This window comes from Shewanella sediminis HAW-EB3 (assembly GCF_000018025.1).
Classification (GTDB): Bacteria; Pseudomonadota; Gammaproteobacteria; order Enterobacterales; family Shewanellaceae; genus Shewanella; species Shewanella sediminis.
The window spans coordinates 4844401-5075086 of record NC_009831.1 but is presented as its reverse complement, the minus strand read 5'-3'; the positions used below and the strand labels follow the sequence as shown (position 1 = coordinate 5075086).

At 47.2% G+C, this 230686-nt stretch carries 181 protein-coding genes, 1 tRNA gene and 2 pseudogenes (3 of these 184 only partly in view); 84 read left to right on the top strand and 100 right to left on the bottom strand.

Annotated features, from left to right (window positions below):
* The 7 genes from SSED_RS24695 to hemC all read right to left on the bottom strand — a co-directional run.
* On the bottom strand, window positions 1-3383 hold the 5' end (the start) of the coding sequence (locus tag SSED_RS24695) for a retention module-containing protein (RefSeq protein ID WP_041421847.1). Its footprint begins 9022 nt before the window's first position; only the first 3383 of its 12405 coding nucleotides appear in the window; its start codon is at window positions 3381-3383; the stop codon falls past the left edge of the window.
* A gap of 296 nt (window positions 3384-3679) precedes the next feature.
* Entirely contained in the window at window positions 3680-13228 is a 9549-nt protein-coding gene (locus tag SSED_RS24690) for a retention module-containing protein (protein WP_012144471.1), read from the bottom strand.
* Between the two features lie 428 nt (window positions 13229-13656).
* Complete coding sequence (locus tag SSED_RS21555; RefSeq protein WP_012144470.1) at window positions 13657-18456, bottom strand: retention module-containing protein; 4800 nt, start codon at window positions 18454-18456, stop codon at window positions 13657-13659.
* 281 nt (window positions 18457-18737) lie between these two features.
* Window positions 18738-19907, bottom strand: a complete 1170-nt coding sequence (locus tag SSED_RS21550) for a heme biosynthesis HemY N-terminal domain-containing protein (RefSeq protein ID WP_012144469.1) — start codon at window positions 19905-19907, stop codon at window positions 18738-18740.
* The gene (locus SSED_RS21545; RefSeq protein WP_012144468.1) at window positions 19904-21055 is read right to left on the bottom strand and encodes a uroporphyrinogen-III C-methyltransferase; all 1152 of its coding nucleotides are present in this window, start codon (window positions 21053-21055) and stop codon (window positions 19904-19906) included. Before SSED_RS21545 ends, SSED_RS21550 begins: the two co-directional genes overlap by 4 nt.
* Window positions 21056-21169: 114 nt before the next feature.
* Window positions 21170-21904 (bottom strand): uroporphyrinogen-III synthase, encoded by a 735-nt coding sequence (locus SSED_RS21540; protein WP_012144467.1) that lies wholly within the window; start codon window positions 21902-21904, stop codon window positions 21170-21172.
* A gap of 26 nt (window positions 21905-21930) precedes the next feature.
* Window positions 21931-22860, bottom strand: coding sequence for a hydroxymethylbilane synthase (hemC, locus tag SSED_RS21535; RefSeq protein ID WP_012144466.1), 930 nt, complete (start codon window positions 22858-22860; stop codon window positions 21931-21933).
* Between the two features lie 201 nt (window positions 22861-23061).
* Here hemC and SSED_RS21530 point away from each other — a divergent pair, with 201 nt between their 5' ends.
* On the top strand, window positions 23062-25485 hold the full coding sequence (locus SSED_RS21530) for a class I adenylate cyclase (RefSeq protein WP_012144465.1): 2424 nt from the start codon (window positions 23062-23064) through the stop codon (window positions 25483-25485).
* A 338-nt stretch (window positions 25486-25823) separates the two neighbouring features.
* Here the strand turns inward: SSED_RS21530 and cyaY are convergent, their stop codons facing one another.
* Window positions 25824-26153, bottom strand: coding sequence for an iron donor protein CyaY (gene cyaY, locus SSED_RS21525; protein ID WP_012144464.1), 330 nt, complete (start codon window positions 26151-26153; stop codon window positions 25824-25826).
* 256 nt (window positions 26154-26409) lie between these two features.
* Here cyaY and lptM point away from each other — a divergent pair, with 256 nt between their 5' ends.
* From lptM to SSED_RS21495, 7 genes are all read left to right on the top strand, one after another.
* Entirely contained in the window at window positions 26410-26553 is a 144-nt protein-coding gene (lptM, locus tag SSED_RS25200; protein WP_398355990.1) for an LPS translocon maturation chaperone LptM, read from the top strand.
* A gap of 4 nt (window positions 26554-26557) precedes the next feature.
* Entirely contained in the window at window positions 26558-27802 is a 1245-nt protein-coding gene (gene lysA / locus SSED_RS21520) for a diaminopimelate decarboxylase (protein ID WP_012144463.1), read from the top strand.
* Window positions 27803-27888: 86 nt separating this feature from the next.
* Window positions 27889-28731 (top strand): diaminopimelate epimerase, encoded by an 843-nt coding sequence (gene dapF / locus SSED_RS21515; RefSeq protein WP_012144462.1) that lies wholly within the window; start codon window positions 27889-27891, stop codon window positions 28729-28731.
* A complete protein-coding gene (locus SSED_RS21510) occupies window positions 28728-29366 on the top strand; it encodes a DUF484 family protein (RefSeq protein ID WP_012144461.1) in 639 nt (212 codons plus the stop codon). Before dapF ends, SSED_RS21510 begins: the two co-directional genes overlap by 4 nt.
* 162 nt (window positions 29367-29528) lie before the next feature.
* Window positions 29529-30434: a tyrosine recombinase XerC gene (xerC, locus tag SSED_RS21505; protein ID WP_012144460.1), complete on the top strand. Its 906-nt coding sequence runs from the start codon at window positions 29529-29531 to the stop codon at window positions 30432-30434.
* The gene (locus SSED_RS21500) at window positions 30434-31156 is read left to right on the top strand and encodes an HAD-IA family hydrolase (protein ID WP_012144459.1); all 723 of its coding nucleotides are present in this window, start codon (window positions 30434-30436) and stop codon (window positions 31154-31156) included. Before xerC ends, SSED_RS21500 begins: the two co-directional genes overlap by 1 nt.
* A gap of 99 nt (window positions 31157-31255) precedes the next feature.
* The gene (locus SSED_RS21495; protein WP_012144458.1) at window positions 31256-31834 is read left to right on the top strand and encodes a HupE/UreJ family protein; all 579 of its coding nucleotides are present in this window, start codon (window positions 31256-31258) and stop codon (window positions 31832-31834) included.
* Between the two features lie 65 nt (window positions 31835-31899).
* Here SSED_RS21495 and ric read toward each other — a convergent pair whose 3' ends face one another.
* Both ric and SSED_RS21485 read right to left on the bottom strand, forming a co-directional pair.
* The gene (ric, locus tag SSED_RS21490; RefSeq protein ID WP_012144457.1) at window positions 31900-32610 is read right to left on the bottom strand and encodes an iron-sulfur cluster repair di-iron protein; all 711 of its coding nucleotides are present in this window, start codon (window positions 32608-32610) and stop codon (window positions 31900-31902) included.
* A gap of 111 nt (window positions 32611-32721) precedes the next feature.
* On the bottom strand, window positions 32722-33291 hold the full coding sequence (locus SSED_RS21485) for a TetR/AcrR family transcriptional regulator (protein WP_012144456.1): 570 nt from the start codon (window positions 33289-33291) through the stop codon (window positions 32722-32724).
* Window positions 33292-33575: 284 nt separating this feature from the next.
* Here SSED_RS21485 and SSED_RS21480 point away from each other — a divergent pair, with 284 nt between their 5' ends.
* From SSED_RS21480 to SSED_RS21465, 4 genes are read left to right on the top strand one after another with little or no spacing between them, the layout of a single operon-like run.
* On the top strand, window positions 33576-34085 hold the full coding sequence (locus tag SSED_RS21480) for a cytochrome c (RefSeq protein ID WP_012144455.1): 510 nt from the start codon (window positions 33576-33578) through the stop codon (window positions 34083-34085).
* 47 nt (window positions 34086-34132) lie between these two features.
* Window positions 34133-34762, top strand: coding sequence for a BamJ family beta-barrel-assembly machinery protein (gene bamJ / locus SSED_RS21475; protein ID WP_012144454.1), 630 nt, complete (start codon window positions 34133-34135; stop codon window positions 34760-34762).
* A gap of 51 nt (window positions 34763-34813) precedes the next feature.
* Complete coding sequence (locus SSED_RS21470; RefSeq protein ID WP_012144453.1) at window positions 34814-36283, top strand: reductive dehalogenase; 1470 nt, start codon at window positions 34814-34816, stop codon at window positions 36281-36283.
* An 18-nt stretch (window positions 36284-36301) separates the two neighbouring features.
* Window positions 36302-36586 carry a VcrB family reductive dehalogenase putative membrane anchor gene (locus SSED_RS21465; protein ID WP_041421846.1) on the top strand — a complete coding sequence of 95 codons (285 nt, stop codon included), beginning with the start codon at window positions 36302-36304 and terminating at the stop codon, window positions 36584-36586.
* A 407-nt stretch (window positions 36587-36993) separates the two neighbouring features.
* On the opposite strand, the gene fis is transcribed toward SSED_RS21465, so the two are convergent.
* The 3 genes from fis to prmA form a co-directional block, all read right to left on the bottom strand.
* On the bottom strand, window positions 36994-37299 hold the full coding sequence (gene fis / locus SSED_RS21460; protein ID WP_005496187.1) for a DNA-binding transcriptional regulator Fis: 306 nt from the start codon (window positions 37297-37299) through the stop codon (window positions 36994-36996).
* A gap of 18 nt (window positions 37300-37317) precedes the next feature.
* Window positions 37318-38286 carry a tRNA dihydrouridine synthase DusB gene (gene dusB / locus SSED_RS21455; protein WP_012144452.1) on the bottom strand — a complete coding sequence of 323 codons (969 nt, stop codon included), beginning with the start codon at window positions 38284-38286 and terminating at the stop codon, window positions 37318-37320.
* 151 nt (window positions 38287-38437) lie between these two features.
* A complete protein-coding gene (gene prmA, locus SSED_RS21450) occupies window positions 38438-39319 on the bottom strand; it encodes a 50S ribosomal protein L11 methyltransferase (protein ID WP_012144451.1) in 882 nt (293 codons plus the stop codon).
* Between the two features lie 524 nt (window positions 39320-39843).
* Between prmA and SSED_RS21445 the strand changes: the two genes are divergently transcribed.
* The 5 genes from SSED_RS21445 to SSED_RS21425 all read left to right on the top strand — a co-directional run bounded on the left by SSED_RS21445 (window position 39844) and on the right by SSED_RS21425 (window position 45276).
* On the top strand, window positions 39844-40569 hold the full coding sequence (locus SSED_RS21445; protein ID WP_012144450.1) for a fumarate reductase cytochrome b subunit: 726 nt from the start codon (window positions 39844-39846) through the stop codon (window positions 40567-40569).
* A 158-nt stretch (window positions 40570-40727) separates the two neighbouring features.
* Entirely contained in the window at window positions 40728-41396 is a 669-nt protein-coding gene (locus SSED_RS21440) for a fumarate reductase cytochrome b subunit (protein ID WP_012144449.1), read from the top strand.
* Window positions 41397-41507: 111 nt separating this feature from the next.
* The gene (locus SSED_RS21435; RefSeq protein WP_012144448.1) at window positions 41508-43532 is read left to right on the top strand and encodes a fumarate reductase flavoprotein subunit; all 2025 of its coding nucleotides are present in this window, start codon (window positions 41508-41510) and stop codon (window positions 43530-43532) included.
* Window positions 43529-44260 carry a fumarate reductase iron-sulfur subunit gene (locus SSED_RS21430; RefSeq protein ID WP_012144447.1) on the top strand — a complete coding sequence of 244 codons (732 nt, stop codon included), beginning with the start codon at window positions 43529-43531 and terminating at the stop codon, window positions 44258-44260. Before SSED_RS21435 ends, SSED_RS21430 begins: the two co-directional genes overlap by 4 nt.
* A 113-nt stretch (window positions 44261-44373) precedes the next feature.
* Window positions 44374-45276, top strand: a complete 903-nt coding sequence (locus SSED_RS21425; protein WP_012144446.1) for a LysR family transcriptional regulator — start codon at window positions 44374-44376, stop codon at window positions 45274-45276.
* A gap of 278 nt (window positions 45277-45554) precedes the next feature.
* Here the strand turns inward: SSED_RS21425 and rho are convergent, their stop codons facing one another.
* Both rho and trxA read right to left on the bottom strand, forming a co-directional pair.
* The gene (gene rho, locus SSED_RS21420; protein ID WP_012144445.1) at window positions 45555-46820 is read right to left on the bottom strand and encodes a transcription termination factor Rho; all 1266 of its coding nucleotides are present in this window, start codon (window positions 46818-46820) and stop codon (window positions 45555-45557) included.
* 255 nt (window positions 46821-47075) lie between these two features.
* Window positions 47076-47402: a thioredoxin TrxA gene (gene trxA, locus SSED_RS21415; RefSeq protein ID WP_012144444.1), complete on the bottom strand. Its 327-nt coding sequence runs from the start codon at window positions 47400-47402 to the stop codon at window positions 47076-47078.
* 174 nt (window positions 47403-47576) lie between these two features.
* Between trxA and rhlB the strand changes: the two genes are divergently transcribed.
* Both rhlB and SSED_RS21405 read left to right on the top strand, forming a co-directional pair.
* Window positions 47577-48884: an ATP-dependent RNA helicase RhlB gene (gene rhlB / locus SSED_RS21410; RefSeq protein WP_012144443.1), complete on the top strand. Its 1308-nt coding sequence runs from the start codon at window positions 47577-47579 to the stop codon at window positions 48882-48884.
* 11 nt (window positions 48885-48895) lie between these two features.
* On the top strand, window positions 48896-49813 hold the full coding sequence (locus SSED_RS21405) for a Ppx/GppA phosphatase family protein (protein WP_012144442.1): 918 nt from the start codon (window positions 48896-48898) through the stop codon (window positions 49811-49813).
* On the opposite strand, the gene SSED_RS24885 is transcribed toward SSED_RS21405, so the two are convergent.
* Window positions 49784-50098: a hypothetical protein gene (locus tag SSED_RS24885; RefSeq protein ID WP_041421845.1), complete on the bottom strand. Its 315-nt coding sequence runs from the start codon at window positions 50096-50098 to the stop codon at window positions 49784-49786. The genes SSED_RS21405 and SSED_RS24885 overlap by 30 nt on opposite strands.
* An 80-nt stretch (window positions 50099-50178) precedes the next feature.
* Here SSED_RS24885 and SSED_RS21395 point away from each other — a divergent pair, with 80 nt between their 5' ends.
* Window positions 50179-53163 (top strand): TonB-dependent receptor, encoded by a 2985-nt coding sequence (locus SSED_RS21395; RefSeq protein ID WP_012144441.1) that lies wholly within the window; start codon window positions 50179-50181, stop codon window positions 53161-53163.
* 56 nt (window positions 53164-53219) lie between these two features.
* Here SSED_RS21395 and SSED_RS21390 read toward each other — a convergent pair whose 3' ends face one another.
* The 13 genes from SSED_RS21390 to rraA form a co-directional block, all read right to left on the bottom strand.
* On the bottom strand, window positions 53220-53759 hold the full coding sequence (locus SSED_RS21390) for a thioredoxin family protein (protein WP_012144440.1): 540 nt from the start codon (window positions 53757-53759) through the stop codon (window positions 53220-53222).
* Window positions 53760-54055: 296 nt separating this feature from the next.
* A complete protein-coding gene (gene hemB / locus SSED_RS21385; protein WP_012144439.1) occupies window positions 54056-55072 on the bottom strand; it encodes a porphobilinogen synthase in 1017 nt (338 codons plus the stop codon).
* Between the two features lie 117 nt (window positions 55073-55189).
* A complete protein-coding gene (locus SSED_RS21380) occupies window positions 55190-57022 on the bottom strand; it encodes a sensor domain-containing diguanylate cyclase (protein ID WP_012144438.1) in 1833 nt (610 codons plus the stop codon).
* A 35-nt stretch (window positions 57023-57057) separates the two neighbouring features.
* Window positions 57058-57852, bottom strand: coding sequence for a TatD family hydrolase (locus tag SSED_RS21375; RefSeq protein ID WP_012144437.1), 795 nt, complete (start codon window positions 57850-57852; stop codon window positions 57058-57060).
* Window positions 57852-58391: a hypothetical protein gene (locus SSED_RS21370; protein ID WP_012144436.1), complete on the bottom strand. Its 540-nt coding sequence runs from the start codon at window positions 58389-58391 to the stop codon at window positions 57852-57854. The genes SSED_RS21375 and SSED_RS21370 overlap by 1 nt, the downstream gene beginning before the upstream one ends.
* A 59-nt stretch (window positions 58392-58450) precedes the next feature.
* On the bottom strand, window positions 58451-59218 hold the full coding sequence (tatC, locus tag SSED_RS21365) for a twin-arginine translocase subunit TatC (RefSeq protein WP_012144435.1): 768 nt from the start codon (window positions 59216-59218) through the stop codon (window positions 58451-58453).
* Between the two features lie 3 nt (window positions 59219-59221).
* Window positions 59222-59620, bottom strand: coding sequence for a Sec-independent protein translocase protein TatB (tatB, locus tag SSED_RS21360; protein WP_012144434.1), 399 nt, complete (start codon window positions 59618-59620; stop codon window positions 59222-59224).
* 6 nt (window positions 59621-59626) lie between these two features.
* Window positions 59627-59863 (bottom strand): Sec-independent protein translocase subunit TatA, encoded by a 237-nt coding sequence (gene tatA, locus SSED_RS21355; RefSeq protein WP_012144433.1) that lies wholly within the window; start codon window positions 59861-59863, stop codon window positions 59627-59629.
* A gap of 59 nt (window positions 59864-59922) precedes the next feature.
* Window positions 59923-61572 (bottom strand): ubiquinone biosynthesis regulatory protein kinase UbiB, encoded by a 1650-nt coding sequence (ubiB, locus tag SSED_RS21350; protein WP_012144432.1) that lies wholly within the window; start codon window positions 61570-61572, stop codon window positions 59923-59925.
* Window positions 61569-62192, bottom strand: a complete 624-nt coding sequence (locus SSED_RS21345) for a ubiquinone biosynthesis accessory factor UbiJ (protein WP_012144431.1) — start codon at window positions 62190-62192, stop codon at window positions 61569-61571. Before SSED_RS21345 ends, ubiB begins: the two co-directional genes overlap by 4 nt.
* An 11-nt stretch (window positions 62193-62203) precedes the next feature.
* The gene (gene ubiE, locus SSED_RS21340; RefSeq protein WP_012144430.1) at window positions 62204-62959 is read right to left on the bottom strand and encodes a bifunctional demethylmenaquinone methyltransferase/2-methoxy-6-polyprenyl-1,4-benzoquinol methylase UbiE; all 756 of its coding nucleotides are present in this window, start codon (window positions 62957-62959) and stop codon (window positions 62204-62206) included.
* Window positions 62960-63204: 245 nt separating this feature from the next.
* Window positions 63205-64248, bottom strand: coding sequence for a formimidoylglutamase (locus SSED_RS21335; RefSeq protein WP_012144429.1), 1044 nt, complete (start codon window positions 64246-64248; stop codon window positions 63205-63207).
* A 236-nt stretch (window positions 64249-64484) separates the two neighbouring features.
* Entirely contained in the window at window positions 64485-64970 is a 486-nt protein-coding gene (gene rraA / locus SSED_RS21330) for a ribonuclease E activity regulator RraA (RefSeq protein WP_012144428.1), read from the bottom strand.
* Between the two features lie 336 nt (window positions 64971-65306).
* Here rraA and SSED_RS21325 point away from each other — a divergent pair, with 336 nt between their 5' ends.
* From SSED_RS21325 to SSED_RS21315, 3 genes are all read left to right on the top strand, one after another.
* A complete protein-coding gene (locus SSED_RS21325) occupies window positions 65307-65555 on the top strand; it encodes a YgjV family protein (RefSeq protein ID WP_012144427.1) in 249 nt (82 codons plus the stop codon).
* A gap of 356 nt (window positions 65556-65911) precedes the next feature.
* Complete coding sequence (locus tag SSED_RS21320; RefSeq protein WP_049772140.1) at window positions 65912-66493, top strand: hypothetical protein; 582 nt, start codon at window positions 65912-65914, stop codon at window positions 66491-66493.
* A 73-nt stretch (window positions 66494-66566) separates the two neighbouring features.
* A complete protein-coding gene (locus tag SSED_RS21315) occupies window positions 66567-69749 on the top strand; it encodes an HD domain-containing phosphohydrolase (RefSeq protein WP_012144425.1) in 3183 nt (1060 codons plus the stop codon).
* A gap of 32 nt (window positions 69750-69781) precedes the next feature.
* Here SSED_RS21315 and accC read toward each other — a convergent pair whose 3' ends face one another.
* The 4 genes from accC to arfB form a co-directional block, all read right to left on the bottom strand.
* On the bottom strand, window positions 69782-71152 hold the full coding sequence (gene accC / locus SSED_RS21310; protein ID WP_012144424.1) for an acetyl-CoA carboxylase biotin carboxylase subunit: 1371 nt from the start codon (window positions 71150-71152) through the stop codon (window positions 69782-69784).
* 128 nt (window positions 71153-71280) lie between these two features.
* Window positions 71281-71817, bottom strand: coding sequence for an acetyl-CoA carboxylase biotin carboxyl carrier protein (gene accB / locus SSED_RS21305; RefSeq protein ID WP_012144423.1), 537 nt, complete (start codon window positions 71815-71817; stop codon window positions 71281-71283).
* 92 nt (window positions 71818-71909) lie between these two features.
* The gene (aroQ, locus tag SSED_RS21300) at window positions 71910-72365 is read right to left on the bottom strand and encodes a type II 3-dehydroquinate dehydratase (protein ID WP_012144422.1); all 456 of its coding nucleotides are present in this window, start codon (window positions 72363-72365) and stop codon (window positions 71910-71912) included.
* A 235-nt stretch (window positions 72366-72600) separates the two neighbouring features.
* Entirely contained in the window at window positions 72601-73017 is a 417-nt protein-coding gene (arfB, locus tag SSED_RS21295) for an alternative ribosome rescue aminoacyl-tRNA hydrolase ArfB (RefSeq protein WP_041422386.1), read from the bottom strand.
* Between the two features lie 394 nt (window positions 73018-73411).
* Between arfB and SSED_RS21290 the strand changes: the two genes are divergently transcribed.
* The 7 genes from SSED_RS21290 (at window position 73412) to SSED_RS21260 (ending at window position 82183) form a co-directional block, all read left to right on the top strand.
* Complete coding sequence (locus SSED_RS21290) at window positions 73412-73777, top strand: SpoIIAA family protein (protein WP_012144420.1); 366 nt, start codon at window positions 73412-73414, stop codon at window positions 73775-73777.
* A 122-nt stretch (window positions 73778-73899) separates the two neighbouring features.
* Window positions 73900-74103 (top strand): DUF3012 domain-containing protein, encoded by a 204-nt coding sequence (locus tag SSED_RS21285; protein WP_012144419.1) that lies wholly within the window; start codon window positions 73900-73902, stop codon window positions 74101-74103.
* A 131-nt stretch (window positions 74104-74234) separates the two neighbouring features.
* The gene (locus SSED_RS21280; protein WP_012144418.1) at window positions 74235-74711 is read left to right on the top strand and encodes a hypothetical protein; all 477 of its coding nucleotides are present in this window, start codon (window positions 74235-74237) and stop codon (window positions 74709-74711) included.
* Window positions 74712-74925: 214 nt separating this feature from the next.
* Window positions 74926-76257 (top strand): TolC family protein, encoded by a 1332-nt coding sequence (locus SSED_RS21275; RefSeq protein WP_012144417.1) that lies wholly within the window; start codon window positions 74926-74928, stop codon window positions 76255-76257.
* Between the two features lie 18 nt (window positions 76258-76275).
* Window positions 76276-77643, top strand: coding sequence for an efflux RND transporter periplasmic adaptor subunit (locus tag SSED_RS21270; protein WP_012144416.1), 1368 nt, complete (start codon window positions 76276-76278; stop codon window positions 77641-77643).
* Between the two features lie 48 nt (window positions 77644-77691).
* Window positions 77692-80940: an efflux RND transporter permease subunit gene (locus tag SSED_RS21265; RefSeq protein WP_012144415.1), complete on the top strand. Its 3249-nt coding sequence runs from the start codon at window positions 77692-77694 to the stop codon at window positions 80938-80940.
* 355 nt (window positions 80941-81295) lie between these two features.
* Entirely contained in the window at window positions 81296-82183 is an 888-nt protein-coding gene (locus SSED_RS21260; RefSeq protein WP_012144414.1) for a cation diffusion facilitator family transporter, read from the top strand.
* A gap of 188 nt (window positions 82184-82371) precedes the next feature.
* Here SSED_RS21260 and SSED_RS21255 read toward each other — a convergent pair whose 3' ends face one another.
* The 4 genes from SSED_RS21255 to SSED_RS21240 all read right to left on the bottom strand — a co-directional run bounded on the left by SSED_RS21255 (window position 82372) and on the right by SSED_RS21240 (window position 84913).
* The gene (locus SSED_RS21255; protein WP_012144413.1) at window positions 82372-82836 is read right to left on the bottom strand and encodes a rhodanese-like domain-containing protein; all 465 of its coding nucleotides are present in this window, start codon (window positions 82834-82836) and stop codon (window positions 82372-82374) included.
* A 481-nt stretch (window positions 82837-83317) separates the two neighbouring features.
* A complete protein-coding gene (locus tag SSED_RS21250; RefSeq protein WP_012144412.1) occupies window positions 83318-83854 on the bottom strand; it encodes a protein tyrosine phosphatase family protein in 537 nt (178 codons plus the stop codon).
* A 41-nt stretch (window positions 83855-83895) separates the two neighbouring features.
* Complete coding sequence (locus SSED_RS21245; RefSeq protein WP_012144411.1) at window positions 83896-84357, bottom strand: NanQ anomerase/TabA/YiaL family protein; 462 nt, start codon at window positions 84355-84357, stop codon at window positions 83896-83898.
* Window positions 84358-84478: 121 nt separating this feature from the next.
* Window positions 84479-84913 carry a hypothetical protein gene (locus SSED_RS21240; protein WP_012144410.1) on the bottom strand — a complete coding sequence of 145 codons (435 nt, stop codon included), beginning with the start codon at window positions 84911-84913 and terminating at the stop codon, window positions 84479-84481.
* Window positions 84914-85017: 104 nt separating this feature from the next.
* On the opposite strand from SSED_RS21240, the gene SSED_RS21235 reads away from it, so the two are divergent.
* The 3 genes from SSED_RS21235 (at window position 85018) to SSED_RS21225 (ending at window position 87824) form a co-directional block, all read left to right on the top strand.
* Window positions 85018-86073 carry a patatin-like phospholipase domain-containing protein gene (locus SSED_RS21235; protein ID WP_012144409.1) on the top strand — a complete coding sequence of 352 codons (1056 nt, stop codon included), beginning with the start codon at window positions 85018-85020 and terminating at the stop codon, window positions 86071-86073.
* A gap of 182 nt (window positions 86074-86255) precedes the next feature.
* A complete protein-coding gene (locus tag SSED_RS21230) occupies window positions 86256-86831 on the top strand; it encodes an LON peptidase substrate-binding domain-containing protein (protein WP_012144408.1) in 576 nt (191 codons plus the stop codon).
* 54 nt (window positions 86832-86885) lie between these two features.
* Window positions 86886-87824 (top strand): pseudouridine synthase, encoded by a 939-nt coding sequence (locus SSED_RS21225; protein ID WP_012144407.1) that lies wholly within the window; start codon window positions 86886-86888, stop codon window positions 87822-87824.
* A 62-nt stretch (window positions 87825-87886) separates the two neighbouring features.
* On the opposite strand, the gene SSED_RS21220 is transcribed toward SSED_RS21225, so the two are convergent.
* Window positions 87887-89836, bottom strand: a complete 1950-nt coding sequence (locus SSED_RS21220) for an alkaline phosphatase D family protein (protein WP_049772139.1) — start codon at window positions 89834-89836, stop codon at window positions 87887-87889.
* A 126-nt stretch (window positions 89837-89962) separates the two neighbouring features.
* Here SSED_RS21220 and SSED_RS21215 point away from each other — a divergent pair, with 126 nt between their 5' ends.
* The 5 genes and pseudogenes from SSED_RS21215 to SSED_RS21200 all read left to right on the top strand — a co-directional run bounded on the left by SSED_RS21215 (window position 89963) and on the right by SSED_RS21200 (window position 93881).
* Window positions 89963-90748 (top strand): hypothetical protein, encoded by a 786-nt coding sequence (locus tag SSED_RS21215; protein WP_012144405.1) that lies wholly within the window; start codon window positions 89963-89965, stop codon window positions 90746-90748.
* Between the two features lie 16 nt (window positions 90749-90764).
* Complete coding sequence (locus tag SSED_RS21210; RefSeq protein WP_012144404.1) at window positions 90765-92015, top strand: sensor histidine kinase; 1251 nt, start codon at window positions 90765-90767, stop codon at window positions 92013-92015.
* 4 nt (window positions 92016-92019) lie between these two features.
* Window positions 92020-92622, top strand: a complete 603-nt coding sequence (locus SSED_RS21205) for a response regulator transcription factor (RefSeq protein WP_012144403.1) — start codon at window positions 92020-92022, stop codon at window positions 92620-92622.
* 20 nt (window positions 92623-92642) lie between these two features.
* Window positions 92643-92742, top strand: a pseudogene (locus tag SSED_RS25220) (response regulator transcription factor); the annotation flags it as partial.
* Between the two features lie 164 nt (window positions 92743-92906).
* The gene (locus SSED_RS21200; RefSeq protein WP_012144402.1) at window positions 92907-93881 is read left to right on the top strand and encodes a sensor domain-containing diguanylate cyclase; all 975 of its coding nucleotides are present in this window, start codon (window positions 92907-92909) and stop codon (window positions 93879-93881) included.
* Between the two features lie 320 nt (window positions 93882-94201).
* Here SSED_RS21200 and SSED_RS21195 read toward each other — a convergent pair whose 3' ends face one another.
* Complete coding sequence (locus SSED_RS21195; RefSeq protein ID WP_012144401.1) at window positions 94202-94831, bottom strand: response regulator transcription factor; 630 nt, start codon at window positions 94829-94831, stop codon at window positions 94202-94204.
* A gap of 213 nt (window positions 94832-95044) precedes the next feature.
* Between SSED_RS21195 and SSED_RS21190 the strand changes: the two genes are divergently transcribed.
* The gene (locus tag SSED_RS21190; protein WP_012144400.1) at window positions 95045-96886 is read left to right on the top strand and encodes a sensor histidine kinase; all 1842 of its coding nucleotides are present in this window, start codon (window positions 95045-95047) and stop codon (window positions 96884-96886) included.
* A gap of 399 nt (window positions 96887-97285) precedes the next feature.
* Window positions 97286-97660 carry a hypothetical protein gene (locus SSED_RS21185; RefSeq protein ID WP_041421843.1) on the top strand — a complete coding sequence of 125 codons (375 nt, stop codon included), beginning with the start codon at window positions 97286-97288 and terminating at the stop codon, window positions 97658-97660.
* Between the two features lie 91 nt (window positions 97661-97751).
* Here the strand turns inward: SSED_RS21185 and SSED_RS21180 are convergent, their stop codons facing one another.
* On the bottom strand, window positions 97752-98666 hold the full coding sequence (locus SSED_RS21180) for a LysR family transcriptional regulator (RefSeq protein ID WP_012144398.1): 915 nt from the start codon (window positions 98664-98666) through the stop codon (window positions 97752-97754).
* 131 nt (window positions 98667-98797) lie between these two features.
* On the opposite strand from SSED_RS21180, the gene SSED_RS21175 reads away from it, so the two are divergent.
* The gene (locus tag SSED_RS21175) at window positions 98798-99901 is read left to right on the top strand and encodes an alkene reductase (protein ID WP_012144397.1); all 1104 of its coding nucleotides are present in this window, start codon (window positions 98798-98800) and stop codon (window positions 99899-99901) included.
* 282 nt (window positions 99902-100183) lie between these two features.
* Window positions 100184-100537, top strand: a complete 354-nt coding sequence (locus tag SSED_RS24220) for a YkgJ family cysteine cluster protein (protein ID WP_012144396.1) — start codon at window positions 100184-100186, stop codon at window positions 100535-100537.
* A gap of 624 nt (window positions 100538-101161) precedes the next feature.
* On the opposite strand, the gene SSED_RS21170 is transcribed toward SSED_RS24220, so the two are convergent.
* The 5 genes from SSED_RS21170 to SSED_RS21150 all read right to left on the bottom strand — a co-directional run bounded on the left by SSED_RS21170 (window position 101162) and on the right by SSED_RS21150 (window position 107544).
* The gene (locus SSED_RS21170) at window positions 101162-102343 is read right to left on the bottom strand and encodes a putative sulfate/molybdate transporter (protein WP_012144395.1); all 1182 of its coding nucleotides are present in this window, start codon (window positions 102341-102343) and stop codon (window positions 101162-101164) included.
* A 295-nt stretch (window positions 102344-102638) separates the two neighbouring features.
* The gene (locus SSED_RS21165; protein ID WP_012144394.1) at window positions 102639-104042 is read right to left on the bottom strand and encodes a tetrathionate reductase family octaheme c-type cytochrome; all 1404 of its coding nucleotides are present in this window, start codon (window positions 104040-104042) and stop codon (window positions 102639-102641) included.
* Between the two features lie 45 nt (window positions 104043-104087).
* On the bottom strand, window positions 104088-105800 hold the full coding sequence (locus SSED_RS21160; RefSeq protein WP_012144393.1) for a DUF3373 domain-containing protein: 1713 nt from the start codon (window positions 105798-105800) through the stop codon (window positions 104088-104090).
* Between the two features lie 214 nt (window positions 105801-106014).
* Window positions 106015-106344 carry a c-type cytochrome gene (locus SSED_RS21155; protein ID WP_012144392.1) on the bottom strand — a complete coding sequence of 110 codons (330 nt, stop codon included), beginning with the start codon at window positions 106342-106344 and terminating at the stop codon, window positions 106015-106017.
* A 480-nt stretch (window positions 106345-106824) separates the two neighbouring features.
* The gene (locus tag SSED_RS21150; RefSeq protein WP_012144391.1) at window positions 106825-107544 is read right to left on the bottom strand and encodes an SDR family oxidoreductase; all 720 of its coding nucleotides are present in this window, start codon (window positions 107542-107544) and stop codon (window positions 106825-106827) included.
* A 244-nt stretch (window positions 107545-107788) separates the two neighbouring features.
* On the opposite strand from SSED_RS21150, the gene SSED_RS21145 reads away from it, so the two are divergent.
* On the top strand, window positions 107789-108688 hold the full coding sequence (locus SSED_RS21145) for a LysR family transcriptional regulator (protein WP_012144390.1): 900 nt from the start codon (window positions 107789-107791) through the stop codon (window positions 108686-108688).
* A 59-nt stretch (window positions 108689-108747) separates the two neighbouring features.
* Here SSED_RS21145 and SSED_RS21140 read toward each other — a convergent pair whose 3' ends face one another.
* Both SSED_RS21140 and SSED_RS21135 read right to left on the bottom strand, forming a co-directional pair.
* Window positions 108748-109332, bottom strand: a complete 585-nt coding sequence (locus SSED_RS21140) for a class I SAM-dependent DNA methyltransferase (RefSeq protein WP_012144389.1) — start codon at window positions 109330-109332, stop codon at window positions 108748-108750.
* A 70-nt stretch (window positions 109333-109402) separates the two neighbouring features.
* The gene (locus tag SSED_RS21135; RefSeq protein ID WP_012144388.1) at window positions 109403-109600 is read right to left on the bottom strand and encodes a hypothetical protein; all 198 of its coding nucleotides are present in this window, start codon (window positions 109598-109600) and stop codon (window positions 109403-109405) included.
* A gap of 392 nt (window positions 109601-109992) precedes the next feature.
* Here SSED_RS21135 and norV point away from each other — a divergent pair, with 392 nt between their 5' ends.
* From norV to SSED_RS21120, 3 genes are all read left to right on the top strand, one after another.
* Window positions 109993-111489: an anaerobic nitric oxide reductase flavorubredoxin gene (norV, locus tag SSED_RS21130; RefSeq protein WP_012144387.1), complete on the top strand. Its 1497-nt coding sequence runs from the start codon at window positions 109993-109995 to the stop codon at window positions 111487-111489.
* Window positions 111486-112631 (top strand): NADH:flavorubredoxin reductase NorW, encoded by a 1146-nt coding sequence (gene norW / locus SSED_RS21125; protein ID WP_012144386.1) that lies wholly within the window; start codon window positions 111486-111488, stop codon window positions 112629-112631. The genes norV and norW overlap by 4 nt, the downstream gene beginning before the upstream one ends.
* Window positions 112632-112709: 78 nt before the next feature.
* Complete coding sequence (locus SSED_RS21120) at window positions 112710-113048, top strand: TehB family protein (protein ID WP_012144385.1); 339 nt, start codon at window positions 112710-112712, stop codon at window positions 113046-113048.
* 99 nt (window positions 113049-113147) lie between these two features.
* Here the strand turns inward: SSED_RS21120 and SSED_RS23775 are convergent, their stop codons facing one another.
* The 3 genes from SSED_RS23775 to SSED_RS21105 are packed head-to-tail and all read right to left on the bottom strand — an operon-like array spanning window position 113148 to window position 116362.
* Window positions 113148-113933: a methyltransferase domain-containing protein gene (locus SSED_RS23775; protein WP_012144384.1), complete on the bottom strand. Its 786-nt coding sequence runs from the start codon at window positions 113931-113933 to the stop codon at window positions 113148-113150.
* Window positions 113930-114886, bottom strand: coding sequence for a DUF547 domain-containing protein (locus tag SSED_RS21110; protein WP_012144383.1), 957 nt, complete (start codon window positions 114884-114886; stop codon window positions 113930-113932). The genes SSED_RS23775 and SSED_RS21110 overlap by 4 nt, the downstream gene beginning before the upstream one ends.
* Before the next feature lie 15 nt (window positions 114887-114901).
* Complete coding sequence (locus tag SSED_RS21105) at window positions 114902-116362, bottom strand: radical SAM protein (protein ID WP_012144382.1); 1461 nt, start codon at window positions 116360-116362, stop codon at window positions 114902-114904.
* Between the two features lie 431 nt (window positions 116363-116793).
* Here SSED_RS21105 and phsA point away from each other — a divergent pair, with 431 nt between their 5' ends.
* The 4 genes from phsA (at window position 116794) to traF (ending at window position 121883) form a co-directional block, all read left to right on the top strand.
* Window positions 116794-119076, top strand: coding sequence for a thiosulfate reductase PhsA (gene phsA, locus SSED_RS21100; protein WP_012144381.1), 2283 nt, complete (start codon window positions 116794-116796; stop codon window positions 119074-119076).
* A 12-nt stretch (window positions 119077-119088) separates the two neighbouring features.
* Window positions 119089-119661 carry a 4Fe-4S dicluster domain-containing protein gene (locus tag SSED_RS21095; protein WP_012144380.1) on the top strand — a complete coding sequence of 191 codons (573 nt, stop codon included), beginning with the start codon at window positions 119089-119091 and terminating at the stop codon, window positions 119659-119661.
* The gene (nrfD, locus tag SSED_RS21090) at window positions 119658-120599 is read left to right on the top strand and encodes an NrfD/PsrC family molybdoenzyme membrane anchor subunit (protein WP_012144379.1); all 942 of its coding nucleotides are present in this window, start codon (window positions 119658-119660) and stop codon (window positions 120597-120599) included. The genes SSED_RS21095 and nrfD (SSED_RS21090) overlap by 4 nt, the downstream gene beginning before the upstream one ends.
* 234 nt (window positions 120600-120833) lie before the next feature.
* Window positions 120834-121883 (top strand): conjugal transfer protein TraF, encoded by a 1050-nt coding sequence (traF, locus tag SSED_RS21085; protein WP_150104369.1) that lies wholly within the window; start codon window positions 120834-120836, stop codon window positions 121881-121883.
* On the opposite strand, the gene SSED_RS21080 is transcribed toward traF, so the two are convergent.
* On the bottom strand, window positions 121880-122614 hold the full coding sequence (locus SSED_RS21080) for a sulfite exporter TauE/SafE family protein (protein ID WP_012144377.1): 735 nt from the start codon (window positions 122612-122614) through the stop codon (window positions 121880-121882). The genes traF and SSED_RS21080 overlap by 4 nt on opposite strands.
* A 121-nt stretch (window positions 122615-122735) precedes the next feature.
* Window positions 122736-123050 carry a met regulon transcriptional regulator MetJ gene (gene metJ, locus SSED_RS21075; RefSeq protein ID WP_012144376.1) on the bottom strand — a complete coding sequence of 105 codons (315 nt, stop codon included), beginning with the start codon at window positions 123048-123050 and terminating at the stop codon, window positions 122736-122738.
* A 233-nt stretch (window positions 123051-123283) separates the two neighbouring features.
* Between metJ and metB the strand changes: the two genes are divergently transcribed.
* The 6 genes from metB (at window position 123284) to SSED_RS21045 (ending at window position 130383) form a co-directional block, all read left to right on the top strand.
* Window positions 123284-124444: a cystathionine gamma-synthase gene (gene metB / locus SSED_RS21070; protein WP_012144375.1), complete on the top strand. Its 1161-nt coding sequence runs from the start codon at window positions 123284-123286 to the stop codon at window positions 124442-124444.
* Window positions 124445-124456: 12 nt separating this feature from the next.
* Window positions 124457-126844: a bifunctional aspartate kinase/homoserine dehydrogenase II gene (locus SSED_RS21065; protein ID WP_012144374.1), complete on the top strand. Its 2388-nt coding sequence runs from the start codon at window positions 124457-124459 to the stop codon at window positions 126842-126844.
* A 503-nt stretch (window positions 126845-127347) separates the two neighbouring features.
* Window positions 127348-128238 (top strand): methylenetetrahydrofolate reductase, encoded by an 891-nt coding sequence (gene metF, locus SSED_RS21060; RefSeq protein WP_012144373.1) that lies wholly within the window; start codon window positions 127348-127350, stop codon window positions 128236-128238.
* Window positions 128239-128645: 407 nt separating this feature from the next.
* Entirely contained in the window at window positions 128646-129014 is a 369-nt protein-coding gene (locus SSED_RS21055; protein WP_150104368.1) for a hypothetical protein, read from the top strand.
* 240 nt (window positions 129015-129254) lie between these two features.
* The gene (locus SSED_RS21050; protein WP_012144371.1) at window positions 129255-129491 is read left to right on the top strand and encodes a cysteine-rich CWC family protein; all 237 of its coding nucleotides are present in this window, start codon (window positions 129255-129257) and stop codon (window positions 129489-129491) included.
* 166 nt (window positions 129492-129657) lie between these two features.
* Window positions 129658-130383, top strand: a complete 726-nt coding sequence (locus tag SSED_RS21045) for a PIG-L deacetylase family protein (protein WP_223295932.1) — start codon at window positions 129658-129660, stop codon at window positions 130381-130383.
* 42 nt (window positions 130384-130425) lie between these two features.
* Here the strand turns inward: SSED_RS21045 and SSED_RS21040 are convergent, their stop codons facing one another.
* On the bottom strand, window positions 130426-131259 hold the full coding sequence (locus SSED_RS21040) for a tetratricopeptide repeat protein (protein WP_012144369.1): 834 nt from the start codon (window positions 131257-131259) through the stop codon (window positions 130426-130428).
* Window positions 131260-131682: 423 nt separating this feature from the next.
* A complete protein-coding gene (locus SSED_RS21035) occupies window positions 131683-132090 on the bottom strand; it encodes a hypothetical protein (protein ID WP_012144368.1) in 408 nt (135 codons plus the stop codon).
* Window positions 132091-132445: 355 nt separating this feature from the next.
* Here SSED_RS21035 and SSED_RS21030 point away from each other — a divergent pair, with 355 nt between their 5' ends.
* A complete protein-coding gene (locus tag SSED_RS21030; protein ID WP_041421841.1) occupies window positions 132446-132856 on the top strand; it encodes a hypothetical protein in 411 nt (136 codons plus the stop codon).
* A 3-nt stretch (window positions 132857-132859) separates the two neighbouring features.
* Here SSED_RS21030 and SSED_RS21025 read toward each other — a convergent pair whose 3' ends face one another.
* Window positions 132860-133348: a MarR family winged helix-turn-helix transcriptional regulator gene (locus tag SSED_RS21025; protein ID WP_012144366.1), complete on the bottom strand. Its 489-nt coding sequence runs from the start codon at window positions 133346-133348 to the stop codon at window positions 132860-132862.
* 192 nt (window positions 133349-133540) lie between these two features.
* Here SSED_RS21025 and SSED_RS21020 point away from each other — a divergent pair, with 192 nt between their 5' ends.
* Window positions 133541-134083, top strand: a complete 543-nt coding sequence (locus tag SSED_RS21020) for a VOC family protein (RefSeq protein WP_012144365.1) — start codon at window positions 133541-133543, stop codon at window positions 134081-134083.
* A gap of 64 nt (window positions 134084-134147) precedes the next feature.
* On the opposite strand, the gene SSED_RS21015 is transcribed toward SSED_RS21020, so the two are convergent.
* The 4 genes from SSED_RS21015 to uvrA form a co-directional block, all read right to left on the bottom strand.
* Complete coding sequence (locus SSED_RS21015; protein ID WP_012144364.1) at window positions 134148-135101, bottom strand: hypothetical protein; 954 nt, start codon at window positions 135099-135101, stop codon at window positions 134148-134150.
* A gap of 322 nt (window positions 135102-135423) precedes the next feature.
* A complete protein-coding gene (locus SSED_RS21010) occupies window positions 135424-137256 on the bottom strand; it encodes a DEAD/DEAH box helicase (protein WP_012144363.1) in 1833 nt (610 codons plus the stop codon).
* 237 nt (window positions 137257-137493) lie between these two features.
* Complete coding sequence (locus SSED_RS21005) at window positions 137494-138555, bottom strand: M28 family peptidase (protein ID WP_012144362.1); 1062 nt, start codon at window positions 138553-138555, stop codon at window positions 137494-137496.
* Between the two features lie 232 nt (window positions 138556-138787).
* Window positions 138788-141625 (bottom strand): excinuclease ABC subunit UvrA, encoded by a 2838-nt coding sequence (uvrA, locus tag SSED_RS21000; RefSeq protein ID WP_012144361.1) that lies wholly within the window; start codon window positions 141623-141625, stop codon window positions 138788-138790.
* Window positions 141626-141894: 269 nt separating this feature from the next.
* Here uvrA and SSED_RS20995 point away from each other — a divergent pair, with 269 nt between their 5' ends.
* The 5 genes from SSED_RS20995 to SSED_RS20975 all read left to right on the top strand — a co-directional run bounded on the left by SSED_RS20995 (window position 141895) and on the right by SSED_RS20975 (window position 148429).
* Entirely contained in the window at window positions 141895-143262 is a 1368-nt protein-coding gene (locus tag SSED_RS20995; protein WP_012144360.1) for an MFS transporter, read from the top strand.
* 130 nt (window positions 143263-143392) lie between these two features.
* Window positions 143393-144088, top strand: a complete 696-nt coding sequence (locus SSED_RS20990) for a single-stranded DNA-binding protein (protein ID WP_012144359.1) — start codon at window positions 143393-143395, stop codon at window positions 144086-144088.
* A gap of 336 nt (window positions 144089-144424) precedes the next feature.
* Window positions 144425-146287, top strand: a complete 1863-nt coding sequence (locus tag SSED_RS20985) for a multiheme c-type cytochrome (RefSeq protein ID WP_012144358.1) — start codon at window positions 144425-144427, stop codon at window positions 146285-146287.
* 172 nt (window positions 146288-146459) lie between these two features.
* Window positions 146460-147497 carry an NAD(P)H-quinone oxidoreductase gene (locus SSED_RS20980; protein WP_012144357.1) on the top strand — a complete coding sequence of 346 codons (1038 nt, stop codon included), beginning with the start codon at window positions 146460-146462 and terminating at the stop codon, window positions 147495-147497.
* Window positions 147498-147973: 476 nt separating this feature from the next.
* The gene (locus SSED_RS20975; RefSeq protein ID WP_012144356.1) at window positions 147974-148429 is read left to right on the top strand and encodes a hypothetical protein; all 456 of its coding nucleotides are present in this window, start codon (window positions 147974-147976) and stop codon (window positions 148427-148429) included.
* Between the two features lie 57 nt (window positions 148430-148486).
* Here the strand turns inward: SSED_RS20975 and SSED_RS20970 are convergent, their stop codons facing one another.
* From SSED_RS20970 to cutA, 8 genes are all read right to left on the bottom strand, one after another.
* The gene (locus SSED_RS20970; protein WP_012144355.1) at window positions 148487-149506 is read right to left on the bottom strand and encodes an aldose epimerase family protein; all 1020 of its coding nucleotides are present in this window, start codon (window positions 149504-149506) and stop codon (window positions 148487-148489) included.
* A 72-nt stretch (window positions 149507-149578) separates the two neighbouring features.
* Window positions 149579-150745, bottom strand: a complete 1167-nt coding sequence (gene galK, locus SSED_RS20965; RefSeq protein WP_012144354.1) for a galactokinase — start codon at window positions 150743-150745, stop codon at window positions 149579-149581.
* Window positions 150746-150972: 227 nt separating this feature from the next.
* Window positions 150973-152397 carry a solute:sodium symporter family transporter gene (locus SSED_RS20960; RefSeq protein WP_012144353.1) on the bottom strand — a complete coding sequence of 475 codons (1425 nt, stop codon included), beginning with the start codon at window positions 152395-152397 and terminating at the stop codon, window positions 150973-150975.
* 80 nt (window positions 152398-152477) lie between these two features.
* Window positions 152478-155657 carry a glycoside hydrolase family 2 TIM barrel-domain containing protein gene (locus SSED_RS20955; protein WP_012144352.1) on the bottom strand — a complete coding sequence of 1060 codons (3180 nt, stop codon included), beginning with the start codon at window positions 155655-155657 and terminating at the stop codon, window positions 152478-152480.
* Between the two features lie 48 nt (window positions 155658-155705).
* Entirely contained in the window at window positions 155706-156776 is a 1071-nt protein-coding gene (locus tag SSED_RS20950) for a TolB family protein (protein WP_012144351.1), read from the bottom strand.
* Between the two features lie 79 nt (window positions 156777-156855).
* Window positions 156856-158481: a cation:proton antiporter domain-containing protein gene (locus SSED_RS20945; protein ID WP_012144350.1), complete on the bottom strand. Its 1626-nt coding sequence runs from the start codon at window positions 158479-158481 to the stop codon at window positions 156856-156858.
* 270 nt (window positions 158482-158751) lie between these two features.
* Window positions 158752-160587, bottom strand: coding sequence for a protein-disulfide reductase DsbD (locus SSED_RS20940; RefSeq protein ID WP_012144349.1), 1836 nt, complete (start codon window positions 160585-160587; stop codon window positions 158752-158754).
* On the bottom strand, window positions 160584-160907 hold the full coding sequence (gene cutA / locus SSED_RS20935; RefSeq protein WP_041421840.1) for a divalent-cation tolerance protein CutA: 324 nt from the start codon (window positions 160905-160907) through the stop codon (window positions 160584-160586). Before cutA ends, SSED_RS20940 begins: the two co-directional genes overlap by 4 nt.
* Window positions 160908-161219: 312 nt before the next feature.
* Between cutA and SSED_RS20930 the strand changes: the two genes are divergently transcribed.
* Window positions 161220-161795 (top strand): FxsA family protein, encoded by a 576-nt coding sequence (locus SSED_RS20930; RefSeq protein ID WP_012144347.1) that lies wholly within the window; start codon window positions 161220-161222, stop codon window positions 161793-161795.
* A gap of 11 nt (window positions 161796-161806) precedes the next feature.
* Here the strand turns inward: SSED_RS20930 and SSED_RS20925 are convergent, their stop codons facing one another.
* Window positions 161807-163627, bottom strand: coding sequence for a protein kinase domain-containing protein (locus SSED_RS20925; RefSeq protein WP_012144346.1), 1821 nt, complete (start codon window positions 163625-163627; stop codon window positions 161807-161809).
* Window positions 163628-163927: 300 nt separating this feature from the next.
* Between SSED_RS20925 and SSED_RS20920 the strand changes: the two genes are divergently transcribed.
* The gene (locus tag SSED_RS20920) at window positions 163928-164272 is read left to right on the top strand and encodes a hypothetical protein (protein ID WP_012144345.1); all 345 of its coding nucleotides are present in this window, start codon (window positions 163928-163930) and stop codon (window positions 164270-164272) included.
* Window positions 164273-164466: 194 nt separating this feature from the next.
* A complete protein-coding gene (locus SSED_RS20915; RefSeq protein WP_012144344.1) occupies window positions 164467-165147 on the top strand; it encodes a thiopurine S-methyltransferase in 681 nt (226 codons plus the stop codon).
* A 96-nt stretch (window positions 165148-165243) separates the two neighbouring features.
* Here SSED_RS20915 and SSED_RS20910 read toward each other — a convergent pair whose 3' ends face one another.
* Both SSED_RS20910 and SSED_RS20905 read right to left on the bottom strand, forming a co-directional pair.
* Window positions 165244-166272 (bottom strand): porin, encoded by a 1029-nt coding sequence (locus tag SSED_RS20910; protein ID WP_012144343.1) that lies wholly within the window; start codon window positions 166270-166272, stop codon window positions 165244-165246.
* Between the two features lie 602 nt (window positions 166273-166874).
* Window positions 166875-167939 carry a porin gene (locus SSED_RS20905; RefSeq protein WP_012144342.1) on the bottom strand — a complete coding sequence of 355 codons (1065 nt, stop codon included), beginning with the start codon at window positions 167937-167939 and terminating at the stop codon, window positions 166875-166877.
* Between the two features lie 495 nt (window positions 167940-168434).
* On the opposite strand from SSED_RS20905, the gene tcdA reads away from it, so the two are divergent.
* Window positions 168435-169250: a tRNA cyclic N6-threonylcarbamoyladenosine(37) synthase TcdA gene (tcdA, locus tag SSED_RS20900; RefSeq protein ID WP_012144341.1), complete on the top strand. Its 816-nt coding sequence runs from the start codon at window positions 168435-168437 to the stop codon at window positions 169248-169250.
* 271 nt (window positions 169251-169521) lie between these two features.
* Window positions 169522-170751, top strand: coding sequence for a peptidase T (gene pepT / locus SSED_RS20895; protein ID WP_012144340.1), 1230 nt, complete (start codon window positions 169522-169524; stop codon window positions 170749-170751).
* A gap of 31 nt (window positions 170752-170782) precedes the next feature.
* Here the strand turns inward: pepT and SSED_RS20890 are convergent, their stop codons facing one another.
* Complete coding sequence (locus SSED_RS20890; RefSeq protein WP_012144339.1) at window positions 170783-172420, bottom strand: sensor histidine kinase; 1638 nt, start codon at window positions 172418-172420, stop codon at window positions 170783-170785.
* A gap of 239 nt (window positions 172421-172659) precedes the next feature.
* On the opposite strand from SSED_RS20890, the gene SSED_RS20885 reads away from it, so the two are divergent.
* Entirely contained in the window at window positions 172660-173271 is a 612-nt protein-coding gene (locus tag SSED_RS20885; protein ID WP_012144338.1) for a superinfection exclusion B family protein, read from the top strand.
* A gap of 163 nt (window positions 173272-173434) precedes the next feature.
* Here the strand turns inward: SSED_RS20885 and SSED_RS24215 are convergent, their stop codons facing one another.
* Window positions 173435-173563, bottom strand: coding sequence for a DUF3149 domain-containing protein (locus tag SSED_RS24215; protein ID WP_012144337.1), 129 nt, complete (start codon window positions 173561-173563; stop codon window positions 173435-173437).
* Between the two features lie 362 nt (window positions 173564-173925).
* Here SSED_RS24215 and SSED_RS20880 point away from each other — a divergent pair.
* Window positions 173926-174010: transfer RNA gene (locus SSED_RS20880), tRNA-Leu, on the top strand.
* Window positions 174011-174199: 189 nt separating this feature from the next.
* Here the strand turns inward: SSED_RS20880 and SSED_RS20875 are convergent.
* The 4 genes from SSED_RS20875 to SSED_RS20860 form a co-directional block, all read right to left on the bottom strand.
* The gene (locus tag SSED_RS20875) at window positions 174200-174982 is read right to left on the bottom strand and encodes a hypothetical protein (RefSeq protein ID WP_012144336.1); all 783 of its coding nucleotides are present in this window, start codon (window positions 174980-174982) and stop codon (window positions 174200-174202) included.
* A 56-nt stretch (window positions 174983-175038) separates the two neighbouring features.
* Complete coding sequence (locus SSED_RS20870; protein ID WP_012144335.1) at window positions 175039-176814, bottom strand: aryl-sulfate sulfotransferase; 1776 nt, start codon at window positions 176812-176814, stop codon at window positions 175039-175041.
* Window positions 176815-177070: 256 nt separating this feature from the next.
* The gene (locus tag SSED_RS20865) at window positions 177071-177709 is read right to left on the bottom strand and encodes a disulfide bond formation protein B (protein WP_012144334.1); all 639 of its coding nucleotides are present in this window, start codon (window positions 177707-177709) and stop codon (window positions 177071-177073) included.
* 8 nt (window positions 177710-177717) lie between these two features.
* The gene (locus SSED_RS20860) at window positions 177718-178320 is read right to left on the bottom strand and encodes a thioredoxin domain-containing protein (protein WP_012144333.1); all 603 of its coding nucleotides are present in this window, start codon (window positions 178318-178320) and stop codon (window positions 177718-177720) included.
* A gap of 261 nt (window positions 178321-178581) precedes the next feature.
* On the opposite strand from SSED_RS20860, the gene SSED_RS20855 reads away from it, so the two are divergent.
* A complete protein-coding gene (locus SSED_RS20855) occupies window positions 178582-179340 on the top strand; it encodes a TetR/AcrR family transcriptional regulator (protein WP_012144332.1) in 759 nt (252 codons plus the stop codon).
* Window positions 179341-180004: 664 nt separating this feature from the next.
* Here SSED_RS20855 and SSED_RS20850 read toward each other — a convergent pair.
* Window positions 180005-180757 (bottom strand): TetR/AcrR family transcriptional regulator, encoded by a 753-nt coding sequence (locus SSED_RS20850; protein ID WP_012144331.1) that lies wholly within the window; start codon window positions 180755-180757, stop codon window positions 180005-180007.
* Window positions 180758-181110: 353 nt separating this feature from the next.
* Between SSED_RS20850 and SSED_RS20845 the strand changes: the two genes are divergently transcribed.
* The gene (locus SSED_RS20845) at window positions 181111-181668 is read left to right on the top strand and encodes a LuxR C-terminal-related transcriptional regulator (protein WP_012144330.1); all 558 of its coding nucleotides are present in this window, start codon (window positions 181111-181113) and stop codon (window positions 181666-181668) included.
* Window positions 181669-181692: 24 nt separating this feature from the next.
* Complete coding sequence (locus SSED_RS20840) at window positions 181693-183657, top strand: hypothetical protein (protein WP_012144329.1); 1965 nt, start codon at window positions 181693-181695, stop codon at window positions 183655-183657.
* A gap of 540 nt (window positions 183658-184197) precedes the next feature.
* Here SSED_RS20840 and SSED_RS20835 read toward each other — a convergent pair.
* The 8 genes from SSED_RS20835 to SSED_RS20800 form a co-directional block, all read right to left on the bottom strand.
* Window positions 184198-185313: an OmpP1/FadL family transporter gene (locus SSED_RS20835; protein ID WP_012144328.1), complete on the bottom strand. Its 1116-nt coding sequence runs from the start codon at window positions 185311-185313 to the stop codon at window positions 184198-184200.
* 26 nt (window positions 185314-185339) lie between these two features.
* On the bottom strand, window positions 185340-188417 hold the full coding sequence (locus SSED_RS20830; protein ID WP_012144327.1) for an efflux RND transporter permease subunit: 3078 nt from the start codon (window positions 188415-188417) through the stop codon (window positions 185340-185342).
* The gene (locus SSED_RS20825) at window positions 188417-189517 is read right to left on the bottom strand and encodes an efflux RND transporter periplasmic adaptor subunit (RefSeq protein ID WP_012144326.1); all 1101 of its coding nucleotides are present in this window, start codon (window positions 189515-189517) and stop codon (window positions 188417-188419) included. The genes SSED_RS20830 and SSED_RS20825 overlap by 1 nt, the downstream gene beginning before the upstream one ends.
* 140 nt (window positions 189518-189657) lie before the next feature.
* Window positions 189658-190296 carry a hypothetical protein gene (locus tag SSED_RS20820; protein ID WP_012144325.1) on the bottom strand — a complete coding sequence of 213 codons (639 nt, stop codon included), beginning with the start codon at window positions 190294-190296 and terminating at the stop codon, window positions 189658-189660.
* A gap of 54 nt (window positions 190297-190350) precedes the next feature.
* On the bottom strand, window positions 190351-191904 hold the full coding sequence (locus tag SSED_RS20815; RefSeq protein ID WP_012144324.1) for an arylsulfatase: 1554 nt from the start codon (window positions 191902-191904) through the stop codon (window positions 190351-190353).
* 39 nt (window positions 191905-191943) lie between these two features.
* Window positions 191944-193365 (bottom strand): DUF1254 domain-containing protein, encoded by a 1422-nt coding sequence (locus SSED_RS20810; RefSeq protein WP_012144323.1) that lies wholly within the window; start codon window positions 193363-193365, stop codon window positions 191944-191946.
* A 214-nt stretch (window positions 193366-193579) separates the two neighbouring features.
* Window positions 193580-194485 (bottom strand): LysR family transcriptional regulator, encoded by a 906-nt coding sequence (locus SSED_RS20805; protein WP_012144322.1) that lies wholly within the window; start codon window positions 194483-194485, stop codon window positions 193580-193582.
* 103 nt (window positions 194486-194588) lie between these two features.
* Window positions 194589-195740 carry an anaerobic sulfatase maturase gene (locus SSED_RS20800; protein WP_012144321.1) on the bottom strand — a complete coding sequence of 384 codons (1152 nt, stop codon included), beginning with the start codon at window positions 195738-195740 and terminating at the stop codon, window positions 194589-194591.
* Window positions 195741-195981: 241 nt separating this feature from the next.
* Between SSED_RS20800 and SSED_RS20795 the strand changes: the two genes are divergently transcribed.
* On the top strand, window positions 195982-197367 hold the full coding sequence (locus tag SSED_RS20795; protein WP_012144320.1) for a DUF1254 domain-containing protein: 1386 nt from the start codon (window positions 195982-195984) through the stop codon (window positions 197365-197367).
* Window positions 197368-197898: 531 nt separating this feature from the next.
* On the opposite strand, the gene SSED_RS20790 is transcribed toward SSED_RS20795, so the two are convergent.
* Window positions 197899-198576, bottom strand: coding sequence for a TorF family putative porin (locus tag SSED_RS20790; protein ID WP_012144319.1), 678 nt, complete (start codon window positions 198574-198576; stop codon window positions 197899-197901).
* Between the two features lie 622 nt (window positions 198577-199198).
* Here SSED_RS20790 and nrfD (SSED_RS20785) point away from each other — a divergent pair.
* From nrfD (SSED_RS20785) to SSED_RS20775, 3 genes are read left to right on the top strand one after another with little or no spacing between them, the layout of a single operon-like run.
* Window positions 199199-200095, top strand: coding sequence for an NrfD/PsrC family molybdoenzyme membrane anchor subunit (nrfD, locus tag SSED_RS20785; RefSeq protein ID WP_012144318.1), 897 nt, complete (start codon window positions 199199-199201; stop codon window positions 200093-200095).
* A 9-nt stretch (window positions 200096-200104) separates the two neighbouring features.
* Window positions 200105-200821, top strand: coding sequence for a sulfate reduction electron transfer complex DsrMKJOP subunit DsrO (dsrO, locus tag SSED_RS20780; RefSeq protein WP_012144317.1), 717 nt, complete (start codon window positions 200105-200107; stop codon window positions 200819-200821).
* A 4-nt stretch (window positions 200822-200825) separates the two neighbouring features.
* A complete protein-coding gene (locus SSED_RS20775; protein ID WP_012144316.1) occupies window positions 200826-203906 on the top strand; it encodes a molybdopterin-dependent oxidoreductase in 3081 nt (1026 codons plus the stop codon).
* Between the two features lie 246 nt (window positions 203907-204152).
* Here SSED_RS20775 and SSED_RS20770 read toward each other — a convergent pair whose 3' ends face one another.
* From SSED_RS20770 to SSED_RS20755, 4 genes are all read right to left on the bottom strand, one after another.
* A complete protein-coding gene (locus SSED_RS20770) occupies window positions 204153-205115 on the bottom strand; it encodes a LysR family transcriptional regulator (RefSeq protein WP_012144315.1) in 963 nt (320 codons plus the stop codon).
* Between the two features lie 149 nt (window positions 205116-205264).
* A complete protein-coding gene (locus SSED_RS20765; protein ID WP_012144314.1) occupies window positions 205265-206437 on the bottom strand; it encodes a site-2 protease family protein in 1173 nt (390 codons plus the stop codon).
* 164 nt (window positions 206438-206601) lie between these two features.
* Window positions 206602-208272: a flagellar assembly protein A gene (locus SSED_RS20760; protein WP_012144313.1), complete on the bottom strand. Its 1671-nt coding sequence runs from the start codon at window positions 208270-208272 to the stop codon at window positions 206602-206604.
* 205 nt (window positions 208273-208477) lie between these two features.
* Window positions 208478-209509, bottom strand: coding sequence for a methyltransferase (locus SSED_RS20755; protein WP_012144312.1), 1032 nt, complete (start codon window positions 209507-209509; stop codon window positions 208478-208480).
* 441 nt (window positions 209510-209950) lie between these two features.
* Between SSED_RS20755 and SSED_RS20750 the strand changes: the two genes are divergently transcribed.
* The 3 genes from SSED_RS20750 to SSED_RS20740 are packed head-to-tail and all read left to right on the top strand — an operon-like array spanning window position 209951 to window position 214020.
* Window positions 209951-210364 carry a hypothetical protein gene (locus tag SSED_RS20750; RefSeq protein WP_012144311.1) on the top strand — a complete coding sequence of 138 codons (414 nt, stop codon included), beginning with the start codon at window positions 209951-209953 and terminating at the stop codon, window positions 210362-210364.
* Window positions 210348-211529: a hypothetical protein gene (locus SSED_RS20745; protein WP_012144310.1), complete on the top strand. Its 1182-nt coding sequence runs from the start codon at window positions 210348-210350 to the stop codon at window positions 211527-211529. The genes SSED_RS20750 and SSED_RS20745 overlap by 17 nt, the downstream gene beginning before the upstream one ends.
* Before the next feature lie 4 nt (window positions 211530-211533).
* Entirely contained in the window at window positions 211534-214020 is a 2487-nt protein-coding gene (locus SSED_RS20740; protein WP_012144309.1) for a putative bifunctional diguanylate cyclase/phosphodiesterase, read from the top strand.
* Window positions 214021-214054: 34 nt separating this feature from the next.
* Here the strand turns inward: SSED_RS20740 and SSED_RS20735 are convergent, their stop codons facing one another.
* From SSED_RS20735 to SSED_RS20705, 7 genes are all read right to left on the bottom strand, one after another.
* A complete protein-coding gene (locus SSED_RS20735; RefSeq protein ID WP_012144308.1) occupies window positions 214055-215428 on the bottom strand; it encodes an alkaline phosphatase in 1374 nt (457 codons plus the stop codon).
* Between the two features lie 10 nt (window positions 215429-215438).
* On the bottom strand, window positions 215439-216389 hold the full coding sequence (gene gshB, locus SSED_RS20730; RefSeq protein WP_012144307.1) for a glutathione synthase: 951 nt from the start codon (window positions 216387-216389) through the stop codon (window positions 215439-215441).
* A gap of 70 nt (window positions 216390-216459) precedes the next feature.
* Complete coding sequence (rsmE, locus tag SSED_RS20725) at window positions 216460-217191, bottom strand: 16S rRNA (uracil(1498)-N(3))-methyltransferase (RefSeq protein ID WP_012144306.1); 732 nt, start codon at window positions 217189-217191, stop codon at window positions 216460-216462.
* A 7-nt stretch (window positions 217192-217198) separates the two neighbouring features.
* Entirely contained in the window at window positions 217199-217948 is a 750-nt protein-coding gene (locus tag SSED_RS20720; protein ID WP_398355987.1) for an endonuclease, read from the bottom strand.
* Between the two features lie 228 nt (window positions 217949-218176).
* Complete coding sequence (locus SSED_RS20715) at window positions 218177-218752, bottom strand: SprT family zinc-dependent metalloprotease (protein ID WP_012144304.1); 576 nt, start codon at window positions 218750-218752, stop codon at window positions 218177-218179.
* 81 nt (window positions 218753-218833) lie between these two features.
* Complete coding sequence (locus tag SSED_RS20710) at window positions 218834-220006, bottom strand: PA0049 C-terminal domain-containing protein (protein ID WP_012144303.1); 1173 nt, start codon at window positions 220004-220006, stop codon at window positions 218834-218836.
* 645 nt (window positions 220007-220651) lie between these two features.
* Window positions 220652-221563, bottom strand: a complete 912-nt coding sequence (locus SSED_RS20705) for a LysR family transcriptional regulator (RefSeq protein WP_012144302.1) — start codon at window positions 221561-221563, stop codon at window positions 220652-220654.
* Between the two features lie 121 nt (window positions 221564-221684).
* On the opposite strand from SSED_RS20705, the gene SSED_RS20700 reads away from it, so the two are divergent.
* The 3 genes and pseudogenes from SSED_RS20700 to rimK all read left to right on the top strand — a co-directional run bounded on the left by SSED_RS20700 (window position 221685) and on the right by rimK (window position 227874).
* Window positions 221685-226238 carry an ATP-binding protein gene (locus tag SSED_RS20700; RefSeq protein WP_012144301.1) on the top strand — a complete coding sequence of 1518 codons (4554 nt, stop codon included), beginning with the start codon at window positions 221685-221687 and terminating at the stop codon, window positions 226236-226238.
* Between the two features lie 265 nt (window positions 226239-226503).
* A pseudogene (locus tag SSED_RS25005) lies at window positions 226504-226902 on the top strand (ATP-dependent zinc protease family protein); the annotation flags it as partial.
* Window positions 226903-226986: 84 nt separating this feature from the next.
* Window positions 226987-227874, top strand: coding sequence for a 30S ribosomal protein S6--L-glutamate ligase (rimK, locus tag SSED_RS25000; RefSeq protein WP_223296011.1), 888 nt, complete (start codon window positions 226987-226989; stop codon window positions 227872-227874).
* Between the two features lie 108 nt (window positions 227875-227982).
* Here rimK and SSED_RS20690 read toward each other — a convergent pair whose 3' ends face one another.
* Window positions 227983-228243 carry a DUF5062 family protein gene (locus tag SSED_RS20690; RefSeq protein WP_012144299.1) on the bottom strand — a complete coding sequence of 87 codons (261 nt, stop codon included), beginning with the start codon at window positions 228241-228243 and terminating at the stop codon, window positions 227983-227985.
* A gap of 233 nt (window positions 228244-228476) precedes the next feature.
* Window positions 228477-229685 (bottom strand): cation:proton antiporter, encoded by a 1209-nt coding sequence (locus SSED_RS20685; protein WP_012144298.1) that lies wholly within the window; start codon window positions 229683-229685, stop codon window positions 228477-228479.
* A 122-nt stretch (window positions 229686-229807) separates the two neighbouring features.
* On the opposite strand from SSED_RS20685, the gene SSED_RS20680 reads away from it, so the two are divergent.
* Window positions 229808-230686 carry the 5' portion of a universal stress protein gene (locus tag SSED_RS20680; protein ID WP_012144297.1) on the top strand. Its footprint extends 6 nt past the window's final position, so 879 of the gene's 885 nt are visible here — the first part of the coding sequence; it begins with the start codon at window positions 229808-229810; its stop codon lies beyond the right edge, outside the window.
* A protein-coding gene (locus SSED_RS20675) for a cation-translocating P-type ATPase (protein WP_012144296.1) crosses the window boundary here: on the bottom strand, window positions 230646-230686 show its end. 2548 nt of this gene lie beyond the right edge of the window; only the last 41 of its 2589 coding nucleotides appear in the window; its start codon lies beyond the right edge, outside the window; the stop codon is at window positions 230646-230648. The genes SSED_RS20680 and SSED_RS20675 overlap by 47 nt on opposite strands.

The window sequence follows — 230686 nt, the reverse complement described above, 5'->3', positions numbered from 1 at the left end:
GCCACATCGTTACCGAGTAAGTTCAGGGTAACGCTGCCATCTTCAAGCACAGTGTAGTCATCGTCGCCAGCCGTTACGCCTTCATCGTTATTGGTGACGGTGATGCTCACGGTACCGGTGTCGGTGTCGCCATCGGCGTCAGTGGCGATGTAATCGAAGCTGACTGGGCCGTAGTAGTTGTCTGTTGGCTCAAAGGTCATAGTGCCATTATCGGCGATCACTACGGTGCCGTTAGCAACCGCAATGTTTTGTGCCAAGCCGGTGAGGGTTATGCCATTGATAGACTGGATCGCTAAGCCGCCATCCGGTGCCACATCGTTACCGAGTAAGTTTAGGGTAACGCTGCCATCTTCAAGCACAGTGTAGTCATCGTCGCCAGCCGTTACGCCTTCATCGTTATTGGTGACGCTGAAGGTCACGGATGCCGTATCGACATCGCTGCCATCACTAATGGTGTAGGTAAAGCTTGGGTCGGTCTGGCTTGGATCGCTGCCATCATGGGTGTACTTAAAGGTACCGTCGGCTTTAATGAATAAAGTGCCATTGGCGACTGTTAGTTCCTGACTCCAGCCTTCAGAATCGAAGGTCAATAGGGTGGTACCGACGTGGGTGACAAAGAGTCCAGCCCCATCGCCACCATCGCTGTCCCGGATACCATCGCCATCATCATGGGTGATGACGTTGCCGAAGACCATTGCACCTTCATCGACACTGAAACTGTCGTTTTCTGCGACTGGTTTATCGTTAACTGCCCCGACGCTGATGGTAACCGTTGCCGTATCTGAATCAGTACCATCGCTTAGGGTATAGACGAAACTTGGGTCGGTCTGGCTTGGGTCGCTGCCGTTGTGCTGGAACTCGAAGGTACCATCGGCTTTGATGCGCAACGTACCGTTGGCGACATCGACACTTGCCCAGCCATCCTGATCAAAGGTTAAATCATTGCCGTTGACTTGGGTGACAAACAGCGCTGCGCCGTCGCCGCCATCGCTGTCTTGTATACCATCCCCATCCATATGGGTAATGACGTTACCGTTGACCGCTCCACCTTCATCGACGCTGAAGCTGTCGTTTTCTGCGACAGGGGCATCATTTACAGGAGATACAACAATACTCAGTGTTGCTGAGGAGCCGGTATTGGTGGTGTAGGTGATAACGGGTACTGAGCCATTCCAGTCTTCGTTTGGTGTGAATGTATAGCTGCCGTTAGAGTTAATCACTAGCGAGCCGTCAGCTAGTGTTACTTGAGTGCCGGCAGTGTGAGTGGAACCATTTACTGTAAAACTTGTTACGGTGAGCTCGTTATCAACATCCGAGTCGTTGCTTAGAACATTACCTCTGGCGACGCTGTCTTCAGCTATTGTATTGCTGTCATTAACAAGTACGCTGGCGTCATCGACGGGATTGACTTCGATGGTCAATGTCGCCGTAGAGCCGGTGTTGGTGGTGTAGGTGATAACGGGGACTGAGCCGTTCCAGTTTTCATCGGGGGTGAAGGTGTAACTGCCATCTTCACTGATAACCAGAGTGCCGCCTTCAAGCGTGACCTCAGTGCCAGCCGTATAGCTGGTGCCATAGACCTCGAAACTGGCAACGGTAAGCTCGTTATCCACATCCGAGTCATTATCTAAGACATTACCCGTCGCGACACTGTCTTCATCGATTGTATTGCTGTCATTAACAAGCACGCTGGCGTCATCGACAGGATTGACCTCTATGGTCAATGTCGCCGTAGAGCCGGTATTGGTGGTGTAGGTGATAACGGGGACTGAGCCGTTCCAGTTCTCGTCAGGCGTGAAGGTGTAACTACCATCTTCACCGATAACCAGAGTGCCACCTTCGAGGGTGACCTCAGTGCCAGCCGTATAGCTGGTTCCATTAACTTCGAAGCTGGCAACGGTAAGCTCGTTATCCACATCCGAGTCATTATCGAGCACATTACCTGTGGCAACAGTGTCTTCATCGATTGTATTGCTGTCATTAGCAAGTACGCTGGCGTCATCGACAGGGCTGACTTCTATGGTCAATGTCGCCGTAGAGCCGGTATTGGTGGTGTAGGTGATAACGGGGACTGAACCGTTCCAGTTCTCGTCAGGCGTGAAGGTGTAACTACCATCTTCACCGATAACCAGAGTGCCACCTTCGAGGGTGACCTCAGTGCCAGCCGTATAGCTGGTGCCATTAACTTCGAAGCTGGCAACGGTAAGCTCGTTATCCACATCCGAGTCATTATCTAAGACATTACCCGTCGCAACAGTGTCTTCATCGATTGTATTGCTGTCATTAGCAAGTACGCTGGCGTCATCGACTGGAGTGACCTCAATGGTCAGCGTCGCAGTAGAGCCGGTATTGGTGGTGTAGGTGATAACGGGGACTGAGCCGTTCCAGTTCTCGTCAGGTGTGAAGGTGTAACCTCCATCTTCACCGACAACTAGCGTTCCGCCTTCGAGGGTGACTTCTGTACCTGCGCTATAGCTGGTGCCATTGACCTCGAAACTGGCAACGGTGAGCTCGTTATCTACATCCGAGTCATTATCTAAGACATTACCCGTCGCGACACTATCTTCATCGATGGTGTTGCTGTCATTAACAAGTACGCTGGCGTCATCGACTGGAGTGACCTCTATGGTGAGAGTCGCAGTAGAGCCGGTATTGGTGGTGTAGGTGATAACCGGGACTGAGCCGTTCCAGTTTTCATCAGGCGTAAAAGTATAACTGCCATCTTCACCGATAACTAGCGTGCCACCTTCGAGGGTAACCTCTGTCCCTGCTAAATAGGTGTCACCGTTAACTTCGAACGTGATGACACTTAAGTCGCTATCTACATCGGAGTCATTATCTAAGACATTACCTGTGGCTAAACCATCTTCATCGATGGTATTGGTGTCATCTATTAGCTCTGATGGGTTATCTATGACGCTTTCATCGAGGTTGCCGTCAGCAGAAAATTCACTTTGGCTGCTACCATCGGTTGCGAACCCTGATGAGGCAATCGTCTCATTTCCGCTTCGGCTTAGGGATATAAAATCAGTGCCGCCTTGGTTACCCGCGGTTCCGGCACCTGCTGCCGTATCAGGTAGGCCTGCGGTTGGGTCTTCGCCTGAAGCGATTAAGTCCTGCAGAGCCTGGATCTCATCTAAAGCGCTTGAGGCACTATCGGTTATCGCTTCTTCAGAATCTTGAGCTGCAGATGCAAGGTTGGAGTATGTTGTGCCATCTTCAAAAGCTATTTCAACCTCTGCCCCATCCTCAATATATAGTGTTGAGCCTTTCGGTAGCTGTTCACCTGGAGCAATAGTTTGCTTGCCATTAGCAATTTCAATTGTGACATTTCCATTAGCAAGCAAAACTTGTCCGTGTTGTGCAGTGACTAAAGATTTCATTCATAACTCCAAGCGAGTAAACAGTAACCGTGCAGCCCAGAAAAAACTTTATATTCAAAAGAAGGCGGCAATATAAACATACGACCAGAAATCTTAACGTATGTATCTGTGCTGGTCAATTTTTTGACAGTTCGGGGCCGTGAAATACCACTTTTGTATTAGCTTTTGATAAAGTTAGTGTTTTAGATACAGCGAAGCCACTAAATATAGTGGCTTCGCTACAGTTGCTTGGTTCGGTTTAGTGCGCTTCTCTTAGCTTTTAGTGCAAAGAGGTGCAGCTTTACCGTGTTAGTTGATTATGGAACGTCAATTATCAGTGCATCGTCATCGAGGAGTCCATTGATGATATCCGTTTCATTTGTGCTGGCATAGATGACTGACAGGTCTACCGCATCTAACTTGATGGTAAGCGTGTCTCCTCCAGCAACGGATCCATTTGTATCGAGGGTTATCTCTGTACTGCCACCTACAAAGTTGAATGAGAGGAAGTCTTCCAGAGTTCCAGCAGTTTCATTGACTAATACATCGGATAGGTTGAGCACGTCTTCATGGTCATAATGGAAGTTTTGAACAATATCCGTGCTGCCATCAGCGGATCCAACCTCCCAGATGAGCGTGTCAATATCTGAATCAACGCCGGCATCTATGGTGTCTGAGCCTTCACCTCCAATCAGTATATCGGCTCCGGCGCCACCGGATATTGTGTCACCTCCAAGGCCGCCGAGTATGTAGTCGCTGCCTATTCCACCGACCAGATTGTCTCCGGCATCGGTACCTGCCAAGATATTTGTATCATCATTACCCGTGTCTGGCTCAACAACAACGGTGAAGCCGTCTGGATCACCAACATTATCTCCATCTCCGTCGGTCGCAGTGTAGGTAAAGTCGATATCGATAGGCAGCTCGGTAATGATGCCGGCAGAAGATACCCCGATAACCTGAAAATCTTCACCACTCACATACTCTATGTTAATCGACTCGATATTAAAGCCATTTAGAGGCCCGGCTTCGATATCAAATGTGCCATCCACAAGAACATTGGTAAATGTTTGTTGCCCTCCTCCAACATAGTTGATCACATAGGTGATGTAACTAATGTCGTCGTGGCTACCGTTGTTCCCTGTTCCCAGACTTATTACGGCGACACTGGTTCCGTTCGAGCCGTAATCGAAGTTAATCGCTTCGCCTGCATCGATAGAGGTTTTGGCGCCCACGCCTATACCGTGGCTGTTTGAGTTTATGCTGTCTGCCAGACCGCCATCTGTACCTGTCATGGTGGCTATTACTGCTGTCGCTTGATCGTCTTGAGCATAGATCTCGCCATCGCCATCAACATAGTATGCATCGTTATTACCCGCAGGAGCACCGCTTAGGTTATATTCGACGGTAAATTCGAGTTGTATTTCTTGCAATAAAATTAGCTTGTAATCATAGTGACCGTTACCATCCGGTACGGCTGTTAAGGTAAATACTTCAGTACCATTAGCCGTCGCTGTTAAGGTATTACCACTCATGGTGTAGGCAAGTGCTATACCGTTATAGAGAAGCCCCTGCGTAGCAACGGCAAAGTTTACTCCTCCGAAACCATCGGCGCCCGGATTAAACAGATCGCCGGATATGTATTGACCGATAGTGTTAGTTATCGTTTGGATTGCCTGAGTATCTACCTCATCGAGTGGCGCATCATCTTCGATATTCACGGTGAGAGTGGTGTCAACACTGCCGCCATCTTGATCGTCAATGGTTACGGTAAACTCAATGGGGAGCACATCTTCGTTATCGTTTGTCGGATGGTCCACTGGGGCAAACAGGTTGACAGTATAGTCTACGCTGAAGTTAGGCGCGGCTCCTCCGACCGTACCAAAAACAATAGTCATCACAGTCGTTGAGCCCGCAGTACCCGTAAGGGTATTGCCACTCCAATTCCAGTTGATTTCAGTATTTCCTGAAAAGTACTGGCCTATATTGGTGTCATCGATAGAGATTGCAAAGCTATCGCTATCAACATCAGTAAAGCTGAGCGTGCCGTCGAAGGTGACTGAATCAGTTGTATCGTCGGGTAGTAATGGACCATCTTCGATCCCATACAGCAATCCCTCTTCAGATACTGCGGCTAGATCAATACTGACAACCTCTGGCGCATCATTAGTACCATTAATAGTGATAGTAAGTGTTGTTTGTGCTTGAGAGTCATCAGCATCTTCGACCCAGTAGGTAAAGGTATCGGTTTCAAATTCATCTGCACTTAATGCATTAATAAAGGTATTGGTGTCATCGAGTTGATAGCTGTAACTACCGTTAGTTGAGATGGTTAGGGTGCCAAACTCTCCGACTAATACTATGTTGTTACCAATAGCCGTCGCGCCATCACCAATGGTGACATTATCAAAATTAGTGACTTTAACGATATTCAAAGTCTGACTTTCTGGGTCTGTATCGGCCAGGTCTGCATAGGGAATACTTTCTACGGTGCCATGATCCATACCCAGAACGACATTACCGAAAATAAGCGAAGCTGCGTTTCCTTCTGTTCCTTCAGCGACCACGTTAGTGTCGGCAAAGGCCGTTGGACCATCATTGGTGCCGTTGATAGTGATAGTCAGTGTGGCACTGGATTGTGCATTATCGCTGTCTTCAATCCAGTAGGTGAAGCTATCGGTTGCTGTCTCACCAACATCTAAAGCGTTAATTAGGGGGTCATCATCGTCAAGCTGGTAGCTGTAACCACCATCTGCGGAGATGGTGAGAGTACCGTAGAGCCCGTCGATAACAGTATCGCCAATCTCATTAACATTGGATGGACTACCTCCCCCCTGAATAACAATGGCTGTCAGAACTTGATTCTCAGGATCAGTATCGGCCACATCGGCATAGTCGATGCTCAGCACCGTGCCATGATCCATACCGAGAATGACATTACCTGTGATAGGTGAGGCGTCGACATTATCGACTCCTTCAGATACCACGTTAGTATCGGCGAAGGCAGTTGGGCCGTCGTTAACACCATTAATGGTAATGGTTAGTGTGGTTTGTGCTTGAGAGTCATCAGCATCTTCAACCCAGTAGGTAAAGGTATCGGTTTCAACATCGTCTATACCTAAGGCATTGATGAACGGATTATCATCATCGAGTTGATAGCTATACGTACCATTGGCTGAGATAGTGAGTGTACCGAACTCACCGACTAAAACTATATTGTTGCCAATGGCGGTCGCGCCATCACCAATGGTGACATTATTAAAGTTGGTGACTTTAACGATATTCAGGGTCTGACTTTCAGGATCTGTATCGGCGACATCGGCATAGGGAATACCTTCCACCGTGCCATGGCTCATACCGAGAATAACATTACCGGAAATAAGCAGTGCATCAGTATCGTCAGCGCCTTCTTCCACTACGTTAGTGTCGGCAAAAGCGGTTGGGCCATCGTTACTGCCGTTGATCGTAATGGTTAGCGTCGTCTGTGCTTGAGAGTCATATGTATCTTCAACCCAGTAAGTGAAGGTATCAGTTTCAACATCATCAACATCCAGTGCATTAATGAATAGGTTGTCATCATCGAGCTGATAGCTGTAACTACCATCGGCTGAGATGGTGAGGGTTCCGAACTCACCGACGAGTACGATGTCATCGCCAATGGCGGTCGTGCCATCACCAATAGTGACATTATTAAAGTTGGTGACTTTAACGATATTCAGGGTCTGACTTTCTGGGTCTGTATCGGCGACATCGGCATAGGGAATACCTTCCACCGTGCCATGGCTCATACCGAGAATCACATTACCGGAAATCAGCAGTGCATCGGTGTCGTCAGCGCCTTCCTCGACTACATTAGTGTCGGCGAAGGCAGTAGGGCCATCGTTGCTGCCGTTGATGGTGATGGTCAGTGTGGCACTGGACTGGGCATTATCGCTGTCTTCAATCCAGTAGGTGAAGCTATCAGTTTCCGTCTCACCAACATCCAAGGCATTAATGGTTATATTATCGTCATCGAGCTGATAGCTGTAACTACCATCGGCTGAGATGGTGAGAGTACCGTAGAGGCCATCGAGAATAGTGTCACCGACTCCAATGACATCGGATGGATTACCTCCACCCTGGACTTCAATGGCAGTGAGAGCTTGACTTTCAGGATCTGTATCGGCCACATCGGCATAGTCAATGCCAAGCACTGTGCCGTGATCCATACCGAGAATGACATTACCTGTGATAGGTGAGGCGTCGACATTATCGACCCCTTCAGATACCACGTTAGTGTCGGCGAAGGCGGTTGGACCATCGTTAGTACCGTTGATAGTAATGGTTAGCGTCGTTTGTGCTTGAGAGTCATATGCATCTTCAACCCAGTAGGTGAAGGTGTCAGTTTCAACATCATCGACACCTAAGGCATTAACGAATGGGTTGTCATCATCGAGCTGATAGTTGTAACTACCATCGGCTGAGATGGTGAGGGTACCGAACTCACCGACGAGTACTATGTCATCGCCAATGGCGGTCGCGCCATCACCAATGGTGACATTATTAAAGTTGGTGACTTTAACGATATTCAGAGTCTGACTTTCAGGGTCTGTATCGGCCACATCGGCATAGGGAATACCTTCCACCGTGCCATGGCTCATACCGAGAATCACATTACCGGAAATCAGCAGTGCATCGGTATCGTCAGCGCCTTCCTCGACTACATTAGTGTCGGCGAAGGCTGTAGGGCCATCGTTGCTGCCGTTTATGGTGATGGTCAGTATGGCACTGGACTGGGCATTATCGCTGTCTTCAATCCAGTAGGTGAAGCTATCAGTTTCCGTCTCACCAACATCCAAGGCATTAATGGTTTCATTATCGTCATCGAGCTGATAGCTGTAACTACCATCGGCTGAGATGGTGAGAGTACCGTAGAGGCCATCGAGAATAGTGTCACCGACTCCAATGACATCGGATGGATTGCCTCCACCTTGGACTTCAATTGCAGTGAGAACTTGATTTTCAGGGTCTGTATCGGCCACATCGGCATAGTCAATGCCAAGCACTGTGCCGTGATCCATACCGAGAATGACATTACCTGTGATAGGTGAGGCGTCGACATTATCGACCCCTTCAGATACCACGTTAGTGTCGGCGAAGGCGGTTGGACCATCGTTAGTACCGTTGATAGTAATGGTTAGCGTCGTTTGTGCTTGAGAGTCATATGCATCTTCAACCCAGTAGGTGAAGGTGTCAGTTTCAACATCATCGACACCTAAGGCATTAACGAATGGGTTGTCATCATCGAGCTGATAGTTGTAACTACCATCGGCTGAGATGGTGAGGGTACCGAACTCACCGACGAGTACTATGTCATCGCCAATGGCGGTCGCGCCATCACCAATGGTGACATTATTAAAGTTGGTGACTTTAACGATATTCAGAGTCTGACTTTCAGGGTCTGTATCGGCCACATCGGCATAGGGAATACCTTCCACCGTGCCATGGCTCATACCGAGAATCACATTACCGGAAATCAGCAGTGCATCGGTATCGTCAGCGCCTTCCTCGACTACATTAGTGTCGGCGAAGGCTGTAGGGCCATCGTTGCTGCCGTTTATGGTGATGGTCAGTATGGCACTGGACTGGGCATTATCGCTGTCTTCAATCCAGTAGGTGAAGCTATCAGTTTCCGTCTCACCAACATCCAAGGCATTAATGGTTTCATTATCGTCATCGAGCTGATAGCTGTAACTACCATCGGCTGAGATGGTGAGAGTACCGTAGAGGCCATCGAGAATAGTGTCACCGACTCCAATGACATCGGATGGATTGCCTCCACCTTGGACTTCAATTGCAGTGAGAACTTGATTTTCAGGATCTGTATCGGCCACATCGGCATAGTCAATGCCAAGCACTGTGCCGTGATCCATACCGAGAATGACATTACCTGTGATAGGTGAGGCGTCGACATTATCGACCCCTTCAGATACCACGTTAGTGTCGGCGAAGGCGGTTGGGCCATCGTTAGTACCGTTGATGGTAATGGTTAGCGTCGTCTGTGCTTGAGAGTCATCAGCATCTTCAACCCAGTAGGTGAAGGTGTCGGTTTCAACATCATCGACACCTAAGGCATTAACAAATGGATTGTCATCATCGAGCTGATAGCTGTAACTACCATCGGCTGAGATGGTGAGAGTACCGAACTCACCGACGAGGACTATGTCATCGCCAATGGCGGTCGCGCCATCACCAATGGTGACATTATTAAAGTTGGTGACTTTAACGATATTCAGGGTCTGACTTTCAGGATCGGTATCGGCCACATCGGCATAGGGAATACCTTCCACCGTGCCGTGGCTCATGCCGAGGATGACATTACCGGAAATAAGCAGTGCATCAGTATCGTCAGCGCCTTCCTCGACTACATTAGTGTCGGCGAAGGCAGTAGGGCCATCGTTGCTGCCGTTGATGGTAATAGTTAAAGTGGTTTGTGACTGTGCGTCGTAAGCATCTTCAACCCAGTAAGTGAAGGTATCAGTTTCAACATCATCAACATCCAGTGCATTAATGAATAGGTTGTCATCATCGAGCTGATAGCTGTAACTACCATCGGCTGAGATGATGAGAGTACCGAACTCACCGACGAGTACTATGTCATCGCCAATGGCGGTCGCGCCATTACCTATGGTGACATTATTAAAGTTGGTGACTTTAACGATATCCAGTGTCTGACTTTCAGGATCGGTATCGGCCACATCGGCATAGGGAATACCTTCCACCGTGCCGTGGCTCATACCGAGAATAACATTACCGGAAATAAGCAGTGCATCAGTATCGTCAGCCCCTTCCTCGACTACGTTAGTGTCGGCGAAGGCGGTCGGGCCATCGTTGCTGCCGTTGATGGTGATGGTCAGTGTGGCACTGGATTGTGCATTGTCAGTATCTTCAATCCAGTAGGTGAAGTTGTCTGTTGCAGTGTCGCCGATATCTAAGGCATTGATGGTTTCATTATCGTCATTGAGCTGATAGCTGTAACTACCATCGGCTGAGATGGTGAGAGTTCCGTAGAGGCCATCAATAATGGTATCACCGACTTCATTGACATCGGATGGGTTACCTCCTCCCTGAATGACGACTGCCGTAAGATTTTGATTTTCAGGGTCTGTATCGGCCACATCGGCATAGTCAATACCAAGAACTGTGCCGTGATCCATACCGAGAATAACATTACCTGTGATGGCTTCAGCATCAACTTCGTCTTCACCTTCTTCCACCACGTTAGTGTCGGCGAAAGCGGTTGGGTCGTCATTAACCTGCTGTACAGCTAGGTTCACAGTTGCAGTATCTGTTCCGCCAAGGCCATCGTTAATCGTGTAGGTAAAACTGGTTGGCTCGGGTTCTTCACCATTATGGGCATAGGTGAAGCTACCGTTCTGGTTGATGGTTAAGGTTCCATCACCGATTGGAATAATCGCTGTACCGTTAATGAAAGTAACGGCAACACCATTAATATGTGTAATATTTAGTGGTCCGCCATCGATGTCACTGTCGACGCCGGAGCCGGTATTATCGGTAATGATGTTTCCGCTTGTGAAGCCGCCTTCGTTGACATTATATGTGTTGTTCAGTGCATCCGGTGCATCATTGACAGGTTCAACCACTATGGTCAAGGTTGCCGTTGCGCCAGTATTGGTGGTGTAGGTAATGATGGGGACATTACCATTCCAATCAGGATCGGGTGTGAAAACATAGGTACCGTCTTCGTTAAGAATTAAGGTGCCGTTCTCTAAATCGACACTGGTTCCGGCGCTGTAACTGCCTCCCTCAACAGTAAAGCTGCTGACGGTTAACAGATCGTCCTCATCACTGTCATTATCTAATACGTTACCGAGCGCGACGGTGTCTTCATCTATGGTATTACTATCGTTAGCTATGACAGTGGCTTCATCGGTGCCGGTAATATTGATAGTGACGGTTTGAGTATCGGTGGCGCCAAACTCATCGGTGACAGTGACTAAAAAGTTTTCCTGTACCACTTCACCTTCGAGCAGGCTTTCTGCCGCTTGGTTATCTAAGGTATAGGTCCACTCTCCGGTTACCGGGTCGATGCTGAAGCTGCCATAAAATGAGTCGGCATCGCCGCTCCAGGACAGGACTGCACCGGTATCGACATCACCAGCGGTGAGTGTTCCAGTGGCTGTTTGGGTGTCAGGTTCAAGCACTATCCCTTCGGCAGGCAGTTCGTTGACGCTGCCTGTGGCATCGGCAGCCGATGAGGTAATAATGGGGCTGTCATTGGTACCGTTGATGGTGATGGTCACCAGCTGCGTTGCCGTTGCACCAAATTCATCAGTCACGGTAACGAGGAACTCCTCTTGAGATACGCTGCCTTCGGCAAGGTTGTCGGCAAGCTGATTATCTAAGGTGTATGACCATTGCCCACTTGCGGCATCGATTGTGAAGCTGCCGAACGTTCCGGTTGAACTACCACTCCAGCTTAATACCGCACCGTTATCTATATCGGTAGCGGTGAGGGTGCCCGTTGTCTGTGGTACACCCGGAACTATGGTTCCGTCATCTTCATTTCCTGATTCGATAACGGTACCTAGATCGGCTCCATCTCCTGTTTCTGTGGTAATGACTGGCGCATCATTGCTACCGGTTATGGTGACTGTAAGGTTTACCGGCACGCTATCACCATCACTGTCTGTGAGTTGGTAAGTAAAGGTGTCTGTAACTTGTTCCCCCTGAGCGAGAGACTGTACTGCATCGAGCTGGGTTGATAACAGATAGCTGTAGCTACCGTCGTCAGATACTTGTAATACCCCGAAGCTGCCGCTAATACTCGTTGCCTGAGCCACGACTAAGCTGGTTCCATCTGAGTTAGTAATTTGTGAAACTGTCGCTGAGTCGGCGCCTTGAGTATCGTTAACTATGACATTTCCTGAAATTGAAACGTCATCTTCACCTATGTTACCAGAGTCATCTTGTCCACTGGGGGCATCATCGAGCAGGTTTGCGGTAATCGTTGAAGTGGTATTGTTGCCCAGAATATCGGTAAGAGATACATCAAAGGTATCTGCTTGAGGATCTGCCGCGCTATGATCGACGGCTGAGTTCAATGTGTAGCTATAACTCAGAACTCCTGTAGCTGTATCATATCCTGTTATATTCAATGTTCCGCTTGCAGATGTTATGGCTATGGGACCTGCAAATACGCCACCGCTAAACACCTCAACGCCATTTATCACTAAGAGGGATATTCCATTGGGTGCGGCAAGTGTGATCGTGTCTGCTTGTGATAAAGCACTTGCTAATGGAGAGGAGCCTTGGGGAAGATTGATTTCTGAAAGAGTGATGGAGCTGGAAGTTAAAGTGGGAAGAATATTTTCTTCTGGAATGATAGGTTCATCGACGGCCGGTGCTGCAGCCAGGTCAAACCCGCTGGTATCATATCCACTGCCTGCTATCGTTTCATCTGCAGCTCTGTCTAAAGAGATGAACTCCGTACCTTCATTACCACCTGCTCCGGCTGCCGTTCCGGCTGCGGTCTCAGGAAGTCCTGCCGTCGGATCTTCACCCGCTAAAATTTGTGCCTGCAGGGCGGCGATTTCAGCATCTGCGGAAACTGGTGCTGTAGCTAAGCCTTCCTCTTGGGACGGAGGCAGGACCGGATCGTCTGGTGAGATGTTTGTTTCATCGACGACCGTTCCATCGGCCATCTCCAGAATAAATTGTGCACTTGGCGAGAAGATTAACTGCTCACCGTTTTTGATAAGATCGCCTATCGTCACATCTCTCACGTTCCCCTGATCATCTTTGGCTTTTAACTGGCCAACCAGGTTAGTGACAACGGCATCTTGTTTAGCTACTGAAACACCCATAACTACATCCCTGAGCAAGCTCATTCATAACAGACATTGAAGGATTGAAGGTTCAGGAAATTAATATTTTTCTCCCTGACTACCTAAAGTCTGATCCAGTTTCACTGTGTGTCAAACTTGTGCAGTTGAGGGGGGAATTTACTGATGGGGGGAGGTTTTGAGTCCCGGGGGAGATTAATCAGGTGTATTCATATGTTTAAGTGAGAATAATGTTGATTTAGATTGAGCCATAATAAGAAAACTACCACACAGGTAGCTTTCTTATTATAAATGGATATAGATGCTAGCCAAGCAAAGCGGCATTTTGATGGCTTTGGCTCGTCTCTGTGGCAGTTAGGCCGTTACAACGAAGCCACTAAATATAGTGGCTTCGCTGCGTTTCTCTGCTAGATATATTGTAAAAACGGCGTAATTACCTCGTTAGTCGATTATGGTACATCAACAATCAGTGCATCGTCATCGAGGAGTCCGTTGATGATCTCCGTTGGAGTTGGACCATAGATGGTAGATAGGTCTACCCCATCTAATAGTATGGTTAGTGTATCTCCTCCAGCTGATGATGTTCCATTTGTATCCAAGACTATCTCTGTGCTGCCGCCTACAAAGTTAAATGAGAGGAAGTCTTCCAGATCGCCAGGTGCTTCATTGACTAACACATCGGATAGGTTGAGCACGTCGTAGACCGGGTTGAAGTTATAGATGGTATCTATGCTCTCGTCTGCAGAGCCCACCTCCCAGATAATGGCGTCACGGTCTGTATCTACACCGGCGTCTATGGTGTCAGAGCCCTCACTGCCGATTAGAATATCGGCTCCTGCATCACCAGATATCGTGTCATCTCCGGTGCCGCCGATGATGTAGTCACTCTCTATTCCACCTAAAAGAGTGTCTTCGGCATCGGTTCCGGCCAAGATATTGATATCGTCACTGCCTGTATCTGGTTCTACAACGACGGTGAAACCACCTGGCTCTCCGTCGGGGTCAAAGACGCTATCTCCATCAGCATCGGTTGCTGTGTAGGTAAAATCAATATCTATTGGATTCTCCGTAACGCTGGCTACTGTTGAGGTTGATTCGGCAACTTGGAAGTCATCTCCGTTAACATATTCGATCTCGATAGATACTACATTTGAGTAGAAATTGTCATCGGTGAACTTAGCTTCTATTTCGTATGTTCCATCAAGAACGACGCCCGTGAACTCTTTCGTTTCTCCATTTATGTAGGTCACGGTGTAGTTAAATACACTGTTACCATCTCGGGTTGCATTGACCCCGGTTCCGAGGACTATTTTTGCGCCTAACGTGCCTAAGTCACCGTAATGGAATACAATTTTTTCGCCTGTATCAATAGAGGGAGTTGAGCCAACGCCGATACCATGCTCATTGGAATTAAGACTATCGGAGCTGGTAATTGTAGCGATCTCTTCAACTACTTGGCCATCATGAGAGTATATTTTACCATCGCTGTCGACGTAATAGGTCTCATTGAAACCAGCGGGTGCATCATTGACTTCAAATGTAACATCGGTTTTTAGCTGGATCTCTTCCAGTAAGAGTAGTTTGTAGTCATATTGACCGTCTCCATCGGGTACCGCAGTTATGGTAAATACGACGGTGTCGTCAAGTGGTGACGATGCTACTAACGTATTTCCGTCCATGTCATAGGAAAGAAATGAGCCATTATATAGAAGGTTACCCTTGACCTCGGCAGTGACGTCGAAGACCACGTTGCCAAAACCATCGGCGCCAGGGGCAAATAGATCTCCAGTGATGTATTGGCCGATGCTATTGGTTATTGATGGTTCAGCTTGTGGGTCAAGCTCATCGACTGGCGAGTCATCTTCGATATTGACCGTGAGAGTGGTGTCGGCGCTGCCACCGTTAAGATCGTCAACCGTTACGGCAAAGGCTATAGGCAGTACATCTTCGATATTGCTTTCGGGATCATGATTTACCGGAGCGAACAGGCTAATGGTGTAGTTGACGCTGAAGTCCGGTGCCGTACCACTGACAGCGCCAAATACGACTGTCATAACTGTCATTGAGCCTGCAGTACCAGTAAGAGTATTACCACTCCAACTCCAGATTATTTCAGTGCTTCCAGAATAGTATTGACCGATATTGGTGTCATCTATAGATATACCGAAGTTGCTGCTGTCGACATCGGTGAAACTGAGTGTACCGACAAAAGAGACTTCATCCGTAGTATCGTCTGGCGGTAGCGGACCATCTTTGATCCCATAGAGTAAACCCTCTTCCGATACAGCTGCTAAATCGATGCTGACAATTTCAGGCCCATCGTTAACAGGGTTGGTGGTGATAGTCACGACTGCTGTATCTGTGCCTGAACCATCACTTAATGTGTATTGGAAGGTAGGCGGTACCTCTTCGGGATCGCTGCCATCATGTTGATACTCGAAGGTACCGTCGGCTTTGATGCGCAAGGTACCGTTACCCACTACGATGTCCTGACTCCAGCCGAGGTTAAATACCAGATCGGCGCCATTAACCTGAGTGATACTCAGTGGGCCACCATCGCCGCCGTCGCTATCCAGCAGGCCATCGTTGTTATCGATGTGAGTGATGACGTTGCCGCCGAGCAGGGCCCCTTCATCGACACTGAAGCTGTCATCTTCGGCAAACGGGCCATCGTTGACCGGGTTGATATTGAAGAATACGCTTGCAGTGTCCGTTCCTCCCAATCCATCGTTAATTGTGTAGGTAAAGCTGGTTGGTTCGGGTTCTTCACCGTTGTGGGCATAGGTGAAGCTACCGTTCTGGTTGATGGTTAAGGTGCCATCGCCGATTGGAAGAATCGCCGTGCCGCTAATGAATGTAACTGCAATACCGTTAATGTGGGTGATGTTCAGTGCGCCGCCATCTATGTCACTGTCGACACCGACTCCGGTGTTATCGGTAATGATGTTTCCGCTTGTGAAACCACCTTCGTTGAGATTATAACTGTTGTTTAGCGCATCGGGGGCATCATTGACTGGCTCGACAACTATGGTCAAGGTTGCGGTTGCGCCGGTATTGGTGGTGTAGGTAATAATGGGGACATCGCCGTTCCAGTTGGCATCAGGGGTGAACACATAGCTACCATCTTCGTTAAGAACTAAGGTGCCATTTGCTAAATCGACACTGGTTCCTGCGCTGTAACTACTGCCCTCTACGGTAAAGCTGTTGACGGTTAGCAGGTCGTCCTCATCACTGTCATTATCCAGCACGTTGCCTAAAGCGACCGTGTCTTCATCTATGGTGTTACTGTCATTAGCGATGACGGAGGCTTCATCCTTACCGGTAATATTGATAGTGACTGTCTGAGTGTCGGTGGCGCCAAATTCATCGATAACAGTGACTAAAAAGTTTTCCTGTACCACTTCACCTTCGGCCAAGATCTCTGCTGCTTGGTTATCTAAGGTATAGGTCCACTTCCCGGTCATCGGATCTATGCTAAAGCTGCCATAGAGTGAGTCGGCATCGCCGCTCCAGGACAGGACTGCCCCGGTATCTACATCACTGGCGGTGAGTGTTCCGGTGGCTGTTTGAGTGTCTGGATCGAGCACAACCCCTTCAGCGGGCTGTTCGTTGACGCTACCTGTGGCATCGGCAGCCGATGAGGTGATAATTGGGCTGTCATTGGTACCGTTGATGGTGATGGTCACCAGTTGTGTGGCTGTTGCACCAAACTCATCGGTCACGGTAACCAGGAACTCCTCTTGAGATAAGCTATTTTCGGCAAAATTATCGACAAGCAGGTTATCTAAGGTGTATGACCATTGTCCACTTACGGCATCGATGACAAAGCTGCCGAAGGTTCCTGTTGCGCTACCGCTCCAGCTCAATACCGCACCGTTATCTATATCGGTCGCGGTGAGGGTGCCCGTTGTTTGTGGCACTCCGGGAACTATGGTGCCGTCATCCTCATTTCCTGATTCGATGACAGTGCCTTGATCGGCTCCATCACCTATTTCTGTAGTAATGACAGGGGTGTCGTTGGTGCCGGTTATGGTGAGCGTAAGCGTTACCGGCACGCTATCACCATCACTGTCTGTGAGTTGGTAAGTAAATATATCTGTAACCTGCTCCCCCTGAGCGAGAGATTGAACCGCATCGAGCTGAGTCGATAACAGATAGCTATAGCTACCGTCGGCAGATATTTGTAATGACCCGAAGCTGCCGCTAATATTCGCTGCCTGAGCTATAGCTAAGCTGGCTCCATCTGAGTTAGTGATTTGTGAAACGGTAGATGAGTCGGCACCTTGAGTGTCGTTAATGATGACACTTCCTGAAACTGAAACGTCATCCTCTCCTATGTTCTCTAAGTCATCTTGTCCGCTAGGGGCATCATCGAGCAGGTTTGCGGTAATAGTTGAGGTGGTATTGTTGCCCAGAATATCGGTAAGCGACACGGCGAAGGTATCTGCTTGAAGATCTGCAGTGCTATGATCGGCTGCTGAGTTCAAGGTGTAGCTATAACTCAGAATGCCGGTTGCAGCATCAAACCCCGTTATATTCAATGTTCCGCTTGCAGACGTTATCGCTACGGGTCCGGCAAATACGCCACCGGTAAATACTTCAACGCCATTTATCACTAAGAGGGATATTTCATTGGGGGCGGCAAGTGTAATTGTGTTTGCTTGTGATAAAGCACTTGCTAATGGAGAGGAGCCCTGGGGGAGATTTGCTTCTGAAAGAGTGATGGAGCTGGAAGTTAATGTAGGAAGAATATTTTCTTCAGCAATGATTAGCTCGTCAATAGCGGGTGCTGCAGCCAGATCGAACCCACTGGTATCATATCCACTACCGGCTATCGTTTCATCAGCAGTTCTGTCTAAGGTGATAAAGTCGGTGCCTTCGTTACCACCGGCTCCGGCTGCGGTGCCAGCCGCGGTCTCAGGCAGTCCGGCTGTTGGATCTTCACCCGCTAAAATTTGAGCTTGCAGGGCTGCAATTTCCGCATCGGTAGACACGGGCGCCGTAGCTAGCCCCTCCTCAGGAGTAGGAGATAAGCTTGGCTCTTCCGATACGATGTTTGTTTCATCGACGACCGAGCCGTCGGCCATCTCCAGAATAAATTGTGCATTTGGCGAGAAGATTAGTTGCTCACCGTTTTTGATAAGATCGCCTATCGTTACATCTCTGACATTTCCCTGTTCATCTTTGGCTTTTAATTGACCAACCAAGTTAGTGACAACGGCATCTTGTTTAGCTATTGAAACACCCATAATTACATCCCTGAGCAAGCTCATTTATAACGAAAATAGAAGGGTTGAAGGTTCAGGAAGTAATACTTATTCCCTGATTACTTCAAGTCTGATCCAGTTTTAATGTGTGTCAAACTTCGGCTAACTAAGGGGAAATTTAAAGAAGGCAGAAAGGATTAAGGCAGGAGGGATTATAGTTCTATATATTCAGTGCGTTAGGTGATAGTTGTGTGCGTTTGTATTGAGCCATAATAAGAAAACTACCATACAGGTAGTTTTCTTATTATAAATGGGTATAGATGTTAGCTAAACGAAGCGGCATTTCTATAGCTGTTCACGGCTTTGTTGAGCTCACCTAAATGCTCCTGTGATTCTGCCAGAGCAAGCCAGCAGACTTTGTCGGGTTGAAGATTGCAGACTTTTTGCCAGTATGTGGTCGCGTGTCGATACTCTTTGTTTTGTTGATACAGCTTAGCAAGAAGGATCTGGAAATTGACCTCTTCAGCATATTTATTCTCAAGCGAGAAAATCACCTTTCTCTCTTCAACATCGGCTGGTGAAATAATCTCAGCAAGAGCAGATAACAAGTCTGGAGAAGTTGAGCTCTTTAATTGTTTCATCAATAATTTGAGAGCCTCAGGCTTACGTTGATAAAGATTTAGACCGACACAGTAGATGGCCAGATAACGCATCTCTTTTCTCTCGGCTCGGCTGAGCCAGTGCCAGGCTTTCTCTAAATCCTGCTCACTACTTTGTTGAGCGGAAACGAGCAAAGAAGTATTCGTTGAAATGATGAGCTCATTTAACTCTTCGCCTGAAAGCAGGTTTCGTTTCTTGATGATTGGGAGCAGTAGCTTCAGCGAGTGCCAGTCAGATTGAGCCTGGTATAACTCGAGTGCGAGTCTGAGCACCGGGAGTTTACTCTTACTGGTAGGGGAAAGTTTATCCAACTCTTTTCTGGCTTTGTCCAGCTCACCTTGCTGAAGCAGATAACGGGTACGTGTGGTACCGACAGCCTTAACGGCTAATCTTTCGTTTTCTGCCTGAAGCAGATACTCATCCCTGGCTTCAGTATTGTTTTGATGCTGCGCCGCTCTCGCTGCTGCTAACAGGTTCAGAGCCGGGAGTTCCCCCTTTTCCGCCCCCTTGGACATCGCTTTCTCGGCGGTTGCCCAGTCCTCTTCGGCAAGGGCTAATGCCCCAATAAGAGTATGTTTTTTTGCCGCTTTCTTACGCCATTTTTCTGGTAATAATCGGCTACTAAACAACAGGTTTAGTAAGAAGATAATTGCCCACTCCAGGATCTGTAGTAAGCCATAAAAAACAATCAGAGCGATAACAGCAAACACCACACCAGTTTCGACTTCATAATCCCACACGGTAAAATAGAGGTAGCCATTCATACCTTCAAAAAATGGGCTGATACACAGGCCTAATAAGATAATCCCGAGATAGATCATAATTCTAATCATAGGGAAGGTTCCTCCGTAACCAGTAAGTTACCGTGTATCACCAGCTGTTGAAGCAGGGCTGTAGATTGAAAGTGGTTAATTGCTGGTGTTTGTATCTCAAGGGTTTTTAGTGCCTCAAGAGCCGATAATGTCTCTTTTGTCTTGGCATCGTTGAGATCAAAATATTGGTAGATCCACTTTCTTGCGAGCGTCAGAGACTGGCGATAGTTGACCTGATCTTGTCTATATAGGGCAAGTTGAGACTGCAACAGCTTGTTACGGATATTTTCGACAAGATACCACTGTTGATCGGGAGCGAGTATCGGCGTGATATCAGTGGTTCTCTTTCGTACCACGACAAAGTCGTCCATTATGGATTTCCAGGACTTTGCCAGATTCTCTTTCCAGTCATCAATGGAAGCTGACATCTCGGGGCTTTCGAGACGATTAGCCGCATTAGCAACTTCCACTCTATTCAATGGCAGCCGATCTAATTGTTCAATCATACTGTCTAAGGTTAGAACCGTACCTGCGATATCGGTGCTCTTGATAGCAGATACCACCGAGATATCTTGAGCCAATGCTTTTCTCAGTGGTGTCAGAGAGGGATCTTTCATCGACTCGATTCGAGCGTCGGCCGATTTAAGCAGGCTCGCCGCCGTGCTTGGATCTTTTTCCAGCCAGAGTTTGCTTCCTGCCATTCTGACTAAGTATTTTGCCTCTTCGGCCATCCAGTGATTTGGATTACGCTGCGCAAGCTTTGCGACACGCTCATTAAGCTGAGTTTGGCTTTCGCTTAACCCCTGCATCTGTTGATTCATGCTGCCGGAAAACGCTTGCTGCTCTCTTTGCAGTGACGATATCTGCCTTGATGGCTCACTCAATGCCAGTTTCAGATCTGTGGCTAATGCCTGAGCCTTTTCCTGTTGCTTAATTAACTCCTGATAAAGATAGTAACCGCCACCTAGGGTGCCAAAAGCCACTACCAGTATAAAGAACAGGTTGAAGATAAATCCCCAGGAAACACCGTTTTTCTCAGTTTTAGGCTGGATATTAGCAGACTCTTCCTGAGGTTCGCTGACTGCTCGAGTCGTGTCATTAGTATCCGTTTCAGAGCTTACCTCTATGTTCGGTTCTATAACGTTCTCATCTAACTTTTTATTGTCCATTAAACAGTCCTTGAAGGCGATACAGCTACAATGATGACGATTATATACCCAAACCACCTCAAGATGCAGGATTCAGCATGTCGAGAAGTAGCTTGGGTATAAGGCTTTACAGTGCTAGATAGATAACTTTAAGGCTGATAGTACGGCCTTGCAGTTTGCAGCTTTGGCATTAGTAACGTGTTGTAATCCGTTGGCTAAGGCTTGTTCCTGAACTCGAGAGCTAGGGACTATAATATGACATGCACGCAGCCAAGCAAATAGCTCTTTTGGTACAAGTTTGATTAGATTATTAAGTATTTCGCCACTGGTGACGACAATCGTGTCTATTTCAGCGTTCTGCCACCCCTGAATAACACTGTTTTTGTCTAGCTGTGGGCAACCCCTTTGATAGGCCTCCCAATAGTTGACGATGGCCCCCCGAGAGGTTAGTGCCTCGGCCAGTGCCTCTCTTCCTCCGACGCCCCGTACGATCACAATGTTCTTATTTGAAATATGATGAAGCTGTTCGAGAGTGAGTAACCCTTCGGTCTGTTGGCATTCCTGTGGCGCTTTTTGGGAAGAGATCCCAAGGGCTAGGAGAGCCTGATAGGTTGCTTCTCCAACGGCATAAAACTGTGCAGAGTCTGGAAATTGGTTATTTAATGCTTTAGAAGCGAATTTTACCGCATTAGTGCTGATAAAAATCACAATATCAGCTTGGTTAAATTGTTCGATAGATGATTGGTGCAGCTGAATATCAGTTGCTTGAACATTCAATAATGGCGTGACGACATGAGAGACCCCTTTTTCATTCAGGGCCTCTATCATCGACTGATTACGCCCTTGTGGGCGCGTCAGAAGTACTTTCATCTTAATGCGAGCCGTACAGGCTGTGTCTATTTGATATAAACGGCATCGAGAATGGCTTTAGCGCCTTTGCTGAGCAACTCTTCAGCCAGTGCAACACCAATTGCTTGTGCATCAGTCTTAGAACCAACCTTTGTCGCTTCGATGATGTGGCTACCATCGGGATTACCGACTAAACCACGTAGCGTCAGTGTATCATCTTGGATCTCGGCATAGGCTCCGATAGGAACCTGACATCCGCCTTCCAGATGAGTGTTCATTGCGCGCTCGGCGATAACACGGTGACGTGTTTCAGTGTGCTCGAGTGGGGCAAGAAGCGCCTTTACTCTTTCGTCATTGATGCGACACTCAATACCTACTGCACCCTGGCCATTGGCCGGTAGGGATTCTTCTGCAGAGATAAAGCTGGTAATGCGCTCCTCAAGCTTCAGGCGCTTAAGGCCTGCAGCCGCAAGAATAATGGCGTCATAATTGCCCGCATCTAGTTTTCCTAAACGGGTACCTACGTTGCCGCGCAGATCTCTGATCACAAGATCGGGGCGTGACGCTCTGATCTGGCATTGACGTCGTAGGCTCGATGTACCAACGACTGCACCTTGAGGTAGTTCGCTGATATTCTTGTAGTTATTAGATACAAAAGCATCGCGTGGGTCTTCACGCTCACAAATAACTTCTAAGCCTAAACCTTCTGGAAAGTCGACTGGAACATCTTTCATCGAATGCACAGCAATATCGGCTCTGTCTTCAAGCATGGCAACCTCCAGCTCTTTAACAAATAGCCCTTTACCACCTACTTTTGCCAGTGGTGTGTCAAGGATGATGTCGCCTTTAGTACTCATAGGTAGAAGTTCTACCGTCAAACCTTCGTGGAATTTTTCCAGTTCAGCTTTCACAAATTCTGCTTGCCAAAGTGCAAGTGGGCTTTTACGTGTTGCGATTCGAATGACGTTTTGAGACATGCTCGATATTCCATCAGAGGCCTTAGTTGCAGTAATGCTAACATTGCTCAGGAACAGATGTAATATATGGCTGTTGATTCTTTGAAGTTCACCCAACTATTTCGAACTTTAAAGTGTGATCTTGATCTCATTTATTTCCTAATGCGAATAAAGCTGCTAGCATGAATATCAACTCTCTATTTCGTTCTGGAATAAAATCATTTGATCAATGAGCAGAGCCAATTTATCGAAAACGCTGAACGATTAAATCGGATCAGACTGGCTCGTGCGCTCGCGATACTCTCTCCACTAAAAAGAGACCTCTTAAGACTTATTCCACTTCTATTTCATTACCATAGAGCTGGTTACCCTGGTTATAACGGTTCCATGACGCCTTCCGGCGTCTTCAATTATGTCCCTTCTGAGAGTGAGCTTGCCGCTTGTGATACGCTCGACTTAGTCAAGCCAACTCAGCATCGAGTCAAGCAGGCTGCTATTGAAGGGGTCTACAGTATGGGGAGCATGGCCAGCTTTGGTCAGAACCCCAAGAGTGATATCGATGTGTGGCTGGTTCACGACCGTTTGCTGACTAAAGAGGAGTGCCGATTACTCGAGGATAAATCATCGCTTCTAACTGGCTGGTTTGCTCAATATGGGTTGGAAGTTAATATTTATCTGGTTCATCCGGAACAGTTCTCAAAGGCATCAATATCCGAGGATGAATCGCTTCATCCTATAGGTCAGGAGCATAGTGGGAGTGCACAACATTGGTTGTTGCTTGAGGAGTTTTATCGCAGTCAAATCTGTTTAGCGGGTAAAACCGTCGCATGGTGGCCAAATGCTCAGAGAGCCGATGAGCTGTTATATTTAGGGGACGTGAGCCACATCCCCGCGAGCGAGTACTTCGGTGCTTCTCTATGGCAACTCTACAAAGGCTTAGACAAGCCACATAAAGCACTACTCAAGGTACTGCTTCTTGAGGCGTATGCCACAGAATACCCAGATACCTTACTGGTTAGCGAGAAGGTATGGCAGCGAACCATAGATGGTGATTTCTCTGCTGCGAACGATGCTTATTATCTTCTTTATGAATCGATCGAAGCCTATCTTGAAAAACAGCAAGATTTGAGTCGATTGGAGATCGTTCGTCGTTGCTTTTACCTCAAATGCGGTATTCGATTGAGTGAGTTTGAACAGGCAAAAGATTGGCGTTATCACAAACTGAGAAGTTTAGTCGATAGCTGGAATTGGTCACAGAGCCTCATCGATACACTGGATCACTGTGACGATTGGCATTGCGGCCAGCTGCAATGGTTTAATGAGCAGCTCAATGAACTCATGCTAGGCAGTTATCAGACGCTAATTCAATTTGCTTCAACCAATAAGCTAAACGGAAGTTTCAGGCTATCAGAGTTAGGGTTACTGACCCGAAAACTTCATACCTATTTCAGCGCCGATACTCAGCAGATCATTAGCTTAAATCGTCTTTGGAGTGACTCCATTGCCGAGCCGGATTTGACGATCATCTATAGTCACAATGATAATGAGTACTGTCTGTATCGTTGCCCCCCTTATTCGAGAAATTTTATTGGCCAGAGAGCCGTTTACCGTTCCAGAAGCAAAGCAAAACTGCTCGCTTGGGCGGCATTAAATGGTGTTTCAACTCAGGTGACTACCTGGTATGAGTTTGCAAATGGTAGCGGGAAATCAGAATATTTAACGACGGCAGCTAAGAGATTAATCTCTTTCTTCGATCTCAAAGAAAGACGCGTATCTAAGATGGATCTGTGTCAGCCGTGGCGATACAAAAAACTGATCCTGCTGCTTAACTTCAATAGCGACCCGACTGCTCAATGGCAAGGGCAGGAGATCATGGTCGATTATATGAATGCCAATATCTTCTCCCTGGGACGTCGTCAGCAAAACATGCTGGCATCGATCGACATCATCAGTTTGAACTCATGGGGTGAATGGCATTGCCACCATTACGAGGGAGAAGTGGGTATATTAAATGCGTTGGCGTTTATCATACCGGGTATAAGACTGGCTGCCGAAGATATATCCATAGAGGTCATCAGCTGTTCGGCTAAGCTTAAATCTCAGTTCGAGCGCACCGTGACAGGGCTGGTTCAACGAGCGGTTCGTTTAAGCTTGCAAGTATCGAGTTCATCGACATTGGTCTATCCGTTGAAAGTCGGAAAGGTACAGTACGGGATCTTTTTTAACAGTAAAGGGATGGTTTTTCAGGACCTTAAAGATGCCAAGGCTTTCTATCAACAGCTCACCATGAAGAAGGTGATAGAGTTACCCAGACCCGATCTTGGTAACGAACCTTTTACAAAAATCCCAGATGTGATTCAGGACTTTGCCGCCCATGGTGCGATTCAATATTTTCTTCGTCAAAGCAAACATGGCTTAGATGTGTTTGTACTTAATGAAAAAAATGAGTTGAATCATTACGTTCAACAGGGCGCTAATGTCGATGAACTGGTGAGCCAGGTCAGCCATCACCATGCTTTTGAGGAGCCGGACACCTCCACACAGCGTTTTAACCTGCCACAGTTTTTCAGATTGATACGGATCGATGGTCGCCTAAGGGCGATCCCCTTCGGTGTGTCGGTGGATGAAGCTGAGATGGACTTCTAGCTGAAATGGACAGCTAATACCAATCTCACTAAATAGGTGATCAGTTCAGAGCCTCTCAGGCCTTTCAATTCAAGGCGCATTGATGAAGAAATGGTTATTCCCTTTTAAGTCAATGCAACACAGAAGTGGAATGCCTGAGAGGCTCACATAGTGCGGGTTTCAAAACTCTTTATGCTGCGTTAGATGCTTTCGATATAGAATAACTATTAGCTTCAAGCATCCGCCTTACCTACAGCGTTTTGAACTCCCGCTGAAAGATTACATAATTAGTAGGATTGGTATAAGAGAGGCCAGATGACTTAATGGCCTCATTTATTCAGGTTTAACATTTAAGGGGATTATAGCGAAAGCTGGATGTCACCTTGACGCTGAATAGAGTCGATAACGAACGGCATAAACTCACCGCCATTTCTTTCATCGATCCACCGACCTTCCACGAAAGAGAAATGGTAGCCACCGAACTTGGTTGCAACCCAGATCTGATGCAAGGGTTCCTGTTTATTTATCACAATTTTCGATGTATCCGGAAACTCTAACTGCAGCACATTTCCAGAGGCATCAATGTCGATATCGGCATCCTGTTCATCGATGGCTTGCTCGATGGCGTTATCTATGGCTTGAAACATTTCATCGGCCAGTTGATGAAATTCAGAGTCTGTCATTGCCATTGGGTCTTAATCCTTGGTTGAAGTGATAATGTAGTTTTCCTCATTGATAGTACCAATCACAACCCATCACTCCAATCAAATTTTGTAAAAGCCTCACATCTTGGCTTTGAATTGGAATGAAACAACAGGAATAGCATGTATTAGTCCTTTATCTGCTTGACGTAGAAAGTCTAACTCTGCAACATCACTAAAGATGTAAGCATTGCTATTAAACCGATTGCGATTAAACAACCTGGACAGAAAGATGTTGAGAAAAATGAGAGTGTGTTCATTGATATTGCTTGGTAGCCTTTTTATCGTCGCGTGCGGTCAAAAGGGACCCTTGTATAAATCGCCGGACAAACAAGATAATCAGGAACAAACAAAAGAACAGCCAAAGAAAGAAAGCAATAAGGAATAGACTCTTGGATCATTTTCTCTATAAAAATAATGAGCTACAGGCCGAAGATTGCCAGGTTGCCCAGCTAGCTCAAACCTACGGAACACCTTTATACATCTATTCTCGTGCGACATTAGAGCGTCATTGGCATGCTTTTGACCGTGCGGTCGCGAATCATCCGCATCTCATCTGTTATGCGGTGAAAGCCAATTCAAATATTGCTGTACTCAATGTGCTTGCACGTTTGGGCAGTGGCTTCGATATTGTCTCGGGTGGCGAACTCTCCCGGGTGATCGAGGCTGGGGGCTCACCCGATAAGGTGGTTTTCTCTGGTGTCGGTAAAACGGTTGCCGAGATGGAGATGGCATTAAACCTGGGAATTCACTGTTTCAATGTTGAATCGGCCGCAGAACTCGAACAACTCAACCTTGTTGCGGTGCAGCTGGGGAAAGTCGCACCGGTATCTTTGCGAGTGAACCCCGATGTCGATGCAGGCACTCACCCCTATATCTCTACCGGGCTTAAAGAGAATAAGTTTGGTATCGCCATGGATGAAGCCGAAGCTATCTTCGCTCGAGCGAACAGTTTGCCTGGATTGGAAGTTAAGGGGGTCGATTGTCATATCGGCTCACAATTGACAGAGATACAGCCGTTTCTCGATGCCATGGATCGCATGCTTGCCTTAATCGATAGATTGGCCGAGCAGGGGATTAACATTGAGCATTTCGATGTCGGTGGCGGCTTAGGCGTGACCTATGATGATGAAACGCCTCCTCAGCCGGATGTTTACGCTGCCGCCTTGCTTGAGCGTTTGGGCGGGAGAGATCTAAAACTTATTTTTGAGCCTGGTCGTGCGATCGCGGCCAATGCCGGTATTTTTGTTACTCAGGTTCTCTACCTTAAAGGTAACAGTGATAAACACTTTGCCCTGGTCGATGGTGCTATGAACGATCTCATTCGTCCTTCACTTTACAGCGCTTGGCAAAACATAATTCCGGTGAAGCCTCGAGAAGGTGAAACACGTAATTACGATATCGTGGGCCCGGTATGTGAAACGGGGGATTTCTTAGGTAAAGACAGAGAATTAAATCTCGATGCCGGCGATTTTCTTGCGGTTAGATCATCGGGTGCTTATGGTTTTACTATGTCGTCGAATTATAATTCCCGTCCCAGAGCGGCCGAAATCATGGTCGATGGCAGTCGGGCACATCTTATTCGTGAACGAGAAAAATTGTCACAGCTATGGCAAGGTGAGCAACTACTGCCGTAAACTGTCTATATATACCCAAACGACCTAACAGTTTTGTTTTTGTTCTGCTTCAAGCTGTAGAACACAGATTTTAAAGGATATCTATCTTGATCCATTTTACTAAGATGCACGGCTTAGGTAATGATTTTATGGTGGTCGATGGAGTAACACAGAATGTGTTCTTCTCACCTGAGCAGATCAAGCGCCTTGCCGATCGAAATTTTGGTATCGGTTTCGATCAGTTGCTACTGGTAGAACCCCCTTATGATCCGGATCTGGATTTTCACTATCGCATATTTAATGCCGATGGTGGCGAGGTCGAACAGTGTGGCAATGGTGCCCGTTGTTTTGCCCGTTTCGTTCGTAATAAGGGGCTGACTAATAAACAGAAAATCAGAGTCAGCACTTCAAATGGCAAGATCACACTAAGGCTCGAAAGAGACGGTAATGTGACGGTTAATATGGGCATTCCGGTGCTTGAACCAGGGAGAATTCCATTCAATGCTAAGAAAATGGAAAAGACATACCTGCTTCAGGCGACGAATCCTGATTCAACTATGCAGACCTTCCTGTTTGGTGCCGTTTCCATGGGCAACCCTCACTGTGTATTGGATGTAGAAGACATTGAGGCTGCAGATGTTGAAGGTATTGGCGCGCTGCTTACCCGCCATGAACGTTTTCCTAAAGGGGTCAATGTGGGTTTTATGCAGATCATCAACTCAGGACATATCAAGTTGAGAGTTTATGAACGAGGAGCTGCAGAGACCTTAGCTTGCGGAACGGGTGCCTGCGCCGCTGCAGTTGTGGGGCAGCTACAAGGAAAATTAGACAATTGTGTGCGTGTCGATCTTCCTGGCGGTACCCTGACGATTAACTGGGAAGGGGAAGGTAAGCCGCTGTGGATGACCGGGCCCGCCGAACACGTATATGATGGACAGATACAACAATGAGTGATGCATCTAAAGTGAAAAAAGAAGTCCCCTTCGACGAAATACTAATACGTGAATATCTGTTGGATAATCCCGATTTTTTCAGTCGATATCCAGAATTGCTATTAGCCATGCGAATTCCCCACGCCGAGCGCGGAGCCGTATCTCTGGTTGAACGAAAGCAGGAGATGCTGAGAAGTCGGGTGCAGCAGCTTGAGGAGGAGATCACCTCCTTGATGGGAATGGCGACCCGTAATGAAATGATCTATATGTTCAATACGGCACTGTCGCTTAAATTACTGGAATGTGAAGATCTCGGAGAATTAAGGCAAGCCTTATCCGAGGGGCTAAAGTCTCAGTTCCATTTTAGTCACGTCAGACTTATTACTGTACATGATCTCGATAGTGAACTGTCGCGGATCTGGAGCAAACGCTTGAGCCAGGGGCATTACTTCGGGCGCCTGACCATCGAAGAGTCTAAACGTCTGTTCGGTAGCGACGTGGGATCTGTGGCATTATCCAGATTGTCTGAGCAGTGTGGGCAGGTGATTTTTGCTATCGCGAGTCAGGATGCGATGCACTTTCATCCCGAGATGGATAATCTACTGTTGGATCAGCTTAAGCAGCTTTTAGATCACTTATTGCCAAAATTATAAGCTCCATCCGCTAGACTGATGGTAGCTTAGCACTTAGCGTGCTCGCCCTTATCTGGCAAACGCGCGTAAGATGCTTAACCCATTAGGCGTCATTGCTCGATGCCTTGCACTAAACTCATTGAGATTGAGCAAAATTCAAACTAGAAAGATAAACAGGCCCTAATGGACGTCGAATGGTTTCAGAAATTTGAGAGTTACCTCAGTGCAGAGCGTCAACTATCTAAACATACGGTACGTAACTATCTGTATGAGTTAGAGCGGGTCAGTAAGCGACTGGATGAAACCACCTCATGGCTTGATGTTACCCGAGAGCAACTTCAAGGAGCATTGAGCCAGATTCACCGGCAAGGGCTCAGCCCTCGTTCCATATCACTCACACTGTCTGCGATAAAACAGTTCTGTGACTTCCTGCTTGCAGAGGGAGCTATCCAGGCTAACCCGGCAATGAGTCTGAGTGCCCCAAAGCAAAATAAACCTCTGCCCAAAAATATGGATCTTGATTCGGTCACTCATCTTCTGGAGATAGATGGCGATGATCCATTGAGTGTGCGTGATAAAGCCATTATGGAGCTATTTTACTCCTCAGGATTGCGTCTGGCGGAACTCGCTGCCTTGGATGTAAAGGATATCGACTTTGGTGAGAGGCAGGTAAAGGTGATGGGGAAGGGGAGCAAGGAGCGAATCGTGCCTATCGGTAATATGGCGATGAATGCTATCGAATGCTGGTTAACCTGCAGAAAGGGGATAGTCTGTGAAGATGGTGCCCTGTTTGTTACCGGTAAGGGTAAGCGTTTAGCACATCGAAGTATTCAGGCCAGATTGGCAAAGTGGGGGCAGGAGCAGGCGCTGAATATGCGCGTTCATCCCCATAAGCTCAGACACTCTTTTGCAACCCATATGCTAGAATCCAGCGCCGATCTCAGGGCTGTTCAGGAGTTACTCGGACATGCCAATTTATCGACGACACAGATATACACCAGCTTAGACTTCCAGCATTTAGCGAAAGTCTATGATGGCGCACATCCGAGAGCTAAAGCTAAATCGACAGCGAAAGCAGGAAAAAACTGATGGTCCACTCTTACATAAGGACACGAGATTTTCGTGCAATTAGCTTCGACCTCGACGATACCTTATACGATAACCGTCCTGTCCTAAAACGGGCTGAGGCATCATTAATGGCGTTTCTCTATCGGGAGTACGGTAAGACTTGTCGATGGGAAAGGACCGACTGGATAGCGTTAAAAACCTCCTTGCTGCATAAATACCCTGAACTGATTCACGATACTACGGCCGCAAGATTCGTGATGTTGGAACAGGGGTTGCTCATATTAGGTTATTCGAGAGCGGATGCTGAAACCGGTGCGCAGCGAGGGCTCGACCACTTTCTGAAAGATAGATCTGACTTTACCGTCTCCACTTCGATTATCACAATGCTTGAGGAGCTGGGCAGCAGGTACCCCCTGATAGGGTTGACCAATGGCAATGTCGATGCAGCCAAGATAGGTTTGGATTCCGTTTTTCAGTTTGTACTCCACCCCGGAGACGGAACAAGAAAGAAGCCTTACCCGGATATGTTCTACACCGCATGTCGAAGACTGAATATTGCTCATCAGACCTTACTGCATGTTGGTGATAGCTATCTTAACGATATTCAAGGGGCGAGAATGGCCGGGTGTCAATCGGTATGGCTTAACCCTGCATATGACAGAACTCGGGTCGACAAAGGCGCAGGCATGTTACCCCATATAGAGATCGACGATATATCTGAGTTGTCAGTACTTCTTTCCTAAGTTTTCAATCGCTTGATATGCATCAAGTGGTGTTTGCTTGATGCAGTGTATCTTGCTGCGTACCTTCATAGTGAGTTAATCAAGGATAGGATTGTTGTCATGATGCGTTTAGCTGTTTTAGTGTTTGTCATCCTCTTTTCGTCATTGCCGGTACAGGCCCATGAGCTCCACTCCTCAGGTGGTTTTATCACCGGATTTAACCATCCCGTTCTGGGTTTCGATCACCTGTTAGCCATGCTGTGCGTGGGAATCTTAAGTACCCAGCTCGGTGGCAAGGCTATCTGGACCGTCCCCACCGCATTCGTCATATTTATGCTTGTTGGCGGTATTCTTGGATTGCTTTCAATTCCGGTTCCGTTTGTAGAGATGGGTATTGCGGTTTCGGTCCTGTTGTTAGGAGTAGCCTTAGCCATCGATAAGCGATTACCTCAACTACTTGTGATGGCATTTGTTGGTGTATTTGCCATATTTCATGGTCATGCCCATGGTGTCGAGATGCCACAGTTAGCTAATCCGATTCTCTATGCATTGGGGTTTATCAGCGGCACTGCGACGATACATATTGTCGGGGTATTGTTAGGTATGGGGATGCAGCATGTGAGCAAGCAGTATAACTTGATGCGGATGTCTGGAGGCGTAATCGCGCTAATTGGTGGTTATCTGCTGATAGGTAGTTAATCTTAGACGGAAATATAAACAGGCCGGCAATAGCCGGCCTTTTTGTACCCGGTCGTCCACCTTGTTTAGAGGGCTAATGCCTTAGGGAAGAGGATATTATTTTCGAGGTGAATGTGCTGCATTAAGTCAGCCTCGAACTCGGCCAGCGTCGCGTAACAAACACGCCATGTGGTGCATGCATGCTCCGGTGGCTGGAAATGATTGGTCAGCTCATGAAGTTTCTCGAACATATGACCCGCATCGTCATGTTCATGCTGCATCGCATTGATGGGGTTGCCGATATGGCCGAAGCACCCCTCGACGGTTTCGCCGGCAGCCATGGCTCTGATGGCCGGAAACAGGATTTTCTCCTCTTTCATCAGGTGCGGAGTCAGATCGTCGATTAATGCGCGTACCCAGCCCGCAAAAGGTTTAATTTCTGCGTGACGTTCACCATGTGCTCGTACCATCTTCTGGCTGTATTCCATTAACAGAGGCGCCTTCTCTCTGACATAGGCGTGATGATTGGCTTCTATGTAGTCAATGAGTTCACCGAGCGGCAATTGATTAAGCGCATCATCTTTTTGGCCTTCAGAGTTAATCTTACTGAGTGCCGTTTCGACTTCAGATAGTGCGATACCGGCCTTGTCGCAGGCAGCGGCTAATGTTCGCCCCCCACCACAGCAAAAATCGATACCAAATTGACTAAATACATGGGCATAGCGAAAGTCATCGGCCACAAGCTGACCGACACGCTGTTCAGATAAGGAGACCTCAGTTTGCTCTGTAACACTCATAAACACCTCAAAGCTGCAAATTATTTATATCTTTAAGGTGCATATTATTGACCTCTTTAAGCGCTGGCAAGTAAAACTTGACTAAATTGCTCAGGAATTCACATTTTCGCTTTAATCTGCTTCAGCTGGCGCTTGAAGCAGCATAGGGATAAGTCTGTTTACCGTTGTCTTAAATGATAGGGGGTCGTTGTTCATCACCTTGCCCCAGTTCAGGTAACAGTTAAAGAGTTCTGCACGGGTCTTCTGCTCCTGCTCATCGAAAGCGGCGTCGGCAAAGGCCCGTTGAATCACGGCCATTCGGCGTGAGTGAATATTGTCGAACACCGCCATGGCTGCCTCGTCGTGGCTGGCCCAGCCGCGGATGGCTAACTCATATTTGGCTAGATCTTGTCCGACTACAGTATCGGCGATGGCTTGCAGTCGCTGTTTAGGCGGAAGTTGTGGCAGATCCGGGTTGTCCGTTAACACAGCGTTAAATTCAGATACCCAGTACTCCAGCATATGATCGAGTAGATCTTGTCTGTCTTTAAAGTGCCAGTAGAAGCTGGTCTTGGCGACACCGACAGTGCGAGACAAATTACCTATGCTTAGCTTATCAACACCTTGGTTTGATAGCATTTTTAACCCAGCCTCCAACCATTGATTCTTGGAAAAACGTTGGCGCGTTACTTTACCGGTCATTGACATACCCATACAAAAGTTGTGGTTGTTGCTCTAAATCAAAAATTGTCTATTTTCAGACCATGTGTCACATTTTTACAACCTCGTTATGTACCGGCTGGTACATCGAGAGGTATTATCGCCACTAACGTATGTACTGGTCGGTACTTATATCGTTGGGTAAGCGATTTTGGGTCATTATCCCAAATTAGCGACAGAAGGTTAACCCGTTTCGGTTTTTCATTCAGTGCTATATGACCCATGCGCTTTGCCTGTGGCAGTGTGTCGATAGGAAACCTAAAAAAATGCAGAAGACAGTTCTCTCAATAACTTTGCTTGCAAGCCTATTTGGTGTTGTAGCAGAAGCTAATTCAATGCCCGATCCCTACGCCGAACCTGCGGCGGCAATTCAAGCGCGCCAAGGTGTTCACCGCCTCATGGGGGCTAGCCTGATGGATGCTGGCGCCATCGCCACCGGTAAGAAACCGTGGAATGGTTTTACCATGCTTAACCGTGTGGATTCGTTGGCAGGTTTATCCATCATATATAACGATTTTTTCTTTGTGCCTGACTCCTTCACTGAAAGTAAGGCCAGTGATGACTTGCTGGAACGTAAGGAGGAGTTTCAGAGCCGATCTAAGGCGCTTAAAAATGCCACCCTTGGTCTGCGTTTAGCGGTTCGAAACCATGATGGTAATTCCAGTATGAAAGCCGTAGTGACTACTATTCAGGCCTGCAATGCCTGTCATCAGAGCTTTATGAAGCCTGCAACAAGGTTGATTTTACCCCTGCCCGATGCACCTGCCGGACATTAGAAACTGCAGCTTGCATACATTTACATTATTTAAGGAGTCGAATCATCATGACAGACACTAAACCAGTATCGCTTGCGAATGATGAGCAGAAAGTCAGTTATGGGTTGGGGTGGCAGTTTGGCCGCCACCTACAAACTCATAACTTTGACGGATTGGAGATGGAAACCGTTTTTGCCGGAATGTTGGATTGCTTCCATGACAGAGCGGCTCCCATCACAGATCAGCAAGTGGAATCGGCATTTAAAAATATCGCCGCTCTGGCAGCGGCCATTCGTCAACGCGAAGCTGATGAAACAGCGGGCCGAAGTCAGGCGTTTATGTCTGAAAACGCCCTTAAGCCAGGTGTCGTTATCACAGACTCCGGGCTGCAATACAAGGTCATAGAGATGGGTGAGGGGCGAACTGCCGGTCAGGTCGATAATGTCATCGTTCATTACCATGGCATGTTGATCAACGGTGAAGTGTTCGACAGCTCCGTCGAGAGAGGGGAGCCGGTAGAGTTTCCGGTGCAGAGCGTGATCCCCGGTTGGACTGAGGTGTTACAGATGATGCCGTCCGGTTCTAAGTGGCGAGTATATGTCCCGTCAGAGCTGGCCTATGGCCAAGTGGGTAAGGCTCCGAAGATCCCCGGGAATGCCGCCTTGATTTTTGACCTTGAACTGATTGAAGTCGTTTGACCCTGTTCACAGAGACTTTGTCTCCTTGTTACATGAAGAGAATTAAGCATTATGACAAACCAAATTGAAAACCGGAGCTCACAAGAGCTACAAGATGATCTGCCGAACATGTCGCGACGTAGTTTCTTTAAGAAAACCGTTATAGGTGGCGGTGCGGCTATGTTGACCGGGGGCGTGGCATTAGGGGCGTCGAAAGCGGCGCTGGAAGGGTCGACGAATACGCCGGGTATCGAAGTCGATGAACTGAACTTTAAGCCCTTCGACCAACGTGATCTGGTATTGACTCATGCGGTTAGCCCAAAACTATCGAAGATAGATCACCCCGAACGTTCGGTTCAGTATTCACGCTTGTGGAAGAAAGACTTTAATTTTAATGATGTGGTTCAGACATTCGAGAACCGCGACCATTTCGATAATAGTAAGTCAGGATATGGTCAGGCCGACAGGGCTATCGGCCATGCCGCCTGGTATCCTCTGGTTGTCGCAAAATCCCGTGCATCCGCCTTCGGTCAGCCGAATACCCCTCTGCATAGCTGGGATCAAACCGACGTAGAGGCAGAGCAATATGATTGGGGGAGCGGAAAACGTGCCGCAGATATGATCCGTTCGACCGGACGCCTGTTTGGCGCGGTCCGTGTCGGTATCGCTAAATTCGACAAGCGTTTCGTTTACGATCCTCTTTATGACATGGAAGATGAGAGAACCCTATCCTGGGAGAAAGATTTCCCCTTCAAGCCCAAGTCGGTGATCGTCATTGCCACCCCTATGGATTATGACAACGTAGCGACGGCTCCATCCTGGACCTCAGAAGGGGCCACGGGTAATGGCTATAGCGACATGGGTAAGATGGCTTGCCAGATGGCGAAATTTATTCGTGGCTGTGGCTACCACGCCGTGGGTGCGGGTAACGATCTGGCTAACTCGGTCGCTTATGCCATTCTGGCGGGTATGGGAGAAGGAGGTCGTCTCGGATCCTGTATCATGCCTGGCGTCGGACCCAGGGTGAGACTGTGTAAGGTATTCACCGATATCGATTTTGAAGATGCTTACGATCAGCCACGTACCTGGGGTGTGCGTGAGTTCTGCAAGACCTGTAAGAAGTGTGCCGACTCTTGCCCGTCTGGTGCCATCAGTCAGGACGATGAGCCAACCTTTCAGCCTACCTATGAGTTCAGTGATGAACCGGGTTATACCTGGAATAGCCACGCGGGCGTCAGTAAGTGGCATTCAGATTCCAAACGCTGCTTCAACTTCTGGGTCGATAACGATACCTCCTGCCTGAACTGTATCGCCAGCTGTACCTTTAATGAACCCGACTTCTGGCATCACTGGATGATGATGGCCGTCAATCCTATGATGCCAAAATTCCTGCATGCCTTTATGGCCGAAGCCCATCCGGCGTTTGGGTATGGCGGACAGGGAGCCGAGCCTATTCCAGGTAAGGTTGAGAAGTTCTGGGAGTCTGGTGCCGACATGCGTACCAACACTTCAATGAAAAATAATATCGGCACAGCCGGTTAACATATAGGAGAAAGAGTGATGGAAGCTTTACAATGGTTCTGTCTGGGCATTATCAGTATGTTGACAATCAACGTCATGGTGTATGCCCATATGGTGGTAAAACTTAAATGGTATGCGATACCTCTGTTGTTGATCGGAATCCTGGATATCTTGTTTGGCATCGCCTGGTGTGGCTCTTCATTTATTGAAGGTTATGCTCAATCCGGTGCGCTGGGATTATCTGTGTTTGCCGGATCCGGCCTACTCATGGTGATTGTTACCTGGCGTCATCTGGTAGCGCCTGGCTTCAAGCCTGCTCAATAATTTATACCGATAGGTATTCACTCTCATATGAAAGCCCCTGCTCAGGGGCTAAATTCTCTCTTGGTTATCGGCTCTGTAGAGTCTTCTTATGAGAAGTCTTCTTATGGAGAGTTATTGGGGGACGTCATGCTCTGAATTGAGCGTGCATCTTCGAAGGCCGACAGATGAAAACAGATCCCTTTAGCTTGATCTATGGTTTGTGTCTATTGCTGAGTTGCAGCTTGGCTCTTATGATTATTATCGGGCTACTCCTGCTGTTAATTACCGGATAATAGGCATAACTTTATCATCACATCTTGATGGAAGCGCAAGAGCCTGTCTCAAAGCCAAACACCACTTCATAAAAATCAGGCATAAAAAAACCAGCATAGCGCTGGTTTTTTTATTTAAAGCAAGAGATGAACGATTTAGTTCATGCCGTACTTTTTCAATTTCTTACGCAGAGTACCACGGTTGATACCTAGCATGTTCGCTGCACGAGTCTGGTTGCCGCGGGTATGCTGCATGATGATATCTAGCAGAGGTGCTTCAACTTCGCTTAACACCATTTCATATACTTCTTCAGCTTCTTGCCCGTCCATCTGAGCGAAAAAGTTTGTTACTGCGCGCTTTACAGCGTCACGTAATAACTGAGGCTTGATAGTACCGTTAGCTGTTTCAATTTTGCCAACTGTAAGCTGATGAGTTTCTGTGTTAGTAGTCTGATCAAACATTCGTATTCTGCTCTTTAATTAATTCTGTGCAATTTCATCAAAATAGCGTTCCACCATGGAACCTTGTTCTTCAACAGTTTCCAGCCGATTAAATTCGGCCCGGAATGGACGCTGTTCATCTTGGTCCAAATACCATCCAACATGTTTTCTAGCGAAACGGATACCCTTATATTCACCATACAGAGCATATAAGTTTTTAAGATGTTCCAGCATCACAAGACGCTTTTCATCCATCTCAACAGGCGCTAGCTTATTACCCGTTTCCAGATAATGTTGAATTTCTCGGAAAATCCAAGGCCTTCCTTGAGCACCCCGACCTATCATGAGAGCATCGGCACCGGTCTGATCTAACACAAAACGTGCTTTTTCAGGAGTGACAATATCTCCGTTAGCAACAACAGGGATCGAGACATTCTTTTTAATAGCTTTAATCGTGTCGTACTCGGCATTTCCCTTGTACATGCACTGCCTGGTTCTGCCGTGAACGGCTAATGAGGCAATACCACAATCTTCGGCTATCTGGGCGATTTGAACACCATTCCTATGCTCCGGAGCCCATCCAGTTCGAATTTTCAGTGTTACCGGTACATCCACTGCGGCAACCACGGCTTGTAAAATTGCTTTTACCTGCACAGGGTCTTGCAGTAAAGCTGAACCAGCTAGCTTTCTATTCACTTTCTTCGCAGGGCAACCCATATTGATATCAATGATCTGTGCCCCTTGTTGTACGTTGACAACGGCGGCATTGGCCATTAACTCAGGATCGGCACCTGCTATTTGTACTGAGCGTATCCCATCTTCACCAGCATGACTCATGCGCTGGCGGCTCTTATCGGTATCCCAAACATCAGGATTCGACGAAAGCATCTCCGACACCGCCATGGCTGCACCATAACGAAGACATAGATTTCTAAAGGGTTGGTCTGTGACACCTGCCATTGGTGCCACGATCAACCGGTTTTTCAGTTGATAGGGTCCAATCTGCATTTTCAACATACCTTAGCGCTTCAAAGGGGCGCTATAGTACGCCTTTTTTGAGCTGGTGAAAAGGTCAATAAATGACCTGAGAGAAACTTTTTTTCTTGACTTTTGAAAGCTGAGAAATCTTAGGCGGCACAGGGTGTACCGCCCATTACCGCTATTTGCGTATTCCTGTCAAGCGGCTCCAATCCTCTTTGTGAGCAGGCTCATCCATATCGAACCATTGAGTGTAAAACTCCGCAACCTCTTCGGCTTGTTCTTTAAGTAGTCCGGACAAGGCCAATTGGCCGCCGGTTTTTACTTTTTCGGCAATTAAAGGAGCAAGCTCTCTCAGCGGGCCCGCAAGAATGTTTGCCACTAAGATATCGGCCTGTAGATCTTTCGGTTGATCTTCGGGAAGGAAGAGGGCTAATTGATCTTCGACACCATTGCGTTCTGCATTGGCCTTAGATGCGTCGATGGCTTGGTAATCGATGTCGATGCCGGTAACTTTAGTCGCGCCGAGTTTCAGTGCTGCGACGGCTAAGATGCCTGAGCCACAACCAAAATCGATCACCTCTTTATCGGCAAAATCTAAGCTATCTAACCACTCCAGACAGAGGGCTGTCGTTGGGTGAGTACCGGTACCAAATGCTAACCCTGGATCTAAGATGATATTAACGGCATCTGGATCGGGGATTTCGCGCCAGCTGGGACAGATCCATAAGCGTTCACCGAACTTAATCGGGTGAAAGTTATCCATCCACTCACGTTCCCAGTCTTTATCTTCGACTTGCTCAATCTTGTAGGAAAAGTCTTCGCCTAAATAGGGTTGCAGTTTGAGCTGCTCAACGACAATGGCAAGATCTCTATCGGCTTCAAAGAGTGCTGTTAGCACTGTGTGATTCCACAGCGGCGTCTCACCTAGAGTAGGCTCATAAATAGGCGTGTCTTTACCATCTTCCAGGGTAATAGACAGAGAGCCTTCCTCCATTAACAGATCGCTCAAGGCATCTGCATGTTGGTTATCGGTATCAATTTTTAACTGGATCCAAGGCATGGGATCGTCTCTTTAAGTTCTGCAATTGAGCTATTGTAATACCAATCACATTAAATATGTAATCAATTCAGAGTCACTCAGATTTTTCAACTCAAGAGGCATAGACACTGAATTAGTTTTCCCTTTTAAGTCAGGGCTACACTTGGGGGAAACGGTCGAGATATTCCGTCCACCGCTTGATGGGTAAAGTCAGTGGTTAGCTTGCTTCGATAGTTAATGAACTTGCTCCGGCTATCAAGCAATTAAATCGGAAGGTAATGAATGAAATTTGCTAAATCATACCGATATGGTTGGTGTTCCACCAAAGTTGGTCATGATTGTTTCGTTTGAAAATTCTGTCTAACTCATTGAATTGGGGTGGTTAAATGGTATGACCTTTGTTTTGTGTGACCCCCTTTGTTTGTGATCTGCTTCAAATAGCCGAAGGTAAGGCTGTGAGTTTGGTCACGTTTTAATCAGGACGTTGTTCTTAGTTCTATTCTTCTTGATAAGGTGTAAATCCCGACAATAGGCACTATAAGAAAATGACTGTGAGAACTTTACTTCCCGAAACAAGCATCCCTGGCATTGTAGGACACCCCTGGTCTGCAAAGGCAGATAAAATTCAAAGTGTCACAGGCATATTACTTGGCTGTTTTTTATTGGCTCACCTGCATTTTGAGTCCAGTATCCTGCTGGGAAAAGAGGCCTTCTATCAAGTCGTTCAGATCCTCGAGGGGGGAATGTTTAGTGAAACGGGCCATGGTTTCCCCGTCGTTACCAAAGTATTTTCCGTGTTTATTCTTATTGTCGTTATGTTACATGCCGCTGTGGCACTGAGACGTTTTCCGGCTCAATTGGGACAATGGCGAGCACTGCGTCGTCATATGAACGGCATTAACCATAAGGATAGCCACGCCTGGTTTTGGCAGCTCGTTACCGGGTTTATTCTGTTTTTCCTGGCACCGGTACATGTCTTTACCATGATAACGAATCCTGAAATCGGGCCACACCTTTCCGCGGAGCGTGTTTACCATGCGAACGCCTGGTTACTCTACGCGCTGCTTCTTCCTGCCGTGGTTATTCACGCCATGATTGGTCTCTATCGTGTCGCGGTTAAATGGGGCCTGACTGCAAACAGAAGAGGCTTGAGAAAAATCATCAAGGTGTTGATCATCTATCTGATCGTCATCGGTTCATTGAGCCTGCTCTCCTACATGATAATCGGTAGTGATTTGGCGCTCCCTGTCCAACCCTTTGTGCCTGAATAGTCAGCAAAACCTCATGAAGATGAGTATTTTAGAACTTGGTTGATTATTTAATCCTGTTTTGATCTGCCTCACGGTTTTTAGGCGATATGTGAGCGACATTATGATTAGTCTATTCGATGACTTTTTTTAATGTTGCAACATTAATTCGGTGAGGATATATGGCGATAACAAAAACAATAAAAAACTGTAGTGGCTGGCTCGATATGAGCCAGAGTGTGTCAGGCGTTATTTTGGCCGTGTTCTTGTGGACACATTTAATACTGGTGTCATCAATACTGCTCGGCGCCGACGCAATGACCTGGGTCGCGGGCATGATGGAGCTGAACTTTTTGAGTGCCGATGGCCATGGTTACCCTTGGGTGGTGTCAATCATTGCCATCGCTATCGCAAGTTTAGTGCTGGTTCATGTGTTAATTGCGGTTCAAAAGCTGCCTCTGAGCTTGAGACAACAGATTGCACTAAGAAAGCAGATGGCCTCAATCAGTCATGGAGATACCAAACTCTGGGTCTGGCAGGCCGTTACGGGGGTCGGTATCTTGCTGATGTTACCCGTACACCTGTGGCTTATCGGCTCGGCACCAGAGACTATCGGTCCTTCAGGATCCGCAGACAGGATCTGGAATGATGGTGTATGGATGTTGTATATGCCGCTTCTGCTCTGCGTAGAGTTACATGCCGCCATCGGAGTATATCGAGTCGCCATAAAATGGGGCGCCGCCCGAGATCTCAATACCCGAGCTCGAATGAAAAAGATAAAAACGATAGTGAGTGTGGTATTTGTGGTTATCGGCATGGCGTCATTGCTGGCGTTTCTTCCACACGCATAGCGAGAAGGTGTCAGGCATTCAAAGAGCCTGAAACTGTTCCCACTAAAATCTAAATGATTAGTTTGAAATGATAAAAATAATGAGCCCTCAAGCCCTATGTAAGGAGCAAGTGTGAAACTGATATATACCGATTCTTTAGTAGTCGGAGCTGGACTGGCCGGACTCAGAGTTGCTATCGCCTCTAAAGAGCGTGGCCTTGACACTGTAGTGTTATCACTTATTCCTGCAAAACGATCGCATTCTGCAGCCGCTCAAGGTGGTATGCAGGCGAGTCTTGGAAATACCGTTAAAGGTATGGGTGATGATGAAGATATCCATTTTCAGGATACGGTCAAAGGTTCTGACTGGGGCTGCGATCAGGATGTGGCAAGGATGTTTGCTCATTGTGCTCCTAAAGCCGTGCGTGAGCTAACGAACTGGGGGGTGCCGTGGACACGTGTGACTAAAGGCCCTCGTCAGGTGGTCGTTAACGCCGAAAAGGTGACTATCGAAGAGGCCGAAGAGGCTCATGGTCTGATTAATGCGCGGGACTTTGGTGGTACTAAAAAGTGGCGAACCTGTTATACCGCCGATGGTACCGGTCACTCACTTCTTTATGCCGTCGATAACAAAGCCATCTCTCTCGACATACCCGTTCACGAAAGAGTCGAGGCATTATCCCTTATTCACGACGGCAAGCGGTGTCATGGTGTCGTTGCCCGCTGCATGATAACGGGCGAGCTTCGGGCCTATATTGCCAAGTCGACCACGATTGCAACCGGGGGCTATGGCCGCATCTATGAAGTGTCGACCAATGCTATTATCTGTGAGGGAATAGGGCAGGCGCTCGCGCTGGAAACCGGTGTGGCAAAACTTGGCAATATGGAGGCGGTACAGTTCCATCCAACCGCCATCGTGCCGGTCGGTATTTTGACAACCGAAGGTTGTCGTGGTGACGGAGGCCTGTTAAGAGATAAAGATGGCCACCGTTTTATGCCGGACTATGAGCCTGAAAAGAAAGAACTCGCTTCCCGTGATGTCGTATCACGTCGTATGACCGAACATATTCGCAAAGGCAAGGGGGTCGATAGCCCTTATGGTCCTCACCTGTGGTTAGATATTACGCTTCTTGGTCGTAAACATGTCGAAACCAACCTGCGTGAAGTGAAAGAGATCTGTGAGAGCTTCTTAGGTATCGACCCTGCAAAAGATTGGATCCCGGTTCGCCCGACTCAACATTACTCTATGGGTGGTATACGCACCGATAAAACAGGACAAAACCCTCAGCTAAAAGGCTTATTCAGTGTGGGCGAAGCCGCTTGTTGGGACATGCATGGCTTCAACCGTCTGGGTGGCAACTCGCTGGCCGAGACTGTAGTTGGCGGCATGATTATCGGTAAATATGTAGCCGATTTCTGTCAGGAAAATACCTTAGAGATCAACACTGGTTTGGCCGAATCCTTTGTGGACAAGGTACGTAATGAGATAGATGAACTTGTCGAAGGTCCGGGAACTGAGAGTCCATTCGCTTTGAGAAAAGAGATGGAACGGATCATGATGAACTATGTCGGTATCTTCCGTAATGGCCCTGAGTTAGAGAAGGCTGTGACTGAGCTTCAAGCGTTATTGAAGCGTGCCAAAAACTTAGGCCTTAAGTGTAAGAAACGCCACGCGAACCCTGAGTTGGTCGAAGCACTGCGCGTGAAGCGCATGCTTAAGGTCGCATTGACGGTTGCCTGTGGCGCTGCAGCGCGAACAGAGAGTCGTGGCGCTCACGCTCGAGAAGATTTCCCGCAACGTAACGATAAAGACTGGTTGAACAGAACCTTGTCCAGCTGGCCCGATGAAAATGCACTCACACCTGAGCTAGACTACGAAGAGCTCGATGTGATGAAGATGGAGTTGCCACCCGGATATCGCGGCTATGGGATTAACAATGCGATTGCCCATCCCGATACCGATAAGCGCGAAAAAGAGATCACTAAAATTTTAAGTGAGCTGGGAGATGACGCCGATCGTTATCAGCGTCAGCAAGCATTGATGCCATTCGAAGTTCCTGAAGCTTTGATGGCGAGAAATGAACGCTTATGTGACAACTTAGATAGACCTGCCTCAGCCGTGCCTGGAGAAGAGTCTGAAGGAGAGCAAGCATTATGAGTCAGGGCCGCACATTAACCTTTAATATTTTTCGCTACGACCCTCAAGAGCCGGGTGACAAGCCTAAGATGGTGAAATACCAGCTCGAAGAAGCGCCGGGAATGACCGTGTTTATCGCACTCAATATGTTGCGTGAACATCAAGATACCTCTCTGCAGTTCGACTTTGTCTGCCGGGCAGGAATATGTGGTAGCTGTGCCATGGTGATCAATGGTTTCCCGACACTGGCATGCCGTACATTAACCAGTAAATATCCCAAGGGCGAAATTACTCTGATGCCACTGCCTGGCTTCGAATTAATCGGCGACTTGTCGGTTAATACGGGGAAATTTATGCGTGAACTCGCCGAACGTCTTAAGTTATGGCTACAACCTAACTTAGATGATGTCGACGTGCATCGTCTCGAAGCTCCAATGGCTCCGGAAGAAGCGGCTAAGCTGTATGAGTTAGAGCGTTGTGTCGAGTGTGGTGTCTGTGTCTCAGCCTGTGCGACTAAGCAGATGCGTGACAGTTTTGTCGGCGCTGTAGGTATGATGAAAATTGCACGCTTCGAGCTGGATAGCCGTGATGAGCGCACCGTGGAAGATTTCTACCATGTTATCGGTAATCAGGATGGTGTATTTGGTTGTATGACCCTGTTAGGTTGTCAGGATAACTGTCCCAAAGATCTACCGCACATGCAGCAGATAGCTTATCTTAGACGTAAGATGGCGGGTGCACTCGTTTAATTACAGTCTGAAGTGAAGCCATTGGTATAAAGCCTGCTTTAAAGCAGGCTTTCTTTTTTTATGCAGACCTCATAGCATGATGCTTATACTGGTATTAATTTAGGCCTAACACCATGCAGATAAACGATCTAAGGCTTTTTGTTCGGGTTGCCGATTGTGGCAGCATCACGGCCGCGGCTACAGAGTTAGAACTCTCTCCGGCTACGGCGAGTGCAGCACTTAAGCGGTTAGAGAAACAACTTGGAACCAGCTTGTTTATTCGCAGCACAAGAAGCCTTAGGCTTACCGATACCGGTGAACGTTATCTGATACATTGTCGCAGAGCATTATCAGACTTAGCGCTGGGCCAGCAAGCGGTTAATGACGTGAGGGAGAAGATCTCTGGTGTCGTCAGTCTTGCTGTGCCATCGGATGTGGGTCGCCACGTTTTACTGCCTTGGCTAGATGAGTTTATGGATCAATATCCTGAACTCAAGCTTAGGCTACATATCGGCGATACATTATCTGATTTTTATCATGATAAAGTCGATGTGGCACTGCGTTTAGGTACGCCCAAAGACTCATCCTTAGTCGCCTTTGAGATAGCTAAAGTGAAAAGGCTACTCTGTGCCTCTCCAGCATATATCGCCAAGTATGGTGAGGTCACCACAATCGATCAGTTATCAGATCACAACTGTTTGTTTTTTATGTTAGAAGAACGGACTCATGATCAGTGGCGATTCAGCAAGAATGGCCGTGAATTTAAGGTCAGAGTCACGGGGAATCGTACCTGTAATGACGCTGAGGTTGCAAGGCGCTGGGCAGTGGCTGGTAAAGGTGTTGTTTACAAATCCTCTCTGGATTTAGAGGGGGATATTACCAGTGGAAGACTGGTACCAATGATGACAGATTATCAAGGTGAATCGGCCGATCTCTATCTTGTATGCCCAGGAAGAGAGCATGTCACGCCAGTTATCTTGTTATTAAGAGATATGCTGAGAGAAAGGTGTAGGCAGAGGCTGGAAGCTAGGGGCTAGTCTATAGAACCTAGAACCTAGAACCTAGAGCCTAGAGCCTAGAACCTAGAGCCTAGAGCCTAGAACCTAGAGCCTAGAGCCTAGAACCTAGAACCTAGGAGCCTTTGGTGTGTTCTGACCCCAAAGGATGGAGGAAATGCCAATCGATGTCTGGAACATTGATGGCCTGACACAACGTCTATTTTTATCCATCCATGGAAAATAGACATAAGTGTTCCAGACACAAAAAAGCCGCAACATGTGCGGCTTTCTTTATGCTTTTTAGAACCTAGGAACTCTTAAGTCTTAGCACGCTTCATTGCCTTGAAGAACTCATCGTTAGTCTTGGTCATAGCCAATTTATCGATAAGGAACTCCATACCTGTCACTTCATCCATCGGATTAAGAATCTTACGTAGGATCCACATCTTCTGCAGTTCATCCGGCGTGGTTAGCTTCTCTTCACGACGAGTACCCGAGCGGTTAAAGTCGATGGCTGGGAAGACGCGTTTTTCAGCAGCTTTACGGGATAGGTGTAACTCTTGGTTACCCGTACCTTTAAATTCTTCGTAGATGACTTCATCCATCTTAGAACCCGTATCAACTAGCGCAGTTGCAATAATCGTTAAGCTTCCGCCGTGCTCGATGTTACGAGCCGCACCGAAGAAACGCTTAGGACGATGTAGTGCGTTAGCGTCGACACCACCGGTAAGTACTTTACCCGATGATGGGATAACTGTGTTGTATGCACGAGCGAGGCGCGTGATTGAATCGAGTAAGATGACGACATCTTTCTTATGCTCAACAAGACGCTTTGCCTTCTCGATTACCATCTCTGCCACTTGTACGTGACGGCTGGCTGGCTCATCGAAGGTAGAAGCAATGACTTCACCTTTAACCATGCGCTGCATTTCTGTGACTTCTTCCGGACGCTCATCGATTAGCAGAACCATCAATACCACATCGGGATTATTGTAGGTGATACTTTGAGCCATGTTCTGAAGAAGTAGTGTCTTACCAGCCTTAGGCGGCGCAACAATCAAACCACGCTGACCTTTACCGATAGGTGAGCAGAGGTCGAGAATTCTTGAGGTAATATCTTCTGTCGAACCATTACCACGTTCCATACGCATACGTTCTTCTGCGTGCAGTGGAGTCAGGTTTTCGAAAAGGATTTTGGTACGGGAGTTTTCTGGCTTGTCAAAGTTGACTTCGGAGACTTTCAGTAGTGCAAAATAACGTTCACCTTCTTTAGGTGGGCGAATCTTACCGAAAATGCTATCACCCGTTCGCATACTGAATCTACGGATCTGACTTGGAGAGACATAAATATCGTCGGGACCTGCAAGGTAAGACGCGTCGGCACTACGCAGGAAGCCAAATCCATCCTGCAAGATTTCTAATACTCCGCCACCAAAAATATCTTCACCGCTTTTGGCGTGGGCTTTAAGGATTGAAAATATAATGTCCTGCTTACGAGCACGGGCAGTATTTTCAACTTTCATTTCTTGGGCTAGTAGTACTAAGTCTGAAATCGACGTGTCTTTTAATTCTGATAAATTCATCTTGGAGGGTCTTTTTATGCGAGAAATGCTATCTGTGATCAACGGGTAATAAAATAAAGGATATTGATCGAATAGCGAGATGTGGTTTGTTTGAAATACCGTGGTTATTAAAGTAGCACTATAGTCGCGGTGCGTCTAGAAATTTAGTCAAACCAGACTGATTTTCTTGTTGACGCTGTGTCAGGTGTCACCTAAGGGGCTGAAACTTGTTCTACAACATAAAAATTCATGTTGTAGAACTGCTGCTATCCAAGACTATAGCTGGGCGTCGATAAACTCTTTCAGTTGAGTTTTAGAAAGCGCGCCAACTTTTGTTCCGGCCAATTCGCCGTTCTTGAAAATAAGCAAAGTTGGGATGCCACGAACGCCGTATTTAGCTGGCGATACATTGTTTTGATCCACATTCAGCTTAGCGATGGTGACCTTACCTGCATACTCTTCGGCAACGTCATCAAGGATTGGGGCAATCATTTTACAAGGGCCACACCACTCAGCCCAAAAATCTACGATCACTGGTAGCTCAGAGTTAATTACGTCATTTTCGAAGCTGTCGTCACTTAGGTATACAATTTTGTCGCTCATGATGTTCTCCAGTTAGATTGCCATTGCTGGTTTGTTAATGGCTTAACCTGTATATTGGGTTTGAAAAAAACTTTTCAAGGTAGAATTAATCGACTTTAAAGCTACTTTTTATTATTAGTCGCTATTTCAAACGATTGAGTTTCTTATTGCAACCCCAACTGGTATGCTGCCGCTATGAGCGAAACACATTTATCTAATCAGAAGTTTGCCGACTTTTCTCTTCAAACAGAGATAAAAACAGCACTTAACGAGAGCGGCTTTGAATACTGCACGCCTATTCAAGCGTTATCTCTACCTATTCTTCTTCAGAAAAAAGATATTGCGGGTCAAGCGCAAACTGGCACGGGAAAAACGTTAGCTTTTCTTGTTGCCACGTTCAATCACCTGCTTACCACCCCTATTCCGGAAGGCCGCCAGCTTAATCAGCCCAGAGCGATTATTATGGCCCCCACTCGTGAACTTGCAATTCAGATCGCCAAAGATGCGGATCTGCTTGCTAAACACACAGGACTGAAAGTCGGAATAGTCTACGGTGGCGAAAGTTATGAAGTTCAGCGTAAAGTGCTGGATAAAGGTGTCGATATTCTTATCGGAACTACTGGCCGTATCATAGATTATGTTCGTCAGGGAATCATTAACGTCAGTGCAATTCAAGCTGTCGTTTTAGATGAAGCCGATCGTATGTTTGACCTCGGCTTTATTAAAGATATTCGTTTCCTTTTCAGACGCATGCCAGATGCCAAGTCGCGTCTGAATATGCTGTTTTCTGCTACTCTGTCGATGAAAGTGCAGGAGCTGGCTTATGATCATATGAATGAGCCAGAGAAAGTTGAAATCGCACCGAACGAAAAAACCTCTAAGAACATCAAAGAGGAGATCTTCTATCCATCTATGGATGAGAAGATGCGTCTGTTGCTTACCCTTCTCGAGGAAGATTGGCCGGACAAGGCGATTGTATTCTCAAATACCAAACACAGCTGTGAAAAATTATGGTCTTGGTTAGAAGGCGATGGACACCGAGTTGGATTATTGACCGGCGATGTTCCACAAAAGAAACGTATTCGTATTCTTGAGCTGTTCACCGAAGGAAAACTTGATGTTCTGGTTGCTACCGATGTAGCCGCTCGTGGTTTGCATATTTCAGATGTTTCTCACGTATATAACTATGATCTTCCCGATGATTGCGAAGATTATGTACACCGCATTGGCCGTACGGGTCGCGCGGGTAAGAAAGGTGTATCGGTTAGTTTTGCCTGTGAAGAGTATGCGTTGAACTTGCCTGCAATTGAAGAGTATATCAATCACACTATTCCTGTGACTAACTATGATAGCGAAGCGTTACTGGATGACATTCCAGCTCCTGTCAGAGTACACAGAAAGCATAACAGTCGACCTCAGGGACGTTCTGGCTCGGGTGGAAAGCCACGTAGTGGCAATCGTAACGCCCCACGTCGTCACGACAAAACTCGCAGACACTCGTAAGCATGCGATAGATGTCAAATACTCCTCCATACGCAGCGATTACGTTAGGTTCGAATAGTTTCAACATGTTGGTTGCCAAGACACTTGGTGGCCAACCTGAAATTATTGCTAAATATAAACGCAAAGTCAGACTGGCCGAAGGAATTCAAGGCGATGGTACCTTAAGTGAAGAGGTGCTGAACCGAGGATTGGATTGCTTGGCTATGTTTGCAAAAATGCTGAAGGAGGAGGGTGTTGCCCCTGATAATGTTGCCGTTATTGCAACTGCAACACTCAGACATATCGGCAACTCGGATGATTTTTGCCAACGCGCCTTACCCATTCTTGGTCACCCTATTGAGATCATCTCAGGTATGCAGGAAGCCGAGTTTATCTATCAAGGTATGGTTGCGACTACGTGTGCGGAAGGTCGTCGACTGGTGATCGATATCGGGGGCGCTAGCACCGAATTTATTATCGGTGACGATGATAAGGTTTTGCTTAAAACCAGTCTCTCTATGGGATGCGTGACTTTCAATGAACGCTTCTTTAACTCCTTTCCATTCCAACAGTTAGATTTCGACGATGCCGAGTCGCAAGTTAAAGCCGTTTTGGGGCAATATTTAACTGAACTGAAGGCTTTAGGTTGGCATTGTGTTGTCGGAGCTTCCGGCAGTGTGCAATCTGTGGTTGAGTTACTGAATCATCGCAATGAATCAGCAAGTATCACTCCTGCTGTGCTCAACACTCTGAAGCAAGAGATCTTAGAGCAAGAAGATATCTCGATGCGGGACATTAGCGGATTACACCCAGAAAGAGCACCGACTTTTGCCGCCGGCATATCCATACTACTGGCCCTGTTCGAGCTTCTTGAAATTGAAAAGCTTAACCTTTCTGGCGGCGCGCTTAGAGAAGGGGTGCTACAGAGGTTGGCAAACCGAATCAAGTAGTGAGTCGTTGACTTTATCCCTCTCCCTTTTCTCATTTGCAGCACCAGCACCAGCACCAGCACCAGCACCAGCACCAGCACCAGCACCAGCACCAGCGTCAACGTGAATATTTCTCAAGTTCACCCAGCCTATACTTGTGTTGAAACCATAAAATCTTCCGCTACCTCTCTTTATCTGGCGCTTTTTCGATCTCCATGTAGATGGCAAGATCAGGGCGTATTCAACTTCAACTTGGATATTGCAGATTGTATAAAATATGTAAGCTGTGTTATCGTTTTGTTGCACTTGGCTCGTTTTGTACCCACATCTACTAATAATATTTCTGCTAAGTGCTTACTCAGAGAAGGTTTAAGGGAGAATAAATTATGTCTGGAAGTAATGCGCTTAAGCGATTTACACCAAGAAAAACGCTTGCTGCGATCGCCGTAGGTTCAGTATTGATGATGTCGGCACCGGGAGTGATGGCTGCCGATACCAGTATCGTAAAAGGTCATATCGTTAGCAGCGAAGGAGCGACAGTATCTAATGCGACTATCACGCTGAAACATAAGACCAAAGGTTTAGTATATACAGTTGAAACCAATGAAAAGGGTGATTACTTCTTACGTAATGTTCCCGTTGGTGATTATGACGTCAGCATTACAAAAGACGGATTCACTAAGACTCAAGAGTCTGGTGTAAGGGTTGTTATTGGACAGCCGGTTATTTTGGATGGCCAATTGACAGCCGTGGGAGTTGATAACGTTGAGCGGATCGCTGTTACGGGCAGCATGATCCGTAGAATCGATACCTCTTCTTCTACTTCCGGGGTGACCTTTAGCCAGGAAGAGCTTAATACTATGCCTGTGGACTCAGGTTTTGAAAATATTGCTCTACTTGCTCCGGGTACTGCGGCTGCTGGTGGATCAAACTTTAATGGTGCATCTAGTTTTGGTGGGTCATCTTCCGCTGAAAATGCTTATTTCTTAAACGGTCTTAATATTACTAATATTAAGACCGGTTTAAGCTCATTGTCCCTACCATGGGAAGCTATCTCTCAAACTCAAATTAAGACTGGTGGCGTAAGTCCTGAATTTGGAGGAGCATTGGGCGGTATTGTCAATGCTGTATCTAAGTCTGGTGATAACGAGTTTAAGTTTGGTGGAGAAATTCGATATGACCCATCTTCGCTTCGCGCTACTCAAGATTCAATCTATGATTACAACGGTGTAATGCAGGATGTCACCGCACAGGATAGCTATGACTTTAAGCAGGCAAAACTGTGGGTCAGTGGGGCGATAGTAGAAGACTCACTGTTTTATTATGGGCTCTACGAGCCACGTAAGGAGGAGTCCAAGTGGTCAGGACAAACGACAACTTCAGTAAGAGACCGTGAATCAGATCGTTGGTTTGCTAAGTTAGACTGGTACATGACAGAAGATCACTCTATCGGTTTCATGGCCATGAATAACAAGCGTACCTGGACAACCACAACATATGCCTATGATTGGGAAACTGATGAGATAGGCGCACAGAAAGGGGTTGATTCTCCTGGCGAGGACGGTGGTCAACTCTATAGCTTAAACTACAACGGTTACCTTTCAGATAACTTCTCCGTATCGGCAGTCGTTGGTCGTGTGGTCCAAGAAGAGAATACGGTTCCGGCTTCTACTGACCCATCGGTATGGGACGGACGCGATGGCTGGGTGAAGTTAAGTCAAGAAACGAATTCAACGCTATATAATGAAGAGTATACCCGCGATCAGGCAAGAATAGACTTTAATTGGGATCTGGAAGAGCATGCGATCAGCTTTGGGGTCGACTATACCAATGTCGCCGTAAAGTATTTAGAAACGCCTAATGGTATCGATGAAGGTGCGGGGTGGTGGCAAATCAGAACTGCCGGTGAAGGTAGCATCTCTGGGGCGGCTCCCGGAGAAGATTACATCCAACGTCGAGTAAGAGACAGATTCACCGATTCAGATGTTAGTGCACTCGCTTTCTACGTGAACGACTCCTGGCAGGCAACTGATAGCTTAGTCCTGAATATGGGACTGAGGTATACCCAATCGGAAAATACCATGTCAGATGGTACAGCCTATGTCGATTTTGACAACCAGATTGCGCCAAGACTGCAAGCTATCTATGATCTTCATGGTGATGGTAGTGCCAAAGTGTTTGCGACATATGGACGATATTACCAACCGGTTTCGGCAAACATGAACATTACTCAGGGAAGTTCGGCGAGTGACCTTATCGATTTCTATGCCTTCGATGAAGTGGATGTGAATGGCTATCCAGTATTGTTACCAGATGGCTCTCCGAGTCGTGGTGAGCTGCTAAGAGATACCTATGTACAGCAAGACAGCTCAGATTCGAATGCAGGTGAAATAGCATCGACAACTTTGAAGCCTATGTATTCAGATGAATTTACTGTCGGTTATCAGCAAGAAGTGTTCGATACCATGTCTGCAGGTGCTCGAGTGATCTGGCGAGACCTTGGCCGTGGCGTAGAAGATTCAGATATCACTTCTCCGTTAAATAAGAAGCTTGCCGAGTTAGGCTATGATTCAGTCGGTAGTACCTGGTTTTTACATAACCCAGGAGAGAGCTTAACTATTGCCAAAGATTTCGATGGCGATGGTCAAGTTGACAATGTAACGCTTTCTCCTGAGGAGATGGCCCTTCCTGGGATGCAACGTCATTATCTGGCACTAGAGTTAACACTCGATGGCAATGTTACCGAAGATTTCAGAATCAACTCCTCTTATACCCTGTCTGATAACTGGGGCAACACTGAAGGGCTTGTTAAAACCGATAATAACCAAGCCGATCCGGGTTGGACTACCTCTTATGACTATGGTGACATCATGGATCATTCATACGGCGATCTGCCAAATGATCACACTCATGTCTTCAAGTTCAATGGTAGCTATGATATTACCGAAGAGCTGATTTTTGGTTTTGTTACAAGCATCAGTTCCGGCCGTCCACAAAACTATCTCGGCCGCCATCCTTTAGGTGTTGATAGCTGTGAAGAAGGTAATGTTTGGGATGCATGTGAGGGTTACTATGGCCACTCAAGTTTCTATGATGAGAACGAAGATCCTGCACCGCGTGGTAGCCAAGGGAACCTCCCATGGGTGACTAAGTTAGATCTCTCGTTAACCTATATGACAGATCTATTTGGTGGAGACTTTACCGTCAAAGGAACCGTTTATAATGTACTTAATACCGATACGGCTACAAATATAGTAGAAACAAGAACGCGTGACGGGGAAGATGGATTGGAGTTAAATCCTGATTATGGTCGAGTCACTGACCGTCAAGAGGAGCGATTCTTCTCGTTGGTTGCACGCTACCAGTTCTAATTATATTCATTTACTAAAAAGGCCGCATCTGCGGCCTTTTTTATTTTTTTAAACGACTAAGACTTAAACATTGCCGCTAAGTCTTTCTCTAAAGACTGTTCTGGTTTCTCAATAATCCGACCGACCTCTTCGCCCTTCTGCATCACGATAAAGGTTGGGATACGAGTAAACTCATATTGAGCGGCTAATCCTTTAGGGTCGGCTTTCTCACGATCGACACCGATATAGGTGACCTTGATATTAGGGTTGTTGAGCTCTTCCATTATGCGGATAAAGCGTGGCGTTTCACGGTGGCAATCGGGACACCAGGTGCCGATAATAACGACAATTTCCGTAGGCTCTTTCAGATTTTTCAATGGGGAAATCGCTGCTGTATCGACTTTATACTCTTTATAACCTTCGCTGAAGTCACTGAGTTCGGTAACTAAGGTTTGGGCTTCAACGGCTCCTGTTAATATCACTTCTTGTTTCTCCTCGCTGCATGTGGCAATAAAGCCATCTTGCTTGTCTTCGAATGCACAACCACTTTCAGCTAATGTTTGACAGCTAAAAAATAGGGCTGTTGTGGCAAGTAATGCCTTGACGTTGGTGTTCATGATAATACCTCAGACTCCGGGAGTTCAACTAGAGTCAAATGAAACGAGTGAACCACCATTCAATCATTTCGCTGCCAGATTTAAAAGAATCTACGCTTGATCATGCTAGCTGGATCACTGTCTATATTTGTGATCGGGACTTCAGCTCACGCTCTTGTATCGCATAAGGAGAAACTTGTTAAATTGTTAGCTATCAGTAACACTGGAGAAACATAAATTTAAGGTGCTTTTTTGAGGGCCAGATACAGGAAAGCCGCATAAATGCGGCTTTCGATTAGAGCTAAAGTGAGTTTAAGTTACTTCACTTCATCCTCTTTTAGCCACTGAGCAGCTCGCTTAGCGAAGTAAGTCAGGACGCCATTTGCGCCGGCACGCTTAAAGCAGAGTAGCGACTCCATAACGATGGCTTTTTCGGCCAACCAGCCATTCTCGATGGCAGCCATATGCATGGCATATTCACCACTGACCTGATAGGCGAATGTTGGTACGGCAAGCTCTCGTTTAACCCGGGTTACGATATCGAGGTAAGGCATGCCAGGCTTAACCATGACCATATCTGCACCTTCCTGAATATCGAGGGCAACCTCATGTAAAGCCTCATCGCTATTTGCCGGATCCATCTGGTAGCTGTGTTTATTACCACCCTTTAGGTTACCCGCAGAGCCGACGGCATCACGAAATGGTCCGTAATAGTTTGATGAATACTTAGCCGAGTATGCCATGATCTGAGTGTTCACATGACCGGCTTCTTCGAGTGCCTGGCGAATCGCACCGATACGACCATCCATCATATCGGATGGGGCAACAATGTCGGCACCCGCTTCGGCATGAGACAGCGCCTGCTTAACTAATATTTCGGTAGTGATGTCATTAAGAATATAGCCATCTTCGTCGATGATGCCATCTTGACCATGAGTCGTGAATGGGTCTAAGGCGACGTCAGTCATGACACCCAGCTCAGGGAAGGCTTCCTTGAGTGCACGAACCGCACGTTGCGCCAGAGCATCGGCGTTATAAGCCTCTTCGGCCATGAGGGTTTTCTTTTCACTCGGAGTCACTGGGAAAAGTGCAATCAGCGGGATTCCCAGCTTGACGATCTCTTCGGCTTCTTTAAGCAAAAGATCGATAGAGTAGCGTTCAACCCCCGGCATAGAAGCGATCTCTTCGGTACGATTGTTACCCTCTAATACAAACATAGGGTAGATTAAATCATTCACCGAAAGCTGGTTTTCAGCCATTAAACGACGGCTAAAGTCATGTTTACGCATGCGGCGCATTCTACGCTGAGGGAAAGCACTAGTAATAATATTCACATTCGACTCCTAACTTATATCCATAGATTTTGAAAATGCAGAGTAGATATTTAAACTTCATTCGTGACCATAGCTCATCTGCAAAGCCAAACTCTTAAGGTGTGGTTTTAGTTTTTATTAAGGCTCTGGCGTATAAACCATCACGCAGTTTCGCCCATTATTCTTTGCGCGATAAAGTGCTTTATCCGCTTGTTCTAATAAGTTGTTTGGTTGATTTTCGGTATTAATGATCTCCGCACTCACACCTATGCTTATGGTGAGTGGGATGGTTTTATTTTCCCAGTGGATAGGGAGTTCGGCAACCGTTTTTCGTATCAACTCTGCGACCAGTACAGCCCCTTCTTCGGCTGTATTAGGCAATATGATAGCAAATTCCTCGCCACCAAAACGTGATACCAGATCCGCTGGACGTTTTAAATTCTCTTTTAATGTCTGCGCGATGAGTCTCAGGGTCTGATCGCCGGCTAAGTGGCCATAGGTGTCATTAATGGATTTAAATCTATCGATATCTAACATCAAGATGGCCATAGGGGTTTGCTGTCTGCGGCTGAGTCGCCCCTCGGCGAGTAATCGCTTATCGAAAGCCGCCCGGTTTTTAACTCCGGTTAAACTGTCTACCGTAGCTTGCTCGGTGAGTTTTTGGTTGGCTTCGTTCAATTCTCTCAGTGCTATTTCCAGCTCTAAGGTACGCTCCTGAACCATCTGTTCGAGTTTCTCATTGCTATCGGCTTCTATGAGCAGGGCCTCTTCTCGAGTCTGTCTGATCCTTTGTGCCTGCACCAATGCTTCTTGTTGGATCCTGAGTTTTGCTTTTCGTTCGTCGTTATAACGAATTGCCAAGATGGCAGCCATAAATAAAATTTCAAACATTAACCCCAGCATTACAGGCGTGAGATGTTTAATAGGAAGCTCAATAAAGCCTAGATACATCAATCCTGTGATGAAGGAGCCGGCTAACATGCCGCCCCAGGCAAGAGTGTATAATTTAGCGAGTTTATGTCCTTTGAATGCCTGGATAACAGCCATTCCCATCAATAATACGGTAATGAACAGCACAGAAATGATGTTGATATATAGGGCAAGCACATAGTCTAAAAAAGGCGTCGTTAAGGTCAACAAGAGCGCATAGGCTGCACCATAACGACAGATCCGCAACATGCGGACATTATGGTATTTAAGCTGGAGGACTTTTTCGGTAAAGAGCAGCGCAAAAAACATCGTCAGTGGAACAAGTAGTGGGACCATTAACTGTTGCAGGGCCGGCCACATCGGCCAAATAAACCGAAATGCGAAGCCATGCAGAGTGGCAACCAGTAGGGTGACAGAGAGTACATAGCCGGAGTAATAACTGTAGCTAAATGAGCGGGAAGTTATCGCGATAAAAAGACTAAATATACCGATAGCCGTCAAGGCTCCGAGCTGAAAACCATGAGTTAATGAGGTGGCTTCAATATTCTTGGCAAAGGCGCTTTGTGACCATAAACTCAAGGGTAATGATGCGCTTCCTTCGGTCTCAATCTTAAGGTAGAAAGTATGCAGCTTCTCTGACTCTAACTCGAAGGGGTAGAGGAAAATATTATTGATCAGCGGCCTTTGAGAAAAAGGGAGGCTATCGCCCATCACCACCTTGTCAATTATCTTGCCCTGAACCAGGTGATAGAGCTCTATTCTGTCAATATGAGGATTTGCGAGTGAGAGTATACGGTCCAACTCCACCTCTTCGTAATTGTAGACACTAAATTTGACCCAAAAAGGATCGATGCCAATGTGGTTATTGTATTTGGGGGTTAAACGGTGCCATTGGTTTGAGCTTAATCTTTTTATCTGCTCAAACTCCTCCCCTTCATTGGCCGGAGAGAAGTAGAGCCAGGGGGAGAGTTCGAGCACGCTCTCTTCTTCACCACCGATGGCGAGAATGGTTTCTGCCCGGACTCCGGTAGAGAACAGCATGATGAGAGTCAGTAGAAGTAAACCGAGAGACCTAATCAAATCTTTAGCCCAAAAAAGTCGATACTATTTTGATAGGTCTGTGCAGAGAATTGCTCGGCGTCCTGACCTCTTAGCTTCGCAATGTATCGGGAGATATAGGGAAGATATTGAGGTTCATTCTTACTGGATTTAGGTTTAGGGCGCATACTTCTTGGCAGCAAGTAAGGACTGTCGGTTTCGATTAAGATACGATTATCCGGAATATCGATAACCAGCTCAGCCAACTCCAGGCCTCTGCGCTCGTCACAGACCCAGCCAGTGATCCCAAGGTGCATATCCAACTCGAGATAGGACTCCATGCTCTTTCTGTCCCCGGTGAAGCAGTGCAGCAGCGCGCCGGTAAGCTCGCTGCGATACTCTTTCACTATGGCTAAGAAATCTGCGTGGGCATCGCGTTCATGCATTAGTACAGGCATTTTGAGTTCGACGGCAAGGGCCAATTGTTCTGTGAAGGCTTGTCGTTGCATCGGGCGCGGTGAGAAGTCCCGGTTGTAATCCAGGCCGCATTCACCTACGGCAACGACCTGACTTTCACTCGCCAGTTGCTTTAGTGTCTCGCCGCTTTGGGAATGCCATTCACTGGCGTGATGGGGATGAACGCCAGCAGTACAATAGAGTTGGTTTAGGTGTTGCTGACAGCATTGGATAGCTTTTTCGCTTTCGCTCAGACTGCTGCCGATAACAATTAGCGGCGAAACACCTTGGTCTGCCGCTCGTTGAATTACATCATCAATATTTTTTTCGAGGGCGCTGCCAATCAAGTTGACAGCGATGTCTATGTGTTCCGACATTACTTGATTCGCTTGACTCTAATCGTAGCGTTACGAGTATCGGTACCTAATACGAAAGAACCCAGCGCGGCTTTTTCAACATAAACGGTTTGACCGGCCTTCAGCTTATAATGGCGGCTGTCGCTCTGCTTCCAAACCTGGCCATTACTGAAGCTTATCTTCAGAGCGCCATAGGGATCTTTCTTTACGGAGGTTACTTCCATATAGAGCTTTTCGAGGCTCTTCTCTTCGGTCTTGAAATTGCCACCAAACTCATCTTCCGCACTCTTAGGAAGCGTCGCTGGCAAAGTGGTTGGTGTGGCGGGAGTCGATTGAGACACTGCAACTGCCGGGACAGTTGCCGTCGCAACGACAGGCGCAGCGGATGCTGCGCTTGTACTGCTTTGAGATGTTTTAACTGTTTCGGCTAACGCATCGAAACAGACTAAACGGTCCAGCTTGTCTGACTTCATAGCGCACGCTAATAGCTCCTGTTCGACGCCTGCATTAGCATTTGTCGATACCAGAATGACTGCCGCTGTGATCCAACTTAAGCGCATAAATATGTTCCTTTATGATATTTGAGCGCGCCATGGTCAACTAATTAGCGTGTATCTATTTAGCTTTCCTGGCCAGGTTTATCCTGCTTCTCTTGCTCTTCTTCGTCTTCATCATCCTTTTTACTGTAGAAACGAGCCGCAATCAATCCCCCTTCGAATAATATCAACATAGGAATTGCTAACATTGTCTGAGAAATGATATCTGGCGGCGTCAGCATCATACCGACAACAAAGGCACCGACAACGATATAGGGACGTTTTGCTTTAAGTTCTTCAGGAGTCGTCACACCAGCCCAGCATAGGAGTATGACGGCAATTGGGATCTCAAAAGCTAAGCCAAAAGCAAAGAAAAGTTTAAGTACGAAGCTCAGATAGCTACTGATATCAGTTGCAACCTGAACACCTTCCGGAGCAACACTGGTAAAGAAGCCAAATACTACCGGGAAAACGATGTAGTAAGTGAAAGCGATTCCCAGATAGAAGAGAAGTGTACTACTGGCCAGAAGCGGCATCATCAGGCGCTTCTCATGCTTATACAGTCCAGGGGCAATAAATGACCAGACCTGATATAACACATAAGGAATAGCGATGAAAAATGCCAGTACCAGTGTAAGTTTAAATGGAGCAAAAAACGGAGCAGCGACATCGGTTGCAATCATGCTGCTTGTATCTGGCAAAACTTCCATTAACGGTGTTGCCATGTAGTGGTAGATATCGTTGGCCCAATAGACCATAGCGATAAACACTAGAAGTACACTGCCAATGGCTTTTAGCAACTTGTTACGTAATTCGAGCAAGTGGCTAATTAGCGGCTGCTGTTGCGACATGGACTACCCGTTCGGTTTTTCAGAATTCGCGCTGGTCTCAGCTGTTTTTGTCTCTGTAGGTGCAGGATCCACAGGCGCAGACGAACTGGCCGGAGAGATATCTTCTACCTTGTAGGGACGATTAACAGATTGAGCTGCACTTTTTAATTGATCGATGGATTCCTGTAACTCGGGAGAGAGATTTTTGAGGCCCTGACTTTCAGCTTTTTTAAGATCAGCATGCAGTTCTTCAATCTTGAGTTCTTGCTCAAGTTCATCTTTCACAGAGTTTGCCATACGTTTCATGGCTCGGATCCAACCTGTAATTGAGCGGACTGCAACCGGGAGTCTTTCAGGGCCAAGTACAACCAGCCCCAAAATACCGATCAACAGTAGCTCCATAAAGCCGATACCGTCGAACATAAGGGATTACACCTGTTCTTTATCTTTATCCTTGGACTCAGTTTTTTTCTCTTCAGTCTGAGCTGTTTTCTCAGATGCAGAGTCTTCAATGGCTTTCTTCTCTTCTTCAGAAGACATCGCGCTCTTGAAGCCTTTAACTGCGCCACCTAGGTCACCACCTAATGAACGAAGTTTTTTTGTTCCAAATAATAAAACTACGATTAAAGCAACGATAAGAAGTTGCCAAATACTAATGCCACCCATGGGTAATCCTCAATTTTAAATACTGGTTCTATTATGAACCTTTGGTTATTTAGTGCTAGCTAAAATTTGCGATTCTTAGGTCTCGATCTCCATCCGAGTAACCATAAAACGGTGCCCGCGGAGATACAGCCATAAGAGGCCCATAGTGTAGCGTTTTGATTCAACAAAAGAGTGCCACAGATCACTAAAACCGCTGCCGTAAGTAAAAGGTAGTTACTTTTATGGGCTTTCTGTTGCTGTTTAAGGTATCTATCCAGCATCTGGTTCTGTGATTTAACAAAATTTCTGCCCATTTTCAGGTTGTCATAAACCAACTCTGGCAGTTCGGGCAGTTTATCTGACCAGTAAGGTAGCTCTTGTTTAATTTTTTTAGCCATCCCTTTGGGACCGACCTGTTCCGACATCCACTCTTCCAGGAAGGGTTTTGCCGTTTTCCATAGATCGAGCTGCGGATATAACTGACGACCTAGTCCTTCGATATAGAGCAAGGTTTTTTCTAACAAGACGAGCTGAGGCTGCACCACCATATCGAAACGACGAGCGGTACGGAACAGTTCCAGCAGCACATGGCCGAAAGATATCTCATCCAGGGGTTTATTGAACATTGGCTCACAAACCACTTTTACGGCCTGTTCGAAGGCGCCAATATCGGTATCTGGAGATACCCAGCCCGACTCTATATAGAGCTGAGCGATGCGGCGGTAATCTCGATTGAAAAAGGCGAGGAAGTTCTCGGCCAGGTAGCGCTTATCCTCTTCGGAAAGGGTCCCCATGATGCCACAGTCTAAACCTATGTAATATGGGTCTTCCGGATGTTCACGGCTTACGAATATGTTGCCCGGATGCATGTCTGCATGGAAGAAGTTGTCTCTGAATACCTGGGTGAAAAATAGTTCAACGCCTCGTTCAGCCAGGAGTTGTAGGTTGGTACCTTGTGCCTTGAGCGCCGCCATATCCGAAACAGGAATACCATCGATCCGCTCCATCACGATTAATCGGGTGAAACAGAGGTCCTCATACATGTAGGGAATGTAGAGAGTGCCAGACTCTAAGAAGTTGTTGCGGAGCTTAATCGCATTCAAGGCTTCTAACTTTAGATTTAATTCGCCCTCAATGGTGGTGCGGTAATCTTCAACGACTTCCGCTGGACGCAGACGATTCCCATGACCTAAGAGCGTTTCGAGAAAGTTCGCCGCCTGCGACATGAGTTGAATATCTGCATGGACGTTTTTCTCAACATTGGGGCGCAGAATTTTGAGGACGACAGCTTTACCGTTCGATTTCAGTGTGGCGGTATGTACCTGAGAGATAGAGGCCGACGCTAAGGGAGTGTTATCGAAGTCTTCAAAATAGGTTTCGATGGGGGCATTGAGCTCAGCTTCAATCATCTCTCTGGCTATGGCTGAATCGAAAGGAGGAACCCTATCCTGTAGCATGTTCAGCTCTTCGGCCCACTCATCGTTAAGCAGGTCGCGACGCGTCGAAAGCATTTGACCAAACTTGATATAAACCGGGCCCAGCTCCTGCATTGCAAGCTTCAGGCGTTCACCACCGACTTTATCTTTATGCTTATTGGCTATCCAAAAAAAACTACAACGAAGCAGTCTGAAGTACCAAGGCTTAATTTTAGAAGGTATTAATTCATCTAGCCCATAGTGGAGGGAGGTTTTTATTACCTGGTAAGCTCGCCTGATACTGGTTGCCGTCATGTTTTAGCTTTAGCCCTGTCTTGTAAGTGGTTAATCCGTTTCTCCATGGCATCGATATCTGCCACAAGATCTTCGATTCTATCACTTAAATGGATAAATTCGATTTTATGGGGAGCGAGCTTATACTCTTCGGTGGTTAATTGACCTATATGAGAGCGACTCTTAGTGAATACTTTAGCAATATCACTTTTAGTTTGCTTAGCGCCTTGAGTTAACAGGTGCGTCGGGGCATCGCCCAGATATTTTGATATGGGCTCTGCGAAATCGAATTCAACGTGTTGAATGAAATGGCTAAATGTTTGAAGTAGGTTGAGATCACCTTCGATACTGAGCTTATCTTCTTTGATTAGCTCAGTGAGGTTAGCACCTTCAGTCAGCTGATATAGTGTTGTGATATCGGCATTGACGCGAGTGGTGACTTCCCCTTCGTAGCGGCCTAAAACTTGAATTTCGCGGGCGAAAACTAAATAAAGAGGCCAGCTGAGCTGGCTCAATTGAATGCACAGTACTTTTCCGTGAATGGAGCGCAATTTGGCGTATTCATCAGGAGATTGGTCTACAAGCTGCTTAAGAGCCGTTTCTAATCCAGCGCTAAGTAATAGTGCAAATTCACGTATCATACGTTTCCCAATTAGAATTTATAGCCTTTGTGTAGCGCAACAATTCCATCTGTCATATTGGTGTATTCAACCTGCTCAAAACCTGCATCAACCATCATACCTTTTAGGGTATCTTGGTCTGGGTGCATGCGGATTGACTCGGCCAGGTACTCATAGCTTTCGGCATCTTGAGTGATGAGTGAGCCCATCTTTGGCAAAATTTTAAAACTGTATAGATCATAAATTTTACGCATGACATCGTGTTGAGGCTTTGAAAACTCAAGAATGAGTAGTTTTCCCCCCGGCTTAAGCACGCGTAGCATAGAACGAATTGCCGAATCTTTATCTGTGACATTTCGTAAGCCGAAGGCGATAGTAATGATATCGAAATGGTTGTCAGGAAACGGTAGTGCTTCTGCGTTGGCCTGAACATAGTTCACATTGCCGACGATACCCTTGTCTCTTAACTTTTCACGACCAACTTTAAGCATAGAGTCGTTAATGTCAGCAAGAGTGACCTGACCCTTATCACCAACAAGATGAGAGAATTTTGCTGTTAGATCACCTGTACCACCAGCTAAATCAAGTACTTTCATTCCTGGACGAGCACCGGCACTTTCAATAGTAAAGCGTTTCCACATGCGGTGGATACCAAAGGACATGACATCATTCATGATGTCATATTTGGCTGCTACAGAATGAAAGACACCAGCTACCATATCGGCTTTCTGCTCTGCTTCAACTGTTTTGTAACCGAAATGGGTACTATTCTGTGTGCCCTCTGACATCTATCTGTTCCTATACTTTTAAATTATTATTTGCGAGTGTAAGTCATTCATTCAAATTGCAGAATCTTTCTACAGCCACTCTGTGAGCTATGTTAGTTATCTGGACTTGGATTTATTGAAAATGCGTGATAGCGCAGGGTTTCGCAAATTTGACTGCGCATTACATCATAATATAAGCCGTTGGTGAATAGCCCAAAATAAATATACATTAAATCCTGGGCTCTGGTAGCTAGGGCCAGTGTCTACTAACCTATTTGCTGAGACTGTAATCGTCCCTGAATATAGGCGTAGATCAGCTCGCTGATGCTTTGCCCCGTTTCACGGTAACCTGCGGCTATGCCTGCAACATGACAGACTGGTGCGGCTTCGGCTAAATGAAAATAACTGCACGGCGTATTTCGGGCTACGGAGCTGACGTAATACAGGGCATCTATCAAGGGGATCCCTGCCGCAGTCGAGGCGCTGCTTGGCATGTTAATTATCGCATCGAGATCCAGCTCCAATGCGACGGGCATCTGGCTATCATTTAGCTTAGTTATAATTTCTTTTAAGGCTGATTCCAGCGCTATCTCTCGTCGAACCCAGATAGACTGAAGTGTATGCCAGTGCCCACCGAAGGTGGTCAGTTGATCCAGCGTCTCTTCACTATTTTTTAGCTCATGCAGGCCTAAGACATGGTAATACCCAAGCGCCCCGCTGGCCGCGGCATAGCTGAAGCCGTTGCCACTGTGACGTCCTTCTCTGGGGCGAAAATCAGAGTGCGGATCTAAGTTAACAGCCGCGACTTTTTTCTTATGGGTTAACTTGGCCGACATCAATAAGCCATAGGCGTTGTTGTGCCCTCCGCCGATAACGATAGGCTCTAAGCCCGCAGCCATCACCTGGCTTACTAATGAGATAACACGCTCATCGAGTCGGTCTACATTTTTTCTCAATGCCTCTGCGCCGGCTCCTTCGGGAAGCTGCAGATCTTTGGTCTCTATCTGGCCCAATACTAAACACTCTTTGCCACTTAAGAATCGGTTCGACTGCAGATTGAGAAATTGTGTCATGGCCGACTCGAATGCATCGGTTGCGCCGCCACGACCTAAGTTAGCGCGCGGGCCAATATCTTCACCTATGCCGATAATTGCAAAACGAACTTGGTTACTCTTAGCGCTGGCTAATGTGTCTGCAAGACTCGTTTTAGCTAAACAAGTATGAACCGTTTGAGCCAGCTTAGTTTCGCCGCCACGGAGTGAAACGAGTTTATGGCAATGCTGGGCTGTAAAGGGGATGAGATGCTGCATGTCTGTTGAGTTCTTATTTTGATGCTTATGAATACATTGTGGCTTAATAGGGGAGAGGATGGCAATGAAAGGATGAGATATAGCGGTTTGTCGATGATGGTGGGTTGATATTAAATGAAAACTATTAACTGAACTGCAGCATAGAATCACGATGCTGAAAATAAAAAAGGATGGTGAAACCGGGTTTCATCATCCTCTCTTTATCGACTTCTATTTGAAGCTGTTTCTCTTCAGGATTACTCCATGTCTAACGGTTCTGGAGAGAGGATGATACCTGTGTTATCAGCATAGACATGATCGAGAGGCAAGAAGGTAACACCACCAAAGTTGACCGGGATCTCCAGCTCACCGACAGAGTTTTCATCGGCGCCAACTGGAATCGAGGCCAGAGCCTGAATGCCGATATCGAGATCTTCCAGTGCATCTACATCTCTGACCGAACCATAGATGATAATGCCTTCCCACTTATTATCCACAGCTAACTGAGCGATAGAGGCATCGAGCAGGGCACGTCTCAGAGAGCCGCCGCCATCGACGAGTAAAACCTTGCCTTCACCGTCTTGCTGCAGTGCTTCTGCAATAAGACCGTTATCTTCGAAGCATTTAATCGTGCTAATTGAGCCACCAAAAGAGTTACAACCACCATAATTGCTGAACATAGGTTCGACAACATCAACCACATCGATGTAAGTGTCACAAAGTTCTGAGGTGTTGTATTCCATAGTCATACTCCTGTAGATCGGTATTGTGCTGAGTAGATGCACAAATTTAGTGAGTTACCGACAGTATATAAGGGATTAATAAAAAGAAAAGCGTTATCAATCACGGTATTGCCGATAAAAGCATCTGTTAACATCTTTGTTGTAAGTTTTCGTCACCTGAATAGATATTGAACAGAAAGTATGACCCAGGTCATTAAATAACGTATTTTAATTACATCCGATGGCAGGATTTGTTAGCATGTACACAGATATTAATTAACTTTACTTTAACTTGCTTTAGGGGCACGGACCCCCCAATTAGCCTATGGATGGCAGAGGGCCTTTGGAAGGTACCTGATGGAAGCTACAAATACGATTGAAATTATTGGTTATTCTGCCTCAGTGATGGTGGCAATTTCACTAATGATGAAAGATATTATCTGGCTTAGATGTTTAAACTTTACCGGTTGCACCTTGTTTGTGATCTACGGTGTTTATATCTCTGCATGGCCAGTTGCCGGAATGAATGCATTCGTTGCCTGCATTAATATCTATCACTTAATTAAAATCTACCGTACAAGATCTCAGCCTGCTGTCACAGCCTGAGTGCATTGCTTTTAAAACATAGATTTTAAAGCATAGTACTGCTGTCACAAATATTTAGGCTGGCTGTCACCTACTACAGGTCGCGGCATTAATTTAGGCTCTGAATTAGTTTATTAACTGATTAGGAGCCTTTTTTATGCTTATTGTTACTTGAGTCATGGCAGCAAAAGAATCCATACATCGCTCAGAAAGCCTCTGTGGTATCCATTATCTTAAATCTAAGTCCGACAAATATCATTATGATATAGGTTCATTCGCCCTATATGGAAGTCTGTTATTAATCGTAGAAGTCTGATTTTTAATCGGTTACTGTATTAACCAAGTAAATGGATTTTTGGAAACTTGGTATAGTATTTATGGATTGGATGCAGTTTGTAGTGGCGTTGGCGGATAAGCTGGCTTGGCCGGTCGTCTTGGTGTTTGGTGTGATCACACTCAAAGGGCCAATCTCAAAATTAATCCCTCTGGCTAAAAAACTTAAGTTTAAAGATCTGGAAGTCGAGTTTGGCCAGGAGTTAAAAGCGATATCCCAAAAAGTCGAGGGAGCGTTTCCGGCTCTGAAGCAAGATCGAAAGATAGTCTTGATTGCAACCGCAAATCACCTGCCGAACTCTGCCGTTATCGAGGCGTGGGATGAAGTCGATATCGCTGCGGAAATCTTGATCAAATCACGTTGTCAGAATATCGAGCTTTCCGTCGATACCCGTTATAAACATATCGAAAGCATTCTTATCAAAGAAGAGTTAATTAACACTAAACAGGGCAAACTGTTCAATGAGTTGCGTCAGCTTCGCAATCGTGTCGCTCATGCCGTGGGTTACGAAGTGGGTAGGGCCGAGGCAATGCAGTATATCGAATTGTGTTTTACACTCATAGAACACCTGAATAGCGTATCCAGAGTTAATTTAATGAATGAACCCAGAGCGATAGGCTCTTAACTCTGTAAGCTTAATGCGTACCTGTGAGAAGTTGGGTTTGAGGTATGAGTCTTATAAGGATATAGGGGAGAAAATGAAATCGACTGTGGGTAAAAAAACTAAACAGATCTCTATTCGATTTACCGTTATTAGTATTTTTATTTTAGCGACTATGCTGACGGCTGCGATAGCGATCGGTTTGCAGTATTATTTCAGTAAATCCATGGCCAGTGACTCCGCCTCAAAAATTTATAGCCTCACCGCCCACCACACCAGCGACTTTCTGACTCAAGTCGATGAAAAAGCAGTCAATACCGCAAAACTCCTCTCCAGTCTCAGTAATCTTATCAATGCCGAAAATCTAGATGATGATGCCAAACCAGTGTTTGCCGATGTCATGGAGAGTAATGCGCTGTTCTATGCCATATATATCGGCTTTCCTAATGGTGATTATCATGGGTTGATTAATCTTGAGGTCAGTCCTGGCGCCAGAGAGCAGTTTCAAGCTTCCCATGCCGATAGGTGGGTATATATATTGGTAACGGGTCAAGGGAGTGCGCGGCTGCGGGAATACTTCTATCTGGATGACCAATTAAACCTAAGGGCCCAACGTTCAGAATCCAGTGATTATTATGCGAATGAGCGCCCCTGGTATGGGAATGCCAAGGTGCATGAGGTGTACAAATCTGAACCTTACCTATTTCATCACCTGCAGGCGCCGGGTGAAACTTACTCGATTAAGATTCCCGGATCTGAAGTTGTGTTAGCCGTCGATATCGCCCTCTCTTCGGTATCTGATTACCTGCAGACTCAAGACCTGAATGATCGCGGTGATGCCTTTAGCGAGATATACCTCTATAAGCGCAGCGGAGAGTTGATCGCATCGAATCAAAAGGAGCCGGAACAGTATCCCATTCCTAAGGCTCAACCACTGAAGCTCACTTCGGCGCAACAGCAGATCGTTGCCGAGCATTCGATGATTAAGGTGTCGAATGAGAACGACTGGGCCCCTATCGATTTTTCCAAGTCGGGGATGCCGAAAGGGTATAGCATAGATCTGTTAAACCTAATATCGGATATGACCGGAGTCGAGTTCGACTACATCAATGGGTTCACCTGGCCTGAGTTGGTTGAGGGGTATAAGCGGGGGGAGATTGGGATGCTCAACTCGCTCTATAGAACCGCTGATAATGAGAGCATGGGGCATTTTACCGACCCATTTTTGAAGCTGCCTTTAGTCGTCGTGACCCGGCAGGGTATCGGTGAACTGACCCATATCGATGAATTAGTGGGTAAGACAGTCGCAATACCTGAGGGCTGGTTCGTCATTGCGGCGATTAAGACTCATTTCCCCGACATTAAAGTGGTGGAGTTGGCCTCTACTAAAGCCGTATTACAAGCCGTTGCTGATGGTGATGTGTTTGCGGGGGTAGATAATGGGGTGATTTTACACTACACGGCGAAGCAGTTCTTTATTGAAAACCTTGCTTATCATGAATCGGTAGATTTTAGTTTGGCAACAAATTCCGGCGACCTCTATTTCCTACTCAACGATGCCAATAAGGAGTTGGTGGAGATTTTCAATCTCGCAATGGCGAATATATCACAGGAGCAAAAGGCTGCCTTGAGACTGAAATGGTTCGGCAATGGGAATAAGGTGAAGCAGGTAAAAAGTATGGGAGGCGTACCATATCCGGAGCTTATTGAAATAGCGAATAATCCAAGTGACTATAACCAGCTTTTATCCAGAACGATTGAGGGCGTTAAGCAGTTTATCTATGTGACACAGGTTGGCTCTAAGGGGAAAGAGGGGGATATTTTTGCCGTCATCGTTCCCGAAGATACAGTGTTAGGCCCCAGTCTGGAAAAGGTGACAAGCTCCATTCTTATCACCAGTATCTGTTTACTGCTGGTCTTGCCTATCTCATGGCTGTTCTCCGCTCCTATCATCAACCCGATTAAGCTGCTTTCGGCTGAAAATGAAAAGATAAAACATAGGAAATATAAAGAGCTTCATACGGTCGACACCAATATCAAAGAGATCAAAGAGCTGGCAGATTCAATGCTGGATATGTCGATGTCGATTCAGCAATATGAAGAGAGCCAAAAGGAGCTGATGGAGGCATTCATCCGTCTTATCGCTCAGGCGATCGATGATAAGTCTCCTTATACCGCAGGTCATTGTAATCGGGTTCCTGAGTTGGGATTAATGTTGGCCGATGCGGCGGCAGAATCGACTTCGGCTCCCTTCAAAAATTTCTATTTCAAATCTGAGGATGAGCACCGCGAGTTCAGGATTGCCGCCTGGCTGCACGACTGTGGCAAGATAACCACCCCGGAATATATTGTCGATAAAGGCACTAAGCTCGAAGCGATCTATAACCGGATCCATGAGGTGAGAATGCGCTTCGAAGTGCTCTGGCGCGATGCCGAGATAGAATTTTTTAAACAAATACTACAGGCTCCTGAAAATGAGGAGGCGTTGCGCTGTGAACTGGTCGCTAAGCAGAGTCAATTGACAGAAGATTTTGAGTTCATTGCCAGCGCGAACGTCGGTGGTGAGTTTATGGATGAGAAGCATATCGAACGTCTTCACCAGCTGGCTAATATGACCTGGGTGCGGCACTTTGATAATCGATTAGGGCTGTCACCAGTTGAGGAGCTAAGTTATAAAGAGCAGTTGGATAGCTGCGACTCACTGCCTGTGATTGAGCCGTTACTCAGCGATAGAACCGAACATATTATTAAGCGAATATCTCAAGTCGATTTCGATCCTAAGTTTGGTATCAAGATGGAGATCCCTGAAGATCAATACAATCTTGGCGAGCTCTATAACTTGTCCATCTCAAGAGGAACATTAACCGCTGAGGATAGGTTTAAAATTAATGAACATGTCACCAGTACGATAAAGATGCTGGAGAACCTGCCTTTTCCTCCTGAGCTGGCGAGAGTGCCACGATATGCATCGACCCACCATGAAACCTTGAAGGGAACCGGTTACCCGAGAAAGCTTAGCGCAGAAGAGTTATCCATTCCCGAGCGTATCTTGGTTGTCGCAGATATATTCGAAGCGCTCACTGCTGCAGACAGACCCTATAAGAAGGCCAAGCCTATCAGTGTTGCCGTGGACATTCTGTATAAGATGGCGCTCGATAATCACTTAGATATGGATCTGTTTAAACTCTTCCTCTCGAGTGGAATATACCTGGAATATGCCAACAAATTCCTCGATTCTAAACAGATAGACGAGGTCGATGTGGCTAAGTATTTAAGTTAAGGCTAAAGTTCCTAGTTCCTAGTTCCTAGTTCCTAGTTCCTAGGTTCTAGGATCTCTTTCTCAAGATAATGTATCGATTGTCCGCCCTGCCTGAAGCCTTCATCAGCCAGTATCTTCTTTAACAGAGGGATATTGGTTTTTATGCCCTCAATTTTTAGCTCATTGAGCGCCAACTGCATGCGTGCGATGGCGGTCGCTCTGTCCTCTCCCCAGGTGATCAGTTTTCCAATCATGGAATCATAATAGGGAGGGACGCTGTAACCCTGATAGAGGTGAGAGTCCCAGCGAACACCAATTCCCCCGGGGGCGTGAAACTGAGTAATGAGGCCTGGCGAGGGGACAAAGTTAACGGGATCTTCTGCATTGATCCGGCACTCGATGGCGTGACCGTTGAGGGGGACATCTTCCTGCTTAAGTTTGAGAGGTAAACCTGAGGCAATTTCCAGCTGCGCCTTGATAATATCGACATCGGTGATCATCTCAGTGATGGGATGCTCTACCTGAATGCGTGTGTTCATCTCAATAAAGTAGAACCGGTTTGCTTCATAGAGAAACTCGAAGGTACCAACGCCGCGATAACCTATCTCTATGCAGGCCTTAGCACAGAGCTCACCTATGGTATGGCGTGTTTGCTCATCGATACCTAGGGCAGGGGCCTCCTCGATGACCTTTTGATGTTTTCGCTGCATCGAGCAGTCGCGCTCACCTAAGTGGATAGCGTTTCCCTGGCCATCAGACAGCACCTGAATTTCAATATGGCGAGGCGTTTCAAGATACTTCTCCATATATAGCGAGTCATTGGCAAATGCGGCCAAGGCCTCGGCCCGGGTTAGTTCGATAGCCTGAATGAGCTCAGCTTCCCCCTTTATGACCCTCATGCCTCGTCCACCACCACCGGCGGTGGCTTTTATGATTACGGGGTAACCTATCTGCTCTGCAAGCTTTTTATTATGCTGATGATTGTCGGTTAAGCTTCCGTCGGAGCCCGGAACGGTGGGCACTCCGGCTTGCTTCATTGCCGCAATGGCTGAGATCTTGTCACCCATTAGACGAATCACTTCAGGGGTTGGACCGATGAAAACAAAGCCGCTACTTTCAACTTGTTCGGCAAAGTCGGCATTTTCTGACAGGAATCCGTACCCCGGATGTATCGCATCTGTTTTTGAAAGCGATGCCGCCGAAATAATACCGGTAATATTGAGATAACTGTTTAATGCCGGCGCTTTCCCAATACAGAGTGTTTGGCTGGCATATTCCAGATGTAGTTGCTGGCGATCGGCCGTTGAATGAATGGCCACCGTTTCTATGCCTAGTTCGGCGCAGGCACGCTGTATTCTGAGTGCTATCTCACCTCGGTTGGCGATAAGCACGCGATTTATTGGTCGCTCACTTGGCAGTTTCATCAATGACGCTCCCTCAATGAGATTTTTTACAGCTATGTCTCGATGGCTTTCTCTTAACTACTTTTTCTCAAAGAAAGCCTTAGTCTTGCTATGGGTCTTAAGTGCTGGTTCACTTTTCGCAACTCGTTCTATTCATCTTCAATAATAATCAAGGCTTGATCGAATTCGACGGCCTCACCACTCTCTACCAGAATGGCTTTAATGACTCCGGAGCGAGGCGCCTCAATTTGATTCATCATCTTCATCGCTTCAATGATACAGACTGGCGCGCCCTGTTCTACGACTTGTCCCACCTGACAAAGTGGCTCGGCTTTGGGGGACGGCGACAGATAGAAGGTGCCGACCATAGGAGATATCACGGTGTTGGCCTCATCAAACTCATCTGCATTATTGCTTGTGCTTGATGGCGAAGAGTTCGGTGATGAAGCGCTTTTTGATGAAATGGTTTGAGAGGCTGTTGAGGTTGAACTTGCAGCAAGGTTAGTACTGACTTCACCGGTCGCCTGTTGTACACCTGCGGGCACATAGATAGGTTGATTGGGAAAGGGGGAGGCCGGGCTCTGACGGCAGATCCTTACCGACTCTTCGCCTTCCTTGATCTCGAGTTCGGCAATCCCCGACTCCTGCACTAACTCGATAAGCTTCTTTATTTTTCGAATATCCATTTTTTTCCAAAGATAGTTATTTCAATACTAATTATTCACTGTGTCAGAACCTAGAACCTAGAACCTAGAACCTAGAACCTAGAACCTAGGCGTTAATGCTCTGCCGATTTAGCCTTGAGCCGGCTGATCGCCGATTGCAGTGCAAACTGATAACCCTGTGCGCCCAGACCGCAGATCACGCCGACCGCTTTGTCTGAGAAATAGGAGTGGTGACGAAAAGGCTCCCGTGCATGCACATTAGAGAGATGTACTTCGATAAAGGGAATCGATACACCCAGAATGGCGTCTCTTAGCGCGACACTCGTGTGAGTAAACGCGGCGGGATTAATGATGATGAATTCGGCTTCCGTTGCGTGAATGGCATCGATTAGCTCATGCTCTGCATTTGATTGTATATGCTCGAGGACAACGCCTGAGCTTGTCGACTCATCTTGCAGCTCTTTGACTATCTGATCTAAGGTGTGATGCCCATAATGTCCGGGCTCTCTGCGTCCTAGTAGATTAAGGTTCGGTCCGTTCACCAGTAAGATCTTTGCCTTGCCGCCCATGGAGGTATCCTTGCTTTTTTAATAGTAATAGGTGAGTAATCGCTGACTATCGCACATTAAGTGTACTTAACTGATTTCAACAGAAGTTTAGGGAGTTGTCGACATTTAGCGTCAATTTCGGCGACTTTTTCTGCAAGATGAGGGAAGGAAAGGCGGCGAGATGATGCTGATAAAGTCGATAGCTGTTGGAGCCTAGAACCTACAACCTAGAACCTACAACCTTTTTTTAGCACCTTTAATAATCTGACTTACTTCGTCTTAACGCCTTGGTTGCGCCTTTCTGTTTTTTTGCATCAACACGCCTACGTTGGCTGCCTTTTGTGGGTTTGGTGGCTATGCGTCTTTTCTGAGTGATGGCCACGCTGGCGATAAGCTCGATGAATTGGGCTAACGCTGTCTGACGGTTGAAGTCTTGACTACGGCTCTGCTGACACTTAATGATAACTTTGCCGCTTTTTGTGATGCGATGATCCGCTTTCTTAAGGAGTGCCTGCTTGTAAAAATCCGGCAGAGATGAAGCCTTGATATCGAAGATGATTTGGGCCGCAGTAGAAACCTTATTAATATGTTGACCACCCGCACCACTGGAGCGAATAAATTGCCATTCAATCTCATTTTCTTGAAGAGAGACACTGTTCGAAATTTTTATCATGGCAAAATACATCGTCGTTTTGGGGAGTGTATCTTATACCAATCAGTATAAGAAAGTGATCTACTCAGAGTTATTTTTTGCAAACTAATTCAAGGCGAATAGATGATGCAATGGTGATCCCTTGTGAAGTTATTCAACGAGGAATTAGGCAGCAAAAAACACTCCTGAAAGGCGAGTTTTAGCGCTTCTGATGCTGTGTTAACGAGCTTAAACGTAGAACAACTATGCTCTTCACTCGCTGCCTTACCTCAGAAGCGCTAAATTCTCGCTGAGCGATCACATCTTTATACTGATTGGTATTGACAGAAGATTGAGTTTATTCAGTATCGATATCTCTGGTATGCTCTAAGCACTATTAGGTGCTTGACCATTTATCCTTGTTCGGAGTTTTTCTATGTTATGCAAAATCCCAGATATTGCTGAAGGTGTTATCAGCCTTTTCGCTAGCGGGCGTTTGTCTACCTCTGATTATCAACAACACCTTAAGCCTTTGATTGAGAGCTACCGTGAACAATCGGGTAAGGTCTGTCTCTATATAGAGGCCGATGTGTTATTAGAGGGATGGGACTCACAGTCCCTGAAGGGAAGTGGTGAGGTTCAACTGCCTAACTTCGACGGTTTAGTTCTGGTGGGGGGGCCCGATTGGTTCGGTGACGCCGTTCGTCTGATGGGGCCGTTTATGCAAGGCGAAGTGGCCTGGTATCCATTAGAGGAAAAGGCGTTGGCAAAAGATTGGATTGCCACCAATTTAGATAAGTAAATGATCCGATATTGTTATTAAATAAGACATTAGCTGTGTCGTTATTTTATAATATAAAGCCGCCACTAATGTGTTTATAGTAGAGTAGACGCTGGTGGCCATCATAACTTAAGGAAAATCAAATGCTTTCAAAAAATGGAACATCACTTAACGCCTCTGCAAAATTTATCTCTATCGCGCTGGCAGGCGTTTTCGTGGCTGGCTTAAGTGGTTGTGCACCAGAAGTCGGTAGCGAAAAGTGGTGTAAGCAGATGAGCGAAAAAGACTCAGGTGATTGGTCTGCGAACGAAGCGGCCGATTATGCTAAGCACTGCGTATTTAAATAACATCATTCGATGTGATGCAGGCAATACTTTAGATTTTGAATCCTAAGTTTATATTGTCTGCGCTGAACTTTCAGATACAATCGCAGTCAGATTTAAAACAGGTTCAGTAGCACTCTTTTATAAGGTATTTTTTGCGCTATCAATTTCGTCTATTCACCCACAAGATCGCCATTGCGTTGATCGCCGTTGTGCTGCTGCAGTTTGCAGGGGCTAACTTAGGCGCGCATCAGTTGCATCTTGGGAGTCATGACGAAGAGTCGGAAAATCACCCTCATCTGCAGTTTACTGCCGAGATCACCAGCCTGGCTCAGTGTGTCGATTGCACCTGTTCTGCCGAAGCCGAGCTGGATTCTGAAAGCTTTGCATCAAACAAAAGTTTTGCCTCAGAAAGTGCTAACGATGCCAGTGGGCATTCGCACATTGTGAGTAAGACCGAAACTAAAACCTTCGATCTTTGCCTTGATTGTCAGTGTCATGGCGGTCACGTTACTGCTATGTCTATCAACTCAACGACTCCTTTGGCCCCAGTGGATGATGCTCTTACCAGTATAGGTAGTCATTACCTACCACCGGAAGCCCTACCGGACTACCGCCCCCCTATAGCATAACCTTTTCGTTTCTGGTTACGAGCCCTCGGCTTATCGCTGGAAGCAAGATCATTTAAAGCAGTTAATTGGATATGGGTAGCGCTTTGCTGCACAGCTCCTGATAATGATTTAACCCAAGAATAGCTCCGTATATGTGTTGTATTCATGCTTCTGAATTCAGTTTCAGCAGGCCTGATCCCCACATAGGTCAAAGCTTCTTGGGATAGGACATGCGATGAAAAAAACAATAATTGCCAGCCTATTGTTAGCTTATTTAACAAGTGGAGCCGCGAGTGCTCAGGCTGCCATAGAAGCAGACTTACAAGCCCCTTCTCTGGCTTATACACCATGTACATCGGTGAACAATAGTGCCAATCAAACCCATTTCGAGTCTTGGCTACCTGGCCTGATGCAGAGCTTCAACGCCCTGCCTGAAGTTGCCGCTCAACAGGCGAGACGCACTCAAGCCGAGTTGAGTATTAAGGCGGCCGATCAGGCGGTCTATAATCCCGAGCTGGGTTTGGATTACCAGAATGCAAGCGAAGATACCTATACGCTCGGCATCAGCCAGACTATTGATTGGGGGGATAAGCGTGGTGCGGCGACACGTAAAGCCCAGCTTGAGTCTGAAATTATGCTCTCCGATATCTCGTTGGAGCGAAGTCAGATGTTGGCCGGTTCGATACAGGCTCTTGTCGAACAAGCTCAAAACCGAAAGGCGGTAGTGTTTCAAAAACAGCAACTGCAAGCGGCTAAGACGCAATTTGAGATCGCCAAGCAGCAGATGCAGGTCGGTGATCTATCGGCTGTAGAACTTAAATTGATTCAACTTGATGTGGCGAGTAAAGCCGCCGACTACGCAATAGCCGAGCAAGCCTCCATCACCTCGGATGCCAATGTGTTGATGTTACTCGGGGATAGCGAACTACCCTTTAGCGGGTTTCTCGGAGCGTTAACGCTTCCAAAGGTATCGACACAGGTAGACCCTGAGTTACCCGCTTTGAAGAGTGCTTATCAGCAAGTGCTATTAGCCAAGGTGACGGTTCAACAGGTGAAGGCCGACACATCAGCCGATCCCACCGTCAGCTTAAATGCCGAGCGCGAGGGTGAAGAGAACAAGTTCGGGGTTGGTATCTCAATTCCCTTGCAGGTCCGCAATAATTACAGTGAAACCTTAGCCGTGGCCAGCCAGGACATTGCCGTTGCCGAGCAAACTTATCTGGCGCGTGAAAGGGTGCTGATTCAACAGCAGAAGAAGTTCCATTTAAGTCTGCCAAGACTCACCGAGCGCTATCAAGATTGGCGTGAATTGGTGCTTACTTCGGGTCAGGAAGCCGCATCGGCATTGGCTCAACAATGGCGAGCCGGTGACATCAATACCAGTGATTATCTGCAAAGTCAGCGTCAGCTTTCAAGCAGTTACCTTGTCGGCTTGACTCTGGAGACGGCTCTGTATCAGAGCTGGCTGGAGTGGATGGGCGCCAGCGGGCAACTTGAATCATTTCTTCAGGCACAACTTTCAGCTCAGCCCTCGCATTCAGCATCAAATATGGCTGCAGCACTGTAATCAGACGGAATAACGAATATGAAAAACCAGCAATCAGTTAATAATAGTTTCGAGCTCAATGCGACAGGCAATGCGACAACCAATGCGATCACCAGAGCCATGGGCTTTGGTCTGTTTATCACCTTAGCCGCTGCAATCTCGCTACCTTCTGCCGCATTTGCGGGCGAAGGACATGACCATGGTGCCGAAACGGCGGATAAAACAGATCTAAAAAATATCTCACTGGCAACCGACGATGACGGACATGACCATGGAGAGGAAGAGGGGCATGATCATGGTGCAGAAGCGACTGAGAAAGCACAACTCAACAATATCTCATTAGCAAATACCTCACCAGAAACCGCCGATGATGGACACGGGCATGGAGAGGAAGCGGAAGAGGAGGGGCATGCCCTTGAGCTCACTGCAGAGCAGCAACAGCTGGCAGGCATTGAGGTTGCCAGGCTCTCAGAAGAGTCGTTCAGTCTAGAGGCTGTGGCAACGGCTACCTTAGTAGTCGACAGAGACAGAACCATGACTCTGGCGCCTCAGCTGGATGTCAGAATTGAGCAGCGTCATGTCGTACCGGGACAAGAGGTGGAAAAAGGGCAGCCCTTGTTGACCTTAGGCGGCGTTGCCGTGGCGCAGGCGCAGGCCGAATACATTAATGCCGCGGCCGAATGGAGTCGTGTTAAGCGTATGAGTAAGAGCGCAGTAAGTGCGAGCCGCCGTCTTCAGGCGCAGGTCGATGCCGAGCTAAAGCGTGCAACCCTTGAAGCGATGAAGATGACCACCTCTCAGATCGGCGCGTTAGAGTCTAATCCTGAAACTATCGGTAGCTATCAACTTCTGGCCCCTATCAATGGGCGCGTTCAGCAAGATCTTGCCATGCTGGGTCAGGTTGTGACTTCGGGGACGGCTCTGATGCAGCTCACCGATGAGTCACATCTATGGGTCGAAGCTCAGGTCACGCCAAAGCAGTCTGAGAACGTGAGTATCGGCAGCAAGGCTCTGGTTCGGGTCGGGGATAAAACCTTAGAGGCTAAGATTATCGGTCGTTCTCATGAGCTCGATAGTGTGACGCGCACCGAGCAGATTTTGGTGAGTCTTGAAAACCCCGGCCACGTCATTCATGCGGGTCAATTTGCTGAGTTATATCTTCCCAATGCAGTGCAAGGGGGGGTCATTCTTCCCGATGCGGCACTGACGCGTGGTGGCGATGGTGACTGGCAGGTGTTTATTCAAGATGAGGATGGCTTTGAGGCCGTCGAAGTGGAAGTGGTTGAACGTCAGCGCGGCATGAACTTAGTTCGTGGTCTGGCTGCGGGCAGTAATGTTGTGGTATCCGGGGCATTCTTTCTAGCCTCAGAGCAAGCCAAATCAGGCTTCGATATCCATAACCACTAATTACCACTAAGGCTCGCTTCCTGAGCGAGTAAGAAAAGAGGTTCTCGTATGTTACAGAGACTTATTGAGGTTGCGATCCGTAACCGTCTGTTGGTGGTGTTGGCATTGATCGCGGTTGCGATCGCCAGTGTGGCCATGTTACCCAAATTAAATCTGGATGCCTTTCCGGATGTGACCAATGTGCAGGTTACGGTTAATACCGAAGCCGAAGGCCTGGCGGCCGAAGAAGTTGAAAAACTGATCAGTTATCCGGTCGAATCGGCCATGTACGCGCTTCCTGCGGTAACTGAGGTGCGTTCGCTCTCCCGTACCGGGCTTTCTCTGGTGACCGTAGTGTTCGCCGAAGGGACCGATATCTACTTCGCTCGTCAGCAGGTGTTTGAGCAGTTGCAAGCGGCAAGAGAGATGATCCCCGACGGTATCGGTGTGCCGGAAATTGGCCCCAATACCTCCGGACTGGGCCAGATATATCAGTATATCCTGCGGGCCGCACCCGGCTCAGGTATCGATGCTGCCGAGCTTCGTAGCCTGAATGATTATCTGGTTAAGCTCATCATGATGCCTGTGGGTGGTGTCACCGATGTACTCTCATTTGGTGGTGACGTGCGCCAGTATCAGGTGCAGATCGATCCTAACAAGTTGCTGAGCTTTGGTTTGTCGATGGAGCAGGTCACCACGGCACTGGAGAGTAATAACCGTAATGCCGGTGGTTGGTTTATGGACCAGGGTCAGGAGCAGTTGGTTGTTCGTGGCTACGGCTTGCTGCCTTCCGGCGATGAGGGACTGAAGGCGATAGCTTTGATCCCGCTAACCGAATTTGCGGGTACCCCGATCCGGGTTGGCGATATCGCCAAGGTTGATTACGGCAGTGAGATAAGAGTGGGCGCTGTGACCATGACACGCAGGGATGAAGCCGGTACGCCACAGGTGCTTGGCGAAGTCGTAGCAGGCGTTATCTTAAAGCGTATGGGGGCAAACACTAAGGCGACTATCGATGATATCAATGCCAGAACCTCATTAGTTGAACAGGCACTACCCGATGGTGTGACGTTTGAGGTCTTCTACGATCAAGCCGATCTCGTTGAGCAGGCGGTGACTACGGTACGCGATGCGCTCTTGATGGCCTTCGTGTTTATTGTGGTTATCCTGGCGCTGTTTTTGGTAAACATCCGTGCCACCATGCTGGTGCTGCTTTCTATACCGGTATCTATCTGCTTAGCTTTGATGGTGATGTCCTATTTCGGCATGTCGGCTAACCTGATGTCGCTCGGCGGTCTGGCGGTTGCCATCGGTATGTTGGTCGATGGCTCGGTGGTGATGGTTGAGAATATCTTTAAGCATCTGACCCAGCCCGATAGACGTCATTTAGGCGCCGCGCGCGAGCGCGCCGATGGCGAGGTCGATCCTCACCATGTAGATGAAGATCAGCACGGTATCGCCATGCGAGTCATGTTGGCGGCTAAAGAAGTCTGTAGCCCTATCTTCTTTGCTACGGCGATTATCATAGTGGTATTTGCGCCATTGTTTGCACTGGAAGGGGTCGAAGGTAAGCTATTCCAGCCTATGGCAGTGAGTATTATCTTAGCCATGCTCTCGGCCCTGGCCGTGGCCTTGGTTGCAGTACCAGCCTTAGCCGTTTTCCTCTTTAAGCGCGGTATCACACTCAGAGATAGTGCGGTATTAAAGCCTATCGAGAAAGGGTATCGCCGCCTGCTAACGGCAACCATGGCAAGGCCTAAGACTGTAGTGATCACCGCGCTTACCCTGTTTGTGCTGAGTATGTCGTTGTTGCCTCAATTGGGAACCGAGTTTGTTCCCGAGCTCGAAGAGGGCACGATTAACCTGAGGGTCACCTTAGCACCGACCGCCAGTCTGGGCACCTCCCTCGATGTGGCGCCTAAGCTGGAAAAGATGTTGCTGGAGTTCCCTGAGGTCGAGTATGCGCTGAGTCGAATCGGTGCGGCAGAGCTTGGGGGCGATCCTGAGCCTGTGAATAATATCGAGATCTATATCGGTCTGAAGCCTGTCGAGCAGTGGCAGTCAGCATCGAGTCGGGTTGAACTGCAGAAGCTGATGGAAGCCAAACTCAGTGTCTATCCGGGTCTTCTGTTTACCTTCTCTCAACCTATCGCGACGCGAGTCGATGAGCTGTTATCCGGCGTAAAGGCGCAGCTGGCGATTAAAATCTTCGGGCCTGATCTGGATGTATTGTCACAAAGTGGTGAGAGGCTAACCGAGTTGGTATCAACCATCCCGGGTGCGGTCGATGTGTCACTGGAGCAGGTGAGTGGTGAAGCTCAGTTAGTGGTTCGTCCAAAGCGCGATCTGCTTGCCCGCTACGGAATCAGTGTCGATGAAGTGATGAGCCTGGTTAGTCAGGGGATCGGCGGTGTAAGTGCCGGTCAGGTGATAGATGGTAATGCCAGATATGACATCAACGTGCGACTCGCCGAAGAGTATCGAAATGCGCCCGATGCGCTCAGAGATCTGATCCTCAGTGGCGTTAACGGTGCTACCGTGCGTTTAGGCGAGGTGGCCAGTGTCGAAGTTGAGATGGCTCCACCGAATATCAGACGTGACGATGTTCAACGTCGCGTGGTGGTTCAGGCGAACGTATCGGGCCGCGATATGGGCTCTGTGGTTAACGATATCTACGCCATTATTCCAGAGGCGAAGCTGCCTGCGGGCTATACCGTAGTGGTTGGTGGTCAATATGAGAATCAGCAGCGTGCTCAGCAAAAACTGATGTTGGTTGTGCCTATCTCAATTGGCTTAATCGCGCTGTTACTCTATTTCTCGTTTGGTTCTATTAAGCAGGTCGGTCTGATCATGGCCAATGTGCCTTTAGCCTTGATTGGTGGCGTAGTGGCGCTGTTCATCAGTGGTACCTACCTGTCGGTTCCAAGTTCAATCGGTTTTATCACCCTATTTGGTGTCGCGGTATTGAATGGTGTGGTGCTGGTGGACTCCATCAATCAGCGTCGACAGTCGGCATTAGATGACGCCTCTGGTGCTAATGGCGGTGGAGAGAGCCTCTATGATTCTGTTTATGAGGGAACGGTAGGACGATTGCGCCCGGTATTGATGACGGCATTGACCTCGGCGCTCGGACTTATTCCTATCCTTATCTCGACCGGAGTGGGAAGTGAGATCCAGCAGCCTTTGGCAGTTGTGATCATAGGCGGCCTGTTTAGCTCGACAGCCCTGACTCTGTTGGTACTACCGACCTTATATCGTTGGTTATATCAGGGTAAGGATGTAACCGGTGTGAGCAGAGAGCTTGAGGCGTTAGATTAGCCTTAACCTTTGATTTAGTTTTCGTTTTATATCAGGGAAGAGGGGGGAGTAGGGTGCATTAGTCTGTCGCCCTGCTCACTATACCCAAACGACCTCGAAATGCAGGATTCAGCATTTTGAAGTAGCTTGGGTATATGACCCCCTTTGTTACGGTCTGCCAGTATTACCGGTCGGTATAATAGATTTGGCTGCTACAATTATTTGAAAGACAGGGAGTTTCGGGCTCGGGCACGTTAACCAATGCCGGAATTTCCTGTTGGTATGTCTAACCATTCAAATGGGTGTCGCTATGTCAAACGCTGGTTAATTTAGTACGCGGAGCAGGGTCGCTCCGCTTTTTCAGAAGGAGTTAAGCATGGCACATGCCCACGCTCATGATTTTGAATCTAATAGTAAAAAGTTATATATCGCCATTATTATTAACGTCATTCTGACTCTGTTTCAGATTGTCGGAGGTATTATGGCGGGGAGCCTATCTCTCTTAGCCGATGCCCTGCACAACTTCAGTGATGCCGGCGCTATCATCATTGCCGTTATCGCACGTCGTATAGGTAATAAACCTGCCAGTAGCCGCATGACATTTGGTTATAAACGAGCGGAAATTATTGGCACATTAATCAACAGTGTCTCCTTGATTGCCGTCGGTATCTATCTGATTGCCGAATCTATCAACCGCTATTTTAACCCGCAGCCGGTAGACGGTTGGATTGTCTTTGCCGTTGCAGGCATCGCCCTGATCATCGATATCGCCACGGCACTGTTAACTTACTCCTCCGGTGCTAAAGACAATCTCAATATTCGCGCCGCATTTATCCATAATGTCTCAGATGCCATGGCCTCGGTGGCCGTTATCATCGCGGGTATCTTGATCATCTACTTCCAGTGGTATGTGGTCGACCTCATCACTACCGCAATCATCTCTGTCTATGTGATCTATCATGGCGCGATTTTGCTACGTAAGGCGATTTTGATCTTGATGGAAGCCACGCCTGAAGAGATAGATATCGATAAAATAAAAACCGAAATTTGTAAACTTGAGCCTATCGAATCGATAGAGCATGTTCATGTGTGGGAAATTTCCGATAAGCGTTACATGTTTACCGCCAACCTAATTCTCGTCGATAAGAGTCAATCGGAAGCCGCATTGCAGCTCGTTAAACAGTGTTTAGCGACAGAGTTTAATATTGAACATACCACCTTAGAGGTTATCGATAAGACTCAGGATAATGGCCAATGTGCCTAGTACTCAGTGGTTAATGGTGGCTTGGGTTTCGATGATGAGCGAATAGTCATCTTGGTATCGTTATAGTTTGAGAAAAAACGGCAGCCAAGCCAGGCTGCCAAATGCAGAGATGGTGAAGATATTTAGGGTTCTTTGTGGTTTGATAACCTCCTGACTAAGTGTGTATGGATTGGGGTTAAAATACGGGGTTATTTAGCGATCTTAGGGCCTACATACTTAGTCAATTTACCGTAACCGCCCTTCAAGATTTTCACGTTGTCGTAGCCTAGGTGGCGTAACGCCGTTCCGGCTGCCATCGCTCTGGCACCCGATTTACATACCAAAACGACAGGCTTATCTTTGGGGAGTTGCGCTAAATTCTCTGGCGTAAACAACTCATCGATACCGATATTTAATTTATTCTCCATAGCGAGACCAAAGATCTGACGCTCTTGTGGAGTACGAATATCCACGGCTAGCATGGCTTTATTCGACTGTAACTGCTTAACAAATGCTTCTGCACTAATCAGACCTATAGCCTTACCTGCACTGGCTCCTTTTGCCTGACTAAACTGCTGCTGATAACTCTGTGCCAGCTGGGTATCGTAGGCCATAGCCTGGGTGCTCATTCCCATAAATGCGCATAGCAGGGTGATACTTAAATAGGGTTTCATCCTTCTTTCACTCCTAATTTTATTGGGTTAATCAATATATACCTGAGGTGGTTAATCACAGGGGGTAATCGGATATGGCGCAAAGAGTCCTCTTTGAGAGTCATATCATTCACATAAGAGATAGTGGCCTCGAACTTCAAGTTCGATTCCCGGACATGAATTGAGTGTATTATGTGCAGTGTTATCAGCTTGTTCAATTGAGCTGTATCACATAAATATGTGGGGTGAGAACTGAAAAAATATCAAGAGTGTCGGTAAGTTTACATGCTGTATATAATGTTTTTTATAGCTTAGATAACTGGGGCAGAAGCTTTCTGGTGGTAGGATCTGTTGCCTGAAAATATCTCATAAAATGTAAAACCGAAATACTTGTTAGCAAGGTGATAACATTTTAGTTGTGAAAATCATGGAATGATGAGTATTGAGGGGCAAAGAGCTGCTCCCCCCTCAATTGTATAAGCGATACAGTTGCGAACTGGGGCTATTGGTATTTCGCCTTAACTTGCTCTATCAGGACTTGCCATTGTGGGTACTCTTTCAAGCTGGATTCCAGATCGCCCCATGGGGTAAGGGTTAACTGTTTCTGTTGTTCGCTGTCTTGTTTGAGCTGAGTGGCTTGATAGAGGTAATAGAAAGCCGATGCACGATAGTTGGCGGCGCAGTGGACCAAGATGTCTTTATCTCTATTCGTGTTCATTATTGAGAAAAATTGCTCAACATCTTCTATGCTTGGCTTTTTCCAATCGACTGAGATGGACTCATATATCATACCCGCCGCCTCAACCAGGCTGGCTTCATCCCCATGGCCGCTTGAGTTGCCATCGGGGATCAGGTTGATGACGAGATCGACACCGGCTTGCTGCAAGGTTTCAAATTGGGCTTCGTTTGGGAGTCCGGAGGTTATGACGTTGGCACTGTTGAACTGCACCGCCTTAATATCCTGAAGTGCGTCGGGGACAATCTCCGCCTGTGCACTCGTTGCCGTGATTAAACCTGCGAGTAAGATGGCACGTTTCATCTTTGGGTCCTTTATAGATCGAATGAATGACAAATTTAGTATTAAGCCTTCACCTTGATGACGACTTTACGGACTTTATTCGGAGTCGAACTTGTCCCAGGCATGTGCATATCATCAGGGAAAAATATCGCAAACATCCCGGCTTTCAAGGGGATAAACGCCGCCTCTCTCTTGTTGGCTTCATAGTCGAATTCGGCATAGTCGTGCTCTGGGTTATACGGCATCGAGGGGATCTGAGAGCCTAATGGCAGAAAGCCAAACTCCTCTTCACCGCTAACCACATACTGGACATCGATATAGTGCTCATGTACCTCAAAAGGCTCCACTTCCTTAGGCTTAGTTTCATAATCATTGACGATAACGAATAGGTTCTTGCCATCGAGTTCGTAGCTTCCAACCTCGAGGCGGGTGAAGTCTGTCTCAGCCAAGTGGGTTAAAGCCGCAGCTATTCTCGGGCTGATGTGTGAGTAAAGGTCTAAATTACTTAAAGTATCGACAATCATAGTGTGCTCAGATTTATTGGCTGCTTATGGCATGAGTGTAGCGCTCATGCTGTTTCGAACAAGCCCTGTTTTGCTTAATACCAATCGGTATAAGAGTATTAAGGGCTTGCAATCGTGTCGCTCAGGAGTTCAGACAGGATTTGATCTCAAAAGGAATATTGTGTTGCTCGAAGGCGGTTTTTAACTGTTGAGTGATCTTAGATTTTGGTTTGAGAGGAAAGCTAATCTTCCCTTTTGTAGCATGGATAAACAGTTGGTCCCCGAGTAGGCGTACAGAGTTAATCTCATCATACTTGACGATAAGGTCCTTGGCGGGTCCCCAGTCACTTTCCATTGAGAGCTTACAAAATTCGACTGAGTCATGGGTAAACGCTATTTTTTGCTGCCAGATAAAATAGATCCACCAGACACAAGTACAGATAAACAGCAGGGGTACCAGCAGATCCCAACCTGAGTCAAAAACGCTTATTTTCATAATAAACAAGATATAACTGGTTGAAATGAAAGCGATGAAGAAACTCAGCTTTCTGAAGGGGCGAATGTGGGTATTTTCCATCTTTGATATTCCTTATCAAGACTGTCCTTTGGTAAGGCTATAGTATAGGTGTTATTTTAAAAAGTTAACTTTTGTTCTTTTTCTTTCAAATAGGGGTCATTAACTTGCCAGCTTTACGTTTTCTTGCCGGACCGACAGCATACAAACAGATCGCAGAAAATGGTCTGAAGCCTGAGTTATTTACTCAACTCCTGGCTGCATCGGGTGGTCCCAAGTGGATAGGTATTGCCGGGCTGGACAGATACCTGTTTGGAGAGTTTTTTAAAGAGCGCAAGACACCTCTGCATACTCTGGGTGCATCTTCGGGGGCATGGCGGTTAGCTTGCCTGGGTCAGGATGAACCGCTGGCGGCCTATGACCGATTAGAGCAACTCTATATTGGCCAGCGTTATGATGTGAAGCCAACACCTGCACAGGTTTCAGAGCAGGTCGAAGGCATTATTACCGGCCTTTTAGGTCAAGCTGCCGGGCAAGATATTGTCTGTAACAAGGTGATTAAGACGCACCTGCTTGCCTGCCGGGGCAGACACCTTAATCGCCTGCCGGGTCGACTCTCATTGGGTGTTGGGTTGGCGACAACTGCGGCAACGAATCTGGTGAGCCGTAAAAGCTTAGGCTTGCACTTTGAGCGCTTCGTTTTCAGTGCACAAGACAGGGGGTCTCCCTTTAATCGGCTCGACGATCTTCCGAGCCAGCAAGTGAGTCTGACGGAAAAAAATATCGCGCGAGTCCTGTTGGCAACCGGATCCATTCCTTGGGTCTTAGCGCCGGTGACGGATATTTCCGGGGCGCCTAAGGGGCATTACTATGATGGTGGGATCACCGATTACCATTTCGACTTGCCACTGTCCCACGCCGAGGGGTTGACCCTCTATCCGCACTTTTATCCCAGCCTTACCCCAGGTTGGTTCGATAAGTCTCTACCTTGGCGCAAGGCAAAGAAAAATTATCATAACGCGCTGATCATCGCACCAACCCAAGAGTACCTCGCCTCTCTTCCTCACGGAAAATTACCCGACCGGGGTGATTTTAAGCGCATGGAGAGTGATGAGAGGATACGATATTGGCAGGAGTCTGTCGTTATGAGTGGGGTTTTAGCCGAGGAGTTGGCCGATGTGATAACGAGAGAGACTATCATGGAACGCCTTGAATACTTGTAGCCGGGTGTGATGGCCATGACGACTATTTGAAACAAATCCCCACTTTAACCTGTCTAATATTGTGTAGCCATATCGAGCCTGAGCAGTAAATTCTGCAACTGCTACACTTTAATATTATTGCCTTACAGATCTTTTTCATGGTCTTGCCAGCAGCTCATCGGCGGTTACCGACGGGGGATACTATGCAAACACAGGAGATGGCGTTAATCACACGTGATGCCTTGCTTTTGCCCGATGGAAGGATTGAGATCAGAGTGGTCGACCCTTGCTACCTGCATGTCGTGGCCGATGTGCTGAAAGGAAAGTATCCCCTGGCATTCGGTATGTTCAAGGCTAATGGCCTCCCCCCTTGCTACCCCAATGCTACTCAATGTGAAATTATAGATTTTAATCAGCTCCAGGATAATTCTCTTAGCATAGTACTCGAAGGAAAACAGAGGGTAAAAATCTTATCTGCGGCTAAACGCAAGGATGGTACCTGGATTGCGAGAACGCTTCGCTCCAGTAACTGGGATCAGGAGCCGATAAGAGGTGAGTTTGAATTGATCAGTGCCGCATTAGAGCAGTTTTATGAGGTTAATCCCGAGCTGAGTGGCTTATATGCCAACATCCACCTCGAGGATGCATCCTGGGTTAGTCAACGTTGGTTGGAAGTACTGCCTCTCTACAACAAAGACAAGCAGGTGTTGATGAATCAACCTAACTGCCATAAAACCATGGATTTTGTGCTCGATCTGATTAAGTCTCATGTGGACTAAAATCTTCTTGCCGATCTGTTAAAATGGGTCCGTGTCTCCTGTCTGAATGATTTTATGCCCTCTACTGTCCGTGCAACCCAAGCCTCCTATGTAGTGCTTCCTGAAAATGTTACCGATAAACCCAGTGTGTTTAGCTTTCTGATTGAGCGCTTCCCACAGATTGAGCCACAGGTGTGGCGAGCTCGTATTTTAGATGGCAAGGTGCATTGGCAAGATGGTGCACTCATCGAACTCGATACCCCCTTCAGACCCAGAGCCCGTGTGTATTACTATCGAGAGGTTGAGGCCGAAGCCGTTATCCCCTTCGATGAAGAGGTCTTGTACCGGGATGGGCAGATAATTATCGCCTTTAAGCCTCACTTCTTAGCGCTTCACCCCAGCGGCAATGTGATCAATGAGTGTTTAGTTAACCGATTACGGATTAAAAACGGAATAGAGACCATAGTGCCGGCCCATCGACTCGATAGGGCGACGGCGGGTCTGGTGCTGCTCTGTCTTTATCCCGAGCACCGTCAGCAATACCATGAGCTGTTTAAGCATGGTGAGATCCGCAAGGAGTATCAGGCCTTAGCGAAATTAACGCCTGAGCTGCTGGAACAACATAGAACCGGAGAGTTAACTCTTCCTGTTCATTGGACGGTAAAAAACCGTATGGTAAAGGGGGAGCCCAGTTTCACCATGAAAGTGGTAGAGGGGGAGGCCAATACCCACTCTGAGATCACTCTTATCGAGATGCGAGGGGAAATCGGCGTGTTCAAGTTGTCACCGATAACCGGGCGTACACATCAACTCAGAGTGCATATGCAGAGTCTGGGGATGTCGATACTCAACGATAGGTGTTACCCCGTGCTTCAGCCGAAGTCTGCCGATGACTACGAGCGGCCGTTAAAGTTGCTCGCGAAAAGGCTTAAGTTCAAGGACCCGGTGACGGGCATCGAATTTGATATCGAGTGTGATGGCTTAAATGATGGCTTAGATGATGTTGAGTCATAGAAGGTAAGCCATCACAGCAACCGGTAAATTAAGCGCTCTGGTTTAACGCTCTTTGTCGCAGTTTATCGGCTCGACTCCTCAGCTTGTACTTGAGAGTCCCGGTGCTTTCTACTCGGTTTGTTGAAGTGTGTCTCTGTCATATCCGCATGGAGTACGCTGATTTGAGTGGGGGCACCGTTGGGCCCGAATCTGACCAGACCGATACCACTCCTGTTCACTAATCGCCTGCTGCGTTCGCCATTGGGGCGACGACCACGAATATTCATCCGCTTACGCTTGGTGAAGAAGTTTAGCGGCGAGAAGTGGCCATAAAGCCAGCCATTGAGTTTATCGAAAATGGGCAGTAACTTTTCCGGAAACTGATTCTTAATACCGCTGCAGGTGATCTGGTAGATCTGCGGGCCGCCTTTTCTGAAGCGAATATGAATATCGTAGCTGAAGGAGTAGTGCACATCGCCTGAGAGGATGACAAACTGCTCCGGGGTCTTTCTGTGTTGAAAGATACTCAGCAAAGTATTGGCCGTTCCCGGATGAGCCATCCAGTTTTCGGCATCGATCAACAGGGAGCCCCCCAGCATAGTAGCGGCTCTCTGCATTGTCTCTATCAGTTTCACGCCAAACATGGGAGCCGCCGAGACGATGATGACCTTACTCTGACCGACCAACTCCTGTTGAAGCTCCATCAAGGCCTCCCAGTCCATCAGGCCTGAGGGTTTGGCAAGGTTAGACTCGCTACGCCAGCGATTGGTGCGGGTATCGAGCACCACCAGTTTAGGGGAGGTGTTCAGGGTGTAGTGCCAGTGTTCGAATCTGAGCAAGGTATCGATCAGCTGGTCATGTTTTGTTTCATCTTGCACTGTAAAAAAGTCATTCAGCAGGGGAGCTATTTCAGGCGTAAATTTGGCGGGGGCATTGCCTATTCCCTGAAAAATGGCATAACCAATCAGCGCATTACCTATAATGCGTTTAGAGAAGGCATGGCCATAGGCTGCCTCCTCCCATTTAGCGGTGAGATTCCAGTCATCGGTAATATCGTGATCATCGAAGATCATATAGGTTGGCAGATGAGCCATAAGCCGCCTGACCTGAGCCAGGCCGGACTTAAACTCCAGCAGATGTATCCACTCCCGCTCCCATCGTTTAGTGTTCGCCGCCGATAAACCCACCACCTCTTTGGGAATATCGACCTTTTCCCATAGCTCGGGTGACCAACTGAGCAGGTAGAACGCAATAACTTCCCCCAGACTGACCAGATGATTTTCGGCGATGGAAGAGGTAAATATGGGGTGGTTCTTATACCAATGAGTAATAGGGGTCTTAGCCGGGTACTGGGTTCTGGGAAGTAAGTTCTTATGCCTGCGGTAGAGCGCCGCGGGATGGTAGCTTATCGACTCACTCCCCGGCAGGGCTGCATGGTCAAATTTCTCCTGCGGTAACCCCAGTAGTTTTATGACTTCGCCGATGGCGTAGATCATCGGGCCGGCGACATCATCGACATAGACCTGATCGCCGCTGAGCATCATGAGTGCGGGTCTGGCCTCTACACTCAGGTTCTGCTGTAGCCTGGTGTCGGCGGCCACTAAGGCATCGCCGCTATGGTGGTGAGCATTACGGCACGACCCGTGTAGCATAGTATCTATGTCAGGTTTGATGACAAATTCAGGTGTGGCATTTTCCGGGTAATTGAGCGCTTCTATCCCGGTAAAGATGGCCCCGTGTAGACTGTCGTCGAGTCGGTAACTTATCGCCTCATTGGCTGGCAGAAGCTGAGCCCGGTTGATATGGATAATATATTGCCAGGCATGCTCTCCAAGTCTGAGGGCGTGCACCTGATTGGTGCTCAGTGACTCTTTAAAGACGAGTGCTGATGTTTCGCTGTGGTGCTTCAGAGCCAGAGTCAGCGATAACTCATTCATAGGCTCACTACTGACATACCATAGGGTAAAGTTATCTGAGTCGCAGTGGCGAAGTGTGGGCCCCGCTATGACAAGTGGTAGTTGCGCCTCTGGCATATTTATCTCTTTTATTAACCATCCCGGATAGCTCACAGACTAAACAAGTCACTATGGTTTGAAAAGCTTAATCGCTATAGTATCCAATTGGATTGGAGCAAAATTCATTGAAATGGAGTTTAAGGAATGATTTCCGTAAAAAGAGTGTTATTACTGATTTTTGCAGCCGCTATAGGCTCACCAGTTAACCTATACGCTTGCGATGCACTTCCCTCTCAAATAGAGAGTGTTATCAAGGACAGTAAAAATAATATTATTTTGGTTGGGGAGTACCATGGAACCCGTGAATCTCCGGAAAAGTTTTATCAGATAATCTGTAATGCGGTAAAAAATCAAAAGAGGCGACTCGTGGTTGGAATCGAGCTCTCAGAGGGGCAGGTAGTAATGGATGGAGATGCGAAGCACCTCGAGTCCAGTATTGAAAACTCCGAAGTATGGAGGACCCAACATGATGGTAAGACGAGCCTCGCCATGTATGACTTGCTTATGAAACTTAACGAGTTAGTTAAGACGGATACCCTGGATGTTCTGTTTTTTGATTCCGAGGGTGAGCAGAGAGATCTCATTATGTCTGAAAAGATTGTTGAGAGTATTTCAGAAGATAATTTGATTATTGCGTTAACCGGGAATCGTCATAATAAAATTAAGCATGGTAACTCATGGGACTCAGCTTCGAAGAATATGGGCGCTTACATTAAGGAGTCAGGTGAGGCCATGGTGAGTGTTAATTTACTTCAGACCGGCGGAACGGCCTGGGTATGCGAGTCGGGCTGTAAGGTTCATCAGCTGAGAGACAGAGATTTATCACTTTATGAGGAAGTATTTAATGCCGGTGAACAAAGTCGGTATGAGATCCATTGGATGCTGGGTAAGGTGAGCTCATCGGCTCCCAGGATTTTTATCGATAACTGACACAGAGACCTAACGTATGCCCCACAGTTTGCTTCCCAACTTGAGAGCGTCGGATCAGCTGGCTTTCTTGCGTATCTTAAGTCTATTGCTCAAGCTCGGACTGACATTTACCGCGGCGGAAACCTTCGGGCTCTCCCTGTATAGTCCGGCACTTAATTATGCCCTGCTGCTTGAAACCATCTACCTCGGGGTCACCTTCTCGATACGCCACCCGCTACAATCGAAAGACTCGGGTCTGTTTATCGCGCTGCTGCTGGATACCGCATTTTGGATCACCTGGCTCTATTTTACCGGCGGGGCCACCAATGCGTTTATCTCGTTGTTACTGCTGCCTATCGCGATTGCGGCAGTGATACTCCCCCGTTGGGCACCCTGGTCTCTGACCCTTATCTCGACATTTGCCTATAGCCTGATGCTCTACTTTGTCCCCCAGGAACAGATGCAACACCACGGCATGGATATGAGCTCACACTACTTAGGCATGTGGTTTAACTTCGTCATCTCCTCACTGGTGCTGACCACCAGTGTCGCGTTTATCTCCAAACGGATGAGGCGGCAAGACTCTGAACTGGCCTATATGCGTGAAGCTCAGTTACGGCAGGAAAAGCTGTTGGCGTTAGGCACCGCCTCGGCTCAGATGGCGCATCAGCTGGCCACTCCGCTGTCCAGCTTACGCCTGTTGGTCGAGGAGGTAGAGGAAGAGTTAGGACATAACTCGCCTGCGGTCAAAGAGATGGATACCGCCCTGTTTCGCTGTGAACAGACTCTGACTGAGCTCAGGTGTGCGACCGAATCGATTCGCGAGCATAAACGGGTAGAGGTTGAGGTGGGTGAACTTATCGCTATGTTAAGGCAGCAGGTCACACTGCTTATGCCTCAATTAAAACTAGAGCTGGAGTTGGATGAGGAGGCCAGTCACACCTTAGTGCAAACCGATACCAGCTTGTTACCGGCACTGCTCTCTTTAGTCGAAAATGCGGCTCGTGCCAGCAATGAACACCTGCAGGAGCAGAGAGTCAAAATAGAGATAAGTTTCGATGATTTTTATCCCTGTATTCGCCTTCGGGTGCGTGATTACGGTGTCGGGATCCCTAAGCGTCTGCTGTCTCAGTTGGGGCATAAGCTGGTGGACAGTCCAACGGGGATGGGAATAGCATTGATGCTTAGTCATGCCAGTTTTGAGCGTTTAGGCGGGAAATTGATTTTGGGTACACATGTGGATGGTGGTGCCGTCGCAGAAGTGACCTTACCTGTGGAGGGAAGCTAAAACTATGTCACTAACTAATTCACAAGCTAAGTCAAAAACTAAGCCACAAGCCTGCTCGCTATCTAAGTCGAAAAAGCTGTTGATCATCGAAGACGATCTGGCTCTGGCCGGGGTATTGGCGAGACGCTTAACGCGTCAGGGATTCGAGTGTCAGCAAGCCCATGATGTGACACAAGGCTTGCTGCTTGCGAGGCAGTTTCAACCCAGCCATATTCTGTTGGATATGAAATTAGACGAAGACAACGGTTTGTCCTTGATTGAGCCGCTACGTAAGAGTTTGCCTGATGTCACTATGGTGCTATTGACCGGTTACGCCAGTATTGCCACCGCCGTGGAAGCCATCAGGATGGGCGCCGATAACTATCTGGCGAAGCCGGTCGATACACAAACCCTGCTCAGAGCACTGGATACTGCCCCTGTCGACATGGATGTTAAGAGTGTAGATGAGGTGCCACTGAACCCTAAACGCGTCGAGTGGGAGCATATTCAGCAGGTGTTGAATGCGAACAAGGGCAATGTCTCGGCAACCGCTCGTCAGCTGGGCATGCATAGAAGAACATTGCAGCGAAAACTGCTTAAGAAGCCTGCTGTTGACCATAGGGCTTAATCTTATTGGGGGCCAACGAGGAAAAGCTGTCGGCAACCGCGCGTTCATTAACTGGGCATGCACAGAAGAACGCTGCAGCGAAAACTGCTGAAGAAGCCTGCGGTTGATCATAGGGCTTAAAGATCAAAAAACTGAATGTAACTCTTAATGCAAACAAGGGCAATATGTCGGCAACGACCCCTTCAACAACCCGGAATATATGGCCTATAGGTTAAAAGTTAAGAGTTTTGGTTGATCTGTTATAAGATGTATCTGTTGTACATTATTTGCCATAGGAGTACTTGATGACAAAAAATGCAGGGTTTGAAACAGAACGTTTTTTACTGGATACCCCACACGATCTTATCTCTATCGAGAAATGGCAAAAAACGATTAACCTACTAGCCAAACTTTTCGATGCGCCGGCCGGATTTCTGGTGCAGTACACCCCCAATGGCTTTCAAGTTACCATCGCCAGCGAACAAGACTCTAACCCCTATCCGGCTGGAGGGCTTATTGAGCCCGATGCGAATATATTTTGCCGTCGAATTGTCGAGACGCGTACAGAACTCTATGTCTCTAACGCAACGATCGAACCCTGCTGGGACACCAACCCTGAGGTACGCGATGATGGGTTTACCTCCTACCTGGGCGTTCCGGTTTTTTGGCCAAGTGGAGAGGTCTTTGGTACATTTTGTGTGATGGATTATGAAGAGACAGACTACAAAGATACCTACATTGAATTGATCCATCATCTAAAAGATATTCTCGAAGCCGATCTGGCTATGTTGGGCCTCTATGAGCAGATGCAGAGGTTGGCCATCACCGACTCGTTAAGCGGGATCAACAACCGACGAGGCTTTCTAGTGCTGGCCGAGCAGCGAATAAAGCTGGCGAAGCGTACCGAGAGTCAACTGGGCTTACTCTATCTCGATGTCGATGACTTTAAGTTGATTAACGATGAGCATGGTCATAGTGTCGGCGATCTCGTGTTGAAACATATTGCCCGGGTATTGAAAGAGTGTGTGCGTCAGTCCGATGTGATTGGGCGAATGGGGGGGGATGAGTTCGTGGCCCTGGTCGTGATCGATGATGACAATGATATGGATGCCATACGCAATCGCATTCTTGATGGGTTTAATCGCCAAGGCGATGATTTGACCCTACCTCTCTTCTCGGCTTCCATCGGCGATGTAAGGCTTGAATTAACCACAGATTTTGAGAGCCAGCTTGAGGCCGCAGACAAAGATATGCTGCTCCGTAAGCGAGTGAAAGATTAGCCGAGCTATGTTGAAAAAAATCCCCGGGGGACGGAGGAGTCGCTCGGGGAGGGTAGTGCAGTGGATGTTTCCCTAAATTTTAATATCCGGTGACAGGCTTCAATCGACTCATATATAAATTGCTCTCATCGCTTAGGCAGTTGACTGAGAAAGAAATCGTCTGGAACTGAAGTGAATCGTCGAGTAAATAAGCACAAGTGTCAGTTTGGAATTGTGCCGTTAAAATCAATAGCTGACAAAGGTTTATGTGCAAACTGCGACAAGGTGTCGCAGGCAAACTGCCCCAGAACAATTGAGTGCAGAGAGGCTAGCCAGGAGGTTTAGCTCAGTGAGCCTAAGATCTCATCCAGATCTTCAGCGGAACTCATCTGTGAATATTTGGCCAGTTCGGCCATGTTGTGTACCTCAAGCTTTTTCATCACTTTAGCTCGGTGAACCTCTATGGTCCTCAAAGAGAGGAATAGCGCCTCCGATATCTGCTTATTGGTCATCCCTTTAGTGAGCAGATTCAGTACCTCTTGCTCTCGTTCCGATAGGGTAGACAATTTCCGTTTGAGAGACTGAGCCTCGAAGGTTCTATGACTGTATAGCATCGCCTTGTCGATTGCACAACTCAAGGCTTTTCCCGAAACGGGTTTTTGGAAAAAGTCACAGGCTCCCTTTCGAAAGGCATCGACCGCCATGGGCATATCCCCATGCCCGGTGAGAAAAATAATGCCCAGTGGGCTGTCTATTTCGAGTAGTTTTTGCTGGACCTCCTGCCCGCTGACCTCCGGCATTCGGCTATCGAGTATGACGCAAGCAGGCCGCTCTAAGGGGACTGTATTGAGAAAGTCATCACCATTATTAAACGCCGTGATGTTATAGCCGAACTGGCCGAGCATAAAGCTGAGTGAGTCTAAAATTGCGATATCATCATCGACGAGATAAAGCGGCAGTGTGTTCGGCATACGGGGCTCATTCGTTGGGATCTCAAATTAGAATAATCGGATGTCCGTTTGATCTCAAAGGGTTTGAGATAGGTATGATGAGTCAGATCACTAAAACAACTTTTATAGGCGTATAAGTACCAAGTACCTGTGATGAATCGGTCTCCACTCACAGCTTTTTAACAAGGGTTCGTCTAACTTAGTACGATAAAAACAGTTTCAGTGGATTGAGTTATGCCTGCGGTACTCTTCATCATAGTAATGCTTATATCAAATGCAGCCTTAGCTCACTCCGATGAAGAGGCGAGTCAGCTCAACACAGACATGCGTCTTCCTGAGCGTCATTTGCGGGTCGGTGTACTGGCCAACCATGGTGTTATGCAGGGCAAGCTGCGCTGGCAGCCTATGATGGACTATCTGTCCGAAAGAGTACCGGGAGCAAATTTCGAGGTCGTGCCTTTAGGTTTTGAAGATATGAGCCAACAGATGCTCAATCATGATATTCAGTTTATGATCACCAACCCGGGCCAATATTTTAACCTGAGCAGCAACTTTCCCCTCTCCTGGTTAGCGACGATGAAGAGCCGTAAGCATCAAGGCACCACGTTTGCCATCGGCGCGACGATTATTGTTCGTGCCGACAGTGATATCTATACCCTTAACGATCTCAGAGGTAAGAGTATCGTAGCCAGCGGTCCTCAGGCGCTGGGCGGCTATCAAGCTGCCGTCGGCTTGTTACATAAGATGGGCTACTCTCCGGAGCAATACTTTGGCGACCTGCGTTTCTTAGGTTTTCCACTGGAACCCATCGTCTATCAGGTAAGGGATAAAACCGTCGAGGCGGCGATCACGCCTTTCTGTACCCTCGAAGAGATGATAGACAGTGGCCTGGTAAAGAAAGAGGACTTTCGGGTTATTCACCCCACCTTGCCCAAAGGGTACGACTGCCTGGTCAGTACCCAACTCTATCCCAATTGGTCATTTGCCGCCGCCGAGACGGTGCCGACTCAGATAACACGGGCAATAACCCAGGCGCTGTATGACTTAGAGCCCGGTGACGAAGCCGCGATTAGCGCAAAAACTATGGGATGGACCGCCCCCGTTAGCCAACTCAAGGTGATCAAACTTTTTAAAGAGTTACAGTTGAAAACTCCGCCACCGCCGCTCTATCAAACTGTCTTGAAATGGATGGAGAGAAACAAGGAGTGGGGAGGCGCGCTGCTGTTACTCTTCCTTATTTCGACGGTTTATCACCTCTGGCTGGAGTACAAGTTCAGGCAAAAGAGTGAGTTTCTTATCGATACCGAGAGACAGCTACAGGACAAGGCCCTGCAGCTGGAGCGCCTGCAGAGTACCGCAATTTTAGGGGAGATAGGTTCCGGACTCGCTCATGAGCTGAATCAACCCATAGCGGCCATCACTCAATACAGTGAAGGGGGCATGATGCATCTCAATAGTCTGGGAAAGGCGGACGCAGAAACCTATGAAATATTAGCGAAAATCAATGCGCAATCCCTGCGAGCCGGCGCCGTAGTTCATCGGATCAGAGGGTTACTGAAACGACGAGAAACATCGGCCGAGATGATTAACTTCGATGAGGTCATGAATAACTCATTAGTGTTGTTTTCCGCCGAGTTTAAACGGCACTCAGTGCAAGCGAAAATCAACACTCACGGCACCCCCTTTCAGCTCAAAGGCGATGAGGTTGGTTTGAGCCAGGTGATTGCCAATATCATCAAAAATAGTTTAGACGCCTTCGGCGGGGACGTTAAAGACAGTAGTGATGGTGACAAGAGAGTGAGTATCTGGGTGAATTATCGGGTCGACTCAGTAGAGGTGCTATTTTTCGATAATGGCCCGGGGCTGCAGAAGTCAGCCCATGAGTTAATGGCATCATTCTGCTCTACCAAACGAGACGGTCTGGGCTTAGGGTTAGCCATCTGTAAAGATGTGATCTCTCAGCATGATGGCCAGTTCACCATTCAAAATTGCAGTGAGCTCGCCAAGGAACAAGAGCTTCCCTGGCAACAGGGCTGTGCGGTGAAGATAGTGTTGCCAAAAGCTATTGATCATTAAGGCCTCAATGGAGGGAGGCTTTTTGTTGGGGGAGTTGGTGTATGTTTAGTCCATTGAAGATCCAATCTTCATTGGTGTCTATCACCTGCGGTGGGCCAATGTGCAGCTACTTCTGCGAAACGCCGTAAATCCTTCCATGGAGGCTCGACGATGGCATCCATGCCATCAACGTCCGCAGCTGCATCTACACTGCTAATGTTCACGAGCCCTCGATCTCTCCTCTTTGATTTTTTCTTTGTTTTTCTTGTTGTTAGGTTTAATGGTTAGGGGGAGGTTTGAGAGAGCTCACAGAACGGAGGACTCAATTAGGTTAGATTGCCAGAGGCTTTTCGATGTTCTTTAGCCCGAATTTCCATTTTGCTCTTGTCATTAATTTATAAAAATAACAATAAGAAGAATATGAATACTCTGTTTACCTACATTAATGCCATTCACAGCCAAGAATCTGCCGATGAGCTCGTCAACAATGTCAATATCGTCAATAAAGAAACCAAATCAGATGCTTATTTAGATGCCGGTGTCGATGCGGGGGGCGGCGGTGTTATCGAGGTGAGTGAGTATGAGGCCACCTATCACTACGATAACGGAGTCGTCATTCGACATAAGATTGAGCGGGACAGTGCCCCCTCTGAATTGCAGTGCGAAGAATGCTGGATTAGCTATGAAGTGCTCGATTCTGCCGGGCAAGAGATCGAGCCTTTCAGGAAAACCTTTTATAACAGCTGTCAGGAGGAATTCTGGCTGAAGATGCACTGTGACAGCATCACGGTATGACTGAGATACTGTGTGGCTAAGTCAGAGAATGGCTAAGCCTGAGAATAAGCTTGCCATTTATCCTTACTGCAAAGACCTATTTAACTGCAGATTAAGTTAACAGAGGATAGGCCTCTTCAAACGCTTGTGATTTCTGTTTGAGAAAGTCGATGACAGTTCGGACCTTGTGGCTCGGGTAATCCGTTTGCAGATAGACCAGTTGCAATGGAATACTTTCGGCCAGTTGATCGCCAAACAGCACGCTTAACTGACCATCGTGGACCTCTTTGGCGACATCAAACCAGCTCTTATAGGCAATGCCTTCACCTGCGAGCGCCCAGTCTTTGATGATGGCACCATCATTACAACTTCTCTCCCCTTTGACCTCGACTTCGTATTGACGACCTTTATGGTTAAATAACCACTTGTGCCAGGGCTCACCGCCGCGATTGAGGAGCAGTATCTTGTGGTTGGTGAGCTCTTTTGGGTGAGTGGGCAGACCATGTTGTTCGATATACTCCGGGGAGGCTACCGCGACACGGGGCATCATGGCGAGTTGTCGCCTCATCAGGTTTGAGTCTTCCAGATGCCCGTAGCGCAGGGCCAGGTGAACATTCTGGTCGATAAGATCCGCCATCTGATCGCCAATAAAGAGGCTTAATTTTATCCCCGGCGCACTGTGCGCGAACTCATCGAGCCACTCCCTGGCGATATTTCTTCCTAAGTCGGAGGGGAGAGCTATACGGATCTCACCTTTCAGTTCACCCCGATTATCGGCTAAGGCATTACTCGCACCGTCGAGTAGCTGAAGTGCTTTACGACCGGTTTCGATAAACAGGTGGCCCTCTTCGGTGAGTTTCATTTTTCTGGTCGAGCGGGCAAACAGCAGACAATTGAGCTTTCTTTCCAGCCGCTGCAAAGCCGCACTGGCCGCGGCCGGAGTCATGCCGAGTTCGCGACCCGCCGCCGACACGCTTTGTAGATCGGCGATACGTATGGCTAATTGAAGATCCTTGAGGTGATACATATCAAATATTTTTTGAAAATGATTTTAATATTAGCCTAATTATCAAAAGTAGTTAACAAGAATACACTCATTACATCGAACACACTTGGCCAACATAAGTTTGCCACCTTTAACCCACATGAGGAGCTGTTATGAGCCTTTTTACCCCTTATAAGAAGTCAGAACTGATGTTAAACAACCGCATGGTGATGGCACCTATGACTCGCTCACGCACCACACAGCCGGGAAATATTCCCAATGAGATGATGGCAACTTACTATGCCCAGCGTGCATCGGCAGGCTTAATTATCACCGAAGCTACCCAGATCTCCGATGACAGCCAGGGTTACTCCTTCACCCCCGGAGTCTATACTCAGGCGCAGATAGCGGGCTGGCAGAAGGTCACCTCTGCGGTACATCAGGCGGGCGGAAAGATAGTTAACCAACTCTGGCATGTCGGCCGCGTATCTCATCCGATATTTCAGCAAGGGCAAGCTCCGATAGCGCCATCGGCGATTAAACCCACAGATACCCGAGTGTGGGTGGTAGATGGAACACATCCCGAAGGTCAGATGGTCGATTGCCCGATCCCAAGAGAGATGACGCGGGCCGATATCGACCGCGTAGTGGCAGACTTTTCACAGGCGGCGAAAAACGCCATCGATGTAGGCTTCGATGGTGTGGAGATCCATGGTGGCAACGGCTACTTGATTGACCAGTTCTTGAGAACTAACTCGAACCACAGAAGCGATGCCTATGGTGGCTCGCCCGAGAAGCGCATTCGTTTTTTACTAGAGATAGTGGAGGCCGTGAGTGCCAAAATAGGAGTCGATAAAGTGGGTGTTCGTCTGGCTCCCTTTGTGACATTCAAGGATATGGGCTGCCCCGAGATTGTCGAGACTATCCTGTTGGCCGCTAAACAACTGGGCGAACTCGGCATTGGCTATATGCACCTGTCTGAGGCGGACTGGGATGATGCACCGCAGATCCCTGAATCATTTCGTATCGAGCTCAGAGAGGTATTCAAGGGAACAATTATCGTCGCTGGCCGTTACGATGTGGAGCGCGCCAGTGAGATCATCGACCAAGGCTATGCCGACCTGGTGGCCTTTGGCCGCGCGTTTATCGCCAACCCCGACTTGCCCTATCGTTTGCAGGCTGGTAAACCGTTAGCCGCCTTCGATAAAGGCCCGCTATTTGGTGGCGGGGCGGCAGGGTATATTGATTACCCAGATTCGGCTGACCACTTGGCCTAGTTGCATTACTGCAAAGTGGATTAGCTGTGGAAGCGTAGTTTGTCTTCCATTTCTAACTTTATTTGATTTTACGGCCTTGAGGCCGAGGTAAGTCGTGGACGTTCCGTCCACACCCGACCAAGAGGGGGAGCAACAGCAACTCCCCCCTTGCCTACTTATAAACGAGAGTCCCTTGCCGACACTGTGAAGTTATTGCATGTTGGAATTTAAAGGCATTGGCAACTTCTAATGAATTAGGTATAGAACTATAATGGCCGCGAACTGCACCAGAATTAGATATGAATGAATAATAACCGAGAGATAATCGCGCGTCTGCGCGAACGTATTCCGACGTTCGAATGTGTGCCAGGTTGTCACGACTGTTGCGGACCGGTAACGACTTCCTCGGAAGAAATATCGCGCCTGCCTGTGAAAACTAACGCTGAACATGACGCCGCATTAGCTGAGTGGAACTGCGTACACCTAGGACCTAATGGTTGTGAAGTGTATGAGGAACGACCGTTGATCTGCCGAGTGTTTGGCACAACACCCAATATGCCTTGCCCAAATAGTTGTCGACCAAAAGAGATGATTGACTCGAAAACAGAGAGCCAGATCCATCACTTCATCGCGAACACACGACAAGTATTGGTGTAAAGTTTGTGGGGTCAGAATAAACTTTAGTGCTAACAGTTCGGTTTGGGATACGGTCTTTAATCGAAAGTTCTGAAGTTGGCCGTCACTTCCTAACTATCTCTTGTTCAAATCGTGTTAGCTATTACCGAACCACTCAAATCGAAGAGAGCAATAACTCGGTGTAAGTGCAGCCGAGGACTTCGGTTTCAGGGCGAGGTTTCGCTTTGCGAAACTTTTCAAGCGATAGGCATGGATGCCGAACTGGCACTTAAACAGGGAAGTTGTTTGAAACCGCAGAGCGTATAGGACCGAAAATGTTCCGTACACTTTTTGGCATTCCCACTATCTGCCCCATAGGGATATGGGAAATGTCTTTGAAGCGTAGGGAACGCTTAAGACCATGGAGGTCAGATATATTCACAGCGTACAGAGGATGCACTTGCACATCCCCCCGCCGAGTAGGTGTTTAAAGCTATAAAGTTACGGTCGTCGTAACTTAATCAAACACCCATCATGTCAGATGAAACCAACTCAAACGATAAGCAGGCCTTATCGGTTAGGCCTTCAAGCCCCCTCGTTGAAAACGAATGAACCCCAAAGGTTAACCCCGCAGATTTTTAACCTTTTAAATCTGAGACTCTTAACTTAAGATTTCAAATCGGAGAAGATCCGCCAGTGTCGGCGTCCCATCTCTAGAATTACACCTACTGCTAACCCTGCTGCCGTATTGAGCAGCAAGCAGATTGCGGCGGTGGAGAGGATAACCAAGATACAGAAAGGCTTGCCGTCGAGCAGACGCTTCGACCAGGCCAGTTGCAGGCCGGCGATGGAGAGCAGGCTGCCTAAGATAGCCAGTGGGATCAAGCCCAATAACCAGGCGACATTCTCTCCCCAACTGAAGGCGATAAGCAGACAGGAGCTACCGAATATGACCGGTGCCCATATGCCCCGAGCGCCGAAGTGATGTTGCACCGCAAGGCCTCCAGCTCCGTGGCACATGGCTGTCGCGCCGAAGGGGGTCAGCAGCAGGTTTGCCAGCCCCGAGCTGGTGGCCAGCCGTTTGGGGGTGAACTTCTCGCGGTCGCCGGGAAACTTCTCCTTCGCCATGGCCGATGTCGCGATAACGGCATTGGTCAGGGTGAGTGCCAGTTGAGGCAAGACCAGCAATACTGCGGCCGATGACCACTCAGATAGTGTTGGCCAGCTTAAGCTCCATTGTTGACTATGCATCGTGCTCTGCATCGAGGCCTGGGTGGAGAGTAGGGCCGACTCGGGTGTTAAGAGCGAGCCCGAGTGATATTGCCATAACATACCAATGATAATGACCAGTGGCATGGCAAGATAGCGCAGCGGCAGGAAGCGACTGCAGAACAGTAGGGTAAATGCCCCAAGACCCAGAAGCCAGGTCTGGCTCATCATCTGCGCACCCATCCACATCAACTGAATGCCGATAGCGAGCTGAATACCTATGCTCACCGCCGGAGAGAGCTGTTTGGCCATCCAGTTTATGGCACCGCTAAATGCCAGGATCAGGAGTATGACGCCCATCATCATGCCACTGGCCTGTAGCATGCCCGGAGTCAGCCCCTGAGCGATTACCAAGGCGGCGATCACCTTCATAGGTTGTACGGGAATGGGCCGCCGGTAGTAAAAAGCGGTAAACAGGGCAAAGACTCCAAAGCCCATAAAGATGCCCTGAGGCGAGAAATGGTTGAGCGCAATCAGGCCCAGTACCAGCGGGAGGAAAGTCCCCAGATCGGCGAAAGCGCCACTGAACTCACCGGAAAATTGATCACATTTTTTAAGAAATGTGGTTTTACATGTCATATAACTTGCCGTAGGAAAAGAACACGCTTACATCGCAAATAAGATGCCAATATTTCAAGTCGTTTTCGGCAGCTTAGGGAGTAATACGCCCCTATTTGAACAGGCGTCGAGACAAGTTGGGCTATTTTCATGAACGTAAGGGATGTTTTATCCAAAAATGTCTAATGCCTAATGCCTAATGCCTAATGTCTAGTGATTGAGGTGAGGTGTCAGCCGACCTATTGCAGGGCTGGTCGGCTGACGATAGGGTACTCATGGGAGGATGAGTACCCTAATTACGCTGGATTGTGCTTAGCTATTTTGCGTGTTTCTCTCCTTTCTTGTTCTTCATCGGGTCGCCTTCATAGCCCAGTGCTTGCCAGTTCATGCGAGTGCCTTTCTTATGGCAATCGTTACACTTGAGCGACTCCTCTTTAGGAGAGACCATGTGGTTAATACGCCACCACATCTCAGTTGCGGCAAAGCCATGTTCGCCACTGTACTTGAGTCCTTTATCAACCATAGTTGCATTGGCTTCCATACCTAATTTAGCGGCGAGATCCCAGTCAAACTCACTCCAGTAACCACCTTCACCGAATGTCTTTGGTGAGATAAAGATGTTCAGCTTCTTGTCGTAGATCTGCTTGCCGGTGTGAACCTTGAAGGGATAGATCTTCGCTTTGGGATCTTTGATATCACCCAGTGGGTAGGCCAGCTTGGTTACCTTGGTCGGATCCATCTTGTCACCGGGCATATAGGCATCGGCCTTGCCATTAAACCAGGCATAAGACGGTGTTATCATTTTCTCCCAGACGAAGCTGCCCTTCTTCTTCTTGTAGGTATGCTTACCGTTTGCATCTACAGTGCCTTTCTTGTCCTGGCCTGCAGTTGACCAATCCCAACTTACCTTGGTTGGCTCATTTTTGGCGAAGAACGGGATATGACAGGTCTGACAGGCGACCGTTGCCGTGTGAGTGTTAAGGCGCTTGTTCTTGTGGGGCGCACTATCGTGGCAGTTTTCACAGCCGATATGGTCGATACCACCGGGTGATACCCCCATGGCATTACCCGTGATCTGGTGCTGTTCGGTCGTGTGACAGGCCTGACACTGGAAATCGTTGCCGTCTGTGTCCATATGCACATCGGTGGCCTTGTCAGGGTAGGACATAGATGAGTCCAGATCGCCATGCTTGACACCATCGCCGCCGCCGCCGTAGAAGTGGCAGCTACCGCAGTTATCACGCACGGGGGCGCCGACGTTCTGAGCGACTTTTTCAAGATTGACGCTAGCGAATACTTCCCCGGCACGAAGGGGATCTTTAACATAGGTGCCAGTGGTGTCGTGACAAACCAGACAATCGACCTTGGTCATGTCGGTAAAGTCGAAGTTATTGTCTTTCCAGCCATAACCGGCATGGCAACCGGTACATCTGGGTTCGTTACCGGAAATGGCAACACAGAAGTTATTGATACTGTTTTTCTTACCACGTTTCACCGTACGACCCGGAAGTTCTTGTTCCAGTTCCCAGGTCCAATGCGATGACTTCATAAAGTCTTTGGCATGATCTTCATGACATTCGATACATTGCTGGGTCACTTGAGTCCCTTCGGTGAAGGGGCCTTCAATATAATCTTTATGTTGATTGGCGGCATTCGCTGGGCTGCTGAGTAAAGAGAGGCCAGCGAGCGCGAGGGCAAAGGGGATCAGAGTGTGTTTCATATTATTTTTCTCCCACCCCGGCCGAAGCCGGGGGGTTGAGCTGGACTAGAAGTTAACGGTCAGAGACGCATTGATATCAAAAGCGGTATCGACCACAGGTAGCATGGAGTAAGCACTGCCTGCTACAACTTCATCAATATCTTGTGGTGCACCAACCGGGGTGCCACTGCCTGTATACTCGAAATCGTAGTATAGGCCAGCGAGCTTGATGAACATGCGTGGGTTGATATCGAACATATAGTAGGCTTCACCCACGTGTCCGCGAGTCGCTAACTTGCTTCCGATAGGATCGTCTTGTGCCTGAGTAAATGGAGTCCAGTATTTAGAACCATAGTTATACTCGAGACCGAACTTACCGTAAGGCGCTGGGATCTGAATACCGGCATAGATACCGTAACCATCTTTTGGACCGCTATCGTCGGCCGCGCTTGGCATCATGATGATTTCACTGCCATCGGCATTGAGCTGAGCTTCAAATACTGCATCACTGAGCATGCCACCGAACATACCGGCATTGCCGTTACCGTCGGCGCGAGTCCATCCGCCAGAGACAAACCATTTAACGTCGTTATCTTCTTCGCGAGCGAAACCGATTCCACCCAGGAACATGTCACCAATCACACCACTTGGCTGTACGCGGGTCTCGAAGTTAAAGTTGCTGAACTTCTGCATATCCTGGTACATGGTTGGAGCAAAGATTCCGGCAAGTTGAGTCGGAAATGCCATGGTGCCCTTGAAGCCATCGTTAACATCCTTGGCGCCGAACAGGGTAAATTGGAGGAAGTTCTTGCCATCGTTGATCGCATCGATGTTGAAGCCACCAAGGTGAGTATCTTTGGTGACGATATCGCCAAACATCTCGCCGTTACCGTATTGAGACTCGAAGCCCTGACCATAACAGAAGCGAATGACCTGACCCTCTACACCTGTGATGTCACCCAGGTGATAACCCATGGTCGCGCCATCGAAGTTGAAGTTGACCAGGTGACCCGAAGGTGTTCCGCCACGCTTCTCGTTTTCACGATACTGGGTTGGCGGGCCATAGGTCGATGGACGACGTCCGATTGAGAGATACAGTGGTGATCCACCGATATTCTTCCAGTCGAAATAGGCGCGCTCGACTCTTAACCAGTCACCGCTGGGGTTGCCACCGTTGGTGCCATCCATGGTGAATGAACGCCAGGAGTCAAATACCTGTACGCCCGTTGAGTCACCCCAGTTTTTGAACATGCTCAGACGACCGGCAAAACTGACGTTGTCCCATACCTTGGCTTTCAGGTTCAGTCTGAGTCTGGTGGTGTAGAAGATGTCGTTATCGATATCCTGGGTCGTCGGCTGAGCTAAGACGTAGGGCATGATGCCCTGAAGCTGGCCGCTCTGAAACGCCGCTGCCAGATTCGGATCGGCGGCCATCATCTTACCCAGAGGTGAAGCCGGATCGTTCGGCATACCGAATGCGCCTGACATCGCCTTAGCACCGAAGTCACTGAAATTCACCTTGATTGCAGGGTTCCAGGTGACATTTTGATAGTGGAGTGAGTGCGCTTTGGTGCGGAAATCACCAGTGATAAGAATTCTGTCGAGTGCCGAGTGACGTTCATTACTGTCCACGCGGTCATTGATATCGTCCAGCTCACTGGTGATATCTTCGAGCTGTTTTTTCAGATCTGCAATCTTTTGATCGTCAGTATCACCAGCATATACCGATCCCGATAGTGCCAGCGCATTTGCAACGAGCAGTGATATTAAGGTTCTCATAACATCTCTCCTTGGGAGTGCTCGGCTGAGTTTTAGTTCTTGTCGAGTCACTCATGAATTAAGGTTTTAATTAAGGTCTTTAGGCCTTACTTCTATTTACTAAAACCTGACTAACAGTCGACAAATTCAGGCTGATGGGAGGCCTGGGGAGTTCCCCCCACATTTTTAAATTTGTCTAGATTAGTAGTTGGTTAGCGCTTAATTGCTAACTTTATTAACCACAGGTTTGTGGTTGGTCCGAGTCGGCCGCATGGTCGTAAAGGAACTGCTGAATATCTTTTAGATCCTTTTCAGACAGAGCGTTGAAGGCTTCTTGGTCGCCTTTATGTTTCAGACGCTTAAAATAGCGATCCCACTGACTCATGGTCTTGCTCATCGGAGTAAGTTCTCCGGCTGTGTCACCTTTGCTGTGACAAGATTTACACTGTTTCTTGTACAGGTGTTTCCCCTTCTTAGGGTTGCCACCATCTGCTGCGTATACCTGAGCACCGAATGAGAATGCGAGTAGGATACATGCGCCTATTTTTATTATCGGTTTCATCATCTTTTCCTTAGTCACCGGAATATGTGACTTACTTATAGTTAGCAGAATGACTCTGCCTTGTTACTAAATTTAGCAAAAAGGAGTAGATGTAAATTTGATGTTGATCACCTTTACAAGAAAAATCTAATTGAACAAAATATCATGAATATAAATCTAATGGATTGGCTGTGGCTTTTCTTTTTACTCGTTTTATTTCAGCCGGTTATCTAACTTGGTTGTTTTTTGTCTATGAGAGGTTTTTCGTTGTTTTAAACAATTTATAGCGATCCTTGATCACATTTATGCACTTTCGTTATTCCTTTTTCTACCAATAATGGAATAACCGATTGTTAATGGATGGTTGCGGGAGGATAGGTGGCTAGGAGGGATGAATAGGGAGAGGGGTAAAGATATGAAGTGACGGGTTCACAAAACTTGTCCCCGCCCTCCATTTTACAAACAATGTGTTATACCAATTGCACTAAATATCTGATTAGTGCCTTAAGGTTGCTGACGAGTAGGCGCTAATACGATTTCACGTACGCAGACACTTTGAGGTTGCTCGAAGGCGAACAGAGCCGCTTCTGCAATTGTTTCCGGTGCAACAACACCGCCCATGAACTCTTTCCAATCTGCGTAGCCAGCTTTTATCTCATCGCTGGTGGTATGACCGAGTAGCTCAGTTTCTACGGCGCCAGGCGCAATAGTGACCAGACGTACGTCATCCATGGCAACTTCTTCACGGATATTTTCTGTCAGTGCGTGTACCGCGAATTTAGTGGCGCAGTATGCTGCATGGTTTGGGAAGGTTTTACGGCCTGCAACCGAGCTGACATTGATGATGGTGCCAGTCTTGCGGGCTTTCATATCGGCCAATACAGCATGAATTCCGTTGAGTACTCCCATAACATTGATGTTAAGCATCTGAGCCCACTCGGCAGGATTTTGAGTGTCCGCCTGACCGAGTAGCATCACGCCAGCATTGTTAATCAGGCCGCCAACCGGGCCAAACTTTTCAACGGCCGTCGCGATAGCCGTTTTAATCGCTTCACCATCGGTGACATCGACGCTGATGCATAAGCTGTTTTCAAGTTCAAGCGCCTGCATAGGCTCGATGCGGCGAGCCAGCAGTAAGAGTGGGTGACCCTTGGCGCTAAATGCCTTCGCCATTGCCGCGCCGATACCCGAAGATGCACCCGTAATTACAATAAGTTGTTTCATGATTTTTGTCCCGTTGACTCAGTCCGGATAATTGGACCTAGTGGTAAGTTGATTGATGGCTAGTCGTTTAATGAGTAGCTGTTTAATGGAGCCATTATAGTGATAGGCTCATTGTTGATATATAATCTATAGCGAACATGATTGTTTACGTGTGACTTCTAATTGAGTGTGTGAACATTTACTTAAACCAATTCATTAAGCGTCATTAAGCGTCATTAAGAGTGATTAAGAGTAGGAATGAGCGATGAACAGTGATCTGAATCTTGCGGATATACGTGCCTTTACCGTGATTGCGAAGCAGGGTAGCTTTACTCAGGCGGCCGAGGTGCTGGGCTGCTCTCGCTCTCACCTGTCTAAGCAGTTATCCCAGTTAGAGCGCTTTCTCGGCGTGAGCCTCATCACCCGCACGACTCGTGCTCAGCGGCTAACTGAGCAGGGGCAGCAATTTTTCGAGCAGTGTCAGGCCGCCCTGGAAACCATAGACGGTGCGGTGGCGAGTACAGTCGATAATGCCAGGCACCTGCAGGGACAGATTAATATTAACTGCGTCGGCGGGGTTATTGGTGAGGAGATCGTTACCGCCTTAGTGAATGATTTTATCGCACTCTACCCGGATATCAGTGTTAATCTCGACTTCAGCAGTCAGCGAGTGGACCTGGTGGTCGATGAGTTTGATCTCGTGTTTCGTATGGGGGAGCTCGAAGACTCGGGTATCGTCGCCCGTAAGCTGATGAGCATAGAAAATATGACTATGGCCTCACCTCAATATCTCGAACGTCGTGGATATCCTGACCATCCTAAAGCGCTTAAAGATCACCTCTGTATCACAGGCTCTATCGATCATTGGTTGTTCGAGCAGGAATCAAACCCCAACAACAAGGTCGAGGTTGCCATCAAGGGGGGATTTCGGTGTAAGAATGGTCGCGCCATGAAGGCGAGTGCGCTGGCTGGTAACGGTATCGTGAGACTGCCTAAACTCTACTGCCCGCAGGAGTTGGCCAGTGGTGAGCTGGTGTCGGTATTTGAAGAGTGGCGGGTTGCCGATACACCATTTTATCTGCTTTACCACAAGGACAGGTTTCAGCCCGCCAGGCTAAAGGCCTTCGTCTCTTTCGCGACTCAGCATTTTATGGAGTACGTCTAAACCCATATTCGGAAAGAAGCGATTCACTCTTGGGCCGTCGCGCGTCTGACAATAATGGGTTAGATATTTGTCCCACAAGCCATGATGACATCCATCGAGCCTTTTGAACTGGTCATGGTAAAAGGGAGCTCGATAGTGGTTTGTTTAAATTCATGTGTCTCTAAACATTGCTGTACGCGTTGTTTGGTTAAGCCCATTGAGCTACCTTCATCTTGTGCGAGCCAATCGAACTGGATAAAGAGCCCACCGCTTGTTAATAAGGATTTTAGCTGGCCTAAAGTTGCTTCATAATCGGGTAAGAAACTGCATACGGAAGAGGCGATGATAAGATCGAACTTTTGGTTTAAATAGGGATGATCGTTGATCAATTCATCGCAAAGAAAATCTGAAATTGTCGATACATTGTCGAGTTCTTTCTCCTCGAGTAATTTAATCATTTCACGTGAACCATCCAACGCCACAATGTGTTTAGCATTTGGGCTGAGCAATTGAGTTAAATTACCAGTGCCACAGCCAAAATCGAGTATGGTTAACTCTTCTAACAGGATCTTGTTATTCAGCTCAGATAACACCTTAAGTGCATACTCTTTTACTGACGGGTCTTTATCCCACTCGGGAGCGTACTCATCCCATTCATTGGTCACGGTATATCTTCCTTTTTATTCGGTTAAATGTGCTCATATATACCCGCGAGGATAGAGTGTTTTGATGTTTTCATTCTTGTGTGAGCAGTGACTCGACGCCTGTGATGCCAAAGTATTGCACCGAACGTTTAACCACGATCTTCTTAGCGATCAATTCACCATCTTTGAAGATCTTCACCACCTTCTTACCGCCTTTATCATCGGCTGAATATTCATGATCATCGTTGAGTCGTAAGTTGTCGAACTGACTTTTCATTATGAGATGCATAAACTCCCCTGTTTCCGGTTATGAGCTATTGCTTTGAGTGCCAACCTCTAGTTAAGCATTACAGCTCATACCTATGAATATAAACCATATATACCAATCGGCATATAGGGGATATGAGAGTGTCATTTTTGTGGGGTATTCAGAAGTGAGAATCGCTTCCTCGCTCACCTGTGACCGGTTCCTGTTATTAAGACACTCTTTTTCATACCGGAGCGTTAGTGTTGATATGACACTGCAATGTCTTTTGGACAGTTCTTGGGCATGTCTTTATGACATCTTTGATTGGGGCTTAATTGATAAAACCTTTTAAATATAGCTAGTTAAAAACTTGGCCCGCCTTGTGCTATAGAAGAACCAAGTTTATTAATTTTAGTATTTTTTGAGGTTTAATCATGGCTATTCATGTCAAGAACAACATCCAGTGGGTCGGGCAACGTGATTGGGAGGTACGTGATTTTCACGGCACTGAATATAAAACTGAGAAAGGGACCAGTTATAACAGTTATCTGATCCAAGAGGAGAAAACGGTTCTGATCGATACCGTCGATCATAAGTTCAGCCATGAGTTTGTACAAAAACTAGAGATGGAGATCGATCTGAAGCAGATCGATTACATCGTCATTAATCATGCCGAAGAAGATCATGCCGGTGCCTTGGCGGTACTCTTGGCAAAAATCCCTGGCACACCCATCTACTGCACCGAAAATGCCATTGACTCTATCACAGGGCATCACCACCACCCCGAGTGGAACTTCCATATCGTAAAAACCGGCGATAGCTTAGATATTGGTAACGGTAAGCAACTGATCTTCATCGAGACGCCTATGTTGCATTGGCCCGATAGCATGATGACCTATATGACCGGCGATGCCGTGCTATTCAGTAACGATGCCTTCGGTCAGCATTACTGTGACGAGCGCCTGTTTAATGATGAGGTCGATCAGACTGAGTTGATGGATCAATGTCTGCGCTATTACGCCAACATTCTCACCCCCTTCAGCCCGTTGGTGACCGCGAAGATCCATGAAGTACTCAGCTTCAACCTGCCCGTCGATATGATTGCTACCGCCCACGGTGTGGTATGGCGCGAGGATCCGACACAAATTATTCATAAATACTTAGAGTGGGCCGACGAGTATCAGGAAGATCGTATCACCATCTTCTACGATTCAATGTCTAATAATACTCGCATGATGGCGGATGCCATCGCTCAAGGGATCCATGATGTCGATCCTAAGGTTGCGGTGAAGATCTTTAACGTCTCCCGTCACGATAAGAATGAGATCTTGTCTAACCTGTTCCGCTCCAAGGGCGTGCTTGTGGGCTCATCGACCATGAATAATGTCATGATGCCGAAGGTTGCCGGCATGCTGGAGGAGATCACCGGACTGCGCTTTAAGAACAAGAAGGCCGGCGCCTTCGGCAGTTTCGGTTGGAACGGTGGTGCGGTAGACCGTATCCATACACGTCTGACCGATGCCGGATTTGAGACGCTGTTAGGGCTAAAGACAAAGTGGAGGCCGGATGGAAAGGCGCTGCTGGAGTGTCGTGAGCACGGTAAAGAGGTGGCGCGTCAATGGGCGTTGCACCCGCTGGAGAACATCGAGTCTAAGCAGGCAAGCCCGGTCAACGAGCCCCTTTTGAATACAGCTGAGGCATCAGAGCCTGCTGTGAATGCCCAAGTGTCATCAACCTGTGTCGAGACGACCGCGGGACAAAGCATGTTGTGCAGCGTCTGTCAGTGGGTTTACGACCCGGCGCTGGGTGAGCCTAATCAAGATGTCGCCCCGGGAACCGAGTGGACTGATGTGCCAGAGACCTTCCTCTGCCCGGATTGCAGCTTAGGTAAGGGAGTGTTTGACCCTATTGCCAAAGAGGCCGCAGCATGAATCTGCCCATCGTTATTATAGGCAGCGGTTTCGCCTCCTATCAGTTGGTGAAGACGATACGCAGGCAAGATAGCCAACAGGCTATTACTGTGATCACCGCAGATAGTGGTGATGACTATGCCAAACCGGATCTGAGTCATGTGTTTACTAAGGGGCAGTCGGCCAAAGATCTGATTAAGATGACCGCCGATGAGTTTGCCAGTAGCTATGATATCACCCTGTTGCATCATAGCCGGGTCGAGAGCATAGATAGGTTGCAGAAGACCTTGCTCTGCAGTGGCGAATCGATCGCCTATGGGCAACTGGTGCTGGCGACGGGGGCCAAGGCCTTCGTGCCACCCATAGATGGAGATGCGGCAGATCGAATAATCACCCTTAATGGCTTGGAGGAGTATCGGAGTGCTCAGGCGGAGCTTGCGAGTGCCAAGTCTGTGTTGGTGATCGGGGCCGGCCTTATCGGCACCGAAATCGCTATGGATCTGGCCAGCAGCGATAGACGCGTGATATTAACCGACAGAGCCGAAGCTCTGCTTCCGGGCCTGCTACCCGACTTTATCTCTTCGCAACTGTTTCAATCTCTAGGCAATCAAGGGGTGAAGATAGCGTTGGGGACGCAAGTCGAGCGGTTGCAACAAGCCGGAGATGCTATCTCTGTAACGCTGAGAAACGGGCAAGAGTACAGTGTCGATGCCGTGGTATGTGCGGCGGGCCTAAAACCCAATATTCAGCTGGCGGCTGAGAGCGCGCTTAAAACCAATCGCGGCATAGTGGTGAATCGACAGCTGCGAACCTCGACTGCGGATATTTTTGCCCTGGGAGACTGCGCCGAAATAGAGGGGCATCTGCTGCCATTTCTGCAGCCGATATTGATGAGCGCCAATGCCCTGGCTAAAACCTTACTCGGTCAGGCCAGCGATGTGGCATTGCCGCCTATGATGGTTAAGGTGAAAACGCCACGTCTGCCTATACAGCTAAGTGGCAACACGAGCCGTGCCGACGCCAATTGGCAGATGGATGCAAACAGTGAGGGGATGACGGCCAGAGCCTTCGATGAGGAGAAAAAGCTGATTGGCTTCGTCGTGACCGGCGGTCATATGAAGCAGGCGTTTTCGCTGTTGCGTGAGCTTCCGCCGACGATTTAATACATTGAATATCAATGCACTATCTATAGTTGAACAGAATTTAACATTCGTCTTAAGAAAGATTACAGAGAGGTTACTATGAGTCATCTACGTATTCCGGCCAATTGGACCATACAGCGTTCAACGCCATTTTTTGCCAAGGCCAATGTACCGGCCGCATTGTTGTCCCATCATAATACCGCCGAAGGGGTATTTGGTCAGCTGTGCGTCATGGAGGGAGTGGTGACCTATTTTGGCTTTGCCGATGAGCATGCTCAGGAGCACGAAGTTAAAGTGGTTATTCAAGCCGGGAATTTTGCTACCAGCCCGCCTCAATACTGGCACCGTATCGAACTGTCCGATGATGCCCAGTTCAATATCAACTTCTGGTCCGAAGAGGATAAAGGCGATAGCCCTCTATTCAATGCCAGGAAATAAGTCTTATACCGATAGGGATTAAAAGTAAGCTTAATTTATTGCCGGAGTCAGATATGATTCCGGCTATTCCGGGGTTGAAAGAAGTTGAACTCTTTCTCCCTAGCCACGCCTTGGCAATTTCCTTGCCGATATCGTGTAATAACCCGCTCCCCCGGCTTCAACGAAATTGGCTAACTGCTTGAGCGAGTTCCGAATGTATATACTACCCTCTGCCTTGAGAGAGAGTGAGTCGACAACTTCCAGGTTGAGAGGCGTCAGACTCTCCAGCACCTCAAACCTGAGCTTAATCGAATCTATGCTGGCTAAAATACCTGCCGATCTATCTTCGAAATGGATCTGGTTAAAGCCTGCTTGTTCGGCTTTCTGGATGCTTGTTTCACGGCTGAGTGCCCCAGCGACACAGAGCCAGCGATTGAGTGTCGTTTCCAGCGCTATGGGCAGAGCCTGATTGAGGAATATGTCTGATATTGCGATAAACCCGCCGGGTTTGAGCACCCGGTAGATCTCCTGCATCGCGGCGTCGCGATTATCGAAGGTGCAGAGGGCGCATTCACAAAACACCACATCCAGACTGTTATTCTGAAATGGTAACTGCATGGCATCACCGGTGATGAGGTTAAGTTTTGTGAGTGAGTGATGGGTCTGTTTTGCCGTTTGAAGATTATCCATACCTAAATCTAAACCCAGGACCTGAGCGCCATATTGTTTGACCAGGAAGGCCGCGGATGTGGCTCTGCCTGTGGCGATATCGAGCACCTTGCTGGTGCGATTCACCAGACACTGAGCCGCGAGTGAGCGTGTGGTCTCAAGGCCGCCGGGGTGAAAGCTATCGCCAAGCAGGTGATGGGTCAATGGGTGCTGATAGAGGTCCGTGCAGCAGTTCATCTGCTAATCTCCTCTCGTTCGGTATGAGGTGAATCCTCACCCTGGCTGGTGTTGAGGCTCCAGTCATATTCGATATATTCGAGTGGCTGGCTGCTGGCCCGTTCAATCTGTTTATTGAGATGGGGAGCGGCAAACTGTTGAATGTAACTTATCAGGGCTAGCTCTTTACCGGGTGTGGGCAGCTTCTTGTCTGCCCTTGCCGCCAGTGTCAGAGGAGAAACGTCAGCAAAGTCGTCGATATACCAGCTGAAAATCTTGGACAGTTCCAGACGTTGGCGCTTGGCGTTGACCCGAACATTGTTAGGATCATTGATAAATTCAATGGCCGCTTGTTGCAGAAATGGCACAAGGTCAACGCCGACAGGCAACTCTGGTCGCATGGGTGGGCAGGAGGCGCTGCCGCAGTTGAGCACGAAGTGCAACCTGGGATCGGCCTTGGTGTGCACCATCTTCTGCTGCTCGAGATGATAGAGGTTGTATGCCTTCCCCCCGATGATGAATTGTTGTTTATAGAAAAACCCTAAGCCTTTGATCACCTCCAGTGGCGCCTTGATATCGGTGACCGATCTTAGCGGCCAATTTTCTAGGATACTGTGGATCACCAGAGCGTTATAACTGTAGATCCAATAGGCGAGGGCATCTTGCTCGCTGGCAAAGCGTTCTGGAGCATTTTCAGGGCTGAATTTAGCGACAGCGGCAAGATACTGTTTAAGTTCATAATGGGCATTAGGGGTTTTCTTCCACCCCTCATAATCGATATCACCACGTTTATCGACGAAGCGTTTTAGAAGTAGCTCAAAGGTATGATGAGAGAAACTCCGGGTGGGGAAGCTCTCAGGCAGAGGCGCATCGATATGCTCTATTTTTGCCTGAGCATTCCAAAACCACAGCCCGACAGTAAAGCCACTGAGCAAGAGGAGTGAAAATATCAATTTACCTATGCTGAAGGTCATCTGTTGGGTTTCCTGTTAAGGCTCAAAATACTGAGAGATGCTACCTTTCATCTTAGGGCGCTTAGCCCGGATAGGGTTTAAGACTCTCTCTTCCAGATCATCGCGATAGAGCATATTGAAGGTATCGAAGGGGATGACGCGTTTGGCATCGGGATGGACGATATGAACGCAGCTTTTGCGAATGCTTCTAAGATCGAAAGAGTAGGCATCGATAAACTCCATGATCACGATTCGAAACACATTCTCATAACCCAAAGAGCTCCAGTCGCTCTGTTTGCTGCCAGAGGTCAGTAGGCCTGCAAGGGCTTGAGGCTGGCTCTCGGGAGAGTGGTGAGTGGAGAAGAGTTCGAATATCTTGTTTTTTATCAGGCTGTCGCGCTCGTAACTTATGGTGTTAGTGCCACCTTCGATTAATGTTTTCGGGTCGATAAGTCCTGTGAGGGGAGTGAATTGGCCATCGAGTTTAAGTGCGTAGGCCATGGCTATACTGTCGGCGTGACAGGGCACTGGGATGATATCCTCCGGTGAGAAGGTCGAGTTCTGTTGCAGTATGTTACGGCGCACTTCGGTGAGGGTTAGCCTGTCTCTATCGGCTTGATAACCTTGCTCATATCTCTCCAGTCTGCCCGCTACCTGTACAGGTTGAAAGGTGATGCCTCGAACGCAATCCTGAAGCTTGGCAAACTCGATAATGTCGCCGAGTTGATGGTCGTTGACGCCACGCCTGACGGTGACCACTAAGGTCGTCGCGATATTGTATCTGTTAAGGTGTTCGAGTGCCTTTTGGTGGATGCGCTGTAGCGGTGAGGCTCGCATGATCTCCAGCGCATCATTCTCCAGAGAGTCGAACTGCAGGTAGACCTCTATGCCTGGGGCGTAACTGGCGAGTCGTTTAACGAACGCTTCGCTTTGAGCCAGTTTCAGGCCATTAGTATTTACTAACAGATGCTTAATCGGCCGTTCCTTGGCCTCATCGAGAATGGTGAAGAAGTCGGGGTGAAGGGTGGGTTCGCCACCGGAGATCTGAACGATATTGGGCTCACCTTCATTTTTAACGGCGAGGTCCAGCATGGCCTTTACCTGCTCCATACCTCTATGCGTCTGTCGCTCGGGAGAGCTGTTGGCATAACAGGTTGGACAGCGCAGATTACAGTGATCGGTGACCTCGACGAGCACGGTGCAGCCATGTTGCTCGTGATCGGGACAGATCCCACAGTCATAAGGGCAGCCCCATTGGGTCTTAGTGTTATAGCTGCGACACTGTTCGGGAGTTTTTAAGAAGATCTCCCGGCTACGACGATAGTATTCGATGTCGTCGGCGAGCATTACCTGCTCGAAACCATGTTCGGGACAACGTTTCAGCATCCATACGGCCCCATCGGCAAACACTATCTTGCCATCGACGCGTTCCAGGCAGGTCGAGCATAACGATATGCAAGTGTCGTAATAGAGGTAGGGCCGCTCTTTGGTCTTCATAAGGCTCCTCAAATAGAGAACTAACTAGTGAGCTCTAGCCGACGGTGCTTTTCAAAAGAGTTGGCACGCGTTGACTTTATCTGCTGCTATTACCGTCTGTCTGTGTGTTTATCGTTCAACACTTAAGAGTAGACACATTATTCGGCCCGATAATTTCATCTCTCCTCACATTTTCTGCCCTATCTCTGCCCTGTTTGAACTGTACATTAGATAAATATCACATTTCTATTTTGCAAAACTGAGATTTCACTGCACCAGATCACACTCACCTTGCCTATGTGGTTTACCACAATACCCATGAGTTTTGTAAGGGATAACAATAGTCTCAAGCTTCTGAGTTGGCGCATCAAGCCCGCGTAGAGGCATCAAACTAATAACAGTGTTAAACAGTGAGTGATTTCATCTTCCACTGGAAGTTGATGGAGGTAACCATGATTAAGCTCGATAGGCGGAACTTTTTAAAGGGAGCTGGGGCGGGAAGCGCAACATGCGCTCTGGCGACTATGCTACCGGGATCTTTAGCGGCATTGGAAAATGCACCACTTCAAGGAGTGGGCAAGGAGGTCGCCAGTATCTGTGAGATGTGCTCTACCCGCTGCCCGATTTCGGCGCGTGTGGTCGATGGCAAGAATGTCTTCATTACGGGTAATAAGGAGGCAAAATCCTTTGGTGGCAAGGTGTGTGCCAGAGGTGGTGCCGGCCACAGCCTGCTCTATGATCCACAACGGATCGTCAATCCACTCAAGCGTGTCGGTGAGCGTGGTGAAGGCAAGTGGGCCGAGATTAGCTGGGATGAAGCCTATGAGATGATGGCTACCAACCTGAACCGGATTAAGCGTGAGCATGGTCCGGAGGCTGTGGCATTTTCCTCCAAGAAAGGTTCGCTCTCCGGTCACTTCTTCCATCTGGCCAAGGCATTCGGCAGTCCGAATACCTTTACCCATGGCTCGCTTTGCCCCGGAGCCTATGTGATCGCCGCCAAATCCATGTTTGGCACTAAGCTGAAGCGGGATCTGGGCAACTCTAAGTACATCATTAACTTCGGTCACAATATCTATGAAGGCATCAACATGTCTGAGACCCGTGGCATGATGAAGGCGCAATCGGAAAGAGGTGCCAAGCTGGTGGTGTTCGAGCCCCGCTTCTCCGTGGTTGCCGATAAAGCCGATGAGTGGCATGCAGTGCGTCCCGGAACAGATGTAGCGGTGGCGCTGGCGCTGTGTCATGTGCTGATCACCGACAAGCTGTATGACCAATCCTTCGTTGAACGCTATGTGGTCGGTTTTGAAGAGTTTGCCCGGGAGGTGAAAGCTTATACGCCTGAGTGGGCCGAGGGTATTACCGATGTGAAGGCGAAAGATATCCGCCGCATCGCCTATGAGCTAGCGGCCGCAGCCCCTCATGCCGTGGTTGATTTCGGACACAGAGCGACATTCACTACCGAAGAGTTTGATATGCGCCGGGCGATTTTTGCCGCCAACGTACTTATCGGCAATATCGAGCGTAAAGGAGGGCTATATCTGGGCAAGAAGGCCAAGACCTATAACAAGTTTGCCGGTGAAACTGTCGCGCCAAAGTTAGCCAAGCCTGGCGTGGAAGGCATGCCTAAGCCGACGGCCAAGCGCATCGATCAGATGGATAAGCAGTACACCATGGTGTGGAAAAATGGTGGGGTTTATCAGAGCATTCTCGCTGCTACTCTGGAGGCTAAGCCCTATCAGTTACGCGGTTGGGTTATGAGCCGTACCAACCCGATGCAGACCATGACGGATAGAGCTAAGGTACTGGAAGCGCTTAAAAAGATGGAGTTTGTTGCCGTCTGTGATGTGTATATCAGTGAGACCGCCGCTTATGCGGATCTTATTCTGCCTGAATCGACTTATCTGGAACGTGATGAGGAGATTGCCGATAAATCCGGCAAGAATCCCGCCTACTATGTGCGTCAACGTGTGGTAGAAACCATAGGTAATACCAAGCCTTCCTGGCAGATTTTTAAGGAGGTTGGTGATGCGCTGGGCTTAAGCAAGTTCTATCCCTGGGAGAACATGGAGACCTTGCAACTGGCTCAGATGAAACGGGATGACAAGGCATTGAGGCACATCAGGGAGAAGGGCTATGTCAGCTATGGTAAGCCATTGATGTTGCGTGAGCCCTCTATGGTGGCCAAGTTTATCGACACCTATGCCAATGCCAGAAAAGCCGATGATGATGGCACTTATGCCAGTGCACTTAAGTTTAAGACACCAAGCGGCAAGATTGAGTTGAGCTCGGCGGCTGTCGAGGAGTTTGCTCCTGGACGTGGCGTGATCCGTTACCGCGATGCACCGCTTAAGCGAGCCGATGAACTCTACTTCATTCAGGGTAAGGTTGCAGTACATACCAATGGTGCGACCCACAATGTGCCCATTCTTGCCAATCTTATGGCTGACAATGCTGTCTGGATCCACCCGGTAACCGCTGGACGACTGGGGATCAGTCATGGCGATGCGATTCGCCTGACCAGTAGTGTCGGCAGTGAAACCAGTTATGCCATGGTCACTCCCGGGATCCGTCAGGATACCGTGTTTGCCTATATGGGGTTTGGCTCCAAAAACAAGGAGTTAATCAGGGCGTCTGGCAAAGGATTACATTGCGGAAACCTGTTGCCGGATAGTACGGCTCCCGTTGTTGGTATGAACTTGCACACCACTGGTGTCAAGGTAGAAAAGGTCTAATCGGAGGCAGTTATGAATAAACGTTATGTGATGGTGCACGATGAAAACAAGTGCATCGGCTGCCAGGCCTGTAATGTGGCGTGTCGCAGTGAGAATGGAACCCCAGAGGGGGTGACCCGATTGCAAGTCAGGGTTGAAGGACCATTTGGGCAGGCGCCAAACCTGCATTTTAAGTACCACAGGGTATCGTGTCAGCAGTGTGAAGATGCACCTTGTGTCAAGGTCTGTCCGACCGGCGCGGCCTATGTTGGCGAGGATGGTATCGTTACCATCAAGGAAGATAAGTGTGTCGGCTGTATGTATTGTGTGGCGGCGTGTCCTTACAAGGTGCGTTTCGTCAACCCGGAAACTAAGGCAACTGATAAGTGTAATTTCTGTAAGGATACTCGGTTGGCTCGTGGCGAGTTACCGGCCTGCGTTACTGTTTGTCCGACCGATGCCTTGACATTCGGCGATGCTAACGAGCCCGACAGTGAGGTTGCAAAGTTACTCAACACCAAGCCAAGTTATCAGGATAAGATTCACCTCGGCACTAAGCCCAGGATCTATCGTATTCCGACTAAGAGAGGGGGGATAGAGTCATGAACAATATATGGGGAGATATGGCGCAATACGATCCGGTAACATGGAACTGGGTCATCGCAGTTTATCTGTTTATGGCAGGCCTGTCGGCCGGTAGTGTGCTGATCGGCATAGGCATGCGCTGGTACAGTAAAGACAAGCTAACGGAGAGTCCGATCCTTAAGGCTGCGGCAATTATTGGTCCGGTGGCGATTAGCTTAGGTCTGGCGTGTTTGGTGTTCGATTTGACTAAGCCTTTCCACTTCTGGGTTATTCTGGTCAACTATAATTTCCAGTCGGTGATGGCGCTTGGTGTGCTGGCGCTTTTGGTCTACACGCCCTTAGGTATCGCCTATGGTTTAATCGTGTTGCGAGACGAGTTACCCAAATGGGGACTCGGCTTCCTGAGCCCGGTTGCTGAAATGCTAACAGGCTGGCGTAAGGCGATTGAAGTGGTGCTGTTTGTACTGGCTGTTGGTGTCGGGGCATACACAGGCTTCCTGATATCGGCGATGAATGCTTATCCTATGCTCAATACGGCAGTACTGCCGGCGCTCTTCCTGGTCTCGGGATTATCGGCTGGTGCGGCGGCAAACTCTGTGGTTGCCCTGTTGATGTTCAAGGTCGATAGTCATGATAAAGAGCTTAGCCGTATGCATGCCCTAGAGCTACCAGTGATGGCGACTGAGATCATGTTCCTGTTTATGTTGTTCTGTGCCTTGTACTTCAAGGGCGGCGCAGCGGCAGTGGCGCTGGCATCACTCACCACAGGTGTGTGGGCTGGGGTATTTTGGATTGGAGTCGTGGGTATCGGCTTCGGTGTTCCTCTGCTGTCCATGTTGATGCCTGCGGCGACGCGGCACACTAAAGGTGCCATGTTGATGGTGGCTTGTTCAGGATTAACCGGGGTATTGGCACTGCGTCACTTCATTCTTTACGCGGGGCAAAGTTACATCTACTAGCTGTTGTTCATCATAAACAATTTATCTGCAAAGTGTTGTTTTAGCCCGGAATCTGAATGGTTTCGGGCTTTTTTGTTCCGAATATTGGAGATGTAACTCTTCGAGATAAGCAAAAAGTCATCAATAAAAAATCTACTTTTTATCCGCACACTATTCCGATCCATCGACTATCTTTAATTGAGAATGATGAAGCTCAAATTACAATAAAAAATGAAAATCGAAAAGGCTGAATGGATGAAACTGTTCAAACTGGCATTATGCTATCTCTTGCTTTCCCCTCTCTCGTCATCGTTTGCAGAGCAACTGAGTGACGAAGTTTGGGGCAATCTTGTGCCTGCGATGGAAGGGGCTCGGAGCCTGCCATCGAGTAGTGAAAATCCTCTATTTATTAATCCGGCTCTGCTGGCATTAGACTCCCTTAAATTTGATGATTCTGCCTTATCTCTGCCGACGGTGGGGGCTAGCGCCTCCTATGATGCGCACGGGGATTTTTCGGTCGTGGCTGTGAATGAAAGCGTTCAGATGAACGTATTTTACAACACTTATGCCGATGCCATTGGTGTTAATGCAATCGATATCGAGGCGTTCGAGTCGTCGGAGGCTCTGAAGGTGCAGGAAGCTGAGCTTATGGATCTCGATTCTAAAGGTATTCTTGTTGCAGGGGCCGTTTCTGATTTTGGTGTTGCGCTAAGTTTTCCCCTCTCAATTGTAAATATGCCGATATCTGTTGGTGTTTCTCCAAAACTGCAAAAGATCGATACCTATAATTATGAAGCGGTTATCAATAGCTTTGAGCCTAGAGAGTTAGATGATGCCAGTTATCGAAGTGATGAAACCACATTCAATCTGGATATCGGTGTTGCAATGGAGCCTGTGGAGGGGTTAGTCGTTGCCATGTCCGGGCGAGACCTGATAAGCAAAGAGTTGGAGGCGGTAGAGTCTCAAGGCAAAACGCTTAGCTATCGAGTCGATCCCAAATTTGCGGCTGGTGTCGCCTATGACTGGAATCGTCTGACTTTTACGACGGATATTGACCTTAACCCTATTAAACGTTTCGATGAAACTGTGGGTACCCAGTACTGGCGATTCAAAGGGGAGGTGCGAGCGACGGATTGGTTGGCACTGCGTTTGGGTTATCGTCATGATATGAAGGACAATAGGGCAAGTGTCTATTCATTGGGAACCGGAGTCGAACTTGGCCAGGTATTCTCTCTCGATTTCACAGGTATGGTCAGCAGCGATGACGCCATCGGCGGTGTACTGAAAACCTCTTATCATTTTTAAAGCTCTGCTATCGACTTTATCGTCAACAGTAAGGCACTCACCGAGCAGAGTAGCAGGGTCATTTTTTTGGTTTTATTCTTATCGATATGGCCAACCAGACGTCCCGAGACCAGATAGCCTAATATCACCCCAGGCAATAACATCAGTGACAGCCATAGGTGTTCGATAGTTAATAATCCGGTTATGGCTAAGATCGCCAGTGCGATCGTAGAGCTAAAGATAAAGAAGGCCGATAGAGCGGCGCGAAACTGGCTGGCATCTTTGCCCGAAAGCAATATTGCCATTGGCGGCCCGCCGATGGCGGCGATGTTACCGAATATTCCGGATACGAATCCTGCGGCAAATAAACTTTTTCGATTAACCTTTAAGTTGAACTTCATCAGACTGAGAATAACGGCTGAGGCGACGATTCCGGCTATTGCCAGCCCCAGAACGGGCTGAGGGGCAAATATCAGTAAAGCTGCCCCAAGAAAACCGCCCGGAATACGGCCGAGAAGAGCATATTGCAATCCGTTAAATTCCAGAGAGCTACGCTCTCTGAAGAGTGTCAGCAATGAGATAGAAAACCCCATAACAATAACGGGAGCAGGCACCAGTTGTGGATCGACGAGATAGAGCAAGGGGGTTGCCACGACAGCAAGACCGAAACCGATAAGGCTTTGGGTGAGGGCACCGAAGAAGATGATGATCGAGGCTAAGAGTAAGCTGGTTGGGTCGATTATTGAAAGCACTGCATCTTCTCTCGGTTAATCCTGTTTAGTTGCTGAAGAATAATTTATCTGAAATCGTGAGCGGCTGAAACAAACAGGGATCGCATAGCGATCCCTGAAATTGACTGAACAAGAGTAAAGGTTACTCTACATCTTCCCACTCAATTCCCATCTCATCCATCAAGCGTTTCACCTCTGCCGGAATACTGTCAGGTTTATCTTTAGACAGATCTTCATCATTTGGCAACGGCTGACCGGTATAGGCATGCAAGAATGCTTCACACAGGAGTTCACTGTTAGTTGCGTGGCGCAGGTTATTGACCTGACGACGAGTACGCTCATCAGTCAGAACCTTAAGCACTTTCAAGGGAATTGACACGGTAATCTTCTTTACCTGTTCATTCTTCTTGCCGTGTTCAGCATATGGGCTGATATAATCGCCATTCCACTCAGTCATTGACTCACCTGTAAATTCAAAATTCGGGGCAGATTTTAACCCTTTAATTTGTACAGTCAAATTATTGCCTCTTATTTGCGACAATTGCAAATAGATTTCTATATGTTTGGACGTCTAAATGGCTATAAGTTGTTGACGATGGCTTTTAGCTTAGGTACATTTAGACGTCCAGACATCTATTTGTGTCAATTGAAATGAAGTATGATGTTCAGTAAATAGTTTAGGAGATGTAGATGACCGAACGTAAGTTAGCCACAATTGCAGTCCGTCAAGGGATTGAGTCTGATACTCAGTATGGTGCGGTCGTACCACCAATCTACCTTTCTACTAATTACTCTTTCGACGGGCACAAGAATCCCAGAGATTTTGATTATAGTCGCTCGGGGAATCCGACCCGCTCAATCCTTGGAGATGCTATCGCCGGATTAGAAAAGGGAGCAACGGGTGTCGTGACCTGTACCGGGATGGCGGCAATTACTCTGGTGACGAGTCTGTTGGGCCCCGATGATCTGTTAGTGGTTCCCCATGACTGCTATGGCGGTAGCTACCGCTTGTTTACCAACTTAGCGAAGAAGGGCCAGTTTAAGTTGGCTGTTGTCGATCAGACCGATGAGTTAGCCCTACAAGATGCTATAGCGCAAAACCCTAAGATGGTTTGGCTCGAGACACCCTCAAACCCACTGCTGCGCGTGGTCGATATCGAGGCTATCGCGAAGGCGAGTCATGCAGTCGATGCTCTCGTAGTGGTAGACAACACGTTCCTTTCGCCTATCTTGCAGCAACCTCTGCTGCTCGGTGCGGATATCGTTATCCACTCTACGACCAAATATATAAATGGACACAGTGATGTGGTTGGCGGCGCCGTGGTAGCTAAAGACGAGGAGTTAGGGGAGTTATTGCACTGGTGGTCAAATACCTTAGGCCTGACCGGCTCGGCGTTCGATAGCTATCTGACGTTACGTGGTATTCGTACCCTTGCCGTACGTATTCGAGAGCATCAGGCGAACGCCCAAAGAGTACTGGATACGCTGACAGCGAGTAGTGTCGTCGATAAAGTTTATTATCCGGGCCTTAAGGATCACCCCGGTCATGAGATCGCCGCGAAACAACAAAAAGGCTTCGGCGCAATGTTAAGTTTCGAGCTTAAGGGGGGAGAAGCCGAGTTAGTGGCCTTCCTCGAGCAACTTAGCGTGTTCTCCGTCGCAGAAAGTTTAGGTGGCGTAGAGAGTTTAGTCGCGGTTCCTGCGACAATGACCCATAGAGCAATGGAGCCTGAGGCTCGAGCCGAAGCTGGGGTGAAAGATACCCTTATCCGTCTTTCTGTAGGTATTGAAGATGCAGATGATTTAGTTGCTGATATACAGGCAGGACTTGCAGCGGCATTAGCTTGTTAATAGGAGTTTGAAATGGCACGTTGTCATTTGCATAAATTTGGTGGTTCCAGTCTGGCGGACGCTGACTGTTACCGCCGTGTGGCTCATATCCTTCTCACTCACGGCAATAGCGACGATCTTGTCGTAGTCTCCGCCGCGGGTAAGAGCACCAACTTTCTTTATAAATTATTAGAGTTAAAAGATACGGCTCAGCTCTGGCAAGAAGAGCTGCAGGTGTTGATTAGCTTTCAACAAAACCTGATCGAGCAGCTGCTTTCTAATGAACAGGCCACAAGTTTAAGAGAACGTTTGTCGATCGATAAGTACCAGCTTATCAGTCTGTTTTCACAGGATGAACTGAAGGAATACGAACGCAGCGAAGTGGTGAGCTTCGGTGAGCGCTGGTCCGCGCGCCTGTTGGCGGCCTTGCTCAGGGAGTCTGGTGTTGCTGCGAGCGATGTCGATGCCAGAACCTTGTTATTGGCCGACGAAGGTGGCGTGCCGCAGATAATGCTGGTCGAGTCCCGTCAGCGAGTTCGGCAAGTACTTAATGACCATCCCAATGAAAGATTAATTATCACGGGTTTCATCTGTGCCAACAGTCGAGGAGAAACTCTGTTGCTGGGACGTAATGGGTCCGATTATAGCGCCACCCTGATCGCCAGTCTGGCCGCCATCGAGCGGGTGACCATCTGGACCGATGTCGAAGGGGTATTCAATGCCGACCCCAATAAGATCAACGATGCTAAATTGCTGAAGAGTCTCTCTCTGGATGAGGCAAACCGTCTCGCTCATCTGGGCTCGCCGGTACTGCATAATCGATCTCTGCAACCTCTTTTCGATACCGAAGTCAGCTTAGCCGTACGTTCGAGTTATGCATCCCACACCGACTTTACCCTGATTGCGCCCAGGAGTTCTTCGGCCAGTGCGCCGGTGGTGACCAATCTGGCCAGTGTGTCGCTATTTAACTTCAGAATCACCACCGAGATCTCCAACTTAGCCGAATTATTGGCAGCGTCTGGGCTAAACCCCTTGGCTCATTGGCAGCTTGCCCATGGCCGGGTTGAGTTGGCCTTCACCCATGAGAATCAGCAGCAGGTGCGAGCTATCCTCGAATCTGAAGTCCCGGGGGTATCGGATCTGCTTCTACGTGAGAATCTTGGCCTGGTCGCCTTAGTCAGCGCCGATGCCGAGCTCTATCGTCGTGGCTTTGCCCGGCTGCTGAGTCGTGATGCCAGGCCGTTATTCAATGACGGCTTGAGTCTGGTCACCTTAGTTCCCTGTGCCAATGTCAACTTACTTACTCAGAAAGTACATAGGCGCTGTGCCGGTCCACGTAAACGTATTGGGGTGCTATTGCTCGGTGTTGGGAATATCGGAGAGGCCTGGGTCGATCTATTTACGCGCGCACGTACATCCCTGAATAAAGAGTTGGAAGCCTGTGTCGAACTGGTCGGCTTATTGAGTTCAAAGAAAGCCCTGTTGAAAGAGGAGGGGATAGGTTTAAGCTCCTGGAAACAAGAGTTTGAACAGCAAGCGACCCCATGGTTGTATGATCACCTGTTTGAACAGCTCCAAGCACTGGATTGCGATGAAATTATCGCACTGGATATCAGCGCGAGTGCCGAGCTGACGCTGCAGTATCCTGAATTTTTTGCCCGTGGTATTCATGTGGTCAGTGCGAATAAGTTAGCAGGTTCCGGTCCATTGGCTTTCTATCGTGAGCTGAAGCAGCAACTTGGAAACCGCAGGCTATTTTGGCGCTATAACGCCAGCTGTGGTGCGGGATTACCTGTGCAGCACGCACTGAATGATCTACACAACAGCGGCGATAGTATCGAGGCTGTTGGTGGCATCTTTTCCGGAACCCTCTGTTGGTTGTTTGAAAATTATGATGCCAATAAGCCCTTCTCAGAGTTAGTCCTGGAAGCTAAAGGCTTAGGTATTACCGAACCCGATCCCCGGGATGACCTTTCCGGCCGCGATATGCAACGTAAGTTGTTAATACTGGCCCGTGAAATTGGCCATGAGATAGAGCTTGAAGATATTGAGCTTAACTCCTTAGTGCCATCGGCATTAGCCGATATTCCTCTGGAGCAGTTCCTCGGACGTATTACTGAGCTCGATGGTGAGATGCTACAGCAGTTTCAGGCAGCGGCGGAGCAGGATAAGGTGCTTCGTTATGTTGCCGGGCTGGATGTGATCGAGGGACAGTTAAAGGCGGCAGTTGGCATTCAATGGGTCGATAGAGAGCATGCCTACGCTAACCTGACACCGGGCGATAATGTCTTCGTGATCCGCAGTGCCTTCTATCAGGATAACCCTCTTATCATCAGAGGTCCCGGAGCCGGGCGTGAAGTTACCGCGGCTGCCGTGCAGTCGGATCTGGCACAGATCTGCAGAGATCTGTTACAGGAGTAAGAAGGGCGCTTCGGGGGGCGCTTCGAGAGAAAAGCAAAAGCTTTTTCTCATAGCAGCTTTGCTGCGTCTTCGCAGGGCGAAGCCCGTCCTAGGAGGCGCTTTTTGCCGAACTCGTAGGCGTATTTAAGCCGTCCTCCAGCGACGAAGTCGCGTCCTTATTTCATGCGTCCTCGCAGGGCGAAGCCCGTCCTAGGAGGCGCTTGTTGCCGAACTAGTAGGCGTTTTAAGCCGTCCTCCAGCGACGAAGTCGCGTCCTTATTTCATGCGTCCTCGCAGGGCGAAGCCCGTCCTAGGAGGCGCTTTTTGCCGAACTTGTAGGCGTTTTTAAGCCGTCCTCCAGCAACGAGGTCGCGTCCCTCCGTATATTTGAACTATCTTATTTGTATTTAGTACTCTATTTGCTATTGACTTAAATCAGAGTTTCACTAATATGGATGTATAGACGTCCAAACGTCTAAAAGAATTTGTTTATTGAAGATAGTCGAGTCGTAGAGGGGATAGAAATGGGTTTTCATCATGCACAACATGCTACATCGCTAAACCAGAGCTTAGCCGAGCTGAATGGCGATATTAACGTTTCTTTTGAGTTCTTCCCTCCTGCCACTCCAGAGATGGAAAAAATCCTCTGGAATTCCATTCGTCGCCTCGAACCGCTTAATCCGAAGTTTGTCTCTGTTACTTACGGTGCGAACTCCGGCGTGCGTGACCGTACCCATGGTGTGATTGAGCGTATTCAGAAGGAAACTGATTTAGTTGCCGCGCCGCATCTCACCCTGGTCGATGCCAGCGATGAAGAGCTCAAAGAGCTTGCTAAGCATTATTGGAATTCAGGTATCAGGGATATCGTGGCACTACGCGGCGATCTGCCTGAGGGCAGCCCTAAGCCTACTCGTTTTGCCAATGACTTAGTGCGATTACTGCGTTCTGTCGCCGATTTTGATATCTCCGTTGCGGCCTATCCCGAAGTACACCCCGATGCGCTTAATGCTCAGGCTGACTTGATTAATCTGAAGAAAAAAATTGATGCCGGCGCCAACCGAGCCATCACGCAATTTTTCTTCGATGTCGAGTCCTATCTTCGATTCCGTGACCGTTGTGTTGCGGCCGGAATCGATGTAGAGATCGTTCCGGGTATCCTGCCTGTGACCAACTTTAAACAGCTTAAACGCTTTGCCGGTATGACCAACGTGTCGATTCCAGGCTGGTTACATAAACAGTTTGAAGGTTTGGATGATGATCCAACGACTCGACAGATGGTGGGGGCCAATGTGGCTATCGACATGGTTAAAGTCCTGTCTCGCGAAGGTGTGAAAGACTTCCATTTCTACACTCTAAACCGCGCCGAGCTAACCTATGCCATCTGCCATACTTTGGGTGTGCGCCCGGGGAAATAATGCTGGGCTACGGGCTACGGGCTACGGGCTACCGCCTACCGCCAGAGAGGTATAAGCAGTAAATGTAGGAGCGGCTTTAGCCGCGAAGGCTCAGAAGATTAGAGATACGAGTTGAAATCAGTGCCCTGCCTTATCGGTGGGGCATTTTTGTTATCCCGTAAAACAGCTATGGGCGCGTTGATAAGAGCGAGGTTAAGTCATGGAGATCCGAAACCGTTCCCGGTGAGAAGATTCCGCTCGAACTTATCCTCGATAATTGATTATGTGCATAAGTTGAACAGAGCCTGTTGGTTCTCTATGATGACTCTTGAATGTTCGAGGGTAGAGCCGGTTAAGTGAGACTGCCGCGCTTTTTTACACTCATTAACTCTATGGATAAGTTAGGAAAAAATTTAAGGATGAATTTGATGAAGTTATTAATGACGGTTTTTTTGCTGCTATCTCTGTCTGCATGTAATGGAATAAGGTTGAATACGATCCCGAGTGTCGATGAGTCTTTAAGAACCTATAAAGTTCAAGAGTACTCCATTGCTGAAATTCAGCGATATAAAGCCGAGTCTCTGGGTAAGGTCGTCTCCTCCTATTGCAGAACCAGGCCGACTCAGCCTAAACCTACCGAGTCATTTCTTCTTGGCGAGCTTAAGTATAAGACTCAGAGGCTGGGTGGCAATGGTGTGGTGATCATGGAGTGTGTCGACCATCGCCTCAATAACAGCTGTAACGATTATCTGGAATGCAGAGCCTTAGCCTATCGCGTCGATTTCGACAGCTTGTAGGCTGCTACCGAGAGATAGCTTATGAATACATTAATCGCGCTAAATGAGGATAACATCTATAAACCCCTTTTCACCAGATACGCTAAGTCATTAAACGTTTAGAATTTATTCATAACGTGGCCTGTTTAGAGGGTGGATCACCTTTCGGTGTTTTTCAAGGTAGTTGGCACTCTTTGCTTAGGCATGGTGTCACCTTGTATGATGGGGTAAATCATCCTGCGGATGAGGAAGAAATAAGAGATGATAGTGATGACTCAATCGATAAATAAGTCCGATATTTGCCCCCTTTGCCAACGACAAAATGGCTGTGCCGTCATCGAGGGAAAGGAGCTCAAAGATTGCTGGTGTAATCACACTACTTTTCCACCCAAAGAAGTGGTAAAGGGAGAGGCTCCGGAGCTTAAGGCATGCATCTGTCAGAGCTGTATCGCTAAGCTAAAAGAGGAAGCAGAACTGGGGCTGAAGAGGCTGGATTGAAGCAAGGCAATGAGATCGATTCTCTTGTCTGCGTGTTTAACCGATGAATGCGAGGTGAGCTATGGGCCAAAGGATTCGGTTGACTCTGATACTTCTCATGCTTGCTATAAGCGTAACAGGCTGTCACCTCGAGAATGGAAGAGAGCAATTCGATGGATCATATAGTATGGAACCAGTGGAAGAGATGGCGGGGGATCTCTCTGTCGTCGTTATTTTTGCTCATCCGGATGATGAGACCTGGATATCTGGAACGTTAGCAAAATTGAGTGATCATGGCGTAAAAGTCTTTCCGGTATACGCGACTTCCGGAGATGCCGGGAGTGATCATTCCGGGCAAGGGTTATCGGGCTCTGAGTTAGCGCTGATTCGAGAGCAGGAAGCTATTGCAGCCTCTCAAATATTAGGCCTTCAGTCTCCGATATTTTTGCGCTTACCTGATGGCAAGCTCAATAAATATTCTGAAGAGATTATCAAGCAGCTGAACAGCATACTCGAACAGGAAAAGCCTACCGCTATTCTCACATTTGTGGAGGGGGGAATAACGGATAATCGAGACCACAAAACGTTGAATAGATTAGTTTCAGCCCATTTCAATCGGCTTGCTGGTTACTTTGGTGTCTCCTATTACAGGGCGGAAAGCCTGGCTAAATCGGCCAATAAGTTTGGCTTCGATTACAAGGTTGCTATGCCCATCGAGGACGCAGGTGTCACGATTCGAGTCGATGTTTCATCCTATAAAACTAAAAGGGTGAAGGCGATGGCAAGCCATAAGACTCAATTCCCTTCCATTATGATCAAAGCCTATACTGATTATGCCGAGTCTGTTCCCCTGGAGGAGATCATTACCATTAATGGGGGGAGCTGCTCTGTTCTGATAAGGCTGTTAGAGTGATAGAGGAAAATCTCCTCTATCACTTAATTAAATCGGATTGAATTAGTTCAATCTGAATTGAAGCGTTTCAAGGCCCCAATCAGAGAGTAAAACGTCTCTTATTCGATGACTGTCCATCTCTGTGCTGCAACCCCACATATTGCCACAGGTTTTTCCTGCAATATTAGAGCCTGTGCCGCTGGACGTGTCAGGGATAGCGTTATTTAATCTTGCTATCTCGGCATCAAAATACTCGGTATATTGTGGAGCGGAAACAGTAATGGTTTCCATCTCGTTGATTGGCGGATACGAGCCACTGGCCTGATTGTTTTCTACTTGAGAATCGACCATCGCATATAGTTTAGGAAGTGCCAGTGAAACCGTCTTAGGTGAGTTCTTTAGTTTGCTGGCAAACTTGATAGCTTCTTGATTATTTAGTGAAAAGGCTTTTGATAACCACTCATCAGCTTGAGTCAGATCTTGTGTTACTAAGCCGCCGTTAAGATAAATTTTTCCTAATGCGAAGGAGCCGGGAGAGAAGCTATGTTTTGTCGACTTCTTAAGTAGTTTGAGCCCTTTATCAATATCTTGATAATCAGACTCCTGAAGGTAGAGTATTCCGGCCTTGTATTGGGCGGAGGTGATCCCGAACTTAGCCGCGCGCCTGAACCATTTCAGAGCCTGTTTGATGTTTTTATCTGTGCCGTAACCGGCATAATACAGCTCTCCCAAGGTCGCCATCGCTTCAGAATGCCCACGTTTAGTGAGGATTTTGTATGCTTTGAAGTATTCTTTGCAATCTTTAGTATCACAAGCACTTAGGTGGTTCGATGCCTTCACCGGAAAGATTAAAAAGCTTGCGAATAGCAAAGACAAGATGAGTGTGATTTTCTTCATGTGAGCTCCATTTCTTAAGTTATGTCCATTGTTTATTGCTGTACTCATTTCCCCGAATATTTGAACCCGTTCCTCATCCTTGAAAGTATAAATTTTAAGCATCTATATGTATCAGGTATTCCTAATTATTACAAATAATACAAACTCGGCTAATAATGGGAATGGATTTTCTATAAGGTTTTGCTGTGAAATTGACAGTGGGTGGGTTGAGGCTATATGCAGTTCTTCAGTTATGGGCGGTTAAAGTCATCAGCAGGCATTAGCTCAGAAGCATGGGGAATATTGAGAGGCACAAAAGACTCAGGCTGGTACAAAAAGGTATTCTCGAATTTGAATTTCGAGCACCACGCCTGAATCTCAACAGCCAGTGGGGTTGAGGTACTCTCTTTTCATGAAGAATTACTCTCTATTTGATAACTGTTTTTAATATGAAAGTTCGACTTTTTTTTCTGTGCATAGTTGATGCTCAAGCCAATTCAATGCTTTTTGGGTTCCAATGTTAGCTCCCGAGAAAAGTTGGATATTGAGCTGATCAACCTGTCTCATTTCCGCGAATTGTGGGGGGAGCTTAGCATCGGCTTCATCATAAAAAACCACCGCCGTTGCCTTCAGGTTTTCTTGTGATCCCATACATAGAAGTGTTTCATAGGAATAGCTGTAATTGTTTTGTTTATCAATGAGTAGGGCGAAATCGTGATTGAATATTGTACTCATATATTCATCGAATTCACCTAGCATCTCGAGTGTGACCTCGACATTCGGCTCTATGGTTATCTGTGCAATGTTGTGGGTTAAAAGTTCGACCGAACAGCCAAAACTGAACTTATGCATAATATCTTCCTGTTAGTTATTTTAATTATTTTAGCGCCCTTTAAACGTAGAACAGGTTTAGTGAAGCTGCAAAAAATAAGAATCAATTGGTCGTTTTAAAATGACAATAGCATGAAAATGCAAAAGCGATGATAATTATTACATGAAATATAGTTTAGTATCTCTTTACATTCAGTATGTTAGTTGATTGTCGGGGGGGGGTCTGCTCCGCTTGGGTATACCGAAGATATTTAGATTTACGATTTATTCAAATTAGAAACATCATAATGTACTAAATTTAGGAGTATCAGGATAAAACTGAGATTTCTTACGGACAAGATATTGATGGTTATTTGCGAATAATTTGAGGTTTAATATGCGTAATATCAGTATCGATTTGTATAAGCTGATAAGTTCCAGCTTACTGTTTCTACTGTTTTCGACATTAGTCACCGTTGGATTCGTTGTTACCGTAACGGGGGGAGTTAGCCACCTTTTTCAATTAGATGTTCACCTGTCCGGAATCGAGATGGCAATCTCTTTGGCTATGTTTGTTAGCCTTCCCTTTCTTTTTGGCCGATTTTTTTACTATTTTTACCTGATGGTAAAGAGAGGGCGGAGATTAGGCATTGCAGTATTTTGCTATCAAAACTTGTTTAATCCCTTCAACTTCCTACTGTTTCCCAGCCTGCTTAATCTCTATGGACACGAATTAAGAAGGCGCTGTTTGGTGTCTGTCATCCTACTAATCGGTATCTATGGTTTAGTTTTCTTTGTCGGAATTTAATCATTATTTCGCTTGTGTCTGTATCGCCTTAGATTGGGCAAACAGCTTATCCATGATCTGCTTGAGTTGCTCATGTTCATCTTCACTCAGCACCGATAACAATGCCTGCTCTCTTGCTAAAACCATAGGGGCTAACTCCCGATGGACTCTGAGTCCTTCTGGGGTTAATTTTAATAGAGATGAGCGTTTATCACTCCTGTCTTCGACTTTTGCGATTAAAGCTTTATTAATCATTCTGGCAAGGGCGCGACTGGTTTGCATTTTTTCCAGGTTGATCATTAAACCTATCTGTTTAGCCGAGAGTGCCTTACCCGTGCCAAGTACGGCGAGTATTCGCCATTCATGCCGAGTGAGTTCGAAGTGACCCGTGTAGATCTCGGCAATGTTATCGCTCACACTCGATTGTAGTTGTGTCAGCTGATAGGGAAAGAAGCTGTCCATATCTAAACTGACTTCGAGGCTCTGCCTAGGCTCTATGTTGTCTACCGCCATAAAAGGGTCATCCTTTAATGAGTTAAGCTCTCGATTATACCCAAACAGACATTAGATGCGACTTCATTCAATGGTTTGTACCTTGTTGAAGATTCTCAATCTGACAGGAGTTGAGGATATATTGACCTACAGGATGAACAAGAGTAAAGTTGGTAACACTTGTTACTACATTCGTTAAGGGTTAGATTCGGTATGATTAATATTGAGCAGATACATCATGTGGCTTATCGCTGTAACGATGCTAAAGAGACGGTCGAGTTCTATAAAGATAAACTTAATATGGAGTTTCTGGTTGCCATTGCCGAAGATAAAGTACCCTCAACACAGGAGCCAGACCCCTATATGCACCTGTTTCTGGACGCGGGTAATGGCAATATTTTAGCCTTCTTCGAACTACCCAACTCTCCGAAGATGGATCGCGACAGAAATACTCCCGAGTGGGTGCAACACATTGCATTCAGGGTGAAAGATCGCGATGCGCTGGTAGAGGCCAAGGCGGAGTTGGAGGCGAAGGGGGTAGATGTCCTTGGTATTACCAAACATGGCATCATAGAATCGATCTACTTCTTCGACCCCAGCGGTCATCGATTAGAGCTGACCTGTGTTACCGGCACGCCGGGTCAATTTGCAGAGTTGAAGAAGGTGGGGCCTGCCATGTTGGAAGAGTGGTCAAGAACCAAGAAAGCGCCCAGGCATGCCGCCTGGTTACATGAAGAGCAATTCAATGGTAAGTAATACCAATCGTGATAAAGCATGATGTTATGATTGAAAGTGGCGCTGCTTGTCTAGAGCGCCTGACTCATAAACAAAACACCATCGCCGTACAGAGTGCTAACTGTCTCTCAGCGATAACGTGTTGTAGTTGGATGTGACATTTTTCAACGAGATATTTTCGTTTACGTAGGCTCTGCTTAATTCGGCAGAGTATTCTTGCTGGTTCATCTTCAATGTTTGCCAGTTGCAAATTCAGCTTATGATAATAAAGAACTATCTTCCGTTTAAAGGTTAATTTCTGCGTCGGGTTACTCAACAGGTTTCTATAATAAACCGATAGCGTTCGTCGCTTGCGTACCTGTCCGGGAAAGGCGTCTGTATCGAGTCGGTTATGAATAAAATCGAGCACCAGTTTTTTCAATAATCCTAACTCCTGCAGAGCTCTGGGGATCCTATGGCCAACCCCCGGAAGCTTCAGACTGACACTCGTAGAGCGAAAGCGTACTGCCTGACGCCTATCTCTTGGGTTAAGGGGGTCAAAAATGATGGTCAGAGGCGTTTGGCATCTGCAGGAATCGTTGAGTGGACTGCTACAATCAACTGCTTTACTGGCTCTGATGGCCGCAGAATCCCAGGGAGCTTTTTTATCATTGAAGGTACTTAATGGCATCATCAATAAGGCTCTGTCAAGGCCTAACCTATCCGCATGAAGTGAAACTCCAAATCCTCCCTTACTAACCCCGTAGCCAAGTCTTTGTGGAAAGATGACCAGCTCCTGAGCCAGAAGCTCGATGAAATTTACAAATTCGGCGGAATGGTAATAGAAGTGTTCTCCAATATCGGCAAAAGAGATGGTATTTATCTTCTGGCTGGTGAGGAAATCAAACCCCCACGGAGTACAGCTCCAGGCTTCGCTTTCAGCGACTCCATGATCGGCGGGTGGAAAAGTGATGACAACGGGAGCGTTAACATCGACTAATCTATATAGCATGATCACGTTACCGATACGCTGACGAACGTCTTGATTGAATTTCAGCATAGTCTGGAGCCTGAGAGATGTAAGGCTGTGGATTTTATTAATCTTGTTAAGCAATATCGCGTTTAGGCTGGGAGGAGTGTGAGCTGGATCCTGTTACAAATTGTACGGGTTACCGGTATGCTGCGTCAATGTTTAAGTTGTTTTCAATCAGTTGGTTATCTGTGAGGTGAAGGTTTTTATTGAGTATGTACTGCTGTGTATCGCTATGAGTATCTATGTCGTCGAAGAACGAGCTATTCCTGTTTTAAAGGCATAAAAAAAGGAGCCTTAGGCTCCCTTTTTATTTACTCAGTCACTTCGTTAAAAGTGTACCGATAATTGATTACTCACCATCTCTCGATGGATTACCTTTACGGTGTGGCTTTCTGTCACCCGATGGGCGACGGTCGCCAGAAGGCTTACGTGGACGACGTGGAGGACGGCTATCGCCACCTGCAGGTAGTTCGGCACCTTCGGCTTCACGGATATTCAGAGGTCTACCACAAACACGTACTTTCTTAAGGTGTTGTAGGACATCTTTTGGCATTCCGTCAGGAAGATCAATCGCTGTTACTTGGTCGAACAACTGGATTTGACCTATGTAACGGCTGTCGATGTTTGCTTCATTTGCAACGGCACCTACGATGTTACCTACACCAACACCGTTATCACGACCGACATCTATGATGTAACGGCACATCTTAACGTCTGGGTTGTCTTTAAGTGAATCGGCTTTACCTAGGTCGCCAGGCGTCGGACGTGATTCACGACGTGGACGATCACTGCGGTCACGCGAGCCACGGTCATTGCGGTCACGAGAGTTACGATCATCACGGCTATCACGTTGACGCTCATGAATCGATGGTAACTGCAGTGGACGATCTTTTTGTACTTGCTGCAGCAGTGCTGCGGCAAGAATGTCTGTATCGACTTCTAGTTGCTGACAAAGTTGAGCAACGGCGCCCTTCATGAAATCTAAAGAGTCTTTAGCGATAATCTCAGAAACTTGCTCACCTAAGCGAGAAAGACGACGCTCGGTCACAGTCTCTGGGCTAGGGACATCCATTGGTGAGATACGGCTCTTAGTTGCACGTTCGATAGTGCGTAGCATACGCATCTCTCTGTGTGTAACGAAAAGAATCGCCATACCAGTACGACCAGCACGACCTGTACGGCCGATACGGTGAACGTAAGCTTCAGTATCATATGGAATATCGTAGTTTACTACGTGTCCGATACGCTCAACATCGAGACCACGGGCCGCGACATCAGTTGCAATGATGATATCTAGTGTGCCACGTTTAAGTTGATCAACGGCACGTTCACGTGCTTGTTGATTCATATCACCGTGTAGTGGTGATGAAGCGTAACCGCGCGCTTCTAGCTTCTCAGCTAGCTCAACACAACTGTTACGAGTACGAACGAAGATGATAATACCTTCGGTCTTCTCAACTTCTAAAACACGGACTAGTGCTTCAAGTTTGTTGTGTTGTGATACTTGTACAAAACGCTGTTCAATGGTTTCAACAGTCGTTGTTGTTGCAGCAATTTTCACGTGTACAGGCTCAGACAGATACTTGTTAGCTACACGCTTAATTTGCTCAGGCATAGTTGCCGAGAATAGTGCTAGTTGACGTTGCTTAGGTGTATGCTCAAGGATCCATTCGATATCATCGATGAAGCCCATCTTTAGCATCTCATCTGCTTCGTCAAGAACCATTGCTTTTAGCGACTCTAACTTAAGAGTGCCGCGACGCATGTGGTCCATAACTCGGCCAGGAGTACCAACAATGATCTGTGGTCCACGACGCAAAGCATTTAATTGCTGATGCATACTCTGTCCACCGTAAATAGGCAGAACGTGTAGACCCTTCATAAATTTTGCGTAGCTACCAAAAGCTTCAGCAACCTGAACGGCAAGTTCACGTGTTGGTGCAAGTACCAAAATTTGTGGAGCATTAGTATTTGGGTCGATGCTGTTTAGTAGAGGCAGTGCGAAAGCACCTGTTTTACCTGTACCAGTTTGTGCCTGACCTAAAATATCTTTTCCGGCCATGAGAGGATCGATACTCGCAGCCTGGATTGGAGTTGGTTTTTCGTAGCCGAGCTCGTCAAGAGCACGCAACAAAGGCTCGGCAAGACCGAGTTCGCGGAAAGTTTTTTCACTGGATGACATGGGTTGTAGCCTTGTGGAATAGCGAGCACAATAAATGTGCTTGGGTTTATAGACAGAAAATCAACCCCGTGTCGACTTCCCGCACCGAAAATTTATCAGTAAGCCGTTTATTATAGCAGGGTGCAATTGGTATTACCAATTAACATTGGTGTTTTCAGCCAGTAACCAGATAAAACTTCTAAAAGCTATTTTGTTATCAAATGGTTAGCTTGATAAAAAAATAACTGTTTATTGAGATTACGGCGTGTTTTGTAGCAGTAAACTGTTAATTATCAGCAGTTGATAGGCTGATTCAGTCACAGCGGCCAGAAATTTAAGATCTATTTTTTCTGTCGTGTCTGTGGGGGCGTGGTAGTCCCTATGTGGGGGCACTCCAAAGTAGAGCCAGGGGATCCCGGCTTTATGTAAAGGGTAATGATCCGACGCTCTGAGCCAATCGACACGCTTTAGCTCCCGTCCAAGTGCTCCGGGGTGGTTAGCCTTGATACATAAGCTGTTTTCTGCGGTGATCCGTTGTCGGATCTGGTTGAAATTTTTAAAGCCTCTCTTACCTTCAAGATAAATAGCATAGGGTCTACCCGGCCTGCCGATCATATCCAAATTTATTGCCAACTCTATCTGTTCACCGCTGGGAATTGAAGCTGGATTATTCAACCGTTCTACCAGTGCATAACCTCCGAAGAGTCCCGGTTCCTCGGCATCTGTCGCCACAAACATCAAGTTTGCTCTTTCTGTATTATGCTCTTCACTATGCAGCATCGCTGCGCTTTGGGCCGCGATTTGCAGCATCGCGGCCACTCCAGACGCATTATCATCGGCGCCCGGATGGACTTTGCCTGCTTTTTTTCCTAAATGATCATAATGGGCAATGACGATCCGCCATCGACTGCTTGGTGTGGGAGATTTCAGAACCCCGACTAAATTAACCCCCTGACGTTGACTGAATTGGTAGTCGTAGCTAAAGGGGATTGCATAATCGACAGCATTGTCAGGTCCGGACGAGGGTAACCAGGGAGTGAGTCCTATCTGTGCAAATCGTACAGAGATAAACTCCCGACTCAGTTTGGCGCCCCGAGTCCCGGTTTTACGTCCTTGAAGTGCCGGAGAGGTGAGTTGGCTAATATCACTTTTCAAGTCTTTGGTGTTGGCCCAGTCGGATGTCACTCTTGCCCTGCATGAGGGAGACGTGTCGGTAGCGCAGCCGGAAATTAGGGTGATAAGAGTGATGGCCGATAGGATATGGGTAATTAACCTTACCTTGTTTAAGCTATGCTCTTGGACGGCAGCCGGATACCTCATTGACACAATCACTTCAACTTATTAAAAGGCCATACAGACAAGCTAGCAGTAGATGTGAGGGAATGATAGGTATATATACCTAAGCTATTTAGTAATGCGGTTTTCGGATTACCCGTAGGCTAGATAGGTAAGGCGGAGATGGAAGAGAGTGATGATTCTCTTTCTAATAGGTATAAGTCAGACTCCGGCCGGGTATACCGGAGTCCGATTTCATCAAGTTAGTGGAGTCTCTCTACTTCTCTAATAGCGGCTTGAGGAATCGGGCCGTGTGAGACGCTTCATGTTCCGCTACCTGCTCTGGCGTACCGGTTACCAGAATGGTTCCGCCTCCCGAGCCCCCTTCGGGACCCAGATCGATGATCCAGTCGGCTGTCTTGATGACATCTAAGTTATGCTCGATGACCACGATAGTGTTGCCGTGGGCCTTCAGCCTATGTAGTACGTCTAACAAGAGCTGAATATCGGCGAAGTGCAAGCCCGTCGTCGGTTCATCGAGAATATAGAGGGTCTGGCCGGTATCACGCTTTGAAAGCTCCTTAGCCAATTTGACTCGCTGAGCCTCACCGCCGGACAAGGTGGTCGCACTCTGTCCAAGGCTGATATAGGAGAGGCCGACTTCTATCAGGGTCTGCAGTTTACGGGCGATGGCCGGAACGGCATCGAAGAAGGGGCGTGCTTCTTCGACGGTCATAGAGAGCACCTCGTGGATACTCTTACCCTTGTATTTCACCTCTAAGGTTTCGCGGTTATACCGCTTACTCTTACAGCTGTCACATGGCACATAGACATCGGGCAGGAAGTGCATCTCAACTTTAATGAGTCCATCACCCTGACAGGCTTCACAGCGTCCGCCTTTCACATTGAAAGAGAAACGACCTGGCTTGTAGCCACGGGTTCGAGATTCCTGAGTTGCCGCAAACAGCTCCCTTATCGGTGTGAAGATACCCGTATAGGTGGCAGGATTCGATCTTGGTGTTCGGCCAATGGGACTCTGGTCGATATCGACCACCTTATCGCAATGATCCATCCCCTCGATGCTTTTGTATGGTGCGGGCTCATCGACGGTCGCGCCATTAAGTTGCCTGTGGGCAATCTTGTAAAAAGTATCGTTAATCAGTGTGGACTTTCCGGAGCCGGATACGCCGGTGACACAGGTGAACAAACCTACAGGGATCGCGAGATCGACATCTTTGAGGTTATTACCGCTAGCCCCAAACAGCTCGATAAGCTTATCGCCATTGTAGGCTACACGGTCTTCGGTGATGTGGATCTGTTTCTTGCCTGAGAGGTATTGGCCGGTAATAGACTCTTCACAGTTGAGGATATCTTCTAACGTACCATCACTGATAACCTCACCACCGTGGACGCCGGCACCCGGACCGATATCGATAACATGATCGGCCATTTTAATGGCATCTTCATCATGTTCGACGACGATGACGGTATTTCCCAGATCCCTGAGGTGGATAAGCGTTTGTAGCAGGCGTTCATTGTCACGTTGATGCAGGCCGATCGAGGGTTCATCGAGCACATACATCACACCGACCAGTCCCGCACCAATCTGACTTGCGAGTCTGATACGTTGTGCCTCACCGCCGGAAAGAGTATCGGCCGAGCGTGACAGGCTCAGGTAATTAAGGCCGACATTAACGAGGAAGCCTAATCTGTCGCGAACCTCTTTAAGGATCTTCTCGGCGATCTGTGCCTTTTGGCCTGTGAGCTCTAAGGTGGAGAAGTAGTCCATCGCTTCACCGATTGACCATTGGGTCAACATGGGAAGGTTCAGATCTTTGATAAAGACATTTCTCGCCTCTTCACGCAGACGTGAACCGCCGCAGCTCTGACAAGATTGAGTGTTTATAAACTTAGCTAACTCTTCTCGGACCGCATTAGACTCAGTCTCACGGTAACGCCTGTCCATGTTATTGAGAATGCCTTCGAAAGGATGATTACGAACAACCACATCCCCACGGTCATTGATATATTTAAAGGCGATACTCTCGGTACCTGAACCGTAGAGCACCAGCTTTTTAACTTCTGCACTGAGTTGTTGAAATGGCTTTTCAATATCAAACTTATAATGTTCGGCCAGAGAGGTGAGCATCTGGAAGTAATAGAAGTTGCGTCTATCCCAGCCTCGAATCGCACCGCCAGCCAATGAAAGTTCAGAGTTCATGATCACGCGCTCAGAGTCGAAGAACTGCTGCACGCCTAATCCGTCACAGGTGCCACAGGCTCCGGCCGGATTATTGAAGGAAAATATTCTTGGCTCGAGTTCAGCCATCGAGTAACCACAGTGAGGACAGGCAAAATTGGCGGAGAACAAGAGTTCTTCGCTCTGGGCTGACTTGTCACTGTCCATATTCGCGACGGTGACAATACCACCGGAAAGTTCGAGGGCTGTCTCGAATGACTCGGCGAGTCTCTGCTTGATCTCTTCACGAACCTTAAATCGATCGACGACCACCTCGATGGTGTGCTTAACATGCAGTTCAAGCTCTGGCGGATCGGTGAGATCGCAGACCTCTCCATCTATGCGGGCGCGAATAAATCCTTGGGCAGAGAGACTGTCCAGCAGTTTTACATGTTCGCCTTTACGGTTATTGACCACCGGGGCCAGCAGCATCTGGCGACTGCCTTCGGGTAACTCAATGACTTTATCGACCATCTGGCTGATGGTTTGCGCCGCCAATGGTTGGCCATGAGTGGGACAGCGTGGCTCACCTACGCGTGCAAAGAGCAAACGTAGGTAATCGTAGATCTCTGTGATGGTTCCCACTGTCGAACGTGGGTTATGAGACGTCGATTTTTGCTCGATCGATATGGCCGGACTTAAGCCTTCGATATGGTCGACATCGGGCTTCTCCATTAAGCTTAAAAATTGGCGCGCATAAGCCGATAGTGATTCGACGTAACGTCTCTGGCCTTCGGCATAGAGAGTATCGAATGCCAGAGACGATTTTCCCGATCCCGATAGGCCGGTAATTACGATTAACTTGTCTCTGGGAATTGTCAGGTTGATGTTTTTTAGATTGTGGGTGCGGGCGCCACGTACTTCAATCTTGTCCATCTTTCTCTCTGTATGCCGAATAAAAAAGAGATCGATTATCGCATAAAAATTGACTCAGGTCTCACTTATCAGCTTCCGTAATTATGTATTCATTTGAGCCTGTGCAGAGCTGTGATGCTGAGTTTATAGGAGGAGCGGCCTGTTAGGCTAACCGGACCAGCCCCTTTTACCTGCCTATAGAATGCCTCTTTTATTATTTTCCTTTTGAGCTATTGAAATAGTTCGTATAAACTTCTCGGCTTATTTATGTATTCAGATCAGGGCGGAACATGTCCAATAACGGACTCTCAAAGACCGAGAAAAAAGTCGCGTTTTCTTTAGCCAGTGTATTTGGTTTGCGCATGATGGGCTTGTTTATGATCATGCCTGTCTTTGCACTTTACGGGCAGCATTTAGAAGGCTTTTCACCTTTGTGGGTGGGTATTGCTATTGGTGCATATGGTCTCACTCAGGCCGTATTACAGATCCCTATGGGGATCTTATCCGATAAGTTCGGCCGAAAGCCGATTATTCTTGCGGGCCTGCTGCTGTTTGCATTTGGTAGTCTGGTCGCAGCGAATGCCGATACCATCTATGGGGTGGTCGCGGGTCGTGCGATACAGGGAATGGGTGCCATTGCCGCTGCTGTGTTAGCCTTAGCAGCCGATCTGACTCGTGATGAGCAGCGCACCAAAGTGATGGCTATTATCGGTATGTGTATCGGATTCTCCTTCGCACTCTCTCTGTTAGTCGGTCCTATCGTCGCTCAGCATCTCGGGTTGTCGGGTTTGTTTGCGATGACGGCGGGTTTAGCTGTCTTGGGTATGCTCATCGTGCAACTGCTCGTGCCTACTCCAATTTCTCAAGCGCCGAAAGGTGACACGGTTGCTACGCCGACTAAATTAAAGGCGATGGTGACTGACCCTCAGCTGTTCAGGCTCGACGCGGGGATCTTTATTTTGCATTTAGTACTGACCGCGGTTTTTGTGGCACTACCATTGGATCTTGTCGACGCAGGCTTGGTGAAAGAGAAGCACTGGATGCTTTATTTCCCGGCATTTATGGGCGCGTTCTTCCTGATGGTGCCCCTAATCATCATAGGTGTGAAGAAGAAAAATACTAAGGCGACCTTCCAGGTTGCTCTACTCCTCATGATGATGGCATTGGGCGCGATGGCACTATTTGCCAATAACCTCATGGTATTAAGTGTTGCGGTAGTCCTGTTTTTTACCGGATTTAACTATTTAGAAGCCTCACTGCCCAGCTTGATCGCTAAGTTTTGTCCCGTAGGAGATAAAGGCTCGGCGATGGGAGTCTACTCTACCAGTCAGTTCCTGGGTGCCTTCTGTGGTGGTTTATTAGGCGGTGGTGCATATCAGTTAGTCGGCGCCGCAGGTGTGTTCGCAGTCGCGTTATTCTTAATGGCTATCTGGTTAGTGCTGACCTTAGGTATGGAAAATCCGGTATTGCTTAAGAGCTATACCCTTGAAGCTACAGTGGAAGGTCGGGATCAAGCCAAAGCTATGGCGACCGAGTTATCTCAGCTTGCAGGCGTTGCCGAGGCAATTGTCGTGCTCGAGGAGAAAGTCGCATATTTAAAAGTTGATGAGCATTTCGATTTGAGAGAAGCCCGAGCTGTGTTAGGCTCTGTCAGTTAACTCGTGTTGGTGTGAAAAAAGACCGATTTTTTCGTGGGAAGAGATCCGTCATGCGCTTAATCCGGATGGAATTAAGCGCGAACCAGACGTAAAATTTTTGTAATTTGTAAGAATATCTCAGGAGATTTCAATGGCCAGTCGTGGTGTCAATAAGGTAATTTTGGTCGGTAACTTAGGGAAAGACCCTGAAGTTCGTTACATGCCAAATGGCAATGCCGTAGCCAACTTTACAGTGGCGACGAGTGAGTCTTGGAAAGACCAACAAGGTCAGCCACAAGAGCGTACAGAGTGGCATAATATCGTTATGTATCGTCGCTTAGCAGAAATTGCAGGCGAGTACCTTAAGAAAGGTTCTAAGGTATATATCGAAGGTAAATTGCAAACCAGCAAGTGGCAGGATCAGTCTACCGGTCAAGATCGCTACAAGACAGAGATCAATGCTAACGAAATGCAGATGCTCGATAGCCGTGGTCAAGGTGGCGGACAGCAAGGTGGCTATGGTCAACAGCAGGGTCAGCAACAGCAGAACCAGTACAATGCACCTCAGCAGCAGGCTCCGCAGCAAGGTTATGCACCTAAGCCGCAGCAAGCCCCTCAGCAGGCTCCACAGCAAGGTTATGCACCTAAGCCGCAGCAAGCACAACAGCAAGCTCCTGCACAGCAATCAGCTTATGCGCCAAAGCCTCAGCAAGCACCACAGCAAGCACCACAGCAAGCGGCTCCGCAACAGCGTCCAGCGCCTCAGCCTCAACAGCCAGCGCAGCAGCCTCAGCAGAACTTCACTCCTGACCTGGATGATGGTTGGGATGATGATATCCCGTTTTAGGCCGCAGCGTTTACGCTTAAGCTAAGATAACTATTTAAACCCAGCCATTAGGCTGGGTTTTTCATTTCTAATACATTAACCAAACAAACTCCCGCCTCGCTACTCGTTCCGTCGCAAGTAAGTTATCGATAATCAGCTGATGTTTCATGCATTTAAACTAATGTTTTAGCGGTTATTCTCACAGATTATCTAAATTTGTTCCCTCCTACCTCATTGTTAACGATTTGTACGAATCAGGATCACAAGTTTGGCCTAAATGTTGTGCATTTTTTTTCAGCAGTATCATTATGGATTAAGCACATTTTTTGTGTGGTTTTTAGCCAAATGGAGATGCAGATGAAAAAAGTAACTAAAAGATTACTCATCGTGATACCGGCTGTATTAGCTATGGGCATTTCGACTGCCCATGCTGAATGGGACGAAGATAAAGGATGCTTGAGTTGTCATGAAGGGATTGAACAATTTTCAGAGATAGAGGAGATGGCCGATCTAACTTGTGTCGATTGTCATAATGGTGATGGTGCTGCGACAACGTTAGAAGCGGGTCATAAAGAGCTGTGGGTTAACCCCAGTGATCTGAGAGTCATAGATAAAACCTGTGGGGAGTGTCACTCGGAAGAGGTGGAAAATGCTAAGACATCGATGCATGCCACGATGGCAGGCATGATCTCGGGTACACGTTATAATTTCGGTAGCCAAACCCGAGATTCGATTCATGCCACTTATGATGTTAAAGCGCTAAAAACCGGTAGAGAGGGGACAGTTGAAAGCCTGACTCAGCTTCCTTCTTATGATCCAACCAAAGCCGAATCAGATACTAACTCTCCAGGCGATGACTACCTGAGAAATCAGTGTCTGCGTTGTCATATCTGGAGTGATGGTCATCAAAGAGATGGCGACTATCGCGCATCGGGTTGTGCGGCTTGTCATGTCGAGTACAGTAATGCCGGTACCTATGAAGGTGGCGATAAAGCGATAGATAAAACGCAAAAAGATCGTCCACGTCAACACCGACTCACTAAGAAGATGACCGTCGATCAATGCCAACATTGCCATAACCGTGGCGGTCGTACCGGTGTGAGTTACAAGGGAATGATGGAGTCAGATGGCTATGGTACTCCCTACAATGAGGACGGTAGCAAACAGGGTAAGTTGCACGGTAAGCACTACAATTTCCTGCAAGCCGATCTTCATTATGATGCCGGGATGAGCTGTATCGATTGTCATATGAAGACAGAGATGCACGGTGATGGTTATCTCTATACCAAGAAAGAGCATGCTGTTGAGGTTCGCTGTGAGACTTGTCATGGTACGACATCGACCGATGCTACCTTAAAAACATCTCGTGGTAATCCGATGAACAACCTTAAGCGTGAGGGGAAAAAGGTTGTATTGACCACGAAGAATGAGGGCAAGAAATTGAATGTTCCTCAGCTTAATGGTGCGGAACTTTCCGAAGAGGGTTACGTGGCCATGGTGAAGATTGCCAGCCATATGGAGAAGATGGAGTGTTCTACCTGTCATGCTGCATGGGCACCACAATGCTATGGCTGTCACGCTAAGCAAGATATCGGTAAGCCCAATGGCGATTGGTTAGACGGTGAGCATAGCGATATTTCACAGCTGGGTAAGAAAGCGAACCTGAAGAAAGAGGCATTTAGCTGGAATGAATCCCGCTCATACGTGCGTTGGGAAACGCCAGCTCTGGGAATCAACCATCGTGGCAAGGTGTCGACTTTCATTCCGGGTTGTCAGGTGTTCCTGACTCAGGTTGATGGTGAAAAGTCTATCGTGACCAATAAGACCTATGTGACTAAAGATGGGACCAGCGGTATCTCTCACAATCCGATTCAGCCTCATACCATGAGTAAGAAGTCGCGTACCTGTGAAGAGTGTCATACCAATCCTAAAGTGCTGGGACTGGGCTCAGGGCAATACGATATCAAGCGTAACTTCCCGGATGGTCAGGCACCTATCAATTTCGAACTCGAACGCTTCGTCGATGAAAATGGTAAGCAGCTGCAATCGACTTCTCATGAGGAGGCGCGTCCGTTTAACAAGGAGGAGATGGATCGTATCAGTCGTGTGGGGGCATGTTTAGCCTGCCATGGCAGTAAGGAGATCACGGCGAACGGTAAGGCGCCGGACGATGTGACTCATAAGAAGGTGATCCAACGAATGGTGGAGAAAGCTCGCTAGGGTTGATTGTTTGACGTTTTGGATAAACACCGCGTATTTACGCGGTGTTTTTTTTATGCCAGTGAAAATGGATTAATGGTGATGAGGAATGAGTTTTTTATGATTTAAACATTTGATTCAAAGAGATTTGAAGTGTATCAATTAGGGATGTTTTGTCAGGGATTATGAATCTATGCCTGAGTTTTCACTACCCAGCGAGTACAGCCATGTGGCTTTCGATAGACCCGGTATGGCAGAGGTCATGTATATGACGCGCTCGCCAATGCCGATATTAGCCCCCGGCCAAGTACTGATCAAGGTGCACTCCGCCGGCGTCAATGGCCCGGATGTGGCACAGCGACGCGGGCTCTATCCGCCTCCAAAGGAGGCAAGCCCCATACTTGGGTTGGAGGTCGCCGGGGAGATCAGTAAAGTCGCTAAGGGAGTGGATCAATGGGAGCCAGGCGATATGGTGTGCGCCTTAGTGCCCGGAGGTGGCTACGGCGAGTATGCGGTAGCCTATGCCCGTCACTGTCTGCCAGTGCCTTGTGGTTGGTCATTTCAACAGGCAGCTGCAATTCCCGAAACCTTTTTTACGGTCTGGGGAAACCTGTTTATGCGCGCGGGCTTGAAAGCTGGTGAAACCGTACTGATTAACGGGGCTTCGGGCGGTATAGGCAGTGCGGCAATAGTCTTGGCTAAGGCATTTGGTGCCAGGGTGATAGTGACCTCAGGCAGCGATGAGAAGTGTGTTTATTGTCGAAATCTGGGAGCCGACTTAGCTATCAACTACCAGGATAAGGATTTCGTCGGATCCGTCATGGAATATACCCGAGACAAAGGTGTGGAGGTCGTATTTGATGTCGCCGGCGGCGATTTTATCAACCTGAACCTTAAGGTGTTAGCCATGGATGGACGAATGGTTTCTGTCGCCATGCAGCGCGGCGCTAAGGCACAAGTTGATATCTTCCGCATCATGGCCAAAAGGATCACCTGGACAGGGTCAACCTTGCGCCCCCAAAGTGTAACGGCTAAGGCCGGTATCGCTGACGAACTTATGGCTCATGTGTGGCCAATGCTTCAGCAATCGACAAAAAGTGGTTCTAAGAGGTTAATTTGCAATTTAATCCCCAATATCTTTGCTAAGTTTCCTCTGGATGAGTGTGTTTGTGCTCATGAGTTAATGGAATCGGGAGCCCATAGAGGCAAAATTGTATTGACACTCGCCTGACTGATAATCGAACAGAACATTGGACTCGGATCAATGAGGCGAGATCGCTCTGACCGGCCCATTAGTGTCATTTTTAAGGTGCAATATGCTTACTGGCAAGATGAGAAACGAAGGGCAATGGTGTGACTTTAATTGCCCTGGTGGTCGGATTAGAAGATAAGTTCATCAGAGGTGTTTTTTTAGTCTTTTCTATCAAGTAGTTGAAATGTTTTTTGGCAAGTAAAGCTGTGAGAACTATGGCTTATTAAAAATTAAAACTTGAATAACTGATTCTTTATACTAAATTCGATATGAGTTTAGCGATTCATTTATCGAACTCATTTTCTGCGGGAAAAATGAGATGATTGGTTCGATACGGTGGGGAATATTGAGATGTTGTTCCCTGAAATTGTAACGGCATAGGTGAGTTAGATTAGGGAAGCGGGCTTGCATCTCTAACTCATCCTGTATGTGTTGATTTAAGGGTATTGGCATATATGTATAACACAGTAAAGACAGCAGTCTGGTACGGTGAATTAAGAACATCTCGTGGTAATGCTATCGTTATCCATGATAAACAATTTCCGGAAGCTTCGGCTGGACGCATCTATCTCTATAATGCCGAGAGAGATTCGATAATTGAGTATGCTGAAGAGATCGTCAAAAACAATCTTCATGATCTGGACAAGAAGGCAGTGAAAGCCGTCGAAGAGACTTACGGTAGCGCCTGGAATGCGACTCGATCCCAATTTATGCAAAAACATGACGGTTGGGTTGAGGCAAATACAACCAAACATACCCCCTTGATTAAAATTAGCAAGCCGACTCCCAGACCAAAACCCGATGAGGACGCCGATGATAAAGATATCAACAGTGAGGTGGATTTGGAGATGGGTTCTGAAAGCCAGGACCGTGAGTTTGCCGACGGCTGGTCAGGTGGGCTGGAGGAATAATACTAATCGGTATAGATCAAAGCCCGGCCCTGTCATTCAGGGCCGGGCTCTTTTTCTTTAAAATGTCTCGAATTGGTAGCGACTGATATGATGATAAATCTGACCGGGTTTTATCCAGGGATCGCCAAGTAACTCAGTTTGATTAGGCGCATCGGGGAGTTGTTGAGGTTCGATACAGACCGCTTGATGACGCTTCAATTTCTGCTCATTACGGCCCGGGTTACCCTCCAGAAAGTTGGCACCGTAGACCTGAACTCCCGGCTGATTGGTATAGAGTGTCATGCAGCGACCAGATTCGGGGGCACTAAGGTTACCGAAACGAAGCAGCTCTTTATCGTTATTTCTCATAAGATAACAGTGGTCTAATCCATCAGTATCTTTGAGCTTGCTCGCCAGGGTTTTAGACTTCCTGAAGTCCAAGTTACTGTCAGCCCCCGCTATGATACTGTTGGGGATCCCGGTTGAGTTAGTTTCTAAATATTCAGTGCTATCGATTTGCAGACGGTGGTTGCCGTTGCCGCCGGAGCGACTCCCCTCCAGGTTAAAGTAGCTATGCTGAGTCATGCTGAGCGGGCAGGCTCTGTCTGTGGCGGCAAACATCTCTACATAGAGGTTATTCGCCACCAGACGGTAATCGACCTGAATGTTACAGTTGCCGGGGAATCCCATATCACCATCGGGGCTAACCAGACTCAAGCGAACACCATCGGGAAGCTGACCTATGTTCCACTGCTTTCGATTGAAGCCTTCCCGGCCGCCATGCAGGCAGTTATTCGCTTGATTTTTATCTAAGTAATAATGCTCACCATCGAATGTCATTTGCCCGTTAGCAATTCTATTTGCATAACGCCCGGCAACAGCGCCTAAATGAGCATCTTGGGTTAGATAATCTTCGGCCGAGTCACAACCCAGAACTATGTTGCCGCGTTCGCCATTCCTATCCGGTGTCCACAGAGAGCGGATGATGCCGCCCAGGCTTAATACTTCCAGGGCTAAGATGCCATTATCTATTCTGACACGTTCAATTTGACCACCACGGGGATCATCCCAGGGATCCAGCGGACGAAAACGTACCATAAAATGCATCCTTTCTTTTGCTGGTTATATCGGCCGTTTTACAAGGGTGATGGCTGATAATGTAGTAGAAATCTAATAGACATCTTTCTCGATTCGGGTGGCCCCATCGCTGGCAGAGCAGAGGTAGACAGTGGGTTCCAGTCCTGTCTGTTTAGGGTACTCAGCTTCAATGGCTTCGACTACGGCATCGGTCAGATCATGGTCAACGAGAGCAACCACACAGCCACCAAAGCCGCCGCCAGTCATTCTTACACCGCCACGGGTGCCGATAACATCAGAGATTATCTCTACCAGAGTATCGATTTGAGGCACCGTGATCTCAAAGTCATCTCGCATAGATGCATGGGATTGAGCCATGAGCTCGCTCAAGGTGGTGATATTCCCGGCTTCCAGAGCGTGACTGGCATTCTGAGTTCGTCTGTTCTCGGTAAGCACATGTCGGGCACGTCGATAACAGACATCCGACAGCTCAGATTTTGCGGCTTCAAGCTGAGAAAGTTCAAGGTGTCTCAGGGAATCAAGTCCAAAATGGCTTGCCACCTCTTCGCATTGTTCGCGGCGCAGGTTGTACTCGGAATCGACTAATCCACGCTGAACATTGGAATTGACTATGATGAGGCTCAGGCTATCGGGTATATGAACCGGTTCGCTGTCTAAGTCCTCACAATCGATGAGTAGGGCATGATCCTGTTCACCTAAGGCGCTAATCATCTGATCCATGATCCCGCAGGCACATCCCACATATTGGTTCTCACCGCGCTGCGCCATTTGTGCGACGGCAAGAGGAGAGAGCCTGAGCTGGCTGCAATCATTAACGGCAGTACCGAACGCGAGTTCCAGAGCCGCAGAGGATGAGAGGCCGGCGCCAAGCGGAACGTTACCGACGACTGCAATATCTAACCCTTTTGCGGGTAAGCCAGATGCCGCCATTGCCGCTGTGAACCCTTTGAGATAATTGACCCAGCCATCTTCGGATGTCATGACACCTTCCTGGCCGAAAGCCCACTCTTTTATCTCACCGGGAAAGGCATCGGAAACGGCGCGGTAGATATCATCCTCACGGCGTTTTACCGCAACAATGGTATGGAAGTTGATAGCTGCCGGCAGAACGAAACCATCGTTATAGTCGGTGTGTTCGCCGATCAAGTTTACCCGGCCCGGTGCCAGGTAAAGGTCATCAGCCGTAGTGCCAAAGGTTTGCACAAATAATTTGTTCGCGCGCTGTGCGGGGTTCGACATGTTTTAACGCTTCTCTATGAATATAAATTTATATTGCCAGTGACAGGTTTTTCGACCGTATACCTCGTTATATCACGACTTAACTTAGGCTGTAACTCAGTTTTTACAGAGTTAATCTATTTTTTTTCGTTTGTATCTGGAATTCGGATTAAATTTCTGAGTTTGAAAATAAAATCAATTAAATTAGAGCGAACGATAAACAGAACGAACGCTCTTCTTACATTTGGCTAACTTCCGGCCGTCGCTAATTGTGGATCTGTTCGCTGTGCAAAGGCGAACTTGCTCAGTAGCAGGGTGACCGTAATCGTAGCTGCAAGGGTAATTGCCATCATATGAATAAAGTGGAATGGGCTCCATATGAAGGTAAAGATGGCATAGATCAGCACGCCGAAGATAAGGCCTAGCTTGATGGCATTGGCATGTACATTCTTGAAGACCAGGGCGCAGATAAATGCCGCCAGTACCGGCATAGAATAGAGGCCGTTAAGCTGTTGTAGCAAAGAGATAATACTTTCAGATTTAGCGAAAATGGGCACAAGTCCCACCGATATCAAAGTGAACACCAGCGCGACCCGAGTACCTATCTTACGAACATCGGCATTGGGGTTAACATAGTTTTGGTGAATATCGCAGGTATACAGTGCAGCAGCCGAGTTTAAACAAGAGTTAAATGAACTCAATACGGCCCCCGCAATCACGGCAGCGAAGGCGCCGGATAACCAAGGCGGCAGAATGTCACCCACCAACCTGCCATAAGCCACATCGCCAACATCGCCATATAACTTGAAGGCGACGATGCCGGGCAGTACCACGATGATGGGAACGATAAGCTTCATGATAACCGCGGCATATAGGCCCTTCTGTGCTTCCTTCACCGACTTTGCTGCCAGTGCCCTCTGGGTTATCACCATATTGGTTCCCCAGTAGAATATTTGAATGAAGATCATGCCGGTTAATAGTGTGTGCCAGGGAATATCAGATTGATCGTCGCCAATAAGCGTAATGCGCTCGATAGGGACGCCGGAAAGATCCCAATTAACTGCGTTCATGGCGAGAAATGAGACCACGACGCCCATCAAGATAAGCCCGACCCCGTTTAAACTGTCGGAGATGGCGATCGCTCGAAGACCACCGAAGATGGCATAAACGGCCCCAACGACGGCGAAGATAATAGCGAGTAGCGTGACGGGTATCTGTAAACCAAACATAGACTTCATAAACAGCGAACCGGTATAGAGGACTACGGGGAGTAATATGAAGGCATAGCCCAGCATAAAGAGCACAGAGACCATGGCGCGAATGCCCTTGTCATTATATTTACGCTCGAGTAGTTCCGTGGTCGTGGTGCAGTTGTACTTGTAATAGATAGGGATGAGCCATTTAGCCAGAATGATCAGTCCCACGGCGGCGGCTATCTCCCACCAGGCGACGAGTAGCGCTTGGGCACCGTTCATCCCGACAATCTGCTCGGCACTGATGTTGGTCATCATCAGGGAGCCGGCAACCACGACCCAGCTTAATCCTCCGCCGGCAAGGAAATAGTCTCTGCTGTCGCTGTTATCACGCTTGATATTGCGGCACTTGAGGTAGGTGATTAACCCCACCGTTGCCGTTAAGCCAAAAAATATGGCGAGCTGAACTATCTGTTCCATCTTGATTCCTTATCTTTTCTTATTATCTCTTATCAATACTTAGTCAGCGACGGCACACTGCTGAACCTTGGTTATTCAACTTACTCTCGGGCCAGTTGTTGAAGTTGGCTCTGCGCCGTTACGGGGACGAGCCTGAACTTGAAACTCATCTTCTCGGCCTTAATTCTGTACTTGTCATGTACGGGGCGACCCCATGAGGTATCGCCACCGACTCCCATCTGTTTCAGGTCTATATTCCAGGTGACAAAATCACGAATGGGGACCTCACCGCCATGGTTCTGTGTCACCGGGACTAAGCCCGATGCCGAGCCCTGCGCATCACCCTCTCTAAAGTCGATATCAGCCAGACTAAAGGGCCATAAACTGGTTTGCATCTCGTTTTGGGCTACGGCCATCAGACCGGTCCCAGCACTGTTTCTGACTGCTGCATATCTGATCTGGGTTCGCTGCCCGGTCTCCTGGGGACGTGAATAACGGTGAAATAATTTCTCTATCGGCAGTTGATACCAACCGAAAGGATTACCTGAAGCTCTGTCTGCATAGGTCTCTTCGGGGCCGCGTCCGTAATAACTCAGGTAACGCTGTTCGAAGGGAAGGCGAGTCGTAAAGCCAAACTTGGGCAGATCCGGAAGGGCGGTCTTGCCTGGATTAAAGCTTATGTTAACCATGAGTTCGCCACGCTTATTTACACGGTATTGTGTCACTAAGGTGATACCTAACTTGGGATGCTGATGGGTCACTATCAGGCCGTGCTCCTCGAGAGGCTCGATGGACTCAAGGGTGAGTTGAGCCGAGGCATCTTGCCATACACCTCCCCAGTCGGGCATACCATTACCTAAGTCATTATCCGTGGGAGCTCGCCAGAAGTTGGCCATTAAGGGGGCCTGGATCTGCGGTTCACCATCAATCTCTATCTCGGTTAACCAGCCGGAAATTTGGGATATTGAATAGTGGTTATCCCCGTGGCTGAGTTGCCATCGAGTCTCAGTCTCCGCCAAGCTGGTGGCCGTGCTCACTGGCGAGATGTTTGGGCTGGCTTCCAGCAGTAAATATTGTGCAAATGCCAACTCATGACCTGCGGGGATCAAAGGTCTGGGCTCCGCCAGTGAAACCGAAACGAGTAGCCGGTATTCGTATCTGCTATCGAATACAAGCGCTGGCTTGTTTGTGAGCTTGATAGTGACAGATTTAGCTTCACCGGCCGCTATCACGGGCATAGGCTCGCTGCCACTCGCGACGGCTATGCCATCTTTTTGCAGCGACCAGCTCAGCGTCAGTCCCTTAGTGCTTTGAAAGTCATATTTGTTGGTTAGCCTGATACTGGCACTCTTGTCATCGAGATTGTCATCGAAATTGCCATTGAATTTGAAATTATCGAACCCTATGGCTTGATAGACCTTCTTTACTTCACTCAGGTGAGGGTGCGGATTTCGGTCCGGATCGACTAAACCATTATTGAGAAAGTTACCGTCTGTGGGCATATCCGGGTGGTAATCCTTTCCGTATGCCCAATAATCTTCTCCCTTTTCATTGGTGAACTTTAGCGATTGATCCACCCAGTCCCAGATAAAGCCGCCTTGCAGGTTCGGATACTTTTCTATGACATCCCAGTAGTCCTGAAGGTTGCCAACCGAGTTGCCCATGGCGTGGGCATACTCAATCATGATCAGTGGTCGGTCGGTATGTGCTTTGGCGTACGTTTCTATCCGCTCAATGGAGGGATACATAGGGGCGACAATATCGGTATAGGCGGCCATGCCAGCGGGTTCATACTGAACCGGACGACTGGAATCGCGCTGTTTGACCCACCGATAGAGCTGTTCAAACAGTTTTCCTTCGCCGGCCTCGTTACCCAGAGACCAGATGATCACCGATGGGTGGTTCTTATCCCGTTCAAGCATGCGCTCGACGCGGGCCAGATGGGCCGGATACCAACTCATTTCGTTACCGAGTTGGGTCTTTTCATCGATGGCGAGGGGATGAGATTCGATATTGGCTTCATCGACGATATACATGCCGTATCTGTCGGCCAGCTGGAGCCAGTATGGATCGTTAGGATAGTGAGATGAGCGAACGGCGTTGATGTTGTTTAACTTCATCAAGCGGATATCTCGCTCCATGCTCTCACGGCTGACGACATGACCGGTAAGAGGATCGGTTTCATGGCGGTCGACACCACGGATGGTGATGGCCCGCTTATTGATTAACAATTGCCCCGCTTTAATCTCTATATGACGAAAACCTATATGTTGGCTACTGGCCTGCAACAACTTGCCTTTATCATCTTTCATGCTGACGATAAGTTGGTAGAGCTCTGGTGTTTCGGCGCTCCACAGCAATGGTGATACCAGCTTATCCTCGAAAATGACGCTGTTATCCCCCTTCAATATCAGGCTCTGGCTGCCGTTTGCCACCAACTCTCCGGCCGGTGAAAGTAATTGGTAATCAACCGTGACTGGCGCTGTAGCTTGATGGTTTTTTAGCTTGAAGCTTAATGCCAGTTCGGCCTTATCTAATTTGTTATTGAGACTGTAGAGTGCATCAATATCGCTGATCCTCTGTTGAGGTGTGGCAAAGAGGTAGACATCACGCTCGATGCCGCTCATTCGAAGCATATCCTGGCTTTCCAGATAACTGGCATCACTCCAGCGAATTATCTTCATCGAAAGCAGGTTTTTACCCGGCTTGAGGTACTGAGTAATATTAAACTCGGCCGGCGTCTTAGCACCCTGGCTATAGCCAACCTCTGCGCCGTTAACAAATAGAGTCAGTGAGGATCTTGCGGCGCCCACATGGAAGAAAATCTGTTTGCCTTGCCAATCTTCGGGCTGGGTGAATTCGCGTCGATAACTGCCCGTCGGATTATGATCTTGGGGGGCGTCGGGCCAGCTGGTGGTGAAGGGGTAGCGCTCATCGAGGTAGATGGCATGACCGTAACCTTGAGTCTCCCAGTTACCGGGAACCTGAATGCTGCCCCAGTTCGTGGGATCATAGCTGTTGTTTGCAAAGTCTACAGGGACTGATGCAGGGTTGGGCGCATAATGAAACTGCCATGTACCATTGAGATCCATGAAGTTTTTGCTACTTCGATAATTGTCGGCACTCGCCTTCAGGATTGAGTCATAGGCGAAGAAGCTGGCGTGTGGAGGCTCTTTATTGACCTCAAATACCGAGTGATCCTGCCATCGCTCAGTTGCTTGGGAGGTGAGACTGCATAAGCCGAGTAGTAGAGTGCTGACTAGGGTGATGGATTTTGACATTAAATGACCTTTTTATTCTTGTTATTGTTGATCGGCATCTGCAATTAATTATCTCGCCCAGACGATGGCAATGTGGCGGTTATCGGGACTGATAGCGACTCGGGAGGGGCTATGGTGAGCCAGTGTCGGCGGCTCAAGTTGAGTGATCGCTTGCCACTGAGCACTTTGCCATTGAGTACTTTGCCATTGGAGAATCTGGTCTGTGTGATCTGTTTTTGATGTGAGAGGCCAGGCTCTGAGCTGGTTTGCCTCAATATTGAAAATCCAGCCATTGCTGCTCCAACCATAATCCTCGCTGCCATTACCAATACTGATAAGCGGCGTATGGCTGCCGGAGTCTGGGGCAAACCGCTTGATCACCCTATCGCCGTCGGGCTGCTTATGAAGGTAACTGAAAGCCTTATCGCTTGGAATGGCGTGAATGCTACGACCGGCATTGGCGACGACAAAGTGTCGTTCATCTGCCGTGTCTCCTATAGGCTCGAAGTAGAGGCTGTAGGCGTATCGTGCCCAGATTAGGGTGCCGAGTTCAGGATGGTGGGCGTAATATCCACTGGGGATCATGCTATTGATGGCACGTTTTCGGGGGAAGCCAGTCTCCTCTATCCAAACACTTTGGTGTGGCACGCCTTGTTCGACTACGTAACGAATGCCGTTGGCTGCAGCTTGGGGAGAGTACTCACTCTCATCTTCAGTGTCGGTGACTTGGGTCAGTAGGGGATTAACCTTGTCATCTTCGGTCTGATGCTTGTCGTTTATATGGTTATAATTAAGATGATATTGATAGATATCATTGTGAGCCCCACCTCTGTCAGAGGCAAACAGTATGGCTTGGTTGTCTGATGTGAAGGCGGGTTGATTGTCATAGCCCTCACGGTTAGTGATGGCTTTAGCTTCTCCCAGTTGCCAGCTGACATTGACTGCATCGAACTGAAGTGGATAAAGCCAAATATCGTAGCCGCTAGCCAAGGAGGGCATAGCGATTATCGAAGCCAGCAGGGGGAGGGGTGATAGCCTAAGCAGGCTTATCAACTTAACTGGTTTATTATTGCGCCTAAGCCGCCAGTGTTGCTTGCTCTGGGACGGGTTAAGATTACGGTTTGGTGTAGGGGTTATCATAGTATTGTGTTTCCCATCTTACGTAGGATGGGAAATACAATACTAGATTGTTAGGATAATGTATACAATCGACTTTTGGCTAACCTCTGTTTTTCATCTCTTCGGCGTTAGAGCGTGCCACATGTGAGTCCGGGAGAAGATCATTAATGACATGATCGACAAAACCGGCACCCGCTGCTTCATAGAGATTATAGACACAATGAACACCAGATGTTTTAAGGGATTGCGCATCTTCAGTGTATTGGACTATCGCACTCATCTTGCCTTTATAGTTGAGTCTCTGTAGTTGCTCAACAGCAAATTGATTACCAATATGATGGGGCATAGCGAGTAGTACCAGTTCCAGATTCGGGGCATGCTCAAGCTTCTCCCAGAAGTCGGTATCTGATGCATCTCCCTGAACCACATGACGCCCCTTCTTTTTGTGGTAGTCGACCAACTCCTGCTTGTGTTCGATACCCAATATCTCACCGTCGAATTTGGCTTTCAGTTCATCATAGGCACCACTACCAATTCTACCCATACCTAAAATAAGGAACCTTGGATTGCCTACGCGTATCTCTCTATCCTCTGGATGCAGCGGGTGTTTCTCCAGTTTCCTTAGCCTGCCATGAAGCTTCTGGTAGAGGCGGCTGGAGCTTGCATTTAAAGGGGCGGCAACCAGGAAGCTGATACTCAAGGCTACGGCTATAATGACCATCCATTGTGGTGGTAGCCATCCTTTACTCGTAGCAACTGCCGCGACAATTAACCCGAATTCACTGTAGTTACCCAGATTAAACGAGGTCATCAGGGAGGTACGGGAGCGCAGTTTAAAGTGGGTTAACAGGTAGAGGAACAGTGCAACCTTAACAGGAACGACTAACACTAACAGGGTGGCTAAACCTATGTCTGAGAAGGTCGGCAGTCCATTGAGGCCAACCGTTAAGAAGAAGGCAACAAGGAAGAGCTCTTTGAAATAGAAGAGTGACTTTGCCAGCTCAGAAGATTTAGGGTGACCCGCTAATAAAATACCGATGATCAGTGCCCCTAAATCGGGCTTAAGGCCGACGGCCTCGAATAGCCAGGCGCCTAATACCAGAGCCATCACTAAGCCAAATAACACCAGAAGTTCGCCGTGACCGACACGATCGAAGGCGCGATAGATAAGCGGTCTGGCAAATGGCAGCAGCAATAGTCCGAAGGCCCAGACGGAGGGGATATCTCCTTTCGATATGGTGAGGAAAGCCACCGCAAAAATATCCTGCATGATCAAGATACCGATCGCGACCCGGCCATAGAGTGATTGCATATCACCCTTATCTTCCAACACTTTGACGGCAAAGATCGTACTTGAGAAACTCAAGGCAAAGGCTAGCAGGGCCAGTTGATTAAGGTCTAGTCCGGTGAGTTGATCCAACCCCAGCATTCCAAGCAATTTGAGTAGCGGGATAAAGAACAGCATGGAGCCCATCAGGTGTAGGCTGGAGCCTGCCCAAACCTCGGCTTTGAATAAACTCCGGATATCTAATTTAAGGCCGATGGCAAACAGAAGTAAGGTGACACCAAGCTCTGCCAGCTGCTCCAGCAGAGGAAGACTCGATTCATCGATACCGAATAGAAACAGTACAAACCCCGCTACGAGATAGCCGATAAGAGGCGGTAGTCCTATTCGGCTGACTAACATACCGCAAGCTAAGGTGGTGATAAGGATGGCGGGTTCCATGTCTCTCCTGATGATATGAGGGTAACTACCTCATATTGTATAAGAGTTTGTTTAACTTTATATTAAAAAAAGAAAAAATGATTTGAAACCGGAATTTTTTACGCTAGGGAGTACGCGCTTTCGCTTTGGCTGGAGATGATATGATTGTTATTTGACCCGAGGCTGGAGTGGGTATCTGGTTATTTAATCTATCGGGATAAAATAAGGCCTTCGATTCTGTTGAATCGAAGGCCTTATTCTTGAGTTTAAGCTGGCGTTTAAGTTTGCAGCTTATTTTTTCAGTAATATATCTAAGTGAGCAGCGAAGGCGTCGGGCTTCATAAAGCCGGTGACGCGTAGATCGTTACGAAGCTCGCCATCGGCATCAAACATCAGCAAGGTAGGGAGACCCAGTACATCGTAGCTCTCCAGAAGCTCGATATCTAAGCTATCATTCTTGGTGACATCGGCCTGAAGAAATACTATCTGTGCCAAACGAGTCTGCACTGCAGGGTCCTTAAAGGTCACTGCTTCGAACTCTTTACAGGCTACGCACCAGTCGGCATAGAGATCTAACATCACCGGCTTGCCCTGAGCCGAGGCCGCTTCGACCTCCGCTTTTAGGTCGGCGACAGACTTGATGCGTTTATGTCCATGAGCCTGTTCGGTGGCGACCTGAGTCTGAGCCTGAACGCCAAGTTTTGTCATTACGGCTTGTAGCCCATATGAGAAGCTACCTAATAGCATCAGGGTCAACAGAACAGAGCGAACCGTTTGCTTCCAGTTAAAATCGGTGAGTTTGTTCTGGTGCATCAGGTATCCTACCAATGCCACGCCCCAAATCGACCAGAGAAGATCGGAGAGGAAGTCTGGCCAGATCCTGCCTATCATAACGATGGACACGGCGATCAGCAGGAAGCCAAAGACCGTCTTGATGACATCCATCCAGCTCCCCGCTCTTGGAAGCAACTTACCACCTGAGGTGCCTATGATAAGTAGCGGTAATCCCATACCCATGCTGAGTACGTAGAGGGCCAGGAAGCCCTGAAGCAGGTCACCGGTTTGTGCAACATAGACCAAGGCACCGGATAGTGGCGCGGTAGTACATGGAGAGGCGACCAGACCCGAGATAATCCCCATGATGAAGACGCCAATAACATTGCCGCCTTTCTGGTTGTTGGAGAAACGGTTCATCTTCTCCTGCCAGCTGGACGGTAATTTGAGTTCATACAGGCCAAACATGGACAAGCTCAACACGAAGAAGAGTACGGCTAATACAATGAGTACGGCCGGGTGTTGCAGGGCTGCCTGGTATTTCATACCCGCCGACGCGACAACTAAACCGAGCAGTGAGTAGGTTATTGCCATGCCCTGTACGTAGACCATAGAGAGGCTGAATGCCTTAGCCGTAGAGAGCTTTTCTCCCTGTCCAACGATAATCCCGGATAGAATAGGGTACATAGGGAAGACACAAGGGGTGAGCGCGAGGCCAATCCCCAGGCCGAAGAAGATCACCAGAGTCCAGAGTAAACTGTCACCCGATAACATATTGCTCAGGCTATCTTGTTGCGTGATAGGAGTTTGGCCGGCTTCAGAATTAACTTGAGCCTTTGCAAGTTTCTCACCTGTCGGAAGCTCATTGCTCAGTAAGCCATCATTGGCTTCAATTTTACTCAGTAAAGCAGTTTTCTTGGTTGGCGGATAACACAATGTACCTTCGGCACAGCCCATAAAGGTCACGGTCACAGTGCCGCCTTCGACAGCTTCCCTGATAGCGATGGGGATCTCAACGTATGAGTAGTAAACCTCCTGCTCGCCAAAATATTCATCACTGTGCGCCTTGCCACTAGGGAGCGCTATTTCACCCAATGTCGCACCGTCTGCTTCAAACTTTAGCTTGTCACGGTACATGTAGTAGCCGTCGGCGATGACCCAGCTTACTTTCAGCTGTTCGCCTTGCTGCTTGAAGTCGAAAACGAAGGCTTCATCGACAGGCATCAGCTTAGGTTCATCTTTGAGGAAGCTGAACTTACTGCTGCTGAAAACGCCTTCACTGTGCGCCAAAGGCGATAACAGAAGTAGGGTAGAAAAAATTAAAGTAAGAGCTAGGGTAAGAGTTTTTTTCATGGTGTTGTGGTTTCTTTTATCCAATCAAAATAAGCGGGTAACCCGTTAGTCAGAGAGACTGCAATGAGTTCCGGGACTTGATAGGGATGCAGTTGCTTGACCTTATTCTCGAGGGCAGGATAGTTCTTTGCCATGCATTTGATATGCAGGGCAAATTCACTCTCTTCACTGATCTCATCTTCCCAGCTATAGATTGAAGTCACCGGAGCGGAAATTTGTATACAAGCGGCAATTTTCGCCTCGACTAAAGCTTTCGCCAGCTCGGTGGCTGAGTCTTTAGTGGGGCAAGTTGTCATCACTAACAGAAATTCATCTTGCATCGTATCTGCTGTCATCTCGTCTGATAAATTAAAGCTGGCTTAAGCCGGCATCGGTAAACTACCCTAAGCTGTACGTTCAGGTAGATAGTGGTTATTTCTGGAGCATACTTTACGTCTTTTCATATCGGCTTGCATTAAGGCATTGCTAAAATAGTGAGCTTATCCAAGTAAACTGAATTACGATATGAGCTAAATTCCAGCTTGCTTACTTGAAAATAGACCCGAAAAGCCCCATTTAGTTTTCATATTGGGTAAAATAGTTTTCATATTGAGCAAATAGTTTGCTCATTGGTTAGTCGTTGTGAGGTCAGTGTGTTTTTCTTTCTATTAGTTATCTTCATCTTAGTTCCGGTTATAGAGCTAAACGTACTGATCCGTGTCGGTGAGTCGTTCGGGAGCTGGACCACCATCGGTTTGGTCTTCTTCACTGCTATTGTCGGCGTCTCTTTGGTTCGTAGCCAAGGGATCACGACACTAATGCAGGTGCAGCAAAAACTTTCACGAGGCGAAGCACCCGGTCAGGAGATTGTCGAAGGGATGATGCTGGCCGTTGCCGGCCTGCTGTTACTTATCCCAGGATTTGTTACCGATGCCATTGGATTACTGCTGCTGACTCCCTTGACCCGCATCCCCGTTGCCGGCTTTCTTTACAAGCGAATGCAGATGAGAGTGGTCAATAATGGTGGCTTTCATGGCGGCTTCGGTCCCGGGGGCAATGGTGCTCAAGGTCCCTTTGGCGGTCATCAGCCATTTGATGATAGTAAGAGCAAGAACCCTGAAGGCGGAGATACATTCGACGGTGATTTTGAGCATAAGCATGATCCCAGCGACAAGCGTCCGGAAAGCCATCAGATAGATGATAAAGAAGATAAAAATCCTAGGAACTAGTACCTAGGGCTCTAGGAACTGATTTTCGGATTCCTTGGATAAAAGTTTTCTTCCTTACAATCTATCTGGCTGAACTTTCGGGTATTTTTGTAGGGGAGCTTCATAAAGCCCGATACCCCTTTCCCCTGTATTTTATCCACGTGGCTCAATATTCTATCCAGGCTGGCACGGAATGCCGCTTGTTTTCTGGGGTTTAATAACCTTAGGTAACTGTGGATCTTCATATGGTTAGGGAGGACCTCGAAGATGATGCAGCCGGTATGATGGATCCTGTTGATCCATGCCAGTTCATTTATGATCTCAGAAGGAAGCTCAAGGTTTTCATCGGGATCTCGTCCATCCTCGAAGTAAGAGTGCAAGCGGGATTTATCTTCCAGCGAAGGAACGCTTCCGACCTCGAAAGGTAATTGCTGCTCCGGCTCGATATGAAAAGGCTGCGTAGTATCATCACGTTCAAGGTGCAAGGTATCTCTGGCATTGAAGAAGCAGGCTTTGAATACTCCGATCCTTCTTATTCCTCTGGCCAGAGTGACCATATTGTTGACTGCTAAAGTCAATGCCGCCTTTTCCTCGGCGCGATACAGGGCCAGATTGGAATCGATAAACACGCCGGTTTCTCGCCAGTGGATTGCCAGACCGCCTACAATCGAGTATTGACCGATACGACCGACAGCTGCGATAAACCCTTTCTCGGTATCACCCATTCCCGCCATGAAGTTGCGATAATATTTTTCTAACTGAAGGTCATCCATCTTTTCGATGGGATCTTCCGTGTTATGTTCTTTCAGGAATGATTTTCGAGAGCTATAGATAACCGTCTCTACATCGCGTTCACGGGTGAGCTCCCAAATCGGGATCTCCTCAATCAGCGGTGGTTCATCGATGTCGGGCAGGTGAAGTCGGTGGCTATGAAGCATGCTCTTCAGGAAGTAATCCCCTGCTTTATTCCGCTGGACCGGATTTTCACTGAGCATGCCATCTAAGGTTTTTGCCAGCTCTACGGGTAAACCTATGCTGGTGGCAGTTATTACCTTGCTGCCGAAACGACTCGCCTGACCCGATGCAATGGCATATAAGGTCGCTGCGACACCCTGTTCATCGAATCGGGTACTGGAGAGGGAGCCATTGAGTTGCTCCTCTCCAATAAAATAGACATCTCCCATTCTGGCGTTAGTATGCTGCTGATCATTAGAGAGCAGGTCCATCACATTTCCATTGACCGGGTTACCCAGAGCGTCTCGCTGGGCAAAAACCGCCGACCCCCAATCGATAAGTGAGAGGTGATTGGTTTTTACGTCGTAGACTAAGTTGGACGGCTTTATATCACCATGCACCAAAGGACGACCGTGATGCAGGTATTGCAGTATATTGGCAAGTTGCCTGGCGATATTCATGACCATAGCCACAGGCAGCGCGCCTCGTTTCAAGCAGAGTTGTTCGAGATCCTCACCCGGTGCCCTTGCCATGACCAAGATGCCTTGTTTACCTGCATGGGCAAACTTGATAGCGGGAGGCACATTCGGATGCTTGACCTGAGCAAGCATAAACGCCTCCTCTTCCAGCCTGTCTTGAACGTGTTGTGGCAAGGTTACACGTGAAAACTTAAAAACATGCGCCTCGCCTTGGGGGTCGATGCCTGCAAATACGAACCCATAAGCGCCTTTACCAACGAGCTCCAACTCCTTATAGCCTAGCTTACCCAGCTGTTGCTTACACAGGCGTATCCAGGCTCTGTGTTTACGCGCATCATCGGCTCTAAGCAGATAGATTGACTGCTCTTCAGATATATAGAAGTGCTGCAGTTGTGGTGTGGGCTGTTGGCTTGTAGGCATCTTAGGTCATACACGCTTTCTTGAGTACTGGATTCATTAAATCAATAAGCCGGGAATAAGCCAACATTTATTATTGTTAATTATGTGGCTATCAAGTGCTTCATAGTTGAGTTGATCAACACCATGTTTGTTAGATCTAAAGGTGCCTATCGAACATTTTCGGTGATGATATTGACCTATATCAATTCTGTTACAAAATTTCGCAGGTAATCTCTTAGGCAGAACTAATATATCTTTATAAACATAAATAAGCCTCTTTTTTGCTAGTCACAGAGGCATAATTGAAGTGAGGAGGGGCATATGACAGAGTTAGACAAAGCCCTGTTAATAGAGTTACTCGAGTACCCCAGGAAGCGCATCGTTCAATCGATGGAGTTGAAATTTTGCCCTCATGCAGGCTTTTTCAATACCAGTGATGAGCAGTGCCTATATTGCCATCAGGGGATGGAATGTATCTGGATGAATCACAACGACGAGTTAGTCGCGGTTGAAAAAAAATCAGTTCAGGAGATCAAACAACAGCTGTTGATCGCCGTAGATTTTATCGATTCCAGTTTGACTCCACATCATCTTTCCAGAAGAAACTGTGAGTGTGAAAATTGTCTGTGGCTGAGAAAGGCGCAGAAAATATTAGCGATAAAATAAATATCTAATTTTTCTATAAATAAAAGTAGCTGCAGCACTTAACTCAGTTTAAAAAACCTCTCTTTAAAGATTTAGTCTTAAAGACTTAAATTTTGCATCTCTGTTTTGTTCCCATTAAAGTATCGGAAAATTCTTATTTCCGACATTTATGCTTGACGGTAGTCATGCATGTGTTGACGCGAACAGGACAAATTATGGAACCCGGCTTTTGGCACAGTAAATGGGATACTCAGCAGATAGGCTTTCATCAAAATGAGGTCAATCCGCTGTTGATAAAGTATTGGCCTCGGTTGAACCTGAACAATTTAGTTAATACCAGTGTGTTTGTCCCGCTTTGTGGTAAGACTTTGGATATCTGTTTTCTCGCCGAGTTAGGCCATGAGGTGATCGGCTGTGAGCTCAATGAGACAGCCGTAGAGCATTTTTTTACCGAAAACGATCTGAGTTATTCAACGAGTCGGGTAGGTGAGCTGCAAAAGTTCGCTACCGAGCAGGTGAGCATCTACCAAGGTGACCTGTTTTCCCTTTCCCATGAGGCTTTATCCAGTCAAGAGCATCGAACCATTGGTGCTTTCTATGACAGGGCCGCACTCATCGCCTGGCCCGAAGAGATGCGCCAGGATTATGTGCAGAAGCTTGCTGCGCTTATTCCACCAAAAAGTATCGGCCTGCTCGTTACCTTAGATTATCCCCAAGAGGCGTTGAAAGGCCCTCCGTTTGCCGTATCGAATGATTGGATAATGGCAAATATGGCGGAGTTTTTTGAAGTTGAAATATTGTCCTGTGAAGATGTGCTCAGTGAAAACCCAAGGTTTATCAAGAAAGAGGTGCCTTGGCTGACCGAGTCAGTCTATCGGCTTATAAGAAGAGGCTAGTTCCTAGCTTCTAGGTCCTAGAATCTATTGGCTGAGTTTCAAAACAAAAAAAGCGACCATAAGGTCGCTTTTTCAATCTAAATTCGCGAAGCGAAATTAGAAGTTGTAACGTACACCAACAGTGAATACGTTGTCGTCTTCTAGGTCCATCTTAATACCAGAAAGCTTGTAATCACCTTCGTACATAGCGTAGTGGCCATATACCATAGTTGATTTAGCAATCTTGTAGTCAGCACCAACTGTGATAGTAGTGATGTTTACATCAGTCGTTTCAGCAGTCTGGATACCAGAACGCTTAGCGTATAGACCAAGACCTGCTTCATCTTTACCGTACTCAGCTTTAAGGTTAACGCCGTTCAGGTTGTATGCAACGTTGACGAAGTAAGTGTTACCTTCAAGGTTAGTCTTGCTAACGTGCTCAGAGTTCTGGAACAGACCGCCTAGCTTGAAGCCAGCAACCTTAACTTGAGCAACACCACGGTATGCATCCATACCGGCGATGCCTTTGTTGTATGCACCAGCAACGTAGAAGTTTTGCGCCTTAAGCTTCTTATCACCGATAGTCGCGCTTAATGCGTACTGATCATCAGCATCTTCAACACCGGCTTGGTTGTTGTCAGTCATCAGGTAAGTTGCGTTAAGCGTTACCAGATCGGCAATCTTAGGAGAGTAGTACCAGATACCATCGGCAACACGTGACTGAGCGCCTACAAGACGGTCGATATCGGCGTTGCTGTTACCGAATAGGTCAATGCCACCTTCAGCTTGCTTGAATACTGAGTCGTTACGACCAACAAGTACGGTACCGGCAGTAGTCTTAAGACCTAGGAAAGTGTTACGAGCCTTGAAAACATCACTGTTAGAAGAGGTGTTTTCAACCTGGAATTCCATCTGGTAGATTACGTCGATGTTGTTAGCGATGTTTTCGCTACCTTTAACACCTACGTGAGAGAAGTTGTTCTCTAGAACAGTGCCTTCTTTACCTTCGCGAGAAGTCAGGCCATTGTCAGAGTTAGTTACTGACAGGTCCAGACGACCATAGAAGTTAGGGCCTTCGGCTAGCGCGCCAAATGAAGCCATAGTCAGTACTGATGCAACTGTTGCAGAGATTAGTGTTTTTTTCATGTTTTAAGTGCTCCCAAGAACCTAAGTTCTTCTCCATTTTAAAATGGTTATTTATGGTTTTTAATTTTGCTACAAGGGTCCATTCTTGTAACAATCATGAGCTCGGATTTTACAGTTTTACACTAATAAAATTGTGGACTAGATCATGTTTTCGCCTTCTCTAGCATCCATAGCATGCGTTTTTGTCACAAGTTTGCACTCGAAGTTTAAAAAATAGGCTGAATAGGTAAAGTGCTTACTTTATATCTACCTAGAACGAAGTAGCCCAACAATTATATACAGAACGGAATGCGGCTCGTTAAGGAAGTGCTAAAATTGTAAAGCTAGTTGTATAGCGGTCTGCGAGAGTTTTTAACAATTGGTCGTAATGAGATATGTCATGGCTTGGAGTGCCGTGGTCATTCATTATCTTTTATTGGGAACAATTACGAACTTGGAAAAACAGTAGAAAAAAGTGTTTTTTGCGGCGGGACTAAATCGACATTTTATCGGTTATATTGAAAAAAAGCGGCCAATGGCCGCTTTTTATGAAAATTCATACTAACAGGTTAGGTCTATTGCAGTTTTTTTCGATTAGAAAAATTTAGCTTTGCCCCACTAGGTTAGAAGTCGTAACGCATACCGACAGTGATGATATCGTCATTCAGGCTTTGCGTGACACTGTTTAGCACCATGTCACCATCGAACTTAGTGTAGTGACCATAAAATAGTGTGCTCTTGCTGACACGGTAGTCTGCACCGACACTGAACTGCTGCAGATCGACATTAGACACCGTCTCCATCGCTCCGCCCTCGGTATTGCCAACGAATCTGCTCACATACTTACCAAGACCCGAGTTGTCGTTACCATACATGGCTTTTAACTTCAGGTTACCCATAACGTAAGCGGCGTTAACGAAGTAAGTGTCGCCTTCCAGGTTTGAATACTTATCGTCTAAGTGTTCACTGTTCTGATAGAAGCCACCTAAGATCACATCACCCAGTTTCACTTGTGCCACGCCGCGATAGGCCTTGATATCGTCGATACCATCGGTATAGGCACCAGACACGAAGTAGTTTTGCGCCTTAAGCGCTTTGTCACCTATGGTGGCACTTAGCGCATACATGTTGCCCGCATCGATGCGGTCATTGGTTGTCTCATCATAGGAGACATAGTTGTCTTCAACCAGGTAAGTTGCGTTGAATGTCACTAAGTCGGCAATTTTTGGTGAGTAATAGCTGATACCATCGGCGCTGCGAGACTGTCCGGCAGCAAGAAGATCGATATCTGAGTTAGTATTACCGAAGAGATCGAAGCCACCTTCAGCGGCTTTGAATACGGTGTCATTACGACCAACAAGGGCAGTACCGGCAACGCTCTTAAGGCCTAAGTAGGTGTTACGGGCTCCGAACGTGTCTCCTGAGTTGTCGAAGTTCGTCACGCCAAACTCCATCTGGTAGATCACTTCAAAATTTTCATTGATCTTCTCGGTGCCTTTAACACCTAACCATGAGAAGTTGTTTTCAATTATGGTACCCGATTTCTGGTTTTGTGTAGCGACACCGAGATCAGAATTGGTGAATGCAAGATCTGCACGGCCATAGAAATTTGGGCCGTCAGCGAGAGCTGAGAAAGAGGTGATTGCTAGTGTCGATATGATTGATGCAGACAGAACCGTTTTCTTCATTTTTGTATTCCTGTGGCTAGTTGTTTTAACAGCATTTTTTGCTGTCGAGCATTAAGTAAGGCTTGAAAAATTTATGCTGGTAAAGGCTGTGCTATTTAGTGGATGCCAGCCTGTTGAATCAGTACTTGTCGAGAGTTGTCGATCGGATTCTGTCATAGATAGGGAATCGTTTTTTGTGATTCTTATCACGCATGGTGGATTTTGTGTGATATCAATCATCTTTATTTACAAAGGGTTATACCGATCTAAATATATGATTAACAGTATTAACCACAGTCGATAAGCTAAGGTGAATTTTTGTGAACTTGATTAACAAGTGTGTGAGTGGCTTGACGGATAAACTAGTTTTAGTTTTTGTAGTTGAAATGAGATAAAATTACTCTACTTAACTATTCGTCTTGTTGCGGCAATTTGAGCGCTGAAAGGTGCCCTTGTGATTTGGAAGTGTCAAAGTGGCAGATGTATAGATGACTATTAGCCTTGTTGGAGTTTGTGTTGGAAGAATTGGTGCTTTCTGAAGCATATATAAATCGATTTGCAGGTATTGGCCGTTTATATGGTCAAAAGGCATTAGCTCAATTTGCGCAATCACATGTTGCCGTTGTCGGAATCGGCGGTGTGGGAACCTGGGTCGCCGAATCGTTGGCAAGAAGTGGGGTCGGTGAGATCACCTTGATCGATCTCGATGATATCTGCGTGACCAATACCAACCGCCAAATTCATGCCCTGAAAGAGACGATCGGTGAGTCAAAGGTTGAGGTGATGGCTGAGCGTATCTTGCAGATCAACCCGGAGTGTAAGGTCAACCAGGTGGAGGACTTCATTACTGTGGAAAATCTGGGGGAGTACTTCATCGGCAAGAAGCAGGACGGCACGCTTGATTATGTGGTCGACTGTATCGATGCCGTAAAACCCAAGGCGGCACTCATTGCCTGGTGTAAGAGGCAGAAGCTTCCCATAGTGACAGTAGGTGGTGCGGGCGGTCAGATCGACCCTACGCAGGTTCAGGTAGCGGATTTAGCAAAAACATACCAAGACCCGCTATTGGCAAAAGTGCGAAACCTGCTTCGCCGGGAGCATAATTTTTCTAAGAATGTGCAACGACGGTTCAGTATTGAAGCCGTTTTCTCTACCGAGCAACTGGTTTATCCCCAAGCAGATGGCAGCGTATGCAATACCAAGGCGAATGCCGATGGCAGCATGCGTATGGACTGTGCATCCGGCTTTGGTGCGGTGACTGTGGTTACCGGTACATTCGGATTTGTTGCCGCGAGCCGGGTGCTGACTAAGCTGGCAAGAAAAGTGCTCTAAATAGTAAAAAGTACATAGTAAGCTGTGCGGTAGTAAAGGTTGCACTGGTAAAGAGTGAAGTAGTAAAAAATATTACTCCCGCTTGTAGATGCTGATTTGCGGGCCCTAATCCTTAGTACCAGAGTCAGGCGGTGTCAGTAAGATGACGTCGCCTGTTAACTCTGTCGTATCTTCGGACACACTTTAAATTAACCAAACTTTGATCAAAATCTAATGATTGCCCAAAATGACTTGATAGACTCTGGTCACTTTTACTTTTGGTAGTCTTCTTATGAGACAAGCACTGTTAGAACGTTTCCTGCGTTATATTAAGATTGATACTCAGTCTGATGGTAAAAATCTTGAGTCCCCTAGTACTCCATCGCAATTTGAATTTGCAAAGCTGCTAAAGCTGGAGCTCGAAGAGTTAGGATTCCATAGAGTTGAACTCTCCGATAAGGGCTACTTGTCTGCGAGTGTACCTAAAACCATCGAGGGTGTTCCCTGTATAGGATTTATCGCACATCTGGATACCGCTCCGGATTTCAGTGGCGCGAATGTGACTCCTCAGCTGATCAATGATTATGACGGCAGTGAGATCAAACTGGGCGAAGATGAAGTATTGAGTCCCGAGTTGTTTCCCCACATGCTTAAATACTTAGGTAAAACCTTAATCACTACCGATGGTACGAGCTTGTTAGGTGGCGATGATAAGGCGGGCATATCTGAAATAATTACGGCATTACATTACCTTCTGGAACACCCGGAGATCCCACACGGAGAGATACGCCTATGCTTCACTCCCGATGAGGAGATAGGACGAGGCGCGGATCATTTTGATGTTCCGGAATTCGGTGCACAGTGGGCCTATACCATAGATGGTGGCCAGCTAGGTGAGCTTGAATTTGAAAATTTCAATGCCGCAACGGCGGTGATCACTGCAAAAGGTAACAATTGCCACCCGGGAACGGCCTATGGTGTGATGGTGAATGCCCAAACTATGGCCGCTCGCTTCCATGCCAAGATGCCACTGCATGATACGCCAGAGGGCAGTAAAGACTATGATGGTTTTTTCCACCTAATCAATATGCAGGGGCAAACCGAAGAAGCCGAGCTTACCTATATAATTCGGGATTTCGATCTGGAACTATTTGAAAAAAGAAAGACTTGGTTAACGGAGCGCGTCAAGAGCTACAATGCCGATCTTGTTCTTGGTAGCTTAGAGATCGAGATAACCGATAGTTATTTTAATATGAAGGAACAGATCTTACCTTATCCACATATTATCGATATTGCTGAAAAAGCCATAACTAATCAGGGTGTTACTCCGTTGATTAAGCCTATTAGAGGCGGTACCGATGGTTCAAGGCTCTCCTATATGGGATTACCTTGCCCCAATATCTTTACCGGCGGACACAATTTCCATGGTAAACACGAATATATCTGCCTCGAGTCAATGGAGAAGGCCGTAGACGTGATCATCGATATCTGTAAGCTTACCGCCGAAGAGCAACAAGCCTAGGTTGATTGAGCATTTCAGCTGGCTGAGAATGTCAGCTGAAAGTTTCAGGTAGAAAGTCGGTGCCTGAATCATGATGCGGAACCGTTACAGGAAAAGAGATAAGGAAGCTAGCTCCACCCAAGTCACTCTCGGGTTCAAATTTGATATTCCCCTTTAATAAAGTGGCAGCATTAAATGCAGCAGATAAGCCCAGACCCGTCCCTCCCTGACTGCGGTTAGTGGTATAAAATGGCTCAAAAATATGTGTCGAAGCCTCTTTCGATATACCAGAACCATTATCTTGTATTGAAATATGGAGTTGATCTTCTTTCAATTGAGCCTTGATTAAAATGATGCCATTTTCCATTTGCTTGAAGGCGTGTGAGTAAGCATTTGACAGGATATTGGTGATGATCTGCTTTAATAGGCTTTGGTTGGCTGTTATGTCGAGATCCGGATCCAGGTCGAATTGAACATCCACATGTTGCTCACCGAATAGAATCTTCATGGCTTCATGATTCTCCACCAGACTCTGTTTTAAATTGAAGCTGCGTTTTTCTTCTAAACTTTGCTGTGCGGCAACGGTTTTAAACTTTTGAATAAGGGTGCTTGCACGCGTAATATTACTGACGATTAGCTCACAACTCTCTTGATACTCTTCCAGAATAGAATTGATCTCCTCCAGAGTCGCATTTTCACTGTGGATTAACTTGATTAACTCTTGGATGTGAATGAGTTGAGAGCTGGCTGCCGTCAAACAGATCCCAATGGGTGTGTTTATTTCATGTGCGACACCAGATACCAGACCACCTAAAGCGGCCATCTTCTCTTGTTCAACCAGCACTTCCTGGGCACGCTTAAGTACGAGTAAAGATTGCTCCAGCTCTTGGGTGCGCTCCTTCACTTGTCTCGCTAGTTCATCCTTGTAGCTGGTTTCTAACTCGAGTAAACGCTCTCTATCAGCCAGGGACTCCTGAAGTTCCTGTTTAGACTTTTTTAGCTCGGAAAAGGAGCGACGAATTTGATTTTGCATGTCATTAATTGCATGTGATACTTGCTGGAACTCATCCTCTTTCTTATGATTTTTATCAAAAGTAAGGGGAATTGCAGGGGCGTCGAGATCTATCTGTTGGCAATACTGACTTAAACTGTGCAGATGTCGCGTTACAAAATACCAGACTAAAAATAGTATGAAGCCAGCAACGATAAAGGTTTTTATCGCATTTGAAAGTAAGATAATAATGGCGCGGTCCAGTAGTTTGTCATAAACGGCTTTCAGATCTGCCTGGACTAATAGGGTACCTACGGGGATGCTGTCACTACCTGAGCTGTAAAATAGCTCAAAAGACTTCTCTATCGTATTTTCTGGTGTAGGTGTACCGGCAATCCATATCTGACCACTATCATCATTAATTGAGATGTAGGTAATATCAGGCAATTGAATCAGGCCATTGAGTTGAGTGTTGATTAAACGTTCGTCGATGACCCAGATACTGGCAGCCAGTACATCCAAATTAACTTTTTCTATACTGGTAAATTGACGAGATATTCTATCGACATCGCCCTTATAGTCATTGACGAGTTGAAAGCCTGTTGTCAGTAGAGTAATGATGGAGCTAAACAAGACTATCGACAAAGTCAGCTTTCGACCTATGGGGCTTTTAATTAACCGGCCTGTAAATGTCTGCATGAACCCTTTTCTGCGCCTCGAAGTAAGTAATTTTGCTCAATTATGGAGTCTGCAATCCATAAATTGTGCTGCCTTTTGTAGCTATAAGCATAGACCGCTTCCAGCGTTATTGATCAAGTTAGTGCGTTAAAAACAAAGATAAAAGCCGAAATATTGACAATAAAACAACTTCATTGATTTATGGCATTATTTTTGCTTTGTATCTTAGTAAGTACAGATTTTTGACACTAGGTCTTCATATGCAGAAATTAAAATTTCAATTCACTAAGCAATCGACCCCTAAACAGCTTATCTTCAGCTCGATGCTCTGGTTAGCTATCGTGAGCGCTGCGCTGCTATTTATACCTAAGGCACTGCTATCGGCATTGAATTTGGATGAGGCCATCACAGCTAACTCTCATTTTATAGGTTTAGGTCTGATTATCGGTGTTGCCTATCTCATGACACAAGTGCTTAACTATTTTCTGGATGAAGCGATTGGTTATTTAAAGAACAAACGTAACACAGAGATCATCGAGGAGAAAGTAAAGCTACTCGATCCAACGGAGAGAGCCCTCTTGAGAGAGTTTTTTCTCCAAGGCGAGACCGTTCTGACCTTGCCGCAAAATGAACCTGCTGTGAGCAGTTTACTTTCAACGAATATTATTGAACACCTTGGTAACCAGAAACACTATGCTATTCAAGGGCCAACGGCAGACTATAAGATCTCGATGAGAGCTAGAGTCTACCTAAATCGACAAGTCTTAAGGTTACCTGCGGGTGAACCAAGTCAAGAAGAGATGCAAAACCTAATAAAGGCAAGGCCACCTTTTGCTCACAATCTGGTAACTACCCGTAAGCATGCTGCTTGAATGTTGGCTAATCTGGGATTATCGCTCAGCGAAAAACTGTGAGAACATTAGAGATAAACAGATAAACAGATAAACAGATAAACAGATAAAAAGATGGGGGCTTCATTGCCCCCATTGCATTAGAAGCAGCAAAAATTAATGCTGCTTCATCGAAACCTTGTGTTTATTCTGGCTTAGACTTGTCAATAAACAACCAGATGAGATAGGACATGATGCCTATAGTGGTAAAGATGACTATCATCGACATTAATCCTATCGGATTACCAAACATTAAATCTAACCAGAAAGCCATGTGCGAAATCCTCTTTCAGAACATCAGTATTCATTACTCTCCCCTAAATTAGTCTTGTTTCGCTGTCAACAAGCTGATCTCGATCAATAAAGTTGGTATAAATTTGAACAAGTTGAAACTTGTCCAGGGGAAAAGCCCCTGTTATATGCTCTTTCGGAGCAGGCTTTTTCCTTCAATATTCAATCCAGGAACTGATAAAGGAACTGTTCATAAAATTGGATGTTTAATGAGTGATCTAGATAAAGGATGAAATTTGTCCGCTTAGCACTATTCCCCTTTTAAAAGGCTTGCCATTATCATCTGCAAAGGTATAATCGCCGTCACTTACTGAGGTCTTAGCTTCAGTTAGTCTATTTGATTAAGCCGGTGTGGTGGAATTGGTAGACACGACGGATTCAAAATCCGTTGCTTTCGAGCGTGACGGTTCAAGTCCGTCCTCCGGTACCAATCAAGTAAAAAGGCCTGCCATTGTGCAGGTTTTTTTATGTCTGAAATATAGTATGAACTTTCCGTTTCCCTTCGGTTTTAAAATCCTAAGTGCTCTCATCATTATTCATTGTATTTAGCTTGAACTGGTTATCCTCAACAGTTATTTTCCCACCTTTAAAAATTAACATTATAAGGTGGGAGACCTGGCTAGAAAGTGATTGAAGTCGTCAGTACCATCATATCTGCTTTACTCGTTTTGTATCCGTACCAGCTATCGAGTTGTCTAAGGGTCAGGCACGCTGAGATGGCGTTAGAAATTTTATAATTCACGGCTAAATCGAGACGATACCCAGAGTCATGCTGCTTGCCATCTAGGCTATCGGTATAGCCAACGGCATGCTTTTCATCACGATCAAATACGCCATTGTATAGGAGCTTGAGCCCCCAGTTATCCGATATTGGGTATTGCACTGATGCATTCAAAGCATAGCCGGAAAAGCCAGTGAATTTAGCGCCTGCATTATCGATACTGACATAGTTGACGCCTGCTCCGATATTGGCTTTGGCATCACCAAGCTTCATATCATAGGACAGGCCTAGCTTCATGTTGTTTTCATAACCATTGGTGTTAGTAAAAAAGAACTCATCAACCATGTAGTTAAGGCTGGGAACAAAGCCCGTTTTTATGTGTGCTACGCCGGCAAATTTAAAGGTACTCCAAGCTTCGCCGAGTGCTTCAGCTTGTGGATCTGATGACGACTGCTCTAAGTTTTCGAAGATACCCACAGTGGCTATTCTACCCCAATCTTTAGCACGTACGTTTGCCACTGTGATCAGAGTTCTATCAAATTGGTTTTTGTTTTCGTCTAACGTATCACTTGCATGAGCAATATAGCCGGCAGTCACCGTAGTAAAGTCTTTTGCTATTGCGTTAACACTACAGCTGCAGCCGATTACGATGGGTAGAGCAATTTTTAAAATGTTATTCATTGAGATTAACCCTATAAAAAAGGGGCCCGAAAGCCCCTTACTACATTTATTAGTTATTATTTACCGAACTGGCTTGTTAGGTTTACTAGGCTTGCGCGGTAATGAGGCGTGTTAGGCTTATCAGATAAGACGTCAATCTCGACTTTAACCTTGCCATCAGTGCGACCAATCTCGTTGATCTTACCGATCGTGCGCTCGCCTGGATTGTAAAGGTGGATTGCAGCACTAAAGCCGAACATGGTGTCTTTATCTTCCATGTACTCTACGTTTGATGTAATGGCGCTATACCAATCGTAGCCACGCTCCTTACCGTATTCCCAGACCTGCTCGATGGTCATGTCTTCTTCGTCAATCTTGTACTCAACGAAACGGCTATACTTCATGCTGCCTAGCGCTGGCTGCTCGTGACCACGACCATCACCGTTGTCGAATACTGTCAGGTTGCCGTTCTTATTGTTCAACCAAGCAGTATGCTGTGTGTAGGTGAAGTCGAAGTCACCCTCACAAACACCTTTCTCAGTACACTTGATCTTATTGCCGTTAGAATCGATAGGAGTAAGGACTTTCTTAGCAAGCTCTTTGTTCCAGCCTTCGCGTGGCGCCTGAATCCAGACAACCTCTTTATTGCGGTTAATCTTCGCTACGCCTTGGTGGCGTAGTGAAACGATAATGCCGTCACCCTTTGGATCGTATTCGATAGAGTTGATGTGAGCCCAGTTACGACCAGCGCCGACACCTGGAATATCGCCGTAAGGAGCGTCTACTTCCATCTTCGCTGTCTGGCCCAAGTGGTCCATATCAACGTTCAGACAAACAGCACCCATATCCAATGCTTCAAGAAGTGCATCACGGTATGGATCAAGGATTGTTGCAACGTTCCAAACGTCAACGAGGTTGCCGTCTTTATCAAGTTCTAATACATGATCACGTATTGTATGAACCGTATCTCCACGATCGTTAACGTAGTTAGCCTTTGCTGCACGAACTAGCGTATGACCATTAGGCATAACATTGTGCTCGTGTGATGCATCGACATAGCCACGAGGCAAACGCTGTGAGTCAATCTGACCTAACAGGTTAAATGTACCGTAATGCTGGCCCTGCACGAACGTGTAACTACCTTCTCCGGTATCCTGGAAGCCCATTAAGTAACCGCGCTTCTCAATGTCCAGGCTTGTCGCGTCATAAGTGGCGTCTTGGTTTAACCACCAACGGACTTCACCTTCAGTGTCGACAACATAGGTCATCGGTGGGTTTTCAAATGGAAGTGCGCCCATTGCTGGAGAGCCTTCAAAGATACCGGCGTCTTTGCTCTTCTGACCAGACCAATGAAGATCAGAGCCTTGCTGGTTGTACGTGTGAGAGTTCACTAGGTATAAGCGGTCTCCAAAGCCCTTGGCAACTTTCTTAACCTGAACTTCGGGAAGTGCCGTTACGTTGCGGTTATCGATATAGTTGTTAACGATAGCGCCAGTAAGGGCTTTATATGTCTCTGATACTTTTTTGCCTTCTAGCTTGTATGTAAGCTTTATAACATTGTTGTGGTTAGCATACAGACCGAATACTGGGATACCGTCATGTGTGTTAATGGTCCTCTGTCCAACTGGGTATTTGATATCAACACCGTTGCGACCCTTGCCTTTAACTGTAACTACAACGTCAGTTGGTTGCTTACTGCGTAAATCGATAAGTGCAGTAAGTGGAGAGTTTCCGTATGGGTTCACAAGAACCGCACCAAGCTGACCTGCGGCCGGTGCAGGCTTAAATCCTGCGGCAGATGCGCCCAATGAAATAGTGGCTATTGCTGTTGCTATAATTGTTCTTTTAAGCATTTTTCATCATCTTTTCTAATTATTTGTATGGTACCTAAACACCCGAAGGTGTTTTGATTGGAACCTGTGACACGGCAGTCCGCAGCGTCTTCTATATCGATGTATTCAGTAGGTGGATAGTCACAATTCTGCAGGTTATTCGGTCACCTTTGTTGTGAACAACTGATGCAGACAATGCGTCAACTACTAATTGCAGGTTCGTTAGCACCCAGCCATTTAGGCTGAGAATGCAAGAACTCCATAAGTCTTCTCATCATTAGCTTTCTCTTAAGGTCTTAGTGAAAAAAGACCCTCCTCTTAAGCTCTTAGTGATAAAAGCTACGGTTAAAGGTAAGGCGCAGGCTATGAAGACTGTGTATGAGATGATGCAGTACTGAGCCATGTTGAGGCCGAACAGCGCCCAGTCGTCTTCACCACATATACCTGATGGAGCGAACTCGAACGGTAGCCATTCATGAAGCGGCAAACCAAGTGGGAAGGTGGGTTCTAATGAGCAGGCATTAGCGCCTTGGCCAGACTGAAACAGGTCAAGTCCAGAGTCTGAGGCGTGTGAGGCTACGTGCTGACCAGATAATATGATTGACTTATCCATGCCGTAGACAATCCCATACCAGGCTAGCGCAAGGCCTATTACCTTAATCACCTTGTTCTTAGGATTTACAATCATCATTACACCGGCTATCAGGATGCAGAACTGGCTAAAGCGGATATAGACACAGTTTTCACAAGGATCCATCTCTAGGAAGACCTGGAAGAACCCCATTGCTGAACCGAGCAAGAATACACATGCACCAGCCATTACAACCCAGACTGCACGGCCTTCTTGTGTGGCTTCTAATGTGAGTAGTGGGTAAGCTTTTAAGTCTGCGAACCACTGTTTTAATTTATTAATCATGCTCACTCCTAAAGGTATTTCTTAATGGTTTCATCAAGGTTTGATAATGAAGTGATTGTGCTGGTATCAATCATTTTGTTACCGCTAATAACAATGGCCGGTATGCCCTTTTTCTTGGCAATAGTTAGAGCGATAGTGCGGTCATAGGCTAGCTTGTCTTGTGCCTCAGATGAGTTGAGAGCGTTCTTGAATTCCGTCTGAGACATTCCGGCAGCTTTAAGCCCGATAGCGGCTAGGTCCCCTTTGACTGCAGTTGAACCCTTAACGTTCTTTAGCTTCTGGTCATGCACTGCGGAGTACATGGCCAGCTTGGCTTGCTTGTACTTCTTGTGGCTGATGGTTTGGGCGGCGGCTAAGACTTCACAAGCCTCGATGCCAAGCTGACCTTTGTTCTCTAAGCAAATAGCTTGGAACTTGGTACCTGCGGGAAGATTTTTGATTAGGTTTGGCGTAACTGCTTTCTCGTACTTGTAGCAGAACGGGCAGTAAACGGAGTAGATTTTTTGGACTGTGTTGTCCAGAGCAGGGGTGTCGATCTTTATTACTTCTGCGGCTGATGCGGTAAACGTCATAAATAAAGCTGCAGTGAGTGTGGTTAGTGAAGTTTTCATATTTTCCTCAAATATTGATTAACAGGAGAGTGAGTTCCTGATAACAATCATATTTTTTATTGAGGATCTTTTTTGTGATGGAATTTACTGCAGGAGGGAAAACTTTACACTGCAATAAAGTGACAACAGTCACCCCTGGAAAAGCCTTACATCTCAATTGCTAACACGGTCTCGAGGCCTGTCACAGTTCCGCCTTCTTCCCTTGATAAATACTGAGCAATCGTTCATTTATTAAATAAGGATTTGATTGGGGGGAGCGAAATGCATAACCATTTAAAAACAAAATCAGTAACAAGAGACAATATTTTGGCTGAAGCTAAAGTGCTAATCATAGAGGAAGGGGTGTGTTCATTTCGATTGTCTCAGATACCACAAAGAGCTAAGTGCTCCCCCAAAACATTTTATAGCCATTTCAGGTCCCGGGAGGACATTGTTGCGGCTCTTTTTGTTGAGCATGTGAATGATATCCTAGTCAAAACAGACATGATAATGGATATGGACGTTCTGAGTAATAAAGAGAAAATAGTCTATACACTTATGTACGATATCGTTAAGTGCTGGTCTGCTAAAGAGGGGGATGTGTGCATAAACTTCTTGGGTGTAAGTCCTCACGTATATGGAGTAGCGAGTCCTGAATATGAAGGGAATATTAATGTGGTATTCATTGAGTTAAAAGCAAGGGTTCAAGAGCTTTGGAGAAGGGCAATTAAAAGCAGGGAACTCTTATCTAGCAAGAGGGAAATAATTGATTGTATTTTTTCTATGAGAACCATAGAGCGAGGGAGTATTGTCATCGGTCAGAATAAATTTTTACGCCAGCACGGCCACGATAATAGGATTGAAACAGTATTCAACTTACTGTGCTTGGCCGCCAACACACTTAGCTGGACGAGTAAGCAGCCAATGTCATTCAATAAAATGCTTAAAACGGTCACTCCTCTAGTTGATACCGCCGCCGGAACAACTTTTAAACACTGCAGATTAAATTATGAAACACTTAATGAGCCAATAGAGCTTTGATTTGATATCTCCCGATTAAGCCATTGCAATTACTTCATTTAGGTCTAAGAGGCCTTGGCGTACCATTTTCCGTACAGCACGAAGCGGCAGTACCAGTATTTACTGTTGTTCTGGAGATAGACATAGAGTTTGTCTGAGATGTTGTGACGTTCGATTTATTTGCTTGTTTTTTCATCGCGATCAGAAATTCTTGTTCTTGCAAAGAATTTGCAAAGGTGCTTTTTGTTGTTTTTATTTATTGATATTACTGAGTATTTTAAGAGGTGGTCTTTTCAAAATCCGTTGCTTTCGAGCGTGACGGTTCAAGTCCGTCCTCCGGTACCAATCCCTTTTATTAGGGAAAGGAAGAACCTGCTTTTTAGCAGGTTTTTTTATGCCTGAAATTCAGTAAACCTACGAAATAACCCCTCTATTTTCTTGCCGTTACGTATCGTTATCTTTGCATGATTTTTGGTAACTGCAGAGATCATTTATCTTGGTCTTCATGCTGGGTCACAGGGTAAATGGTACCCTGCGAGTAGCTAGTTTTAGGTAGGGTTAACAATCGTGAGGTGGTTACCACATGGTTCGCCAAGCTATTGCAAAACCTTGAGACTGACTCGATTCATTAACTAGGTCATAAAGCGGATGACCTATGGATACAGGGATAGCAACGACTTTCATCTTAAAAATCCGAGCTACATTTCCCGGATATTCGATATGAAGCCTTTTTTTTCAACGACATCGAGAGCATTTGGCTCTGATCCATAGCTGTTTTCCATGCCAGATCCATTTTTTTCGGATCTAACAGCGGGCCGTCAATGTTCCAGTCAAGCTGACGAAGAATCAACTCCCCGAGTTGACAAAGCTTCTCTGTCGGCACTAAATTGGGACGAAACATAATATTGGTGCGCATCACGCGTAACACCCGAGTACCGCGACAGAGAATCGACAGATCGGCGATCACCTCCATTACCTGGGCTTTGCCATTGGAAAATGCCTGCTCATCGATCAGGCCGTCAACCAAATCAACCACCTGCTGGCGATACTGCAGGAAATAGGCTTGGAGCTCCGCCACTGTCTTGGGAGTAGCTCTACTAACCAAGTCACAGTTGTTAAGCAGGAAGTTGGTGCCCATGTTGTCGCTGTCCATGTCAACAAAGTCTATACAGTAGGGGGCAAAGCCAATCTGAAACAATATCTGCTCGGCGCTATTCAGCCCCAACGTCTTTACCTGGTTCAAACCCAATCCGTGCCTTCGAATGTTTTCGGCGGCTCCCAGCAGCAACAGATCGTCCTTATTGCGGACTTCCCGGTACAAGCTGCCCACCGACAGTCCGGTGACCTTGCTTAGATCACGCATTGAAAACTCGAATAGCCCCTTTTCGATGATCAACTCTCGCGCCGCTTTCAACACCTGCTGTCGATACTTACCCATCCTCTCCTCCTATGGCTTAAGGTACTACGTAATGCAGTGATTGCCTTACTTGCACACCTTGCACATCTTGCGATTAAGTGTGCACTATAAATTTACCGTACAGAGAAAAGCAAATACCAGCCTGGACGGGTGTTCCACAATCTGCTCGCCGCTCATTATTTGTGGTGACCTTTGTCACAAAGAATACCCCCTTCCTCTCGTATAAGGACGAATTGTTCACAATTTTTTTCACTTATGAACAGACTTGGAACAAACCCAACGGCCATCACTCCTCGATTTCCCGGTAATCAATTATAATTTTTCCACACTTTTTAATTACTTTCTGATTACATTATTAATGGGGGGGACGGCTCATGCTGCCAAGCGGTTGGATCTTTTATCAGTCAAAGCATTGCGGCCTGTCGCAGCATATCTCGTGCGAAATGAGCCCTTGGGATCTCAAGTTTGATTCCCGGTTTGAATACAGCAACATCTACGTGTCGGCTCCGGCTTTGCGACAAAGCGCATGCATTATTGTGGCTTCTGAAAAAAGCGCAGCCTTTCACTTCGGTCTGACAAATGACAAGCAGATACAGGGTCAGAGAGTTTACAGCGCCCAGGTTAGTCAAGGGTATCTGATCCTGATCTTTAACCAAATTCACTGCCCAAAAATCGACGAAGTTAAGCATTATTTTCATGACATGGTTCTGCCATTTATTCTGCAGCAGGGACAGACGGAAGAGCTCAACGACCGCACCAAAACCATTGTAAAACTGACCGCATTGGGTTTCACCACCAAAGAGATAGCCAATGCCCTCTTTCTGTCTAGTCGAGGTGTCGACTACCACCTCGATATAGCGAAAAAAACCTTGGGTGCCAGCAATAGATCCGCACTGGTCTTCCTGGCCATGCAGCAAGGCTGGCTTGCCTGAGTTCCTACTAACTAAAATCGAGTAATGATGATGAAAAAACTAATCGCCTTAGCGGTATTATCCGCTATTGGCTTGGCCGGTTGCGGCTCCGATTCGGACAGCTCTACTCCGCCGTCGACGCCAGAGCAACCTACTCCGGCTCCCATTTATGACAACCTGGATGTGCATGTAGAGCCAAATAGGCAATTTGACGGCCTGGTTCGGGTCTATCTGGGGCGCTGGTATCCCTGCACCGACGATCATCCGGAGATGTGCGCCGATGAAATGCCGACGGATTATGAACTGCCGACTACAGGTAGCCAGACCGGCACCTATGGTAAGCCCAAGGACGTAAACGATCGTAATAAAAACAAGTACTACAACGCCAGTACCAGCGACGATGGCAAGTACTACATGGAGGTCCACTCCGATGACATAAAAGCCTACCTTGGTACTTCCTCTATCCGTGAAGACATCTTCGTTCCCGGCCAATACTCCATCCTGGACGTGATGCTGTATGTGTCATCTATCCGTGGTGATTTGGAAGTCACACTAGGGGAGTTCAACACCGATCTCAACACCTACGACTTCACCGTCTCCTTCGACGCCAACGGCGACGGTGACTTCGATGACGTCGCCGCAGGGGACTACCAGGACAGCGAGAACTGGTACGCATCCTATACTTATGATCAGGGTGACAACCTTAAAATTGCCAACCCAATTCTCGATACCCTTTACGAGCGCCTGGATGAATTTTGGGTGCAGCCGGAGATGAACATCCGCTTCCAGCCGGTCTCCCAAGCGATGAGAGATCGTGTTAAGCAGATGCAGCGGGCCGAGGCTGATCGCTTGAAAGCCAACGGTGGCAAGGTGATCCTGCCGAGTCTGAGCCTGTCCTATCTTGACGGCCGGCGTGCCCCTCAATTCCCGGCCAGTAACTTCGAGGTCAAGGCCTACAACCTGCGCCCCGACGTGTACCAGCCTGGGGTGATCACCTTGATGGATGCGTTGATGACCGCTCACCATGAGTATGGCGTCGACATTCACTTTGGCTACTGGCCCACCCTCTCCACCGGCGCGACGATTGACGCCTACATCATTACCCAGGTCGAAGGACTGCGCAACGGAAGCGAAGGGTTCAGCGGCTGGGGCTGGGTTGCCGGTGAAGGCCAGTCCGCGGTGGATTTCTTCAACGGCCCGGCGTGGCCCAAGGCCGGTGAACTGGTCAATGGCACCGCTCCCTACGATAGCAAGACCATCTGCCACTTCCTGCGCGATGAGAGTGGCAAGCTGGATGAGACCACAGCCCAGGAGTGCATCGACCAGTGGTATTCGGGATATGGTGGCATTAGCCTCCATCGCACCGCCGATATCTCGGTGATGGTGAACCCTAAGGAGTTCGTCCAAATGTATTGGATTAGCTCGGACTATGGATCCAAGTATGAGATGACCGAGCACAATGCTTTTGATAATGGTCTGTACCCTATATACGATATTGCCGAGGCGGCAGCCCCTCTTGAAAGCACTCACTTTGGTTGGGGGGTTGCTGACTGTGGCCTATGTCATGGCTTGACTAATACCCATCTCGAAGGCGGGGACTCGCCGGTTCTGCCTGACAGCACCGAGCCTTACTTTTGTGCCTCTTGTCACGGCGGCAACGGTGCTCCTGCCGGTCACGGCGCTGTGGCGCGCTGCCACTTCTGTCACTCCAAGGACAAGCTGATGCTCAATCACGGCGATGCTTCAAAGAATTTCCCCTTCGATAAAGTGCAGTGTTTTGGTGTCACTCAAAGGGCTAACGAGCTTAACGGTGAAATGGGCCCCTGCGCCGATGTCGTGAAGTCGAAGGATCCTACAACCAAGGATATGCTGGACCTCTACCGCCACAACGGTACTACTTATGGACAACAGGCTGCAAGCAAACAGTTGACCCGTGGCAACAGCGACTGGCACACCAGCGAAACCTTCCCGGACCCCTACTCTTGCATTACTTGTCACGTGAGCAAGTAGTGTTTGAATTAGAATAGGGTCATCATAAGCGGCGCTCATTTTGAGCGCCGCTTCTTTGACAACTGTCCGGAGGTCCACATTATGATGTTTAATTTAGATGTATGAAGGCCGACACCATCCATCTGTAACTCTCCGTTAAAATAGCCTCATTCAGATCTGTTTTCTTTGTGGCTTTGGCGTGTCATTTACCATACAGCACGAAGCGGCAGTACCAGTATTTACTGTTACTCTGGAGATAGACATAGAGTTTGTTTGAGATATTGTGACGTTCTATTTATTTGCTTATTATTCCATTACAATGAGAAATGCTTGTTCTTGCAAAGAATTTGCAAAGGTCTTTTTGTGCGATTTTAACTATTGATATTGCTTAGTATTTTTAGGCGCTCTCTTTTCAAAATCCGTTGCTTTCGAGCGTGACGGTTCAAGTCCGTCCTCCGGTACCAATCAAGTAAAAAGGCCTGCCATTGTGCAGGTTTTTTTATGTCTGAAATTTGATAAGCCGAAGTCATGTAGTCATACCGTCCTTCGGCTTGCCGGCAATTAGAATTGATAAGATAAAGTGATGAAGTGCACCCGATTCTCGCTGTACTCTCCTGATGGACGAAGCAGCTCTCTCCCTTGGGAAATTATCTCGGCATCACCTAGGTTCTGATATTGGTAGGCTATCCCCAATTTAGCTCCTGAAGCTAAGGTTTTTTCAGCGCCAATTCCTAATCGCCATTGTTTATCGAGCGGTAATACAATGTCTCTATACTCGGCATCGACAGGGCTACTATCAATGCTAAATCCCGCCTGCCACAGCCAGTGACCCGCTTGATACCCGGCAGCGATACCTGCGGAGTAGGTGTCTTGATAATTAGCATCGTAGTCACTCCAAGATTGCCATTTGGCATTCGCCATAATGTTCAATTGCTCGGTAAGCTGGTGATCTATGCCAATGTCAAACGTCGCCGGCCAATTGATGGCCATGCCTTGAATGCCGAGAAGTGCTTCGTCAAATTCGATATCGTGTTCGCTACCATGTTGATAGTTTGCGCCAATGCGTGTTTTCTCATTCAGTTGATATTGAGCCGAAAGTGCAAACGTGGGTGCCAACTGTTTGCCAGTCACGGTGCGATCGAACACTGAGGCTTCAACGCCGGCATAATTGGTGATGATACTGGCGCCTAAAGCGAGTTGTTCATTAATTTGATAGGCTGCTGAAGCAGTTAGGCTTAGCATGGTTATTTTGTTCTCTTTTACGATATTTTGCGCGCCACCGGCAATACCATTACTGTAAGCAACACCTAAGCCACCGGGCGAGTGAAGCGCTATGCCAGCCACCCAATCTTCATTGAGCCGTTTGGCATATGACAGATGCGGGATAAACTGTAAGCCATTGCTCTGCGTGCTCTCGCCCTCTTTAGGTTCAAATTGAGAGCGCACATCTAACAACTGACCACCCAGCATCATATTTGAATCTTCTATCCCTGATAAACCTGCCGCATTAGTGATGGTTGCTGCTGCATCGGAATTATTGGTGACTCCTGCAGCCCCAGCGGTTGCCACACTGTCAGCGGTGCCGATTTGAGACAGGCTAAGCCCTGCAGCCATGGCGCTACTTGTATTTATCACTGCAGTTGCAGAGAGTGCTAAAAGGATTTTACTTCTGTTCATTTTCTACTCACTCAATTAGCGCAGTACTACTGCGCTTTGATTTTATGGATCATGGTGTACATCACAGGGATCACGATGAGGGTTAATATCGTGGCGAAGGTGAGGCCCGACATAATGGCAACAGCCATAGCCTGGAAAAAGCCGTCAAAAATCAATGGGATCATGCCAAGTACGGTCGTAACCGCTGCCATACTTACCGGACGAACCCTAGACACTGACGCATCCACAACAGCAAGGTAGGCCTCTTTACCTTGGGAGAGCTGCAGCTTTATCTCTTCAACCAGCACAATGGCATTTTTAATCAGCATGCCCGATAGGCTCATGGTTCCCAGCAATGCCAAGAAGGTGAAAGGCATATTGGCAAAGTAGAGACCTACGACAACCCCAATAAGAGCGAATGGCACTACAGTCCAGATAACAGCAGCATCTTTATAGGAGGCAAACAAAAAGATGGTTATCAGCACCATGACCAAATAGCCGCCGCCAAGTTTTTCACTCAAGGCAATCATGGCATCGCGAGATGACTCATACTTTCCACCCCAAGTTAAGTTGTAGCCTTCGGGCAGCTCAATGGCTTCAACTTCAGCTTTAAATGAGTTTAAAACTGACGCCGTGGTACTACTGCCCATTGGACTTTCATCAGTCATCGCCATAATAGTGCGTTTGCGGTCTCGTCGCATAATGACGGGATCTTCAAACTCCACCAGTACTTCTTTCAGCACTTGGCCAAGATTGACGTACTGGCTTAACTCATGACTCCAAATCTGCAGTTCACTAATCCCGCCAATATCTAGTCGCTCCTGCTCTGGAGGTTGAATAATGATGGGCAGCAAATCACTACCATCTCGATAGAGTCCTACGGTTCTGCCCGAGAAGTTTGCCAGTAACACGCCATCCACTTGCGCCTTGCTGATCCCGAGTGACCGACCCGCAGCATCATTGAATTGAGGCCGGATCACTTTGGTACGCTCGCGCCAGTCATCTCTGATGGCCGACGCATCTTGAGAACGCTCCATAATTGCTTTGGCCTGCGCAGATAAGCTCCTTAATACATCAGGATCCGGACCAACAAACCTTGCCTCAACTCGGCCATCTGGTGCAGGTCCCATCTCGAAGCGCTTGAAGTTATATGTCGCACCGGCAAAGCCTTGCTCGACAATCTCTTCGACATCGCTCATCACCTCTTTGAGGCGATCGATATCTTTGACTGTGATGAGCAAATTGCCATAGTTGTTGTAAAGCTTCTCAGGCTTATAGGCGAGCATGAACCGAACATGACCTCCACCTATGCTAGAGGAAACTTGCTCTACTTCAGGGTGTGCGAGTACCGCCTCCTCCACCTTTCTCATATGCTCAGCGGTGGCATTAATATCGGAGTTATATGGCAGCCATGTATCGACCATAAACTTGGGTAAGTTCATTGGTGGAAAGAACTCATTTTTCAGCATGCCAAAGCCTTTCACTGAACCCAGCAATAGTACAATGAGCAGTAACATGGTGGTTTTGCGGTAGCGAATACAGCCTTGCAGCAAGACTCGGTAACTTGTGAAAATGACACCTTTATAGGGATCGATAAACTCACCATCTTTAGCAACCTTAACGTTTTTAAACAGTCGGTCGGCCAAGAATGGGGTGATGGTAATAGCGGTGATCCAGCTAAGCGTCAATGAAAACAGGACCACCCAAAACAGACTACCAACGAGCTCACCCGAAATATCTTCAGATAAGCCAATCGGGGCAAATGCGGTTACCGCAATAACGGTTGCCCCTAACAGTGGCCATTGGGTTTGCTTTACAATCTCCACAGCCGCATCGAAGCGAGATTTACCACGTTGCATGCCGATGAGTATGCCTTCAACAACTACGATAGCGTTATCCACCAGCATTCCTAGAGCAATGATCAGTGCGCCTAGTGAAATCCTTTGCAAATCAATAGCCATTTGCTCCATGGCCATAAAGGTACCCATAACACTAAGTATTAAAACGGTACCAATAATGAAGCCACTTCTGAGCCCCATGGTCAGCAAAAGCACAAAAATAACGATGGCAACGGCTTGAATAAGGCTGATGACAAATCCATCGACCGCTTGTTCAACCTGTTCTGGCTGATTGTAGATAAGCTCCAGCTCCATGCCGATGGGCCGAACCTTTTCAAGCGAATCGATTAAGGTGTTGATCCGCTCGCCTACCGCGATGACGTTCTGGCCGCGAAGAAATGACACCCCAAATTCAAGTGCAGGCTGACCGTTAATGGTCATGATTTTTATGGGGGTTTTGGCGTAACCAGTGCTAATGTCAGCAACATCATTCAGATAAATTCGCGCATCACTGCCCTTGGGGCTAACTACAAGATTTTTCAGCTCACTGACACTAGAGAACTCCCCCGTTGGCGACAGACGAATGGTGTCATTTTGCACTCGAATTCTGCCGGCGTTTGAAACCACATTTTGCAGAGCTAAAAGTGACTCTATATGGCTAACCGGGATATCAAGCGCCGCTAGCTTTCGCCTTGAAAGCTCGATAAACACTTGTTGTTGCTGTGTACCTGCAACACTGACTTTGCTCACCCCCTCTATCGTCACCACCTCACGACGAAGATAGTCAGCATATGACTCTAATTCGGCATAACTGTACCCTTCACCAGATATGCCCCAAATCATGCCATATACGTCACCAAAATCATCGTTAACCGTTGGCTTATCCGCGCCGGGGGGAAGCCCCTTTAAGTCGCCAATTTTGCGCCTAACTTCATCCCAGATCTGTGGCAGATACTTGCCGGTATACTGCGACTCCATCATCACTTCGACTTGGCTTAATCCCGCCGTATTAACCGACTTTATGTATTTAACATAGGGCAGTTGTTGCAGTGCGTTTTCGATAGGAAGTGATAGCTCCTCCTCGACCTGCTGCGCAGACGCACCTGGATAGCTGGTGACAATCATGGCTGAGCGCGGTGTAAACTCCGGGTCTTCGAGACGGCCTAAGTCTTGAAACGCAAAGTAGCCGCCGACGCCAAGTAACACCATTATCAGCCAACTAATGACGGCATTTTTAATAAAAAAACCGGCAATGCCGCTGCCTTGTTTTTCGGTATTGGTATCCATTACAGGCCCCGCTCACGTGCCATTGGCTTGATCTCTTGCCCCTCTGACAAGCGAGTCGGCGCGGCGGCAATAATGCGCTCACCCACTTTTAATCCGCCCGCAATAACGGCTCCGTCTTGCTCGATGCGACTAAGCACGACCTCTCGCTGCGCAGCTTGATTATTATCATTCACCAGCCAAACAAATGACTTCGACTCATCAAGTGCGACTTTTTCATCACTAAAAACAGCGGCTAGTGGCACTTTTACCAGCTCGGTTTGGCGAGCATTTTGTGCCAAACTCAGTGACAGATCGGCACTCATGCCGGGGAGGATGCGCAAGGAATCGGGTGATAACATTGAAAAGGTAACGCGATAGCTGAGTGCGCCATGACTACTGTGTTTTTGCATCTCTTTAAACTGAGCATCTATCTCAGTATTCGGATAGGCATCTAACACCACTTTGGCATTGAAATTGACGAGTTCTTGAGGGTTAAAGCGCTCGACTAATTTTTCAGGTAGGTCAAAGCTCACCTCCTGTAACGACTCGTTTTGGAATGAAAAAATAGGCTGAGCGACGGCGATGTGGTCATGCTGCTCTACATGATTCTGCGCAATGATACCGTCAAATGGCGCTCGCAACTCTGTGTATTTAAGATTCTGATTTGCTTGTTCTAAGTTAGCTTTTGCAACCAACATTTCAGCCAGCAATGTATCTGATTCAGATTTAGATGCTAAGCCTTTATCTGTTAGTAACTGAATTCGCTTATATTGGGCAAATGCGAGATCGTATTTGGCTGAGGCATCGTCGAGTAAAATTTCAAAATCAGTATCATCAAGAGAAGCAATTAGCTCGCCTTTTTTTATTCTCTGACCCTCTACAACATCCAGAAATTCGACCTGTCCATTGACTCGAAATGCAAGCTCGGTACTCTGCTCCGCACCAACAACAGCGGAAAAGCGTCTTACGCTATTTGGGTTAACAGTCTCAACAGTAATGACCTTTGCAGGTCTGATGAGGCTAGTCTCTTCGCCTGCCGTCTCTTGTTGTACTTTGCAGCCAAACAGTATCGAAGAGCTCATTAAAGCTAATAGCAATTTGTGGCTTTTTACGTCAATCATCTCTTGCTCCAAACTCCACCCTTTACGGTGTGGAGGATGTGGGTAGTCATGCCAAGATTGACCATCTAATACCTGCGGCCTTATGAATGCGTGCAATTAAGAGACAGGCTTAACAGTCTTACGTGACATAACGTTATTCATTAGAATCGGGCGCGATACGTTATCCAGGCGTTGTTATCACTATCACCCGTGATCACTACAACGTTGTCTTGATCGACCTTGTAACCAATTTGAACTTCAGCGGAAAACTTTCTTGTTTCTTCACCATCTAAGCCGTAGCTGTATTGCGGTGCGATCTGTAAAAAGAACTTTTCGGCAAAGTCATATTTGAAGTAGTTGACACTGGATATAATGCGAGTTTCTCTGAATTGGTCATTTGCCTCCCAACTCTTGCCGTAGGTTAATGCACTGTATAATTTAACCTTGTCGGAAAGTGGGAAGACCTGCATCACCCCAACTGTAGCGTAGTTACTCGTGAGTCCATCGACTGAAAAATCATGTCCGGCATCGATAAAAAGTCCGGTGCCGGTTTTCTTATTTGGGGTAAAAAAACGTACCCGATAGTTTTCGAAGTTATTTTTAGTTTCTAACTTACCTAGTGCACCCCAATCCCCTTTGGAAATACCAAACTGAAACGTCGCGCCCAGCCCCTTGTTGCCCGCTACAATTTCGCCACCGGTATAGACCGACATAGGGTCAGTCATATCAGCTGGCTCTTCAGCGTAAACAAGCTGTGAAATCACGAGTGCCATTAGCGCCGGTAATGTTCTGTTAACCATCGATAGATCCCCTGTAAATCAAGAATGAGGTGCGCTTGAGCGCACCTGCCATGGTTATTTGTTGCTCTTTTCTTCAACGACAGACTTGTCGTTCATACCAATGCCGCCGTTTGTTAAACGAGGAGGGAAGGCTTTAAGTGACTGCTGATGTTTACCAACTGCTTTAAGTAGCTTTGGCAGTACCCAAGTCTTCTCTTTCATCCAGAGGAACCAACCGCGGGTATCAGGAGAGCGCTCAAACGGATCCGCTTTAATATTGAGGATCATGCCCAATGGCCACTCATCTGCAGGGGCAATCCATTCGGTTTTGGTTTTAAGGTGTACTTTCCACTCATCAACACGGAATGCATTTAAGCTATTCTCGTTATAGAAGAAGAACTCATGTCGATTACTCTTGCCACCCTCAGTCAGCATATCCAGTTGGTTATAACCATCGATATGCACCTTGTAGGTTTCGTCGTTAATCTTCTTGCCTGTTAGCAAGTCTTGCTTGATATCCGCGTCACCCGCCGCAGCCATAATCGTTGGCACCCAATCTTCGGCAGACATCAAACCATCGGTATATTCTCCTTGAGGGATCTTGGCTGGCCAGCTCACTAACATTGGTACGCGGAAGCCGCCATCCCAAGTGGTACCTTTTTGGCCACGGAAAGACGCCGCTCCGGAGTCAGGCCAATGGTCCAGATTCACACCGTTGTCGGAGGTAAATAGGATGATGGTGTTGTCTATCTCTCCGGTCGCTTCTAGCTTGTCGAGAAGCACACCAATTTGATCATCGAGCTCAACTAAACCGTCATAGTAGGTATTATGTTGGCTAGCACCTTGATACTCAGGGCGCACATGGGTTTTCTGGTGCATACGCGTTGGGTTGTACCACATGAAATATGGCTGGTCGTCATTCGTTGCTTCATGCTTTTCTAGCCAGTTGATAGCAAAATCTAAGAACTCACCATCGACAGTCTGCATCCGCTTAGCTCCCAGTTCACCTTGGTCGCTAATGGTTTGCTTACCGATCACACCAAAACGTGGGTCGACGGTGTCGTCAAACTTATCGGTCGCGACAGTATGGATCATGTTGCGGCCACGCCCCTTAAAGTTGGGATCTTTAGGAAACTCCGGCTGCTCGTGCATCTCCATCACGTTGAGGTGATAGAGGAAGCCGTAGAACTCATCAAAGCCATGCACAGTTGGTAGGTGGTCATTGTTATCACCCAGGTGACTCTTACCCACATGTACGGTGGCATAGCCTTTGTCTTTGAGCATTTCCGCTAGGGTCGGGTCCTCTTTTTGCAGGCCGCGGGTCGAGCCCGGTTGTCCAACAGAGGTTAAGCCGGTTCGAATAGGATATTGGCCAGTGATAAAGGCAGAGCGACCCGCAGTTGAACTGCCTTGAGCATAGTAATCACTCACCATCATGCCGCGCTCGGCAATTCGGTCGATATTAGGCGTACTGACTGCACCTAAGCCGCGGTGATATGCGGAGATATCCATGGTGGTGACATCATCTAACATGATGGCAACGACGTTAGGCTGAGTTGATGCTGCTGACACACCGCTAGAGGCAACAACTGCTAAGGCGATCGCTGACTTGGTTAATTTGTTAACCATAATGGCTCCTAGATCTATTTAACTGAGTAATGAGAAACGTTATTTAAGGTTTTGGATCGCAGGGACTGTCCACTTCATCTCAAGGATCTCTTTCGATGGAATGTAGAGCCTGGCGAGTACATAGAAATTGCCTTCTGGCGTCGGTAACCAGTTAGCGGATTTGTTTCCTGCGGGGTTGTCATGCTGTAGATGGATGTCGAATGAGCCATCGGCGTTTTTATCGAGATCGGTGAGGTTATTGACGCTGTAACGCTTTATCTCATTACTGACCAAGAGTTTGGTTTTGGCGTCGTATACCGTCAGTGACCAAAAAGCACCTACTGGTGGGGCTTTATCAAAGCTCATCTTGTAGCCTTGACCACCATTAAGAGGCTTGCCTTTACCGTCGGTGTAGGTAATTGGGTAGATAGCTTCGTTTGGACCTTGCCCACCAAGGTATGGTCCGGCAACCAGTGATCTTAAGGCGTTGTCATCACCGAAATCATCGAGCTCAAACGCGTAGAACCAGCCATCTTTGACTTCCAGCGTGTTCGGGTTCGCCACTTGAGCACTGATAATCTGCTGGGCATCAGTCATGGCTTGCACCAACACCTGCTGCATTTCAGGAGATAGTTTAGTGGCGTCAAAACCTTGCTTAGTTAAACCAATCTTTTCAAACTGACCAAAGAGTGCCTGTTGGCGCTCATCAAGCGGGTTTTGTTTGACATACTCCGCCAGCTCAGTGAAGAAGCGTAGCGCATCCTCCTCTTGCCCTGGGCGCGCGCTAAGTTCGGTAGCGACTTGCTTGGCTGGTCGACCTAAATACTCGCTTAATGGTGTGATCTCATATTTGTCTTGTACGGCATGTACATTGGCATAGTCTTGCTCACCTAAGACCTGTGTACGGCCCCATAACCAGACTTTGTCTGTCGGTGCTTCGATCACTTTAGTGTTGCGAGGCGCTTCCCCTTTCCAGCCCGGTGGCACGATTAGGAACTCTTTAGCGAGGCTGCCAGTTTCACGAGTACCAACGTATTGAAATAGGTTGTGCCACATATCAAACATGTTGATGACAAAGTATCTATCTTCAACATCTGGCACGGATAGTACGATTGGCTCCTCAGAAACGTCCAATACTGCACTCGAGTACAAGGTATCCCGGTTCGCCGTTGGCATGTCTTTGTCTGCTGGTGAACTGAGTCTTCTGGCGTGTCCAAACTCGTTTAAGGGAGCGCGATAACTGGTATCTGCTTGAGGCGAGCTGATGTCGGTATATTGGCGGGAGATCTGCTCCATTCTTACCAATGCTGAACCCCACAGATAGGCATTTACACCTAAGCTGTAGGTTTCACCGAGTAAACTTTGTTGGATGGTTAACGTCTGTTCTGACTGAGTATTTTGCGAACTTTGCTCTGCATAACAAACTGGTGACGTTGCAATGGCGATAGCCAGTACGACTTTAGCTAAATGGCTTTTAATCATAGTGTTTCTCCGTTTTTTTTAAACGATAAATAAAAACGGACAAAAAAGGGGTGATAGTGATTATTACGTTATTTAATAGCCTGAATAGATGGGGAGAACTGGCAGTAAATATAGGAGTTACAGCTTATTGGAGGGGAGAGTTGGAGCCTGCGCCGTACCGATTTAAGCCTTGAAAATCATCGGCGCATGCGAATTTGAAGGGCTAGATTTTATGCTATTCGTTCATTAAGGCTAAGATTTCATGCTCTAGCCAGTCCGTTAATGGATTATGTCGATTTCGTTGATGGGTAAATAAGGCGTACGAGCGTCTGAAGGTATCCTTATAAAGCTCTCTAGGTAACGCCTCATAGCGATAATCATTCCCCAGTACAGTAGCGCATTTTTCAGTAGCCACGCAGATAAAATCGCTGTCTTTAACCAGTTTGAGCATCATGCTCATGTCACTGCAGCGCAAGTTGATATGTCCATCGAGGTCATATTTCTTAATCAGCATTTCAGCCTTTGAGGGCTCAGTGTAACCTGGAATAGTATTAACGCAGATTGGATAGTTGAGAACTTCGGTAAGCGTATTGTCTTGAAGCGGATGGCCTTTACGCATAATTAACATGAACTTGTCGTAACCAAGGTCACGCTGATATAAAACCTTATTGGTATCCATCGGCAAGTAAGATATTCCCCAAGCTTTAGGATCGCGCTCTAGCAGTTGTACGGCATTGTGGCCCCAATGAGCACACTCAACGGTGAGTTTAGGGGCGAGCTTAGTAAGCTTACCAATAAGCGGCGCACCGATAACAGCCATCAATGGGGAGGGAAGCAGCAACTTGAGCTCGCCAGACATATCGGCAATATTCCACACCTCTGCATCTAAGTACAACTGTTCCATCTGCTCAAGTAAGTCCGGTAGTTTAGCAATGATCGTTAAACACTTTGGTGTGGGCTCAAGTTGAGTTTTACTGCGCACGAACAGTTCATCATTAAACTGCTCACGTAGCTTTTTCAGCATAACGCTAATGGTTGGCTGACTCACATTTAAAGCTTTGGCGGCCTGCACTGTTTGTCTTGTTTCATTTAAGACCAATAGCAAGCGCAATAAATTATAATCGTTCGACATGACAACCATTACGATTCCATTTAAAAATTCATTATAAGAACATTTTGCCGCTATAACATACTCATGTTATTGATAAATGCCGGATTGCCGATATTTACTCGCTACCAAATGTTTAAAAAATGGGGAAGAAAGCAGGTGAATAGCCCTGTTTCATCGCATCGACCATCGACAGCATCTTAGGCAAAGCATGTTTAAAAAAGATCTCGTAACCCTCGCAAAGCACGTTATGATTCTCACCTTGTACTGTTTTTAGCGTTCTATTTTTAGGGCAGCCGCCGTTACATATGTCGAGAAAATCACAATCGCGACACTTGTTACTCAATGCTTCATATTTTGCCGCGCCAAAGGTAACTTGCCTCTCACTGTTTGCCATCGCTTTTAAGCTGGACTCGCTGTTACTGAGCTTGAACTCGTCATAACCATAATGATCGCAGCTATAAACTGATCCATCGGTTTCAACCATCAACTGCTGGCCACAGGTCCTACTGTGGTGGCACATCTGGCTTTGATAGCCCATCAATATCATCAAGCAGTTTTCAAAAAACTGGATATAAACTTTGCCTACATCTTTTTCGCTCCAGAGGTCAAAAAGCTCACAGAGAAACAAGCCCCACTGCTTTCCTGTTAACGACCAGTTGTACTCTGAACGGCTATCGAGTTCATGATCGACGCAAGGTTGAAACTGCATATAACCACTGCCAGCTTCTTTCAAAAATGGATAGATATGCTTGGCGTGGCGATAGGTTTTATTATTCACTACGGTTAAGGTATTAAACTCAACATTGAAGTTTTTAAGATGCTTTATGCCGCGCATGGTGCGCTCGAAAGAGGAGTGACCTTTCTTATCGACCCGAGCAATGTCGTTAAGCAGATTGGGGCCGTCGATACTGACCCCCAACATGAAGTTATGATCAGAAAAGAATTGTGCCCAGCGTTCATTAATCAAGGTGCCGTTAGTTTGCATGGTGTTCATCACCACCTTTCGGGTCGTCGACTCATGCTGTTTCTTTACTGCGCTTTGGTAAAACTCCAACCCCCGAAGCATTGGCTCACCGCCATGCCAAATGAAATCGACCTTTTCCGCTTTATTTGGCTGTGATTTTATGTGCTCTTTTATCAATTGTCCCATTAACTCTTCACTCATTGAGCAGTTTTTATCTGCTTCATCTAAGTGGTTTAAGTAGTAGCAATAGCTGCAATCTAAATTACATTTTGCTCCTTCAGATTTAATGAACAAACTAAACGGTAAATTAAGGTGATTCATACAGGTCTCCAAACATCTTTATTTTAAAATAGAGATTAATAAAGTCTGTCACAATAGCCTGAAAACACCTCAGCTATTTCATCGGATTTAAGTGTCAATGCCCTGCATGTTTATCCGTTTTAAAACATGGGTTTATATGGTGTAATTCGCAGTATTAAGATTCTTGATATTCACTATTTAACATTTTTAAAGCCTTGTCTCATACACTCAGGCCATCGCCATTAACTACGCAAGGCTTACTATGAAGAAACGAATTCTCTATCCACTTATCTGCTCTGCAATGAGTGTATTTAGCACGTCAGCAGTAACGGCAAACACAATTGATCCTGAAGAGGAGCTAGCCTACAACTTAGGTATTCAGGCTTTTATATATGGTGCGGGTCCGTTAACAACCTCACAAGTGAGAAAGACATCCACTACAACATCTGTCCCGCTGAATAATGGCATGGCTCCAATGAATCAGATGGGGAAAACCCTTAAGCTTTCGGGGCCTGAAACCAGAATTGTACCGACCGTCAATAACGATACACTCTATTCTCAGTCACACATCAACCTAAATGAGACTGGGCCATTGGTGATTGAAGTACCAGTGACAGATAACCGTTATTTCATCGTGCAGTTATTGGATAATTATACCGAATCGGTCGAGAATTTAATTACCGAAAATGTCGGCACTCAAGGCGGTAAATTTCTGTTAGTCAATAAAGGATGGCAGGGGGATGTCCCTGAAGATATTGACAGAGTAATTGAATCTAGAACACCTTTCGTCTGGTATATTCAAAGAGTTGGCGTTGCAGGAGAGCGAGACTTAAAAGCGGCGAATAAGGTAAATGCTGGTTTTATTAACTACCCGTTAACTCAGCTAGGCCAGCCTCAAGAGCCTGTACAGCTAAGTCAAGCAACGGGTGGCATCCCTCCGATGACCCGGCCTGAAGGGCTGGATTGGTACAAACTCATTGACCAGGAGCTACGTAATAATCCGATATCATCAGATTCACCCATTGTAGATCAGTTCAAGTACATCAATATTGGACAGGCTCAACCGTTCGATGAGGAGAACCTATCTGAAGCGCAAAAGCGTGGCCTGATGCGCGCATTGAGCTCTGCACAGCAAATAATCTCATATGCAGGTCGTGACTTAGGCGTTAAAAATAACGGCTGGTCGATGATGTATGAAGGGGGTGTATATGAAACAGACTACCTCAGTCGTGCCAGTATTAACTTTAGAGCAGCAGGCCTAAACACCAAAGAGAGAGCCCTGTATCCAAACCGTTATACCGATTCTAATGAGCAACAATTAGATGGTAAGTATGAATACAGAATGACTATGCCTGCAGATGCACCAGCAAAAGCGTTTTGGTCAGTGACCATGTATGATGCGAAAGATCTCTATATGATTGAAAATCCAATTGATCGTTACTCCATTTCAAGCAATCGACCTGACGAACTAGTTTATAACCGGAACGGTACGTTAACCCTGTGCATCCAACATAAGCAACCAACCGAAGCCAACTGTAACTGGTTACCCGCTCCTAAAGACGATTTCTATCTTCACATGCGCTTGTATGAACCAAGTGAAGCAGTATTAAAAAACCAATACCAATTACCTGAAGTCTTTAAGAAGTAGACCGACTTCCCAAAGCGTGACCCCAGGGGAAATGGATTTCTCCCATCTCTATCAATGGAATTATCTACTAATGTGTTGAACATTATATGTACTGTTATTCAGAAGATAGACATGCAGTGCATTTGAGATGTTGTGACGTTCGATTTGTTTGCTTATTATTCCATTACAATGAGAAACGCTTGTTCTTGCAAAGAATTTGCAAAGGTGCTTTTTGTTGTTTTTATTTATTGATATTACTGAGTATTTTCAGAGGTGGTCTTTTCAAAATCCGTTGCTTTCGAGCGTGACGGTTCAAGTCCGTCCTCCGGTACCAATCAAATACTCTTTATTAGAGAAACTCTCGTTTGAGAGATAAGAACCTGCCTTTGAGCAGGTTTTTTTATGCCTGAAATTTGTCTCTATTTTGCTTATAAATAAAAGTAATGGAGCCCATATAAAAGCACTCCATTATCCCTTTCTCTTTCTCTTTATCTGCTTCAACATTGATGCGGGTTTAGCTTCCTTTTAGGCTGGCTAATGCAGAGCTGAAAGTTAGAAGTTATACGCTAATCCAACCATATAGTGGTCATCGTTAAACTCGTGATAGCTGGCTTCCAGCATCAGATCCAGCTGTGACAGCAGCGGGTAGCTGTAACGCAGTGCGACATCGTAGGCAGTGTCAGCCACTTTGCCATTGTCATCAAACTCATAGGCTTCGGCATCGGTAAACAGACCCGCATGTGCTACCAGGCTGCTGCCGTTAAATAGTTGGAATGAGTAATTTAATTCGGTATACCAGGTTTCTACATCCTGATCGTAATTAACCGCCAGATTCATTGCCTGATAATCTACCGATAGTGCATATTCCACAGTGTCGCCGCCATCGCCATAGGTGTACTTCATGGCATTGAAGCCAAAGCCAAGATCGTCAGTGGCCATCAGGTAATAGCCGCCGTAGTAGTCGATCTCGTAATCCTTGACCACAGTATCCGAGTCCTCATAACGATAGGTCTCAAATGAGGTTCCCAAATAAAACCCGCTGTCATGTTCGACCATAAGATCGGCTTGGAGTGATGGTTTATCATCACTGATTGTCTGTCCACGCCAAAGGTAGTTGCTCAATCCCATCATCACTCCAGATGTTGTAAATTGGCTCTCTTCGGCCGCGACAGTCTGACTGGCACTCATGGCCATTGCCATGATACAAGATGATAATAGTAATTTATTCATTATGATTCCTTGTTTAAATCTTATTATTTATTAATAAATTATGTTCTTCGATCTGTTTGGTTTTATTTAACTGTATTGCTGAATGTTTATTGTATGTTTGTTTTACGTTCGGTTTACATTCTACATTTTAAAACTGTTAATAATACTCCTGGTTTTTAAAAGTATCGCCACGCTAACATTTTACTATTTACTTGTGATTGTTGTTTTTATTTTATGTTATTGGGAAATCAATTTTCCGCTTTCGTGAAATAAGTGCTTAGTTCAAATTGGTAGATTTTCCCTGACAACTGCTGGTGTCGTAAGTCTTTGTAAGTGTGGTCGTTTTACCTTGTTGGTACTTATTGCTTATGACGGCTTCTATTTTTTGGTTTTCGGGAAATGTGTTTTGCGGGATATGTGAAATATGGTTTAATTCAAATAAACGCAAGGTTAAATTAGAGTGTGTTTATTGTGTGATCTAAGTGTGGTTTTAAAGTGCGAAATATAAGTATCGTTTATTTAATGTTTTTGGGTTGGTGTGCAATCTTTTTTATTAAAATTACCTTTCTGGAATCGTTGGCTCGTATAAAAATCTCATCAATAAAAATATAAAGAGTAATTAAGTTATGATAAGGAACAATTTATGAATGAAGTTCATTGGGGGCTGTTAGTCGCAGCCTATCTGTTTTTAGCTGGTGCGGGAGCCGGAGCTCTGTTTATCAGTGGTAGTCTCGTGCTGTCAAATAAAATAGAAGATAAACATCACTTAGATACGGCAAAGATAAGTACCATTCTGGGGACACTGTTATTGATTATTGGTACGGGAATGATCGTATTCGATCTAACCTCATTCCAATACGGGATTGCTCATGGGGATATGAGTAAATTCTTCCGTTTCTACCGCCTGTTTATGACGTTCGAGCCAAGCTCCATGATGAGCATAGGTACCTGGCTGCTGACTTTGGCGATTATCTTTGCATTGCTCTTTTGTCTCTCATTCAGAGTGAAAGCTAATCAGCCTGGCTATAGCAGGCCCTTTGCAATGATTAATGTGATCTTGGCTATCTGCGTCGCTTCATATACCGCGCTACTTATCGGTGATATCAGCCATAACCTGGTTTGGTCAAACAGTATTCTGGTCGTGATCTTTTTACTGTCGGCCCTCTCTTGTGGCGCCGCGGTGGTGCTAATGGTCAAAACCCGTCTCAAGATAACAGATACCAATCACTCCTTTGCTAAATCAGATTCTGCACTGTTGGCGCTTGAGTTACTTACCGTGTGTGTGTTCGCCTACTCGATTCGCAACATCAGTATATTCAATGGAGTTGACAACCTGCTTTCTATTTCGAGTGATGCCGGTGCTATTTGGTGGTTAGGTGCCGTTTTAATCGGATTAATTATGCCGTTATTGCTGAACGTAACGTCAATCATCGGCAAGACAGTCGCATCTCATAGCAAAGAGTATCTGTTAGCTGTGTTGATATTAATCGGTGCATTTTGCTTGCGCTATTCGGTTTTACTCGCGGGTCAGTATTATTAGGAGTCTACGATGCTAGATAGAAGAAGAGCCCTCAAACTATTGGCTGGCGGTGCAATTGCTACAACTGGGGTAATGTTTATACCTGCGGGCAGCGCGATTGCAGCCATTCGTCAACAGGGCAAAAAGCGACTGGCCATGGTGATAGATCTTAGCCGATGCAATGGCTGTAAAGCATGCGTCGTCTCCTGTGGTATGGAAAATGGCACCAAACCCGATGAACATCGCACCCAGGTTATTCAAACCAGTGCAGAAATTGGCAATAAACAGTACGCATTCAATCTGCCAATCATGTGTAACAACTGTGAGACCCCCTCATGTGTGTCTGTTTGTCCGACGGGCGCGACATTCAAGCGCGAAGAAGACGGAATCGTCGTGGTGGATTCTACGCTCTGTATAGGGTGTAACTACTGCATTCAGGCGTGCCCATACGGCGGGGTTCGTTTCACTAACTCGACAACCGGTACTGTAGATAAGTGTAACTTTTGCATTCAACGTACCTCCAGAGGCTTGCTGCCTGCGTGTGTCGAGACCTGTACCGGTGGTGCACGTGTCTTCGGTGATATTAACGATGTTAATAGTGAAATATCCAAGCTGCTCAGCCAGAGTAACCCTATGGTGCTGCAGGCGAGCAAACAGACTTCACCGAATGTTTTTTATATTGGCTTGACGCAAGAAGAGAGCAACACCGCGTTCAGTATACATTCTCCTCAATTGTGGCAGAGGTAGCATCATGGATCGTAGAAATTTTTTAAAGGCGGGATCGGTCGCCGCAGTGATGACAGCGGGTACAGCAAGTACCCAAGTTATGAGTTCGGCTAATAGTAAAACAAGTGATGCAGATATTAACAGATATGCGCCCACTTCATTAACGCCAGAGTATCGCTTCGATGCGGACAATAAGATGATTGAAAACCAGGATCAGCGCTTCGCGTTTTCCAAGTGTTACGGTTGCTTTAATGTCTGTGGTGCGCGACTGAGTATCGATAATAAGACCGACAAGGTGTTACGCGCCGTGGGTAACCCCTACACCTTGACCAATAATGCCGGTCAACCCATGACAATGGAAACATCGCCAAAAGATGCCATGTTCCAGCTCTCTGCGGCCAGTGGTCTGAGTCAAAGCAATCGGGCAACCCTTTGTGGTCGTGGTAATGCGGTTCCCGATGCGTTTGATGATAAACACCGAATTACCTCTTGTATGAAACGGGTCGGTAATCGTGGTGAAAACAGGTGGCAAACGATTTCGTATGAACAATTGCTGCAAGAGGTCGTTGATGGAGGCGATCTCTTCGGTGAGGGTCATGTCGAAGGTTTAAAGGCTATTCACGCTAACCCGGCATTAGCCAATCCGGCTTACCCTGATTTTGGTCCGGTAAAAAATCAGTTACTGGTTTCAACGTCATCCGAACAAGGGGCGCGGGCCGATTTCATGCACCGTTTTGTCTCTGATGCCTGGGGAACCCCCAATATCGGTACCAAGGATTCCTACTGCGGTCACCAACAGGTTGCGGGCTGTGCCTTGGGTTGCTTCGACGCTGTCGATGAGATGGCGCTGCCTCAAGTCGATTATGAGGAGTCAAAGTTTGCTATTTTCATCGGCACGAACCCAGGTACCAGTGGTAATGGTTTGAATGTAGGCTCTCGTCGTTTATCCAAGGCGCGTAGCGATCGTACTGATTTTAAATATGTGGTCATCGATCCTATTCTGCGCTCATTGACCTCGGAAACCGATACGACAAATGGTGAGTGGCTACCGATCAAATCCGGTGGCGACACTGCGTTAATGTTCGCTATGCTGCAGTACATCATAAATCATGAGCGGTACCGCAGGCCTTATCTGGAGGCGCCTAGCCAGGCAAGCGCCGATGCCGTTGGTGAGATGAACTACACCAACGCCACCTATCTAGTGGTCAAAGATAAAACACACCCTCTTTATAACCAGTTCCTGACTGCCGAAGCCTGTGGATTAGGCGACGCAGAAGTGAAGATGGTGATAGATAAACAAACCGGCCAACTGGTCACGGGCGATAGTGAGCAGGCGGCGCAGTTATTCTATAAAGAGAGCGTAACCCTGGGTGATGGCTCACAGGTACAGGTTGAAACGGCTTTCTCGCTGCTAAAGCAGCGCGTCAACAGTCACTCCATGCAAGATCTGTCGAAGCGCTGTGAGATCCCGGTCGCCAAGATTGAGGAGCTGGCCAAAGAGTTTACCTCTCATGGTCGCAGTGTCTCTATTGAAACCAATACCGGCTGTAACGCTACCGATGGCGGTCAGTTTGCCTTTGCGATGATTATGCTGGCGACTATGGTCGGCGCGCACAATGCCAAGGGCGGTATGATGCATATGGGCGGCGTGGGCTATGCCAGCATGTATGACATCTATGACGGCCCGCTGTATAACTTGATGGACTTTGAACACACAGAGGTGGTCGGATTTAATGCCGAGCGTTCCGGTGATTATGAACAGAGCCATGAGTATCAGCAGAAAGTGGCGCAAGGGCTGAACCCATATCCGGCAAATGAGGCATGGAACAACACTTTTGTGCAAGATAATAGTGGCGAGTTGCTCGTCGCCCATGCCAATAAAAACCCGTTCAACTTCAAGGCGTGGATCACCTGGTCTACCAACCCAATTTACGGTTGCTCAGGTCTGCAAGATCAGGTTGAAGACTCCATCAAAGATCCTAAGCAGCTGGGCTTGATCATTGCACTCGATCCCTACATCAACGAAACCAATGTTTTTGCGGACTATATCGTTCCGGATACGCTGCAATATGAGGCATGGGCAAACTCACGCATGTGGGGCAGCGAATATATTGGCGATGTGGCTTGTGTGCCAGTTGTCGAGTCCCGGACGGCTAAAACGGCCAATGGTGATCACGTCAATATGGAGCAGTTCATCATCGACGTCAGTAAAGCGATCGGTTTAAAGGGGTTTGGTGATAACGCATTTAAAGATCTGCAGGGTAAGCCGCATTCCCTCAATAGCCCGGCTGACTTCTATGTGCCTCTGTTTGCTAACATCGCCCACACTGGTACGGTGTTACCCACACCGACAGAGGAGGATATTAAGTTCACCAGTGTCGACCGAGCCTTGCCTATGTTTGAGGCGCGTCTGAAGCCGCAAGAGCTTGGGCCTACGGCATACATGTTGACCCGTGGTGGACGTTTTGAACGTGTCGATGAGCGCTATGAGGGTGAGTTCTTCAACGCGGCGATGCGTATGGATACTCAGTTCCAGATCTATAACGAATCATTAGCCAGAGTAAAAGATTCATTTACAGGCGAATGTAATGATGGTCTGCCTGTGTATGATGTTGACCGTTTCTGGGATGGCAGCGCGGTTCGAGAACACTGGAATGAGAAAGACTATCCGTTTAACTTCTCCACTTTTAAGTTGCACCTACGTAGCCCTTATTCAGTCTCTCTGCCTCGCATCACAGCATTAGGAGATACAAACTATATTCAGTTACATCAGGATGATGCAGCTAAATATAACCTGAAATCCGGTGATAAGGCTCAGGTTCTTTCACCTAAGGGCAAATACTTAGAGGGAATAGTTCAGGCGGATAAAACGGTTGCCTTGGGCACTATCGTAGTTGGTATGGGTTATGGCCATACCGCATTCGGTGCCAGTGCCGTAGAGGTGGATGGTACGGTGCGTCCGGGGATCAAAGAGCGCGGTACCGGTATCTGTCCCAATGCGTTCAACGTAGTCGACCCAACCCGTAAGGGAGCGAGTCTTTATCGTGACAGAACCTTCGGTTCGACGGCGAGGCACGGTGTGCCTGTAGGGATCAAGAAGGTATAGAAGTAAGTCATTAAACGATAGGGCCTCCTCATTATCGGTAATGGTAATGAGGTTGGTCTGAATTGAACTTGCTTAGTGAATATTCATGTTTTGTATTAATTGAGGAGTGAGTTGTTGTGCGCTTAGCCGGCGGATAAGTTGTTCCCCCCCATCCTGTCGGTTCTACAACACCTTTTACCCTATATCCTCTATTTGTCCGGTCAAAGGATAAATAGAGGATTTTTTATGAGGTCTGTATCCGGTGGCTTAAGACTTTAACGCCAGATACCACTCATCTCTGATGGTGTTAAACAGTTGCTGCTTCAGCCAGTGGTGAGTCGCTGACTGATTAATTTCGGAGTAAATCAGATAATTTCCTACTCTGCGTCCTACGTTGATCATATCAAGTAGTTGTTCGGTAAGCTCATGAGGTAGGGGACAAGTTTGTATATCTGGAATTAAGTCAAAGTATTCCCGGGTAAATACATTGCAGCTCATCGAAATTGAACCCGTATCGATAATATGACGACTCAGTGCGGCGATATTGTCTGTGGCCCCTGTGATATTAAGGCTCTTTCCCTGTTTTTTTGCTATCTGCTCCAGTAGTGGCGAGCAGAGGTCGTTAAAATTATCCAGCGCAAAATAGCCATACTTGCATAGATTATCGATATTAAGCTCGCCATCGAAAACCGGATGTCCGGCCTTGGCGATTAAAAACAGCTCTTCAGTGGGGGAGAGCATCTCGCTGATGATCTTATGATCTTTAAAGTGTTCGTATACCACGGCAAAATCGATTTCACCGTGTTCGATAGCCCGGCTGCAGTCACTGGACAGGGTTCTTATCTCAAATGTTAAATTTGGAGCCAGTGGTAAAATGAATTCATTGAGGACTTTATTTATCACATAGGTAAATTCGTTGTAGGCATATATCTTAAAGTGACCCTTGGCGGTCAGCGGATTAAATTGGGTATGGTCATGTTTGAGAGTCTGGTAACCATGTAGAAGCTGTTTAACGCAGGGTAAAACCTGTATTGCTTTATCGGTTAATACGAAGCCCTGCGCCCGACGAATAAACAGTACGTCTTTAAAGATGTCCCGTAATATACCCAGGTGCCGGCTTACCGACGAAATACTCATGCCTAATTCGTTGGCGACTAAGCCAGCGTTCAAGTGACGACTCACGGATTCGAATACAATTAAAGAGTGATAGTCCAGCCGTTCAATATTCATTTTTGATACACAATAATTCCTTTGTTATTTATTATCATATGATTTGAATGGCGGCAAACATGGAGTGTCAAATTTGAGCTGTGGCTTGGACTTTAGTGGCTTGGATTTTAGCGAGTAGGGCGTGATGATTCACGCCCATAAGTATGCATTTAGCTCTGCAAGATTTTCAATGGTAAGCCCAGCATATCGTCACCCGAACCTGCCAGGTACCAGATGATTGCTATCAAAGCCCCTACCGTTAGGAAGTACCATAGAGTTGAGAATATCTGCCCATATCTATCTAAAGGTAAGAGGTGGCTCTGGTGACGTGTTTTCCACTCAAAAACGATCTCTAAACTACCAATGAGCAGTAAGAAACCTAATAGCGCTAAGCCCAGAGTATAACTAAGGTATACACCGATAGCGGCTCCCGCGATGCAGGCCCCGAGTCCCAGGATGCTGTTCATGGAGAAGCTGATACTCTTGAGTATATGGCCGCCGTCGAGAGGGAGAATGGGCAGCAGGTTAAATAGGTTTAATAGCGCATTGAATGCGGCGAGTCCGGCAAAAAATACGTTACCGGTTAACCAGTAAGCGACTAATGAGAGCAGTGACATAATTAAACCAAAAGTCGGTCCCATTATCGAGATCACCACATCTTGCCATCGGGTATTGATCTTCTCATCACTGAGGGCTAAGCCTCCCATAAACGGGATGAGGTAGATCCCTTTCGTTTTCATTCCAAAGTGCTTCATCGCACGAATATGACCATATTCATGAAACACCAGACAAGCGATAAGTGCGAGTGCAAACTGGAAAGAAAATAGCCAGGAGTAAGCTGCGATGCTGGCGCCGGCGAGTACCACCTTAATGACTTTGGCACTCTTGAGTAACTTAAAGCCAAGGGACGCCAGTCCGACTAAGCTGAACTGTTTTTTCGTTTGAACTGGCTTTACCGGAACCTGACGTTCGATATCTTTACTGTTTCGGCTCCCTTTTGCGATAACGGACTCATCTTTAATGAGTCGATAATCGATGTTAAAAGGTTGCCACATCAGGTCGATCTCTAAGCTTACCTTAATGCTGGTTGAAGTCACATATTCATCATCCAGAGGCGTTGCTTCAGACTCAGGTGGTGTTTTGTGTTGTTGAACTTGGCTGGTAAGCTCAAAATTGTGGATTCTAAGTCCTTCATTATCGGCACTGGCCTGTTTGACCGATACTAAGGTGTCTCCCCAAAAAAGCTGTTGCCAGCCAGCCATAGAGCCTTCCAGTCTCAGCTCCTTTCCCAAACAATCAATTCTCAGTAGTTCCACAAATAATCTCTTAACTTCAACCGGCATGTGTATTTCTGGTGGAGATTATGCATGGAAAGGTTAGGGGAAGCGAGAGGTGTAACGGTTAGCACTCGACTATATATTATCGGGGGGGAGTTTCTTGTCGCTTTTACAAAGAGAGCCGTAAAGGCCGCGAGGTGGTGCCAGGGCACCACCTCGCGGTAATTTAATTAACTGCGGTTACTGTAATCGAATTTAATCTCTTGGTTTTCATTAGATACGATACAGGTTCCATGTTCACGTTGGGTTCGATTAAAGGCTTGTCCGATATGAAGCTCGACGTTGGCAAAGATATGTTTATGGGCCTCTATGCGGTTATCTTGATAATAACTCTCGACCTCTTGCTTGGTAAGCTCATATTCTAGCTCCTCTCTCTTCCACTCCTCTGTGATGCGGTTCTTCTCCTCAAGCATCATATTCACTTGCTCAACCATCATCTCGTCACCTTGCCATTCACTCTTAGGTGGCAACTTTTTAAGACGAGCTTCAATATCTAGCTTAGCAACGACCATGCTTTTAACCGCTTGATCCAGCTCCTTCATATTGTTTTTTAAGTTACTCTGCTCCATGGCGCAGAATACTTCGGTCTTAGTTCCCGCGGTGGCTCCAATGATCACCGCCTTTAATCCTTTTGCGGCTTCGACTACACCGCCGACGAGATCTCCTCTGCGATTATTCGCATCGCTTACCGTTAGTCTTTGTTTAGTTCGTGTATGGCTGTGCAGTAACTGCTTAGTCACCAAAATTTCGCCCTCGGCATCCAAATCTGAGTATTGGATGAATTGAGCACATATTTGCCCCTTGGCTTTAATCTTAGTGGATAGCTCTCTCTCTTTGAGCTGTCTCCCAATGATCCCTTTACTGACAATCACATCGCCGTCGGCAAACAGGGACGCGGAATCGACAAAGCCGATGACGGTGATATCACCACTACACTTTACAACCATGCCTTCGTGAACATCACCCGTGATTAAGATACTGCCTTTAAACTCGACGTTACCATAACCGACATCGACATCTTTGATATTGAGTACATCGTCAACCTGCATTCCTGTTTTGGTCTCAACGGGTTGTCCCGGGACTGTGGCGAGTAACAGGTTAGGGTTTGATTCTGATAACTCGGTACCTTCCCCGGCTGAAAGGGTGGTATCTTTACCGGGTAGTGGGGCCAGTATTTGACCATGAACGTTATAGCCCTCGGTACCGATAGTGGCAGGAATTTTCTCCATGAGTAGATCGCCGGGCTTTACCATGATGACTGCGCCTAAATTACGCATATCTACAGTGCCGTCTTCATTCTCCTGAGGTTGGAGCAGGCGTTCTCTGGCAAGTGGAACTTTTCTTTCAATGAGTGCGTTGTCACCGTTTAAAGAGGGCTTTCCCGTCGCAATAACGCTACGACAGGTTTTTCCCGGTCCGAGTTGAGATAGCTGCTTGAGAAGTGTTTGAATTTTAACTTTACTGAGTCCCATGCAGACATTGTTTGCCTTCAATGCCTTCAAGATATCCTGAATGCTTACTTCCTCGCCGCCCCAGGCTGCGGTAAGTTGCATCTCTGACTCCATCTTATCTTCGTTTACTTCTATCTCTATTGTTCCATTGCGGCGCTCTGCAATTTTAAAAAACAGTTCGAATTTACCATCGTCCTGACCGCAAAGTTGGTTTATTTCGATAACAGCCTTTAGGATAATGTTCTCTAAAGGGAAAAGCTGCTCAAATTCGGGGAGTGATAGTAGCGCAAGAATAGCTTCCTCGGTTACTGGACCATGGGTATTAGGAGTAATTCTTAATTCGACAAAAACATTGTCAGCACTTAGTTCAACGAGTTCTGGATCCAACATAGTTAATTCCAATGCAGTGAATAATTATTATTTTTTTTCTCTTCTACTACTCGAGTATAACAGGATAAAGTTTGACCTATGAAGTCCTAACTGTCTGAAAATTGAATGGAGTTTGTAAGGTTTGAACTAGAGCATTATTTTTAGATATTTGAGGTAGAGCGGCATCGAAATTTAATGCCGCTATGTTTATTCAGGTTTATTTATGTTAGCTGTTGATTTTGTTCGAATAAACCTTGTACCTGTTGTTTTCGGCAGATACGTTTACCTGCTTAAAGTGCGTCGAAATTGAATCACTATATGGAAGATGTCTATTAGCAACAATATGCCAAACGCCCCCCTTTTTAAGCTTCTGCACACTATCTTTTACAAAATTTTTGGCAATGTCGGTGGTACTTCTCAAGCCATCATGAAATGGAGGGTTAGATATGATGCCATTAAAAAGCCCCTTGGTTTGAGTCAGTCCATCTGAAGGGTAGGTGTCGGCTGTAAAGTTATTGGCTGCTAAGGTGAGCTTGCAAGATTCAATCGCCATTGCATTGATATCGACGCATTCAACTTTTAGCTCAGGTTGTGCTTTGAGTAAGGCTGCCGTTATAACGCCGGCGCCACAACCAAAATCTAACACTCGGCCAGACATCTTAGGCAAGTGAGACAGGAGCAGTTTTGTTCCTTCATCTAAACGTTTTTCACTAAAAACTCCAACGAGATTACAAATTGTGATCTCTCCTTGAGGGGTTTCGAGTTGATAATTTCGCACCCAGTCTGAGAGGTTAATCTGAGGGGCTTTCTCTACGAGTTGACTCACATAGAGTAAGCAGTGCCTGGCACTGTCTTGTTTAAAAGGGCTATCGAAGTAATCGGGTACCTGTTTGACGATAGAGCGAATCCCCCCCTTATTTTCTCCGACAACCAGAAGTTGGCCATTGGGCTTCAGATGAACGCCAGCCAAGTTTAGCAGGTAGGATGCAAGTGCCTTCGCTTTGGGGTAATAGATAATCACCGTATCGAACTGCTCTTCATCGGGCAACATGTGACCAAAGTGAAGTGCTAGGTTTTGCTCGGCATATGGGCTCATAATCAGGTGATGATGATAATCGAGCGATAGCGCCGTGACTTTTTTAGCGCTTTCCAATAATTGTTTGGGTAGCAGATCGCCTTCATAGTTAAGCACTAATACATTTTGACCTGCAAATAGATCGCTATTTCTAAGAATGAGTTGAGATGGATTAGTTAACACAACTGGCCAGGGTCTGAAAATTTGGCCGCCATTATAGCTTAAAAAAAGCCAGATTTATTCGTCTATTATTTCTGAATGGCTTACCCGGTGAGGTGAGCTCCCCTCAATCTTCTTGGCTCATATATATATCAATGAGTTTTGTTGATTGTTTGGGGAAGCCAACTGTCATGAGAAACTTATAACTTATTGTTTTACATCCGATCTAACCTTCATGTTTTTATATGGTAATTCGAAGTTTTGTATTTTTAATCTTCAGTGGCGTCAAAAATAGCCGCAAAAATTTGTCCATAATCGGGCGACATAAGAATTTTTTGCCTAAGCTGTAGATGAGTGAAGTTTAAGAGCCACTCTGATGTCTACAGGCATTATATTAGTTCTATATCTTAAGATTTCGAACTGGATTAGTGTTAAGCGTTTTAGGGATAGTAAGGAGACTGGAGAATGCGCCTGTTGGCTACATGGATGTTAGTATTTTATCTTTTCTGTGCTCATTCGAGTGCGGCTCAGGTCATCGTGAATGATTCGGCCACCGATTTTCCGCTACCTGCACAAGAGCTACGTCTGATTTTTTCTATGCAGAAAGTCTATTGGCCGGACGGACACAAAATCAAAGTATTTATCCTCGCACCCGGTTCAGAGCTACACAAAGAGTTTTGTTTTCAACAGCTCGATATGATGCCGTACATGCTTCAGCGCAGATGGGACCGGCTGGTCTTTTCCGGAACCGGTGAAAGACCCGTTATCTTAAAGTCTGAAGTTGAAATGAGAGAGCAGATATCGAGAACTCCCGGTGCAATCGGTTATGTCAGTAATTCAGTTTCTGTCGCGGGAGGCCTGTATGTTTACAACCGTTAATCGGTACTCATTGCCGTTGTGCTCCCTGCTGTTACTCACCTCATCAGTTGTTACCGCTTCAGAATGGCAATTAAGCGGGTTTATTGGTCAAGGTTTTGTTGCCGGTGAAGATACCCAATTTATCGTTGGAGAGGATAGCAGCACATTTGATATCACCGAAGCCGCATTCGCCGTGTCGTGGAAACCTATAGAGCATGTTCGATTCGCGAGTGCATTGACTTTCAGGCAGTGGGGGACGCTGTCTGAGGCTGATGTCATGTTTGATTACCTGTTTGCCGAGTATAGCCACCAAGTTGGGGAGGGGATGCTGGGTATTCGTGCCGGACGATTTAAAAATGAAACCGGTTTCTACTCCAGCACCCGTGATGTCCCGTTTACGCGTCCGAGTATCATGCTCCCTCAGTCTATTTACAGCGATTATTTCCGTGACGCGCAGCTGCATATCGAGGGGGGAGATCTCTTTGGTATGCATCAGGTGCTCGATGGGGTTGTCGATTGGCACATCTCGGTCGGTCAGGTAAATGTGACCGAAGACTTAGATCGTAATGTGATGGGAAGTACGGATTTTGGTGAGTTTAGTGCAGAGGATTACTACTCCGGGGATATAGAGTTTCAAAATGATTATTTACGCTTAGGTGTGAGTTATTATGATGCTGAGATTAGTTTCGATCCCTTCATACCCGGTTACTATTACCCTGGTGATATCCGGTTAAAAAATTGGGTGTTTTCAGGACAGTTCAGATATGAGCGACTCGAACTAACTGCCGAGTACCTCAAAGGTGACAGAGTGACGAATGGGCTTGTAGCCCCAATAGAAGCTGATGACCTGTACGACCCCAGTGTTGGTTACTATATTGACCTGAGAGCATACCTCCCTAATGAGGTGGAGTTGTTCGTTCGATATGATAAGCATATCGATAACACCGATGATCCGGATGGGACAAATTACGAGGCCGTATACGGTTCACCCGCTTACTTTGGTTATACGAAAGACTGGACTTTCGGTGCTCGCTGGTTTCCAAGCAATGATTGGTTACTCGCGGTTGAATATCATGATGTTGAAGGGGCTTCCTGGGTAACGCCTATTGTCTCTCCGGATCCTCTGACTCAGGCGAAGCATTGGTCTCTGTTTGCTCTGCAACTCTCATATCGCTTCCAGTGGTGAGCCCATGACGGCGCCCGATACTAAGAGTATCTTTATCAGCTTGAAATGGAAGCTGCTTATTGCGGTAATGGTTATGTTGACCATTTTAGGAGGGATCTTAGGTGGCTTTACCTTTCGTCAATTGATCAATCAACAAAGTTATCAACTCGCTTCACAGCAAAATAAACTGGCTCAAAACCTCCAAAGTTCGATCTCATTAACGGTAGATCAGTCTCTGCTGGCGGCTCAACAGATAGCCTTAATGGTTAACGACGGAGACCGTGATGGTGCAAAGTTTGATGTGGGTAAGTATCAGGAGATGCTGGATAAGCGTTGGCCTGATATTCAACTGTACTGGGAGTTAAGGACTATTCACCTGATGTCACTATCCGGGGAGGTGCTGGCACATGCCGGCAATCGGGTCGATATCGAAGATAGGCAATGGTTCGAGAGCAGCTCGGTGAGTATCGAACCACATTGGCGCATCGTGTGTCATCGTGAATGTGTGATTCAAGTCTTGGTCCCCAATTTACTGCAAGGAGAGCCCCACCTTCTGTTTTTAGAGTCAGGGTTGACCGATATCCTGGCTCGATTTCGGGTAAACGGCTCGTTTGAGTTAGCCGTACTCGGTCCCAGAATCGTGCATCCGGTAGGCCGTAACTATTGGGCCAGAGAGCTATATAGCATAAGCAATAAACGTACTAGTTTGCCTAGCTTGCAAAAAATTGCCGATAATTTTAGTTGGGATCAGATTGCCACCAAGGGAGGGATATATGAAGTTAATGGAGAATATTCGGCTATCTGGATCTTCCCTCTGGCTGAAGAGGCTAACTCTCCCGCAATCTTAGTGATCAACAACATCAGTGATTGGCAGGCAATACTCAATGAGTTTCAGGAGAGCATGCTGGGAACGCTTCTGTTTGCCCTTGTGTTATCCGGCTGTCTCGTCATTCTCGTCGCTTGGGCGCCCGTGGTGAGTTTGAGCCGGCATGCCAACCTACTCCCTCTACTTGCAGAGCATGATTTTGAAACCTTAAAAAAGTTATCGCCGAAATCATCATCGCTAATCGTCGATGAAGTAGACCTTATCAATACGGCGACTCATCAACTTGCGGAAAGGCTGCAAAACTTGGAGTTGGAGGTCGATGAGTATACTTGCGAACTCAAGCGGTTAGCCATGCTCGACACGCTGACGGGGCTACCGAATAAAGCGATGTTGATGCATGAGCTCAAAAAGACCATCGCTTGTGTGGGACGTATTCATGATCAAGTTGCCTTAATGTATCTGGATCTCGATGAGTTCAAGCGTATCAATGACACCTTAGGTCATACCCAAGGTGATGAGCTGTTGAAGATAGTGGCAACCCGATTAAATAATAGTGTCCGGGCTATGGATACGGTATTCAGGCAAGGTGGAGACGAGTTTCTTATTTTACTGCGAGGGATCCGATCTGATCAGGATGTACGTAAAGTGATCCACAAAATTTTTGCCTCGCTACAGCAGCCTGTCGTTCTCGGGAATCATAAGTTGATCGTGACTACCAGTATCGGTGTTGCCTATTGTAAAAGCATGAATGTCAGGGCCGAAGAGCTAATTAAATATGCCGATTTAGCCATGTACCAGGCGAAGGATGCGGGCAGGAGTAACTATCGGGTCTTTACCGAAGAGATGTTGCATAAAGCTAATAACCGCTTAATGATCGAGCAAGATATAGGGGCCGCCATTGCAGAGAAGCAACTCTCTTTGTTCTTGCAACCTATCGTCGCCTTACCCGATAGTAAACTAAAAGGCTTCGAGGCATTGATACGATGGTTTCATCCTGAACTGGGACTTATTATGCCGGGAGATTTTATTCCCGATATTGAACACAGTGAGGCGATAATTCGGGTAGGAAATTATGTATTGGAAGAGGCGGGGGCAATCTTATCTCGATTAAGAAAGCAGGGGTGGGAAGATCTGTATATGGCGGTCAATCTATCGGCTAAACATTATATGGATCCCGGCTTGATCCCTCTCGTTCAGCATATTTTGTCTAAATATGATCTTCCTCCTGAAAGCCTATTATTGGAGGTGACGGAGGAAAGCGTGATTGAACAGGTTGATCTGGCGCTGTCTGCAATGAAGTCTCTCAAGCGTTTGGGAGTCAGGATAGCGATTGATGATTTTGGTACAGGATACTCCTCCTTAAGCTATCTTAAACAGTTGCCTTTCGATGTCCTCAAGATAGACAGATGCTTCACTGCCGGGGTACTCGAGGGGGGAGCCGATACACATATTGTGACTACGGTTATTGATTTAGCCCATAACTTAGGACGAACGGTGGTCGCAGAAGGCATAGAGACCCCTCAGCAATGTGATTTCTTAGCCGACGCCAAGTGTGAACTCGCTCAAGGGTACCTTTTCTCGAAGCCTTTGGAAGAGGAAAAGGTGTTTGGAATATTAAATCAGATAGACCGGGATCGAGTCTGGCCGGTAGAGACCGCTCCCCAACTGGGTAAGTTGGGGAGCTGAGCTTGTCGCTGAAACCTTGGAGTTTCGAGATAGCTTATTTGTTGCTTTGCACCTGCGTCGTTGTAGCTGGACTCTTAGCTTTCTTAGGAAGCAAGCTCATTATCTTTAACGCAATATCTGTATTGTCCTGATAACCGCTAAAGAGTTTAGATGCCGGACCCGATGCAAACACCTGTACATCCATTCCCGTATGACCACCCGTTGTCCAGCCTGTATTTGAGCGATTATCGATAAGCTTCTTGATAGCCGTTACCATCACATCTTGACCCTGCATGCGTGCACGTGACAGTTGTGTGAGCTCATCAATGCTGAGTTCAAATGTCAGCTTAGAGATAACCTCATCTTGCCAGTTCTCACTGCTAATTGCGTTTGCGGCAATGCTTGCCGGGCTCGATTTTACTGCTCTGATAATGTCTGTCTTCCAGCTGTACTCACCATTGGCGCCGATGCTCAGGCCTCCGGTGTTGTGATCGGCAGTAGCTATCATCAAGGTATCATTGTTTTGTCGAACGTACTGTTCAACGACCTCTAACGCATTGGCGAATTCGTCCATCTCGGCCATTGCGGTTGCTATATCATTATTGTGTCCGGCCCAATCGATTAAGCTGCCCTCGACCAATAATACGAAGCCCTTTTCATTCTGAGAAAGTAATTCCAGTGCCTTGGCCGTCATCTTACTGAGTTTGTGGGCACCAACTTCATCGATGGCCCAAGGCAGTTGCACTTCGGCAAACAGGCCAATTACCTTGGGCTCAGTGACAGAATCCAATTGAGAGAAATCTGACAGGTACCGGTAACCCTTAGCCTCAAATTGGCTGATAAGTTCAGCCGGGAAGAACTTTTGTCCCCCGCCTAACATGACATCCGCATCTGTATTTAAGTAGCTGTTGGCTATCTCATCATAATTTTTGCGGCTCTCATTATGGGTAAGAAACGCAGCGGGAGTGGCATGATTTATCTGAGAAGTCACCGCGACTCCGGTAGACAGCCCCTGTTTTTTCGCCATCTCCATGATAGTGGGCAGGGTTTGTTTGTCGGTATCGACCGATATCGCCCCATTGTAAGATTTTACTCCCGTCGCTAAGGCTGTCGCAGATGCCGCAGAGTCTGTCACGTAACCGCTGACGCGGGCCGGATAAGTGCTGGCCGTTCCGACTAGGAGTCGATCGAATACCGTCTGCTCAATCTCTTGTGTTTCAGGGTTGTCTTTATAGTATCTATACGCACTGGTGTAGGCTGGCCCCATACCGTCACCAATTAAGATCACGATATTTTTAGGGACGCTGGGAGCGTCGCCCATCATGGGATGAATTGGGGTATCGGCATACACAAAAGCCGACACCGTGGTGGTGAACAATACCGCCACGGTGAGTAGAGAACGTTTTAAACTGAATAATGTAGGTCTCATTAATCTGGTCCTAACTTGCTTTTAATCTTGCTTCGATCGAGTCCATCAACATACCTGTGATATCGACATCGAAGGCGGCTTCGATCTCTTTGATACAGGTTGGGCTGGTCACATTTATCTCGGTGAGTTTGTCACCAATAACATCTAATCCTACGAAGATGAGGCCACGTTTCTTCAATTCTGGTCCTATAGCTCGGGCTATGGCCCAATCACTCTCGGATAGTGGTTGAGCAACGCCTCTGCCGCCAGCGGCCAGGTTGCCTCGGGTCTCGCCTTTTTGAGGGATGCGTGCAAGAGAGTAAGGAACCGGTTCGCCGTCGACGACCAAAATTCGCTTATCGCCAGAGGTGATATCCGGAATGAATGCCTGAGCCATCGCATAGCGCTGGCCGTACTCGGTCAAGGTTTCGATGATCACGCCCACATTGGGATCGCCGGCCTTAATTCTGAAAATCAGTGTGCCGCCCATTCCATCCAGTGGTTTGAGGATGATATCGCCTTTTTGCTTATAGAATTCACGGATGCGATTTGCATCGCGGGTGACCATAGTCTCAGGAGTGAATTCAGAGAACCAGGCGGTGAAAAGCTTCTCGTTGGCATCGCGCAGACTCTGAGGCTTATTGACAATAAGCACTCCCTCCTCTTCGGCTCTTTCAAGCATATAGGTCGCGTAGATAAACTCAGTATCGAACGGTGGGTCCTTACGCATCAAGACGACATCGAGAGCCGAAAGTGGGGTATCGACGGGCTCGCCTAATTCGAACCAATTATCGGGATCTTGCTTTACCGACAGCTCACGCATGTTTGCCATTGCCTCACCATTGACCATGGCAAGGTCTTGCATCTCCATGTAGAAGAGTTGGTAGCCACGGCTTTGAGCGGCCAATAACATGGCGAAACTTGAGTCTTTCTTGATGTTGATATCGCTGATGGGATCCATCACTATGCCGAGCTTGATCATGAAGTCATTTCCTTGTTTACCGTCTATGCTGGACAGTATCTATTTGGGGTGGGTTCCGGGGATGGTGCGCTTAACCCAGATCACCAAATTTCAGTTGCAGTGCACTTATTGCCGTTAAGGCTGCCGTTTCGGTTCTCAAAACCCGGGGGCCTAATAATACATCGGTAAAGGCATGTTGTTCTGTCATCAATATTTCGGTTTCAGACAGGCCACCTTCGGGCCCGATCAACAGCCTGACTCTTGGCTCAGGAAGGGTTAATCCACCAATACCGTGTGCCGCTCTCGGGTGTAAGTTTAATTTAAGAGAGTCTGTCTGTTCTGCGCTCCAGGCCTCTAAAGACATCGCGGGTCTTACTTGAGGAACAAGACTACGACCCGACTGCTCACAGGCCCCAATAACGATCTTTTGCCATTGATGAATTTTCTTTTCCAATCGTTCGCCCGATAGCTTTACGCCACAGCGTTCAGAAAAAAGTGGCGTAATGGTATTCACTCCCAGCTCTACAGACTTCTGAATGGTAAAGTCCATACGATCGCCACGTGAGATCACCTGACCTAAATGCAGGTGTAGCGGAGACTCGCTTTCATTAGCTACAGATGAAAGGATGGTGACTTGAACATTTTTCTTACTGGCGGACTCTATCTGCGCAAGGTATTCGTTACCGTCACCATTAAACAGGCTCACCTGTTCACCGCTGGACATGCGCAGTACACGACCAACATGAGAGGCCGCTTCATCATCGAGCGCAACTGACATACCTACCGTGAAGGTGGATGCTTGGTATATTCTTGGGATTCTCATCTATTTCCTACTCCGCAACCCGCAGTTCTTTGGCTATTGCGTCACATTGGTTTTTAACAAAAGGGTTATGGTTTCCCTGAGTCATGGCTATGGCGTTGTCTCTTTTGCATTCGATAGTATCAACTGGATAAGTTTTATCCCATGCTTTGAACAGTTTTAATTGGCTTTTGGCTATTCTGAAACCGTATCTCTTTTGCATATAGAGGTAAGTGCGGGCAATTTTGCCTCGCGTATAGCCGGGTGGTTCAGCCTTTCTCGATTTGAAGTCGATAACCATATCACATTGACCATATTGATCTGCCTGGCCATTCCATTGGCTAAACCTGTAGTTGCTCCGGTCGCCATTGACTTCGCCGATGGCGGGCACCAGGTTATGCAGATCCGACTCCATTTTTCTGAACAGTTTATCATTCTTACCACAGTTTTTACGACCACCTTGCTGCCAGCATTGCCGTTGGTGCCCAAGTTCCCATGCCGGTACTATGTGCTCCCACTCGATCCGCGCTGCGCGCTTTTGCTGCTTTCTCACCTGATAGCCACAACGGGAGAAATCGGTCTGCCACTTCTTGCCTGAGATCTTGATATCGCAACCACAATAGAAGCTGGTGGCAGGGAGAGAGTTAACATAGATCTCTTTTGCCAGTCTCTTGGCTTGGCTGAAACTGCTTGGGTGAGAAGGTGAAGCGGTTGAGGGTGTGGAAAATAGTAGAGTCAGCCCTAAGCCAAATAGAAAGGCTGAGCCAAATTTATCAAACAATTTCAATTATCTTTCCCTAAATGGCGCCATATACCGATGGGTCTGAATGGCGCCAAATTATTAAGCGCTAAGCGCTGTTTTATCATATTGATGGCAGTGTTCTGCTCTTGGGCGGGATTTTACGGGATGAAAGGGAGTCGAAGCAAGGTGACAGTGGAAGAATATTGTGATGCTGTCATCTGCACCGGCATTCAGTGTTCAAATCAGCTCTATTTGTCAGCTGTACAGCTAAGCTGCCCTGGTTAACTCTCTCTTACATCGCCTGCATCTATATTGAGTCTCGCCCCGTATGACCTTGTTATGACGTCTGATACTGAGTTTTACGGGTCCGCATCCACAGTGATAATCGAATCTTTGTCCGTCGACCGATTGAGTATCCAAACTATGGGTCGTACTTGGCTGAACTCCAAAGACACCGACCATCAGGGACTGCCACTCTTTGCCATGGGGTTTTACCTTGCCATAGAGCCGATAGGCGAGCAGATGGCAGATCTCGTGTGGGATCACCTCTTTAAGAAAGGCATCACTGTTTTCAGCGAGCAGTACCGGGTTAAACCTGAGTTTATTGAGCTGCAGGTGAGCCGTTCCGGCGCTTCTTCCTCTTAGCTTGAAGTTGATTTCCGGACGTGGAAAATGAAGATTCAGATGCTTTTCGGCTATTTGATAGCACTCCAGCACCTGCTGAGCGACACGAGTGTGAAGTTCAGCATCAAATTCATAGCAGGCAGGTGTATGCGGCTTGAGAGTCGAAACGCTATCGGGAGACGGATCGGTACTCGTCACAGATTTGAATAACTTAAACATCGATTCTCTATACAGATGGGGTGCTCAGCAACCTGCCGAGCCCCAAAGGCGTGTTAACACCAGACTATTGGACCAGAGGCATTATAGAGCAGCGGCGCCTGCTATGACCATAGCTTTAACCTGCGCCATGATCTCGGCTTCAACTTTCGGGTCGTGGCCTGAAACTCTGGGGGTATGTATGTGTCCGACTGCAATACTGCTATTAAACTGTTGCCCCAGCAGTACCGCACGGTAAGATATTTCATTGGAAAGGTAGCCTCCACCTGAGCCTTCAACCGAAGTTTCGCTTTGAAGTTCAGATAGCGTTGAAGCGGTAAACTCACCTTTAGCAACCGAAGTAACCTTATGGTTATCATTTACTTTCCAATTACCACTTACCGATTGCATCGCCGCCACAGGGAGAGAGAACTCGACAAATTCCGGGCCGTTTAATGTTTTACGATTAAACAAAGGTGCCATTGGCTTTTGCTTATTTGCACCTGTGAGCAGGTTCAAATTATCGGGAGCGGCAGCACTTCGGTTTCGACCCGGGAAGCGCTCCAGATCGAAATCATCACGGCCCATGCTGACAGTAATAATCATATCTACACTGTTTTCACGGTAAACAGGAGTCAGTAGTGACTCTATTATTCCCTCATCAAAATCGGCAAAACGAACGGGTATCATCACAGTTTCAATCTGTGCTTTCTTGCCGTTAGCGGAAAATTCAAAACCATCTAAGGACAAGGCAACTAAGCCCGAGGGGTTACTCTGGCCGACATTACGATCGAGGAAGAAGGGATCGAAACCTGTTAGCAGTATCTTTACCTCGGTGTCATTCGAGAATTGCACATTGCTAAAGCCTCTGGAAGATTTTTCAACGGCGCTCAGTAAAACCTCTTGCTGCCAGGAGGCCATGTTAAATGCGGGGCGACTGCGCTTCAATTGACGCTGCATGGCGAGGCGACTCCAGTAGAGCGGCCTGTCATCGATACTGCCTGATTGTATGTCTCTAACGGCTTGTTGCCATAACCTTTCACCCTGACGTGCGACCATCTTGGTCATTTCAAGCTCGTCTGTTTGCTGCTGGTATTTATTGTCCAGGCTCTCAACTAAGGCCTGATAGCGAGTGACAACATCGGGTATCGTCTGGTTTGCTGCTTCGAGTCTCAGCTCTTCAATATTCAGGGGGGTCATAGCATCAGGGGTGGCTGAACAGGCGATGCTAAAGGCCAGAGCGCCTACAGCTGCAATCGCCATCACGGATTTAGTCATGACTTCATTCCTTTCTATGGAGCGTAATTATTGTTAGTTGAGATGTCTGGTTTCGGTACTGAGTATTAGCGCCATGGATTTGGCGTGTAATAGGTTCGCTACCAGCTATTATTACATGAGTTTATTATAGCAGTATGCACGACTGGTATATGCAAATAAAGCACTGGAAAATTAGGGGTAATTTGTTCATTTTAGAAAGGGGAGGTAGCCGGGATAATTATTCTGACGAAGAGAAAAGATAAAAGGAAAATAGAGTAAGGAGGTGATGTTTAACATCACCTGAATTCGCTCATCAGCGAAACCTTAGTTAGTTTCACTCTTTTCAGGTGTATGCTGCTGTACAGCTGATGTTTCCTCTTGCTTAGACTCTTCAGCTTTTTTCTCTGTATCTTGACCACCACAGGCGCCGCAACAACTCATAATTCTATCCTCAATCAACAAATGAACAATTTCGAGGGGGATAGTACCCGAGTAAATTACTCGGGTATATGATCGAGGTCAGGTTTTATCGACATGGATCACAAATTTTGTGTAATACCAATTTACGTTGAAAAGTGCTCATTCAAAGCCTTTCAGATTTTTCAATTCAAGGCGCCTTGTTGAACTAATGGTTATTCCCTTAGAAAACAGCGCTGGTATAAAAGGTTACACCATTAAAGATTGCAGTGATTCATGACTGCTGAAACGTTTGGTGAAGAAGTCCAGAAAGACGCTGATATTGGTGGCGAGTTGTCGTCTGCTCGAATAGACACCATAGACCTTAAATGCTTCTATCGGCCACTCCTGCAGAATAGGTACGAGTGCACCACTGGCAAGTTCATTTTTACACACCGAATTAGATAACATGGCGATGCCAAAGTCATCCTGAACCAGCTGCTTGACCATGACGGCGCTATTCACTCTGACTTTACGCTTAAAGTTAACCATGGTTTTTCTGGCGCCTTTACCCAGCGGCCATATTGGTGCCGAGCGGGAGGTGCCAAGCAATATACCGCTATGATTCATAAGATCTTGCGGGGTCGCGGGTGTACCGTTATTTTTCAGATAGCCGGGACTGGCGACTAAGATTGGCTGACGCTCGAAGAGTAAACGCGCAACCAGGTCGGAGGATTGCAGTGGGCCATACTTGATGGCGATATCATAGCCTTCGCCGACAAGGCCAACTTCACTGTCGGTAAATTGCACATCGAGCTCAACATTAGGATAGAGACGCATGAAACTGCTGCAGAGGTTAGCGATGATCTCCTGACTAAAAGAGACGGGGATGGCTATACGCAGTGAGCCGGATACATCATTATGGGTGTTTTCGATTGTCGCCTTAGCCGCTTCAATCTCATCGCTTATACTGGTGCAGTGCTGATAAAAAAGCGCACCAACCTGAGTGAGGCTCAAATTTCGAGTATCACGTTGTAATAGCCGTACGCCAAGTTGCTCTTCGAGCTGAGCGACTTTACGACTTATGGTTGATTTTGGCATGCCTATTTCGCGGGCGGCTTGCGAGAACCCTTTGGCTCTAACAACCGCTGCAAACAGCATCATACCATTCAGATCAGGCATGTTTTTATCACTGTCTCAAAAATGGAACAAAGCGTCTAGTGCAGTTTAATGGTATTTGACACTATAACAAAGTTATATTTACTGGCTAAAAAATTCTAGAGGCTAAGCAGAGGATCAATTGATGACCAGCAACAATAAGCCCACAAACATGACTCAAGCTCAATCTGCCGATCCGCTTTTTCTAAAAGCAGAGCACTTGGCACAAGATTTTTCACTGTTTCCTGAGCACAGTAAACAGAGCCTGGCCGAAGAGATTAAAGGTCTCTTAGGCGATGATACCATCCAGTCAAACTTGAAAGAGTTAGAACTGTTAGATGTCGATGGTTACGTGACTAAGGTTATTCAGCCTACATTAGATAAAAACCGTCCGGGCGCAAAGCGCGTCATCGCGGATCTTAAAGGTAAGATCATTGCCGAAACCCATATGGGCCCTTTTTATAGTGCTGAGATCGAACTAAATTTCGGTACCCGCACTCGCCGCCTGGGTTTTATCGCGCAAGAGCGTACAACAGGAAATGGCGCCTGGATGCCAGAACATCACCTCGAGGCGTGTAAAGCTATTCGTAAGTTCGCCGAACTGGCGATGCCCATCATCTATCTTATCGACACCCCTGGTGCCGACGCCGGTGAAATTGCAAACAGTCAGAACCAAGCGCACACCATCTCTAAGGCGATTGCCGAGAGTGCCAATGTTGACGTACCTACGGTCGGTATCGTGATTGGCGCCGGTTATTCGGGGGGAGCGATCCCATTAGCAGCGGCCAACATCTTGTTGTCACTTCGTGATGGTATTTTTAATACCATTCAGCCTCAGGGCCTGCAGAGCATCGCTCGTAAGTACAACCTCTCTTGGCAAGAGTGTGCCAAATCTGTTGGTGTATCGCCGGAAGAGCTATACACCTCAGGTTGCATCGACGGCATCATCGATTTCTCTCCATCTGATAAAGATGAGCGTCAGCATAACTTGCGCCGCGCTATTATCAGTAGTGTAGAGGCGGTAGAGCAAGCCGCTGTTCAGTTTGTTCGTGAGTCTGGTGATCTGCGTGAGCATTATGATCGTAGTTTGACCCGTTTCCTTAGTCCGTCTAAGAATCTGGCTGCGCTTGAACATCATGCCGAGCTTGCGGTGGCCAATAACCCAACGATGCACCTGAATCTGTTTGGTAGTGCCTATCGTTATTTGCGTTATTTGACGCTTCGCAGCCGTATTCACTCTATCTCTCAAGAGCAATACGGTCGCCTCTCTAAGGTTAGCGTTCCGGAAGGTGATCTGCTGGCTCGTATTCAGCAAGAGCAAGACAGAGTATTCCAGTCCTGGTTATCAAGCCCGGATAAGCTGGTCTATGATGAAGAGCTCAATAAACTTTGGGGTAACTTCGTCTCTAAGCGTGATGATGTTTCTACCGAACGTAACATGCTGACTCGTTTGATCTTAGGTGAGCCAAAAGAGAATTATAAGAAAGCACGTAAGGCGCTGTTATTTAATATCGGTTGGTCCCTGTATCATCGTTGGAAAGGTAATGCTGAAAACAACTTTAAGGGATTGATCCGCTATCTTGAGACGCTCCCATCGGAGGTGACTCAAGCGGATTGGCCTGAGCTGAACAAGTTAACCGTTCTCGATGTTGTGATTCACGATGAACTTCGTGAAGACTTCATCTGGCAGTGCTATAACATTCTTATCTTCAATGCGCTTTATGACAATGTGGTGGGTAACCTCGCTTCTATTGCTAAAGAAGCCATGATGTCTAAGAGCCTCTCTCGTGCATCGGTTGATAACCTGTTGCACGACTCTATCGATCGCGCCATTTCGACCCAAGATACCGCGAATGATAAGAGCAAGTTCTATAAGTGGCTGAAGTTCTTCATGTCTCAGTCAAACCGTGCCGAACTGCTGACTAAAACTGAGCAGTGGAAGAGTGTCGGTTTCCCTCAGTTGAATGATAGTCTTTTCGTTATCCTGACCTACTTCTTCGAACGTCTGCTACCAGAGTATTTCGACAGCGAGAAAGAGAGCAGCGAATATACGGGTGCCATCAACCCTGTACGGATCGGTCGTCGTAAAGACTTCTGGAACCGTCTCACCATGGGTTATCAGGATCTCTTGATCCAGAAAGTACTTCGTGATGAGAAGCGTACCGGTAAGATGACTTGGGAAAATATTACCGAGAAATTCTTTACCGATTTCGAGGAAGTGAACGGCGATAAGATGTCTGCCAACTTGCTTAACTTCCCGGGTTTCCGTCTATCTATCGAAGATGCACTGGATAAGGGGATCCGTCCTTGTGGTTTGATCACAGGTATGGCGGATTTTGAGCACAACGGCCAGCAGATGCGTGTCGGTGTTGCCGTTTCTAACACCGCATTCCAGGCCGGTGCCTTCGATATGGCCAGCGCCGAGAAGTTCAGCGCGCTATTGATTGAGTGTGCTAAGCGCAAACTTCCGGTTATCTGCTTTATCAGCTCCGGCGGTATGCAGACGAAAGAAGGGGCTGCGGCGCTATTCTCAATGGCGGTAGTGAACGACCGTATCACGCGTTTCATCCGTGATAACGAGCTGCCTGTATTGATGTTTGGTTATGGTGATTGTACCGGTGGTGCTCAGGCGAGTTTCGTGACTCATCCTCTGGTTCAAACCTACTACCTGTCGGGTACCAATATGCCGTTTGCGGGTCAAATGGTTGTGCCTGCATATCTGCCATCGACGGCGACGCTGTCTAACTACCTGTCGAAAGTACCAGGTGCGATGAACGCACTTGTGTCGAACCCATTCAGTAACACCATTGATGATCAGCTAAGCAGTATCGATCCTCTGATGCCTAAGCCAACTGCTAAGGTTGAAGATGTTATTGCCAATGCGATATCTACTTTGGTTCCTGAGATGATGGTTGCGGACGAAGAGATCGTTCAAGACGATCCTCGTGAGTTGATGAAACCCATCAACAAGGTCCTAGTTCATGCTCGTGGTTGTACCGCGGTTAAGTTGATCCGTAAGGCTCATGATAACGATATCGATGTGGTATTGGTGGCATCCGATCCGGATATGACCTCTGTGCCAGCGGAGATGTTGAAAGGTAACGACAAGTTAGTTTGTATCGGTGGTAATACCTCCGATGAAAGTTACCTCAATGCCTACTCTGTATTGAAAGTTGCCGAGTATGAAAACGTCGATGCGCTTCACCCGGGGATTGGTTTCCTATCTGAAAGCCCACAGTTTGCTGCACTTTGTGTCAACAACGGTGTTAACTTCGTTGGACCAAGCGTACACAGCATGACAACTATGGGTAACAAGTCTAACGCGATTAAGACTTCCCAGGCGCAGAATGTTCCTGTCGTTCCCGGTAGCCACGGTATCTTGACCAACGCTGAGCAAGCGGTGAACGTTGCCAACGAAATTGGTTACCCGGTACTGCTTAAAGCGGTTCAAGGTGGTGGTGGTAAGGGAATTCAGATCGTTGAACGCTCTGCTGATATGATCAGCCTATTCCAGCAAACTTCAACCGAAGCGGCTGCCGCATTTGGTAATGGCGATCTCTATCTTGAGAAATACGTTACTTCACTGCGTCACATCGAGGTTCAGTTACTACGTGATAAGTTTGGTAATACTAAGGTTCTGGGTCTTCGTGATTGTTCGGTGCAGCGTAACAACCAGAAGGTTGTCGAAGAGTCTGGCTCGACTATGCTACCGGTCGAACTTCAAGAGAAGGTGCTTGAGTATACTCGTGCTCTTGGTGATGCGACCGATTATATGGGGGCGGGTACGGTTGAGTTCATCTATAACCTAGATGCTAATGAAGTGTACTTTATGGAGATGAACACACGTCTTCAGGTAGAGCATCCGGTTACGGAAGCCACCTCGGGTATCGATATCGTGAGTGCTGGTTTTGATATCGCAGCGGGCCGCTCAATTGAAAATCTTGAGCCTCAGTCAATCGGCTATGCTATCGAAGTGCGTGTTACCGCAGAGAAGGCAGCATTAGATAGCAATGGCGTTCTACAGTTACTGCCACATCCTGGTGTGATCACTGAGTATAAGATGCCAGAGCGTGATGATATCGAGATCATCTCTATTGCCGGTGAAGGTAAAGAGGTATCGCCATACTATGACAGCTTAATCGCTCAGATTATCTGCCGTGGTGAGAGCCGTGAAGATGTGATCAACAAGCTACATGATTACCTCGCCGATCAGGTTGTCATTAAAGGTATTGCGACCAATATTCCACTGCTGACTCGTATCCTGAAAGACGGCACCTTCAACGAAGGGGTTTATGATACTAACTATCTGCCGCGTTTCATGGCAGAGCTTGATGTACCAGAGCTGATTGCCGAGATGGAAGCCGCTGCAGAAACCGTCGGTGTCGATACTGCGTCACTGCGCGTCGGTGAGAGTAACGAGCTTAAGGTGATGGCACAAGGTGCAGGTATCTTCTATACCTCTCCAGCGCCTGGTGAAGCCGACTTTGTTAAAGAAGGTGACATAGTTACTGCAGATCAGACTTTAGCGCTTACAGAGGCTATGAAGATGTTCTCTCAGCTAACTTTAGCCGGCTATAACCGTCAAGATGCAATCTTGTATCCTGAAGATAAGAAGTATCGTATCGAGCGAGTGCTTAACAGTAATGGGCAGCAGGTCTCTCAAGGTGACCTATTGTTTGTTGTTTCACCTGTTGAATGATACGCCGTCAAGGAGAGATGAGCTGTTAACTCTCTTTGAGTAAACTGTAAAAATACTCGTCCCTGTGACGAGTATTTTTTTGCCTGATTTTTGTGGCGAGAAATTTGCAATACAAAAAGTAATGGATTTAGTTGGTGTTGGCTAGCTCATTTGTTATTAAGCTATTGATTCTTACTGCTATTCGTTCATTAGTTTTTATATCTTTGTGAAATATTAAAAGAGGTGTACTTTTGCGTTTTAATTAACCTATTTATGTAGCAAAAAAATGAGCAACAAAATTATTGTCGGTAGTGAAGAGTGGTGCGCTTTACCAGGTTTAGGCATCAAGGCAGTCAAGGCTCGTGTCGATTCCGGAGCCAAGACATCATCGCTTCACGCAATCAATATCTCTACGTTTAAACGTGAAGATGGCACTTGGGTCAGCTATGAAGTCCATCCGCTGCAAGGCAGTCGAAAAGTGACTCTGCAGTGTGAGTCTAAGCTTATCGACAGACGAGTGATCAAAAGTTCTAACGGTGAAACCGAGAAGCGTTTCGTCGTACGTGAACAGCTTCATTTGGGGGAGCAATCCTGGGAGATTGAGCTGACACTGACTAACCGCGCCAATATGGGTTATCGCATGCTGTTGGGTCGCGAGGCTATGGGGCAAAAGATCTTAGTGGACCCTTCAGCCACTTGTTGTTTAGGCGAAATGTCTGCCGAGCAGGTGAATGAACTCTATGGCAAGCTTGTTGTTCCCAGTAGTGGTTTGAAGATAGGCTTAATGGCGAGTAATCCGGATCTGTATAGTAATAAACGCATCATGGAAGCGGGTCAGCAACGCGGCCATGAAATGTACTTTCTCAACGTTAAACAGTGTTATATGAAGTTGGATGCGTCCGAGCCTGAGGTACACTATCGTGGTGGACGTATTCTGAATGATCTCGATGCAGTGATTCCCAGAATTCGTCCCAGTATGACCTTTTATGGTTGTGCCCTGACTCGCCACTTTGAAAGTCTTGGTGTGATGGCGCTCAACAACTCGGAAGCGATCACTCAATCCCGGGATAAGTTGTTTTCTCTTCAGTTACTGCAGAAGAACAACCTGGATATTCCGACGAGCGGTTTTGCTAATTCGCCGGCCGATACAACCGATCTTATCGATATGGTTGGAGGTGCGCCTCTGATTGTTAAGTTGCTTGAAGGGACGCAGGGAAAAGGGGTTGTGCTGGCAGAAACCAGAAAGGCCGCCGAGAGTGTGATCAATGCGTTTAAGTCGCTAAAAGCGAACTTGTTGGTGCAGGAGTTTATCAAGGAAGCACAAGGGAAAGATCTACGCTGTTTTGTGATTGACGGTAAGATTGTTGCGTCGATAGAGCGTACGGCGGCTCCGGGTGAGTTTAGAGCGAACATTCATCAGGGGGGAACGGCTTCTATTGTGCAGGTGACTCCGGAAGAGAAAAAGTTAGCCATTAAGGCCGCTAAAACCATGGGCCTTCAGGTTGCGGGTGTCGATATTATTCGTTCCAGTAAGGGACCATTACTATTAGAGATTAACTCGTCACCAGGGTTGGAAGGTATTGAAGCTGCAACGGGAATCGATGTGGCCTCAGCCATGATTGATTCTATCGAGAAGAAGTTAGGTTGGAAAAAATAACGTCAATTACCTGAGCACCGTTTGATTCAGGCTGTAATAGATAAAAGCAGGTAAGACTCAAGTTGGGGCTTACCTGCTTTTATTAAGAGGCTGTAATCAAACTTTTATTTAGTTTAGCAGTTCATGGTCTTCAGGAAGTTGGCGGCTTATCCAGAGTATGAGTTTGTGCTTCATATTGGGCCCATCTTCTTTATCTTTTGCCAGCGGTTGGATCAGTTTATCGGTAACCAATAAACGGTATATGCACTCAACTTTATCTTTGGGTGAGATCCCTTTACCAAAATCGGCAAAGCCACGCTTCTTTGCGTAACCAACGCCAATCTCCATAGCCAACTTTAGTAACTGAGCTTCATGTTTTTGATGTTTCATCGGTTCACTCTCTTTGAACCTGGGGTCAGGTGCCTGAACTCATTATTTCTGCCCAAGCGCTGAATCCAGGTTGAATAACAACGTTATAATTCCGGTGACATAATCAAAAATGTCTCATAACTGAGAAGATATGTCCTGTCAGCATTCGCCAATCCATCATAGATGAAAATAGCGATAGCTTCTTGAGTTTTTATAAAAATATTGCACTTGTGATAGGGGCTATCTGCGTGGAATCACGGCTTTTTGTGTAATACCGTTTGCCCCTTGAGGGACCACTTGAGGAGCATGGGACCAACGATGCTCGAGATGGCGATGATCAATACCATCTCAGTAAATAACTTAGGTTGAATGATGCCCAGCTGCAGCCCCATTTCGGCAAATACTAACCCGACCTCTCCCCGGGGGATCATCGCGCTTCCTATGATAATTTTTCTCCGCAAGGGACCCTTTGCGGCCATCCCGGAGGCCAGCTTAGTGACGATAGCGATGAGTGCCAGCCAGAGAAGCACCACCAGGCCCGATACAGTGAAATCCAACTGGCTAAGGTCGACACTTATCCCTACGTAGACAAAAAATATGGGGGAGAAGAGATCTACGAGGGGTTTGGCCGATACCTCTAACTTGTGGGTGAAAGGAAAGGGGTTAGGCAAATATCGGTTTGTCGGGAAAACAAATTGGCGGGATAGTGCCATTCCGGCAGCGAAGCCCCCGAGCAGTGCCGGCGCTCCGACCCAGTGTGCCAGCCAGGCGAACAGGCAGATTAAGGTTATCACCACGAAGACCTCAAAGCCGCTGCTCTTAGAGTGAGGGTACCAGCTTCTGAATAGATAGATAAGCATTCTGGCCATGGGAGGTGCCAGGAACACAAAGCCAACGACCTTCATGACCAGTATCAATACAGATACCAGACTCAGGGTGCCAGAAGCGTTAAAGTTTAACAGTACGCTCAGCAATACCACACCAACAATATCATCGACCACCGCGGCACCGAGAATAACCTGACCGGCAAGTGTTTGGCCTTGCTTAGCCTGAGTCATCACCCTAATCGAGATGCCGATACTGGTTGCCGTTAAGGCGCAGCCAAAGAACAGAGCCGTAAATGGAGGTAAATTAAGCCAGTAGGCGGCTGAAGCTCCCCCTATGACTACGGGGTAAATGATTCCACCTAGTGCAACCCAGATCGATCTGCCACTGGCGTGGTAGAGGCGTTTTACTGAGGTCTCACAGCCAATATCGAACAGTAGCAGAATCACCCCCAGCTCCGCCAGAACGGAGAGGGTGTTGTGGGGATGAACCCATCCCAGAATCGAGGGACCGATAATGAGCCCTGCTAACATCTCGCCAACCACCCCAGGGACTCCCACACGGCAGCAGAGCTCACTGAGCAGACGCCCGAAGGTGAGCATGAGAAATATTGAGATGACAAAGCTGTCTATTGGCAATATTTTCTCCTCATTTTCAACGGGGAAGCGGTTTGATCTCGATCATTTTTTACGACCATTCTAAGGCGTAACCGCACTTGCTTGTCTAAGCTAAGACTAGGTAATAATGGCTGGAGATGGCAATGGATAAGGTGTTTATTATTTCGCAAAGAGAGGAAGCGCACACGGATGCAGTTGCTACAGGGATCGAGTTGGCCAGAGCGATGGATAAACGCGCCGAAGTTTTTGCATATAGCTTTGAATATTTCAGTGGTGCGGAATACTATAATCCACGCCTCGGCGCCGCCGCCCAACAGAAAATAATGAAAGACCGTGCGGCTAAAATTGAGGACGAGCTGCAGACATTGAAGGCAGCAGATGTGCCCGTACACACAGTATGGAGTAAGGATCTGCATGAACATGCCTGTCATCACTCTATACGTCATGGTTTCGATCTCATGGTAAAGGCGGTACATCATGCGGAGCACTATCTTCCTGTCGATTGGAATTTGATCCGTCATGTTAAAATTCCTCTTATGCTACTGACTGATAATCCCCTACATAGAGGAAATGCCATATTGATGGCCGTCGATCTCGGTAGTGATAATGTGCTTAAACAGCAGCTCAATCAGGCCGTTATCAGTCACGGCAAGGCATTAGCAAAAGCGACCGGTAGTAAGTTGCACCTTGCTTTTGTGATCAGAGTACCCAGGGTGTTGCGGGATATGGATCTGATCAACACCAGTACAATAGTTAAAGATGCCTATCAGGAGCATCAGAAACAGTTGGCTAAATTGAATATGGATCCTGAATGTATACATATCATCGCCGGGGATCCCGATCTCTGTCTCTATGAACTCTCCTGCCGTCTGAAAGCGCGTTATCTGGTCCTTGGAGCCCGTCAGCGTCAAGGCATCTTGGGCTATGTTATCGGTAATATGGCCGAGTCCATTCTCAGCAGAACCCGCAGCAATGTCCTGATTATTCCGGCCGACGATCAGTTATTGGCTCCCCTAAGTTCG

Coding starts and splice junctions, on each gene's coding strand:
- SSED_RS24690 (WP_012144471.1), bottom strand. CDS start 13,228: ATGGGTGTTTCAGTAGCTAAACAAGATGCCGTTGTCACTAACCTGGTT.
- SSED_RS21555 (WP_012144470.1), bottom strand. CDS start 18,456: ATGGGTGTTTCAATAGCTAAACAAGATGCCGTTGTCACTAACTTGGTT.
- SSED_RS21550 (WP_012144469.1), bottom strand. CDS start 19,907: ATGATTAGAATTATGATCTATCTCGGGATTATCTTATTAGGCCTGTGT.
- SSED_RS21545 (WP_012144468.1), bottom strand. CDS start 21,055: ATGGACAATAAAAAGTTAGATGAGAACGTTATAGAACCGAACATAGAG.
- SSED_RS21540 (WP_012144467.1), bottom strand. CDS start 21,904: ATGAAAGTACTTCTGACGCGCCCACAAGGGCGTAATCAGTCGATGATA.
- hemC (WP_012144466.1), bottom strand. CDS start 22,860: ATGTCTCAAAACGTCATTCGAATCGCAACACGTAAAAGCCCACTTGCA.
- cyaY (WP_012144464.1), bottom strand. CDS start 26,153: ATGGCAATGACAGACTCTGAATTTCATCAACTGGCCGATGAAATGTTT.
- lptM (WP_398355990.1), top strand. CDS start 26,410: ATGAGAGTGTGTTCATTGATATTGCTTGGTAGCCTTTTTATCGTCGCG.
- SSED_RS21510 (WP_012144461.1), top strand. CDS start 28,728: ATGAGTGATGCATCTAAAGTGAAAAAAGAAGTCCCCTTCGACGAAATA.
- xerC (WP_012144460.1), top strand. CDS start 29,529: ATGGACGTCGAATGGTTTCAGAAATTTGAGAGTTACCTCAGTGCAGAG.
- SSED_RS21500 (WP_012144459.1), top strand. CDS start 30,434: ATGGTCCACTCTTACATAAGGACACGAGATTTTCGTGCAATTAGCTTC.
- SSED_RS21495 (WP_012144458.1), top strand. CDS start 31,256: ATGATGCGTTTAGCTGTTTTAGTGTTTGTCATCCTCTTTTCGTCATTG.
- ric (WP_012144457.1), bottom strand. CDS start 32,610: ATGAGTGTTACAGAGCAAACTGAGGTCTCCTTATCTGAACAGCGTGTC.
- SSED_RS21485 (WP_012144456.1), bottom strand. CDS start 33,291: ATGACCGGTAAAGTAACGCGCCAACGTTTTTCCAAGAATCAATGGTTG.
- SSED_RS21480 (WP_012144455.1), top strand. CDS start 33,576: ATGCAGAAGACAGTTCTCTCAATAACTTTGCTTGCAAGCCTATTTGGT.
- bamJ (WP_012144454.1), top strand. CDS start 34,133: ATGACAGACACTAAACCAGTATCGCTTGCGAATGATGAGCAGAAAGTC.
- SSED_RS21470 (WP_012144453.1), top strand. CDS start 34,814: ATGACAAACCAAATTGAAAACCGGAGCTCACAAGAGCTACAAGATGAT.
- SSED_RS21465 (WP_041421846.1), top strand. CDS start 36,302: ATGGAAGCTTTACAATGGTTCTGTCTGGGCATTATCAGTATGTTGACA.
- fis (WP_005496187.1), bottom strand. CDS start 37,299: ATGTTTGATCAGACTACTAACACAGAAACTCATCAGCTTACAGTTGGC.
- dusB (WP_012144452.1), bottom strand. CDS start 38,286: ATGCAGATTGGACCCTATCAACTGAAAAACCGGTTGATCGTGGCACCA.
- prmA (WP_012144451.1), bottom strand. CDS start 39,319: ATGCCTTGGATCCAGTTAAAAATTGATACCGATAACCAACATGCAGAT.
- SSED_RS21445 (WP_012144450.1), top strand. CDS start 39,844: ATGACTGTGAGAACTTTACTTCCCGAAACAAGCATCCCTGGCATTGTA.
- SSED_RS21440 (WP_012144449.1), top strand. CDS start 40,728: ATGGCGATAACAAAAACAATAAAAAACTGTAGTGGCTGGCTCGATATG.
- SSED_RS21430 (WP_012144447.1), top strand. CDS start 43,529: ATGAGTCAGGGCCGCACATTAACCTTTAATATTTTTCGCTACGACCCT.
- SSED_RS21425 (WP_012144446.1), top strand. CDS start 44,374: ATGCAGATAAACGATCTAAGGCTTTTTGTTCGGGTTGCCGATTGTGGC.
- rho (WP_012144445.1), bottom strand. CDS start 46,820: ATGAATTTATCAGAATTAAAAGACACGTCGATTTCAGACTTAGTACTA.
- trxA (WP_012144444.1), bottom strand. CDS start 47,402: ATGAGCGACAAAATTGTATACCTAAGTGACGACAGCTTCGAAAATGAC.
- rhlB (WP_012144443.1), top strand. CDS start 47,577: ATGAGCGAAACACATTTATCTAATCAGAAGTTTGCCGACTTTTCTCTT.
- SSED_RS21405 (WP_012144442.1), top strand. CDS start 48,896: ATGTCAAATACTCCTCCATACGCAGCGATTACGTTAGGTTCGAATAGT.
- SSED_RS21395 (WP_012144441.1), top strand. CDS start 50,179: ATGTCTGGAAGTAATGCGCTTAAGCGATTTACACCAAGAAAAACGCTT.
- SSED_RS21390 (WP_012144440.1), bottom strand. CDS start 53,759: ATGAACACCAACGTCAAGGCATTACTTGCCACAACAGCCCTATTTTTT.
- SSED_RS21380 (WP_012144438.1), bottom strand. CDS start 57,022: ATGCTGTTCTCTACCGGAGTCCGGGCAGAAACCATTCTCGCCATCGGT.
- SSED_RS21375 (WP_012144437.1), bottom strand. CDS start 57,852: ATGTCGGAACACATAGACATCGCTGTCAACTTGATTGGCAGCGCCCTC.
- SSED_RS21370 (WP_012144436.1), bottom strand. CDS start 58,391: ATGCGCTTAAGTTGGATCACAGCGGCAGTCATTCTGGTATCGACAAAT.
- tatC (WP_012144435.1), bottom strand. CDS start 59,218: ATGTCGCAACAGCAGCCGCTAATTAGCCACTTGCTCGAATTACGTAAC.
- tatB (WP_012144434.1), bottom strand. CDS start 59,620: ATGTTCGACGGTATCGGCTTTATGGAGCTACTGTTGATCGGTATTTTG.
- tatA (WP_012144433.1), bottom strand. CDS start 59,863: ATGGGTGGCATTAGTATTTGGCAACTTCTTATCGTTGCTTTAATCGTA.
- ubiB (WP_012144432.1), bottom strand. CDS start 61,572: ATGACGGCAACCAGTATCAGGCGAGCTTACCAGGTAATAAAAACCTCC.
- SSED_RS21345 (WP_012144431.1), bottom strand. CDS start 62,192: ATGATACGTGAATTTGCACTATTACTTAGCGCTGGATTAGAAACGGCT.
- ubiE (WP_012144430.1), bottom strand. CDS start 62,959: ATGTCAGAGGGCACACAGAATAGTACCCATTTCGGTTACAAAACAGTT.
- SSED_RS21335 (WP_012144429.1), bottom strand. CDS start 64,248: ATGCAGCATCTCATCCCCTTTACAGCCCAGCATTGCCATAAACTCGTT.
- rraA (WP_012144428.1), bottom strand. CDS start 64,970: ATGGAATACAACACCTCAGAACTTTGTGACACTTACATCGATGTGGTT.
- SSED_RS21325 (WP_012144427.1), top strand. CDS start 65,307: ATGGAAGCTACAAATACGATTGAAATTATTGGTTATTCTGCCTCAGTG.
- SSED_RS21320 (WP_049772140.1), top strand. CDS start 65,912: ATGGATTGGATGCAGTTTGTAGTGGCGTTGGCGGATAAGCTGGCTTGG.
- SSED_RS21315 (WP_012144425.1), top strand. CDS start 66,567: ATGAAATCGACTGTGGGTAAAAAAACTAAACAGATCTCTATTCGATTT.
- accC (WP_012144424.1), bottom strand. CDS start 71,152: ATGAAACTGCCAAGTGAGCGACCAATAAATCGCGTGCTTATCGCCAAC.
- accB (WP_012144423.1), bottom strand. CDS start 71,817: ATGGATATTCGAAAAATAAAGAAGCTTATCGAGTTAGTGCAGGAGTCG.
- aroQ (WP_012144422.1), bottom strand. CDS start 72,365: ATGGGCGGCAAGGCAAAGATCTTACTGGTGAACGGACCGAACCTTAAT.
- arfB (WP_041422386.1), bottom strand. CDS start 73,017: ATGATAAAAATTTCGAACAGTGTCTCTCTTCAAGAAAATGAGATTGAA.
- SSED_RS21290 (WP_012144420.1), top strand. CDS start 73,412: ATGTTATGCAAAATCCCAGATATTGCTGAAGGTGTTATCAGCCTTTTC.
- SSED_RS21285 (WP_012144419.1), top strand. CDS start 73,900: ATGCTTTCAAAAAATGGAACATCACTTAACGCCTCTGCAAAATTTATC.
- SSED_RS21275 (WP_012144417.1), top strand. CDS start 74,926: ATGAAAAAAACAATAATTGCCAGCCTATTGTTAGCTTATTTAACAAGT.
- SSED_RS21270 (WP_012144416.1), top strand. CDS start 76,276: ATGAAAAACCAGCAATCAGTTAATAATAGTTTCGAGCTCAATGCGACA.
- SSED_RS21265 (WP_012144415.1), top strand. CDS start 77,692: ATGTTACAGAGACTTATTGAGGTTGCGATCCGTAACCGTCTGTTGGTG.
- SSED_RS21260 (WP_012144414.1), top strand. CDS start 81,296: ATGGCACATGCCCACGCTCATGATTTTGAATCTAATAGTAAAAAGTTA.
- SSED_RS21255 (WP_012144413.1), bottom strand. CDS start 82,836: ATGAAACCCTATTTAAGTATCACCCTGCTATGCGCATTTATGGGAATG.
- SSED_RS21250 (WP_012144412.1), bottom strand. CDS start 83,854: ATGAAACGTGCCATCTTACTCGCAGGTTTAATCACGGCAACGAGTGCA.
- SSED_RS21245 (WP_012144411.1), bottom strand. CDS start 84,357: ATGATTGTCGATACTTTAAGTAATTTAGACCTTTACTCACACATCAGC.
- SSED_RS21240 (WP_012144410.1), bottom strand. CDS start 84,913: ATGGAAAATACCCACATTCGCCCCTTCAGAAAGCTGAGTTTCTTCATC.
- SSED_RS21230 (WP_012144408.1), top strand. CDS start 86,256: ATGCAAACACAGGAGATGGCGTTAATCACACGTGATGCCTTGCTTTTG.
- SSED_RS21225 (WP_012144407.1), top strand. CDS start 86,886: ATGCCCTCTACTGTCCGTGCAACCCAAGCCTCCTATGTAGTGCTTCCT.
- SSED_RS21220 (WP_049772139.1), bottom strand. CDS start 89,836: ATGCCAGAGGCGCAACTACCACTTGTCATAGCGGGGCCCACACTTCGC.
- SSED_RS21215 (WP_012144405.1), top strand. CDS start 89,963: ATGATTTCCGTAAAAAGAGTGTTATTACTGATTTTTGCAGCCGCTATA.
- SSED_RS21210 (WP_012144404.1), top strand. CDS start 90,765: ATGCCCCACAGTTTGCTTCCCAACTTGAGAGCGTCGGATCAGCTGGCT.
- SSED_RS21205 (WP_012144403.1), top strand. CDS start 92,020: ATGTCACTAACTAATTCACAAGCTAAGTCAAAAACTAAGCCACAAGCC.
- SSED_RS21200 (WP_012144402.1), top strand. CDS start 92,907: ATGACAAAAAATGCAGGGTTTGAAACAGAACGTTTTTTACTGGATACC.
- SSED_RS21195 (WP_012144401.1), bottom strand. CDS start 94,831: ATGCCGAACACACTGCCGCTTTATCTCGTCGATGATGATATCGCAATT.
- SSED_RS21190 (WP_012144400.1), top strand. CDS start 95,045: ATGCCTGCGGTACTCTTCATCATAGTAATGCTTATATCAAATGCAGCC.
- SSED_RS21185 (WP_041421843.1), top strand. CDS start 97,286: ATGAATACTCTGTTTACCTACATTAATGCCATTCACAGCCAAGAATCT.
- SSED_RS21180 (WP_012144398.1), bottom strand. CDS start 98,666: ATGTATCACCTCAAGGATCTTCAATTAGCCATACGTATCGCCGATCTA.
- SSED_RS21175 (WP_012144397.1), top strand. CDS start 98,798: ATGAGCCTTTTTACCCCTTATAAGAAGTCAGAACTGATGTTAAACAAC.
- SSED_RS24220 (WP_012144396.1), top strand. CDS start 100,184: ATGAATAATAACCGAGAGATAATCGCGCGTCTGCGCGAACGTATTCCG.
- SSED_RS21170 (WP_012144395.1), bottom strand. CDS start 102,343: ATGACATGTAAAACCACATTTCTTAAAAAATGTGATCAATTTTCCGGT.
- SSED_RS21165 (WP_012144394.1), bottom strand. CDS start 104,042: ATGAAACACACTCTGATCCCCTTTGCCCTCGCGCTCGCTGGCCTCTCT.
- SSED_RS21160 (WP_012144393.1), bottom strand. CDS start 105,800: ATGAGAACCTTAATATCACTGCTCGTTGCAAATGCGCTGGCACTATCG.
- SSED_RS21155 (WP_012144392.1), bottom strand. CDS start 106,344: ATGATGAAACCGATAATAAAAATAGGCGCATGTATCCTACTCGCATTC.
- SSED_RS21150 (WP_012144391.1), bottom strand. CDS start 107,544: ATGAAACAACTTATTGTAATTACGGGTGCATCTTCGGGTATCGGCGCG.
- SSED_RS21145 (WP_012144390.1), top strand. CDS start 107,789: ATGAACAGTGATCTGAATCTTGCGGATATACGTGCCTTTACCGTGATT.
- SSED_RS21135 (WP_012144388.1), bottom strand. CDS start 109,600: ATGCATCTCATAATGAAAAGTCAGTTCGACAACTTACGACTCAACGAT.
- norV (WP_012144387.1), top strand. CDS start 109,993: ATGGCTATTCATGTCAAGAACAACATCCAGTGGGTCGGGCAACGTGAT.
- norW (WP_012144386.1), top strand. CDS start 111,486: ATGAATCTGCCCATCGTTATTATAGGCAGCGGTTTCGCCTCCTATCAG.
- SSED_RS21120 (WP_012144385.1), top strand. CDS start 112,710: ATGAGTCATCTACGTATTCCGGCCAATTGGACCATACAGCGTTCAACG.
- SSED_RS23775 (WP_012144384.1), bottom strand. CDS start 113,933: ATGAACTGCTGCACGGACCTCTATCAGCACCCATTGACCCATCACCTG.
- SSED_RS21110 (WP_012144383.1), bottom strand. CDS start 114,886: ATGACCTTCAGCATAGGTAAATTGATATTTTCACTCCTCTTGCTCAGT.
- SSED_RS21105 (WP_012144382.1), bottom strand. CDS start 116,362: ATGAAGACCAAAGAGCGGCCCTACCTCTATTACGACACTTGCATATCG.
- phsA (WP_012144381.1), top strand. CDS start 116,794: ATGATTAAGCTCGATAGGCGGAACTTTTTAAAGGGAGCTGGGGCGGGA.
- SSED_RS21095 (WP_012144380.1), top strand. CDS start 119,089: ATGAATAAACGTTATGTGATGGTGCACGATGAAAACAAGTGCATCGGC.
- nrfD (WP_012144379.1), top strand. CDS start 119,658: ATGAACAATATATGGGGAGATATGGCGCAATACGATCCGGTAACATGG.
- traF (WP_150104369.1), top strand. CDS start 120,834: ATGAAACTGTTCAAACTGGCATTATGCTATCTCTTGCTTTCCCCTCTC.
- metJ (WP_012144376.1), bottom strand. CDS start 123,050: ATGACTGAGTGGAATGGCGATTATATCAGCCCATATGCTGAACACGGC.
- metB (WP_012144375.1), top strand. CDS start 123,284: ATGACCGAACGTAAGTTAGCCACAATTGCAGTCCGTCAAGGGATTGAG.
- SSED_RS21065 (WP_012144374.1), top strand. CDS start 124,457: ATGGCACGTTGTCATTTGCATAAATTTGGTGGTTCCAGTCTGGCGGAC.
- metF (WP_012144373.1), top strand. CDS start 127,348: ATGGGTTTTCATCATGCACAACATGCTACATCGCTAAACCAGAGCTTA.
- SSED_RS21055 (WP_150104368.1), top strand. CDS start 128,646: ATGAAGTTATTAATGACGGTTTTTTTGCTGCTATCTCTGTCTGCATGT.
- SSED_RS21050 (WP_012144371.1), top strand. CDS start 129,255: ATGATAGTGATGACTCAATCGATAAATAAGTCCGATATTTGCCCCCTT.
- SSED_RS21045 (WP_223295932.1), top strand. CDS start 129,658: ATGGAACCAGTGGAAGAGATGGCGGGGGATCTCTCTGTCGTCGTTATT.
- SSED_RS21040 (WP_012144369.1), bottom strand. CDS start 131,259: ATGAAGAAAATCACACTCATCTTGTCTTTGCTATTCGCAAGCTTTTTA.
- SSED_RS21035 (WP_012144368.1), bottom strand. CDS start 132,090: ATGCATAAGTTCAGTTTTGGCTGTTCGGTCGAACTTTTAACCCACAAC.
- SSED_RS21030 (WP_041421841.1), top strand. CDS start 132,446: ATGCGTAATATCAGTATCGATTTGTATAAGCTGATAAGTTCCAGCTTA.
- SSED_RS21025 (WP_012144366.1), bottom strand. CDS start 133,348: ATGGCGGTAGACAACATAGAGCCTAGGCAGAGCCTCGAAGTCAGTTTA.
- SSED_RS21020 (WP_012144365.1), top strand. CDS start 133,541: ATGATTAATATTGAGCAGATACATCATGTGGCTTATCGCTGTAACGAT.
- SSED_RS21015 (WP_012144364.1), bottom strand. CDS start 135,101: ATGCTGAAATTCAATCAAGACGTTCGTCAGCGTATCGGTAACGTGATC.
- SSED_RS21010 (WP_012144363.1), bottom strand. CDS start 137,256: ATGTCATCCAGTGAAAAAACTTTCCGCGAACTCGGTCTTGCCGAGCCT.
- SSED_RS21005 (WP_012144362.1), bottom strand. CDS start 138,555: ATGAGGTATCCGGCTGCCGTCCAAGAGCATAGCTTAAACAAGGTAAGG.
- uvrA (WP_012144361.1), bottom strand. CDS start 141,625: ATGGACAAGATTGAAGTACGTGGCGCCCGCACCCACAATCTAAAAAAC.
- SSED_RS20995 (WP_012144360.1), top strand. CDS start 141,895: ATGTCCAATAACGGACTCTCAAAGACCGAGAAAAAAGTCGCGTTTTCT.
- SSED_RS20990 (WP_012144359.1), top strand. CDS start 143,393: ATGGCCAGTCGTGGTGTCAATAAGGTAATTTTGGTCGGTAACTTAGGG.
- SSED_RS20985 (WP_012144358.1), top strand. CDS start 144,425: ATGAAAAAAGTAACTAAAAGATTACTCATCGTGATACCGGCTGTATTA.
- SSED_RS20980 (WP_012144357.1), top strand. CDS start 146,460: ATGCCTGAGTTTTCACTACCCAGCGAGTACAGCCATGTGGCTTTCGAT.
- SSED_RS20975 (WP_012144356.1), top strand. CDS start 147,974: ATGTATAACACAGTAAAGACAGCAGTCTGGTACGGTGAATTAAGAACA.
- SSED_RS20970 (WP_012144355.1), bottom strand. CDS start 149,506: ATGGTACGTTTTCGTCCGCTGGATCCCTGGGATGATCCCCGTGGTGGT.
- galK (WP_012144354.1), bottom strand. CDS start 150,745: ATGTCGAACCCCGCACAGCGCGCGAACAAATTATTTGTGCAAACCTTT.
- SSED_RS20960 (WP_012144353.1), bottom strand. CDS start 152,397: ATGGAACAGATAGTTCAGCTCGCCATATTTTTTGGCTTAACGGCAACG.
- SSED_RS20955 (WP_012144352.1), bottom strand. CDS start 155,657: ATGTCAAAATCCATCACCCTAGTCAGCACTCTACTACTCGGCTTATGC.
- SSED_RS20950 (WP_012144351.1), bottom strand. CDS start 156,776: ATGATAACCCCTACACCAAACCGTAATCTTAACCCGTCCCAGAGCAAG.
- SSED_RS20945 (WP_012144350.1), bottom strand. CDS start 158,481: ATGGAACCCGCCATCCTTATCACCACCTTAGCTTGCGGTATGTTAGTC.
- SSED_RS20940 (WP_012144349.1), bottom strand. CDS start 160,587: ATGAAAAAAACTCTTACCCTAGCTCTTACTTTAATTTTTTCTACCCTA.
- cutA (WP_041421840.1), bottom strand. CDS start 160,907: ATGCAAGATGAATTTCTGTTAGTGATGACAACTTGCCCCACTAAAGAC.
- SSED_RS20925 (WP_012144346.1), bottom strand. CDS start 163,627: ATGCCTACAAGCCAACAGCCCACACCACAACTGCAGCACTTCTATATA.
- SSED_RS20920 (WP_012144345.1), top strand. CDS start 163,928: ATGACAGAGTTAGACAAAGCCCTGTTAATAGAGTTACTCGAGTACCCC.
- SSED_RS20915 (WP_012144344.1), top strand. CDS start 164,467: ATGGAACCCGGCTTTTGGCACAGTAAATGGGATACTCAGCAGATAGGC.
- SSED_RS20910 (WP_012144343.1), bottom strand. CDS start 166,272: ATGAAAAAAACACTAATCTCTGCAACAGTTGCATCAGTACTGACTATG.
- SSED_RS20905 (WP_012144342.1), bottom strand. CDS start 167,939: ATGAAGAAAACGGTTCTGTCTGCATCAATCATATCGACACTAGCAATC.
- pepT (WP_012144340.1), top strand. CDS start 169,522: ATGAGACAAGCACTGTTAGAACGTTTCCTGCGTTATATTAAGATTGAT.
- SSED_RS20890 (WP_012144339.1), bottom strand. CDS start 172,420: ATGCAGACATTTACAGGCCGGTTAATTAAAAGCCCCATAGGTCGAAAG.
- SSED_RS20885 (WP_012144338.1), top strand. CDS start 172,660: ATGCAGAAATTAAAATTTCAATTCACTAAGCAATCGACCCCTAAACAG.
- SSED_RS24215 (WP_012144337.1), bottom strand. CDS start 173,563: ATGGCTTTCTGGTTAGATTTAATGTTTGGTAATCCGATAGGATTAATG.
- SSED_RS20875 (WP_012144336.1), bottom strand. CDS start 174,982: ATGAATAACATTTTAAAAATTGCTCTACCCATCGTAATCGGCTGCAGC.
- SSED_RS20870 (WP_012144335.1), bottom strand. CDS start 176,814: ATGCTTAAAAGAACAATTATAGCAACAGCAATAGCCACTATTTCATTG.
- SSED_RS20865 (WP_012144334.1), bottom strand. CDS start 177,709: ATGATTAATAAATTAAAACAGTGGTTCGCAGACTTAAAAGCTTACCCA.
- SSED_RS20860 (WP_012144333.1), bottom strand. CDS start 178,320: ATGAAAACTTCACTAACCACACTCACTGCAGCTTTATTTATGACGTTT.
- SSED_RS20855 (WP_012144332.1), top strand. CDS start 178,582: ATGCATAACCATTTAAAAACAAAATCAGTAACAAGAGACAATATTTTG.
- SSED_RS20850 (WP_012144331.1), bottom strand. CDS start 180,757: ATGGGTAAGTATCGACAGCAGGTGTTGAAAGCGGCGCGAGAGTTGATC.
- SSED_RS20845 (WP_012144330.1), top strand. CDS start 181,111: ATGCTGCCAAGCGGTTGGATCTTTTATCAGTCAAAGCATTGCGGCCTG.
- SSED_RS20840 (WP_012144329.1), top strand. CDS start 181,693: ATGATGATGAAAAAACTAATCGCCTTAGCGGTATTATCCGCTATTGGC.
- SSED_RS20835 (WP_012144328.1), bottom strand. CDS start 185,313: ATGAACAGAAGTAAAATCCTTTTAGCACTCTCTGCAACTGCAGTGATA.
- SSED_RS20830 (WP_012144327.1), bottom strand. CDS start 188,417: ATGGATACCAATACCGAAAAACAAGGCAGCGGCATTGCCGGTTTTTTT.
- SSED_RS20825 (WP_012144326.1), bottom strand. CDS start 189,517: ATGATTGACGTAAAAAGCCACAAATTGCTATTAGCTTTAATGAGCTCT.
- SSED_RS20820 (WP_012144325.1), bottom strand. CDS start 190,296: ATGGTTAACAGAACATTACCGGCGCTAATGGCACTCGTGATTTCACAG.
- SSED_RS20815 (WP_012144324.1), bottom strand. CDS start 191,904: ATGGTTAACAAATTAACCAAGTCAGCGATCGCCTTAGCAGTTGTTGCC.
- SSED_RS20810 (WP_012144323.1), bottom strand. CDS start 193,365: ATGATTAAAAGCCATTTAGCTAAAGTCGTACTGGCTATCGCCATTGCA.
- SSED_RS20805 (WP_012144322.1), bottom strand. CDS start 194,485: ATGGTTGTCATGTCGAACGATTATAATTTATTGCGCTTGCTATTGGTC.
- SSED_RS20800 (WP_012144321.1), bottom strand. CDS start 195,740: ATGAATCACCTTAATTTACCGTTTAGTTTGTTCATTAAATCTGAAGGA.
- SSED_RS20795 (WP_012144320.1), top strand. CDS start 195,982: ATGAAGAAACGAATTCTCTATCCACTTATCTGCTCTGCAATGAGTGTA.
- SSED_RS20790 (WP_012144319.1), bottom strand. CDS start 198,576: ATGAATAAATTACTATTATCATCTTGTATCATGGCAATGGCCATGAGT.
- nrfD (WP_012144318.1), top strand. CDS start 199,199: ATGAATGAAGTTCATTGGGGGCTGTTAGTCGCAGCCTATCTGTTTTTA.
- dsrO (WP_012144317.1), top strand. CDS start 200,105: ATGCTAGATAGAAGAAGAGCCCTCAAACTATTGGCTGGCGGTGCAATT.
- SSED_RS20775 (WP_012144316.1), top strand. CDS start 200,826: ATGGATCGTAGAAATTTTTTAAAGGCGGGATCGGTCGCCGCAGTGATG.
- SSED_RS20770 (WP_012144315.1), bottom strand. CDS start 205,115: ATGAATATTGAACGGCTGGACTATCACTCTTTAATTGTATTCGAATCC.
- SSED_RS20765 (WP_012144314.1), bottom strand. CDS start 206,437: ATGCCGGTTGAAGTTAAGAGATTATTTGTGGAACTACTGAGAATTGAT.
- SSED_RS20760 (WP_012144313.1), bottom strand. CDS start 208,272: ATGTTGGATCCAGAACTCGTTGAACTAAGTGCTGACAATGTTTTTGTC.
- SSED_RS20750 (WP_012144311.1), top strand. CDS start 209,951: ATGCGCCTGTTGGCTACATGGATGTTAGTATTTTATCTTTTCTGTGCT.
- SSED_RS20745 (WP_012144310.1), top strand. CDS start 210,348: ATGTTTACAACCGTTAATCGGTACTCATTGCCGTTGTGCTCCCTGCTG.
- SSED_RS20740 (WP_012144309.1), top strand. CDS start 211,534: ATGACGGCGCCCGATACTAAGAGTATCTTTATCAGCTTGAAATGGAAG.
- SSED_RS20735 (WP_012144308.1), bottom strand. CDS start 215,428: ATGAGACCTACATTATTCAGTTTAAAACGTTCTCTACTCACCGTGGCG.
- gshB (WP_012144307.1), bottom strand. CDS start 216,389: ATGATCAAGCTCGGCATAGTGATGGATCCCATCAGCGATATCAACATC.
- rsmE (WP_012144306.1), bottom strand. CDS start 217,191: ATGAGAATCCCAAGAATATACCAAGCATCCACCTTCACGGTAGGTATG.
- SSED_RS20715 (WP_012144304.1), bottom strand. CDS start 218,752: ATGTTTAAGTTATTCAAATCTGTGACGAGTACCGATCCGTCTCCCGAT.
- SSED_RS20710 (WP_012144303.1), bottom strand. CDS start 220,006: ATGACTAAATCCGTGATGGCGATTGCAGCTGTAGGCGCTCTGGCCTTT.
- SSED_RS20705 (WP_012144302.1), bottom strand. CDS start 221,563: ATGCCTGATCTGAATGGTATGATGCTGTTTGCAGCGGTTGTTAGAGCC.
- SSED_RS20700 (WP_012144301.1), top strand. CDS start 221,685: ATGACCAGCAACAATAAGCCCACAAACATGACTCAAGCTCAATCTGCC.
- SSED_RS20690 (WP_012144299.1), bottom strand. CDS start 228,243: ATGAAACATCAAAAACATGAAGCTCAGTTACTAAAGTTGGCTATGGAG.